207 protein-coding genes, 2 tRNA genes, 1 other RNA gene and 2 pseudogenes (2 of these 212 running past the window's edge) are annotated in these 224,971 nt (G+C 67.1%); 120 read left to right on the top strand and 92 right to left on the bottom strand.

The genetic code is table 11. The features are described from left to right. Nucleotides 1-1,290: the 3' portion of a DNA ligase D gene (gene ligD / locus SJY11_RS03195; protein ID WP_376985006.1), read on the top strand. 1,377 nt of this gene lie to the left of the window's left edge; only the last 1,290 of its 2,667 coding nucleotides appear in the window; the start codon falls outside the window, past its left edge; it ends in the stop codon at nucleotides 1,288-1,290. A 9-nt stretch (nucleotides 1,291-1,299) separates the two neighbouring features. On the opposite strand, the gene SJY11_RS03190 is transcribed toward ligD, so the two are convergent. The 8 genes from SJY11_RS03190 to SJY11_RS03155 form a co-directional block, all read right to left on the bottom strand. Beyond that, nucleotides 1,300-3,804, bottom strand: a complete 2,505-nt coding sequence (locus SJY11_RS03190; protein WP_376985005.1) for a methyl-accepting chemotaxis protein — start codon at nucleotides 3,802-3,804, stop codon at nucleotides 1,300-1,302. Between the two features lie 152 nt (nucleotides 3,805-3,956). After that, a complete protein-coding gene (gene truB, locus SJY11_RS03185; protein ID WP_376985003.1) occupies nucleotides 3,957-4,904 on the bottom strand; it encodes a tRNA pseudouridine(55) synthase TruB in 948 nt (315 codons plus the stop codon). Continuing rightward, nucleotides 4,897-5,325: a 30S ribosome-binding factor RbfA gene (gene rbfA / locus SJY11_RS03180; RefSeq protein ID WP_376985001.1), complete on the bottom strand. Its 429-nt coding sequence runs from the start codon at nucleotides 5,323-5,325 to the stop codon at nucleotides 4,897-4,899. Before rbfA ends, truB begins: the two co-directional genes overlap by 8 nt. A gap of 97 nt (nucleotides 5,326-5,422) precedes the next feature. After that, entirely contained in the window at nucleotides 5,423-8,269 is a 2,847-nt protein-coding gene (gene infB / locus SJY11_RS03175; protein WP_376985000.1) for a translation initiation factor IF-2, read from the bottom strand. Further along, nucleotides 8,266-9,039 (bottom strand): RNA-binding protein, encoded by a 774-nt coding sequence (locus tag SJY11_RS03170; protein ID WP_326912522.1) that lies wholly within the window; start codon nucleotides 9,037-9,039, stop codon nucleotides 8,266-8,268. Before SJY11_RS03170 ends, infB begins: the two co-directional genes overlap by 4 nt. Before the next feature lie 14 nt (nucleotides 9,040-9,053). Further along, nucleotides 9,054-10,646 carry a transcription termination factor NusA gene (nusA, locus tag SJY11_RS03165; protein WP_069053208.1) on the bottom strand — a complete coding sequence of 531 codons (1,593 nt, stop codon included), beginning with the start codon at nucleotides 10,644-10,646 and terminating at the stop codon, nucleotides 9,054-9,056. Nucleotides 10,647-10,651: 5 nt separating this feature from the next. Continuing rightward, nucleotides 10,652-11,338, bottom strand: a complete 687-nt coding sequence (gene rimP, locus SJY11_RS03160) for a ribosome maturation factor RimP (protein ID WP_326912520.1) — start codon at nucleotides 11,336-11,338, stop codon at nucleotides 10,652-10,654. Between the two features lie 96 nt (nucleotides 11,339-11,434). Next, complete coding sequence (locus tag SJY11_RS03155) at nucleotides 11,435-11,983, bottom strand: hypothetical protein (RefSeq protein WP_376989416.1); 549 nt, start codon at nucleotides 11,981-11,983, stop codon at nucleotides 11,435-11,437. On the opposite strand from SJY11_RS03155, the gene SJY11_RS03150 reads away from it, so the two are divergent. Then, nucleotides 11,919-12,767, top strand: coding sequence for a DUF2336 domain-containing protein (locus SJY11_RS03150; RefSeq protein WP_376984999.1), 849 nt, complete (start codon nucleotides 11,919-11,921; stop codon nucleotides 12,765-12,767). The genes SJY11_RS03155 and SJY11_RS03150 overlap by 65 nt on opposite strands. On the opposite strand, the gene trmB is transcribed toward SJY11_RS03150, so the two are convergent. The 22 genes from trmB to SJY11_RS03040 all read right to left on the bottom strand — a co-directional run bounded on the left by trmB (nucleotide 12,742) and on the right by SJY11_RS03040 (nucleotide 35,678). Further along, complete coding sequence (gene trmB / locus SJY11_RS03145) at nucleotides 12,742-13,434, bottom strand: tRNA (guanine(46)-N(7))-methyltransferase TrmB (protein WP_376984998.1); 693 nt, start codon at nucleotides 13,432-13,434, stop codon at nucleotides 12,742-12,744. The genes SJY11_RS03150 and trmB overlap by 26 nt on opposite strands. A 225-nt stretch (nucleotides 13,435-13,659) precedes the next feature. Further along, on the bottom strand, nucleotides 13,660-14,865 hold the full coding sequence (metK, locus tag SJY11_RS03140; protein ID WP_326912517.1) for a methionine adenosyltransferase: 1,206 nt from the start codon (nucleotides 14,863-14,865) through the stop codon (nucleotides 13,660-13,662). A gap of 162 nt (nucleotides 14,866-15,027) precedes the next feature. Then, nucleotides 15,028-15,441: a helix-turn-helix domain-containing protein gene (locus SJY11_RS03135; protein ID WP_376984997.1), complete on the bottom strand. Its 414-nt coding sequence runs from the start codon at nucleotides 15,439-15,441 to the stop codon at nucleotides 15,028-15,030. A gap of 122 nt (nucleotides 15,442-15,563) precedes the next feature. Then, a complete protein-coding gene (gene lnt, locus SJY11_RS03130) occupies nucleotides 15,564-17,159 on the bottom strand; it encodes an apolipoprotein N-acyltransferase (RefSeq protein WP_376984996.1) in 1,596 nt (531 codons plus the stop codon). After that, nucleotides 17,159-18,139, bottom strand: coding sequence for a hemolysin family protein (locus SJY11_RS03125; RefSeq protein ID WP_376984995.1), 981 nt, complete (start codon nucleotides 18,137-18,139; stop codon nucleotides 17,159-17,161). Before SJY11_RS03125 ends, lnt begins: the two co-directional genes overlap by 1 nt. Beyond that, complete coding sequence (gene ybeY / locus SJY11_RS03120) at nucleotides 18,136-18,747, bottom strand: rRNA maturation RNase YbeY (RefSeq protein WP_376984994.1); 612 nt, start codon at nucleotides 18,745-18,747, stop codon at nucleotides 18,136-18,138. Before ybeY ends, SJY11_RS03125 begins: the two co-directional genes overlap by 4 nt. Then, nucleotides 18,744-19,841: a PhoH family protein gene (locus SJY11_RS03115; protein WP_376984993.1), complete on the bottom strand. Its 1,098-nt coding sequence runs from the start codon at nucleotides 19,839-19,841 to the stop codon at nucleotides 18,744-18,746. Before SJY11_RS03115 ends, ybeY begins: the two co-directional genes overlap by 4 nt. Nucleotides 19,842-20,063: 222 nt before the next feature. Beyond that, nucleotides 20,064-21,449, bottom strand: a complete 1,386-nt coding sequence (gene miaB, locus SJY11_RS03110; protein WP_376984992.1) for a tRNA (N6-isopentenyl adenosine(37)-C2)-methylthiotransferase MiaB — start codon at nucleotides 21,447-21,449, stop codon at nucleotides 20,064-20,066. A gap of 112 nt (nucleotides 21,450-21,561) precedes the next feature. Beyond that, a complete protein-coding gene (locus SJY11_RS03105; RefSeq protein ID WP_376984990.1) occupies nucleotides 21,562-22,374 on the bottom strand; it encodes a lysophospholipid acyltransferase family protein in 813 nt (270 codons plus the stop codon). Nucleotides 22,375-22,390: 16 nt separating this feature from the next. Then, a complete protein-coding gene (locus SJY11_RS03100) occupies nucleotides 22,391-22,741 on the bottom strand; it encodes a GNAT family N-acetyltransferase (RefSeq protein ID WP_376984989.1) in 351 nt (116 codons plus the stop codon). Nucleotides 22,742-22,970: 229 nt separating this feature from the next. Continuing rightward, nucleotides 22,971-23,654 carry a tRNA (adenosine(37)-N6)-threonylcarbamoyltransferase complex dimerization subunit type 1 TsaB gene (gene tsaB / locus SJY11_RS03095; RefSeq protein ID WP_376984988.1) on the bottom strand — a complete coding sequence of 228 codons (684 nt, stop codon included), beginning with the start codon at nucleotides 23,652-23,654 and terminating at the stop codon, nucleotides 22,971-22,973. Nucleotides 23,655-23,822: 168 nt separating this feature from the next. After that, entirely contained in the window at nucleotides 23,823-24,383 is a 561-nt protein-coding gene (locus SJY11_RS03090) for a NifU family protein (protein WP_376984987.1), read from the bottom strand. A gap of 109 nt (nucleotides 24,384-24,492) precedes the next feature. Further along, nucleotides 24,493-24,987: a universal stress protein gene (locus SJY11_RS03085; RefSeq protein ID WP_326912507.1), complete on the bottom strand. Its 495-nt coding sequence runs from the start codon at nucleotides 24,985-24,987 to the stop codon at nucleotides 24,493-24,495. Nucleotides 24,988-25,078: 91 nt separating this feature from the next. Next, nucleotides 25,079-26,140, bottom strand: a complete 1,062-nt coding sequence (trpS, locus tag SJY11_RS03080; protein ID WP_376984986.1) for a tryptophan--tRNA ligase — start codon at nucleotides 26,138-26,140, stop codon at nucleotides 25,079-25,081. 89 nt (nucleotides 26,141-26,229) lie between these two features. Next, nucleotides 26,230-27,801, bottom strand: a complete 1,572-nt coding sequence (gene murJ, locus SJY11_RS03075; protein ID WP_376984985.1) for a murein biosynthesis integral membrane protein MurJ — start codon at nucleotides 27,799-27,801, stop codon at nucleotides 26,230-26,232. Nucleotides 27,802-27,826: 25 nt separating this feature from the next. Then, nucleotides 27,827-29,137 carry an ATP-dependent protease ATPase subunit HslU gene (gene hslU / locus SJY11_RS03070; protein ID WP_326912502.1) on the bottom strand — a complete coding sequence of 437 codons (1,311 nt, stop codon included), beginning with the start codon at nucleotides 29,135-29,137 and terminating at the stop codon, nucleotides 27,827-27,829. A 50-nt stretch (nucleotides 29,138-29,187) separates the two neighbouring features. Next, the gene (locus SJY11_RS03065; protein ID WP_376984984.1) at nucleotides 29,188-30,276 is read right to left on the bottom strand and encodes a DUF2339 domain-containing protein; all 1,089 of its coding nucleotides are present in this window, start codon (nucleotides 30,274-30,276) and stop codon (nucleotides 29,188-29,190) included. Further along, a complete protein-coding gene (gene hslV / locus SJY11_RS03060) occupies nucleotides 30,273-30,842 on the bottom strand; it encodes an ATP-dependent protease subunit HslV (protein ID WP_376984983.1) in 570 nt (189 codons plus the stop codon). The genes SJY11_RS03065 and hslV overlap by 4 nt, the downstream gene beginning before the upstream one ends. A gap of 135 nt (nucleotides 30,843-30,977) precedes the next feature. Continuing rightward, nucleotides 30,978-32,189, bottom strand: a complete 1,212-nt coding sequence (gene hemA, locus SJY11_RS03055) for a 5-aminolevulinate synthase (protein WP_376984981.1) — start codon at nucleotides 32,187-32,189, stop codon at nucleotides 30,978-30,980. An 86-nt stretch (nucleotides 32,190-32,275) separates the two neighbouring features. Then, complete coding sequence (locus tag SJY11_RS03050; RefSeq protein ID WP_376984980.1) at nucleotides 32,276-33,535, bottom strand: allantoate amidohydrolase; 1,260 nt, start codon at nucleotides 33,533-33,535, stop codon at nucleotides 32,276-32,278. A 9-nt stretch (nucleotides 33,536-33,544) separates the two neighbouring features. Further along, nucleotides 33,545-34,291, bottom strand: coding sequence for an SDR family NAD(P)-dependent oxidoreductase (locus SJY11_RS03045; protein WP_376984979.1), 747 nt, complete (start codon nucleotides 34,289-34,291; stop codon nucleotides 33,545-33,547). Nucleotides 34,292-34,418: 127 nt separating this feature from the next. Then, nucleotides 34,419-35,678 (bottom strand): lipopolysaccharide biosynthesis protein, encoded by a 1,260-nt coding sequence (locus SJY11_RS03040; RefSeq protein ID WP_376984978.1) that lies wholly within the window; start codon nucleotides 35,676-35,678, stop codon nucleotides 34,419-34,421. Between the two features lie 267 nt (nucleotides 35,679-35,945). On the opposite strand from SJY11_RS03040, the gene SJY11_RS03035 reads away from it, so the two are divergent. Continuing rightward, on the top strand, nucleotides 35,946-38,330 hold the full coding sequence (locus SJY11_RS03035) for an exopolysaccharide transport family protein (RefSeq protein ID WP_376984977.1): 2,385 nt from the start codon (nucleotides 35,946-35,948) through the stop codon (nucleotides 38,328-38,330). A 27-nt stretch (nucleotides 38,331-38,357) separates the two neighbouring features. Here SJY11_RS03035 and SJY11_RS03030 read toward each other — a convergent pair whose 3' ends face one another. Beyond that, nucleotides 38,358-39,485, bottom strand: coding sequence for an AbrB family transcriptional regulator (locus SJY11_RS03030; protein ID WP_376984976.1), 1,128 nt, complete (start codon nucleotides 39,483-39,485; stop codon nucleotides 38,358-38,360). 299 nt (nucleotides 39,486-39,784) lie between these two features. Between SJY11_RS03030 and SJY11_RS03025 the strand changes: the two genes are divergently transcribed. The 5 genes from SJY11_RS03025 to SJY11_RS03005 all read left to right on the top strand — a co-directional run bounded on the left by SJY11_RS03025 (nucleotide 39,785) and on the right by SJY11_RS03005 (nucleotide 45,528). Continuing rightward, entirely contained in the window at nucleotides 39,785-40,861 is a 1,077-nt protein-coding gene (locus tag SJY11_RS03025) for a DMT family transporter (protein WP_376984975.1), read from the top strand. 116 nt (nucleotides 40,862-40,977) lie between these two features. Then, nucleotides 40,978-42,021, top strand: coding sequence for a GMP reductase (locus SJY11_RS03020; RefSeq protein ID WP_376984974.1), 1,044 nt, complete (start codon nucleotides 40,978-40,980; stop codon nucleotides 42,019-42,021). A gap of 99 nt (nucleotides 42,022-42,120) precedes the next feature. Then, entirely contained in the window at nucleotides 42,121-43,152 is a 1,032-nt protein-coding gene (locus SJY11_RS03015) for an amino acid ABC transporter substrate-binding protein (RefSeq protein ID WP_376984973.1), read from the top strand. 166 nt (nucleotides 43,153-43,318) lie between these two features. Then, nucleotides 43,319-44,482, top strand: a complete 1,164-nt coding sequence (locus SJY11_RS03010; RefSeq protein ID WP_376984972.1) for an amino acid ABC transporter permease — start codon at nucleotides 43,319-43,321, stop codon at nucleotides 44,480-44,482. Next, on the top strand, nucleotides 44,479-45,528 hold the full coding sequence (locus SJY11_RS03005; protein WP_376984971.1) for an amino acid ABC transporter permease: 1,050 nt from the start codon (nucleotides 44,479-44,481) through the stop codon (nucleotides 45,526-45,528). The genes SJY11_RS03010 and SJY11_RS03005 overlap by 4 nt, the downstream gene beginning before the upstream one ends. A gap of 21 nt (nucleotides 45,529-45,549) precedes the next feature. On the opposite strand, the gene SJY11_RS03000 is transcribed toward SJY11_RS03005, so the two are convergent. Both SJY11_RS03000 and SJY11_RS02995 read right to left on the bottom strand, forming a co-directional pair. Then, complete coding sequence (locus SJY11_RS03000; protein WP_376984970.1) at nucleotides 45,550-46,992, bottom strand: C13 family peptidase; 1,443 nt, start codon at nucleotides 46,990-46,992, stop codon at nucleotides 45,550-45,552. Nucleotides 46,993-47,140: 148 nt separating this feature from the next. Further along, entirely contained in the window at nucleotides 47,141-47,698 is a 558-nt protein-coding gene (locus SJY11_RS02995) for a GcrA family cell cycle regulator (protein ID WP_069053235.1), read from the bottom strand. 567 nt (nucleotides 47,699-48,265) lie between these two features. On the opposite strand from SJY11_RS02995, the gene SJY11_RS02990 reads away from it, so the two are divergent. Genes SJY11_RS02990 through SJY11_RS02975 form a run of 4 tightly spaced genes read left to right on the top strand, consistent with a single transcriptional unit; the run spans nucleotide 48,266 to nucleotide 52,206 of the window. Further along, nucleotides 48,266-49,492, top strand: coding sequence for an aspartate aminotransferase family protein (locus SJY11_RS02990; protein WP_376984969.1), 1,227 nt, complete (start codon nucleotides 48,266-48,268; stop codon nucleotides 49,490-49,492). A 40-nt stretch (nucleotides 49,493-49,532) separates the two neighbouring features. Next, the gene (gene argF, locus SJY11_RS02985) at nucleotides 49,533-50,453 is read left to right on the top strand and encodes an ornithine carbamoyltransferase (RefSeq protein WP_376984968.1); all 921 of its coding nucleotides are present in this window, start codon (nucleotides 49,533-49,535) and stop codon (nucleotides 50,451-50,453) included. Continuing rightward, a complete protein-coding gene (locus tag SJY11_RS02980; RefSeq protein WP_376984967.1) occupies nucleotides 50,453-51,460 on the top strand; it encodes an Hsp33 family molecular chaperone in 1,008 nt (335 codons plus the stop codon). The genes argF and SJY11_RS02980 overlap by 1 nt, the downstream gene beginning before the upstream one ends. Nucleotides 51,461-51,486: 26 nt before the next feature. Further along, nucleotides 51,487-52,206 (top strand): HAD family hydrolase, encoded by a 720-nt coding sequence (locus SJY11_RS02975; protein WP_376984966.1) that lies wholly within the window; start codon nucleotides 51,487-51,489, stop codon nucleotides 52,204-52,206. A gap of 15 nt (nucleotides 52,207-52,221) precedes the next feature. Here the strand turns inward: SJY11_RS02975 and argE are convergent, their stop codons facing one another. Together argE and apaG are read right to left on the bottom strand one after the other, a co-directional pair. After that, entirely contained in the window at nucleotides 52,222-53,397 is a 1,176-nt protein-coding gene (argE, locus tag SJY11_RS02970; protein WP_376984965.1) for an acetylornithine deacetylase, read from the bottom strand. After that, a complete protein-coding gene (apaG, locus tag SJY11_RS02965; RefSeq protein WP_291827526.1) occupies nucleotides 53,394-53,786 on the bottom strand; it encodes a Co2+/Mg2+ efflux protein ApaG in 393 nt (130 codons plus the stop codon). Before apaG ends, argE begins: the two co-directional genes overlap by 4 nt. 196 nt (nucleotides 53,787-53,982) lie before the next feature. Here apaG and SJY11_RS02960 point away from each other — a divergent pair, with 196 nt between their 5' ends. Next, nucleotides 53,983-55,071 (top strand): 2'-deoxycytidine 5'-triphosphate deaminase, encoded by a 1,089-nt coding sequence (locus SJY11_RS02960; protein ID WP_376984964.1) that lies wholly within the window; start codon nucleotides 53,983-53,985, stop codon nucleotides 55,069-55,071. A gap of 96 nt (nucleotides 55,072-55,167) precedes the next feature. Further along, nucleotides 55,168-55,242, top strand: a tRNA-Gly gene (locus tag SJY11_RS02955). A 121-nt stretch (nucleotides 55,243-55,363) separates the two neighbouring features. Here SJY11_RS02955 and SJY11_RS02950 read toward each other — a convergent pair. Then, nucleotides 55,364-55,906, bottom strand: coding sequence for a hypothetical protein (locus tag SJY11_RS02950; protein ID WP_376984963.1), 543 nt, complete (start codon nucleotides 55,904-55,906; stop codon nucleotides 55,364-55,366). Between the two features lie 35 nt (nucleotides 55,907-55,941). Continuing rightward, on the bottom strand, nucleotides 55,942-56,241 hold the full coding sequence (locus tag SJY11_RS02945; protein ID WP_376984961.1) for a PepSY domain-containing protein: 300 nt from the start codon (nucleotides 56,239-56,241) through the stop codon (nucleotides 55,942-55,944). Between the two features lie 153 nt (nucleotides 56,242-56,394). On the opposite strand from SJY11_RS02945, the gene SJY11_RS02940 reads away from it, so the two are divergent. From SJY11_RS02940 to SJY11_RS02930, 3 genes are all read left to right on the top strand, one after another. Beyond that, nucleotides 56,395-56,928 (top strand): YciE/YciF ferroxidase family protein, encoded by a 534-nt coding sequence (locus SJY11_RS02940; RefSeq protein WP_376984960.1) that lies wholly within the window; start codon nucleotides 56,395-56,397, stop codon nucleotides 56,926-56,928. 164 nt (nucleotides 56,929-57,092) lie between these two features. Next, nucleotides 57,093-57,284: a hypothetical protein gene (locus SJY11_RS02935; RefSeq protein WP_376984959.1), complete on the top strand. Its 192-nt coding sequence runs from the start codon at nucleotides 57,093-57,095 to the stop codon at nucleotides 57,282-57,284. Between the two features lie 50 nt (nucleotides 57,285-57,334). Then, nucleotides 57,335-57,928 (top strand): SCO family protein, encoded by a 594-nt coding sequence (locus tag SJY11_RS02930; protein ID WP_376984958.1) that lies wholly within the window; start codon nucleotides 57,335-57,337, stop codon nucleotides 57,926-57,928. Here SJY11_RS02930 and SJY11_RS02925 read toward each other — a convergent pair. From SJY11_RS02925 to SJY11_RS02915, 3 genes are all read right to left on the bottom strand, one after another. Then, on the bottom strand, nucleotides 57,873-59,804 hold the full coding sequence (locus SJY11_RS02925; protein ID WP_376984957.1) for a glycosyltransferase: 1,932 nt from the start codon (nucleotides 59,802-59,804) through the stop codon (nucleotides 57,873-57,875). The two genes, SJY11_RS02930 and SJY11_RS02925, sit on opposite strands and share 56 nt — an antisense overlap. A gap of 132 nt (nucleotides 59,805-59,936) precedes the next feature. Then, nucleotides 59,937-61,154: a tryptophan synthase subunit beta gene (trpB, locus tag SJY11_RS02920; RefSeq protein ID WP_326912475.1), complete on the bottom strand. Its 1,218-nt coding sequence runs from the start codon at nucleotides 61,152-61,154 to the stop codon at nucleotides 59,937-59,939. After that, nucleotides 61,151-61,837 (bottom strand): phosphoribosylanthranilate isomerase, encoded by a 687-nt coding sequence (locus SJY11_RS02915; RefSeq protein ID WP_376984956.1) that lies wholly within the window; start codon nucleotides 61,835-61,837, stop codon nucleotides 61,151-61,153. The genes trpB and SJY11_RS02915 overlap by 4 nt, the downstream gene beginning before the upstream one ends. A 121-nt stretch (nucleotides 61,838-61,958) precedes the next feature. Here SJY11_RS02915 and SJY11_RS02910 point away from each other — a divergent pair, with 121 nt between their 5' ends. After that, nucleotides 61,959-63,260, top strand: a complete 1,302-nt coding sequence (locus SJY11_RS02910) for a TAXI family TRAP transporter solute-binding subunit (RefSeq protein ID WP_376984955.1) — start codon at nucleotides 61,959-61,961, stop codon at nucleotides 63,258-63,260. Nucleotides 63,261-63,436: 176 nt separating this feature from the next. After that, nucleotides 63,437-65,260: a translational GTPase TypA gene (gene typA, locus SJY11_RS02905; protein ID WP_326912472.1), complete on the top strand. Its 1,824-nt coding sequence runs from the start codon at nucleotides 63,437-63,439 to the stop codon at nucleotides 65,258-65,260. 75 nt (nucleotides 65,261-65,335) lie between these two features. Here typA and SJY11_RS02900 read toward each other — a convergent pair whose 3' ends face one another. After that, entirely contained in the window at nucleotides 65,336-66,175 is an 840-nt protein-coding gene (locus SJY11_RS02900; protein WP_376984954.1) for a universal stress protein, read from the bottom strand. A gap of 133 nt (nucleotides 66,176-66,308) precedes the next feature. Here SJY11_RS02900 and SJY11_RS02895 point away from each other — a divergent pair, with 133 nt between their 5' ends. From SJY11_RS02895 to SJY11_RS02885, 3 genes are all read left to right on the top strand, one after another. Further along, nucleotides 66,309-66,713 carry a hypothetical protein gene (locus SJY11_RS02895; protein ID WP_376984953.1) on the top strand — a complete coding sequence of 135 codons (405 nt, stop codon included), beginning with the start codon at nucleotides 66,309-66,311 and terminating at the stop codon, nucleotides 66,711-66,713. A 27-nt stretch (nucleotides 66,714-66,740) separates the two neighbouring features. Beyond that, nucleotides 66,741-67,586 (top strand): universal stress protein, encoded by an 846-nt coding sequence (locus SJY11_RS02890; protein WP_376984952.1) that lies wholly within the window; start codon nucleotides 66,741-66,743, stop codon nucleotides 67,584-67,586. A 101-nt stretch (nucleotides 67,587-67,687) separates the two neighbouring features. Continuing rightward, nucleotides 67,688-68,620, top strand: a complete 933-nt coding sequence (locus SJY11_RS02885; protein ID WP_376984951.1) for an aldo/keto reductase — start codon at nucleotides 67,688-67,690, stop codon at nucleotides 68,618-68,620. 141 nt (nucleotides 68,621-68,761) lie between these two features. Here SJY11_RS02885 and SJY11_RS02880 read toward each other — a convergent pair whose 3' ends face one another. Further along, the gene (locus SJY11_RS02880; protein WP_376984950.1) at nucleotides 68,762-70,216 is read right to left on the bottom strand and encodes an AMP nucleosidase; all 1,455 of its coding nucleotides are present in this window, start codon (nucleotides 70,214-70,216) and stop codon (nucleotides 68,762-68,764) included. A 170-nt stretch (nucleotides 70,217-70,386) separates the two neighbouring features. On the opposite strand from SJY11_RS02880, the gene SJY11_RS02875 reads away from it, so the two are divergent. Both SJY11_RS02875 and SJY11_RS02870 read left to right on the top strand, forming a co-directional pair. Beyond that, on the top strand, nucleotides 70,387-70,869 hold the full coding sequence (locus SJY11_RS02875) for a DUF1579 domain-containing protein (RefSeq protein ID WP_376984949.1): 483 nt from the start codon (nucleotides 70,387-70,389) through the stop codon (nucleotides 70,867-70,869). A 29-nt stretch (nucleotides 70,870-70,898) separates the two neighbouring features. Continuing rightward, complete coding sequence (locus tag SJY11_RS02870; protein WP_376984948.1) at nucleotides 70,899-71,330, top strand: VOC family protein; 432 nt, start codon at nucleotides 70,899-70,901, stop codon at nucleotides 71,328-71,330. Between the two features lie 159 nt (nucleotides 71,331-71,489). On the opposite strand, the gene ubiB is transcribed toward SJY11_RS02870, so the two are convergent. Beyond that, nucleotides 71,490-73,046, bottom strand: coding sequence for a 2-polyprenylphenol 6-hydroxylase (ubiB, locus tag SJY11_RS02865; protein ID WP_376984947.1), 1,557 nt, complete (start codon nucleotides 73,044-73,046; stop codon nucleotides 71,490-71,492). A gap of 103 nt (nucleotides 73,047-73,149) precedes the next feature. After that, nucleotides 73,150-73,962 carry a bifunctional demethylmenaquinone methyltransferase/2-methoxy-6-polyprenyl-1,4-benzoquinol methylase UbiE gene (gene ubiE, locus SJY11_RS02860; RefSeq protein WP_376984946.1) on the bottom strand — a complete coding sequence of 271 codons (813 nt, stop codon included), beginning with the start codon at nucleotides 73,960-73,962 and terminating at the stop codon, nucleotides 73,150-73,152. Between the two features lie 62 nt (nucleotides 73,963-74,024). Between ubiE and mutM the strand changes: the two genes are divergently transcribed. Continuing rightward, on the top strand, nucleotides 74,025-74,924 hold the full coding sequence (gene mutM / locus SJY11_RS02855) for a bifunctional DNA-formamidopyrimidine glycosylase/DNA-(apurinic or apyrimidinic site) lyase (RefSeq protein WP_376984945.1): 900 nt from the start codon (nucleotides 74,025-74,027) through the stop codon (nucleotides 74,922-74,924). A gap of 14 nt (nucleotides 74,925-74,938) precedes the next feature. On the opposite strand, the gene SJY11_RS02850 is transcribed toward mutM, so the two are convergent. Next, nucleotides 74,939-75,490, bottom strand: coding sequence for a lipocalin family protein (locus SJY11_RS02850; protein WP_376984944.1), 552 nt, complete (start codon nucleotides 75,488-75,490; stop codon nucleotides 74,939-74,941). A 292-nt stretch (nucleotides 75,491-75,782) separates the two neighbouring features. On the opposite strand from SJY11_RS02850, the gene SJY11_RS02845 reads away from it, so the two are divergent. The 18 genes from SJY11_RS02845 to SJY11_RS02760 all read left to right on the top strand — a co-directional run bounded on the left by SJY11_RS02845 (nucleotide 75,783) and on the right by SJY11_RS02760 (nucleotide 100,649). Beyond that, the gene (locus SJY11_RS02845; RefSeq protein WP_376984943.1) at nucleotides 75,783-76,784 is read left to right on the top strand and encodes a hypothetical protein; all 1,002 of its coding nucleotides are present in this window, start codon (nucleotides 75,783-75,785) and stop codon (nucleotides 76,782-76,784) included. Nucleotides 76,785-76,907: 123 nt separating this feature from the next. After that, nucleotides 76,908-77,681, top strand: coding sequence for an enoyl-CoA hydratase (locus SJY11_RS02840; protein ID WP_376984942.1), 774 nt, complete (start codon nucleotides 76,908-76,910; stop codon nucleotides 77,679-77,681). Between the two features lie 7 nt (nucleotides 77,682-77,688). Beyond that, complete coding sequence (locus SJY11_RS02835) at nucleotides 77,689-78,684, top strand: threo-3-hydroxy-L-aspartate ammonia-lyase (protein ID WP_376984941.1); 996 nt, start codon at nucleotides 77,689-77,691, stop codon at nucleotides 78,682-78,684. A 183-nt stretch (nucleotides 78,685-78,867) separates the two neighbouring features. Next, entirely contained in the window at nucleotides 78,868-79,134 is a 267-nt protein-coding gene (rpsT, locus tag SJY11_RS02830) for a 30S ribosomal protein S20 (RefSeq protein ID WP_192643545.1), read from the top strand. 861 nt (nucleotides 79,135-79,995) lie between these two features. After that, entirely contained in the window at nucleotides 79,996-81,435 is a 1,440-nt protein-coding gene (gene dnaA, locus SJY11_RS02825; RefSeq protein ID WP_376989237.1) for a chromosomal replication initiator protein DnaA, read from the top strand. 150 nt (nucleotides 81,436-81,585) lie between these two features. Next, nucleotides 81,586-82,701, top strand: coding sequence for a DNA polymerase III subunit beta (gene dnaN, locus SJY11_RS02820; RefSeq protein ID WP_376984939.1), 1,116 nt, complete (start codon nucleotides 81,586-81,588; stop codon nucleotides 82,699-82,701). A gap of 13 nt (nucleotides 82,702-82,714) precedes the next feature. After that, on the top strand, nucleotides 82,715-83,842 hold the full coding sequence (gene recF, locus SJY11_RS02815; protein WP_376984938.1) for a DNA replication/repair protein RecF: 1,128 nt from the start codon (nucleotides 82,715-82,717) through the stop codon (nucleotides 83,840-83,842). A gap of 73 nt (nucleotides 83,843-83,915) precedes the next feature. After that, entirely contained in the window at nucleotides 83,916-85,241 is a 1,326-nt protein-coding gene (locus SJY11_RS02810; RefSeq protein WP_376984937.1) for a methyl-accepting chemotaxis protein, read from the top strand. Nucleotides 85,242-85,290: 49 nt separating this feature from the next. Beyond that, complete coding sequence (gene recQ, locus SJY11_RS02805; protein ID WP_376984936.1) at nucleotides 85,291-87,129, top strand: DNA helicase RecQ; 1,839 nt, start codon at nucleotides 85,291-85,293, stop codon at nucleotides 87,127-87,129. 119 nt (nucleotides 87,130-87,248) lie between these two features. Next, entirely contained in the window at nucleotides 87,249-89,687 is a 2,439-nt protein-coding gene (gyrB, locus tag SJY11_RS02800; RefSeq protein ID WP_376984935.1) for a DNA topoisomerase (ATP-hydrolyzing) subunit B, read from the top strand. Nucleotides 89,688-90,598: 911 nt separating this feature from the next. Continuing rightward, nucleotides 90,599-91,462: a tyrosine-type recombinase/integrase gene (locus SJY11_RS02795; protein ID WP_376984330.1), complete on the top strand. Its 864-nt coding sequence runs from the start codon at nucleotides 90,599-90,601 to the stop codon at nucleotides 91,460-91,462. A gap of 16 nt (nucleotides 91,463-91,478) precedes the next feature. Next, on the top strand, nucleotides 91,479-92,690 hold the full coding sequence (locus SJY11_RS02790; RefSeq protein ID WP_376984328.1) for an IS91 family transposase: 1,212 nt from the start codon (nucleotides 91,479-91,481) through the stop codon (nucleotides 92,688-92,690). Between the two features lie 828 nt (nucleotides 92,691-93,518). Then, a complete protein-coding gene (locus tag SJY11_RS02785) occupies nucleotides 93,519-94,016 on the top strand; it encodes a sigma-70 RNA polymerase sigma factor region 4 domain-containing protein (RefSeq protein ID WP_376984934.1) in 498 nt (165 codons plus the stop codon). Continuing rightward, nucleotides 94,013-94,564 carry a helix-turn-helix domain-containing protein gene (locus SJY11_RS02780; protein WP_376984933.1) on the top strand — a complete coding sequence of 184 codons (552 nt, stop codon included), beginning with the start codon at nucleotides 94,013-94,015 and terminating at the stop codon, nucleotides 94,562-94,564. Before SJY11_RS02785 ends, SJY11_RS02780 begins: the two co-directional genes overlap by 4 nt. A 1-nt stretch (nucleotide 94,565) precedes the next feature. Continuing rightward, nucleotides 94,566-97,919, top strand: a complete 3,354-nt coding sequence (locus SJY11_RS02775; protein WP_376984932.1) for a UvrD-helicase domain-containing protein — start codon at nucleotides 94,566-94,568, stop codon at nucleotides 97,917-97,919. Nucleotides 97,920-98,009: 90 nt separating this feature from the next. Then, nucleotides 98,010-98,876: a multiubiquitin domain-containing protein gene (locus SJY11_RS02770; protein WP_376984931.1), complete on the top strand. Its 867-nt coding sequence runs from the start codon at nucleotides 98,010-98,012 to the stop codon at nucleotides 98,874-98,876. A 1-nt stretch (nucleotide 98,877) separates the two neighbouring features. Continuing rightward, complete coding sequence (locus SJY11_RS02765) at nucleotides 98,878-100,275, top strand: ThiF family adenylyltransferase (RefSeq protein WP_376984930.1); 1,398 nt, start codon at nucleotides 98,878-98,880, stop codon at nucleotides 100,273-100,275. 5 nt (nucleotides 100,276-100,280) lie between these two features. Beyond that, a complete protein-coding gene (locus SJY11_RS02760; protein WP_376984929.1) occupies nucleotides 100,281-100,649 on the top strand; it encodes a ubiquitination-like system serine protease family protein in 369 nt (122 codons plus the stop codon). 696 nt (nucleotides 100,650-101,345) lie between these two features. On the opposite strand, the gene SJY11_RS02755 is transcribed toward SJY11_RS02760, so the two are convergent. The 4 genes from SJY11_RS02755 to SJY11_RS02740 form a co-directional block, all read right to left on the bottom strand. Then, nucleotides 101,346-102,317: a cation diffusion facilitator family transporter gene (locus SJY11_RS02755; RefSeq protein WP_376984928.1), complete on the bottom strand. Its 972-nt coding sequence runs from the start codon at nucleotides 102,315-102,317 to the stop codon at nucleotides 101,346-101,348. Between the two features lie 39 nt (nucleotides 102,318-102,356). After that, nucleotides 102,357-102,893, bottom strand: coding sequence for a DUF992 domain-containing protein (locus SJY11_RS02750; RefSeq protein WP_376984927.1), 537 nt, complete (start codon nucleotides 102,891-102,893; stop codon nucleotides 102,357-102,359). A gap of 444 nt (nucleotides 102,894-103,337) precedes the next feature. Continuing rightward, nucleotides 103,338-104,168 carry a universal stress protein gene (locus SJY11_RS02745; RefSeq protein ID WP_376984926.1) on the bottom strand — a complete coding sequence of 277 codons (831 nt, stop codon included), beginning with the start codon at nucleotides 104,166-104,168 and terminating at the stop codon, nucleotides 103,338-103,340. 102 nt (nucleotides 104,169-104,270) lie between these two features. Continuing rightward, complete coding sequence (locus tag SJY11_RS02740; RefSeq protein ID WP_376984925.1) at nucleotides 104,271-104,618, bottom strand: hypothetical protein; 348 nt, start codon at nucleotides 104,616-104,618, stop codon at nucleotides 104,271-104,273. A gap of 355 nt (nucleotides 104,619-104,973) precedes the next feature. On the opposite strand from SJY11_RS02740, the gene SJY11_RS02735 reads away from it, so the two are divergent. The 15 genes from SJY11_RS02735 (at nucleotide 104,974) to SJY11_RS02665 (ending at nucleotide 123,761) form a co-directional block, all read left to right on the top strand. After that, on the top strand, nucleotides 104,974-105,159 hold the full coding sequence (locus SJY11_RS02735) for a hypothetical protein (protein WP_376984924.1): 186 nt from the start codon (nucleotides 104,974-104,976) through the stop codon (nucleotides 105,157-105,159). Nucleotides 105,160-105,554: 395 nt separating this feature from the next. Further along, the gene (locus tag SJY11_RS02730; protein ID WP_376984923.1) at nucleotides 105,555-106,994 is read left to right on the top strand and encodes a bifunctional enoyl-CoA hydratase/phosphate acetyltransferase; all 1,440 of its coding nucleotides are present in this window, start codon (nucleotides 105,555-105,557) and stop codon (nucleotides 106,992-106,994) included. After that, nucleotides 106,988-108,196, top strand: coding sequence for an acetate/propionate family kinase (locus tag SJY11_RS02725; RefSeq protein WP_376989236.1), 1,209 nt, complete (start codon nucleotides 106,988-106,990; stop codon nucleotides 108,194-108,196). Before SJY11_RS02730 ends, SJY11_RS02725 begins: the two co-directional genes overlap by 7 nt. Nucleotides 108,197-108,346: 150 nt before the next feature. Further along, nucleotides 108,347-109,654, top strand: a complete 1,308-nt coding sequence (locus SJY11_RS02720; RefSeq protein ID WP_376984922.1) for an MFS transporter — start codon at nucleotides 108,347-108,349, stop codon at nucleotides 109,652-109,654. Next, complete coding sequence (locus tag SJY11_RS02715; RefSeq protein WP_376984921.1) at nucleotides 109,651-111,294, top strand: NAD(P)-binding protein; 1,644 nt, start codon at nucleotides 109,651-109,653, stop codon at nucleotides 111,292-111,294. Before SJY11_RS02720 ends, SJY11_RS02715 begins: the two co-directional genes overlap by 4 nt. Next, nucleotides 111,291-114,962 (top strand): pyruvate:ferredoxin (flavodoxin) oxidoreductase, encoded by a 3,672-nt coding sequence (gene nifJ / locus SJY11_RS02710; protein WP_376984920.1) that lies wholly within the window; start codon nucleotides 111,291-111,293, stop codon nucleotides 114,960-114,962. The genes SJY11_RS02715 and nifJ overlap by 4 nt, the downstream gene beginning before the upstream one ends. Further along, nucleotides 114,962-115,954, top strand: a complete 993-nt coding sequence (locus SJY11_RS02705; RefSeq protein WP_376984919.1) for a dihydroorotate dehydrogenase-like protein — start codon at nucleotides 114,962-114,964, stop codon at nucleotides 115,952-115,954. The genes nifJ and SJY11_RS02705 overlap by 1 nt, the downstream gene beginning before the upstream one ends. Before the next feature lie 203 nt (nucleotides 115,955-116,157). Next, nucleotides 116,158-116,808 carry a BON domain-containing protein gene (locus SJY11_RS02700; RefSeq protein ID WP_376984918.1) on the top strand — a complete coding sequence of 217 codons (651 nt, stop codon included), beginning with the start codon at nucleotides 116,158-116,160 and terminating at the stop codon, nucleotides 116,806-116,808. A gap of 143 nt (nucleotides 116,809-116,951) precedes the next feature. Next, nucleotides 116,952-117,599: a BON domain-containing protein gene (locus SJY11_RS02695; RefSeq protein ID WP_376984917.1), complete on the top strand. Its 648-nt coding sequence runs from the start codon at nucleotides 116,952-116,954 to the stop codon at nucleotides 117,597-117,599. Between the two features lie 63 nt (nucleotides 117,600-117,662). Further along, entirely contained in the window at nucleotides 117,663-118,211 is a 549-nt protein-coding gene (locus tag SJY11_RS02690; protein ID WP_376984916.1) for a hypothetical protein, read from the top strand. 95 nt (nucleotides 118,212-118,306) lie between these two features. Continuing rightward, nucleotides 118,307-119,407, top strand: a complete 1,101-nt coding sequence (locus SJY11_RS02685) for an alkene reductase (protein WP_376989235.1) — start codon at nucleotides 118,307-118,309, stop codon at nucleotides 119,405-119,407. Between the two features lie 130 nt (nucleotides 119,408-119,537). After that, complete coding sequence (locus tag SJY11_RS02680; protein WP_376984915.1) at nucleotides 119,538-120,785, top strand: efflux RND transporter periplasmic adaptor subunit; 1,248 nt, start codon at nucleotides 119,538-119,540, stop codon at nucleotides 120,783-120,785. Then, complete coding sequence (locus tag SJY11_RS02675; RefSeq protein ID WP_376984914.1) at nucleotides 120,782-122,008, top strand: ABC transporter permease; 1,227 nt, start codon at nucleotides 120,782-120,784, stop codon at nucleotides 122,006-122,008. The genes SJY11_RS02680 and SJY11_RS02675 overlap by 4 nt, the downstream gene beginning before the upstream one ends. Continuing rightward, nucleotides 122,001-122,747, top strand: a complete 747-nt coding sequence (locus SJY11_RS02670; RefSeq protein WP_376984913.1) for an ABC transporter ATP-binding protein — start codon at nucleotides 122,001-122,003, stop codon at nucleotides 122,745-122,747. Before SJY11_RS02675 ends, SJY11_RS02670 begins: the two co-directional genes overlap by 8 nt. Nucleotides 122,748-122,819: 72 nt before the next feature. Next, complete coding sequence (locus SJY11_RS02665) at nucleotides 122,820-123,761, top strand: ABC transporter ATP-binding protein (RefSeq protein WP_376984912.1); 942 nt, start codon at nucleotides 122,820-122,822, stop codon at nucleotides 123,759-123,761. A gap of 41 nt (nucleotides 123,762-123,802) precedes the next feature. On the opposite strand, the gene SJY11_RS02660 is transcribed toward SJY11_RS02665, so the two are convergent. The 6 genes from SJY11_RS02660 to SJY11_RS02635 form a co-directional block, all read right to left on the bottom strand. Continuing rightward, on the bottom strand, nucleotides 123,803-124,216 hold the full coding sequence (locus SJY11_RS02660) for a DUF3775 domain-containing protein (protein ID WP_376984911.1): 414 nt from the start codon (nucleotides 124,214-124,216) through the stop codon (nucleotides 123,803-123,805). A gap of 144 nt (nucleotides 124,217-124,360) precedes the next feature. Then, complete coding sequence (locus SJY11_RS02655; protein WP_376984910.1) at nucleotides 124,361-124,549, bottom strand: hypothetical protein; 189 nt, start codon at nucleotides 124,547-124,549, stop codon at nucleotides 124,361-124,363. 247 nt (nucleotides 124,550-124,796) lie between these two features. Then, nucleotides 124,797-125,909, bottom strand: a complete 1,113-nt coding sequence (locus SJY11_RS02650; protein ID WP_376984909.1) for an ABC transporter permease — start codon at nucleotides 125,907-125,909, stop codon at nucleotides 124,797-124,799. A gap of 3 nt (nucleotides 125,910-125,912) precedes the next feature. After that, a complete protein-coding gene (gene rbbA, locus SJY11_RS02645) occupies nucleotides 125,913-128,687 on the bottom strand; it encodes a ribosome-associated ATPase/putative transporter RbbA (RefSeq protein WP_376984908.1) in 2,775 nt (924 codons plus the stop codon). Next, nucleotides 128,684-129,754 carry an HlyD family secretion protein gene (locus SJY11_RS02640; RefSeq protein ID WP_376984907.1) on the bottom strand — a complete coding sequence of 357 codons (1,071 nt, stop codon included), beginning with the start codon at nucleotides 129,752-129,754 and terminating at the stop codon, nucleotides 128,684-128,686. Before SJY11_RS02640 ends, rbbA begins: the two co-directional genes overlap by 4 nt. Nucleotides 129,755-129,765: 11 nt before the next feature. Then, complete coding sequence (locus tag SJY11_RS02635; protein ID WP_376984906.1) at nucleotides 129,766-130,113, bottom strand: hypothetical protein; 348 nt, start codon at nucleotides 130,111-130,113, stop codon at nucleotides 129,766-129,768. Between the two features lie 721 nt (nucleotides 130,114-130,834). Here SJY11_RS02635 and katG point away from each other — a divergent pair. The 6 genes from katG to SJY11_RS02605 all read left to right on the top strand — a co-directional run bounded on the left by katG (nucleotide 130,835) and on the right by SJY11_RS02605 (nucleotide 139,100). Continuing rightward, on the top strand, nucleotides 130,835-133,081 hold the full coding sequence (katG, locus tag SJY11_RS02630; RefSeq protein ID WP_376989234.1) for a catalase/peroxidase HPI: 2,247 nt from the start codon (nucleotides 130,835-130,837) through the stop codon (nucleotides 133,079-133,081). Nucleotides 133,082-133,231: 150 nt separating this feature from the next. Then, a complete protein-coding gene (locus SJY11_RS02625; RefSeq protein ID WP_376984905.1) occupies nucleotides 133,232-133,900 on the top strand; it encodes a nucleotide exchange factor GrpE in 669 nt (222 codons plus the stop codon). A gap of 173 nt (nucleotides 133,901-134,073) precedes the next feature. Beyond that, the gene (gene dnaK / locus SJY11_RS02620; protein WP_376984904.1) at nucleotides 134,074-135,981 is read left to right on the top strand and encodes a molecular chaperone DnaK; all 1,908 of its coding nucleotides are present in this window, start codon (nucleotides 134,074-134,076) and stop codon (nucleotides 135,979-135,981) included. Nucleotides 135,982-136,068: 87 nt separating this feature from the next. Beyond that, the gene (locus SJY11_RS02615; protein ID WP_376984903.1) at nucleotides 136,069-136,236 is read left to right on the top strand and encodes a hypothetical protein; all 168 of its coding nucleotides are present in this window, start codon (nucleotides 136,069-136,071) and stop codon (nucleotides 136,234-136,236) included. 386 nt (nucleotides 136,237-136,622) lie between these two features. Further along, a complete protein-coding gene (locus SJY11_RS02610) occupies nucleotides 136,623-137,660 on the top strand; it encodes a zinc-dependent alcohol dehydrogenase family protein (protein ID WP_376989233.1) in 1,038 nt (345 codons plus the stop codon). 57 nt (nucleotides 137,661-137,717) lie between these two features. After that, on the top strand, nucleotides 137,718-139,100 hold the full coding sequence (locus SJY11_RS02605) for an NAD-dependent succinate-semialdehyde dehydrogenase (protein WP_376984902.1): 1,383 nt from the start codon (nucleotides 137,718-137,720) through the stop codon (nucleotides 139,098-139,100). A gap of 89 nt (nucleotides 139,101-139,189) precedes the next feature. Here the strand turns inward: SJY11_RS02605 and SJY11_RS02600 are convergent, their stop codons facing one another. Together SJY11_RS02600 and SJY11_RS02595 are read right to left on the bottom strand one after the other, a co-directional pair. Further along, a complete protein-coding gene (locus SJY11_RS02600) occupies nucleotides 139,190-139,534 on the bottom strand; it encodes a hypothetical protein (RefSeq protein WP_376984901.1) in 345 nt (114 codons plus the stop codon). 98 nt (nucleotides 139,535-139,632) lie between these two features. Next, on the bottom strand, nucleotides 139,633-140,022 hold the full coding sequence (locus SJY11_RS02595; RefSeq protein WP_376984900.1) for a PRC-barrel domain-containing protein: 390 nt from the start codon (nucleotides 140,020-140,022) through the stop codon (nucleotides 139,633-139,635). 79 nt (nucleotides 140,023-140,101) lie between these two features. On the opposite strand from SJY11_RS02595, the gene SJY11_RS02590 reads away from it, so the two are divergent. The 9 genes from SJY11_RS02590 to SJY11_RS02550 all read left to right on the top strand — a co-directional run bounded on the left by SJY11_RS02590 (nucleotide 140,102) and on the right by SJY11_RS02550 (nucleotide 148,301). Next, nucleotides 140,102-141,091, top strand: a complete 990-nt coding sequence (locus SJY11_RS02590) for a BON domain-containing protein (RefSeq protein ID WP_376984899.1) — start codon at nucleotides 140,102-140,104, stop codon at nucleotides 141,089-141,091. 77 nt (nucleotides 141,092-141,168) lie between these two features. Then, nucleotides 141,169-142,704, top strand: a complete 1,536-nt coding sequence (locus SJY11_RS02585) for an NAD(P)H-hydrate dehydratase (RefSeq protein WP_376984898.1) — start codon at nucleotides 141,169-141,171, stop codon at nucleotides 142,702-142,704. Beyond that, entirely contained in the window at nucleotides 142,692-143,675 is a 984-nt protein-coding gene (locus tag SJY11_RS02580; protein ID WP_376984897.1) for a zinc-dependent alcohol dehydrogenase family protein, read from the top strand. The genes SJY11_RS02585 and SJY11_RS02580 overlap by 13 nt, the downstream gene beginning before the upstream one ends. Before the next feature lie 155 nt (nucleotides 143,676-143,830). Then, entirely contained in the window at nucleotides 143,831-144,865 is a 1,035-nt protein-coding gene (gene adhP, locus SJY11_RS02575) for an alcohol dehydrogenase AdhP (protein ID WP_376984896.1), read from the top strand. A 51-nt stretch (nucleotides 144,866-144,916) separates the two neighbouring features. After that, nucleotides 144,917-145,795, top strand: coding sequence for an aldo/keto reductase (locus tag SJY11_RS02570; protein ID WP_376984895.1), 879 nt, complete (start codon nucleotides 144,917-144,919; stop codon nucleotides 145,793-145,795). Nucleotides 145,796-145,799: 4 nt separating this feature from the next. Beyond that, nucleotides 145,800-146,501 (top strand): VIT1/CCC1 transporter family protein, encoded by a 702-nt coding sequence (locus SJY11_RS02565; protein WP_376984894.1) that lies wholly within the window; start codon nucleotides 145,800-145,802, stop codon nucleotides 146,499-146,501. A 109-nt stretch (nucleotides 146,502-146,610) separates the two neighbouring features. After that, nucleotides 146,611-147,354: an ABC transporter ATP-binding protein gene (locus tag SJY11_RS02560; RefSeq protein ID WP_376989232.1), complete on the top strand. Its 744-nt coding sequence runs from the start codon at nucleotides 146,611-146,613 to the stop codon at nucleotides 147,352-147,354. 141 nt (nucleotides 147,355-147,495) lie between these two features. After that, nucleotides 147,496-147,906: a c-type cytochrome gene (locus SJY11_RS02555; RefSeq protein ID WP_376984893.1), complete on the top strand. Its 411-nt coding sequence runs from the start codon at nucleotides 147,496-147,498 to the stop codon at nucleotides 147,904-147,906. After that, nucleotides 147,903-148,301 carry a c-type cytochrome gene (locus tag SJY11_RS02550; RefSeq protein ID WP_376984892.1) on the top strand — a complete coding sequence of 133 codons (399 nt, stop codon included), beginning with the start codon at nucleotides 147,903-147,905 and terminating at the stop codon, nucleotides 148,299-148,301. Before SJY11_RS02555 ends, SJY11_RS02550 begins: the two co-directional genes overlap by 4 nt. Before the next feature lie 120 nt (nucleotides 148,302-148,421). Here SJY11_RS02550 and SJY11_RS02545 read toward each other — a convergent pair whose 3' ends face one another. From SJY11_RS02545 to SJY11_RS02535, 3 genes are all read right to left on the bottom strand, one after another. Next, the gene (locus tag SJY11_RS02545) at nucleotides 148,422-149,033 is read right to left on the bottom strand and encodes a hypothetical protein (protein ID WP_376984891.1); all 612 of its coding nucleotides are present in this window, start codon (nucleotides 149,031-149,033) and stop codon (nucleotides 148,422-148,424) included. Nucleotides 149,034-149,185: 152 nt separating this feature from the next. Beyond that, on the bottom strand, nucleotides 149,186-149,560 hold the full coding sequence (locus tag SJY11_RS02540) for a response regulator (protein WP_376984890.1): 375 nt from the start codon (nucleotides 149,558-149,560) through the stop codon (nucleotides 149,186-149,188). A gap of 290 nt (nucleotides 149,561-149,850) precedes the next feature. After that, nucleotides 149,851-150,093: a hypothetical protein gene (locus tag SJY11_RS02535; RefSeq protein ID WP_376984889.1), complete on the bottom strand. Its 243-nt coding sequence runs from the start codon at nucleotides 150,091-150,093 to the stop codon at nucleotides 149,851-149,853. A 49-nt stretch (nucleotides 150,094-150,142) separates the two neighbouring features. Between SJY11_RS02535 and SJY11_RS02530 the strand changes: the two genes are divergently transcribed. From SJY11_RS02530 to SJY11_RS02495, 8 genes and pseudogenes are all read left to right on the top strand, one after another. Further along, nucleotides 150,143-154,357 (top strand): CheR family methyltransferase, encoded by a 4,215-nt coding sequence (locus SJY11_RS02530; protein ID WP_376984888.1) that lies wholly within the window; start codon nucleotides 150,143-150,145, stop codon nucleotides 154,355-154,357. A gap of 164 nt (nucleotides 154,358-154,521) precedes the next feature. Next, nucleotides 154,522-154,923: a hypothetical protein gene (locus tag SJY11_RS02525; protein ID WP_376984887.1), complete on the top strand. Its 402-nt coding sequence runs from the start codon at nucleotides 154,522-154,524 to the stop codon at nucleotides 154,921-154,923. Between the two features lie 268 nt (nucleotides 154,924-155,191). Next, nucleotides 155,192-156,763 carry an oleate hydratase gene (locus tag SJY11_RS02520; protein ID WP_376984886.1) on the top strand — a complete coding sequence of 524 codons (1,572 nt, stop codon included), beginning with the start codon at nucleotides 155,192-155,194 and terminating at the stop codon, nucleotides 156,761-156,763. A 280-nt stretch (nucleotides 156,764-157,043) separates the two neighbouring features. Further along, entirely contained in the window at nucleotides 157,044-157,439 is a 396-nt protein-coding gene (locus tag SJY11_RS02515) for an oleate hydratase (protein ID WP_465247433.1), read from the top strand. Nucleotides 157,440-157,493: 54 nt separating this feature from the next. Further along, complete coding sequence (locus SJY11_RS02510; protein WP_376984885.1) at nucleotides 157,494-159,137, top strand: oleate hydratase; 1,644 nt, start codon at nucleotides 157,494-157,496, stop codon at nucleotides 159,135-159,137. Nucleotides 159,138-159,553: 416 nt separating this feature from the next. Further along, nucleotides 159,554-159,667: pseudogene (locus SJY11_RS02505) on the top strand (hypothetical protein); the annotation flags it as partial. A gap of 73 nt (nucleotides 159,668-159,740) precedes the next feature. Next, nucleotides 159,741-159,878 (top strand): annotated as a pseudogene (locus SJY11_RS02500) (LuxR C-terminal-related transcriptional regulator); the annotation flags it as partial. A 160-nt stretch (nucleotides 159,879-160,038) separates the two neighbouring features. Continuing rightward, nucleotides 160,039-160,422: a hypothetical protein gene (locus SJY11_RS02495; RefSeq protein ID WP_376989415.1), complete on the top strand. Its 384-nt coding sequence runs from the start codon at nucleotides 160,039-160,041 to the stop codon at nucleotides 160,420-160,422. A 169-nt stretch (nucleotides 160,423-160,591) separates the two neighbouring features. Here the strand turns inward: SJY11_RS02495 and SJY11_RS02490 are convergent, their stop codons facing one another. From SJY11_RS02490 to SJY11_RS02465, 6 genes are all read right to left on the bottom strand, one after another. Then, nucleotides 160,592-160,876 (bottom strand): hypothetical protein, encoded by a 285-nt coding sequence (locus tag SJY11_RS02490; protein ID WP_376984884.1) that lies wholly within the window; start codon nucleotides 160,874-160,876, stop codon nucleotides 160,592-160,594. 293 nt (nucleotides 160,877-161,169) lie between these two features. After that, a complete protein-coding gene (locus SJY11_RS02485) occupies nucleotides 161,170-161,496 on the bottom strand; it encodes a chaperone modulator CbpM (RefSeq protein WP_376984883.1) in 327 nt (108 codons plus the stop codon). Then, the gene (locus tag SJY11_RS02480) at nucleotides 161,493-162,413 is read right to left on the bottom strand and encodes a DnaJ C-terminal domain-containing protein (RefSeq protein ID WP_376984882.1); all 921 of its coding nucleotides are present in this window, start codon (nucleotides 162,411-162,413) and stop codon (nucleotides 161,493-161,495) included. Before SJY11_RS02480 ends, SJY11_RS02485 begins: the two co-directional genes overlap by 4 nt. A 111-nt stretch (nucleotides 162,414-162,524) precedes the next feature. Then, nucleotides 162,525-163,292: a PRC-barrel domain-containing protein gene (locus SJY11_RS02475; protein WP_376984881.1), complete on the bottom strand. Its 768-nt coding sequence runs from the start codon at nucleotides 163,290-163,292 to the stop codon at nucleotides 162,525-162,527. Between the two features lie 228 nt (nucleotides 163,293-163,520). Further along, a complete protein-coding gene (locus tag SJY11_RS02470; protein WP_376984880.1) occupies nucleotides 163,521-164,240 on the bottom strand; it encodes a metallophosphoesterase in 720 nt (239 codons plus the stop codon). A 649-nt stretch (nucleotides 164,241-164,889) separates the two neighbouring features. Beyond that, the gene (locus SJY11_RS02465) at nucleotides 164,890-165,195 is read right to left on the bottom strand and encodes a helix-turn-helix transcriptional regulator (RefSeq protein WP_376984879.1); all 306 of its coding nucleotides are present in this window, start codon (nucleotides 165,193-165,195) and stop codon (nucleotides 164,890-164,892) included. Between the two features lie 166 nt (nucleotides 165,196-165,361). On the opposite strand from SJY11_RS02465, the gene SJY11_RS02460 reads away from it, so the two are divergent. From SJY11_RS02460 to SJY11_RS02450, 3 genes are all read left to right on the top strand, one after another. After that, complete coding sequence (locus SJY11_RS02460) at nucleotides 165,362-166,252, top strand: DUF6634 family protein (protein WP_376984878.1); 891 nt, start codon at nucleotides 165,362-165,364, stop codon at nucleotides 166,250-166,252. A 121-nt stretch (nucleotides 166,253-166,373) separates the two neighbouring features. After that, the gene (locus SJY11_RS02455; protein WP_376984877.1) at nucleotides 166,374-166,763 is read left to right on the top strand and encodes a hypothetical protein; all 390 of its coding nucleotides are present in this window, start codon (nucleotides 166,374-166,376) and stop codon (nucleotides 166,761-166,763) included. Nucleotides 166,764-166,782: 19 nt separating this feature from the next. Further along, a complete protein-coding gene (locus tag SJY11_RS02450; protein ID WP_376984876.1) occupies nucleotides 166,783-167,979 on the top strand; it encodes an AAA family ATPase in 1,197 nt (398 codons plus the stop codon). 56 nt (nucleotides 167,980-168,035) lie between these two features. Here SJY11_RS02450 and SJY11_RS02445 read toward each other — a convergent pair. Together SJY11_RS02445 and SJY11_RS02440 are read right to left on the bottom strand one after the other, a co-directional pair. Continuing rightward, nucleotides 168,036-169,387, bottom strand: a protein-coding gene (locus tag SJY11_RS02445; protein ID WP_376984341.1) for an IS3-like element ISMex37 family transposase whose coding sequence is annotated in 2 segments (ribosomal slippage) — nucleotides 168,036-169,051 and nucleotides 169,051-169,387 — 1,353 coding nt in all. Because the reading frame shifts where the segments join, the coding sequence is not laid out codon by codon here. Between the two features lie 296 nt (nucleotides 169,388-169,683). Continuing rightward, complete coding sequence (locus SJY11_RS02440) at nucleotides 169,684-170,616, bottom strand: glutaminase (RefSeq protein ID WP_326912453.1); 933 nt, start codon at nucleotides 170,614-170,616, stop codon at nucleotides 169,684-169,686. 129 nt (nucleotides 170,617-170,745) lie between these two features. Between SJY11_RS02440 and SJY11_RS02435 the strand changes: the two genes are divergently transcribed. Beyond that, nucleotides 170,746-171,276, top strand: a complete 531-nt coding sequence (locus tag SJY11_RS02435) for a hypothetical protein (RefSeq protein WP_376984875.1) — start codon at nucleotides 170,746-170,748, stop codon at nucleotides 171,274-171,276. 28 nt (nucleotides 171,277-171,304) lie between these two features. Here the strand turns inward: SJY11_RS02435 and SJY11_RS02430 are convergent, their stop codons facing one another. The 3 genes from SJY11_RS02430 to SJY11_RS02420 all read right to left on the bottom strand — a co-directional run bounded on the left by SJY11_RS02430 (nucleotide 171,305) and on the right by SJY11_RS02420 (nucleotide 174,387). Continuing rightward, on the bottom strand, nucleotides 171,305-172,504 hold the full coding sequence (locus tag SJY11_RS02430; protein WP_376984874.1) for a diguanylate cyclase domain-containing protein: 1,200 nt from the start codon (nucleotides 172,502-172,504) through the stop codon (nucleotides 171,305-171,307). 135 nt (nucleotides 172,505-172,639) lie between these two features. Further along, nucleotides 172,640-173,434: a class I SAM-dependent methyltransferase gene (locus SJY11_RS02425; RefSeq protein WP_326912450.1), complete on the bottom strand. Its 795-nt coding sequence runs from the start codon at nucleotides 173,432-173,434 to the stop codon at nucleotides 172,640-172,642. Between the two features lie 194 nt (nucleotides 173,435-173,628). Beyond that, a complete protein-coding gene (locus SJY11_RS02420; RefSeq protein WP_376984873.1) occupies nucleotides 173,629-174,387 on the bottom strand; it encodes a Crp/Fnr family transcriptional regulator in 759 nt (252 codons plus the stop codon). A gap of 258 nt (nucleotides 174,388-174,645) precedes the next feature. Between SJY11_RS02420 and SJY11_RS02415 the strand changes: the two genes are divergently transcribed. The 3 genes from SJY11_RS02415 (at nucleotide 174,646) to SJY11_RS02405 (ending at nucleotide 177,865) form a co-directional block, all read left to right on the top strand. After that, the gene (locus SJY11_RS02415) at nucleotides 174,646-176,418 is read left to right on the top strand and encodes an ABC transporter ATP-binding protein/permease (protein WP_376984872.1); all 1,773 of its coding nucleotides are present in this window, start codon (nucleotides 174,646-174,648) and stop codon (nucleotides 176,416-176,418) included. Nucleotides 176,419-176,550: 132 nt separating this feature from the next. Continuing rightward, complete coding sequence (locus SJY11_RS02410; RefSeq protein ID WP_376984871.1) at nucleotides 176,551-176,829, top strand: hypothetical protein; 279 nt, start codon at nucleotides 176,551-176,553, stop codon at nucleotides 176,827-176,829. Nucleotides 176,830-176,986: 157 nt separating this feature from the next. Beyond that, a complete protein-coding gene (locus SJY11_RS02405) occupies nucleotides 176,987-177,865 on the top strand; it encodes a transglutaminase family protein (protein WP_376984870.1) in 879 nt (292 codons plus the stop codon). Between the two features lie 26 nt (nucleotides 177,866-177,891). Here the strand turns inward: SJY11_RS02405 and SJY11_RS02400 are convergent, their stop codons facing one another. From SJY11_RS02400 to SJY11_RS02390, 3 genes are read right to left on the bottom strand one after another with little or no spacing between them, the layout of a single operon-like run. Continuing rightward, nucleotides 177,892-179,544 carry a sensor histidine kinase gene (locus SJY11_RS02400; RefSeq protein ID WP_376984869.1) on the bottom strand — a complete coding sequence of 551 codons (1,653 nt, stop codon included), beginning with the start codon at nucleotides 179,542-179,544 and terminating at the stop codon, nucleotides 177,892-177,894. Continuing rightward, entirely contained in the window at nucleotides 179,544-180,104 is a 561-nt protein-coding gene (locus SJY11_RS02395; RefSeq protein ID WP_326912444.1) for a sigma-70 family RNA polymerase sigma factor, read from the bottom strand. The genes SJY11_RS02400 and SJY11_RS02395 overlap by 1 nt, the downstream gene beginning before the upstream one ends. Further along, on the bottom strand, nucleotides 180,091-180,315 hold the full coding sequence (locus SJY11_RS02390; RefSeq protein WP_326912443.1) for a NepR family anti-sigma factor: 225 nt from the start codon (nucleotides 180,313-180,315) through the stop codon (nucleotides 180,091-180,093). Before SJY11_RS02390 ends, SJY11_RS02395 begins: the two co-directional genes overlap by 14 nt. Nucleotides 180,316-180,529: 214 nt before the next feature. Here SJY11_RS02390 and SJY11_RS02385 point away from each other — a divergent pair, with 214 nt between their 5' ends. The 3 genes from SJY11_RS02385 to SJY11_RS02375 all read left to right on the top strand — a co-directional run bounded on the left by SJY11_RS02385 (nucleotide 180,530) and on the right by SJY11_RS02375 (nucleotide 182,489). Further along, a complete protein-coding gene (locus SJY11_RS02385; protein WP_376984868.1) occupies nucleotides 180,530-181,330 on the top strand; it encodes a response regulator in 801 nt (266 codons plus the stop codon). A 224-nt stretch (nucleotides 181,331-181,554) separates the two neighbouring features. Next, a complete protein-coding gene (locus SJY11_RS02380; protein WP_326912441.1) occupies nucleotides 181,555-181,713 on the top strand; it encodes a hypothetical protein in 159 nt (52 codons plus the stop codon). Between the two features lie 56 nt (nucleotides 181,714-181,769). Beyond that, nucleotides 181,770-182,489, top strand: a complete 720-nt coding sequence (locus SJY11_RS02375; RefSeq protein ID WP_376984867.1) for an extensin-like domain-containing protein — start codon at nucleotides 181,770-181,772, stop codon at nucleotides 182,487-182,489. Here SJY11_RS02375 and SJY11_RS02370 read toward each other — a convergent pair. Then, the gene (locus SJY11_RS02370; RefSeq protein WP_376984866.1) at nucleotides 182,483-182,839 is read right to left on the bottom strand and encodes a hypothetical protein; all 357 of its coding nucleotides are present in this window, start codon (nucleotides 182,837-182,839) and stop codon (nucleotides 182,483-182,485) included. The two genes, SJY11_RS02375 and SJY11_RS02370, sit on opposite strands and share 7 nt — an antisense overlap. A 15-nt stretch (nucleotides 182,840-182,854) precedes the next feature. On the opposite strand from SJY11_RS02370, the gene SJY11_RS02365 reads away from it, so the two are divergent. Further along, complete coding sequence (locus SJY11_RS02365) at nucleotides 182,855-183,358, top strand: DUF992 domain-containing protein (RefSeq protein WP_326912438.1); 504 nt, start codon at nucleotides 182,855-182,857, stop codon at nucleotides 183,356-183,358. A 193-nt stretch (nucleotides 183,359-183,551) separates the two neighbouring features. After that, nucleotides 183,552-183,923, top strand: coding sequence for a response regulator (locus tag SJY11_RS02360; protein WP_376984865.1), 372 nt, complete (start codon nucleotides 183,552-183,554; stop codon nucleotides 183,921-183,923). A gap of 59 nt (nucleotides 183,924-183,982) precedes the next feature. Here the strand turns inward: SJY11_RS02360 and SJY11_RS02355 are convergent, their stop codons facing one another. From SJY11_RS02355 to SJY11_RS02345, 3 genes are all read right to left on the bottom strand, one after another. Continuing rightward, nucleotides 183,983-184,852 (bottom strand): VOC family protein, encoded by an 870-nt coding sequence (locus SJY11_RS02355; RefSeq protein ID WP_376984864.1) that lies wholly within the window; start codon nucleotides 184,850-184,852, stop codon nucleotides 183,983-183,985. 121 nt (nucleotides 184,853-184,973) lie between these two features. Then, nucleotides 184,974-186,215, bottom strand: a complete 1,242-nt coding sequence (locus tag SJY11_RS02350) for an NAD(P)/FAD-dependent oxidoreductase (RefSeq protein ID WP_376984863.1) — start codon at nucleotides 186,213-186,215, stop codon at nucleotides 184,974-184,976. A gap of 70 nt (nucleotides 186,216-186,285) precedes the next feature. After that, nucleotides 186,286-187,335, bottom strand: a complete 1,050-nt coding sequence (locus SJY11_RS02345; RefSeq protein ID WP_376984862.1) for a YihY/virulence factor BrkB family protein — start codon at nucleotides 187,333-187,335, stop codon at nucleotides 186,286-186,288. Nucleotides 187,336-187,528: 193 nt separating this feature from the next. Here SJY11_RS02345 and SJY11_RS02340 point away from each other — a divergent pair, with 193 nt between their 5' ends. Further along, entirely contained in the window at nucleotides 187,529-188,254 is a 726-nt protein-coding gene (locus tag SJY11_RS02340) for an outer membrane protein (protein ID WP_376984861.1), read from the top strand. 13 nt (nucleotides 188,255-188,267) lie between these two features. On the opposite strand, the gene recR is transcribed toward SJY11_RS02340, so the two are convergent. From recR to ffs, 4 genes are all read right to left on the bottom strand, one after another. Next, nucleotides 188,268-188,873 carry a recombination mediator RecR gene (recR, locus tag SJY11_RS02335; protein WP_324132596.1) on the bottom strand — a complete coding sequence of 202 codons (606 nt, stop codon included), beginning with the start codon at nucleotides 188,871-188,873 and terminating at the stop codon, nucleotides 188,268-188,270. Between the two features lie 147 nt (nucleotides 188,874-189,020). Continuing rightward, on the bottom strand, nucleotides 189,021-189,341 hold the full coding sequence (locus SJY11_RS02330; protein ID WP_326912431.1) for a YbaB/EbfC family nucleoid-associated protein: 321 nt from the start codon (nucleotides 189,339-189,341) through the stop codon (nucleotides 189,021-189,023). Between the two features lie 22 nt (nucleotides 189,342-189,363). Continuing rightward, on the bottom strand, nucleotides 189,364-191,217 hold the full coding sequence (locus tag SJY11_RS02325; RefSeq protein ID WP_376984860.1) for a DNA polymerase III subunit gamma/tau: 1,854 nt from the start codon (nucleotides 191,215-191,217) through the stop codon (nucleotides 189,364-189,366). Between the two features lie 95 nt (nucleotides 191,218-191,312). Then, an RNA gene (gene ffs, locus SJY11_RS02320) (signal recognition particle sRNA small type) lies at nucleotides 191,313-191,409 on the bottom strand. Between the two features lie 193 nt (nucleotides 191,410-191,602). Here ffs and rpmH point away from each other — a divergent pair. From rpmH to hisA, 19 genes are all read left to right on the top strand, one after another. Then, complete coding sequence (rpmH, locus tag SJY11_RS02315) at nucleotides 191,603-191,737, top strand: 50S ribosomal protein L34 (RefSeq protein WP_067253664.1); 135 nt, start codon at nucleotides 191,603-191,605, stop codon at nucleotides 191,735-191,737. A gap of 67 nt (nucleotides 191,738-191,804) precedes the next feature. Then, on the top strand, nucleotides 191,805-192,257 hold the full coding sequence (gene rnpA / locus SJY11_RS02310) for a ribonuclease P protein component (RefSeq protein WP_376984859.1): 453 nt from the start codon (nucleotides 191,805-191,807) through the stop codon (nucleotides 192,255-192,257). A gap of 47 nt (nucleotides 192,258-192,304) precedes the next feature. Beyond that, on the top strand, nucleotides 192,305-194,185 hold the full coding sequence (gene yidC, locus SJY11_RS02305; RefSeq protein WP_376989231.1) for a membrane protein insertase YidC: 1,881 nt from the start codon (nucleotides 192,305-192,307) through the stop codon (nucleotides 194,183-194,185). A gap of 43 nt (nucleotides 194,186-194,228) precedes the next feature. Next, entirely contained in the window at nucleotides 194,229-194,855 is a 627-nt protein-coding gene (locus SJY11_RS02300) for a CatB-related O-acetyltransferase (RefSeq protein ID WP_376984858.1), read from the top strand. A gap of 10 nt (nucleotides 194,856-194,865) precedes the next feature. Further along, nucleotides 194,866-195,531: a ribosome biogenesis GTP-binding protein YihA/YsxC gene (gene yihA / locus SJY11_RS02295; RefSeq protein WP_376984857.1), complete on the top strand. Its 666-nt coding sequence runs from the start codon at nucleotides 194,866-194,868 to the stop codon at nucleotides 195,529-195,531. Nucleotides 195,532-195,648: 117 nt separating this feature from the next. After that, a complete protein-coding gene (locus tag SJY11_RS02290; RefSeq protein ID WP_376984856.1) occupies nucleotides 195,649-196,890 on the top strand; it encodes an alpha/beta hydrolase family protein in 1,242 nt (413 codons plus the stop codon). A 106-nt stretch (nucleotides 196,891-196,996) separates the two neighbouring features. Continuing rightward, nucleotides 196,997-197,365, top strand: coding sequence for a DUF423 domain-containing protein (locus tag SJY11_RS02285; RefSeq protein WP_376984855.1), 369 nt, complete (start codon nucleotides 196,997-196,999; stop codon nucleotides 197,363-197,365). Between the two features lie 60 nt (nucleotides 197,366-197,425). After that, on the top strand, nucleotides 197,426-197,698 hold the full coding sequence (locus SJY11_RS02280) for a BrnT family toxin (protein WP_376984854.1): 273 nt from the start codon (nucleotides 197,426-197,428) through the stop codon (nucleotides 197,696-197,698). After that, nucleotides 197,658-197,945 carry a BrnA antitoxin family protein gene (locus SJY11_RS02275; RefSeq protein WP_376984853.1) on the top strand — a complete coding sequence of 96 codons (288 nt, stop codon included), beginning with the start codon at nucleotides 197,658-197,660 and terminating at the stop codon, nucleotides 197,943-197,945. The genes SJY11_RS02280 and SJY11_RS02275 overlap by 41 nt, the downstream gene beginning before the upstream one ends. A gap of 98 nt (nucleotides 197,946-198,043) precedes the next feature. Next, nucleotides 198,044-198,943, top strand: coding sequence for an acetylglutamate kinase (argB, locus tag SJY11_RS02270; protein WP_069053316.1), 900 nt, complete (start codon nucleotides 198,044-198,046; stop codon nucleotides 198,941-198,943). 172 nt (nucleotides 198,944-199,115) lie between these two features. Then, entirely contained in the window at nucleotides 199,116-200,198 is a 1,083-nt protein-coding gene (locus SJY11_RS02265; RefSeq protein ID WP_376984852.1) for a TRAP transporter substrate-binding protein, read from the top strand. After that, nucleotides 200,198-200,704 (top strand): TRAP transporter small permease subunit, encoded by a 507-nt coding sequence (locus SJY11_RS02260; protein WP_376984851.1) that lies wholly within the window; start codon nucleotides 200,198-200,200, stop codon nucleotides 200,702-200,704. The genes SJY11_RS02265 and SJY11_RS02260 overlap by 1 nt, the downstream gene beginning before the upstream one ends. 61 nt (nucleotides 200,705-200,765) lie before the next feature. Continuing rightward, complete coding sequence (locus SJY11_RS02255; protein ID WP_376989230.1) at nucleotides 200,766-202,085, top strand: TRAP transporter large permease; 1,320 nt, start codon at nucleotides 200,766-200,768, stop codon at nucleotides 202,083-202,085. 70 nt (nucleotides 202,086-202,155) lie between these two features. Next, a complete protein-coding gene (locus SJY11_RS02250) occupies nucleotides 202,156-202,881 on the top strand; it encodes a pyrimidine 5'-nucleotidase (protein WP_376984850.1) in 726 nt (241 codons plus the stop codon). A 104-nt stretch (nucleotides 202,882-202,985) separates the two neighbouring features. After that, nucleotides 202,986-204,182, top strand: a complete 1,197-nt coding sequence (locus tag SJY11_RS02245) for an O-succinylhomoserine sulfhydrylase (protein WP_376984849.1) — start codon at nucleotides 202,986-202,988, stop codon at nucleotides 204,180-204,182. A 173-nt stretch (nucleotides 204,183-204,355) separates the two neighbouring features. After that, complete coding sequence (gene hisB / locus SJY11_RS02240; RefSeq protein ID WP_376984848.1) at nucleotides 204,356-204,943, top strand: imidazoleglycerol-phosphate dehydratase HisB; 588 nt, start codon at nucleotides 204,356-204,358, stop codon at nucleotides 204,941-204,943. 12 nt (nucleotides 204,944-204,955) lie between these two features. Continuing rightward, nucleotides 204,956-205,441 (top strand): DUF2628 domain-containing protein, encoded by a 486-nt coding sequence (locus tag SJY11_RS02235; RefSeq protein WP_376984847.1) that lies wholly within the window; start codon nucleotides 204,956-204,958, stop codon nucleotides 205,439-205,441. Next, nucleotides 205,438-206,094, top strand: a complete 657-nt coding sequence (hisH, locus tag SJY11_RS02230) for an imidazole glycerol phosphate synthase subunit HisH (RefSeq protein WP_376984846.1) — start codon at nucleotides 205,438-205,440, stop codon at nucleotides 206,092-206,094. The genes SJY11_RS02235 and hisH overlap by 4 nt, the downstream gene beginning before the upstream one ends. Continuing rightward, on the top strand, nucleotides 206,082-206,822 hold the full coding sequence (hisA, locus tag SJY11_RS02225; RefSeq protein ID WP_376984845.1) for a 1-(5-phosphoribosyl)-5-[(5-phosphoribosylamino)methylideneamino]imidazole-4-carboxamide isomerase: 741 nt from the start codon (nucleotides 206,082-206,084) through the stop codon (nucleotides 206,820-206,822). The genes hisH and hisA overlap by 13 nt, the downstream gene beginning before the upstream one ends. 12 nt (nucleotides 206,823-206,834) lie before the next feature. Here hisA and SJY11_RS02220 read toward each other — a convergent pair whose 3' ends face one another. The 4 genes from SJY11_RS02220 to trpA are packed head-to-tail and all read right to left on the bottom strand — an operon-like array spanning nucleotide 206,835 to nucleotide 210,854. After that, nucleotides 206,835-207,680, bottom strand: coding sequence for an aldo/keto reductase (locus tag SJY11_RS02220; protein ID WP_376984844.1), 846 nt, complete (start codon nucleotides 207,678-207,680; stop codon nucleotides 206,835-206,837). Between the two features lie 18 nt (nucleotides 207,681-207,698). Next, complete coding sequence (locus SJY11_RS02215; protein WP_376984843.1) at nucleotides 207,699-209,021, bottom strand: bifunctional folylpolyglutamate synthase/dihydrofolate synthase; 1,323 nt, start codon at nucleotides 209,019-209,021, stop codon at nucleotides 207,699-207,701. 16 nt (nucleotides 209,022-209,037) lie between these two features. Continuing rightward, nucleotides 209,038-209,943, bottom strand: a complete 906-nt coding sequence (gene accD / locus SJY11_RS02210; RefSeq protein ID WP_376984842.1) for an acetyl-CoA carboxylase, carboxyltransferase subunit beta — start codon at nucleotides 209,941-209,943, stop codon at nucleotides 209,038-209,040. A gap of 50 nt (nucleotides 209,944-209,993) precedes the next feature. Next, nucleotides 209,994-210,854: a tryptophan synthase subunit alpha gene (gene trpA, locus SJY11_RS02205; protein ID WP_376984841.1), complete on the bottom strand. Its 861-nt coding sequence runs from the start codon at nucleotides 210,852-210,854 to the stop codon at nucleotides 209,994-209,996. Between the two features lie 86 nt (nucleotides 210,855-210,940). Here trpA and hrpB point away from each other — a divergent pair, with 86 nt between their 5' ends. Then, a complete protein-coding gene (hrpB, locus tag SJY11_RS02200; protein ID WP_376984840.1) occupies nucleotides 210,941-213,451 on the top strand; it encodes an ATP-dependent helicase HrpB in 2,511 nt (836 codons plus the stop codon). Nucleotides 213,452-213,569: 118 nt separating this feature from the next. Here hrpB and SJY11_RS02195 read toward each other — a convergent pair whose 3' ends face one another. The 3 genes from SJY11_RS02195 to aroA all read right to left on the bottom strand — a co-directional run bounded on the left by SJY11_RS02195 (nucleotide 213,570) and on the right by aroA (nucleotide 216,463). Beyond that, on the bottom strand, nucleotides 213,570-214,343 hold the full coding sequence (locus SJY11_RS02195; protein ID WP_376984839.1) for a DUF1194 domain-containing protein: 774 nt from the start codon (nucleotides 214,341-214,343) through the stop codon (nucleotides 213,570-213,572). A gap of 111 nt (nucleotides 214,344-214,454) precedes the next feature. Further along, on the bottom strand, nucleotides 214,455-215,126 hold the full coding sequence (gene cmk, locus SJY11_RS02190; protein WP_376984838.1) for a (d)CMP kinase: 672 nt from the start codon (nucleotides 215,124-215,126) through the stop codon (nucleotides 214,455-214,457). Continuing rightward, nucleotides 215,123-216,463: a 3-phosphoshikimate 1-carboxyvinyltransferase gene (aroA, locus tag SJY11_RS02185; protein WP_376984837.1), complete on the bottom strand. Its 1,341-nt coding sequence runs from the start codon at nucleotides 216,461-216,463 to the stop codon at nucleotides 215,123-215,125. The genes cmk and aroA overlap by 4 nt, the downstream gene beginning before the upstream one ends. 230 nt (nucleotides 216,464-216,693) lie before the next feature. Between aroA and SJY11_RS02180 the strand changes: the two genes are divergently transcribed. Further along, complete coding sequence (locus SJY11_RS02180) at nucleotides 216,694-217,092, top strand: TIGR02300 family protein (RefSeq protein ID WP_376984836.1); 399 nt, start codon at nucleotides 216,694-216,696, stop codon at nucleotides 217,090-217,092. A gap of 192 nt (nucleotides 217,093-217,284) precedes the next feature. Next, nucleotides 217,285-217,360 (top strand) — tRNA-Ala (locus tag SJY11_RS02175). A 276-nt stretch (nucleotides 217,361-217,636) separates the two neighbouring features. Here SJY11_RS02175 and SJY11_RS02170 read toward each other — a convergent pair. Further along, nucleotides 217,637-218,425 carry a class II glutamine amidotransferase gene (locus SJY11_RS02170; RefSeq protein WP_376984835.1) on the bottom strand — a complete coding sequence of 263 codons (789 nt, stop codon included), beginning with the start codon at nucleotides 218,423-218,425 and terminating at the stop codon, nucleotides 217,637-217,639. 243 nt (nucleotides 218,426-218,668) lie between these two features. Here SJY11_RS02170 and SJY11_RS02165 point away from each other — a divergent pair, with 243 nt between their 5' ends. After that, nucleotides 218,669-220,087 (top strand): sodium:proton antiporter, encoded by a 1,419-nt coding sequence (locus tag SJY11_RS02165; RefSeq protein WP_376984834.1) that lies wholly within the window; start codon nucleotides 218,669-218,671, stop codon nucleotides 220,085-220,087. 103 nt (nucleotides 220,088-220,190) lie between these two features. Here the strand turns inward: SJY11_RS02165 and SJY11_RS02160 are convergent, their stop codons facing one another. Further along, on the bottom strand, nucleotides 220,191-221,492 hold the full coding sequence (locus SJY11_RS02160) for a polyhydroxyalkanoate depolymerase (RefSeq protein WP_376984833.1): 1,302 nt from the start codon (nucleotides 221,490-221,492) through the stop codon (nucleotides 220,191-220,193). A 200-nt stretch (nucleotides 221,493-221,692) separates the two neighbouring features. On the opposite strand from SJY11_RS02160, the gene SJY11_RS02155 reads away from it, so the two are divergent. Together SJY11_RS02155 and SJY11_RS02150 are read left to right on the top strand one after the other, a co-directional pair. Continuing rightward, nucleotides 221,693-223,048 carry an ActS/PrrB/RegB family redox-sensitive histidine kinase gene (locus tag SJY11_RS02155; protein WP_376984832.1) on the top strand — a complete coding sequence of 452 codons (1,356 nt, stop codon included), beginning with the start codon at nucleotides 221,693-221,695 and terminating at the stop codon, nucleotides 223,046-223,048. A gap of 85 nt (nucleotides 223,049-223,133) precedes the next feature. Then, entirely contained in the window at nucleotides 223,134-223,691 is a 558-nt protein-coding gene (locus SJY11_RS02150; protein ID WP_376984831.1) for an ActR/PrrA/RegA family redox response regulator transcription factor, read from the top strand. Between the two features lie 31 nt (nucleotides 223,692-223,722). Here the strand turns inward: SJY11_RS02150 and mmcB are convergent, their stop codons facing one another. Continuing rightward, nucleotides 223,723-224,190 (bottom strand): DNA repair putative endonuclease MmcB, encoded by a 468-nt coding sequence (mmcB, locus tag SJY11_RS02145; RefSeq protein ID WP_376984830.1) that lies wholly within the window; start codon nucleotides 224,188-224,190, stop codon nucleotides 223,723-223,725. 133 nt (nucleotides 224,191-224,323) lie between these two features. On the opposite strand from mmcB, the gene SJY11_RS02140 reads away from it, so the two are divergent. Beyond that, a protein-coding gene (locus SJY11_RS02140; protein WP_376984829.1) for an MraY family glycosyltransferase crosses the window boundary here: on the top strand, nucleotides 224,324-224,971 show its 5' portion. Its footprint extends 372 nt past the window's final position; the window shows 648 of its 1,020 coding nt (coding positions 1-648); it begins with the start codon at nucleotides 224,324-224,326; its stop codon lies beyond the right edge, outside the window.

Here is a 224,971-nt window from a genome sequence, read left to right as displayed (position 1 = left end):
CCCTCCAGGGGCTCGGGCCGCGAACTGGGCTCGATCCTCGCGGCCTATCATGAGGACGGGGTGCTGAAGCCTGCGGGACGCGTCGGGACCGGCTTCACCCGCGCTTCCGCGGCCGCGCTGAAGCAGCGCCTCGACGCGCTCCGGAGCGAGATATCGTCCTTTGAAGGCCCGCCCGGCCGCGAAAAGGGCATCGTCTGGGTGAAGCCCGAACTCGTCGCCGAAGTCGAGTTCGGCGCCTGGACGGGCTCGAAGACGCTGCGCCATGCCAGTTTCCTCGGCTTGCGCGAGGACAAGCCGGCCCAGGATGTGGTGGCGGAACAGCCGGCGGAGGTGCTGGAGAGCGAAGCGCCGGCCCCGAAGTCGAAGGCCCGCTCGGGGGGCGGGCCGGCGAAAGCGAAGCGTAAGCCGGCGAAAGCCGCTGGCTCAGCAGCTGTCGCGAAGGCGACGACCTCGATCAAGCTCAGCAGCCCCGACAAACCGCTCTGGCCCGATATCGGCTTCACCAAACAGGATTTGCTCGACTACTACGCGACGATCTGGCCGGTGATGGCGCCGCATGTGATCGAGCGGCCGCTCAGCCTCGTCCGCGCGCCCAACGGCATCGAGGGGCATTCCTTCTTCCAGAAGCACGCCATGCCGGGCATGCCCGAGGCGGTCCACCGCATGAAGGACAAGGACGGCGAGGAGCTGCTCTTCATTCGCGATTTCGACGGGCTGGCGGCGCTGGTCCAGCTTGGCACGGTCGAGATCCATCTCTGGGGCGTGACGGTCGAGGCCGTCGAAACACCGGACCAGATCATCTTCGATCTCGATCCCGATCCCGGCGTGCCGCTGGAGGCCGTCCGCGAGGCGGCGTTGACCGTGCGCGACCGCCTGCGCGAGATCGGGTTCGAGAGCCTGCTCAAGACGTCCGGAGGCAAGGGCTATCACGTCGTGATGCCGCTGCGGCCGCGGGATGGCTGGGACCGGGTCAAAGGCTTCGCGCGGGATTTCGCACAGGCCCTGGCCGGCAGCGAGCCGACGCGCTTCACCGCGACGCTGTCGAAGAAGGCCCGCAAGGGCAAGATCTTCGTCGATTATCTGCGCAACGGTCGCGGCGCGACGGCGATCGCGCCTTATTCGACGCGGGCCCGTCCCGGCGCGCCGGTGGCTGTGCCCATCGACTGGACCGATCTGGCGACCACCGCTCCCGATGCCTTCGATGCCGCGACCCTGCTCAGGGAGGGGCCGCCGGCCGATCTCTGGGCCGGCTTCTTCGACGCAGCCCGTCCCCTCACGGGGAAGGGCTGACCGCTTCGTTCAGAACTCTTCCCAGCCGGAGTCGCCGGCGCGGCTGTTGGCGACCTTTTTGGCCGGGGCTGGAACGGGTGCCGCTGCCGAAGCCTGAGGTTTGGGTGCAGCGGGTCGGGGTGCGGGGCGCGGCGGCTGCGCCTTGGGCTGTGAGAACGCGGCTTCGGCGAGATGGCGCAGGCGCGCAGGCTCGGTCGAGGCCAACACCGCGCCAGAGCCGGAGAGACCCTCCGGCCCGGTCCTGAACGCTGCGACGAGGTCGTTGAGCTGTCCGATGCGGTTGGCGAGCGAACCGGCGGAGGCTGCGCTCTGTTCGGCGAGCGCGGCGTTCTGCTGGGTCATCTCGTCGAGATGGGCCACCGCCTGGCTCATCTCGTCGATGCCGTTGGCCTGCTCGCCCGAGGCGGCGGAGATGTCGGCGATGGTGGCGGCGACCTTGCGCGAGGCGCTGAGGATCTGCTCCAGCGCCTCTCCGGCCTGGCGCACGAGCTTCACGCCCTCGCCGACCTCGCTGTTGGAGGAGGAGATCAGGGCCGAGATGTCCTTGGCCGCCTCGCCGGAGCGCTGGGCGAGCGTACGGACCTCGGAGGCGACGACCGCGAAGCCCTTGCCGGCATCGCCGGCCCGGGCCGCTTCCACCGCCGCGTTCAGCGCGAGCAGATTGGTCTGGAAGGCGATGTCGTCGATGACGCGGATGATGTCGGAGATCTTGGTCGAGGCGTCCTCGATACGGGCCATGGCGTCGACGGCCTGGCCAGCGATGGCGCCGCCGGTCTGCGCCGCCCTCATCGCCTCGTCGGCGATCGCGGCGGCGTCGCGCGAGGCCTGGGCCGAGGCCTTGACCGAGGCCGCGAGCTCTTCGGTAGTGGCCGCGGTCTCTTCCAGCGAGGAGGCCTGCTCCTCGGTGCGCTTGGAGAGGTCGTCGGCCCCCGTGTTGATCTCGCGGGCGGCCAGCCCGACATCCGCCGAGGTGACCTGGATCGTCTTCACCGTCGAGGAGAGCCGCTCGACGGTGTCGTTGATCGCGCCCTTGAGCTCGGCGAACTTGCCACGATAGGCGGCATCGACCCGTACCGTCAGGTCGCCGCCGGCGACCGCCGACAGCGCGCGGGCGAACTCGCTGGTGGCGGAATCGACCACGGCATTGATCTCGTTGATGCCGGCGACGAGCTTCTGCATCTGCTCGTCGGCCTGGTCGATCTGCAGGCGCGCCGAGAAATCGCCCGCGGCGGCCGCCGCCACGACCTCCCCGACATCCGAGACGACCGCTTCCATCGACTGGGCCCGGGCGAGGCGAGCCGCCGCAGCGGCCTGCTCCTGTTGTTCGAGCGCCCGGATGCGCTGGATATTCGCCTGGAAATCGCCGAGCGCATGGCTGATGGCATCGATCTCGACCATGCCGACCTTCGCCGGAATCCGCGCATCGTCGGCGCCCGACAGCATGAGGCCGACGGAGTCGGCGAGCTTTCCGAGCGGCTGGACCACGCCACGGTTGAACAGGAACACCACGGCGACGACGATGCCTGTGACGGCGAGGATCGCGAGGAGCGAGAGGGCGAGCTGCCAGCGGGCCATCGCCACCACGCCGTCGATCTCGACCGTGGCCTGCTGATAGGCCGCGTCGCGCATCTTCAGGATCGTGGCCAGCGACGCCTGCGTCCAGGCCCGCCAGTCGGCCAGGCTCATGCCGGCGGGGGTGCCGTCACGGGCGGCCTCGTACAGGGCGCGATAGGTCTTGGCTTCCTCGACGCGGAAGCCGGTTTGGACGGTCGCCAGCGCCGCCTTGAGCTGCGGCGTCACCTCCATCCGGGCGACGGCCTGATCGATCAGCACCCAGAGCTGGTCGATGCGACCGCTGAGCCGGTCGACCAACGACACCGCCGTCGGCGTCATCTTCACGCCGCTGCCGACATATTGCGTGAAATGGACCGAGCGGCTGCCTGCCGCCTCGCGCATCGTCGTGGCGAATTCGCCGAGCGAGACGGTGTTGCTGACCTCGGGGTTGAGATCGCCGATGCGCGCGCCGATCTGGCGCTGCAGGGCCGTCTGCTGGTTCAGGAGATCAAGGACGGTGGCGCTGAAGGCCGGGGCGGCCTTGGGATCGCGCTGCTGCAGGGCCTTGGCGGCTTCCGCTGCCGCGAGTCGGCGCGCCTCGACGAGACGCGGGCCGATCTGCGAGACGGGGCCGGCGAGCTCCTGGCGTTGCGCGAAGCCGGTCTCGGCGAAGCTGGCCTGCATCTGGGTGACGCGCGCATCGGTCTCGCGCGCGGCCTGGGCGGCCGCGGCGGCAATCTTGCCGTCCGGATCGGCGGCCAGGATCACCTGCGTGATGGCGCCGCGCTCGATCGCGGCCCGCTCGATCACGCGGCTGACCGCCTCGGAGGCCGCGACGAGGCTGCGCGTCTCCTGCGCCGTCGAGAGCGAGCGCATCTGTTGATAGGCGACGAAGCCGCTCGCCAGGATGGCGGCGCCACCGGCCGCGATGGTGCAGATCAGAAAATGTGTCACGCGCATGGCGCTGAGGTCCCCACGGCCGCCGCCTCGGATCCGGCTGTGGCCATACCGTTCTTGCGCGGCTGGGGCCGGGACATGCCGGAGCGTTGTCTCCGACACATACCGTTTCGGCTGTTAACGCGACGTTTCGAAACGCCGGTCGCGAGGGAAATTCAGAGGTTGAAGACGCGGTGCGGAACCAGCTCGCCCTGCTCGACGGTGCCGATGGCGATCAGGACGCCGCCCGACGTCGCATAGATCGCCGGGCTCTCGATCGGGACCTCACGGCCGCGCAGCAGCACGCTCTGGCCCCGCTTCAGCCGCATGGCCGCGTCCTTGTGGACCACGACCTCCGGGATCAGCGACAGCGCCGTCTTGACCGGCAGCAGGGTCGCCGCCGCGCTCTCGGGGCTTTCCCGCAGCGTCTCGACGGAGACGGCGTCGGCGATGGCGAAGGGCCCGACCCGGGTCCGCCGCAGATGCACGACATGGCCGAGGCAGCCCAGCGCGACGCCGAGATCGCGGGCGATCGCACGCACATAGGTTCCCTTGCCGCACTCAGCCTCGAAGGTCGTCGTCTCCGGCGAGTGCGAGACGATGCGCAGCGCGTCGATCTCGACGGGCCTTGCCTCCAGCACCACGTCTTCGCCGTCGCGGGCGAGGTCGTAGGCGCGCTCGCCGGCGATCTTGATGGCGGAGAATTTCGGCGGAACCTGGCTGATCGTGCCCGTGAACTGCGGCAGCAGGGCCGTGATGGCCTGCTCGTCCGGCCGGGTTTCCGCCGTCGCGATGACGCGGCCTTCCGCGTCGTCGGTATCGGTCTGCGTGCCCCAGGCGACGGTGAACTGGTAGGCCTTGCGCCCGTCCATGACGAAGGGAACGGTCTTGGTCGCCTCGCCGAGCGCGATCGGCAGCAGGCCCGAGGCGAGCGGATCGAGCGTGCCGGCATGGCCGGCCTTCTTGGCCGAGAAGGCGCGCTTGACGACCGCGACCGCATGGGTCGAGGTCATGCCGACGGGCTTGTCGAGCACGACCCAACCATGCACGTCGCGCTTCTTCGGCCGCGGCGCGAAGCTCTGGCCCTGGGGCTCGAGGAGATCGGGAGAGGCCGGTTCAGTCATCGTCCTGCTCGTCCGTCTGGATGCGCAGCGGCTGCTTCAGGATGTCCTGGCGCACCTTGTCGGAATAGAGGATCGCATCGACGCGCTCCGCCTCGGCGAAGCTCTCATCCGCCAGGAAGCGGATATCGGGCGCGAATTTCAGGTTCACGCGGTGGGCGATCTCGCCGCGGATATAGCGCTTGTGGTCGTTCAGAGCCTTCAGCACCGGCTTCACGTCGCCGCCGCCGAGCGGCATGATGTAGCAGGTCGCGAGCTTGAGATCCGAGGACAGGCGCACTTCGGGCACCGTGACGACGTGCTTGGCCAGCACCTCGTCGTGGATATCGCCGCGTGAGAGCAGTTCCGCCAGCGCATGACGGATCACTTCGCCGATGCGCAGCTGGCGCTGGTTGGGACCGGAGGGTTTTGCGGGTTTTGCCATGGTTCTCGTTCTCCGGGATCGGACCGGATGGACGGTCGATAAAAGCATCATGGCCGGGCAAGCCCGGCCATGATCAGCCTGGGTCGAAGCGGCCGCCTTACAGCGTGCGCTTGATCTCCTCGACGCGGTAGCACTCGATCACGTCGCCAGCGCGCATGTCCTGGTAGTTCTCGAAGGACATGCCGCACTCCTGGCCCGCCACGACCTCCTTGGCGTCGTCCTTGAAGCGCTTGAGCTGGGCGAGCTTGCCCTCGTGGACGACGACGTTGTCGCGGATCAGGCGGACATTGGCGCCACGCTCGATCGTGCCGTCGGTGACGCGGCAGCCGGCGATCTTGCCGACCTTCGAGACCGCGAAGATCTCGAGGATCTGCGCGTTGCCGAGCATGGTTTCGCGCAGGGTCGGCGCCAGCAGGCCCGACATCGCCGCTTTCACATCGTCCACGAGGTTGTAGATGATGTTGTAGTAGCGGATTTCGACGCCGGCCCGTTCGGCCGCCTCGCGCGCTTCCTTGTGGGCACGCACGTTGAAGCCGATCACGGCCGCGCCCGAAGCCTGGGCCAGCGTGATGTCGGATTCGGTGATGCCGCCGACGCCCGACTGCAGCACGCGGGCGCGCACCTCGTCATTGCCGACCTTCTCGAGCGTGCCGACGATGGCCTCGACCGAGCCCTGCACGTCGCCCTTGACGACCAGCGGGAACTCCTTGCGGCCGGCGCCTTCCTTGAGATCGCGCATCATGTCGGCGAGCGAACGGCCAGCGGCCGATCCGCCGCCGCGCGCGGCGATCCGGTCGCGCTTCTGGCGCTCGCGGTAATCGGTGATCTCGCGGGCGCGGGCCTCCGACTCGACGACCGCGACGCGGTCACCGGCCTCGGGCGTGCCGTTGAAGCCGAGGACCTCGACCGGCAGCGAGGGCGGAGCCTCCTTGATGTGGGCGCCGGTGTCGCCGATCAGCGCGCGCACGCGGCCCCATTCGGAACCCGCCACGATGATGTCGCCGGTGCGCAGCGTGCCGCGCTGGACGAGCACGGTCGCGACCGGGCCGCGGCCGCGATCGAGCTTGGCCTCGATCACCGTGCCCTCGGCCGGACGATCCGGATTGGCCTTGAGGTCGAGCAGTTCGGCCTGCAGCGCGATCGCCTCGAGCAGCTTGTCGAGATTCTTGCCGGTCTTGGCCGAAACCTCGATTTCGAGCGTCTCGCCGCCGAGCGTCTCGACCTGGATCTCGTATTGCAGCAGCTCGGCGCGCACCCGCTCGGGGCTGGCGTCGGTCTTGTCGATCTTGTTGATCGCCACGATCAGCGGAACGCCCGCGGCCTTGGCGTGATTGATCGCCTCGACCGTCTGCGGCATGACGCCGTCATCGGCCGCCACGACCAGCACGACGACGTCGGTGACCTTGGCGCCGCGGGCACGCATCGCCGTGAAGGCGGCGTGGCCGGGCGTGTCGATGAAGGTCACCTTGGCGCCGGACGGCGTGACCACCTGATAGGCGCCGATATGCTGGGTGATGCCGCCGGCTTCGCCGGTGACGACATGTGTCTGGCGGATCGCGTCGAGCAACGAGGTCTTGCCGTGGTCGACATGGCCCATGATCGTGACGACGGCCGGGCGCGAGCTCAGCGTGTCGTCGGTATCGGGCGTGTCGAACAGGCCTTCCTCGACGTCGGATTCAGCCACGCGCTTGACGGTGTGGCCCATTTCCTCGGCGACGAGCTGGGCGGTGTCGGCGTCGATCACGTCCGTGATCTTGTGCATCGCGCCCTGCTTCATCAGCAGGCGGATGACGTCGACGCCGCGCTCGGTCATGCGGTTGGCGAGTTCCTGGATGGTGATCGTCTCGGGGATGATCACCTCGCGCATCACGCGCTCTTTCGCCACGTCGGAGGCGCGGTGCCCCGTCATGCGCTGGACGCGCCGGCGGAAGGCGGCGACCGAGCGCGTGCGCTCGTCGTCACCGCCCGTTGCGGTCGAAAGCGTCAGGCGGCCACGCGGCTTCTCGCCGACCTTGGGCGTCTTGGGCGCGGGCACGGGCGCGCCGCGCGGCGGGCCGCCGGCAAAGCCGCCGGGACGGCGGAAGGCAGGCCTCGCCTCGCCATCGTCGGGTCGGCTGCGCGGGGTGGCCGTCGAGGGCGCCTGGCGCGTCGGACGGGTGATGGCGGGCTCGGCGGGAGCCGTCGCATCGACGGGGCGCGGCGGCCGCGGAGTGTCGAGGCGCGGCGGGCGCGAGTCGAGACGCGGCGGACGGGCGCCGACGTCGCGCATCGGGGTGCGCGGCGCAAAATCGGGACGCGGTCCGGACGGTGCCGGGCGCGGCGACGGGGCATAGCCAGCCGTCGGTGCGGCGCCGGCCTCGGGCTGCGCCGGGGCGGCGGGGGTGAACTCGCGCGGAGGCTGCGGCGGGCGCGGGGCCTGCGGCTCGTCCATGCGCTGGCGGGCCGCGCTTTCGGCGCGGCGCTTGCGGTCGTCTTCCTGACGACGGCGCTCTTCTTCCTCGCGCTGGCGGGCAGCCGCGGCTTCGCGCTCCTGGCGCTCGCGCTCGGCGGCCAGTGCACGGGCACGGGCTTCGTCCTCGGCGATGCGGCGGGCTTCCGCCTCGCGGCCACGCGAGTCGGAGAGCGCGCGCTGGCGCGCCTCCTTCTCGTCCTCGGACAGGGTGCGCAGCAGCATGCCGGAAGCGGGCCGAGGCGGCGGGGTCGGCGCCGCGGGTGCCGGACGCGGCGCGGCCTGCTGGACCTGCGGCGCAGGCGCGCGCGGAGCCACCGGCTCCTTGACTTCGGGCCCGGCGACGCGCCGCTTGACCTCGACGACGACCTGCTTGGAGCGCCCATGCGAGAAGCTCTGCCGGACAGTGCTCTGCTCGACAGGACGCTTCAGGGTCAGGGTCTTCGGAGGGCTGACGGTCAAGGTCTTGTCGCCCGGGGTCTTGGTATCGCTCATTCTGTGCTCGGTCCTGCCGCGTTCGGTCCAGCCGGTTCGGTCGTTCGATGGTCTACGGAATCGTCACCTGCGGGGTCGGAGCCGTTCGGCTCCTCCGGGGCGGTTGCACCGGCGTCGTTCGTCCGATAGCGAACGAGCCGACGCCAGCGGGAGAGGAAACCCTCGGCCGCTGGTCCCGGAGCAAGCGCCGCATGTATCACATGTGCGCGCCCCAACGCCAATTCCAAATCCGCTGCCGCGAAAATTGCCACGACGGGCACCTTCCGTGGCTTCAGGCGGGCCTCTTCTCGTGCGATTTCGGCCCGCCGCATCGCCTGCGCGATCTTGCGGCGGCCATCCTCGGCGCCGTCGCTGGCCTCGATCACGGCGGCACAGCGGCCGGAACCGATCACCGCCTCGACCTTGGCGAAGCCGGCCTGCACCAGCCCCGCCTTGTTCGCCATCGCCAGCGCCTGCTGCGCATCCTTCAACATCAAGGCGTCGATCATCTCACCCAAATCGGGCGGGACGACGACCTTCGTCTTCAAAGAGCGCTCGAAGGCCCGCCGCTTCACGGCCTCGGCCACGGTCGCGACGCTGAGGCTGGCCCAGACGCCGCGGCCGGGCAGCTTGCGCCGCAGATCCGGCACCAGCATGCCGTCCGGCCCGACGACGAAGCGGATCAGGTCGTCGGGGGACTTGACCGTCCGCGTGACGACACAGCTCCGCTCAGGCCCGTCCCTGCGGGCCTGAGACGTCTCGCGCGCGCCGCGCGCCGCGGCCGGTTTCATCGCGGGCTCCGGGCTCAGGCCTCGGCCGTCTCCTCGGCGGCCGGTTCTGCGTCGTCAGCGGGCGCCTCGACCCAGCCTGCCTGGACGCGGGCGGCCATGACGATCGCCTCGGCGTCCTGCCGCGACAGGTCGAAACCGTCGAGATAGCCGGAATGACGCGTCGTCTCGCCATCCTTGCGCTCGGTCCAGCCGACGAGATCGTCGGTGGCGCAGCCGGCGAGGTCCTCGACGTTCTTCACGTCGTTCTCGCCCAGCGCCACCATCATCGCGGTGGTGATGCCGGGAACCTCGCGCAGCGCGTCCTCGACGCCCAGCGCACGGCGCTTCTCGTCGAACTCGGCCTCGACCGCGGCGAGATAATCCTGCGCGCGGGACTGGATCTCCGCACCCGTCTCCTCGTCGAAGCCCTCGATCGAGGCCAGTTCGGCGAGGTCGACATAGGCGACCTCCTCGACGCTGCGGAAGCCTTCCGAGGCGAGGAGCTGGCCGACCGTCTCGTCGACGTTCAGCGCGTTCATGAAGATGTCGGTACGGCTGACGAATTCCTTCTGGCGCCGCTCGGACTCCTCGGCCTCGGTCAGGATGTCGATGTCCCAGCCGGTGAGCTGCGAGGCCAGGCGTACGTTCTGGCCGCGGCGGCCGATCGCGAGCGAGAGCTGCTCGTCGGGGACCACCACTTCGATCTTGTCGGCCTCCTCGTCGAGCACGACCTTGGCGACTTCCGCCGGCTGCAGCGCGTTGACGACGAAGGTCGCGATATCGGGCGACCACGGAATGATGTCGATCTTCTCGCCCTGCAGCTCGCCGACCACGGCCTGGACACGCGAGCCGCGCATGCCGACGCAGGCGCCGACGGGGTCGATCGAGGAATCGCGGCTGATCACCGCGATCTTGGCGCGCGAACCCGGATCGCGGGCGACCGCCTTCACCTCGACGATCCCGTCATAGATCTCCGGGACTTCCTGGCCGAAGAGCTTGGCCATGAACTGCGGATGGGTGCGCGAGAGGAAGATCTGCGGGCCGCGCGGCTCGCGGCGCACGTCGTAGACATAGGCGCGGGCGCGGTCGCCGACCTTGAAGGTCTCGCGCGGGATCATCTCGTCGCGGCGGATGATCGCCTCGCCACGGCCGAGATCGACGAAGACGTTGCCGTATTCGACGCGCTTGACGGCGCCGTTGACGATCTCGCCGATGCGATCCTTGTACTCGTCATACTGCCGGTCGCGCTCGGCCTCGCGCACCTTCTGCACGATGACCTGCTTGGCGGCCTGTGCGGCGATGCGGCCGAAATCGAAGGGTGGCAGCGGATCGGCGATCACGTCGCCGACCTGGGCGGCCGGGTTGTGGCGCTTGGCCTCGTCGACCGTGATCTCGACGGCGGGGTTCTCGACGCTGTCGACGACCTGGAGATGGCGCGCCAGACGCAGTTCGCCGGTCTTGGTGCTGATCTCGGCATGCACGTCGGTCTCGGCGCCGTAGCGCGAGCGGGCGGCACGGGCGATGGCGTCCTCCATCGCATCCAGCACGATCTGCCGGTCGATGGATTTCTCGCGGGCGACGGCGTCCGCGATCTGAAGCCATTCGAGTCTGTTGGCTGCGACCACCATGGCGCTCACTCCTCTTCGGTTGTGTCTGGCGGAGTCTGTCCGCGTGTCTTGTCGGGGCGCGGCCCCAGCGATTTCTTCCGGCCCTTGGGCGGTGCGGCGATCTCGTCGGCGGTCGGCATCTCGGGCGGCAGCCCGGCCTTGCCGCGGCGCAGCGATTCCGTGACCAGCGCATCGGTCAGCACCAGGCGGGCATCGCTGACCAGCGTCATCGGGATCGCGACGTCGCGCTCTTCCTCGGATTTGGCGTCGTCACGCGCGAGCAGGGCGTTCTCGCCCTCGACGCCGCGCAGGATGCCGCGGAAGCGCTTGCGGCCATGGACGGGCGTCTCGGTCTCGATCTTGGCGAGATGCCCGGCCCAGCGCGCGAAATCGCCCGCCCGGACCAGCGGCCGATCGATTCCCGGCGAGGACACCTCGAGATGATAGGGCACCTGGATCGGGTCGTCGACGTCGAGCGCCGGCGACACCGCCTGGCTGACCTCCTCGCACCCTTCCACATTCATCGTGCCATCGGGCCGCTCGGCCATGATCTGCACGGTGCAGCCGTTCTGGCCGGTGACGCGCACGCGCACCAGCCGGTAGCCGAGATCGACGATCGCGGGCTCGATGATCGCGGCGACGCGCGCCGCGACGCCGCTTTCGACGACGAGGCGGCGGTCGCTGTCCTGTTGCGTGGCTGTCGGCTCGTTCATGCCCTGGCTGCCTTGCCTTCGGCCGGTGAAGCCGGCCGCGATCGAAGGATGGTGCATGATCGCGTGGTGCCGGATCGGCCCGCTCGGCCCGCGCTGTCATGCTCCGGCCCCGGCAGGGCTGCGGCCAACAAAAAAGAGCGGGCCTTCCGGCCCGCTCTTGATCATCGGCTTACACCGGAACCAGAGCTGTTGCGCGTTATTTAGTCCGCATCGGCCCGGCTGGCAAGGGTTCTTCCCGCGAGCCTTCCCGAGGTCCGCCGGACTGTCGCGGATCGCGCTAACCGGCTGGTCATCCTTCTGCGCCATGGTGACCCGCGACGCTTTGTGCGGGGATCGGGTATGAGTTCTGTCAGTTCGCTGTTGCGCGATCTCGAGACGACGATGGTGCGCGGCTCCGCCGACGAGCGCACGCAGATTCTGTCGCGCCTGACCGATCTTTTCCTGAGCACCGCCGCGGTGATGGACGACGACCAGGTCGGCATCTTCGATGTCGTGATCGGCCGGCTCTCGCGGGCGATCGAGCTCAGGGCGCGGATCGAGCTTTCGGAGCGACTGGCTCCGGTGCCCAACGCGCCGGCCGGTGTGGTCCGCCAGCTCGCGCTGGACGAGATCGCCGTCGCTCGAACCCGTCCTGGTGTCATCCAAGCGCCTGACGGATCAGGATCTTGTCGCGATCTCCGCGGCGAAGGGGCGCGATCACATGCTCGCCATCACCGAGCGCGAGGATCTCGGCGAGCCGGTGACCGATTTCCTGATCCTGCGCGGCGGGCGGCTGGTGACCCATGCGATCGCGGCCAACCACGGCGCGCGCTTCTCGCATCATGGGATGGGCGTGCTGGTCATGCGCGCGAACCAGGACGATGCGCTCCATGAGGCGCTCGGCGAGCGGCGCGACCTCCCGGCCGAACTGGCGGCGCAGCTCATGGCGGCTGCAAAGAGCTCGGCCCGGCGCCGCCTCGGCATCGGTCTCGATCCGGAACTGGCGGATGTCGTGGACGGAGCGGTCGAGCGCGGTGCCCGGGCCGTGGCGGCCGAGGTTCAGATCGACGGCAATCTGGAGGCGATCAACGAGGCCCTGGCCGAGATCAACCGGCTGAAGGAGGCCGGCGAACTGGACGAGCAGACCGTGGTCCGCTTCGCCCGGTCGGGCGCGGGCGAGCATGCCGTCTGCGCGGTGGCGGTACTGGCCGAACTCGGCCTGCCCGCGGCCGAACAGGCTGTCCTTGGGGCAGATCGCGACGCCGTCCTGCTCCTGGCCCGGGGCCTCGGCTGGTCCTGGGAGACGGTTGCGGCCCTCATCGGGCTGCGCAAGGATTTCGGCAAATCAGACGCCGCGGTGGAGCGGGCCCGGCAACATTTCCGTACCATCCCCAAGGAGACCGCGCAGCGCGTGCTCGGCTTCCTCAGGATGCGCGACGCACAGCCGTGAGATAGCTCGGCACCCGGCCCGCCGCCACGGCCTTGGCCTCGTAGCGGGTCCGGATCCAGCCCGGATAGGGCTGGCGCCAGTCGTCGGCCCTGGCATCGGTCCAGTCGAAATCCGGCGAGCGCGCCAGCCGCGCCAGCGTCCAGCCGACATAGTCGTCGATGTCGCTGGCGAAGCGGAAGCGCCCGCCCGGACGCAGCGTCCGCGCGAACAGCCCCAGCGTGCGGTCGGAGACGAAGCGGCGCTTGCGCTGGCGGCGTTTCGGCCAGGGATCGGGATAGAGCAGGTCGATCGCGTCGAGAGAGCCGGCTGGAAGGCGCGGCAGCATCAGCGCTGCGTCGCCGTCCCAGATCCGGATATTGGTCAGGCCCTCGCGTTCGATCACGGCAAGGAACTTCGCCATGCCGTTGATGAAGGGCTCGACGCCGATGAAGCCGATCTGCGGGCTCTCTCGCATGCGGTGGAGCAGGTGCTCGCCGCCGCCGAAGCCGATCTCCAGCCGAACCGCCTCGACGGGCTGGGGGAACAGCGCATGCAGATCGACGATCTCGCTCTCGGGTAGGCGCAGCCGCGGCAGCACCGTCTCCATCAGGCTGTTCTGGCCCTCGCGCAGCGCCTTGCCCTTGCGCCGCCCGAAGAAGGAGCGGTCGGGATCGTGGTCATGTGTCATCGGGCGGTCTTTGAAAATGTCTCAGGGAAACGCGCGTCATCCCGGACAAGCGGCGAAGCCGCACAGATCCGCGATCCATCAAAGGGCGCCCATGCTGCCCTATGATGGATCCCGGCGCTCCGCTTCGTTACGGCCAGGATGACGGCGCGTTTCTAGCGCAATCCACCAAAAGAAAAAGGCCGGGACTGAGCCCGGCCTTCATCGATGTCAGTCTGAAGCCTGCGCTCAGGCCACGGCCTTCTTCAGCGCGTCGACCAGATCGGTCTTCTCCCAGGAGAAGCTGCCGTCGCGGCCGGCCTTGCGGCCGAAATGGCCATAAGCCGCCGATTTGGCGTAGATCGGCTTGTTGAGCTGGAGATGGGTGCGGATGCCACGCGGGGTCAGGTCCATCACCTCGCCGAGGACCTTCTCCAGCTTGGCCTCGTCGACCTTGCCGGTGCCGTGCAGGTCGACATAGATCGACAGCGGCTTGGCGACGCCGATGGCGTAGGAGAGCTGGATCGTGCAGCGCTCGGCGAGCTTGGCCGCGACCACGTTCTTGGCGAGGTAGCGCGCCGCATAGGCGGCCGAGCGGTCCACCTTGGTCGGGTCCTTGCCGGAGAAGGCGCCGCCGCCATGGGGCGCAGCACCACCATAGGTGTCGACGATGATCTTGCGGCCGGTCAGGCCGGCGTCGCCGTCGGGCCCGCCGATCACGAACTTGCCGGTCGGGTTGACGTGCCAGACCGTCTCCTTGGTGATCCAGCCCTCGGGCAGGGTCGCGCGGATATAGGGCTCGACGATCTTGCGGACGTCGGCCGAGGACAGGCTCTCGTCGGTGTGCTGGGTCGAGAGCACGATCTGGGTCACGCCGACCGGCTTGCCGTTCTCGTACTTGACCGTGACCTGGCTCTTGGCGTCGGGGCCGAGTTTGGCGGCGCCGCCTTCCTTGGCGTGCCGGGCCTTGGCCAGCACCTCGAGGATCTTGTGCGAATAGTAGATCGGCGCCGGCATCAGCTCGGGCGTCTCGCGGCAGGCATAGCCGAACATGATGCCCTGGTCGCCCGCGCCCTCGTCCTTGTTGCCCGACGCGTCGACGCCCTGGGCGATGTCGGCGGACTGGGCGTGCAGCAGCACGTCGATCTTGCACTTCTTCCAGTGGAAGCCGTCCTGCTCGTAGCCGATCGCCTTGATCGCACGGCGGGCGGCCGACTTGACCTTGCTCTTCATCGCCTTCTCGTCGAGCGAGGTGCGGACCTCGCCGGCGATGACGACGCGATTGGTCGTGGCCAGCGTCTCGCAGGCGACGCGCACCTGGGCGGCATCCATCCCGGCCTTGGCGGCTTCCTTGAAGAACAGGTCCACGACCTCGTCGGAGATGCGGTCGCAGATCTTGTCGGGATGGCCTTCGCCGACGGATTCGCTGGTGAACAGGTAATTCTGGCGTGACACGGTCGGACAGCCCTTGGTCAGCGGTGGACGGAGACCGGCACGCAGACGGGGCCGATCGACGAAAAAGCGGCATCCTCTTTGCAGTGGACGCGTTCGCCGTCAAGCACGGCAATCCGTTTATCGGGAGTCTCGTTCGGCAAGCAGAACGCGCGGGGCGCGAAATCAGCCGTTTGCGCCGTCTTCGTCCGCCAGTGTTTCGACGAGGTCGATGATCCGGCGCCGAACCTTGGCGTTCTTGATGCGGACGAAGGCCTTGGTCAGCTGCACGCCTTCGCTGCTGGACATGAAATCCGAGACATAGGCATTGGCGGCGGAGTCGGAAAAGCCACCGGTCGGCATGTCGCCCGTGGGTGCGCCTTCGAAGAAGAAGGAGACCGGCACGTCGAGCATCTTGGCGATCTGCTGCAGCCGGCTCGCGCTGATCCGGTTCGAGCCCTTCTCGTATTTCTGGACCTGCTGGAACGTCAGCCCCAAGGCGTCGCCGAGCTTTTCCTGGCTCACGCCGGCCAGCATCCGCTGCATGCGGACGCGACTGCCGACGTGACGGTCGATCGGGTTGGGGACTTTCTTCAACATGGTCTTGGCCTTGGCTAGGGGCGCCGGCTGCGATGCATGATCGGGTGAGCCGGCACAGTCAATTGGTTGGAGGCGGCGAAGGCAGGGACCTTACCCGGTCGGTTTACAAGTTCCAAATGGGATTAGTGACGGCGCCGTCCGCGGGACAGAAGCAAGAATCCTGCGAGCATTGCGGCATAGATGAGGTCGCCGAACCGGCTGTAGGGCGTGGCGGGACCGGCCCGCGGCAGGCCCGTGTCCAGGACGCCTTCGCTACCGAGAGGCAGGCTGCCGAGAACCCGGCCATAGCCGTCCGTCACGGCGGAAATGCCGGTATTGGCGACCCGCACCAGGGGCAGCCCCTCCTCGATCGCGCGCAGTCTCGCCTGGGCGAAATGCTGGTAGGGGCCGCTCGTCCGGCCGAACCAGCCGTCATTGGTCAGGTTGAGCATGAAGCCGGCCCGGGGACCCTGCGGCGCGACCTCGGCCGGGAACACGACCTCGTAGCAGATCAGCGGTGCGGCCGGAGGCAGCCCGCGGATCGCCAGCGGCAGCCGCCGCGTGCCCGCGGCGAAGCCACCGGGCACGGAGACGAATTCCGACAGCCCGACGCCCCGGATCAGCCGTTCCAGCACCGCCGGCAGATACTCCCCGAAGGGCACGAGATGCACCTTGTCATAGCTCGAGACGATCGCGCCCTCGTCGTCGACGACCTGGATCGCGTTGAAGATCGGCGGGCGGCTCTCGCCGGGCAGCACCTCGCCGGCGCGGGCCGCGCCGGTGATCAGCGTCGTGCCGGGCGGCAGCAGCGTCGCGATGCGCGACAGCGCCTGGGGCGTGCGCCCGAGCAGGAAGGGAAAGGCCGATTCCGGCCAGATCAGATGCGTCACCGCCTGGACGCCGGGCGTCGCCGGGCTGGTCGCCCGGTCGCTCAGCGCGAGGTAATGGTTGAGGATGGCCTCGCCGTTTCGGGCGTTGAACTTGGCGTCCTGGGGCAGGTTCGGCTGCATCAGGCGCAGCTTGACGCCGGCGACGAGCGGTGCGGGCCCGGCCGGCACGCGCCACAGGCCGAAGCCGACCAGCCCGGCGAGAGCGACGACCGCCATGACGGGCGCCTGCCAGCGTGCCCATGGGCGCTCGGCGGTGCCCAGCGTTGCGGGCGCAGCCCCGATCGCGACGGCCAGCAGCGTCAATCCGTAGAGGCCGACCACCGAGGCGATCTGGGCGACCTGTGGCTGCCCGGCCAGCATCATGCCGTAGACGTTCCAGGGGAAGCCGGTCAGAACATGGCCACGCAGCCATTCGCTGAGCGACAGCATGATGGCGAGCATCAGGATCCGGCCGGTGCCGCCGGGCCAGAGCAGGCGCGCGCAGCCGAAGGCCAGCGCCGGGAAGACGGCGAGCAGCGCCGGCAGTGCCACCACGCCGAGCGGCATCGCCCAGGCGAATTTGTCGGCTTCGACGAGAAAGGCGGCACCCAGCCACCACAGCCCGGCCAGGAAGAAGCCGAAGCCCCACCACCACCCGGCCGCAGCGGCCGCGCGGAACCGGGAGGCCGCGCCGGGGCCCACGGCGCCGTCGATCAGCCAGACCGCGACCGTCATCGGCACGACGATCAGGGGCCAGAGGTCGAGCGGAGGCAGCGCGAGCGCGCCGCTCGCCCCGGCTGCGAGCGCGATCACGCGCCGGCGCCATCCCCAGGCGAGAATGGCGCCGTCGGCCAGGCTGGCCAAGCCCATCAACCCGTTTCCGCCGCTCTGTCGCCGTCTTCGCCAGAGCTTCGCTGGACGATGCTCAGCCGCTTGACCCGGCGCTGATCGGCCTCGAGAATTTCGAAGCTGAGCCCGCCCGGACCCTCGACGATCTCGCCTTGGGCGGGAACATGACCGGCCAGCGTGACGATCAGTCCGCCCAGCGTGTCGACGTCTTCCGCCACCGGATCATCCGACAGATCGATCCCGGTCGCGTCCCGCAGCTCGTCGAGGGTGGCGCGCGCATCGGCGGTGAAGCGGCCTTCGCCGTCGGGCGCAATCGTCGGCGCCTCCTCGAGGTCATGCTCGTCCTCGATGTCGCCGACGACGATCTCGATCAGGTCCTCGATGGTGACGAGCCCGTCCGTGCCGCCATATTCGTCGATCACCAGCGCGATATGGGTCCGCGTCGCCTGCATGCGGACCAGGAGATCCACCGCCGGCATGGAGGGCGGCACATAGAGCACGGGCCGCATGATCTTCGTATCGGCCAGCGTCCGCGTCAGATCGACCGCCGCGAGATCGTGGAATGCGGGCTCCGACAGGCCCGCAGTCGGCTCCGCCTTGGCCTGGCCGGCGATGAATTCGAGGAAGTCGCGGATATGGACCATGCCGCGGGGGTCGTCGAGGGAATCGTCGAAGACCGGCAGGCGCGAATGGCCCGCCGTGCGGAACCGGGCCAGGACCTCGTCCAGCGTGGCGTCCGCCGGCACGGCGATGATGTCGGCGCGGGGGATCATCACGTCGCCCACGCGCCGCTCCCGCAGGCTCAGCACGTTCGAGAGCATGGCGCGCTCCTGCGCGCTGAGATCGGCGAGCTGGCCGCTGCCCTGGGCCAGGGCGTCGGTGATCTCCTCGCGGATCGTCCCGCCGCCACGCAGGCCGAGCCTGTCCAGGAAATGGCTGAGCCAATGGGAGAGGCCGCGTCCGGCGGCTTCGGGATGGGTCTGTCGACTGTCGTCGCTCATGATCGGTGGGGTCGGTCCGGGGTTGAAACGGGCGCGGGCGAGGCTGTGGCCTCGGGGGCGCCGATGAGGTCGCCGTCGGCATAGGGGTCGGCGATGCCGAGCCGCGCCAGGGCCGCCACTTCGAGCGCCTCCATGCGCTGCGCCTCGGCGTCGGTCTCGTGATCCTCGCCGAGCAGATGCAGCAGGCCGTGGATCACCAGATGGCTGAAATGGTCGGCGAGGGCCTTGCCCTCGGCCTCGGCTTCGGAGGCGACGGTCTCGAAGGCGATGACGATGTCGCCCAGGACGGGGCTGGCCGCGATCTTGTCCGCCGACGCGGCCGGGAAGGAGAGCACGTTCGTCGCCTTGTCGAAGCCGCGCCAGTCGCGGTTGACGATGCGGATGCGGCGGTCATCGGTGAGCAGCAGGCTGAGGTCGGCGCCCGCCATCGGCTGGACCGGCGCGACCGCCAGCGCAGCCTCGATCGCTTGCGCGACGCGGGCCTTCAGGGCCGGCAGATCGCCGAGCGCGCGCCATTGCCGTGATTGCGCCCTCAGGGCGATCACCGGGCTGGCGGGCGATGTCGCGGGTCGCGGCGCCGAACGCCGCCCGCGAGGTCGGTCGTTCATCGCGGGCGCTCCCGCGAGAGCGTGCGCTTCAGGCCTTCGGTCTCGCTCTCGATCGGCGCCTCGGGCAGGGGCGCGCGCATCCGCTCCTCGCGTTCCTCGCGCTCGCGCCGGGCCGCGCTCTCATAGGCCATGACGATGCGGCGCACGAGATCGTGGCGGACGACGTCGCCTTCCTCGAACTTCGCATAGCCGACGCCCTCGACACCCGAGAGCAGCTTCACCGCCTCGATCAGCCCCGAGCGCTGTCCCGGAGGCAGGTCGATCTGCGAGGGGTCGCCGGTGATGATCATCCGCGAGCCCTCGCCGAGGCGGGTCAGGAACATCTTCATCTGCACCGAAGTCGCGTTCTGCGCCTCGTCGAGCAGCACGACCGCATTGGTCAGCGTGCGTCCGCGCATGAAGGCGAGCGGCGCGATCTCGATCATGCCGGTCTGCAGGGCCCGCTCGACATGGCGCGCCTCCATGAAGTCGTTCAGCGCGTCGTAGATCGGCCGCAGATAGGGGTCGACCTTCTCGCGCATGTCGCCGGGCAGGAAGCCGAGCCGCTCGCCGGCTTCCACCGCCGGCCGCGACAGCACCATCCGCTCGACCACGCCCTGCTCGATCAGCGAGACCGCGTGCCCGACGGCGAGCCAGGTCTTGCCGGTGCCGGCCGGGCCTTCTGCAAGCACGAGTTCGTTGCGCTTGAGCTGCCGCAGATAGGCGTCCTGCGCCGCGTTGCGCGCCCGGACGGGGCCGCGCTTGCGCGTGACGATGGCGTCGAACGACGCCTTGCCGGTGTCGGCCGCCGGAAACAGCGAGCGCTGGATGTTGCTTTCCTCGATGGCGCCGTCGACCTCGCCCAGCGTCACCGAGGCTCCCGCTTTCGCCCGCGTGTAGAGCGTCTTCAGCACGCGCCCGGCCTGTTCGGCCGTCTCGCGCGGGCCCTTGATCGTCGCATGGTTGCCATTGGGGCTGATGACGACGCCCAGCCGGCGCTCGAGATGCGCCAGGTTCTGGTCGTAATGTCCGAAGACGAGGCTCGCCAGCCGGTTGTCGTCGAAGGACAGCAGCACCTCGGTCGTCGGCAGACCGTCCCGCGTCAGACTGTCCATGCGCGTCGGCGCCAGCTCGCGCCGCGGGCTCCGTTCCGGTCTCGTCGAGTCAGCCTGTGCCAAAAGCGTCGTCTCCCTGGCGCCTGTTCCGGCCGGACAGGAGCGTGAGGCCGGGTCGTTGAGCGGATGAATCGTCCCTATCAGCCGACGCGACGTTGGCAGTCTGATGACAGGGGATCGCCGTGACGGCCGGCGCTGCGGGACAGGGGTGCTGATGGGCCGTCACGCGGCCATGTCCTTCGACGGGCGCGGCAGCCCAGGCGACGCCGGCTCCCCGGCCTTGCGGCCGAAGAGCGAGTTGGAGCCCGCCCGCTCGATCACCACCTGCACCCGGTCGCCGATCTGATTCGTCTCCGTCTCGATCTGGACAGCCTGAAGGTAGGGCGACTTTCCCGCAAGCTGGCCGGGGTGACGTCCCGCCCGCTCCAGCAGGATTTCGACCGTGCGGCCCACCATCGCGTGGTTGAAGGCCTGGCGGTGATGTTCGATCCGTGCCTGCAGCCGGTACAGCCGCTCGTCCATCAGCGCGGCCGGCACCTGCTCGCCGAGATCGGCGGCCGGCGTGCCCGGACGGGGCGAATATTTGAAGGAGTAGCTCGACGCGAAGCCGATCTCGTCGACGAGCGCGATCGTCGCCTCGAAATCGGTGTCCGTTTCCCCCGGGAAGCCGACGATGAAGTCGGAGGAGAGGGCGATGTCGGGCCGCGCCTCGCGGATCCGGGCGACCAGCCGTCGGTAGTCATCGGCCGTATGCCTGCGGTTCATCGCCGCCAGGATGCGGTCGGAGCCGGCCTGCACCGGCAGATGCAGGAACGGCATCACCTGCGGCAGGTCCCGGTGCGCAGCGATGAGGTCGTCGTCCATGTCGCGGGGATGGCTCGTCGTGTAGCGGATCCGGGCGATTCCCGGCACCTCCGCGACGCGATGCATCAGTCGCGCCAGCCCCCAGACACGCCCGTCGGGACCCTCGCCGTGATAGGCGTTGACGTTCTGGCCGATCAGCGTGACGTCCTGCACGCCCGAGGCCGCCAGCCGCTCGATCTCGGCCATGACCTGCGCGACCGGCCGCGAGAATTCCGCGCCGCGGGTATAGGGCACGACGCAGAAGGCGCAGAACTTGTCGCAGCCTTCCTGCACCGTGACGAAGGCCGAGATGCCGCGACGGCGGATCGCCTGGGGCCGCGGGGCCGGCAGATGGCCGAACTTGTCGTCGATCGGCAGGTCGGTGTCGACGACGCGCTTCGCGCGCGCCTGCTCGAGCAGGTCGGGCAGGCGGTGATAGGCCTGCGGCCCGACGACGAGATCGACCGCCGGCTGGCGCCGCTGGATCTCGGCCCCCTCGGCCTGGGCGACGCAGCCGGCCACGACGATGCGCGTGTCCTGGCCCTGCGCGGTCTGCGCATTCTTGAGGTCGCGCAGCTTGCCGAGCTCGGTATAGACCTTCTGCACCGCCCGGTCGCGGATATGGCAGGTGTTCAGCAGGATCAGGTCCGCGCCTTCCGGCGTCGCCGTTTCCTCGAAGCCCTGTTCGCCCAGGATGTCGGCCATGCGCTGGCCGTCATAGACGTTCATCTGGCAGCCGAAGGACTTGATATGGACTTTCTTCATCGCGCCGGGTCTGGTCTCCAAACCGTTTCCTTACTCCGGATCGGGCCGCGAGGAAACGGGCTCCCGCCCGATCCTTGCCATCGCGTGAGGACCCGGCCCGGCAAGGGGCCGCTCACGGCACGGAGCGGCCGCTGACGGTCTCCTGTCGCGCCTTGCGGATCGCGGCCTCCGCGCGCCGCGTCGCCTCCTTGCGGGAGGTCTCGCGGCCCATGGCGATCGGCGCGCCCCAGACCAGCTCGACATCGATCGCACCGGCGCGCAGCACCGTCTTCAGATGCGGCGCGAGTTCGGTGTCGCCGTACCAGGCGAGCGTCGCACGCTCGGCCCGCCCGCCCGCCATGCCATGGAAACCCGTATAGCTGATCGTCAGCGGGTAGACGGCGATGTCCGCCGCAGCTTCGGTCTCGCTTTTGCCGAGCGCCTCATGCGCCGCCCCCAGCAAGGAGGAGCGCATCGGCAGGATGCGCGTTCCGTCGCCCGTCGTCCCTTCCGCGAACAGCACCACGGCCTCCCCGGCCGAGAGCCGTTCGCCCATTTGCGCCGCGACATCGGCCGTGGCCGCCCGGCGCGAGCGGTCGATGAAGACGGTGCGCTGCAGCTTCGCCAGGAAACCGATCACCGGCCAGGCCGCGACTTCGCTCTTGGCCACGAAGCAGACCGGCCGCTCGGCTCCGAGCACGGCGATGTCGAGCCAGGAGACGTGGTTGGCGACGATCAGCCCGCTGCTGCCGGCCGGTGGCGGCGTGCCCCGCACGCGCCGCCTCACTCCGAGGCAGCGGCAGGTGAGACGGTGGAACAGCCGCGGGATCGCGGCCCCGCGCGACGGCGCGACGCGCATCACCAGCATCTGCACCGGCATCAGGGCGACCATGCCCATGGCCAGCGCCGAGAGACGCAGGACCGCGCCGGGAGCGAACCCTCTCATGCGAGCACCGTTACGCTCACGCCAGGTCGAGCCGCATGGCGATCGCGGCCGCGCGGCTGCCGTCGGATTTCGGATAGTAACCCTTGCGGCGCCCGACCTCGCGGAAGCCGAGATGGCGATAGAGCCGCTCGGCGGCGACATTGCCCTCCTCGACCTCGAGGAAGACCTGGATCACGCCGCGGCCCGCGAGCCGAGACAGATGCGCGCCGAGGAGACTGGCGCCGAGCCGGTGGCCGCGCTGGGCCGGCGCCACCACGATCGAGAGGATCTCGGCCTCGTCGGCGGCCTGGCGCGACATCACGAAACCGGCCGGCCGCGCCGCCGCGCCCGTGAACACGCCATCCGCAACGACATTTCCGTCGGCCATCAGCGCTGCGCATTCCCCGGGTTCCCAGCCGCGCGCGAAGCCGCCCTGACCGTGCAGGGCGGCAACATCCCGGGCGTGGCGCGCATCGAGGCGCTCCGTCCGTACCGGGCATGCCTGAGGGTGGAGAAGTCGCCGCAGCCAGTCCATGCCGCTTGATGGCACAGTCAGGGCGTGTGGCAAGCCCTGTCGGGCAAGCATGGCCGTTGCGCCACGCCTTCGGTGGCGGCCCTCAGCGTCGCGGCAGGCGGGCGCGGTCCTGCGGCGTCGTCTCGGGGGCTTTGAGATAGAGCGGCCGCGGCGGCGCCGTCTCGGGGTCGGCGATCAGTCCAAGGCGCGCGACCCAGGTCACGTCGGGAGCGCGGGCATCGTCGAGCACCAGCGCGTCGAGCCCGATCGCCCAGGCCTCGTTGGCGACGGCCAGTGCGGCTGACCCGACGAGGCTGACCGGCCCGGCGCCGATGGCGCGGGCGGCGTCGCGATAGCTGACCTGGCGCAGCGCGACGATGGGCCGGCCCTCCGAGCTCAGCGCCTGGAACCAGACCTGCCCATGCTTGGCGTCGAGCGCCGCGGCGATCACGCGGCCGGTCTCGCGGCCGACCAGCGGCGCGGCGCAGGCGGCCAGCGTGGTCACGCCGACGGCGGGGATCTTTGCCGCGAGCGCGATGGCCCGTGCCGCGCTGACGCCGACCCGCAAGCCGGTATAGCTGCCGGGTCCCACCGTCACGGCGACGCGGTCGAGCGAGGAAAAGCCGCCCTCAACCGCGTCCATCACGCGCTCGATCAGCGGCATCAGAGCCTCGGCATGGCCGCGCTCCATCGCGACCTGCTCGATCGCGAGCGGCTGGGCCGAGCCAGCCTCCAGAACGCAGGCCGAACAGGCGCCGAGCGCGGTGTCGATCGCGAGAATGCGCATCAGCTTTGGCTTCGCCTGTCCGGTGTTTTCGAAGAAGGGACCGTCATCCTGGACAAGCGGCGAAGCCGCGTAGTCCGGGATCCATCATCGGGCGAGCGGGTGCCCTATGGTGGATCCTGGGACTTCGCATCGCGAAGCCCAGGATGACGGGCAGGGTCTAACAGATGTTCAAATCGCCTCGACCTCGCGCACATCCGGCAGGAAGTGGCGCAGCAGGTTCTGGATGCCGTGCTTCAGCGTCGCGGTCGAGGAGGGGCAGCCCGAGCAGGAGCCCTTCATCGCGAGATAGACCGTGCCGTCCTTGAAGCCGCGGAAGGTGATGTCGCCGCCGTCGCCCGCGACCGCCGGCCGGATGCGCGTCTCCAGCAGATCCTTGATCGTCTCGACCGTCTGAGCGTCCTCGGGCGCGAAGAACTCGCCCTCCTCGATCACGTCCGCCTGGGAGCCGCTCGCCAGCACCGGGGCGCCCGACATGAAATGCTCCATGATCGCGCCGAGGATCGCAGGCTTCAGATGCGGCCACTCGCCGCCGGCCTTGGTCACGGTGATGAAATCGGCGCCGAGGAAGACGCCGGACACGCCGGACACGCCGAAAAGACGCTGCGCCAGGGGCGAGCGCTCGGCCTGTTCCGCATCGCGCAGCTCGAGCGTGCCGTCTGGCATGACGGTGCGGCCGGGAAGGAATTTCAGGGTCGCCGGGTTCGGCGTGGCTTCGGTCTGGATGAACATGCTGGAGTCTCCGGTCCCGGACGGGTCAAGGCCGCCGTTCCATGGGGCAGATATAGGCGCCCGACGCGAATCATTCCAGCGTGATCCGACGCGGTGGCGCCGGGCGCCGTCACGCCAGGGCGTCGATTTCCTCGTCTTCAAGGTGGCCGGGCACGATCGCGACGGGGATCGGGAAGCTCGCGGCCGACTTGCCCGCCAGCGCGCTGACCAGTGGCCCCGGCCCGTCGCGCCCCGCGCCCGCGGCCAGCACGAGCAGCGAGATGTCCTCGTCCGCCTCGATCAGCTTGACGACCTCGTCCGCCTTGTCGCCTGTGCGCACGACGCGCTCGGGCTCGAGCCCGGCGAAGGTGCGCACCGCCTCGACCGCACCATCGATCAGCTTCTCCGCCTCGGCCTCGGCCTCCGCCTGCATCACGGCCCCGACGCCGAGCCAGGTTTCATGCTCGGGCGGTTTGACGACGCCCAGAAGCACCATGGCGGCGCCGGTTCGGGCGCAGCGCCGCGCCGCGAAGCGGATCGCCTTGGCGCATTCGGCGCTGTCGTCGACCACCGCGAGGAATTTCGGCCGATGGCCCGTCTCGTAGGACCGCCGTCGCTTCACCATTGAATGTGCCCTGCCGCCGCTCCGGGAGCGGCCATGGTGGCCTGCGCCGCAACGTCAGCGCAAGCCCGTGCCGTTGTCTCCTTCGCGGGGCTCAGCCGTGCCGCACGAAGCCGACGATGTCCTTGACATCGCGCATGATCGGCGCGGCGATCGCCTCGGCCCGCTGCGCCCCCTCGCCGAGGATGCCGTCGATATGGCTGACATCGGCGAGCAGGCGCCGCATCTCGCCGGCGATCGGCGAGAGCTTTGCCACGGCGAGGTCGACCAGCGCGGACTTGAAGCCGGAGAACTGCCCGCCGCCGAACTGGGCGAGGACCTGCGCCTTGGTCTCGCCGTTCAGCCCGGCATAGATGCCGACGAGATTCTCGGCCTCGGGGCGTCCCTCCAGACCCTTCTCCTCAGACGGCAACGCGTCGGGGTCGGTCTTGGCCTTGCGGATCTTCTGGGCGATCGTCTCGGCATCATCCGTCAGATTGATCCGTGAATTGTCCGAGGCGTCGGATTTCGACATCTTCTTGGTGCCGTCGCGCAGGCTCATCACGCGGGGCGCCGGGCCCTGGATCATCGGCTCGGGCTGCGGGAAGAAGCCGAGATCGCCGGTACCGAGCCCGCGTACCGCGATCTGGGCGCCGAAATCGTTGTTGAACTTCTGCGCGATGTCCCGGGCGAGCTCGAGATGCTGCTTCTGGTCCTCGCCGACCGGCACATGCGTCGCCTTGTAGAGCAGGATATCGGCGGCCATGAGCACGGGGTAATCATAAAGGCCGACCGAGGCGTTCTCGCGATCCTTGCCGGCCTTTTCCTTGAACTGCGTCATCCGGTTCAGCCAGCCGAGCCGGGCGACCGTGTTGAAGATCCAGGCCAGTTCCGCATGCTGCGGCACCTGGCTCTGATTGAAGATGATGCTGCGCTGAGGGTCCACGCCGGCCGCGACATAGGCCGCCGTGACCTCGCGGGTGGCGCGCGTCAGTTCGGCCGGACCGCCCCAGACGTCGAGGCCCTGCGTGATCGCGTGCATGTCGACGACGCAGTAGATGCACTCATGCGTCTCCTGCATCGCGACCCAGTTGGTCAGCGCGCCCAGATAATTGCCGAGATGCAAAGTCGCGGTCGGCTGCATGCCGGAAAAGACGCGCTGGTGAAAGGTCGCCATCGGGGCGCTCCCGCAAATAGGGGTCGTCTGGAGTGCCGCGTTCTGGCCGAAGCCTGCGCGGGGCGCAAGGGCAAGCCTGGCCGCAGGCGTCAGAGCGGCTTGCCGAGGCGGCCGAGTTCGCGCAGCCGGAAGGCTCCGAGAGCCCGTCCCGCCGCGGCATAGACGAGGCCGCCACCGCAGCACAGGGCGCCCAGCGCGGCCGCGCGCCGCAGCAGCGTCGACTGGGTCGACAGGCTTTCGGTCAGCCAGGGCGTCAGCGCGGCGAGCGCCGCCGCCATGGCGAGGCTCGCCGCGACCACGGCGAGGATCGGCCAGAGCAACGGGAGGCGCGGCCGCCACAGCTGGTCGCGCGCGAGAAAACCCCCGAGCACGCAGGCCTGCGTGACGAAGGCGAGGCTCGCCGCCGCCGCGGCATTGGTCGCGGGGCTGGGCAGGGCGCCGACCTGGCCAGCCAGGATCGCGACGCCGAGCGCCGCCAGCCCGGCATAGAGCGGCAGCCGCGGCGTCTGGCGGGCGAAATAAACCTGGGCGAAGACCTTGGCGATGACGGCGAAGGGCAGACCGGCTGCGAAAGCCTGCATCGCATCGGCCGTCCGGATTCGGTCGATCTCGGTGAAGCGACCGCGCTCGAACAGGACGGAAATGATCGGGTCGGCGAGCCAGGCGAGCGCGATCGCAGCCGGAATGGCGAGGGCCAGGCCCAGAACCAGTGCTCGGTCGATCATGTCGCGGCGCCCGGCCTCGTCGCCGCTGGTCTCGCGGACCGCGATGGCGGGCAGCAGCACCACGCCCATCGCCACCGCGACGAAACCGAGCGGCAGCTGGAAGACCCGATCAGCATAGTAAAGCCAGGACACCGCGCCGGGCTGCACCGAGGCGATCTGCGTAGAGACCAGCAGCACGAGCTGGGAGGTCGAGGCCGCCAGCAGCGCCGGGCCGCCGAGCCGCAGCAGCCGCGTCATCGCCGGCGACCAGCGCAGGCGGGGCCGCACCAGCGGCATGTCGCCATGCCACAGGGCGACGGCGACCATCAGCAGGTGCAGCGCACCGCCGAGGCTGACCGCAGCCGCAATCAGCGCGGCCCCTTGCGCCGAGGGCATGCCGGTCGTCAGCGCGACGATCAGGGCGGCGATCAGCACGAGGTTGAGCAAGGAGGGCGCCAGCGCGGCGACGAGAAAGCGGCCCTCCGAATTCAGCACCGCGGCGAGCAGCGAAGCGAGTGTCGTGAAGGCGACGAAGGGCAGCGCGATCCGGGTATAGGCCGTCGCCATCGCCAGGGTCTGGGGCGCGTCGTGGAATCCGCCTGCGATGGCGAGAACGAGCCAGGGCGCGAGCAGCAGGCCGAGTCCCGTGGCGGCACCGACGCCGAGGGCCAGCCAGGCGAAGGCCTCGCCGACGAAGCGCCGCGCGGCCTGCGCACCCTCCACGGACCGCAGATCGAGATAGACCGGCACGAAGGGCGCGTTCAGCCCACCTTCGCCCAGCACGCGGCGCATCAGATTGGGCAGGCGGAAGGCGACGAGGAAGGCGTCCGCCACCGGCCCGGCGCCCAGCATCCGCGCGATCAGCATGTCGCGGGCGAAGCCGAGGAGGCGCGACAAAACCGTCGCCAGCCCGACGACGAGCGAGTTGCGGGCGAGCTTCGCGGGTTCCGCCGGCATCGCCGCCCTTCCCTTCAACGGCCGGCTACAGGATGAACCGGCTCAGATCGGCGTTCTTCGCGAGATCGCCGATGCGCGACTGCACATAAGCGGCGTCGATCGTCACCGTCTCGCCCGAGCGGTCGGGCGCGGTGAAGGAGACGTCGTCGAGAATGCGCTCGATCACGGTCTGCAGCCGGCGCGCGCCGATGTTCTCGACGGTGGAATTCACATCCACCGCGATGCGCGCGATCGCATCGATCGCGTCGGGCGTGAAATCGACGGTGACCTCTTCCGTCGCCATCAGCGCCACCGTCTGCTTGATCAGGCTGGCCTCGGTCTCGGTCAGGATGCGCCGGAAATCGTCGACGTCCAGCGGCGACAGCTCGACGCGGATCGGCAGGCGCCCCTGCAGCTCCGGCAGCAGGTCGGAGGGGCGCGAGACATGGAAGGCACCCGAGGCGATGAACAGGATGTGGTCGCTCTTCACCGCGCCATGCTTGGTCGCCACCGTCGTGCCCTCGATCAGCGGCAGCAGGTCGCGCTGCACGCCCTCGCGCGAGACGTCGGCCCCGCTTTTGCCCTCGCGCGCGCAGATCTTGTCGATCTCGTCGAGGAAGACGATGCCGTTGTTCTCGACCTCGCGGATCGCGGCCTGCACGATCGCCTCCTGGTCGATCAGCTTGTCGCTCTCTTCCGTCAGCAGCGGCCCATAGGCGTCCTTCACCAGGATGCGTCGCGGCTTGCCCTTCTGGCCGAAGGCCTTGCCGAACATGTCCGAGAGATTGATCGCGCCGATCGAGGCGCCGGGCATGCCGGGAACTTCGAACATCGGCGCCGACGCGCCGCTGCCCGCCGCGATCTCGACCTCGATCTCCTTGTCGTCGAGTTCGTTGGCGCGCAGCTTCCGGCGAAAGGACTCGCGGGTGGCGAGGCTGGAATTGACTCCGACCAGTGCATCGAGCACGCGCTCTTCGGCCGCGACATGCGCCTTGGCCTGCACGTCCTTGCGCCGCGTGTCCCGCACCAGCGCGATCGCGATCTCGACGAGGTCGCGCACGATCGATTCGACGTCGCGGCCGACATAGCCCACCTCGGTGAACTTGGTCGCCTCGACCTTGAGGAAGGGCGCGTTGGCGAGCTTGGCGAGGCGGCGCGCGATCTCGGTCTTGCCGCAGCCGGTCGGCCCGATCATCAGGATGTTCTTAGGGCTGACCTCCTCGCGCAGCGGCCCTTCGAGCTGCTGGCGCCGCCAGCGGTTGCGCAGCGCGATCGCGACAGCACGCTTGGCGTCGTTCTGGCCGACGATGAAGCGGTCGAGCTCGGAGACGATCTCGCGGGGGGAGAAGGAGGTCATGATGTCCGCTTGTCCTGAAGCGTGTGGGGAGCCGGCCGGTATCGTGGCGCTCATGCCGGTGTCGCGTCGATCGGAGGCAGTCTCTCGCGCCAGCGCCCGAGCGGCAGCGCCGGCACCAGCAGCCGGCGCAGCATCCGCCAGCCTGCGGAGAGGGCCAGAACGAGCACGGCCAGTCCTAGCAGAGCCAGCGGGAGACTGAGATCGCCCGAGACGCTCTGCGAGATCAGATAGGCCACCGCGATGCCGGCATAGCTCAGCGCCGAGACGAGCAGGGCGCGCCGGTCGATCACCAGCGCGATGATGCCGAGCACGACGAAGATGCCGAGCACGACGAGCGAGGTCCCGGTGGTGAAGCTGCCGGCGGCACCGACCATGCCCCGGAAGACCGGATGCACGATCAGCCCCGCCGCCAGCAGATGCAGCCAGAAGGCGGCGTCCGAACGCCGGGTCAGGCGGCGCGGATCGCGCATGTCCAGCCGCAGCGCAAGCGCGAAGACGGACAGGCCGCAAAGGGCCAGGATCGGGTTGAGATAATCCTGCGCCAGGGCCGGCGCGAGCGCCGACACCAGCGCCAGAACCGCGCCGATGGCCCCGCCCGCCATGAGGGCCATGGTGATCGGCACGCGGAAACGCCAGTGATGCAGCAGGGCTGCGCCGGAGAACGCGAGGGCGGCAAGCACCCAGCCGCCATAGAGGATCGAAGGCAGGCCGCGATCGGCCGCCAGCTGCGCGACCAGCAAAGAGGCCGAGGCGCAAAACATCGTCGCCAGCAGGATCGACGGCAGCGCCAGCCGCATCCGCCGCGCGAAGACCTCGCTCAGCCCCCAGGCCGCGATCAGCGCGACGGCGGAAAAGGCATCCCCGAAACCGACGACGCGCGACAGGCCGAGCAGCGCGCCGGCCAGGAGCCCGACGCCGATCGCCACGAAGACGTCGTTGAATCCGCCGATCAGCCGGAAGCGCTCGTCGTCGGGGTCGATGGCGCGGCCGGCCTCGGCAGTGACGCTGTCGCCCAGGCGCGGCGGGTTTGCCGTCTTGGCGTCAATCCGCAACCGCGCCAGATGCGTGATCCGCACGGCCTGCGCCTGGTCGATGATGCCCTCCGCGACGGCGGCCTGGAGATCCTCCTCGACGATCATGGCGTGTCCAGTGTCTCGATGACGAGGGAATGGTTCGTGTAGACGCAGATGTCTCCTGCGATCTTCATGGCCTTGCGCACGATCGCCTCGGCATCGGTCTCGACGTCGATCAGCGCGCGCGCCGCCGCGAGTGCGTAGTTGCCGCCGGAGCCGATCGCCATCACCGAGCCATGCTCGCCTGATTCCGGCTCCAGCACGTCTCCCGTGCCCGAGATCAGGAGGGACACTTCCTTGTCGGCGACGAGCAGCATCGCCTCGAGCCGGCGCAGATAGCGGTCGGTGCGCCAGTCCTTGGCGAGCTCGACGCAGGCCCGCAGAAGCTGTGTCGGATACTGCTCCAGCTTGGTTTCCAGCCGCTCGAACAGCGTGAAGGCGTCTGCGGTGGCGCCGGCGAAGCCTGCGATCACCGCGCCCTTGGCGAGGCGGCGCACCTTGCGGGCATTGCCCTTCATGATGGTCTGGCCGAGCGAGACCTGGCCATCGCCGCCGATCACGACCCGCCCGCTCTTGCGCACCATCAGGATGGTCGTCGCGTGCATCAGGGGTGGGCTGCTGGTGTCGGACATCGGGCTGGGGCCTCGGCATTTGGCGCGGCGTGAGTCGCCAACATGTTCAGCCCTGCGCGCCGTATCAAGGGGCGCAGCGTGCCGGACGCGCGGCCGGGGCCTCGCGGATACGGCGATTCACGTGAAACGCGCCTGTCAGGCCGCCCGCTTCAGCCCCACCCGTCCCCAGATCGCGCTCAGCCCCGCCACCAGATGGTCGATGTCGGCGTCGGAATGCAGCGGCGAGGGCGTGATCCGCAGCCGCTCGGTGCCGCGCGGCACGGTCGGGTAGTTGATCGGCTGGACATAGATGTCGAAGCGGTCGAGCAATTCGTCGCTCACGGCCTTGCAGAGAACCGGGTCGCCGACCATCACCGGCACGATATGGCTGGGGTTGGGCAGGTGCGGGATGCCTGCCGTGTCCAGGCAACGGCGCAATGTGGCGACGCGATCCTGATGCCGCTCGCGCTCGATCGTGCTGGTCTTGAGATGGCGGATCGCGGCGAGCGCGCCTGCCGCCACCGGCGGCGGCAGCGAACTGGAGAAGATGAAGCCGGAGGCGAAGCTGCGGACATAGTCGCACAAGGCCGCTGAGCCCGCGATATAGCCGCCCATAACGCCGAAGGCCTTGGCGAGCGTGCCCTCGATCACGTCGAGCCGGTGGCTGAGGCCGTCGCGCTCGCAGACGCCGCCGCCGCGCGGACCGTAGAGGCCGACCGCATGGACCTCGTCGATATAGGTCATCGCGCCGAATTCCGCGGCGATGTCGCAGAAGGTTTCGATCGGCGCGATGTCGCCATCCATCGAATAGACCGATTCGAAGGCGATCAGCTTGGGCCGGGCGGGATCGAGCGCGGCGAGCTTGCGTCTGAGATCGTCGGGGTCGTTATGAGCGAAGATCTGCCGCTCTGCCCGCGAATGCCGGATGCCCTCGATCATCGAGGCGTGGTTGAGCGCATCCGTCAGCACGACGCAGCCGGGGATGCGCGAGGCGAGCGTGCCGAGCGAGGCCCAGTTCGACATGTAGCCCGAGTTGAACAGCAGCGCGGCTTCCTTGCCGTGCAGATCGGCCAGCTCCTGCTCCAGCAGCACGTGGTAATGGTTGGTGCCGCCGATGTTGCGGGTGCCGCCAGCCCCGGCGCCACAGGAATCGAGCGCTCCGTGCATCGCCGCCAGCACGGCCGGGTGCTGGCCCATGCCGAGATAGTCGTTGGAGCACCAGACAGTAATCGCGCGGGGACCGCCTTCGCCATGATAGGTCGCTAGCGGGAACTGGCCCGCCTTGCGCTCGAGATCGGCGAAGACGCGATAGCGGCCTTCGCGGCGCAGACCGTCCAGCTCCGTGCGGAAAAATGTCTCGTAGTCCATCGCCAGACTCCTGCGGCCTGCGCCTTTTAGGCCTCGTGCCGACCGCGGCAAATGGCACGCGGTGTCGCGCCCGGCCTTGATCGGGATCAGCCGGCGCGACGCGCCAGTTCGACCACGGCCTCGAGCAGAGCCCGGATCGCGATGCCGGCATCGGCCTCCGTCATGGCCTCCAGCGGGGAATGGCTGATGCCCTTCTCGTTGCGCACGAACAGCATGGCGGCGGGACAGAGCGCCGCCATCGCCATCGCGTCATGGGCCGCGCCCGAGGGCAGGTGCCGCGCCGCGGCATTGCCGCCCGCCCGCGCGACGCCTGCGGCCAGCGCTTCCTGGAGATCGGAGTCCATCGGCACGGCCGGCGCATTTGTATAGACGTCGATGTCGATCCCGACGCCGCGCCGAGAGGCGATCTCACCGAAACCACTGCGGATCGCGGCCTCCATGTTCCCCAGCACCGCGTTGGACGGGCTGCGAAAATCGACCGTGAACTCGACCCTGCCGGGTACGACATTGGCTGCGCCCGGGCTGACCTGGAAGACTCCGACCGTGCCGACGGCCTGCTCATGGGCGGCGGCGATCGTCTCCAGCGCCAGTGCCATCTCGGCGCTCGCGGTCAGCGCGTCCTTGCGCAGGTTCATCGGGACGGTGCCGGCATGGCCCGCCTCGCCGGTCACGCGGATGCGCGCGCGCCGTTGCGCGTTGATCGCGGTGACGATGCCGACGGCCTCGTTCTCGACCTCGAGCACCGGCCCCTGTTCGATATGCAGTTCGAGATAGGCCTTGACCGAGCCGCGCCTGCGCGCGAGCGCAGCGATGCCGCCGGGGTCGCCGCCAAACTCCCGGAGCGCATCGGACAGTCGCACGCCGTCCGCGTCGCGCGTCTCCAGCCAGGCCGGATCGTAACCGCCTGCCAGCGCGGCGGAGGTTGAGAGATGTGTCGGAAAACGGACATTCTCCTCGTCGCCGAAGGCGACGACTTCGAGCGCGAAGGGCAGGGACATGCCGGCGTCGCGCAGGGCCTGAGCCACGAGGATTCCGGCAACGACTCCGAGACTGCCGTCGAAGCGCCCGCCATCCTTCACCGTGTCGATATGGGAGCCGATCATGACGGAAGGCTCGCCCGGCACCGGCCCCTCGCGCCGGCCCTGAACGGAGCCCGCCGCGTCGATAAAGGCGGTCAGCCCCGCGACCTCCATCGCGCCCTTCGTCCACTCCGCCGCCTGCCGATGGGCGGGCGAGAGATAGAGCCGCGTCAGCTTGCCGGGTTCGTCGGTGAAGCGGTTGAGGCCTTCGAGCGCGGCGAAGGCACGCGCGCCCAGCACCGCGGCGGAGGGAAGCGAGGCAGCCATCGATCGATCCTAGTAGGTCGCCCGGCCGCCCGACAGGTCGAAGACGCCGCCGGTGGTGAAGCTGTTCTCGGCCGAGGCGAGGAAAGCCACCATCGAGGCGACCTCCTCGGGCAGCAGGAAGCGCCCGCGCGGGATCTTGGCGAGCATGTAGCCGATATGCTCCTCCGTCATCTGGTCGAAGATGCGGGTGCGCGCGGCGGCGGGCGTGATGCAGTTGACCGCGATGTCCTGCGTCGCCAGCTCCTTGCCGAGCGACTTGGTCAGCGCGATCACCGCCGCCTTCGAGGCCGAATAGGCCGAGGCGTTGGGGTTGCCCTCCTTGCCGGCGATCGAGGCGACCAGCACGAGCCGCCCGTAATTGCGCTTGATCATGCCCGGGATCACCGCCTGGCAGCAATGCAGCGTGCCGTCGACATTGAGCTTCATCACCCGCGCCCATTCGTCGAGCGGATACTCCCAGGTCTTCAGATTGGCGCCTGCGATGCCGGCACTGGTGACGAGGATGTCGACGCTGCCCTGCCGGGCCTCCAGCGCGTCGGCCGCGGCCTTCACGGCCTGCGCATCGGTGACGTCGATTCCAAGCCCGGTCGCCGTCCCGCCGATCTCGGCCGCCGTCCTGGCTGCGAGGTCGCCGTCGAGATCCCAGATCGCGACATGGGCACCGCTGGCGGCGAACCGCTCCGCGACGGCGCGGCCGATGCCCTGCGCCCCTCCGGTGACGATGGCGGTTCTTCCCTGCAGATCGATCTGGTTCATTGTCGGCCCCTGACTCGTTGGAGGCGCACCCTAAAGCAGGAGGCGAAAGCGTGGGAACCGCTAATTCGATCGGAATTCTGTTCCCCTATCCGGCGGGGACGGGGCCGGTGCGCTGTCGGGCCGCGGTTCAGCGCTTCCTGAGGGGGGCTGCCGGGGCAGCCGGTCCCTGCGCCAGCAGCCGGTAGGTCACGGCGGCCGACAGGGCGTAGACCAGCCCGAACACCAGGTTGAGCCAGGGCGCCCAGCCATCATCGGCGGCAAACCGCAGCAGGACCCAGGACAGCAGCGCCGCCTTCAGCGCGGTGATCGCGCACAGAAGGGCGATGCGCGATCCGGTGCGCTCGCGCGCATAGAGCAGCTCGGCGTGGTATTCGACGAGGTTGCGGAAGGCCGGCACCAGCAGCATCGGCAGGAAAAGATAGGCGGCCTCTGAAACATTGCGGCCAAGCAGCCCCGGGAAAGGCTGCAGCATGAGGATCACGGCCCCCAGGCCGGCGATAGAGACCGCTGCGATGCCGAACTCGATCAGCGCGAGCCGGCGCGGCCCGCCCGTCAGGCCGCGTTCGGTCATGATCTTCTGCACCAGCATCTGGTTGAAGCTGCGGATCGGCATGGCGGTGAGGTCGATCACCCGCAACGCGATCACGTAAAGCCCGGCCGAGCGCTCGCCGGCGAGCGCCAGCACCAGGAGTTTGTCGAGTTCGGCCTGGGCGTAGAACACGATCTCCGCCGCGCTGGCATAGACCGCGTCGGCCATCCGGCGCGGATAGAGCCGCTGCGCGAAGCGCAGGCGCGCCCTCGGCAGGAAGAAGACGAGCGCCACGATCATCCCCGCCATCGTCGCGGCCAGATAGACGAAGACCCAGATCTCCAGGCTGCGGTGCCCGAGGCCTACGAACAGCAGGGCCGCCAGCGTGCGCAGTGACGAGCCGATGATGACGAGCAGGGCGGACTGCCGGAAGCGCCGCAGCCCGTTGTTGACGATGGCGACGACCTCGACGAGCCGCCAGCCCAGGATCTCGGCCAGCAGGATCAGCGCAAAGGGCAGGATCGCCAGCTTCCCGGAAAACAGCAGCGCGTAGACCAGCGCCGCGGCGAGCAGGATGAGCGGCAGCGAGGCGAGGGAAAGGCCGGCGAAACCGGCGAGATAGGCCCCCAGAAGCCGCGGCTTGACGGTGGCGATCCGATAGACCGGCGAGACGAATCCGAAGGCCAGCAGCCGCGACAGGATCAGCCCCGTGGCGGAGGCCGTCGCGAACAGGCCGAAATCGCCGAGGGTCAACGTATTCGCAACGATGAGGAAGTAGACAAGGGAGATGACGAGCCTGCCGGCGGAGCCGCTCAGGATGGTGAGGTAGGCGAGGATGGCGGCGCGGTCTGGCAGCATGGGGTCCGTTTCGCGACGCGCGCGTCTGTCTCGGGGCGTCTGGCCCGGCATGTGCCTGCCTCGGACGGTCCGTCCACGATGTCCTAGCCGAGAGGCGTTGAGCGACCCTAAACGAAACGGAACCGTCCTGGCCCATGCGACAGCTTGAACCGGACCGACACATCGCCGGACCGATGCGCTGCGAGGTCGCCCGCGACCCCTCGGCTTGGGCGACGCCTCGGGCCCCGCGATCCGCGGGCGAGGACCTGAAGAGTGAAGCGTAGCGGCATGTTCACCACCGAGACCGTCGTCAGCGAGCCGGAGCCGGGCCAGGAGCCCCGCGACCGCCGCCGCGTCGTGGCCGCCGCCGCCCCCGAGATCGTCTCCCGCCTGACGGATCCCGTCTGGCTCGTCCGCACGCTCTGGGCGCGCAAGGGGCTGATCGTACTGGCCGCGGTCGTCGGTGCGGTGCTGGCGGCGCTGGCCAGCCTCATGGTTCCGCCGAAATACGTCTCCACGGCACAGCTCTTCATCGATCCGCGCGACCTGCGCGTGCTGCAGAACGAAGTCTCGCCCAACGTGACCGGCGGTGACCCGACCTCGATCACCAGCTATCTAGAGAGCCAGGCCCGCATCATTGCCTCCGACAGCATCAAGACGCCGGTTGTCCAGAGTCTCGGCCTGGACAAGGACCCGGAATTCGGCGGCGAGGCTCCGCGCTCGGGCCTGTCGCAGCTGCTCTTGGGGTGGCTGCCCGGGCGCGGTGCCCCCTCGCGGGACGGGCTCGTCTATGCGCTGGCGGTCCTGGACAAAAACGTCACCGTCCGGCGCGGCGAGCGGACCTTCGTCATCGACATCTCCGTGACCGCCCGCGAGGCCGACAAGGCGGCCCGCATCGCCAATGCGCTGGCCGAGACCTATCTGGAGAACCAGGCGACGGTGCGCGCCGACGCAGCCCAGCGCGCGACCAACGCCCTGACCGCGCGTCTCGAGGAATTGCGCAACCGCCTGCGCACCGCCGAGGACAAGACCGAGCGCTACAAGGAGGCCAACAACATCGTCGGCGTCGGCGCCGGCCGCTCGATGACGGATGAGCAGCTCACCCTCAACAACGCCCAGCTCGTTGCGGCCCGCACGCGGCTGACCGAGGCGCGCGCCAAATATGACCAGATCATCGCCGCGCGCCCGGCCGGCATCGAGGCCGGCGCGATTCCCGAGGCCGTCGCCTCCCAGACCATGACGGCCCTGCGCGCCCAGCTCGGCGCCACCCTGGCCCGCGAGGCCGACCTGCTGGCTTCGCTCGGCGCCCGCCACCCCGCGCTCGCCGCCGTGCAGGCCCAGACCCGCGACGCCCGCCGGCAGATCGCCGACGAATTGTCGCGAATCTCGCGTTCGGCCAAGGTCGAGCTCGACCGGGCGATCGAGGCGGAGCGCCAGCTCTCGCTGCGCGTCGAGCGACTGACCGCCACGCAATATGCGGCCGGCCGCGCCTCCGTCGAGCTGCGCGAACTGGAGCGCGAGGTCGAATCCTCGCGCGTCGTCTACGACGCCTTCCTGCGCCGCGCGCGGGAAACCGGCGAGCTCGCCGGCATCGACACGACCAATGCCCGCGTCATCGGCGCGGCGATGCCGCCGCTGGAGAAGAGCGGGATCAGCCGGCGCACGCTCGCCGTTCTCGGCGGGATCGCCGGCGGCGGGGTCGGCGTCGCTCTGGCGCTCGGGCTCGCCCTGTTCGGCACGCTTCCGCGCCCCGCGCCGCGCCGGACCGCCGAGCCTGCGGAGCCGGCCGTCGCGACCGCCACTCCCACACCCACACCTGTGCCCGAGGCGAAACCGGCGGCCGGCGCGCTGATGGCCGTGCCGCCGGTCGCGTCTCCCATGCAGCCGCCCGCCGCGCCGAAGGCGGGCTGGCGCCGCTTCGTCTCGATCCAGGGCGGCCAGACCGAGCGCGTCCCCGATCTGCTGCGCACGGCCGCGGCGCCACTGCTGGCGAACCTGCCAGCCGTCCGCCACCGCCGCTGGCGGCGCGACGACGGCGAAGTGCGCTCGGTGTTCCAGGCCAAGACCCATCTGGTCGATGTGCTCGACAAGCCCAATGCCGGCTTCGCCAAGGCGGTCCGGGCGGTGCGGACGGCGCTCGCCGGAGGGGGCTCCGAGCCCGACCGGCGCCGGATCCTGGTCCTCGGCCTGCGACCGGACGCGGGCGCCTCGACGCTGGCGCTCAATCTGGCCCTCGATGCGGCCCTCGCCGGCCTGCCCGCCATGCTGGTCGATGCCGGCGCCGGCGAGGACAGTCTGACGCGCGTCTTCGCGCCGGAGGCGGTGGCGGGGCTGCACGACATCGTCACCGGCCGGGTCGGACTGGTCCGCGCGGCGCTTCAGGACGAGGGTACCGGCCTGTTCTTCCTGCCGCGCGTCGGCCGGGCCGATCTGGTGTCCGTGCAGCAGATCGAAAGCGGCTTCCTCAACCGTGCGCGTCGCTTCGGGCCGATCGTCATCGATGGCGGGGCGGTCGGCACGGATGGCCTCGCCCAGCGCTTCGCCGAAGTCGCCGACGACATCGTCCTGGTCCTGCGTGAGGGTGCCGTCGGCCAGAGCGATCTCGCGACTGCGACGGCGGCCCTCGGCGACCAGGCACAGAAGCTGCGCGGCTTCGTCGTCAACGAGGCGTAACGCGGCGGGCCGGCAAGCGGGACGCACCTATGGCTGCGTCCCACCGCCCTTCCCGGCGTCTTTGGCGCCGCGCCCGACCGTCCGCCCGAAGAGTGGGCCGGCCGTGATCATCACCAGGAAGACCCGGATGATGTGGTGCGCCGCGACAAAGGCCACCTCCGTGTGCAGCGCCAGCGCGATCAGGCTCATCTCGGCCAGCCCACCGGGCGAATAGGCCAGGATCAGCGGCACATGCCCATGTACCGAGACCTTTGCCACCAGCCAGGCGAAGGCGAGCGTCAGCGACAGCAGGATCACGGTCGAGCCGGCGGACAGGGCCAGCACCCGCAGGATGGTTTGCGGCGCCGTGCCGACGAAGCGGCAGCCGATGGTGATGCCGAGGATCAGCTGGGCGGCGTTGACGATCTCGAAGGGCGGCACCGAGTCGCTCAGGCCCGAGACGTGGACGATCGCGCTGACGATCATCGGCCCGAGCAGGAATTTGGCCGGCAGCCGCAGCCATTCGCCCAGCACGATCCCCGCCACGCCGCAGGCGAGCAGGACGAGTTCGGCCGAGAGCGGCGTCTCGAACACGGAAGGCCCGGCCACGCGGTTGCCGCCGATCGCGACGCCGCCGATCCACTGCACGATGAAAGGCAGCGTCATCACCACCAGCAGGATGCGGGCGGAGTGGATCAGCGCGATGATGCGCGCATCGCCGCCCTTCTCTTCGCCCAGCGTCACCATCTCGATCAGGCCGCCCGGCATCCCCGCGAAGAACGCCGTGACGGGGTCGAAACCCGCGACCTTGCGGAAATAGGCGACGCAGGCGACGGCGCAGGCGATCATGAACAGCACGAGGCCCGCCAGCGTCGGCAGCCAGTTCGGCAATTGCGCGATCACCTCCGGCCTGAATCCAGCGCCGAGCATCACGCCGATCACCATCGTCATCGGCGGGCGGATCACGGAGGGCGCCGCCACCGGCCAGCGCAGCAGCGCGGCCGCCGTGCAGGCCACCATCGAACCGAGCATCCAGGGCAAGGGCAGCCGCGCCAGCACGAAGAGATAGCCGCCGACGCCGCCGATCAGCAGCGCGAGTGCGAAGCGCCGATAGGGGAAGCGGGCCGGATGAAGGCCGCGCAGGCCCTCGGCGAAGTCGTTCAGCAGGGTTCTCACCGAAGACGGCCCGCCCGGTTCGCGACGCGCGGCGCGCCGGCCGGGCGCGGGCTCGGGAAAGCGGATCGGGAAGCGGCCGTCATGCAGGCTCCGGCGTATGGCGATGCGGTGCCCTCCTAGACCGCACGGCAGGGACGCGAAAGTCCGCACGGGACATGCCGCATCTGCCCGTCCGGCGCATCGCCGCGACACAACCCCGGCATGTGCGGCCGGCTCTGGCGTGACTCCGCGATTTCATCGATCACTCGTCCGGGGATTCCCGGCCGGGCCTCGACGCCCGAGGCCGACGGTCGAGGGCGATGAGCGAAGAACGGCAGACCGGGCGCGAAGATCGCCCGGCGGACGGAGAGGGGTCGACCGAGACCGAGGCACCCCCACGCATCCTCGATCCGGCGGAGCCTATCGGAGCGAAGGAAACGATCCCCGGCCCCGCTCCCGACGCTGTCGCGGCGGCCGAAGGCGGGCCGTCCGCGCGGGTCCGCCTGACGCGCTGGTGGGGCACCGCGAGCCCCAATCTGCGCGGCTCGGCCTATATGATGGCGGCGCTGCTGGTCTATGCGGTGATGGTCGGCGCCATCAAGCATGTCGGCGGGGTGATCCCGCTGGTGCAGATTCTGTTGATCCGGCAGATCGTGATGAGCCTCGTCCTGCTCTGCGTCGCGCGCGGCGGCCTGCGCCCGATGCTGCGCACGCGCCGGCCGGGTCTGCAGATCGTCCGCAGCGTCCTGACGCTCACCGCGATGCTGTGCGGCTTCACCGCCGTCATCCACATCCCGCTGGCGCAGGCGACGGCGATCGGCTTCAGCCAGGTCCTCTTCGTCACCATCGCCGCCGTCATCGTGCTGAAGGAGGTGGTCGACGCCCGCCGCTGGATCGCGACGGTGATCGGCTTCGTCGGCGTACTCGTCATGCTCAAGCCGAGCGGTGATGGCCTCGACACCTTCGCCCTCCTCGCCGTGGCCGGCGCGCTGCTCAATGCCGGCATCACCGTCAGCGTCCGGATGCTCGCCGCGACCGAGCGCACCGACACGATCCTGATCTGGCAGGGCATGGTGATGATGGTCGCGCTGGCGGTTCCGACCTGGCTCTGGTGGGTCCCGCCCGATGCCACGCAATGGTCCTGGCTGATCGTGCTCAGCCTGTTCGGCACGGCCGGGCAATGGCTGATCACGCGGGCCTATCAGGTCGGCGAGGCGGCAGCGCTCGCCCCGCTCGACTTCAGCCGCCTGATCCTGGCGAGCCTGACCGGCTTCGTCTTCTTCGCCGAGATCCCGGAACTCTCGACCTGGATCGGGGCAGGAATCGTGGTCGGCGCGACGCTCTACACCATCCGCAAGAACGCGCGGACCCTTCCCCGCGAGCCGGCCACGCCCTGAAGGTCGCCCTGTCGCGGATTGCCCGGCGACCGTCACCGGGGTTATGAATCGGCGCACGCGGGCCCGATCCGGCCTCTCCTGCGCGCGTGCCGAAATCCGACACGAGGGAATTGCCGATGCGCATCGAGAACGACCCGAAGCTCGATTTCCGCGACGTCCTGATCCGTCCCAAGCGCTCGACTCTCGGCAGCCGCGCTGAGGTCGATGTCTTCCGGTCTTTCCGCTTCGCCCATACCGGGCGGGACTGGACCGGCTTCCCGCTGATCGCGGCGAACATGGACGTCGTCGGCACCATACCGATGGCGCGCGCCCTGTTCCGCCACGGCGCGATGGTGGCGCTGCACAAGCATTACGGGCCCGACGAACTCGCCGCCTTCTTCCGCGAGCCGGAATCGGTCAACGCCTTCTTTTCGCTCGGCACCACCGAGGCGGACCATGACAAGCTCGCCCGCGTCCACGCCCAATCGCCGATCGGCAAGATCTGTCTCGACGTCGCCAATGGCTACACCGAGAAGTTCGTCGAGACGGTCAAGGCGACCCGGGACGAGTATCCCGATGCCGTCATCATGGCCGGCAACGTCGTCACCGGCGACATGACCGAGGCCCTGATCCTGGCCGGCGCCGACATCGTCAAGGTCGGCATTGGCCCCGGCTCGGTCTGCACCACCCGCAAAATGACCGGCGTCGGCTATCCACAGCTGTCTGCCATCATCGAATGCGCCGATGCCGCCCATGGGCTGAAAGGCCTGGTCTGCGGCGATGGCGGCGTCACCGTGCCGGGCGACCTCGCCAAGGGCTATGGCGCCGGCGCCGACTTCATGATGCTCGGCGGCATGCTCGCCGGCCATGACGAATGCGAGGGCGACATCCGCTACGAGGAACGCGACGGCGAGAAGGTGCCCGTCGGCATGACCTTCTACGGCATGTCCTCGGACACGGCGATGAAGCGCTATTCCGGCGGCGTCGCGAAATACCGCGCCTCCGAGGGCAAGACCGTCGAGGTGCCCTATCGCGGCCCGGTCGAGGGCACGATGCAGGAGCTGATGGGCGGCGTGCGCTCGGCGATGACCTATATCGGCGCTGTCCGGCTGAAGGAGGTGCCCAAGCGCACCACCTTCATCATGGTCGGCAGCCAGCTCAACACCGTCTTCGGCAGCTGAAAAACGCCGCCCGCCGCTCTACCGCTGCCGGCCCGGCTGTTGCATAGTCGCGCCCTTCGAGAAGCCGACGGCCATGATGGGCCCGGGGGAGAGACCACGATGATGAAGACAGTTCTGGCGGCCACCGCCGCTTTGGCGGCGACCGCCTCCCTGGCGAGCGCCCAGCAGCTCGCCCCGAGCCCGACGCTCGACGCGATCAAGGCCCGCGGCCATATCGAATGCGGCGTGCATCTCGGTCTGCCCGGCTTCTCCTTCGCCGACGACAAGGGCGAGTGGACCGGCCTCGACGTCGACTACTGCAAGGCGCTGGCCGCCGCCGTCCTCGGCGATGCCAAGAAGGTCAAGTTCACGCCGACCTCGGTGCAGCAGCGCTGGCCGATCCTGCAGTCGGGCCAGGTCGACCTGCTCTCGCGCAACTCGACCATCACCTTCTCGCGTAACGCTTCGCTGGGCCTGAACTTCCAGGGCATCAATTTCTACGAGGGCCAGACCTTCATCGTCCGCAAGGCGACCAACGCCAAGAGCGCGGCCGATCTCGACGGCGCCTCGGTCTGCGTCGCCGCCGGCTCGACCGAGGAGAAGAACGCCTCCGACTGGTTCCTGGAGCGCAACCTCAAGGTCACCATCACCAATTTCCAGAAGAACGACGACGCCATCGCCGCCTATGATGCCGGCCGCTGCGACGCCTACACCGCCGGCGTCGGCGCACTCGCCGGCCAGCGCGTCAAGCTCAAGGTCCCCGGCGACCACATCATCCTGACCCAGCCGATCTCGAACGATCCGCAGGGCCCCGTCACCCGCTGGGGCGACGAGCGCTGGCAGTTGATCGTGCGCTGGGTGCTGAACGGCACCATCGCCGCCGAGATGCTGGGCGTGACCTCCGCCAATGTCGACCAGATGAAGGCGAGCTCCAAGAACTCGGAAGTCCGCCGCCTGCTCGGCGCCGAGGGCAATTTCGGCGCGATGATGGGCCTCTCCAACGACTGGATGTACAACGCCATCAAGCAGGTCGGGAATTACGGCGAGAGCTTCGAGCGCACCGTCGGCATGGGCTCGGGCCTGAAGCTCGAGCGTGGCCAGAACCAGCTCTGGACCAAGGGCGGCCTGCTCTTCACCCCGCCCTTCCAGTGAGAGAGTAGGGCTGTCGTTCCGGGGCATGCCGCAGGCATGAACCCGGAACCCACGACTGGGTTGTTCGACGGCCGGTGGCGTCAAGCGATCACCCGGTCGTGGGTTCCGGGCTCTTCGCTTCGCGAAGCCCCGGAATGACATCCCCTGCCATGATGACGTCGCCATCGTGACCAAAGCCCTCGCCCTCTTCAACGACAAGCGCGTCCGCGACTGGATCTACCAGGCGGCGCTGCTGCTCGGGCTCGTGGCCCTGACCGTCTTCTTCGTGCGCAATGCCTCGGAGAACATGGTCAAGGCCGGCATCGCCTCGGGATTCGATTTCCTCTGGCGCAATTCGGGCATCGACGTGCCCTTCGTGCTGACGAACTACACCCGCGCCAGCACGGTGTTCGACCTGTTCTGGGTTGGCGTCGTCAACACGCTGCTGGTGACGGTCGCCGCGCTGGTCCTCGCGACGGGGCTCGGCTTCATCATCGGCATCGCGCGCCTGTCCTCGCACTGGCTGCTCTCGACCATCGCCGGCGCCTATATCGAGTTCGTCCGCAACATCCCGCTGCTGTTCTTCGTGCTGTTCTGGTATTTCGGGGTCATCGCCGCCCTGCCCGCGCCGCGCGACAGCGTCAGCATGTTCGGCGTCGCCTTCCTCAACAACCGCGGCCTGACCATCCCGCTGCCGGAGGCGCCGGCGAATTTCCGCTGGGCTGTCGCGGCGATCCTGTTGTCCTGGATCGCGCAGGCGCTGGTCGCCGCCTGGGCCCGCCGCCGCAAGGAGCGCACGGGACAGGATGCGCCGGTTCTGCTCATCGGTCTTTTGCTGGTCGTTGTCCTGCCCGTTCTCGTCGTGACCTGGGCGAGCCTCGCGACCGGCTGGGACATTCCCGTGCTGCGCGGCTTCAACTACCGCGGCGGCTTCGTGATCATCCCCGAATTCGTCGCCCTGCTGGCGGCGCTCGTCACCTATACGGCGGGCTTCATCGCCGAGATCGTGCGCGGCGGCATTCAGGCCGTGCCGCGCGGCCAGACCGAGGCCGCCGCCGCGCTCGGCCTGCGTCCGGGGCGCATCCTCCGGCTCGTCACCATCCCGCAGGCGCTGCGCGTGATGATCCCGCCGCTGACCAACCAGTATCTGAACGTGTTGAAGAACTCGTCCTTCGGCGCCGCCATCGCCTATCCCGACGTGGTCAGCCTGTTCATGGGCTCGGCGCTCAACAACACCGGCCAGGCGATCGAGATCATCGCCATGACGCTCGCCGTCTATCTCGTCATAGGGCTCGCGGTCTCGGCCTTCATGAACTGGTACAACGCCCGCATCGCCCTGGTGACGCGATGAGCGCGGCCTCCGCCTCCCTCTGGCGCCAGCGCCTGTTCGGCACGCCCGCCACCGGCGTCGTCACCCTGCTGCTCGCGGCGGGAATCGCCTGGCTGGCGATCCCGATCATCCGCTGGGCGCTGATTGATGCGAGCTGGAGCGGCACGACGCGGGCCGATTGCGCGGCAGGCGGCGCCTGCTGGGTCTTCGTCAAGGCCCGCTTCGGCCAGTTCATGTACGGGCTCTACCCGCAGGGCGAGCGCTGGCGCGCCGATCTCGCCGGTATCCTCTTCGCGCTCGCCACCGCCGCCATCGTCTTCGCGCCGTCGCGCTTGAGACTGAAGCTGGCGGTCGCGGCGCTGGTCGTGCTGCCGCCGCTCGGCATCTGGCTGCTCGCGGGTGGTTTCGGCCTGCGCTGGATCGAGACGCGCGAATGGGGCGGGCTGATGCTGACCCTGTTCATCTCGGTCTATGCCAGCCTGATCGCGATCCCGCTCGGCATCCTGCTCGCACTCGGGCGCCAGTCGCAGCTCAAGATCGTCCGGCTGATCAGCGTGCTCTTCATCGAGTTCTGGCGCGGCGTGCCGATCATCGCGGTGATCTTCCTGGCCTCGCTCCTGCTGCCGCTGATCCTGCCCGGCGGCGTCGGCATCGACCGGCTGGCGCGCGCCGTCATCGGTCTCGGCCTCGTCATCGCCGCCTATATGGCCGAAGCGGTGCGCGGCGGCCTGCAGGCGCTCCCGCCTGGCCAGCGCGAGGCGGCGACCGCGCTCGGCCTGACCTACTGGAAGGCGACGGGGCTGATCATCCTGCCCCAGGCGCTGCGCATTTCGCTGCCGGCGATGACCAACGAGTTCATCGCGCTGGTGAAGAACACCACGCTCGTGCTGGTGGTCTCGATCCTCGACCTGCTCGGCATCGCCCAGGCCTCGCTGGCCGACCCCGCCTGGGTCGGCATGAACATGGAGGCCTATGTCTTCTCGGGCTCGATCTACTGGCTGATCTGCTTCGCGCTCTCGCGCTGGAGCCGCCATCTCGAAAGGCTGGGCCAACGCCAGCATCGCTGAGACGCGGCGTTCGCGTCGCCGTCAGTTCCGGAGCCGTGCTTCCTGGCCTTCCTTCGGTGGAAGGGTCGGGGCACCGACCAGCGGCATCAGCCGGCTGATGGATTCGCCGATGTGGATTTGCGGTTGCGACGGTTTCAGCCCGTCGCGCTGCTCCCATTCCGAAACGAGAGCTTTGGCCTGCTCGAATGCGGCTGCCAGGGTCGGCGCCGTTCTCAGTGCCAGGTTGAAGAAGGCATCGCCGAAATAGGTCCACTCCCGCTCGTTGGAGCAACCGAAGGAGTTCGTCGTGGCGGAGGACGCGGTGATGACGACGGTGTTCTCATCCGCGAGGTCCGGGACGAAGACCCCGGAATAGCAGGCCGAGACGATGATGATCCGGTTCTTGATTCCTGAATCGTAGAGCGCGCGCTTGAGCACGGTGGGGCTTAAGATGCGACGGACCAGCGGGTCGAACTCTAGCCCTACGCCCATCGAATTGCCGTGGGACGTCAGCAAAATCAGAAGGGCATCGTTTTGGGTGTCCATTCGCGCGGCGATGCCGCGGAGCGCGCCGCCTAGGTTCGTAACCGTGGCGATGGGGTCGTCCGAAACCGTTGCGCGATTGTTGATCAGCCGCATCGAGTGGCCGCCAGTATTGAAGCGTTCCGCGATGACGCCAAGGGCTCCTCTCGTCTCTGACAGAAAAACACTCTGATCGCTCCATCCGGCAACGCCCAGCACAAAAAGATTGGGCGCTTCTGGTCGGCGTGGCGCGATCGCCGCAATCTTCTGATCAAGGAGGCGGGATTGGATCAGTTCGATGTCTGCCCAGCCGTTTTCGTCGGCAACTCTGTCCGTCGAAGGCTCGGATCGACTCGCTTGGTAGGCGGAAATGAGTTCCCAGACATTGGCGGTCGCCTTGCTGAAATTCTGGCCGGGGAAAGTCGGCCAGTAGGGCATCAGAACGGACATCACGAGGATGCCGAGCAGGGCCCCGGAGGCCCGCAGGATGGGGCGACGGACCTCGCCCGTGTCGAGACTACGCAGGACCGTCGCAACCGCGCCGACTGCCCAGATGACGATGCCGAGCGCGATCGCCATCCAGAAGATCAGCATCGACCACGAGTCGGCATCCGCATCGGCGGGGGAGAGTGCCGCGGCCGCCTGTGCGGCCAGCGCGAGTGCGAGGCTGGAGAGGATCGAAAGGCCCAGCAGAACGGCGATGCAGGTCGCTCGTCGGCCTCGCGGTGCGCACAGGCCGGCGAAGGCGATGACGATGACCGATCCGAGCAGGGCGGAGTTGATACCGTAGAGCTGGAAAGAGCTACCTTCGCCGCCCAGTATACGCTCGAACAGAATGGCGGCTGCGCTCGCCAACAGGGCCAGCACGATGAGCGAAAGCGGGTGCGGCTCTGTCTGTGCGGGCAAGAACGGGCGCCAAATTGCGGCGCGCATCAGGGACGGCAGCAGATAGAAAGGCGGCATCGCAACGCTCCATAGGCGCCAAGAGCCTAGGGGCGGCGAATTAAGCTTGCGGTAGAGATTTTACTCAAATTGTTTCGTTTCAGTGTCCCCCAAGCAAAAAAGCCGGCCGCAAGGCCGGCTTTCGGGACTGTTTCGGCGATCTCACGCCTCAGGCGCGGACCTTGCTGCGGTCGCGGCGGCGGTCGGCGGCCGGCTGGTAGGCGATGCGGGCGTGGTAGCTGCAATAGGGCATGCCGGTCTGCGAGCGCCCGCCGCAGAAGCGGAATTCCGGCGTGGTCGGATCGCCCATCGGCCAGCGGCACATATATTCGCGCAGATCCATGATGGTGACGCGCTCGGAGAAGGGGATCACCACATCCTCCGACGGGGCGGGCGCCGGCTCGGCCTGGGCTTCCGGCTCGGGAGCATATTGCGGCGCGAGCGCATTGGCGCCGCGCGTCATCGCGCCCGGGTTGGAGGACGGGCCGCTCATCGGATGGCTCGGCGAGCGCGTCGGCGCCTTGCGGGGCGCGGCCGTGCGCGGGGTGCTGGCAGCGGCCGGGTTCTTGGCGCGCCCGGACAGGCCGAGGCGGTGCACCTTCCCGATCACGGCGTTGCGCGTCACGCTGCCGAGCTCGGCGGCGATCTGGCTGGCGCTGAGACCGTCGCTCCAGAGCTTCTTCAAAAGCTCGACGCGCTCTTCCGTCCATGCTCCGGCTTCGTTCATCGGCTCACCTGTCTTCTCCGGGCGGCTCCTGGCGGAACCGTCCTCTGGGCGGATCGTGGCGGAATCCGATACCCCCGGCGCCCGCCGCAAGACGGAAGCCGTTACAGTCGAAACTGACGGATACAGGGGTCGCCGCACGAAATGTCGTATCTGACGAGGCAGACCCTACAAGATGCCCTGACTCGGCGACAAGAGTCGGCGAATCGGAAATCGCCTTTTCCCCAGTCGATTTGTCAATCCGGGCAAAACCGAATCCTTTCGGCAACACTGCCGCGGCGGTGGGGCCGGTCCCTCGATGCGCGGCGAATTGACAGCCGCCATGCCCTTTTGCATAGTCGCTGCGTAACGACGCCGCCCTTTCGGGCGGCGCTTATGTTTTACGGATCAGGGCATTTTCATCGATGCGGATGACGGCGCGACGAGAAACCGGACTCTGGCTGCGACGATAACGTCGTCGCCGGGTCGTATGCGGCTGCGCAGCTGAGGCTGGCGCCGTCTCGCCCGGACCACCGTTTCAGTCCGGCGCCACTCCGTTTTCACCATCGCCCGTCGCGAGGATCGCATCCCATGGCCTCTGCCCCCGTTTCCGCTTCCGCCGCTCCGTCCGTCCTCCTGCCGACTTATGCGCGGGCGCCCGTCGCCTTCGAGCGCGGCGAAGGCCCCTGGTCGATCACCGCCGACGGCACGCGCTATCTCGATTTCGGCGCCGGCATCGCGGTGAATTCGCTCGGCCATGCCCATCCGCATCTGGTCGAGGCGCTGACGACCCAGGCCGGCAAGATCTGGCACACCTCGAACCTCTACACGATGCCCGAGGGCGAGAAGCTGGCGCGGCGTCTCTGTGAGGCGACCTTCGCCGATCGCGTCTTCTTCGCCAATTCGGGGGCCGAGGCCAACGAGGCTGCCATCAAGATGGCGCGGAAATACCATGCCGCGAAGGGGCATCCCGAGCGCTACCGCATCATCACCTTCGAGGGTGCCTTCCATGGCCGCACGCTGGCGACGATCGCGGCCGGCGGCCAGCAGAAGTATATCGAGGGCTTCGGCCCCAAGGTCGACGGCTTCGACCAGGTCCCGTTCGGCGACCATCCGGCACTCGAGGCCGCGATCACCGACGAGACGGCCGCCATCATGATCGAGCCGATCCAGGGTGAGGGCGGGCTGCGCTCGGTGCCGCCGCAATGCCTGCGCGGCCTGCGCACGCTCTGCGACGAGCGCGGGCTGCTGCTGATCTTCGACGAGATCCAGACCGGCGTCGGCCGCACCGGCAAGTTCTTCGCCCATGAGCTCTCGGGCGTGACGCCCGACATCATGTCGGTCGCCAAGGGCATCGGCGGCGGCTTCCCCATGGGCGCCTGCCTCGCCACGGAAGAGGCCGCCTCGGGCATGACGCTCGGCACCCATGGCACCACCTTCGGCGGCAATCCGCTCGCCATGGCCGTCGGCAATGCGGTGCTGGACGTCGTCCTGGCGCCGGGCTTCATCGAGAAGGTCGGGCAGATCGCGCTGCGGCTGAAGCAGTCGCTGGCCGAGCTCAAGGACAAGCACCCGCAGGTTATCGCCGAGATCCGCGGCGAGGGGCTGATGCTCGGCCTCAAGCTGCATACGCCGAACACCGATTTCGTCACCGAGGCGCGCGCCGCGGGCCTTCTCGTCGTTGCGGCAGGTGACAATGTCGTGCGCCTGCTCCCGCCGCTGATCATCGGCGAGGCGGAGGTGGCCGAGGCGGTCGCCCGTCTCGACCGCGCGGCGAGTGCCATCGAGGCCTCGCTGAAGCGGCCCGCGGCCGAGTAGCACCGGCCACGCCCCCATCTGGCAAGCGAAGGATGCGCCCGTGACGCGCCATTTCCTCGATCTCTCCGATTTCTCCGCGACCGAGCTGCGCGCGATCCTGCGCGCCGGCGAGGAGATCAAGTCCCGCCGCCGCACCCCGGCGGCCGTCGGCGACCGCCTGCTCGAGGGCAAGGTCGTCGCCATGGTCTTCGAACAGCCGAGCCTTCGCACGCGCGTCTCCTTCGATGTCGGCATCCGTGAGCTCGGCGGCTCGCCGATGATGGTGACCGGCCGCGAGATCGAACTCGGCGAGCGCGAGACCATCGCCGACACCGCCCGCGTGCTCTCGCGCTATGTCGACGCCATCATGATTCGCATGCTCGACCACGACGCCGTGGTCGAGATGGCCCAGCACGCCACCGTCCCGGTGATCAACGGCCTGACCAAGCGCCAGCATCCCTGCCAGGTCATGGCCGATGTCATGACCTTCGAGGAGCGCAAGGGCCCGATCAGGGGCAAGCGCATCGCCTGGACGGGCGACACCAACAATGTGCTGACCTCCTGGATCCACGCCGCCGGCCGGCTCGATTTCGAGCTCGCCATCGCCACGCCCGCCGAACTGGCGCCGCCGCCGGCGCTGCTCGCCTGGGCGAAGCAGCAGGGTGCGAAACTGTCCCTGACCACGCGGCCGGAAGCGGCGGTCGAGGGTTCCGATTGCGTCATCACCGATTGCTGGGTCTCGATGGGCGACGAGGAAGGCACGCGTCACAACCTGCTGCGGCCCTACCAGGTCGACGAGCGCCTGCTCGGCCGGGCCGAAAAGGACGCCATCTTCATGCATTGCCTGCCGGCCAGCCGCGGCGAAGAGGTCACCGACGCCGTCATGGACGGCCCGCAATCGGCCGTCTTCGACGAGGCCGAGAACCGCCTGCATGCGCAGAAAGGCATCCTCGCCTGGTGCTTCGGCGGGGTTGCCGCCTGATGGACGGAACCGACAGCGGCACGGAAGTGACCGCGCTCGACGACCGCGTCGTCCCCTTCACCGTGCCCGATCTGGACGTCCGCGGCCGCGTCGTGCGGCTGGGCGCCTCGATCGACACGATCCTCGCCCGGCACGGCTATCCGGAGCCCGTGGCGCGCGTGCTCGGCGAGGCGGCGGCGCTGACCGTGCTGCTCGGTACGGCGCTGAAATTCGAGGGCCGCTTCCAGCTCCAGACCAAGAGCGACGGGCCGATCTCGATGCTCGTCGTCGACTTCAACGCGCCCGATGTCTATCGCGCCGTCGCCCATTTCGATGCGGAGCGGCTGGCGGAGGCGGAGGCCGCGGGCCGGCTCTCGACGGGCGATCTTCTTGGCGAGGGCCACCTCGCCATGACGGTCGACCAGGGCTCGGCGACCACGCGCTATCAGGGCGTCGTGGCGCTGACACGCCAGAGCCTCGAGGAGGCGGCGCACCAGTATTTCCGTCAGTCGGAGCAGATCCCGAGTCGGGTGCGCCTCGGCGTCGGCTCGATCGTCACCGGCGAGGGCCGCCAGTGGCGGGCCGGCGGCCTGCTCGTGCAGTTCATGCCGCATTCGGTCGACCGCCTTCGGGCCGCCGACATCCACCCCGGGGATGCGCCGCAGGGCCACGAGATCCTGACCGCCCCGGACCCCGACGGCATCAGCGACGATGCCTGGGCCGAGGCGCGCTCGCTCGTCGAGACGGTTGAGGATCACGAACTGCTCGACCCGCTTCTGGAGAGCGAGCGCCTGCTCTATCGCCTGTTCCACGAGCGCGGCGCCCGCGTCTTCGAGCCGGTTCTCGTCCATGAGGACTGCCGCTGCTCGCGCGAGCGGGTGCTCGGCATGCTCCGCGGCTTCGCCCCGGAAGACCGTGGCGCGATGGTCGCCGATGACGGGCAGCTCGCCGTGACCTGCGAATTCTGCTCGCGGCGCTATGTCTTCACGCCCGGCGAGGTTGAGGAAGGCCTGTCCGCCGGGGCCTGACCGGCCGGCCGAAGGGAGCGGGACCGATGACGCGCCCCATCACCACGATCGGCTTCGACGCCGACGACACGCTCTGGCAGAACGAGCGCTTCTTCCGCCTGACCGAGGAGCGCTTCGTCGCCCTGCTCGGCGACCATGGCGCCGCCGCCGAGATCTCCGGGCGGCTGCTCGAGGCCGAGCGCCGCAACCTCGCCTTCTACGGTTTCGGCATCAAGGGCTTCGTGCTCTCGATGATCGAGACCGCGATCGAGATCACCGACGGCACCGTCCCGGCCTCCGTCATCGGCGAGATCCTCGCCGCCGGCCGCGAGATGGCGGCCCATCCGGTCGAGACCCTGCCGCAGGCGCGCGAGACGCTGGAGCGGCTCGCCGCCAGCCACCGCCTCGTCCTGATCACGAAGGGCGATCTCTTCGACCAGGAGCGCAAGCTGGCGCAGTCCGGCCTCGGCGAACTGTTCCACGGCGTCGAGATCGTCAGCGACAAGACACAGGAAGTCTACCGCCGCATCTTCGAGCGCCATGGCGATGGCCCGCAGCATGCGATGATGGTCGGCAATTCGCTGAAGTCGGACATTCTGCCCGCGCTTGCCGCCGGCGCCTGGGCCGTCCACATCCCGCACGAGCTCACCTGGGCGCTGGAGCATGCCGAGGAGCCGGTCGGTGCGCCGCGCTACCGGCGCCTCTCCCGTCTGTCGGCGCTCGACGAACTCGTCGGGCTGATCGAGGCGGAAGCGGCGGCCGGATAGGTCGCCGGGCGGACCCTACGCCCGGCACTCCGCCATCAGCTTGCGCATGAAGGCCTCGCCCGCGGCGAACTGCTCCAGCGTGATGTACTCGTCGGGCTGATGCGCCTGGTCGATCGAGCCGGGACCGCAGACGATGGTCGGCAGCCCCGCGCGCTGGAAATGCCCGGCTTCCGTCGCATAGGCGACCGCGATCGTGCGGTTGCGGCCCGCCAGCCGCATCACCAGCGTCTCGGCCTCCGAACCCGGATCGGGCGCAAGCCCCGGCACGTCCGAACTCATCACCGTCTCGATTGCAGCCGAAGGCGCGGTCTTGCGCATCCGGGCCAGCACCTCCTGCGACAGCGCGGCGAAGCGCGCCGGCACATCCTCCGGGTCCGAGCCCGGCAGCGTCCTGACCTCCCAGGAGAGGTCGCAGCGATCGGCCAGGATGTTGCGGGCGATGCCGCCATGGAGCTTGCCGACATGGACGGTGTCATAGGGCGGGTCGAAGCGCCCGCTGCCGTCGGGGCTGGCCTCCAGCGCGTCGGCCATCGCCACCAGCCCGGCCGTGAGCCGGATGCCGCCATGAACGGCGCTCGCGCCGAGATGCGGCTTGGAGGAATGGGCGGCGACGCCGGTGATCGTCGTGAAGAAGGTGCGGATGCCCTTATGCGCGTCGGCCAGCTCCAGCGAGGTCGGCTCACCGACGATGACGGCGCGCGGCTTGGGCAGATCCATGCCCATCCGGGCGATGCCGTCGACGACGCCGAGGCAGGTGACCTCCTCGTCATAGGAAAAGAACAGGTGGATCGGCGTCTTGAGATCCGCCGCCACGAAATCCGGCACCAGCGCAAGCGCCAGCGCGATGAAGCCCTTCATGTCGACGGCGCCGCGGCCATAGGCCCGGCCATCCTCGATATGCAGCGTGAACGGGTCGCGGCTCCAGGCCTGGCCCTCCACCGGCACCACATCGGTATGCCCCGAGAGCAGGATGCCGCCACGGTCCTGCGGGCCGATCGTCGCAAACAGCGCCGCCTTGTCGCCCGTGGCGTTGGGAATCCGGATCGAGGCGACGCCCCAGCCGGCGAGATAGGCCTCGACGAAGGCGATCAGCTCCAGATTGGATTTGTGGCTCACCGTGTCGAAGGCGACGAGCCGGGCGAGCATGTCGAGCGGCGCCAGGCGCTGGCCCGTGGAGGAGGACAGGGTCAATGCAGAACCTTCTTCACATAAGGGGAATCGAGCGGAAACAGCGGCACCGCGACATCGAAGATCGTGCCGTCCTCGGCCAGCATCGCATAGAAGCCGCGCATCGAGCCGTCCGGCGTCATCAGCGGGCAGCCGGAGGTGTAGCTGTAGCTCTCGCCCGGCCGCAGCACCGGCTGCTGCCCGACGACGCCCTCGCCGCGCACCTCATGGACCTCGCCGCGCCCGTCGGTGATGAACCAGTGCCGGCTCATCAGCTGCACCGTCCGCGCCGAGAGATTGAGGATCTCGATGGTATAGGCCCAGAAATAGCGGCCCTGGGCCGGAGAGGATTCCCCCTCCATGAAGCTCGGCACGGCGGTCACCCGCACGCCCTGCGTCTCAGCCTGATACATCGCGACGGCTCCGTCCTGATGCGCCCGGCCCGGCGGGCCGCAGACTTGTTAGCGAGGCCGGGGCGGAAGGGTCAATGCCGGAGCCCGCCATTCTCGCGTGGACAACCCGTGCCGCCGCCGCCTCGCCGCGGCGTCCGCGCTTGGCCTTTGCGCGCGGCTTCGCTAGGCGTGGCCGATTGTCCTTCCGGGATTTCGCATGCTGACCCTCCAGCCCGGCATCCAGCCCGACCACTGCATCCGCGCCTTCATCGAGGCCGGCGCGATCCGCCTCGCCCAGCCGCCGGCCGAGGGCCAGATCCAGCCCGCCAGCCTCGATCTGCGCCTGGGCGAGAAGGCCTATCGCGTCCGCGCCAGCTTTCTCCCCGGTCCCGACCGCACGGTCCGGCGCCGGCTGGATGATCTCGCCTTGCATGAGATCGACTTGACCCGTGGTGCGGTTCTGGAGACCGGCTGCGTCTACATCGCCGAGCTGATGGAGGGGCTGAAGCTCCCGGCCGGCCTGCGCGCCGCCGCCAACCCCAAGAGCTCCACGGGCCGACTCGACGTCTTCACCCGCATCATCACCGATTGCGCCCGCGAATTCGATCTGGTCGAGGACGGCTACGAGGGCCCGCTCTTCATCGAGATCTCGCCGCGCACCTTCCCGGTGCTGGTGCGCTCGGGCTCGCGTCTCTCGCAGATCCGCTTCCGGGCGGGCGAGACCCGGCTCGATGACAGGGCGCTGGGCGAGTTGAATAAGCGCGAGACCCTGGTCACGGCGGCCGAGCCTTCCTTCCAGGGCGGCGTCGCCGTCAGCGTCGATCTCTCGGGCTTCGACGGGCTGATCGGCTATCGCGGCAAGCACCACACCGCACTGATCGACGTCGACCGCGTCGGCGCCTACCGCGCCTCCGAGTTCTGGGAGCCGATCCCCAGCGACGGCTCGCGCGCGCTGATCCTCGATCCCGGCCAGTTCTACATCCTCGCCTCCAAGGAGGCGGTGCATGTGCCGCCCGATTTCGCCGCCGAGATGACGCCTTTTGACGCGCTCGTCGGCGAATTCCGCGTGCATTATGCCGGCTTCTTCGATCCCGGCTTCGGCCATAGCGGCGCCGGCGGCCAGGGTGCGCGTGCCGTGCTCGAGGTCCGCTCGCGCGACGTGCCCTTCATCATCGAGGACGGGCAGATCGTCGGCCGGCTGGTCTATGAGGCGATGGCGAGCCGCCCCGCCGCGCTCTATGGCGCCGGGCTGAAGTCGAACTATCAGGGCCAGGCGCTCAAACTCTCCAAGCATTTCCGCGACTGACGCCGCGGCGCCATCCGCGATTCCCGGATGACACCCGCCGCAGCAGGCGCTATGAACGTGCTGCTTCGCGCCGCCTCACGGGCCGCTGCGACGCATGCGGGCGTAGTTCAGTGGTAGAACGTCAGCTTCCCAAGCTGAATGTCGTCGGTTCGATCCCGATCGCCCGCTCCAATCCCCCTCGTCACAGGCTTGACCCTTCCCGCACCACTCCGCGGCCGGTTTTGGCGTATCCCGCGCATGAAAAAACCTCCAGGGCGCGAACCCCGGAGGCTGTCGTCGATCTTATGAAAGATCACACCAGCGGCGCGGTGGCGCGGTAGGGCTCGGCCTTCTCGTCGAAGCGCGACCAGCCCTCCTGGCGGTACTGGGCGAGACGGGCGTCGCGGTTGATCGGCGTGGCGCCGTCCATGATCGCCTCGGCCGCCGGGGCCTGGGCCTCGCTCGTCTTCACCGAGACGACGCTGCCGCCGCGACGCACGGTCTCGGCGTAGTAATGCGCATCCTCCTCGTCGACGCCGGCGCTCATGAAGGAGCCGACCAGGCCGCCCGCGGCGGCACCGGCGACGGCACCCGCCGCGGTGGCGGCGAGCCAGCCCGCCGCAACGACCGGGCCGATGCCGGGGATCGCGAGCATGCCGAGCCCGGCCAGCAGGCCGGCCGCACCGCCGACGCCGGCGCCGATGCCGGCGCCCTCGGCCGCGTTGCTCTCCTCGCCGCGCTCGTCGCGGCCGACCAGGCTGATGTCGGATGCCGGGATGCCGGCGGTCTCGAGCCGCTCGACCACGTCGGCGGCGATCGTGTAGCTGTCATAGGAACGGGTGATGGTGCGGGTCATGGTGACCTCCGAATGGCAATTGAAGACGGGATGGATCAGTTGCGGACGATGTTGCCGCGATAATCGACGGAGACGTTGACCCGGGCACCGCCATGCATGGCCATGCCCTTCCAGACGCCGTTCTCGTCCTTCTTGAGCTCGGTCACGTTGGAGTAGCCGTTCGCTTCGAGCCGGCTCTTGGCCTGGCCTTCGGTGAAGCTGTTGGCGCCGGGCAGCGGGGCGTTCTGGTCGGTGTCGGCCTGGGGCGCCGGCATGGGCGAGGTGGTTGAGGTCTGCGCCATGGCGCCGAACGAGGTCGCCGAGACGAGCATCGTCACGATGAGCAGCTTCTTCATGGGAATTCTCCGTGAGTCGGGGCGACCTGGGTCGCCGGTGCTCAAGGAAACGGCAGATTGCTCGAAAGAGTTCCGCAAATAAACCTGCGAACGGGAGTGGAACAGAGCCGGTTCTCTGCGGTTGGGCGACCAGGCAAACCCCGGAGAACACCGATGGCTACCAATCCCAAGCAGTCCGACCCCAAGCAGTCGCAGCCCAAGCCGCTCGACGAACTGTTCCACGACATGTTGAAGGACGTCTATTACGCCGAAAAGCAGATCCTCAAGGCTCTGCCAAAGATGGCGAAGGCGGCGACGTCGCCCGATCTGAAGAAGGCGTTCGAGACCCACAAGGCCGAGACGGAAGGCCATGTCGAGCGTCTCGGCGAGGTCTTCGAACTGATCGGCAAGGCGCCCCGCGGCAAGACCTGCGACGCCATTCTCGGCATTCTCGACGAGGGCAAGGCCGTGATGGAGGATTATGCCGATAGCCCGGCGCTCGATGCCGGTCTCGTCGCCTCCGCGCAGGCCGTGGAGCATTACGAGATCGCGCGCTATGGCACGCTGAAGGCCTGGGCCGCCCAGCTCGGACACAAGGACGCGGTCAAGCTGCTCGACGAGACGCTGGCCGAGGAAACCAAGACTGACAAGGCGCTGACCCAGCTCGGCGGCCCGGCGAACAAGGCCGCCGTCGCCAAGGCAGCCTGATCGCGGACGTCCAGGCGAGGCCCGCCGCGCGGCACGCGGCGGGCCTTGTTCATGTCGGCGGTCCGAAAAACGCGCGTTTGCATAGCTTCGGCCGCAGGTCAGGCGAGGGCCTGCGTCACGGATGCCGCTTCCGGCGAGCGCCCGGTGGCTGTATGCTGGTGATTATGACCAGCCGCGATGATGGTGTGACATCCGAGATCGATGGGGCACAGGACGCGGCCGCCTCGCGGCTCGGCATCCTGCTCCTGTGCGGCGCCGCCCTGACGCTGTTGCTCGCAGGACTCCTGCTCTGGTGGCGCGAGGGCGATCGTCTTTTCACCGACGGCCTCATCGCCGCCATCGTCGCCTGTTTCTGACGGGCTCAGCCGTCCGGGCGCTCCTCGCCCCCTCCACCGGGATTCCTGCCGTGAACCGCCGTCTCGTCCTGCCCCTCGTCGTCTTTCTCGTCGGCGCGCTGGCGCTCGCCGCCGCTGCGGTGCTGACCTTCGCGCCCGGCCGGCAGGGCCAGTCCGGCTCGGGTACCGCCAGCGTCGGCGGTCCCTTCACCCTGGTCGCTCAGGACGGGTCGAAGCTGAGCGACCAGGATCTGCGCGGCGCGCCCTTCCTGGTCTTCTTCGGCTTCACCCATTGCCCGGACATCTGCCCGACCAAGCTCTTCGAGATTTCGGAGGTGCTGCGCGCGGCGGGGCCGAAGGGCGAGAAGCTGCGCGCGCTTTTCGTCACCGTCGATCCCGAGCGCGACACGCCCGAGATCATGAAGAGCTATCTCGGCTCCTTCGATCCGCGCATCGTCGGCCTGAGTGGCGACCGGCCCGCCATCGACGCGATGATCAAGGCCTACCGCGCCTATGCCCGCAAGGTCCCGCTCCAGGGCGACGACTACACCATGGACCACACGGCGCTCGTCTATCTCATGGGCAAGGATGGCGGCTTCATCGGCGCCTTCAACATCGAGCAGCCGCCGGCGCAGGCGGCGCAGGAATGGCTGCGTCACCTGTAGGCGCAGCGCTTTCCGACAGGGGAGCGCGCCGCCGCGCCAGCCCATGGGCCGTCTTGTTCCAGGCGAAGCGGCGAGCCCGGTACTCGTGCAGCGCCATCCAGGCGGCGATGCAGACCAGCCCGTAATAGAGCGGCAGCAGCGGGAGCAGCAGCAGGAGCTTCGGTGAGCCGCGGCGCAGCGCGCCCAGTGCCGGCGGCAGGAACAGCGCCACCGCGCCGAACAGCCAGACACCGACCGCCAGCGCCGAGGCGACGCTGCCGAAGACATGCGACGGCGCCAGGAGCGAGCCCTCGCGCCAGGCCAGGAAGGCGGCGATCGCGAAGACCGGATAGGCCAGCGCGGTGACGACCGTGCCGAGCCCGAGCGAGAGGAAGGCGAAGGCGGCCGGCAGCCCCGCCTCGCGCAGCACCGTCAGCGGCGCGCGCGAATGCGTCACCAGCGTCTGCATGTAGCCCTTGATCCAGCGAGCGCGCTGCTTCAGCCAGGCCCGCAACGTCAGCGGGGCCTCTTCCCGCGTCTGCGAGGGCAGGTCGCCCATGCGGTAGCCGGCGCGCGCCAGCCTGACGCCGAGATCGGCATCCTCCGTGACGTTCCACGCATCCCAGCCACCGACTGCCCGCAGCGCGCGTGTGCGGAAATGGTTGGAGGTGCCCCCCAGCATGATCGGCAGGCCCGCTCTCAGCAGGCCGGGGTTCAGCACCTCGAACAGCCCGGCATATTCCAGCGCGAACAGGGCCGGGAGCAGCCCTTCGCCCGGATGGTCGATCACGAGGCGCGCCTGCAGGCAGGCGAGATCCTCCGGCGCGCGCAGGAAGCGCGCCGCCGCCATGCGCAGTTGCTGCGGATCGGGGATGTCCTCAGCGTCGAAGATCGTGAACAGCTCGCCGCGGGCCTCGATCAGGGCGAGATTGAGCGCCCGCGGTTTCGTCCGCGGTTCGCCGGGCGGCACGATCGTGACCTGGATCTGCGGCGGCAGGGGCAGCCGCGACAGCGCGCTCTGCATGCCGGTGTCGTCGGCCTCGATCAACAGGCGAATGTCGAGCTTCGCCGGCGGATAGTCGAGGTGCCGGAGGGCTTCGAGCATCTGCTCCAGCACCCTCTCCTCGCGGTAGAGCGGAATCGCCACGCTGTAGACCGGCAGCCGGCTGTCGTCGACGCGCCAGCGATGCCGGCGCCAGAGATCGGGCAGCGGCTGCTCGATTGCCGCCCCGAGCCGCAGAAGGATCAGCCCGAGGAAGAGCGGGCCCAGCAGCAGCGCGACCGCAAAGAACGTCTCGAGCGGCGCGACCACGGCGCCGGCGAGCGCGGCTGCTGCGGCGAGAGCGGCCGTGATGCGCTGGCCGCGGCTGGAGCCGGTGCGGGCACTGTCGCGGGCGAGGCCGGGCGCGTCGCGATTGGCGGCGCGCTGCGCGAGCCTCTCGGCATTGGCCTCGCGCAGGGCCGCTGCGAAACGTCTTGGTGTCACCACGGCGACATCGTCGCGCCGGCGCGGTCCGGCCTCCAGCATGGCTCGCAGCGCCGGTCCTTCGGGAGCCAGGACGAAGCGGTGGCGGCCGAAGGGCTCGGCGAGAATGGGTGCGATGCCGCCGCGCAGGATCGCCGCATGCTCGCCGCCCGGCCTCAGGGCGAAGGGGCCGGCCTGGAAGGGGAGGCCGAGCTCGGCCGCCAGCGCGCGGTAGAGGCTCTCCTCGTCGATCAGCCCACGCGCGAGCACCTCGCGGGCGGGCTCGGTCCGGTCACGTTCGGCGCGTCGCGCCACTGCGACGAGATCGGCCGGTGCGATGCCCTGGCGCGCGAGAAAAGCGATTTCGACCGGCAGGCCGGTCGAGGCCGGCGCCGAAACCTCCGCTTGCCTGTCGTGACCGCTGCCCCCCACTGGCCCGGCTCCGCCCCACGCAACGACGAGACTGTCCGGCGCCAGATGGGCCGGGACAACTCATGGTTGCTGGATCGGGGCTATGAGTCGAGGGGGTGGTCGCGATTATCCCGCCGAAGCGGGCGTTTTCGCTCACATGCCGCCGAGGATTTCCGCCACCTGTGGGATGTCCTTGTCGCCACGCCCGCAGAGATTCATCACCATCAGGTGGTCCTTCGGCAGGGTCGGGGCGAGCTCGATCACCTTGGCCAGCGCATGGGCCGGCTCCAGCGCGGGGATGATGCCTTCGAGCTTCGAGCAGAGCTGGAAAGCCGAGAGCGCCTCGTCATCGGTGGCGGAGATGTAGGTGACGCGGCCGGTGTCGTGCAGCCAGGCATGCTCCGGCCCGATGCCGGGATAGTCGAGCCCGGCCGAGATCGAATGCGCGTCCTTGATCTGCCCATCCTCGTCCATCAGCAGATAGGTCCGGTTGCCGTGGAGGACGCCGGGCTTGCCGCCGGTCAGCGATGCCGCGTGCTGCGCGGTCGAGAGGCCATGGCCGGCCGCCTCGACGCCCCACATCCTGACGCTCGGGTCGTCGAGGAAGGGGTGGAACAGGCCGATTGCGTTGGAACCGCCGCCGATCGCCGCGATCAGCGAATCCGGCAGGCGGCCTTCCGCCTCCAGCATCTGCTCGCGGGTCTCGCTGCCGATCACCGACTGGAAGTCGCGCACCATCGCGGGATAGGGGTGCGGGCCGGCCGCCGTGCCGATGCAGTAGAACGTCGTCGCGACATTGGTCACCCAGTCGCGCAGCGCTTCGTTCATGGCGTCCTTGAGCGTCTTGGTGCCGGACTGGACGGGCACGACGCTGGCGCCGAGCATCTTCATGCGGAAGACGTTGCTGGCCTGCCGGGCGACGTCGACGGCGCCCATATAGACGATGCATTCCAGCCCGAAGCGGGCACAGAGCGTTGCGGTCGCGACGCCGTGCTGGCCGGCGCCGGTCTCGGCGATGATGCGCTTCTTGCCCATCCGCCGCGCCAGAAGGATCTGGCCGAGCACGTTGTTCACCTTGTGCGCGCCGGTGTGGTTGAGCTCGTCGCGCTTGAAATAGATCTTCGCGCCGCCGAGATGCTCGGTCATGCGCTCGGCGAAATAGAGCGGCGAGGGCCGCCCGACATAGTGCTTGAGATAGCTCGCCATGTCGGCCTGGAAGCCGGGATCGACCTTGGCGGCTTCATAGGCCTGCTCCAGCGAGAGCACGAGGGGCATCAGCGTCTCGGCGACGAAGCGCCCGCCGAACAGGCCGAAGCGGCCGTTCTCGTCGGGGCCGGAGCGGTAGGTGTTCGGGTTCTGGGGGGCGTTCATGACCGGCCTGCCTCTGTTGCTGCGGCCGCCGCGGCGCGGGCCGCGACGACGAAATCCGTGATCCGGTCGACATCCTTGACGCCGGGCGCCCGCTCCACGCCGGAGGAGACGTCGACGCCCCAGGGCCGTGCCATCGCGATGGCCTGCGCCACATTCGCCGGATCGAGCCCGCCCGATAGCATGAAGGGCGAAGCCCGGTCGAGCGCCGCCAGGATCGACCAGTCGAAGGCGCGCCCGTGCCCGCCGGGATAGGCGGCGTCCTTCGGCGGCTTGGCGTCGAGCAGGATGCGGTCCGCGATGCCGTCATAAGCGGCGAAGGCGGCGAGATCGTGCCGGTCCGCGACGCCGAGCGCCTTGATCGCGTGCAGCCCGGTCGCGGCCTTGATGGCGCGGACCGTCTCGGGCGTCTCGCGCCCATGCAACTGCAGCCAGTCCGGCCGGACGGCCTCGACGAGATCCGTGAGCTCGGCGATGTCGCGGTCGACGACCAGCGCGACGATCTCGGCACGGCCACGCGCCATCGCGGCCAGCACGGCCGCCTCTTCCGGCTGTACGAAGCGCGGGCTCTTCGGATGGAAGACGAGGCCGATCATTTCTGCGCCGGCTGCCAGCGCGGATTCCAGCGTCTCGGGCGTCGAGAGGCCGCAGATCTTGATGACGAGGGAGGGGGGCGCGGCTGACATCCGACCGCCATACACGAAGGCGATGGCCGCCGCACTTGCGACATGATGGCAGAGGTTGCAATGCTAGACGCGTCCGGCGGATGCCGGCGAAGCGAAGCGGCGACAGGGCGGGCGGACTCGATTGTTCGGCAAGGGGCGGCGCGGTTTCACCATTCTCGCGGGGCTGCTGGCGCTGGCCGGCATCACCGCGGCCATATCGTACGTCGTCAGCCAACCACGGACGCTGCGCCTGGCCGTCGGCCCGCTCCGCTCCGAGGATGCCCGGATGGCGGCGGGCTTCGTTCAGGGGCTGAACCGCGAGAAGTCCCAGATCCGGCTGCGGCTCATCCTGACGGAGGGCTCCGAGGAGAGCGCGCGCAAGATCGATTCCGGCGAGGCCGACCTCGCCATCGTCCGGCCTGACATTGCGCTGCCGGCCAAGGCCGATACGGCGCTCATCACGCGCCGCTCCTTCCCTTTCCTGATCACGGACAAGCAGAGCGCGATTGGGCGCATTGCAGATCTGCGCGGCCGGCGCGTCGGGGTCGTGCGCAATCCGCCCGGCAACATCGCCCTGCTCAAGCTCGTTCTGGCGCAATATGAAGTCGAGCAGGCGGATGTCGAGGTCGTCGGCCTGACCCCGGACGATGTCGTTCCGGCGGCGAAGGAGCGCCGGATCGATGCCTTCTTCTCCGTCAATGCGGTCGGCGCCCGGGCCGGCGGCGACGGAGCGGGCCGTCTGCGCTCGGCCTGGGGAGAGGATCCGGTTCTGATCCCGATCCGCGAGGCGGACGCGCTGGCGGCGCGGATCCGCACCATCGAGACCGGTGAAATCGTGCGCGGTGCGCTCGGCGGCGACCCGCCGCGACCGGCGGAGAATCTGCCGACCATCGCGGTCACCTCGCGTCTCGTGGCTTCGCAGGATCTCGACGAGGACGTCGTCGGCAATCTCGTCAGCGCGCTCCTGGCGCTGCGCGTGACGCTGGCGGCGGAGCTGCCGCAGATCCAGGGACTCGAGACTCCGGCGACCGACAAGGATGCGCCCCTGCCGGTCCATCCCGGCGCGGCCGCCTTCATCGATGGCGAGCAGAAGACCTTCTTCGAGCGCTATGGCGACTGGTTCTATCTCGGCGTGATGGCGCTCTCGCTGCTGGGGACCGGCGCGGCCGGGCTGCTCGGGCGCGAAAGCGCGGCCCGGCGCCGGCAGGCGATGCTGGGACTCGACCGGATGCTGACGCTCCTGCCGCAGATCCGGGCGACGACCGACCCCGCGGCGCTCGATCGCTGCCGCGCCGAGGCCGACGCCATCCTGCTCGAAGTTCTCGGGGATTTCGGCGAGGGCAATCTCGATTCCTCCGCCATCGCCGCCTACCGTCTCGTCTTCGATCAGGTCGGCCGGGCGGTCGTCGAGGCCAAGCTCCGGGCCGCCGCCGTCACGATCTGACGCTGTCGCGTGCAACCGCGATTTACCCATTGCCCGGCTGTCGGGCCGTTCGTGGTTGCCCAAACGCCCGTCAACGTTTATGTGCAGCGCAGCGAATTCCAGTTTCCTCGAGACGGGCTGCGCCGGCAGGGCATCGATCCTCGCCGGCTTGTGGCCATGACAAAGGCCCTTCCCGCATGTCCATGCGCAATATCGCCATCATCGCCCACGTCGACCACGGCAAGACCACGCTCGTCGACAAGCTGCTGCAGCAGTCGGGCACCTACCGCGACAACCAGCGCGTCATCGAACGTGTGATGGACTCCAACGAACTGGAGAAGGAGCGCGGCATCACCATTCTCGCCAAGGCGACCTCGGTCGTCTGGAAGGATGTCCGGATCAACATCGTCGACACCCCGGGCCATGCCGATTTCGGCGGCGAGGTTGAGCGCATCCTGAACATGGTCGATTCCGCGATCGTGCTGGTCGATGCCGCCGAGGGCCCGATGCCGCAGACCAAATTCGTGGTCTCGAAGGCGCTGAAGCTCGGGCTGCGCCCGATCGTCGCGATCAACAAGGTCGACAAGCCCGACGCCCGCGTCACCGAGGTCATCAACGAGGTCTTCGATCTCTTTGCCGCGCTCGACGCAACCGACGAGCAGCTCGACTTCCCGATCCTCTACGGTTCGGGCAAGCAGGGCTGGATGGCGCATGACCCGGCCGGTCCGCAGGACCAGGGGCTCGCGCCGATGTACGACCTCATCCTCAGCCATGTGCCCGAGCCGCGCATCGAGGAGGGCCCGTTCCGCATGCTTGGCACGCTGCTCGAGGCCAATCCCTATCTCGGCCGCATCATCACCGGCCGCGTCGTCTCCGGCACCGCCAAGCCCAATCAGCAGATCAAGGTTCTCTCCGGCGATGGCAGCCTCGTCGAAAGCGGGCGCATCACCAAGATCCTCGCCTTCCGCGGCCTGGAGCGTACGCCGATCGAGGAAGCCATTCCCGGCGACATCGTCTCGATTGCCGGCCTCGTGAAGGGCTCGGTCGCCGACACCTTCTGCGACCCGTCCGTCGAGACCGCGATCAAGGCGCAGCCGATCGACCCGCCGACCGTCTCGATGACCTTCATGGTCAACGACTCGCCGCTGGCGGGCACCGAGGGCGACAAGGTCACCACCCGCGTCATCCGCGACCGCCTGTTCAAGGAGGCCGAGGGCAATGTCGCGCTGAAGATCGAAGAGGCCAAGGACAAGGACAGCTACATCGTCTCCGGCCGGGGCGAACTCCAGCTCGCCATCCTGATCGAGCAGATGCGCCGCGAGGGCTTCGAGCTCGGCGTCTCGCGTCCGCGCGTGGTGCTGAAGCGCGACGAGAGCGGCCAGCTGCTCGAGCCGATCGAGGAGGTCATCATCGACGTCGACGAGGAGCATTCCGGCGTCGTCGTGCAGAAGATGTCCGAGCGCAAGGCCGACATGCTGGAGATGCGCCCGTCCGGCGGCAACCGCCTGCGCCTGATGTTCCACGCCCCGACCCGCGGGCTGATCGGCTATCAGGGCGAACTCCTGACCGACACCCGCGGCACCGCGATCATGAACCGCCTGTTCCATGACTACATGCCCTACAAGGGCGAGATCGGCGGCCGCCGCAACGGCGTGCTGATCGCGATGGAGACCGGCGAGGCCGTGGCCTATGCGCTCTGGAACCTCGAGGACCGCGGCCCGATGATGATCGAGCCCGGCTGGAAGGTCTATCAGGGCATGATCGTCGGCGAGCACACCCGCGAGAACGATCTGGAGGTGAACGTTCTGAAGGGCAAGAAGCTCACCAACATCCGCACCACCTCGAAGGACGAGGCGGTGCGCCTGACCCCGCCGATCCGCATGACGCTCGAGCGCTCGCTGGCCTGGATCGACGACGACGAGCTGGTCGAGGTCACGCCGAAGTCGATCCGCCTGCGCAAGGCGATCCTCGACCCCAACGAGCGCAAGCGCTCGCAGAAGATGAAGCAGGACGTCGCCTGAACCGGGTGGTCCTGGCGGATGTTCGAAGGGCGGGCCGGAAGGCCCGCCCTTCGTCGTTTCGGCGGGAGCCGCCGCTCAGTGGCTCATCAGGATCGGCAGCGTGCATTCGTGCAGCAGCGATTGCGTCACGCCGCCGAGCAGCCATTCGCGCAGGCGCGAGTGCTTGTAGGCGCCGCAGACGATCAGATCGGCCGCGAAGCCGGCGGCCGCCTGGCGAATCTCGGTGGCGACGTCGGCTTCGCCCAGCGCGATGTTGCGCACGCCCACCTTGATCCCGTGCCGTGCCAGATGCGGGGCGAGGTCGGTGCCGGGCAACAGGCCGGCGAGATCCTTCTCGCCGGTGACGGTCACGATCTCGACCTCCTCCGCCTCCTTGAGGAAGGGCAGGGCGTCCGCGACGGCCCGCGCCGCCGAAGCGCCGCCGTCCCAGGCGATCACGATGCGCCGGGCGGCGTAGCGCTCGCTGCCCGGCGGCACGATCAGGACCGGGCGGCCACTGTCGAACAGGGCCGCCTCGATCAGCCCCCGGTCGCGCTGGACCGGATCGGTCTCCATGTCGAGCACCGTGACGTCGTGCACGCGGGCATGGGCCAACAGCCGGTCGCAGAGGCTGGCGAAGACGAGGGACGGGGTCTCGACGGTGCAGACGACGCCGGCGAGGTCGGCCCGGCCCTTGGACTGTTCGGCGAAGGCCTCGGCCAGCTCCTTGATGCGGCGGTTTTCATGGGCGATCAGCTCGGCGCCGAAGGCACCGACCAGCGATCCCGGCACCGCATAGCGCATCGAGGCGGCCTCCAGGGTCAGATGGGCGTCGGCGGACTGCGACAGCGAGATCGCATAGGCGACGGCCGAGCTGTGATTGCCGCGTCCGTCCTCGGTGAAGCCGACGAGAACGCTCTTGATCGAGAGGGGCATGGCGGTCCTCCAGGGGGTTGCTGTTGCCGACAGCTTGCCCGAATGCGCGGCCGACCCCTTGCGCTGGATCAATCCTTCGCGCTCCGATTGGTGGAACAGTGCCCTCGTCGGCGATCGACGGAGGAACGGCACCATGCTTCAGCGCATCTCGCTTCATCTGGGGCGCACCCCGGCGCAGCCCGAAGGCAGCAGCCGCGACGGCTACGAGATCACCGCCCCGCTCGATGCCGAGGGCAGGCTGGTCGCGCAGGAATGGCAGGCGTCCCGCGACAAATGCCGCGTCCGGCGCTTCCGTCCCGGCGAGCCCGACCGCCATGGCTGGCTCCTGCACCGGCCCGGCGGCGAAGGCGGCGCGAACTGGGGCATCGACTATGACGATGCCTCCAGTGAGGATGACGAATTCGGCTACAAGCTGGACCGGCACCGCTTCCAGATCGGGGAATACGTCTCGATCCGCGAGCAGGAGGGCGATTTCCTGCCCTACAGGGTCGTCACCATCCGGCCGGTCGGGGCGTCCGCCGCCGCCGACGCGTCCTGAAGTCGTCGCGACGGAGACCGAAAAGCCATGTCGACCCCTCTGATAACGGCCCAGCCCCTGGGCATCGGGACGCTGCTCGTGCCGGTGCAACTCGGGGAGGGATGCCAACACACGATCCACTTCGCGGCCAGGCTGGCGAAGGCTCTCTCCTGCCGCCTGATCGGTCTGGGGGCCGACCAGATCGAGCTGCCCTATTACGGGGACAGCGCGGGCATGGTCGATGCCGTGGTGGTCGAGAACGGTCGCACGGTCCTGCTCGAGGATCTGGCGAAGGCGGAAGCGCTCTTCCGCGGCGCGGCCGATGGCGTCGCGCTCGAATGGCGCAGCGCGATCGAGCAGAGCCGCCAGTTCCTGCTGACCCAGTCGCGCGCGGCTGATCTGGTCGTCCTCGCGCGCCAGGGACCGGGAGATCCGGCGCTGGGGCGGATGGGCATCGCGCCCGGCGACATCGTCATGGAGTTGGGGCGGCCGATCCTGGTGGTGCCGCCCGGCATCGAAGCCCTCGCGGCGCGCAGCGTGGTGGTCGCCTGGAAGGACACGCGTGAATCGCGCCGTGCCCTGCAGGATGCGCTGCCCTTCCTGGTCCGGGCCGAGATGGTCTCCGTGCTCTCCGTCGGTGCCGATCCCGATGACGACGCAGCCCAGGATGTCTGCAGCTATCTTGCCCAGTACGGCATCGCCGCCCGCCCGGTGCTGCGGCCGAAGGGCGGGGGCTCGATCGTCGGGGAGATTACGGATCTGGTCCGGCATCAGGGCGCGGATCTGATCGTCGCGGGGGCCTATGGCCATAGCCGCCTGCGCGAATGGATTTTCGGGGGCGTCACCCAGGAACTCATCCAGGCCACCCCGGTCTGCTGCCTGATGTCCCACTGAGCCGCCCGCCTTGCGTCCCGCGCAGCGGTGCAGGCTGCAGGCGCGCTTGTTCAGGCCGGCCGGCTCTGGTCCTCTGGGCTGTCCCCGATCAGGAGAGCCCCATGCAGTTCCGCAATCTCGGCCGTTCCGGCCTGCGCGTCTCCCTCGTCGGCCTCGGCTGCAACAATTTCGGCGGCCGCATCGACGACGAGGCCGCGCGCAAGGTGGTCGATGCCGCGATCGAGCACGGCATCACCCTGTTCGACACGGCCGACATCTATGGCGAGAAGGCGGGCTCGGAGCGCGTGCTGGGCGAGGTGCTGGGCGCGCGCCGCAAGGACATCGTGCTGGCCTCGAAATTCGGCATGAAGATGTTCCATGGCGGGCAGGGCGGCTCGCGCCGCTACATCTTCAGCGCCGTCGAGGAATCGCTGACGCGGCTGAAGACGGACTGGATCGACCTCTACCAGTTCCACACCCCCGATCCGCTGACCCCGATCGACGAGACGCTGCGCGCGCTCGAGGACCTCGTGACTGAAGGAAAGGTCCGCTACACCGGCTGCTCCAACATGCCGGCCTGGCAGGTTGCGGATGCGCAATGGACCGCGCGCGATCTGCGCCTGCCCGGCTTCGCCTCTGCGCAGGACGAGTACAGCCTGCTGAAGCGCGGCGCCGAGAAGGACCTGATCCCGGCGCTCACCCATTACCGCATGGGTCTGCTGCCCTATTTCCCGCTCGCCAACGGCGCCCTCACGGGCAAGTACAAGCGCAACGCCCCGATGCCCGACGGCGCGCGCCTGACCAAGCTGCCCGAGCGCGCCGGCCAGATCTTTAGCGACGCCAACTGGGCGAAGATCGAGGCGCTGACTGATTTCTGCGAGGCGCGCGGCAGGACGTTGGTCGAACTCGCCTTCTCCTGGCTCGCGGCCCAGCCGGTCGTCTCCAGCGTCATCGCCGGTGCGACCAGGCCCGAGCAGATCGCCGCCAATGTGAAGGCGGCCGACTGGGCGCTGACAGCCGACGAACTCGCCGAGATCGACCGCATCACGGTCTAGGTTTTCTCGGAACCACGCCGTCATCCCGGACAAGCTGCGCAGCAGCGCCGCTCCGGGATCCATCCTAGAGATCCGGAGCCCTCCGATGGATGCCGGGGCAAGCCCGGGATGACGTCGTGATGTCCGGAAATCGCGAGGGCTCTACCGGAACGGCGGCTCGTCGAAGCTGCGCAGCTTGCGCGAATGGATCGTCGAGCCGGCCTGCTTGAGCCGCTCCAGCGCCGCCAACCCGATCCGCAGATGCTCGCTGACGGCGCGCTCATAGAAGGCGTTGGCGGCGCCCGGCAGCTTGATCTCGCCATGCAGCGGCTTGTCGGAGACGCAGAGCAGCGTGCCATAGGGCACGCGCAAGCGGTAGCCCTGCGCCGCGATCGTGCCCGATTCCATGTCGACCGCGATGGCGCGCGACAGGTTGATCCGGCGACGCTCCTTGGTCCAGCGCAGCTCCCAGTTGCGGTCGTCCTGCGTCACCACGGTGCCGGTGCGCAGCCGGTTCTTGAGCTGGTCGCCCTTCTCGCCGGTGACCTCGGCCGCGGCCTCCTGCAGCGCGACCTGGACCTCGGCGAGGGCCGGGACCGGCACGTCGGGCGGCACCAGCTCGTCGAGGATGCCGTCCTGGCGCAGATAGGCATGGGCGAGGACGTAGTCGCCGATGATCTGCGTCTGGCGCAGGCCCCCGCAATGGCCGACCATCAGCCAGCAATGCGGGCGCAGCACGGCCAGATGGTCGGTGATGTTCTTGGCGTTGGAGGGGCCGACGCCGATATTTACCAGCGTCACGCCCTGCCCGTTCTCACGGATCAGGTGATAGGCCGGCATCTGGAAGCGGTGCCAGGGCGCCGACATCACCCGCTCGGCCGCGCTGACGTCGATCCCGTCGCGCTCGATGCGGACGCCGCCCGGCGTCACCAGCGCCTGCGCCGTGCCGGCCTCGATCTCGGCCAGCCCCAGCCGGACGAACTGGTCGACATAGCGGTGGTAGTTGGTCAGCAGCACCCAGGGCTGCACCGCCCGCCAGTCCGTGCCCGTATAATGCACCAGCCGGCGCAGCGAGTAATCCACCCGCACGGCGTCGAACAGCGAGAGCGGCCGCGGCTGCCCCTCGACGATGTCGAAGGTGCCGTCGGCGATCTCGTCGCCGACCAGCGAGAGCAGCGGCGTCGGGAAATGCCGGGCGAGTTCGGCCGCCGTGATCTTGCCGCGGCCGAGCTCGTCGCCGCCGTCGAGCGCGTAAGGGTAGGGAATTTCCTGGTCGCTGACGCCGGTCTCGATCGTCGCGTCATACTCCTCGACCAGCGGCTCCAGCTGATCGAGCAGATAGCCGCGGAACTCGGCAGGCTGCGTGATCGTGGTCGAATAGACGCCGGGTGCCGCGAATTTGGCATAGCCGCGCCGGGTCGCCGCCGGCAGCTTCGACGGCTCATAGGTCACGCGCAGCAGCGGATAGCGGTAACGCGCGCGCTCGTCGGGCGTCGGCGCCTGCCCGGTCTCGAAGAAGCGCTGCAGATCGCGGCGCAGCGCCGCCCGGGCCTCGCCATAGAGCCTTTCGAGCCGGTCGATCGCGGCGGCGGGATGGGCGGCGGTCTCGAACGTCATGGGCGGGGGCGTCCTTTCGTTCGCACGAGCTTTAGCCCCGGCCTTGCGCGCGTGACAACTGCCGGAGGCTGACAGGGCCTGCGTCTTGACTCGACCAGTGTCGCCAATTACTAAACCAATGAGTTAACTTAAGCGCGGCCCGAGACCGAGGCCATCAGGAGGAGACCCCCATGTTCGCGAAACCGCAGAAGGAGCACGACTGGCTGCACCAGCTCGTCGGCGAATGGACCTCGGAAATGGACTGCGCCATGGGGCCGGACCAGCCGCGGCAGAAATCGAAGGGCCGCGAGACCGTTCGTTCGCTCGGCGGGCTCTGGACGCTCGGCGAAGGCGAGGGCGATGTGCCCGACGGCACGACCGGCAAGACGCTGATGACGCTGGGCTTCGACCCCGCCAAGGGCCGCTTCGTCGGCAGCTTCATCGGCTCGATGATGACCCATCACTGGCTCTATGAGGGCACGCTCGACGAGGCCGCCAATGTGCTGACGCTCGAATCCTCCGGCCCGAACATGATGGGCGACGGCGCCATCATTCCCTATCGCGACGTGATCACGCTTGTCTCGCCAGACCACCGCATCCTCGCATCCTTCATGCCCGACGGCAGCGGCGGCTGGACCGAGTTCATGACCGGCCATTACCGCCGCGTGGCCTGACGTCTCGCCGCCAATCGACGGAGGAACCCATGAAACTGTCCCCCTATCTGATGTTCGACGGCAATTGCCGCGAGGCCTTCACCGCCTACGAGACGATCCTCGGCGGCAGAATCGAGGCGATGATGGACCATCGCGGCACGCCGGTGGAGGAACATGTCCCGCCCGAATGGCTCGACAAGATCCTGCATGCCTGTCTGGAGCTCGACGGCCAGATGCTGATGGCCTCCGACGCCCCACCCGATCGCAGCGACGGGCCGATGCGCAGCGTCTCGGTGTCGGTGAGCGTGCCGGAGGTGGCGGAAGCCGAGCGCATCTTCGCCGCCCTCTCCGAGGGGGCGACGATCCAGATGCCGATGGAGGAGACCTTCTGGGCGCCCCGTTTCGGCATGCTGCGCGACCGCTTCGGCACGAACTGGATGATCGCCGCGGAGATGCCGGCGGACAGGGCGAATTGCGGCTGAGCCGCCTGTCATTCCGGGGCCCCGCGACAGCGGCGAACCCGGAACCCACGACCGGGCGAGCCGCCGACATTCTTCAACATCTGTGGCGGGAAGCTGGTTGAACCGCACCAAGTCGTGGATTCCGGGCTATTCGCTTCGCGAAGCCCCGGAATGACAAGGCTACCCCAGCACCGCCCAGGCGAGCAGGCCTGCGATCACCCACAGCGCCCAGTTGCCCCAGCGGTTGCGCTGCGCCTCGGCACGGCCGATCGCGGCGACGCTGCGCTCGTCGAGTGTGAAACCGTGGCGCGAGGCGTCCTCGAGCTGGCCCAGCACGCGCTCGGCGCGTGTCACTGTCTCCGGCAGGCGCGACAGGCTTCCCAGCAGTGATCCGGCCCCACGCCCGGCCTCCTGAACCCGGCCGAGCGGGCCGAGATTCTGCGTGATCCAGTCGCGCACCACCGGCTCGGCCGTGCTCCACATGTCCAAATGCGGATCGAGCGTGCGGGCCACGCCCTCGACCACCACCATGGTCTTCTGCAGCATGACGAGCTCGGTGCGCGTTGCCATGTCGAACATGCCGGTGATCTCGAAGAGCAGCGTCAGCACCTTCGCCATCGAGATCTGGTCGGCGCTCTTGTCGTGGATCGGCTCGCCCACGGCGCGGATCGCCTGGGCGAAATCGGCGACGTCGTGATGAACCGGCACATAGCCGGCCTCGAAATGCACCTCGGCGACGCGGCGATAGTCGCGGGTGATGAAGCCGAGCAGGATCTCGGCGAGGAAGCGCCGCTCCTTTAAGCCCAGCCGGCCCATGATGCCGCCATCGACCGCAACAAGCCGGCCCTGCGCATCGACGAACAGGTTTCCGGGATGCATGTCGGCATGGAAGAAGCCGTCGCGGATCGCATGCTTCAGGAAGGACTGGATCACGATCCGCCCCAGCGTGGGCAGATCGTGCCCGGCCTTGCGCAGGCCCTCGACATCCGACAGCCGGATCCCGTCGATCCACTCGTCGACCAGCATCTCGCGGGCGGTCAGCTGCCAATCGGGCTGGGGCACGCGGAAATCGGCGTCGTCCTTGGTGTTCTCGGCGAACTCCGACAGCGCGGCGGCCTCGAGCCGCAGATCCATCTCCATCGTCACCGAGCGCGCCAGTGTCTCGACCACGCCGGTGAAGCGCAGGCGCCGCGCCTCGGCGGAGCGCCGCTCGGCCAGCTCCGCGCCGAAGCGCATCGCGCCCAGATCGCGCTGGAAACGGTCGCGGATGCCCGGCCGCAGCACCTTCACGGCGACCTCGCGGCCATCGTTCAGCCGGGCGCGGTGGACCTGCGCGATCGAGGCTGCCGCCACCGGCTCGCCGAAGGCGGCGAAGACCTGTTCCACCGGCCGGCCATGGGCGGCCTCGATGATGGCGCGGGCCTGCGCCATCGGGAAGGGCGGCATTCGGTCCTGCAGCGCCGAGAGGTCGGAGGCGATCTTCATGCCGACCACGTCCGGCCGCGTCGCCAGGAACTGCCCGAACTTCACATAGGACGGACCGAGCCGGGTCAGGGCCGCGGCGAGCCTTGTCGCCGAGGTGCCGGCCTCGCGCCGCTCGATCAGCCGCCCGACCCGGATCAGCCCGCGCGCCAGTGGCGGCAGCACCGACGGATCGACCAGGGCGAGCGCCCCCTCGCGCGCCAGCACGAAGCCGACGCGGGCGGTGCGCGCGAGATGAAAGAGCGAGGAGATCATGGCTCAGCCGTCATGGTCGGGCTCGACCCGACCATCTCCTGCCGAAAGAGGCTCGCGTCGAGAGATGCTCGGGTTGAGCCCGAGCATGACGCCCAACGCTCCCTCACAGCTTCCAGCCCGAATGCAGCGCCACGACGCCGCCGGTCATCGGCGTGAACTTCGCGCGGCGGAAGCCGGCGGCCTCGATCATGCCGGCGAAGGCCTGGGGGCGCGGGAACTTGCGGATTGACTCGACGAGATACTGGTAGGGCTCGGCCTCGCCGGTGACCATCCGCCCCATCGGCGGGATCACGTTGAAGGAATACGCCTCGTAGACCTTGTCGAGCAGGGGCACGTCGACATGGCTGAATTCGAGGCACAGGAACCGCCCGCCCCGCTTGAGCACCCGGTAGGCCTCGGCCAGAGCCTTGTCGATGCGCGGCACGTTGCGGATGCCGAAGGCGATCGTATAGGCGTCGAAATGGCTGTCGGGCAGGCCGAGTTCCTCGGCATTGCCCTGCACGAAGCCGATGCGGTCGTCGTCGGGGAAGCGCTTGGCCGCCCGGTCGCGCCCGACGCTCAGCATCTCCGCGTTGATGTCGAGCACCGTGACCTGCGTCTGCGGTCCGCCGGCCTCCAGCACCGAGAAGGCGACGTCGCCGGTCCCGCCGGCCACGTCGAGATGGCGGAAGGGCCGGTCCTTCGGCGGGTTGATGGCGGTCAGCAGCGCGCTCTTCCAGGCCCGGTGCAGCCCCGCCGACATCAGGTCGTTCATCAGATCGTAGCGGCCGGCGACCTTGTGGAAGACATCGTCGACCTTGGCCTGCTTCTCGGCCAGCGGCACGGTCTCGAAACCGAAATGGGTGGTGTCGGAAGCTGCTGTCACGATCGGTCCGATCCTGTGCAATCTGTCTTGTCTTTGCCTGGGGCGATGCATAGCCAAACCAGCGGGCCTTGTCGCGGCCCCTCTCGACGCAGGCCGACCGGAGAAAGTGTGAGATGCCCGAGCTTCCCGAGGTTGAGACTGTCCGGCGCGGGCTGGAGCCGGCCATGCTGGGCGAGACGCTGCTGCGGGTCGAGCAGAACCGGCCGGATCTGCGCTTTCCGTTGCCCGACCACTTTGCCGCCCGCCTCACCGGCCGGCGCGTCGAGGCACTGTCGCGGCGAGCGAAATATCTGATCGCCGATCTCGACGACGGGCAGGCGCTGATCATGCATCTGGGCATGAGCGGGCGCTTCGTCGTCGAGGCGCCGGGCACCCCACCCGTGGAGCCGGGCGCCTATTACAACGAGATCGGCCGGCATCTGATCCACGACCATGTCGTCTTCCACATGGGGTCCGGCGCCCGCATCACCTATAACGACGTCCGCCGCTTCGGCTTCATGGACATTCTGCCCCGCAGTGAGCTGGAGACCTGCAGACACTTCGCCGGCATGGGCATCGAGCCGCTCGGCAACGAACTCTCCGGCGAGACGCTGGCGCGGCTTTTCGCGGGCAAATTCGCGCCGCTGAAGGCGGCGCTGCTCGACCAGCGCCTCGTGGCGGGCCTGGGCAACATTTATGTCTGCGAAGCACTGTTCCGCGCGGGCCTCCATCCCGAGGCTGAAGCCGGTTCGATCGCCACAGCGACCGGCCGGCCGCGCCCCGCGGCGCATGCGCTGGCGCAGATCATCCGCGAGGTGCTGGAGGAGGCGATCCGGTCGGGCGGCTCGACCTTGCGCGACTTCGCCCATGCCGACGGCTCGCTCGGCTATTTCCAGCATCGCTTCAGGGTCTATGACCGCCAGGGGCAGCCCTGCGTGGCGCCGGGCTGCGGCAGCCTCGTCAAGCGCCTCGTCCAGTCCGGCCGCTCGACCTTCTATTGCGAGAGCTGCCAGCCGCGCGCGCCGCGACGCTGAGGCGCCGGGCTGTCTCAGCGCCGGGGCAACTCCGGATATTCCAGCTTCGACACGTCATAGCCGAGCGCGGCGGCACGCTGGACCAGCTGGCGGCGCAGCGCCGGGCTCATCTTCGGATCACGCACGAAGATATAGAGATCGGTGAAGGTCGGATCGGCCGAGATGAACCAGCTGTAGTCGTTGGCGCGGTCGAGGATCCAGTAGTCGCGCACGATCGGCACGACGCCGAAGAGCGTGTAGGTCACGCGCAGCTTCGCATCCGTACCGGGGTTGAGGATCTCGCCCGGCCCGCCGATCGTTTTGAGCTCTCCCGCGAGCGTTCCCATCCGGCAGGAATCGAGCACGTCGATCCGTCCCTGCGCGTCGCGCCTGTAGGCGGTCGTCGCGAAAACGCAGCCATCGGTCAGAGCCATCGGCCGTCGCGCGAATTCATGCCAGAGCCCCGTATAGAGCCGCTCGACCGCGACCGGCTTGGCGGGCTGCGGCGCGCCGCCGCTCTGGAGACCCGCTGAAGCACAGCCGGCAAGCAGGAGCCCGGCGAGGAGGGCGAAGATCGGCGCGCGCATCAGGGAATCCTCCGGCGGGATCGGTGGCTGTCCCGACACTACGCGCGCGGCCCCCTGCCGGATCCATGCGCCCCTGTGCCGACCGGATGACGCAGTGGGAGGTTCGGTTCTCGTCTCTAACGCCGCAGGGGAATGCGCTTCCGGAAGCGTTATTTCATCGGCTGATACAATACAGATGCGTGACCATCGCGGCCGGATGAACCGGCTGTTCCCTGCGAGACATCGCTGGTGGGTTCTGTATAGTTTACTTCCTGAACCGCGACACAGATATCGCCGGTGAGGGGGGCGGACAATGAGCTTGAAAGTCAATGGCCAGATCGTGGCCGAAGACATCTTTGCCGTGAAGAAACTCGATACGCACCGCCCGGTCTATCTCCTGGTCGGCGCGATCGAGAAGATCGTGGTCAAGCGTGACAACACCCCCCGACCCAATGATCCGCGCAACATGGTCCATGCGCTGCGCAACATGCGGGCTGTCGACCGGACGATGGCGACGCGGCCCCTGACGCCGATCGAACTCAGGGAGATCGCCCGCTTCATCGCAGGCGAGAAGGGCGACGCCGATCCCTTTGACGGGAAGAAATACACCGCTCTCGACGAACTCGAGAGGGATCTGCAGGCTGCGGGCGGGGTGAGCTGGGTCAAGACGAGCTTCTTCGAAGGCCTGATCAATCTGGAAGACGCGGCCGCCGAGGCGCGTGAAAAAGCCAGCAAGAGCGGCGTCCGTGCGATCGCGGCGGCGCTGACGGCGCCGGGCGGGCTCGAAAAGCTCGGCGCGATCCTCGCCATCGATGCCTTCAACGGCAATGATGATCGCTTCGACTTCAGCAATCAACCGGTGGTCAACCCGGGGCTGCTCCGCCTGACCAATCCCGGCAATGTGGGGTTGTGTCTGCAGAACAACGTCATGCGGCCCGTCGGCATGGACGCCTATGCCGGTGCGGCCGAATTCCGTTCCCTCGACAAAGCCGGTCAGCCCGACCGCGGATGGTCGGGATACCGTCTCAAGGACGACCAGCGCGGTTGGCGGCAGCGCTTCTGTGAGGAGGTCGCCGCCGACATCGAAACCATGCTGGGGCCGCGCAACCGAAAGATCCTCTTCGCCGCGACCAACCGCCTGCCCAAGAACGCAGGCCAGCGTCTCGCGACCGGCATGGATCAGGGCATCGCGAAGCTCAAGGCGACGCTTCGGACCATCGGCGACCCGCGCCGGGCCCCGCCCGGCCTGATCGGCCGCATGGTCGCACTGGGCTGGGCCAATCCCGCCCCGCCGCCCGGGCTGCCGCGCCGCTAGGCGAGGCCGCCCGCTCTGCCGGAGCGGCGCGTTCCGTCGACGGCGCCGTGCGATCCTGCGCATGGACCCTGCCTGCGCGCCTGGCTAAACCTGCTTGCCGCAGAGCAGATCCGGGAGAGCGCCATGACTTACGAGACCATTCTCGTCGAAACGAAGGGCAAGGTCGGGCTCGTCACGCTCAACCGCCCCCAGGCGCTGAATGCGCTGAACGGCCAGCTCATCGCCGAGATCAACGCGGCACTCGACGGCTTCGAGCGCGACCCCGCCATCGGCTGCATCGTCCTGACCGGCTCGGAGAAGGCCTTCGCCGCCGGCGCCGACATCAAGGAGATGCAGGAGCGGACGTACCCTGAGACCTATCTCGACGACAAATTCGCCGACTGGGACCGGATCGGCCAGCGCCGCAAGCCGATCATCGCCGCCGTCGCGGGCTTCGCGCTGGGCGGCGGCTGCGAGCTCGCCATGATGTGCGACTTCATCATCGCCGCCGACAACGCCAAGTTCGGCCAGCCGGAGATCAATCTCGGCGTCATCCCGGGCGCCGGCGGCACGCAGCGGCTGACGCGCGCGGTCGGCAAGGCCAAGGCGATGGATCTCTGCCTGACCGGCCGGATGATGGATGCCGCCGAGGCCGAGCGCGCCGGGCTCGTCGCCCGCATCGTGCCGCTCGCCGATCTGATGGCGGAGGTGATGAAGGCGGCCGATTCCATCGCGGCGAAGTCGCTGCCCTCCGCGCTGATGGTCAAGGAGACCGTCAATCGCGCCTTCGAGGTGACATTGGCCGAGGGCGTACGCTTCGAGCGTCGGCTCTTCTCCTCGCTCTTCGCCACCCATGACCAGAAGGAAGGCATGGCCGCCTTCGCCGAAAAGCGCAAACCCGCCTTCAAGAACAGCTGAGATCGCCATGACCTTCACGATCAAGAGCCCGGACGGCCTCGTCCTGCCGGGATATGCAGATGTCGAGGCCGCCGCCGCCCGGCTCAAGGGCGTCGCCCACCACACGCCCGCGCTGACCTCGCGGACCGCCAATGAGCGCACGCGGGCCAATCTCGTCTTCAAGCCCGAGAACCTGCAGCGCATGGGCGCCTTCAAATTCCGCGGCGGCTACAACGCCATCGCGGCGCTCTCGCCGGAGCAGAAGAAGGCCGGCGTCGTCGCCTTCTCGTCCGGCAACCACGCCCAGGCCATCGCCTATGCCGGCCGCCTGCTCGGCGTGCCCACCACGATCATCATGCCGCTCGATGCGCCCGTGGCGAAGGTCGCCGCCACCCGCGGCTATGGCGCCGAGGTGGTCACCTATGACCGCTACACCCAGGACCGCCTCGCCATCGGCCGGGAGCTGGCGCAGGCGCGGGGCCTCTCGCTGATCCCGCCTTACGACCATCCCGACGTCATCGCCGGGCAGGGCACCGCGGCTAAGGAGTTGATCGAGGATGCGGGCCCGCTCGACATGCTGCTGGTCTGCCTCGGCGGCGGCGGCTTGCTCGCCGGCTGCGCGCTCGCGGCCAAGGCGCTCAATCCCACCTGCCGGGTCTTCGGCGTCGAGCCCGAAGCCGGCAATGACGGGCAGCAATCGCTGCGTTCGGGCACGATCGTGCGCATCGACGTGCCCAAGACCATCGCCGACGGCGCCCAGACGCCCTTCCTGGGCGACTATACCTTCCCGATCATCCAGGCCCTGGTCGAGGACATCGTCACCGTCAGCGACGAGGCGCTGGTCGATGCGATGCGCTTCTTCGCCGAGCGGATGAAGCTCGTCGTCGAGCCCACCGGCTGCCTCGCCGCTGCCGCCGCCTTCACCGGCGCCGTGCCGGTCGCGGGCCAGCGCGTCGGTGTCATCATCAGCGGCGGGAATGTCGATCTGGGCAGCTATGCGCGCTTCCTCGCGCCCGCCAACTGAAATCGCCGGCTCCACAGCAATTGCGCGTTGACGCCGCGCGAGCTTGCGATTATACGCCACCCACTCGCGACGGCCCGCGCAAGCACCGGCCATCGCTCGCGGATTTCCATCACGGTAGCGATCGTGTTCCGCCGGCATCACGCCAGGCGCCCGATCGCGATGCAGAAGACGAGGACGTATCCGATGGCCAATACGACGTCGGCCAAGAAGGCGACGCGCAAGATCGAGCGCCGCACCGAGGTCAACAAGGCGCGCCGCTCGCGGATGCGCACCTTCCTGCGCAAGGTTGAGGAGGCGATCGCCTCCGGCGACAAGAGCGCCGCCGCCGAGGCTCTCAAGGCCGCTCAGCCGGAGATCATGCGGGCCGCCCAGAAGGGCATCGTCCACAAGAACACCGCCTCGCGGAAGGTCTCTCGCCTGGCTCACCGGATCGGCGCCATCGCATCCTGAGCGCGGCCCTTCGGCCCCTGTTCGACGACCCTGAAAAGCCCGGCCGCGCGCCGGGCTTTTTTCATGCGTTCAGGCCGTCTTGTTGCATCCCCGCAACAGCGGAAAGATCGTCGAGAGCGCCCTTCTGCAAGCGCGATTCCGCAACGTTTCCGACAGTTTACGGGCTTGACTCCATCTGCCCTTTGAGGGCGCGAAATCGGCCTGACCACCTCCTTTGACCGCGCAGGGAAAGCCCTGAATTTTCAGGATGTTAGCGGGCAAAGCATCGGACCTCCGGGAATCCCGCCGACTCCGGGGCACCTCGCCACGGGCGCCGAAAAAAAAGATTCGGGCCCCCGGGCGGGTGGGCTTCATGAAGAAAATCTTAAGTTCCCCAACCAATTGCGAGCCGGCTGCCGGTCCGTCATCGGGGGCCCTTCGGGGGGTGACTCTGAGGCATCCCGAAAACGGCGTATTGCCCCCCTTCGAGAGCGCCCTGTAAGGTCTTTTTCAACGCCGGACGGACAGCGATGGCCACCCGGTGTTTCCACAAGATGAACGCTCTTTGGCTCGCGACCCGGAGGTTGGAGGATGCGGCTCTTTGTCTTCTGAGATTGAGATGAAGTGCGGTTTCGTCCTGCGACGAGCCTTGAAAGCGTAATCGATCAGATTGGAACGGGGGAAGCCCGCGGACGGTCACGTTTGCGGGAACCCTGAGCCATGACCGGAAAGAACAGCTCCGGTCCGGTCCGCCTCGCGGCGGACGGATCAGGCGCGGGCATGACTGAAGAAATGGGGCAGACGATGTTCGAGCGGCGGCGGATGGACGAAACGGTGGAGGTTGTGTCTGCGTTGAGTGTGGTGGTTCCGGCGGAGCGGGAGATGGTGACGGTGCAGGCAACTGCGGCCGAGGCCTGGGACCGCGCCCGGCGGCGCCTGCGGGCCGAACTTGGCGAGGATGTGTTCTCGAGCTGGTTCGCGCGCGTCGAACTCGGCAGCATCGTCGACGGCGTGGCCTATCTCACCGTCCCGACCCGCTTCCTGAAGAGCTGGCTGGAGGCGCACTACGCCGAGCGGCTGCGGGTCAACTGCATGGCCGAGCTGCCGGGCCTCAACGGCATCATGCTGTCGGTGCGCCCGGTCTCCCGCGACCTGACGCAGCCTCCAGCCGAAATCGTGCCGCTGCGCGGTCGCCAGCCGGCGCCGGCGCCCGCCGCTGAGCCCAAGCCGGCTCAGGCCGGTGCGGCCCCGGCCGAGCTCGGCGATCGTGACCTCGTCGATGCCTGCGGCACCAGCCTCGACCGGCGCATGAGCTTCCAGGCGTTCATCGTCGGCAAGTCCAACCAGCTCGCCTTCGCCGCCGCCGAGCGCATCGCGGCGGCCCCGGCCGGCAGCAGCCCTTACAACCCGCTCTACATCCATGCCGGGGTCGGGCTGGGCAAGACGCATCTCCTGCAGGCGATCGCCCAGGAGGCGCGCAGCCAGGGCAAGCGCGTCGCCTATTTCACCGCCGACCGCTTCATGTACGGCTTCGTCGCGGCGCTGAAGTCGCAGACCGCGCTCGCCTTCAAGGAGAAGCTGCGCGGCATCGACCTGCTCGTCGTCGACGACGTCCAGTTCATTCAGGGCAAGTCGATCCAGCAGGAGTTCGGCCACACGATCAACGCGCTGATCGATGCCGGCAAGCAGATCGTCGTCGCCGGCGACCGCATGGCCAATGATCTGGAGGCGCTGGACGAGCGCATCCGCTCGCGGCTCGGCGGCGGCCTCGTGGTCGAGGTCGGCGATCTCGACGAGGGGCTGCGCGCGAAGATCCTCGGGAACCGGCTGGAGGCTTTGCAGGCCGCCCATCCGAACTTCCAGGTCCATCCGGACGTGATCGCCTATGTCGCGCGTGTCGTCGCCACCAATGGCCGCGATCTCGACGGCGCCGCCAACCGCCTGCTCGCCCATGCGACGCTGTCGGGCCAGCCGGTCTCGCTGGAGACGGCGGAGGCCGCGATCCGCGATCTGGTGCGCACCCGCGAGCCGCGCCGCGTCAAGATCGAGGACATCCAGAAGCTGGTCGCGACCCGCTACAACGTCAGCCGGGCCGACATCCTCTCCGAGCGCCGCACGGCCGCCGTGGTCAAGCCGCGCCAGATCGCGATGTATCTGGCCAAGGCGCTGACGCCGCGCTCCCTGCCGGAGATCGGGCGTCGCTTCGGCGGGCGCGATCACACCACGGTGCTGCATGCGGTCCGCAAGATCGAGAAGGCGATCGCCGAGGATCGCTCGCTGCATGACGAGGTCGATCTCCTCAAGCGCATGCTGCAGGAGTAAGGCACCCGCCACCGGCTTTCGCAGCGCGTCATTTTGGCTGTGGTTGCCGGCGCGGTGCCCTTGCGCCCTGCGCTGGCCTCCGGCAATGTCGCGGGCCATTCATGAGGCTCGCGCATTCGCCGCGGGCGCAGAGACGCCAGAAGACTGAAAATGAAGGTCACTGTCGAACGCTCCACCCTGCTGAAGTCGCTTGGCCATGTGCATCGCGTCGTGGAGCGCCGGAACACGATCCCGATCCTGTCGAACCTGCTGCTGAGCGGGACCGAGGCCGGGCTGAAGCTGAAGGCGACCGATCTCGACATCGAGGTGGTGGAGACCGTCGCGGCCGACGTGCCCGAGCCGGGCGCCACCACGGTTCCCGCCCACACCCTCTACGACATCGTCCGCAAGCTCCCCGACGGGGCCCAGGTCTCGCTCGAGACCACCGGCGACACCGGGCTGGTGCTGCGCTCGGGCCGCTCGCGCTTCCAGCTCCAGACGCTGCCCGAGAGCGATTTTCCCGACATCACGGCTGGCGAGATGGCCCACAGCTTCAGGCTGCCGGCCGGCGAGTTCAAGCGCCTGATCGACAAGACCCAGTTCGCGATCTCGACCGAGGAGACGCGCTACTATCTCAACGGCATCTATCTCCACACCATCGATGTCGACGGCCGCCCGATGCTGCGCGCGGTGGCGACCGACGGCCACCGCCTCGCCCGCGTCGACACCGCCGCGCCGCAGGGCTCGGTCGGCATGCCCGGCGTGATCGTGCCGCGAAAGGCCGTCGCCGAGATCCAGAAGCTTCTGGAGGATGGCGAGAGCGAGGTCACGATCGAGCTCTCCGCCACCAAGATCCGCGTCGCCACCGCCGATGTCGTGCTGACCTCGAAGCTGATCGACGGCACATTCCCCGATTATCAGCGCGTCATCCCGAGCGGCAACGACAAGCGCCTGACGGTCGACAAGGGCGATTTCGCGGCGTCCGTCGATCGCGTCTCGACGATCTCGTCGGAGCGTGGCCGCGCCGTGAAGCTTTCCATGGCCGATGGCCGGATGACCCTCTCGGTCACCAACCCGGATTCCGGCTCGGCGACCGAGGAGATCGAGGTCGACTATGATTCGAGCCCGCTCGATATCGGCTTCAACGCGCGCTACCTGATGGACATCGCAGCCCAGCTCGACGGCGACACCGCCCTGCTCAAGCTCGCCGATCCCGGCTCGCCGACGGTCATCCAGGATCGCGAGGGGGCTTCCGCGCTCTATGTGCTGATGCCGATGCGCGTCTAGGCGTTTTCCTGCCGTGGCCGCCGTCGCGCGCCTGATCCTGCAGGATTTCCGCTCCTACGAGGCCCTCGATCTCACGGTCGGGGGCCAAATCGTTGCGCTCGTCGGCGAGAACGGCGCAGGCAAGACCAATATTCTCGAGGCGCTCTCGCTCTTCACGCCGGGCCGCGGCCTGCGCCGGGCCGATCTCGCGGAGATGGCCCGCCAGGAGGGCGACGGCGCCTTCGCCGTCTCGGTCGCCCTGGCGGAAGACGGCAGCCGGCTCGGGGTCGGGCTGGGCCCGGCCGACACGGAGGGCAAGCGCACACGACTCGCCCGCATCGACGGCGCAGCCGCCAGTTCGGCACTCGCCTTCAGCGAGCATCTGCGCGTCGTTTGGCTGACGCCCGATTTCGACGGGCTGTTCCGCGGGGCGGCCGGCGACCGGCGCCGCTTCCTCGACCGGCTGGTGCTGGCGGTCGATCCCGCCCATGCCACCCGCTCCAACGCGCTCGAACGCGCGCTGCGCTCGCGCAACCGCATCCTTGAGGAGAGCCCGCACCAGACGCAATGGCTCGACGCCGTCGAGCGCGAGATCGCCGAGCTCGGCGTCGCGGTGGCCGCCGCCCGCGCCGAGACGGTGGCGAGGCTTTCCGCCATCATCGCCGAGACCCGCGACGAGGCCTCGCCCTTCCCCCATGCCGGGATCGCGCTCTCGGGCGAGATCGACCTGCTCGTTGCGCGCCATGCCGCGCTCGACGCGGAGGATGGCTATCGCGACCTGCTGCGCCAGGGCCGGGCCAGAGACCGCGCCGCCGGGCGCACGCTCGCCGGCCCGCAGGCCTCCGATCTCGAGGTCCGCCATGGCCCCAAGAACATTCCCGCCGGCCAGGGCTCGACGGGCGAGCAGAAGGCACTGCTGATCGGCCTCGTCCTGGCCCATGCGCGCCTGGTCGCGGCGATGAGCGGTCTCAAACCCCTCGTGCTGCTCGACGAGATCGCCGCCCATCTCGATCCGCGCCGCCGGGCGGCGCTCTATGAGGGCCTGACGGCGCTCGGCTGCCAGGTCTGGATGACGGGCGCCGACCCGACGCTGTTTACCGATCTGCCCGCGGGGTCGCAGCGGCTCGCCGTCACGGCCGGCCGAATTGAGGATCTCGCCTGAAGCGTGCAATTCCTGGCGGGTGCGGCGTCATGGTTGATCGGTGGTTAACCATTCTCTGTCAGAGATTGGGGCCATGCAGCCTTCACGGACGATGTTCTCGGCACCGGAGAAGGAGATCGCGAGCCGCTTGCTGGCCGTGCTCTCCCCGCATTTCGGCGCGTCGATCGACCAGCTCCAGGGCATCCAGACAGGGCTCGACAAGCGCGAGCGGGATCCCGAGCTCCGGCAGGACGAGCTGACCAAATACCGGCTGCTGTTCGGGCTGGAATTCGGCGAGGCGTACATCGCCGCCAAGCAGCGCATCGTGGCCCGGGCCAACCACAACGGCATCGAGCTGTCGGACTATCCGCTGTTCTTCCTGGCCGATTTCTCGCATTTCCTCCCCGTCATCGTCGCCAAGTGGAAACGCCGCTGGGGCAAGGTCGACACCGCCCTTCAGGTCTTCGCCAAGCTGATGCTGACCGATATGAGCTATTCGATCGCGCAGTTCGACGGGGCGATCGAGGCCCGCACCGCGGACCGGCTCCGGCAGGTCGAGCAGGCCTTTCGCAACGGCATCGCCGAGCGGATCTCGGCCATCGAGCTCAGCCTGGGCGATGTGTCCGGCTTTTCCACGCAGATGTCGGCCAAGGCCGGTCAGACCCTGCAAGCCGTGGCCGAAACCCAGCGCCGGCCCGAACAGGTGGCCGCGTCGGTGATGGAGATCGTCGCCGCCACCCGCGCCTTCGGCGCCTCCTGCGCCGACATCTCGGTCGAGACCGCCCAATCGAGCCGGGCCGCCGACCAGGCCGAGGCCGGCTGCGAGGGGATTGCCGGCAATGTCGCCATGCTGCGCCAGGCGAACAGCCGCATCGGCCATGTCGTCGAGCTGATCCGCAGCCTCGCGGCGCAGACCAATCTGCTCGCCCTGAACGCGACGATCGAGGCGGCCCGGGCCGGAGAGGCGGGCCGCGGCTTCGCGGTGGTCGCCGCCGAGGTCAAGTCGCTCGCGACCGCGACCAATCAGGCGACCGAGACCATCCGGCAGGGCATCGAGGAGGTCGTCACGGCGAGCCAGGCGATCGACGAGGCCGTCGGCCAACTGGCCCAGACCGTCCTGACGATGCAGGCCAGTGCCCGGCTCGTCGCGGCATCGACGGCCGATCAGCATGGCCGCATCGAACGGGTCGCGGCGCAGGCCGAGACCTCGTCGCTGGGTGTCGAGGCGATCGCCCGCCATGCCGCGCTCGTCGAGGGGCTGGCCGGCGAGGCTGCCACGCTGGCGACGCAGACCGATGATCGGGTCCAGGCCGCCCTGGGCCGCGCCCAGGAACTGGAGCGCGCGATCGCCGGATTCCTCGGCGAGATCGCTCAGGTCCGCGCCGAGCGCAACGGGCCGGTCATCCGCAACGCGGGCTGAGCGGCCGTCGGGACTGGCCATCGGGGCGCGCCTCGGGCAAACCCTCTCCATGCCGCAGCCCTTCGAATCAGACGCCCGCGCGATCCTCAAATCCGTCTTCGGCTATGACGATTTCCGCCCCGGCCAGTGGGAGGTGATCGAGGCCGCGCTCGCCGGCCGCGACGTCTTCGCGGTCATGCCGACGGGCTCGGGCAAGTCGATGTGCTACCAGCTTCCGGCGCTGGTGGCGGGCGGCTTGACGCTGGTCGTCTCGCCCCTGATCGCATTGATGCGCGACCAGGTCGGGCAGCTGACGCGGGCGGGCGTCGCCGCCGCTTCGCTGAACTCGATGAACAGCGAGAGCGAGGCGGCCGAGGCCTGGGACAAGCTGAATGCGGGCGATCTGCGCCTGCTTTTCGTCTCGCCCGAGCGGCTGGCGGGGGAAGGGCTGGTCGGCCGGCTGCGCCGCCTCGGTGTCACCCGCCTCGCCATCGACGAAGCCCATTGCGTCTCGCAATGGGGCCATGACTTCCGCCCCGAATACCGGCTGCTCGCCAAGACCCGCGAGGCGCTGGGCGGCGTGCCGGTAACCGCGTTGACCGCGACCGCCGATCGCCAGACGCGCGAGGACATCGCCCAGCAGCTCTTCCCCAGGCCGCCGCATCTGGTGGTGCATTCCTTCGACCGGCCGAACCTCAAGCTCGCCTTCGCGCCCAAGGACCAGCCGCGTCGCCAGATCGACGAGTTCCTGCGCAGCCATCGCGGCGGCTCGGGCATCGTCTACTGCTCGTCGCGCAACCGCACCGAAAAGCTCGCCGAAGGCCTGCGCGAGAAGGGCTGGAATGCGCTGGCCTATCATGCCGGCATGGAGCAGGGGCTGCGCAACCGCAACCAGGACATCTTCCTGCAGGAGGACGGCGTCGTGGTCTGCGCCACCATCGCCTTCGGCATGGGCATCAACAAGCCCGATGTCCGCTTCGTCGTCCATGCCGACATGCCCGGCTCGATCGAGAGCTATTACCAGGAGATCGGCCGCGCCGGCCGCGACGGCCTGAACGCCGATACGCTGACGCTCTACGGCATCGACGACATGGCGCTGCGCCGCCGCCAGATCGACGAGAAGGCGATCGACGAGGAGCGCCGCCGCATCGAGCACAAGCGCCTCAACGCCATGATCGAGCTGTGCGAATCCGCGCTCTGCCGCCGCAGCGCGCTGCTCTCCTATTTCGGCGAGGAGACTCAGAGCTGCCGGCATGGCCATGCGCCGATCCGCTGCGATCTCTGCGGGGCGGATGCGCCCGAGCTGACGGATGCCACGCTCGATGCGCGCAAGCTGCTCTCGGCCGTCGCCCGCTCGGGCCAGCGCTTCGGCGCCGCCCACCTCGCCGACATTTTGACGGGCACCGCGACCGACGCCATCCGCCGCCAGAACCATGATGGGCTCAAGACCTTCGGCGTCGGCCAGGACAAGCCCAAGAGCGCCTGGACGGCGCTGACCCGCAAGCTCTTCGCGGCCGGCGCGCTCGCCGAGGCCAGCGTCGAGCATGGCGGCTTCTGTCTGACGGGGAAGGGCGAGGACATCCTGTTCGGGCGCGAGACCATCGCGCTGCGGGCCGACCCGTTCGCCGATCGGCGCAGTCGCCGCGCCGGGCGCGAACAGGCCCGGGCCGACGGGCTCGACGAGGGCACGGCGGGCCTGTTCGAGCACCTGCGCCAGCTGCGCCTGTCGCTCGCCCGCGAGGAGGGCGTCGCCGCCTACATCATCTTCACCGACCGCACCCTGATTGCCATGGCCCGGGCCCGGCCGGCGGGGCTGGAGGAGATGCGTGCGATCGAGGGCGTCGGCGAGCGCAAGCTGACCCAGTATGGCGAGGCCTTTCTGGAGGCGATCGCCGGCTTCCCGGGTTGATAGGGCGGCCTCACGCGTGTACGCGCGCACACGCGTGAAAAAGCCGCACTCGGGCGCTATAGTCGCGCCAACGAATCAAGATCACTGCGGGCGCCCTTCGCCCGCTGAAGGACGAAGACATGAGCGACGCTGCCCGCGACCTTGAAGACGCCGCCTACGGCGCCGATTCCATCAAGGTTCTCAAAGGCTTGGATGCGGTGCGCAAGCGCCCGGGCATGTATATCGGCGACACCGATGACGGCTCCGGCCTGCATCACATGGTCTACGAGGTCGTCGACAACGCGATCGACGAGGCGCTCGCCGGCCATGCCGACCTCGTCACGGTGACACTCAATGCCGAAGGATCGGTCACCGTGACCGACAATGGCCGCGGTATCCCCACCAATATTCACACCGAAGAGGGCATCTCGGCGGCCGAGGTCATCATGACCCAGCTCCATGCCGGCGGTAAATTCGACCAGAATTCCTACAAGGTCTCGGGCGGCCTGCACGGTGTCGGCGTCTCCGTGGTGAACGCGCTCTCCGTCTCGCTGAAGCTGCGCATCTGGCGCGGTGGCAACGAGCATTTCATGGAGTTCCGCCATGGCGATGCGGTCGCGCCGCTCGCGGTCGTCGGGCCGGCCGGCGACAAGCGCGGCACGGAGGTGACCTTCACCCCGTCTCAAGAAACCTTCACGATGATCGAGTTCGACTACAAGACGCTCGAACATCGCCTGCGCGAGCTCGCCTTCCTCAATTCCGGCGTCCGCATCGTCCTGACCGACGCCCGCCGCGCCGAGGTCGTGCGCGAGGAGCTGATGTATGAGGGCGGGGTCGAGGCCTTCGTGCGCTATCTCGACCGCGCCAAGACGCCGGTCGTCTCCGCCCCGATCATGCTGTCGGCGGAGAAAGACGGCATCACCGTCGATGTCGCGCTCTGGTGGAACGACAGCTACCACGAGAACGTGCTCTGCTTCACCAACAACATCCCGCAGCGCGACGGCGGCACCCACCTCGCCGGCTTCCGCGCCGCGCTGACGCGCCAGGTCACCGGCTATGCCGAAAGCTCCGGCATCTCCAAGAAGGAGAAGGTCTCGCTCACCGGCGACGACTGCCGCGAGGGGCTGACCGCGATCGTCTCGGTCAAGGTCCCGGATCCGAAGTTCTCCTCCCAGACCAAGGACAAGCTGGTCTCCTCCGAGGTACGCCCGGTCGTCGAGAACGTCGTCAACCAGGCGCTGTCGACCTGGCTCGAGGAACATCCGAACGAGGCCAAGATCATCGTCGGCAAGGTCGCCGAGGCCGCCGCCGCCCGTGAGGCCGCCCGCAAGGCGCGTGATCTCACCCGCCGCAAGGGCGCGCTCGACATCGCCTCGCTGCCGGGCAAGCTGGCGGACTGCCAGGAGCGCGACCCGGCCAAGTCCGAGCTCTTCATCGTCGAGGGTGACTCGGCCGGCGGCTCCGCCAAGCAGGGCCGCGCCCGCGAGTATCAGGCGGTGCTGCCGCTGCGCGGCAAGATCCTCAACGTCGAGCGCGCGCGCTTCGACAAGATGCTCTCCTCGGAGCAGGTCGGCACGCTGATCACGGCGCTCGGCGCCGGCATCGGCCGCGAAGAGTTCAACATCGAGAAGCTGCGCTACCACAAGATCATCATCATGACCGACGCGGACGTGGACGGCTCCCACATCCGCACCCTGCTGCTGACCTTCTTCTACCGGCAGATGCCGGAGGTGATCGAGCGCGGGCACCTCTTCATCGCCCAGCCGCCGCTCTACAAGGCGGCCCGCGGCAAGAGCCATGTTTATCTCAAGGACGAGCGCGCGCTGGAGGATTACCTCGTCGAGACGGCGCTCGATGGCGCGGTGTTCAAGACCAGCGCCGGCGACACGCGCAGCTTCATCGAGCGCGGCGGGGCGGATCTGCGCGGGCTGATCGAGGAGGCGCGCGGCATCCGCCAGACGCTCTCGCAGTTGCATTCGCGCTATGATCGGCGGGTCGTCGAGCAGATGGCGATCGCCGGTGCACTGCGTCCGGTCTCCGAGGAGAACGAGACGCAGGCCCAGGCCGCCGCGACGAAGGTCGCCGCCCGTCTCGACGCGATCTCGGACGAACTCGAGCGGGGCTGGGAAGGCAAGGTCGCCGACGGCGGCTTCCAGTTCTCGCGCATGGTGCGCGGCGTCAAGCAGGTCGCGACCGTCGATTCCGGCCTGCTCGCCAGTGCCGAGGCGCGCAAGCTCGATGCCGCGTCGGTCTCGCTCCAGGAGGCCTATTCGCGGCCGGGCGTGCTCAGCCGCAAGGGCGACGACCATGCCGTCAACGGTCCCACCGACCTGTTCGATGCCGTCACCGCCATTGGCAAGAAGGGCGTCTCGCTGCAGCGCTACAAAGGGCTGGGCGAGATGAACCCGGAACAGCTCTGGGAGACCACGCTGGATCGCGATGTCCGCTCGCTGCTGCGCGTCAAGAACGACCAGAACGACGAGGCCGACGATCTTTTCGTCAAGCTGATGGGCGATGTCGTCGAGCCGCGCCGCGAATTCATCCAGACCAACGCGCTGAACGCCACCGTCGATACCTGACGCCGGAGCTGTGGGGGACCCCATATAGAAGGATTTCGTACCATATATCCGGACAGCAGACACGCTCGCAAGCGTGTCTGGCTAAAGCAGATTATGGCAAGCGTTTAGATTCTGGCGCAGTCCTTACCTGCGGTGCCGCATAAATTGCCAATGCAGATGTCAGTCTTGGACAGCTTTGGGGCAGGTAGCAAAAATATGATACCAATTGTCTATTCATGAATATGCGATAATGTCTTCATAGTCGAAAATTATAGTATATATGAAGCGGTTTTTTAGCGTGCCTGATTCAATAAGATGCTTCAAAGTGGGTTGAGTTATACTTCAGTCGCGACCCTAATCCCGCTTCGATTTGTGCCTCGCGCCCGCTGTTGAGGCCCGCCTGCATCAAGCTCAATGCTGCCGTGTGCTTAGCTAGACCCGTCACGCGGGCAGCCTGACGATAATGAATGACAGCCCCGGGCCAATGAAGTTGACCTCCGGCTCTGGCCGCTAAAGCGCCATTGCTATGGCCCATTGAGCGCGAGCCTAGGCGCGCACTCAGTTGTCAACACTCTCCACCGATCAGCGATGCCTACCGGCGGTGCCTTGCTGATCATCGTTTGCAGGCAGGCAGAGCCGCGATGATGCTAGTCGCGCGGGAGGGTAAGCTTCCGGATTTGGCCCAAGGACTAAGCCGCTCTCGCGGCAGGGTGCTGCGGCGCGGTCATCGCTGAGATTTCGCCTGTGAGGCGCTGCATCCGAGGATTTGGGGTCGTTTCCCCTGATCCCTGGAGGTTTCCATGATCGATGCCGTCATAGGACTAAGCCGCTCTCGCGGCAGGGTGCTGCGGCGCGGTCATCGCTGAGATTTCGCCTGTGAGGCGCTGCATCCGAGGATTTGGGGTCGTTTCCCCTGATCCCTGGAGGTTTCCATGATCGATGCCGTCACCGTCAGCCCGCTGCGCCAGCGGATGATCGAGGACATGACCATCCGCCGGTTCGGCGAGCACACGCAGCGCGACTATGTCCGGCAGGTGCGTGAGTTCACGGCCTTCCTTGGGTTGCCGCCGGACCGGGCCGAGCCCGAGGATCTACGGCGCTATCAGCTTCACATGGCTTCGCTCGGCGCCAGCTATGCCCGGATGAACCTGGCCTGCACGGCCCTGCGCTTCTTCTTCCACGTCACGCTGGGCCGGACCGGCTTTGGTGACCGCATGGCGCGGATCCCGACGCCCGATCGCCTGCCGGTGGTTCTGGACACGCAGGAGGTGGCGCTGCTGTTGGCGCATGCGCGGAGCCTGAAGGACCGCGCCGCGCTGAGCATCGCCTATGGCTGCGGCCTGCGCGTCTCGGAGATCGCCAACCTCAAGGTCACCGACATCGACAGCGCCCGCATGCTGATCCGGGTCGAGCAGGGCAAGGGCCGCAAGGACCGCTATGTCATGCTCGCGCCCGACCTGCTCGATCTGCTGCGGCAGTGGTGGCGGGTGAAGCGGCCGCGCGGCTGGCTCTTCCCCGGCCAGCAGCCGGGCCAGCCGATCACGACGCGCCAGCTCAACCGGGCCTGCCATGCTGCAGCCGAGGCAGCCAAGCTCGACAAGCGGGTGTCAATGCACACGCTCAGGCACAGCTTCGCCACCCATCTGCTGGAGCGGAAGACCGATATCCGCGTCATCCAGGTCCTGCTCGGGCACAGGAAGCTCGACACCACCGCCGTCTACACCCGCGTCGCGCTGAAGACGCTGCGCGAAGTGACGAGCCCGCTCGCGCTGCTGGCGCCGCCGCCACCGCCATAGCGGTCCCGCGCCGATCATGGCGCGGCCTTCGCTGGAGGTTGCGGATATCCTGAACCGGCATGGCGAGGCCTATCTCGCGCGCCATCGGCTCAGCCGCGGTCAGCTCAAGGTGATGGGTGCCATCCGGGCCTGCCGCACGGCTGCGCTCGGCGGCCATGTCATGGCCTGCGGCGACTGCGATCACGCGGCCATCGCCTACAACTCCTGCCGCAACCGGCACTGCCCGCGCTGCCAGGGCGCAGCGGCAAAGGACTGGCTCGCGGATCGCCAGGCCGATCTCCTGCCCGTGCCCTACTATCATCTCGTCTTCACACTGCCGGCGTCGATCGCAGCGGTCGCCTACCAGAACAAGGCCGAGGTCTACGGCCTGCTGTTCAGGGCTGCAGCCGAGACGCTCGCCACCATCGCGAGCGATCCCCGGCATCTCGGCGCCCGCATCGGCTTCACCAGCGTACTGCACACATGGGGATCGGCGATGACGCACCATCCCCATCTCCACATCATCGCGCCCGGCGGCGGCCTGTCGCCGGACGGCGCTCGCTGGATCTCATGCCGATCCGGCTTCTTCCTGCCCGTGCGCGTGCTCTCGCGGTTGTTCAGACGGCTCTTCCTCGAAGGGCTCGCGGCCCTGCACGCGGCCGGGCGGCTCGCTTTCCAAGGCAATCTCGCCGATCTGACTGAGGCCGATGCCTTCGCCTCCATGCTGGCGCCGCTGCGGCGCGCCGACTGGGTCGTCTATGCCAAGCGCCCCTTCGGTGGCCCTGAGGCCGTGCTGGCTTATCTCGCCCGCTACACCCACCGTGTCGCCATCGCCAACAGCCGCATCATTGCCGTGGATCGGCACAGGGTCACGTTCCGCTGGAAGGACTATCGCGCCCGCTCCACCGGCAAGGGCCGGCGCAAGACCATGACGCTGACGGCCCACGAGTTCATCCGCCGCTTCCTGCTCCATGTCCTGCCCGACGGCTTCCACCGCATCCGCCATTACGGCCTGCTCGCCTCGAGCCGCCGTGCCGACACCATCGTCCGCATCAGGCAGATCATCGCGGCGACGACGCCGGACGACATCGCCAGAGACGACGTCCCGGTCGCCGCAGCGCAACCCGAGCAGGCCTCTGAACCCCACCCGCCATGCCCATGCTGCGGCGGCCGCATGATCCTCGTCGAGCGCTTCGCGCCGGGCACAGCGCCGCGAACCATCCTCGCCGTCAGGATCGACACATCATGACGATGGCCCCATGGCGGCATCTTCAGGAAGCACTGCCGATCTCGGCCAGAGAGCGGGCAATCCCGTTCGGCCCAATCGCGGAAACGGAGATGGCCGCGGTCTCGGATCCACCAAATGTGCAGCTAAACCTCAGCTTCGGGGCCGCTCGGTCGGAGCATCGCACCGTCGCCTCGCGCCTCGCACGATCTCGCAGACCATACCGCGCGGCGAAATCCCCATAGCCCACGGCCCCGGGCCGCGGCTTCCTCCCTTGGAGGCTTTCGGACGCCGGCCCTCAGCCCAGTCCGAACCCGCTCGCATGGGCCGGCATCCGAAACCCTTCACATTAGCTGACGTCTAGAAGGTCCGCTCCTGGGCGACGTAAGAGAAGTAGCTGAGTGGCCGGGCTATCCAAAGCGGTCCCTGGTCAGCGGCGACCGCCGATTGGCTGTCGGTGAGTTGCGCCATTCTGTATCGGCTGTGGTCCGGCGGCCGATTCTTCTTCGAAGGCGGGCAGGATTTTGCTGAGCGGTATCGAGCTATGCATATCGTTGCACGAATCACGATTAGCGACGACAATTCGCAACTTTCCGGCGATCGATAACAAAAAGTTCACAAGAACTACCGGATGGCCGCCTGACCGTTCGCTAACGGGTCAGGCGCTCTTGAAAATAAGGGAGCGCATTCTTGGATACGTAAAACAATTCGGTTGCCGGTTGGTGGTCCGAATGGAAGGAGCTTAGCGATGCAGACCGTCTTCGAACGCGAAGGCCTGAAGAGGTGGTCCGAGCATGCCGTCAGCTCGACCAACCGCAACACGATCGCCTCAGGGGCAAGCTCCTCAAGCATTTGACGGACCTAGCCAGGGCATATCTTAGGCCACGCGTTCGTCAGGACCTGGTCGATGGCGGGCGAGAGGTCATCGAAGAGGTCATAGAAATCCTCACCATCGCGGTATTGACGCCGTCCGCCGCTGATGGTGTCGGCTTCGAGACGGCCTTCCATGCCAAACTTCGCCAGCGATTGGTGGATCGGATAAGGGCGTCACTCAAGGATCGCGACGTCGTCGAGCAAGAGGCCGTCGATCCCGAGACAGGGATCGCGAGAGAGCCCCCAGACTGGAACCAACTCAGTCCGGAAGATAACGCCATCATCGCCGACACCATCGCACAACTGCCGCATCTGCAACGAAAAGCCTTCCAGCTGCACCGCCTGGGATTTCGCTACACGTCTTCCAACCCGAACGAGAGCATCGCCGTGATGCTTGGGAAGACCCCGAAAACCGTCCAGGACTGGGTCGAGAAGGCCGAAAGGCAGATCCTTCAAATCTTGGGATCGAACAAATGATCAGCGCACCCGAAACACTCGACGACGTCCTATTCGAATTCCACCAGGTCGCGGACCCGATCTCTCCCGAGCTGTTGAATGTCTGGACAGGTCGTTACCCTCAGTTCGCCGACGAAATTCGCGCCCATGCGGTCGAGATCATGGACATGGAGCTACTTGCATCGACACAGGCCTCGGCCGCCGTGCAGTCACAACACGTCGGCGAAGCGGTCACCCTACGCGCAGCGCTCCAAGAAGCCGGAACGACACTTCGCGACTTCGCCGATCGGCTCGACATATCGCGATCGATCGTCTCGGACATCAACTCCGGTCGGATCGACCCGCAAACCATACCAAAGCGCTTCGCTCGCTTGGGAGCCGCGCAGATCGATAAGGCCATGGACTGGTTCGAATCCATTGTGATGTCGTCTCGCGAGACGGCCCCGACGCCCGCGTTCAAGGCGAAGGTTGCGCCAAGCGCCGGTCGCCAGAGGACTTGGGAAGAAGCCATTCGCGGCTCGGACATGGACGAGGATCGCCGATCCTTCTGGCTTTCCGACGAGGGTTGATATGGATATCTGGCGCGACATTCGATTGAAGGCGCGCCAGCGCCATATGGAAGCCGTAGCGAGTGCATCGGCCGACACGGCCAATGCACTCGTCAAATCCGGGCTCAAGGTCGCGAAGCTTCAGGTCGATGAGTTCGACCCCGGAACGGTTTTTGGGCCGGGAGTGCTCGGCGCATTGGAACGCGACGACGGTTTCGTTCGGCTGGCATCCAACCTCGATAACAGCCAGAAAGCCGTCGTGGCCGCGCATGAGCTTGGCCACTTTTGGCTGCACGACGAGACGGCCTTCATGATTCGCTCGACGGAGGCAGGTTTCGGCGGTCAACCTATCGAGACCGGTTCGGATCGCGTCGTCGCCTACTCGCCTCGCGCGCGGCAGGAGGTGCAGGCCGATATCTTCGCGCAGGAATTTCTGCTGCCCGCCGACGCGCTCCGAGACAAGCTTGTCACCCAACGTCTGCGTCCCTCGAAGATCGCCGAGGCGGCTGGCCTCCCCGTCGAGTTCGTTCGCATGCAGGCGATACGTGCCCTATTGCTTCCGCCACTGGTCGCTCCTGTCAGGCCCGAAGCCTCAGGGTCCGGCTATCCCCTTGATCCCGAGCAGCGCGAGGCGGCCGAGTGGGACGAGCGTCCGCTCATCCTTGATGCGGGCCCCGGAACCGGCAAGACAAGGACGCTGATTGCCCGCATCAGCCACCTAATCGACAGGGACGTCCCGCCATCGAGCATCCTGGCGCTGACCTACTCGAACAAGGCCGCGGCCGAGATGATCGAGCGGATCGAGACGGTCAGCCCGGCCTCCGCGCCTCTGATCTGGGTCGGCACATTTCACGCGTTTGGCCTGGAATTGCTTCGCCTACATCATGAGGCTGCGGGCCTGCCCCCCGATTTCAAGGTTCTGGATGAGGCTATGGCCTTGGCCGTTCTGGAAGGGCTCCTTGCGGATCTCTCCCTCGTTCATTTTCAGAACCTCTGGGACCCGACACTGGAATTGAAGCCGATCCTGAAGGCGATATCCCGCGCCAAGGATGAGATGGTATCGGCACAGGAGTACGAAACGGCTGCCGACCAAACGCTGAGGGCTGCGGTCACCCCCGAGGAGATCGAGAAGGCGCAGAAGGCGGTCGAAGTGGGCCGGGTCTACAGGATCTATCAGCAGGCCTTGGTTGACCAGCATTGCCTCGACTTCGGTGACCTCGTTTATCGATCGACGGAACTGCTATCCCGCAACCCTGCGATCCGCGACGAGGTGAGGGCCAAACACCAACACGTGCTCGTTGACGAATATCAGGACGTCAACTTCGCGAGCACGTCGCTGCTCGAACAGATCACCGATCAGGGCAAGAGGCTTTGGGTCGTGGCCGATCCACGCCAGTCGATCTATCGGTTCCGTGGCGCCGCCCCAGCCAACACGGTCGACTTTACGAATCGATATCCGGGGGCCCGACGCCGGCAACTGAAGACGAACTATCGGTCCTGCGAGACGGTGGTGCGCGTCTTCGAACGCTTCGGCGCAGGCATAGCGGCGGCGCCACGTCCGGCTGCGAGCTGGAAGGCCCACCGCGGCAAGGTCGGCTTCGTCGAGTTGGTTCATGCCCCCGACCTGCAATCGGAGGCCGTCGCGATGCGGGAGCAGATCGACCGCCTGCGCTCCCTAGGCATCGGATATGAGGACCAAGCCATCTTAGCGGGCACGCATCTTTGCCTCGCACGGTTCGGCCGGATCCTTCAGGAGCTAGGCGTTCCCATCCTGTATCTCGGCGACCTCTTCGAGCGTCCGGAAATTCGCGACCTTCTGGCCCTGATCTCGTTGGGAGCGGAGCCGGGCGGCATCGGCTTGGTGCGCGTCGCGCAGTACCCGCAGTACGGCGCGACGCGCGAGGATGCGATACGGGTCATCGCTCACGCCCGCGAGGCTAAGGAAGACGTCGTCGCGACCTGCGCCAAGGCGGGCACGATCGCCGGCATATCCACCACCGGCGCCGCCGGACTTCGCCTGCTGTCGCAACACCTGAGCGGAACGGAATGGAAGACGAGTTCCTGGCAGCTCCTGAGCCATTATCTGCTCGAAGCCAGTGATTACCTGCGTCCGCTGTTGGATGCCGGCGACATCCGTTCCCAGCAGTCACTCGTCGCGATCTACCAGCTCCTCAAGTTTTGCCGCGAGCATCTCGACGCGAACCGAGGCGTCGGGGGACGACGTAAGCTGCTGGACGATATCCGCAGGCTCGAACGACTCGACGACGATCGCCAATTCCGCATCGTTCCACCGGAGGCGGCCGGCATAGCCGCTGTCCGCATGATGACGATCCACGGCTCGAAGGGGCTGGAGTTCCCGGCGGTTCATCTGCCGCAGGTGGCGACGGGGTACGTGCCCGGAGCTCGGCGGGCGGTGACATGCCCGGCACCAAAAGGGCTTGAGCGTCTGGAGCTCTCTCCCGCTGAGCATGAGGCCGAAACGGAATGCTTGTTCTTCGTTGCTCTCTCGCGAGCCCGGGACGCGATGACCATCAGCAGCGCTAAACGATACACCGCGAAGGCGACACGCAATCCCTCGAAGTTCCTCACGGATCTCGGCGGCGTCCTGCCGGGTACGCGCACTGCGAGCCCGTCGCCATCCATGTCCACAAAGGCGGTTAGGATCCCGATCACCCCGCAGGCAGAGTTCGAGGAGAGGCACCTTGAAGTCTATGCCAAATGCCCTGCGCGGTATCGATACGAAGTCATCGATGGCCTGAGAGGTCCCGGCGACGACAGCGCTTACCTCAAGTTCCACGGCTGCGTGAGGAAGGCCATCCGTTGGATTTTCGACGAGATCGGAGAAGGCCGGAGCGTGACGGCGCCGGTAGCCGTGGCGCACCTCAATGCGATATGGGCCGAACACGGTCCTGACCATGCGTTCGCGCCGCTCTACCTCGCGGAAGCGACGAAGATGGTCGAGGGTGCGGCGAACATGCCGATGTTGGGGATCGATGCCGATCGGACTTGGTTCGCGGACGTAGCCGGAAAGCGGATCACTATGCGACCGGATCGCGTCGTCCTGTCGCCCACCGGAGGTATTCTCGCGCAGAGGCTGAGGACGGGTCGCAAGACCAAGAGCGAGCCGGCGAAGCCGATCTGGGAATTGTTGCAGTTGGCCGGTCGTCAGATGTTTCCAGGCCAGGCGGTCGAACTGGAGGCATATTACCCCGCCCGGTCAGACCGATCGCCGATACCGGCCGCCGCTGGCAAGGGGCTGGAAGGCTACGCCGAAAGCATTGCCGGCATCGAGCGGGGCGAGTTCGCGCCGGTTGCCAGCAAGGACTGTCCGACTTGCCAATTCTACTTCGTCTGCACGTCGGAAGATTTTTCCTGACACGACTACCGAATCCGCCGGGTCAGGTTCGCTGAATGGGTAGAAGGGGCGGCAGGTGTCGCCTCGCCATTCGAATAGCGAGCCTTTTTCATGACCCAGCCTGCCCATGCCAACCTCCCGCGCTTCCAGATCCTGATCGGCGACGCGGAGCTCAACTTCCGTCAGATCGATATCCCCGATCCGATCGTCACCGGCCGCCAGATCCTCGAAGCCGCCGGCGCCCGCCCCGTCGACGAGCATCTGGCTATCGCCGTCCTGCAGGATGGTGCGCTGGAGACCTTGCGCGAGGAGGAGCTCTTCGACCTGCGCGCGAAGGGGGCCGAGAAGGTCCTGGTCTTCAGGACCGACCGCTCTTTCCGCTTCAAGGTCGATGACCGCGAGCGGGAGTATGGGACCAACGTGGTCAGCGGTCGCACGCTCAAGATTTTGGCGGGTGTCGATCCCGCCACGCACGATGTCTATCAGGAGATCCGGGGCGGCGAGGATCTCCTGATCCGCAACGCCGATCTCGTCGATCTGGCGAAGCCCGGCGTTGAGAAGTTCTTCACGGCTATCGCGCAGACGACTGAGGGCCTCTCGATCTTCCTGCCGCCTCGCGACATCGAGTATCTCGCGGGCCGCGGCATCTCCTATGAGGATGGTAGCCAGCCCGGTCAGGCGGGTTTGGTGCTGAAGGGCATCCCGGTCCCGGATGGCAAGTTCGATGCCGCTTCCATCGACATCCTGATCCTCCTGCCGCCGGGGTATCCGGACTGCCCGCCCGACATGTTCTACTGCATGCCGTGGCTCAAGCTCCGGTCCGCGGGCCGATACCCGCGCGCCGCCGATCAGCCGCACCCCTTCCGCGGCGAGTCCTGGCAGCGCTGGTCGCGCCACAACAACGCCTGGCGCCCCGGCGTCGATGGTATCCACACGATGGTGAAGCGCATCGAGCTCGCCCTCGCCGAGGCGGCCTGACATGCTCGACATGATCCTTCTCGAAGGGCACGAAGCGGAGTTGCGTGCCCTTCTGGCGACCGCCGATGGCGCCGAGGCGTCGGCCTATGTCCTCTTGGGCAAGGCTGACATCGCTGCCGATCCGTGGACCGGCAAGGCGCGTCGGCGTCTTGTCTCCCACAAGGTCGTCCCCGTGCCGGTTGAGGACAGGATCTCGGCTTCCGGCGTTCACGTGACTTGGTCGACGAGGTCGTTCGTCAGGTTGCTGAAACAGGCCGAGGCGAACGGTCTCACGCTCGGTATCGTCCATACGCATCCCGGCAGCCATGCCTTCTTCTCCGACCAGGACGATCGCAACGAAGCCGATCTGCTCCGGATCGTCACGAACCGGTCCGGCGCCGGCCATGGCTTCGCCAGCATCGTGCTCGGCGGCGATAGAAGCGTCTGCGCTCGCCTTTGGACTAGTCCGTCAGAGACCGCGCCTTGTGAGCGCATCATGGTCTCGGGCCGGCGTGTGATCTTTCACGGCATCCCCGCCCTCGCGGACGACGCGATGCTCGACCGCCAAGCGAGGCTGTTTGGCGCATCGTTCAATCCGATCGTGCGCGGCCTGCGGATCGGGGTGGTCGGCTGCGGCGGCACCGGCAGTCCCACGGCGATGCTGTTGGCCCGTCTTGGCGTAGGGCGCTTGCTGCTGCTCGACGACGACATAATCGAGCTGACTAATCTCAATCGTGTCCACGGTTCCCGTCGAAGCGACGCCGAGGCCGGTCTTGCAAAAGTCGATGTCCTCGCACGCGAGATCCGGGAAGCCGACCTCGGGGTTGAGGTCGTGACCTTCAAGGGGTGGGTTGGCGATGCGCGAGCCCGCGATGCCCTGCGCTCCTGTGACGTCGTGTTCGGATGCACCGATGATCACGACGGCCGCCTCTTCCTGAACCGGCTCGCATACTTCTACGGCATCGCCGTCATCGACATGGGTGTCCGCATCATGCCGGCCAGCAAGGACCGTCCCTATGAGATGGCTGGCCGAGTGACGCTGGTGACGCCTGGCGCGCCCTGTCTCCTGTGCCGTGGATTGGTGAACCCCGTAAGAGCCCGTGACGAGGCGCTCAAGCGCACCGATCCGGCCGAGTACGAACGACGCAAGGATGAGGCCTACGTCACGGGTGGGGGCGACCCTGCGCCTGTTGTGGTCACCTTCACGACCGAGACCGCCTGCATGGCCGTGAACGAACTCCTGCAGGGCCTGACGGCGTTTCGAGGGGATGGTGGCATGAAGACGGAACGCCGGAGACGCTTCGATACGGTTGAGGATCGTTCAAGCACCTGCGTCCCCCGGCCCGAGTGCGACCTATGCGCGAACGACACGATTTGGGGGCGAGCCGACGTAACTCCCTTCCTGCATCGGATGGGGTAGCCATCATGAAGCGCCTTATCGCTAAAACCTTCCGCTGGCTCCGCCTGATCGAATTCGACCTGTTGTCGCGTGAGTCCGAGACCTATCCCAGCGAGGAGCAGGTGGTTCCTGGCGAACTCGTCTTCGTGGTCGACGCAGGAATCGAGAAATGGGCGTGCTTCAAATGCCCGGGAGGGTGTGGGACCACTATCCCTCTCTCCCTCAATCCTAAGCGCCGACCGAGGTGGGCCGTCGCTCTGGACTGGTTCCTGCGCCCGACCGTGAAGCCATCGGTCCATCAGAAGAACGATTGCGGCTGTCACTTCTGGATCACGAAGGGCAGGATCGACTGGTGCAAGGACGGTAGGCCAAGCCCAGGTGTCGCTGGGCGTTGAATTCTCACTGAAAGTGGGCGCCGAAAATTCCCTGGCTGGCGTCCTTGCCTGAAGCTGCGGGGCGCGCCCCGCAGCTTCAGGCTGTGAATAAGCACCGAAGATTGACCCCTCAATTCTACCTTTAACCCGCTGACCTGAAAGGCATAATTCTCTTACAGACGGGTCATGATCGGCGCCGATCGTGACCCCCCATATTGATGAAGATAACCTTGTTTAGTTGGATGGCTTAGGGACATTTCCGTGGGGTCACGCTTCGGCGCCCATCAACAGGATGGCGCGAGTTTCGGGCCGATAACGGTGATTTCGAAGATCGTGCCCAGACACAGCGATCGCTGACGCTTGCGCCTGTGGACAGCCTGCCGTTGCCGGATTTCGCGCCCAGACAACACCTGACCTTCGCGCTCGATCTGCCGGCGAAGCCAGGGCCACCGAAGCGGGTCGTACGCTGCTATTCCCTGCCGCCGCCGTCGATCGGGAGGATACGGAAGGGCCGGTAGGAGGGCCAGGGCTGATGAACCGAGCGGGACTGGATGGTGCCGTCCGAGCGGCGCGGTGACACGTAGATCATGGGGCACTCCTCCGCTCGCGCGAGGGGAGGGATGAGCGGCCACCGCTGGGGACGTCAGACCCCGCTTGCCTAGGCTTGAGTAGGTCTTGCCGGGGCTGGCGCCTCATCTCGGCGTCGATCCCAGCCCGTCAGGCGCCGAAGCGCGCCCTTCGTGCCGTCGCGAAGCCCTTGGCTGTCTGGGGCTTGATGAAGAGCGCGACGACTTCGGGATGAGAGGCGCGGATCTTCCGTTCCATTTCGACGACCTGATCTTCGATTTGGCTGGAGCACATCGCGTCGCCGAACTCGATGCTGAGGGCCACAAGCACCTGATCGGGCGCCAACTGAACGCTCAGGAGGCCATTGGCTCCTGCGACGCCGCTTTCGGTGGCGACGATGCCGAGAATGGAGCGCGATAGGTCCTGATCGGCACGCTCACCGATCAGGAGGCTCTTGCTTTCGTGCGCGATCAGCAGGGCGGTCGCAGCCAGAAGCAGCCCAATGACGATGGAGGCGATCCCGTCCAGGATCGGCTCTTGGAATACGGCGGCCGCATAGGTTCCCGCCGCGGCGACGACGATTCCAAGAAGGGCGACGCTGTCCTCCAGCAGCACGATGAAGGAAGGCGGGTCCTTGCTTCTGCGAACGGCCTCGTAGAAGCCGAGATCGCGCTTCGTGCGTCTGAATCGTTGTAGGGCGACGAGCCAAGAGGCTCCATCGACCAGGAACGCCACCGCGAGGACGCCGTAGACGAGGAAGCGGTCCTGCACCGGCTCGGGATTCAGGATATGAACCACGCCCTCGATGAGCGCGGCCACGGCGCCGAGCGCAAACACCAGGAGCGCGACGATGAAGCTCCAGAAGTAGAGCTCCCGCCCGTAGCCGAGCGGATGGTCGATGTCGGGACGCCGGTCGGCACGGCGGATGCCGTGGAGCAGCAGAATCTCGTTCAGCGTATCGACGACTGAATGCACGGCCTCGCTCGTCATCGCCGAGCTGCCGGTCCAGGCCGCCGCTGCGATCTTGGTGATCGCGACGACGCAGTTTGCTGCAAGGGCGGCATAGAGAACCGCCCTTGGCGACGGTGTAGGCAGCCAAGGGCGGTCGCGAACCTCGGTCACGTCAGGGACAGCGTCCTGTCTTGAGCGAGAGAGACCCGATCAACCGTGGTGCATTCGGCCATGCTGGCCGTGGCGGCGCTTGTGCGAACGCCTCGCCGGCGGGGCCGAGATCTCGGTCAGTGTCAGCGAGCCGACGCCGACGGCCAGATTGGCGCCAGTCTGCCCCTGGAACGACACGGGCTGCAGGGTGACGGCGCCGTCATTGCCACCGACAAGAACGCTGGCGCCGGCGCCGACGCCGACCGTGATCTCGGCCGTGACACCATTATAGGTCCCGTTCAGTCCGCCGGGCCGCAGCGCCGGTTCGACGACCGTCCAGATCATCCCGCCTTCGGTCGTCTTGCCGATGTCGAGGCCAAACTTCTTGATCGTCCCGGTGTAGAATTCGACGCGGCCGCCGACGGCGTCATAGCGGCATGTCAGCGCTTTCTCGGAGGTCAGGATCATGCCAGTTCCGCCGGCGACGTTGCAGATCAGTTCGCCGGCCCGCACCGTCGGCTTTGCCGAGGCGGCGATCGGAAATAGCGCCAGCGAGACAGCCAGCGATACAAATAGCTTTGTCGTCGTCTTCATCATGTCACCTGTTCTCGGATGGCGAAGGCTCGTGGGCCCGAGCCTTGGTCTTAGAGCGAAAACGGCGCGGCACTCAGGGTCGGAAACTACGCAGATTCCGAAGGCGCGGTGCTCGACCGCACTGCTGGAGCCCGTCGCGCTAGCCGTCCGAGGCTCTGGAGATCTGAAGGGACAGGGCGCTTTCGCCCGGTTCCAGCTGGTGCCGAAGCGCACGCATTCGGCGGTGTGGGTTAGAGCGACCCTGATGCGCGGCGTTGGACCATGACCCAGATGTTCGCGCTGGGCGGCTCGCTGGGAACGGCGACGCGCACCAGGCCTGGCTCCCTGTCTGTGGGTCGCGCCATCTCCATGTGACGTCCGGGAGTGCCTCGGGGCCGTTGCGCCGAGCCATCAATACGGATCTGCCAGGCGAGGACGCATCGGGCCTTCGCTCGTTGCGCCTCTGGCTCAATGAGACAGCAGGGCGCAGCATCCCGGGTGATGCAGCAGGCTGCGCGTAACGCCGCCGAACGCCCATTCGCGGACACGGCTATGGCCATATGCACCGGCCACAAGTACGCCAGCGCCCATGTCACGGGCGATATCTCCAAGCCGCGTGGCATCGTCGTCGTTCGGCGTTTCCGCGAGCGCCTCGGCCGTGATGCCGTGCCGCCCAAGCCAGCCTATGACCTCTGCGAGACGGTCGCGCACCGCCGGCAGATCCGCCGTGCCGGCCAATTCGACGAGTGTGACGTAGCGGGCCTTCTTCAACAGCGGAAGAGCATCGCTGATGGCGCGCCGCGACTCTCGCGTATCCTTCCAGCAGACCACGACATGCTCCAGATCGACACTGTCGACCGAGGCGGGAACGATCAGGACCGGGCGGCCTGCCAACATGACGAGATCGGCGATGCTGACTTGGCGCGATCGATCGAACATCGAGCCGTTCTGCTCAGGAGACGTCATGATCAGATCGGCCGCGCGAGCCTGCTCAACAATGTAGTCAGCAGGCCAGGAAAACCCGACGCAAGAGCGCCATGTCAGATGCGGCACGCGTCCGTGCAGCGCTTTGCGGAATTCCGTCTCAGCTCCCGTCGTTTCCTGTTCCAGCTCATCGCGACACTCTTCGATCAGAATGCCCGATGTATAGCCGTCGCCATTCGGGATCGAGGACGGCTGGCAGGCGCTGACGCCGATGACATCCGCCCGAAACAGTTCCGAGAAATCGGCTGCGGCCTTCAGCAGCGGCATGTTCGAGACGCCGACCTGCAGATGAAGCAGCATTGTGGAATAGGTCATGAGCAGTCCTCGGGGCGCTGAATCGTCTTTGTCGAGATGTAGCTGGCTGCCGGGTCACCGGAGCACATCCGCACACCCGGTCAAAAGCCTGCCGATGGCCGGCTAGCAGCCCCAACCGTTGCAGCCGCGGCGCAAATAGAGCTGAGAGTTGCCATAAAAGCCCGTGCTATACGGGAAGGGCCGCTGCCCGTAGTCGCTTGGTCCGCCCTCGTCATCATGCCTTTCATAGCGAACCAAGCGTTCGTCGCCGGCGATCAATGCGTCGGCGGCAGTCTGCGCCTCGAGGCGCTGCTGGCGAGACCGAGAGCTGACGCAGCTTTTGAAGGTACGGGTGCCCGGCCGCAGGCCCGTCTCGCTGCAGATTTCCTGCGCCGTGCGCCGCGATGGCTCCATCGTCTGGCACCCCGCCAGGCCAGTTGCGATGAGCAGTGCGGCGGCAATGACGCGCATAGGGCGTTCCTTGAACAGGTCTCGTTCCGGAAGGGACGGGCTGATTGTTCAGGGAAAGGTGAGCGTACGCCCCACTCTGCGCCAGCGTCGGAAACTACGCATGCGCGGCGATCTTAAGCTCACTCTCATGCGCGAAAGCTGCGGCAGTCCGCCAACATCGCTCGGGACGCCGCCAGCGCCAGCCTGGCATGGCAGGCAGCGATTTCGAGGCCGCTTGGTGCATGATCGAGGCGCGAAGGTTGTCGACCGTTCGCTGGCTGATGCCGAGGTCCACCGCGATGTTCTTGTTGGGATGTCCGCGAGAACCAGATCCATGATCTGATGCTGCCGCGCCGTGAGCTCGGCCAAACTTTTCGTGGCGCTCACCTTCCAAGCCGCTCGCTGGCTCGTGTCGCGCGACTGCTCCATCGCACGTGGCACGCTGGCGAGCAGTTCGCTACAACTGACCGGCTCGTCGATGAAATCCGACGCGACGGTCTTCATCGCTTCGACCGCCATCGCGACGTCGCTGCTGCCGGTGATCATGACGGCGGGCAGGTGATGACCCTGCTAGTTTAAGTGGAGCAGCAGCTGCAACCCGGTCATGCCCGGCAGACAGGCGTCGACCAGAAGGCAGTTGCCTCGCCCGGTTGCTACGGCAAGAAAGCCCTCACAGATGTCGAAAGCTGCCACCCTGTAGCCGGCGTATTCCAGAACGACGTTCAGGACGCGGTAAATGCTGGCACGCGATAGGTAGAATCCACCGCTGTCGGCACAGGCCTGCGGCAACTAATCTTGCCAATAAGCTGAAGTGAAAGCGGTTGACGCCGGCGGCGACCGAGCTCTCGGCGCCAACCGCGGCCGACGTCGGATGGTCTTAGACGCTGGCGGGAATGATCCGTCGATCACGCAAAGACGGGACGAGTGACGATGCCTTCACCGGCCGAAGCAGCGTTTGTGGGCTTAAAGCCCCTAAGGCATCCAATCCCGCCGTCCCGCGATGCCGTTCTGTCGAATTGCCGCTTCGCCGACATCACGATCGGCCAGAGCGCCTCGCTGGTACGGACGGTCACCGATGACGACCTTCGGCTGTTCGCCATCGTCTCGGGGGACCTCAACCCGACCCATCTCGACGCCGCCTATGCGCGGAACGACCGGTTCGGGCACCTCGTTGCGCACAGCCTCTGGTCCGCGGGGATGATCTCCACGCTGCTGGGCACGCGGCTGCCTGGACCGGGGACGATCTACTGCGAACAGGACCTGAAGTTCCTCGCTCCCGTTGTGCCCGGCGACACGATCACGGCGACCGTCACGGTCCTCGAAATATGGACTGAGACGCGCCGTGTCAGCCTGTCGACGAGCTGTCGCAACCAATCGGGAGAAACGGTGCTGACCGGGACCGCCATCGTCATCGCCCCGGCCGAGGCCCTTTCGTTGCCAGCGACCGCCTTGTCGGACGTCACGCTGCACAGCCACGCCCGTTTCGCCGGTTACCTCGCCCAGGCCCGCGCCCTGCCCGCGCTGAAGACGGCGGTCGTCCATCCCTGTAGCGTCGAGGCCCTGCAGGCCGCCATCGAGGCGCGCGACGAGGGGCTGATCGAGCCGGTTCTGGTGGGTCCGCAAGCCCGGATCGAAGCGCTGGCCGCAGGGGCCGGTCTCTCGCTCGCGGACATCGCCATCGAGGATGCCGCCCATAGCCATGCGGCGGCGGCGCGGGCCGTCGCGATGGCGGCGGCCGGAGAGGTCTCGGCCCTGATGAAGGGCAGCCTGCACAGCGACGAAATGCTGGCCGCAATCGTCGCATCGGATTCAGGACTGCGAACGCAGCGCCGCCTCAGCCATGCCTATGCGATCGACGTGCCAGCATATGCCAAGCTGCTGCTGGTGACGGACGCCGTGATCAACATCGCCCCGAGCCTCGAGCAGAAGCGCGACATCTGCCAGAACGCCATCGACTTCCTGCGTGATCTCGGCCTGCCCGAACCGCTCGTCGCCATTCTGGCGGCCGTCGAGATGGTCAATCCGGCGATGCCCGCCACGCTCGACGCAGCCGCGCTTACCGTGATGGCCGCGCGCGGCCAGATCACCGGCGCCAAAGTCGACGGACCGCTCGCCTTCGACAACGCCATCAGCCTGGATTCGGCGCGGATCAAGGCGATCGTCTCGCCCGTCGCGGGACGCGCCGACATCCTCGTCGTTCCCAACATCGAGGCCGGCAACATGCTCGCCAAGCAGTTGATCTATCTGTCGGGCGCCGATGCCGCCGGGCTCGTGCTGGGTGCCCGCGTGCCGATCATCCTGACCAGCCGCTCGGATTCGATGAACATCCGCCTGGCCTCCGTGGCGCTCGCAAAGATCGTCCATGCCGCCCGCACGAAAGCCGGGACCTCATCGTGAACCGCCCGATCCTGCTGACCTTCAATCCGGGCTCCTCGACCATCAAGCTCGGGCTCTTCGCGATGGATGCCGCCGGGCCGGTGCGGCTCGGCCACGGGGCGATCGACCTGTCGCAATCCGCCCTGACCCTGAGCCTCGTCGAGGCCGGGAAGGCAACCGACATCCCGCTCTCGTCGAGGCCGGACGGCGACCTCCATGCGGTCATCGAAGAGATGCTCGTGCAGCTGACAAGCCATTTCGCGCTCGACGATATCGCAGCCGCCGGTCACCGCGTCGTGCATGGCGGCGATCGCTTCTCCGGCCCGACGCTGATCACCGACGAGACGCTGGCCGCAATCGAGGGCCTGGTTCCGCTCGACCCGCTGCACCAGCCGCAAAGCGTCGCGCTGATCAAGGCGGTGGCGCATCTGCGGCCGAGGATGCGGCAGACCGCCTCCTTCGACACGGCCTTCCATCGCAGCCAGAGCGACCTCTTGCGCCGCTTCGCGCTGCCGCGCGCGCTGTTCGACGAGGGCGTCAAGCATTTCGGCTTCCACGGGCTGTCCTACCGGTTCGTGGCTGCTGAACTGGCGCGCCTTTATCCGGACATTGCCAAAGGGCGGGTCGTTGTGGCGCATCTGGGCAGCGGCGCCAGCCTCTGCGCCCTGGAAGGAGGCGTCAGCCGCGACACCACGATGAGCTTCTCGACGCTGGACGGCGTGCCGATGGCAACGCGCTGCGGCACGCTCGACCCCGGCGTCGTCATCCACCTCGTCAAGCAGCGCGGCTGGTCGATCGAGCAGGTCGAGGACGTGCTCTATCACCGGTCTGGGCTGCTCGGCGTATCCGGCATCAGCGGCGACACCCGCGCGCTCTGCGCCAGCGACGATCCCAAGGCAAAGGAGGCGCTCGACCTCTTCGCCTTTCGGGTGTCGCGCGAGGTGGCGGCGCTCGCCAATACGCTGCGGGGGCTGGACGCCATCGTCTTCACGGCCGGCATCGGCGAGCATCAGCCGGAGGTCCGGGAGGCGATCTGCAACCGCCTCGCCTGGCTCGGCGTCGCGATCGACGCCGCGGCCAATGCCGCCAACCGGCCCCGGATCGACGCGGCGGCGAGCACGGTCGCGGTTCTCGTCATGGCGACCGACGAGGAGCAGGTCATCGCCGACGAGGCCTATGCGCTCCTGCTGCCCCCGACCGATGGACCGTCGGAACCAGCGTAGCCTGCGCGAGCGGCGCTACATCATGCGCCGGCAAAATCAGATGATGGGTCTGCGTAGATTCCGACGCTGATCGGGCACAGGGGCGCACTGCTAGACCATGGCGACGACACGTCACCGGTCGCGCACAGCGACACCTGCAGGAGAACGCCCGTGGCCATCACGCCCCCCTCCCCTCCCGCCGAGGCGGCGTCCAAGACGCCCTACATCATCGCCTGGGCCTGCTGCGTCCTGTTCTACTTCCTGCAATATGCCCTGCGATCGGCGCCCGGCGTCATGTTGCCCGAACTGACGGCGGCCTTCGGGCTCTCGGCACTGGGGATCAGCGCGCTGATCGGGCTCTATTATTACACATACTCCGCCTTCGCGATCGTCTCGGGCGCCTGCTTCGACCGTTATGGGGCGCGCTACGTCATTCCGGTCGGGCTCCTGCTCATGGCCGGCGGGGCGGTGCTGTTCGGTCTCGGGGCCAATGCGGCGGCGCAGGCCGGGCGGCTCCTGCAGGGCGCCGGCTCCGCCTTCGCCTTCACCGGCGCGGTGTATCTCGCGACGCGCGGCTTTCCGGCAAAGTATCTCGCGACCGCGATCGGCTTCACCCAGTGCTTCGGCATGCTGGGCGGGGCCTCGGGCCAGTTCGTCGTCGCGCCGCTCATCCACGGCGCCTTCAGCTGGCAGCAGTTCTGGCTCGTCGGCGGCGCCGTCGCGGCCGTGCTGGCGATCGTCGTTCTGGTGGTGACGCCGGGCGGACATCCCGTGCAGACCCCGGCCCAGAAGTCGGTTCTGTCGATGTTCACGCCCTACAAATCGGTGCTGACCAATCCGCAGTCCTATCTCTGCGGCTTTGCGGCCGGCCTCCTGTTTCTGCCGACGACGATCGGCGACATGATCTGGGGCGTCTCGTTCCTGCGGGCCGGCTGGTCGATCGACTATGCCGAGGCCGTCAACCGGGCGGCCATGGTGCCGCTGGGCTGGGTCGTCGGCTGCCCGCTGCTGGGCTACGTCGCCGACCATTACGGCCGCCGCAAGCCGGTCCTCATCGGCGGCGCGCTCGTCATGCTCGCGGCGTCGCTGGTCATCCTCTACGCCCCCCATGGCGTCGTGCCGCCCTATCTCGCCGGGTTCCTGCTCGGCGTCGGTTCGGGCGCGGCGATGATCCCCTACACGATCATCAAGGAGGTCAATGCCGACGAGGTGAAGGGCAGCGCGACCGGCGCGATCAACTTTCTCGTCTTCACGCTGAGCGCGCTGATGGCCCCGGCCTATGGCTGGGTCCTGCTGGAGCTGTCGGCCGGCGGCGTGCTGGGCATCGAGGTCTTCCAGAAGGCGGGCGGCATCGGCGTAGCCGGCATCGTGCTGGCGATCATCCTGTCGCTGTTCATCCGCGAGACCGGATCGGCAAAGGCGACGCCGCTGAAGCTGCCGGTAACGCCGCTGCAGCCCGCTCTGGGAGGCGTGCGATGACCGTCTTCGCACGCGACATGACGCCGAGGGTCGATCTGACCCTTCCCCACGGCACGGGCCCCGTCCGCAGCGAGCGCCCGGTCTATGTCGATCTGCTGCCGCCCTGCAATGCGGCCTGCCCGGCGGGCGAGGACATCCAAGGCTGGCTCGGCCTGGCGCAGGCCGGCAAGTTCAGGGCAGCCTGGGAGGCCCTGATCGCCGACAATCCGATGCCGGCGGTGCATGGGCGGGTCTGCTATCACCCATGCGAGACCAGCTGCAATCGCAAGGAACTCGACAGCGAGATCAGCATCCATGCCGTCGAGCGCTTTCTGGGCGACCAGGCATCACTGCTCGGCTGGACCCTCCCCAAACCCGCCGCCCCCTCGGGCAAGCGCGTTCTCGTCGTGGGCGCGGGGCCGAGCGGGCTGTCGGCGGCCTATCACCTGACGCGGCTCGGCCACCAGGTCGAGATCCGGGAGGCCGGACCGCTGCCCGGCGGGATGCTGCATTTCGGCATCCCGGCCTACCGCCTGCCGCGCGCGGATCTGATGAGCGAGATCGCCCGCATCGAGGCGTTCGGCGTCAAGATCGTGCTCAACCACAAGGTCGTGGATCTGCTGGCCGAGCAGGCCGCTGGAGACTTCGATGCGGTCTTCATCGCCATCGGCGCCCAGAAGGCCCACCATGTCGAGATTCCCGCCCGCGACGCGGCTCGCGTCTACAGTGCGGTTGGACTGCTGCACGGCGTCGAGACCGGCACAGCGCCGCAGCTTGGCCGCCGCGTCGTCGTCTATGGCGCCGGCAATTCCGCGATGGATGCGGCCCGCACCGCGCGGCGCCTGGGCGCCGAGGAGGCGCTCGTCGTCTTCATCATGGACAAGTCGCGCATGGAGGCGCGCGCCTTCGAGGCGCAGGAGGCCACCGACGAAGGCGTGACCTTCAAATGGCTGAGCGCGATCAAGGACATCGGCACGGACACGATGGTCGTCGAGCGCATGAAGATGGACGCGGATGGCCATCCGCAGCCGACAGGCGAGTTCGAGACGTTGAAGGCGGATTCGGTGGTGCTGGCGCTGGGCCAGGAGGCCGAGAGCGGCTTTCTCAAGCGCATCCCCGAGATCGCCTATCTGCCCGGCGGCATCGTCGTCGTCGATGCCGCCATGATGACGGGGCGGCCGGGCATCTTCGCCGGCGGCGACATGGTGCCGAGCCAGCGTTCCGTGACGATCGCGACCGGACACGGCAAGAAGGCCGCACGCCACATCGATGCCTGGCTGCGCGATGTGACATTCGCCCCGGCCGCAAAACATCCCGGCATCACCTATGCCGGCCTCAACCTGCCGATCTACGCCGATGCCGCCCCAGCCCGGCAGACCGAGCTCGGCCTGAGCGCGCGCGCGACCGGGTTCGAGGAGGTCTTCGCCGGCCTCTCGCAGGCGGACGCGCTGCACGAGGCGCGGCGCTGCCTCTCCTGCGGCAACTGCTTCGAATGCGACAATTGCTTCGCCGCTTGTCCGGAGGACGCGATCATCAAGCTCGGTCCGACCAAGGGCTACGAGATCAATCTCGATACATGCACGGGCTGCTCGGTTTGCGTCGAGCAATGCCCCTGCCATGCCATGGAAATGGTCCCCGAACACATGATGGTGCAGGCATGAACGCGGATCCGAAGATCACGGCGTCCACTCCGGCCGTTCCGGTGGCAAACCCGCTCGCCAAGGCCGCCCTGCGCATGACGATGGACGGCAACACGGCGGTCGCCCATGTCGCCTACCGGGTCAACGAGGTCTGCGCGATCTATCCGATCACGCCGTCCTCGACCATGGCGGAACTGGCCGACCAGTGGTCGGCCGACCTGGTGCCCAACATCTGGGGGAATATCCCGGTCGTGCAGGAGATGCAGAGCGAGGGCGGCGCGGCCGGCGCGGTCCATGGCGCGCTGCAGTCGGGCGCGATGACGACGACCTTCACCTCGTCGCAGGGCCTGATGCTGATGCTGCCCAACCTGTTCAAGATCGCTGGCGAGCTGAACGCGACCGTCTTCCATGTCGCAGCCCGTTCCCTGGCGACCTCGGCCCTGTCGATCTTCGGCGATCATTCCGACGTGATGGCCTGCCGCACCACCGGCTTTGCGCTGCTCTCCTCGGCGAATGTGCAGGAGGCGCACGACATGGCGCTCGTCTGCGAGACGGCGACACTGGCTTCGCGCGTGCCCTTCATCCATTTCTTCGACGGGTTTCGCACCTCCCACGAGCTCAACACGCTGGACCTGATCGACGACGACACGATGCGCGCGATGATCCCCAACGATCTCGTGCGGGCCCATCGCGGCCGGGGGCTCAATCCCGAAAACCCCTTCATTCGCGGCACGGCGCAGAACCCCGATACCTTCTTCCAGTCGCGCGAAGCGGTGAGCCCCTACTACGCCGCCGTCCCCGGCATCCTGGACAAGGCGATGGCCCGCTTCGCCGAATTGACGGGGCGCGCCTACCAGCTGTTCGAATATGAAGGCGCCCCCGACGCCACCCGCATCCTGATCCTGATGGGGTCCGGCGCCGAGACGGCGCGCGAGACGGTGAAGGCCCTGGTCGCCAAGGGCGAGAAGGTCGGCGTGCTCCAGGTGCGGCTGTACCGGCCCTTCTCGGCGGCCCATTTCCTGGCGGCGATCCCGGCCTCGGTGCAGGGCATTGCCGTGCTCGAACAGGCCAAGGAAGCCGGCGGGGCCGGCGAGCCACTCTATCTCGACGTGATCGCGACGCTGGCGCAGGGGGTCGCGGCGGGTACGCGTGCGACGATGCCGCGCGTCATCGGCGGTCGCTACGGCCTGTCCTCGAAGGATTTCACGCCGGCCATGGCCAAGGCGGCCCTGGACGAGTTGAGCCTGCTCGATACGGACGGGCGCCTTTGCGGGCGCAACGGCTTCACGCTGGGCATCAATGACGATGTCTCGCACAGCAGCCTTTCGGTCGATCCGCTGTTCTCGATCGAGCCCAGGGACCGGACCAACGCCGTCTTCTACGGGCTGGGCGCCGATGGCACTGTCGGCGCCAACAAGAACAGCGTTAAGATCATCGCCGAGGATGCCGGCCGCTATGCGCAGGGCTACTTCGTCTACGATTCGCACAAATCCGGCGCGCAGACCGTGTCGCATCTACGCTTCGGTCCGGAGCCGATCCACGCCCCCTATCTGATCGCGCAGGCGAGCTTCGTCGCCTGCCACCAGTTCGGCTTCCTCGAACGGCAGGATGTCCTTCGCGTCGCCGCGCCCGGCGCGGTGTTCCTGCTCAACAGCCCCTTCGGCAAGGACGAAACCTGGGACGAGCTGCCCCTGCCCGTCCAGCAGCAGATCATCGCCAAGAAGCTGCGCCTCTTCGTCATCGACGCCTCGAAGGTGGCGCGCGATGTCGGGCTCGGCGTGCGCACCAACACCGTGCTGCAGACCTGCTTCTTCGCCATCTCAGGCGTGCTGCCCCGCGACGAGGCTATCGCGCAGATCAAGGCGTCGATCAAGAAGACCTATGGCCACAAGGGCGAGGCGGTCGTCGCCAAGAATTTCGCGGCGGTGGACGACACGCTCGTGGTGCTCTTCGAGGTCGCGGTGCCCGCCACAGCGACGAGCCTGCATGATCGGCCCGCCATCGTTCCGGCAACTGCGCCCGCCTTTGTGCGCGACGTCACGGCGCTGATGCTGGTCGGCCGCGGCGAGGATATCCCCGTCAGCCTGATGCCGGCGGATGGGACCTTTTCCTCCGGCACCAGCGCCTTCGAGAAGCGCAACATCGCGGAGTTCGTGCCGGTCTGGGAAACCGATCTCTGCATCCAGTGCGGCCAGTGCAGCTTCGTCTGCCCCCACAGCGTCATCCGCTCGCGCACCTATGACGAGACGGTGCTGATCGATGCTCCCGCAAGCTTCAAATCGGCACCGGTGAATGCGCGCGGCTATCCCGAGGCGCGCTTCACGCTCCAATTCTATGTCGAGGACTGCACCGGCTGCGGGCTTTGCATCGAGGCCTGCCCCGCCACCAGTCCGCGCGAGCCGGGCAAGAAGGCGATCAACCTCGCCGAGAAAGCCCCGCTACTGGAGGCCGAGCGGACCAGCATGGCCTTCTTCGAAACGCTGCCGGTCAACGACCGCTCGCGGGTCGACTTCGCCAATGTGCGCGGCGTGCAATATCTTGAGCCGCTGTTCGAGTTCTCCGGCGCCTGCGCCGGCTGCGGTGAGACGCCCTATCTCAAGCTTCTCTCGCAGCTCTTCGGCGACCGTGCGCAGATCGCCAATGCCACCGGCTGCTCCTCGATCTATGGCGGCAGCCTGCCGGTGACCCCCTGGACGAAGAACGACGAGGGTCGCGGCCCCGCCTGGTCGAACTCGCTCTTCGAGGACAATGCCGAGTTCGGCATGGGCTTCCGCCTGGCGGCCGACAAGCATCTGGCCATGGCCCGCGCCCTGCTGACCAAGCTCGCGCCGACGCTCGGCGACAATCTGGTCCAGGCAATGCTCGATGCGCCCCAGATCGAAGAAAACGAACTGCGCACGCAAAGGCGCCGCGTTGCCGATGTGAAGGAGAGGCTCGTGGCCCTCGACACGGAGGACGCGCGCGATCTCCTGTCGGTCATCGACCATCTCGTCCGGCGCAGCATTTGGATCGTCGGCGGCGACGGCTGGGCCTATGACATCGGATATGGCGGGCTCGACCATGTCATGGCCAGCGGCCGCAACGTCAACATCCTCGTGCTCAACACCGAGCTCTACTCCAACACCGGCGGGCAGGCCTCCAAGGCGACGCCACTGGGCGCCGTGGCGAAGTTCGCCGCCGCGGGCAAGCGCGTGCCGCGCAAGGATCTGGCGCTGCTGGCGATCGCCTATGGCAATGTCTATGTCGCGCAGGTCGCGATGGGCGCCAATGCGCAGCAGACGCTCGACGCCTTCCGCGAGGCGGAAGCCTATGACGGCCCGTCGCTGATCATCGCCTACAGCCAGTGCATTGCCCATGGCATCGACATGCGCTTCGGCATGAAGCAGCAGGATCTCGCCGTCGCCAGCGGCTACTGGCCGCTGATGCGCTTTAACCCGGCGATGCAGAGCGTGGGCCTGAGCCCCTTCCAGCTCGACTCGCCGCGGCCGACGATCCCCTTCAAGGACTACGCCTATAACGAGATCCGCTACTCATCGCTGGCGCGGACGATGCCGGCCGACGCCGCAGCCCTTTTGCTGGAGGCGCAGGCGGGGGTCGACGCCAAGTATCGCCGATACGAGGAACTCGCCGCCCTAGACGGCGGGCGGTTTCGACCCGGCGTCGTGACGCCCGTGACGGGAGCAGCCTGATGGATCTGTCTTCGCGCTATCTGGGCCTGGCCCTCAAGAACCCCGTCGTGGCCTCGTCCTCGCCGCTGACGGGGACGCTGGACGGCATCCGGCAGATCGAGGATGCGGGTGCGGCCGCAATCGTCCTGCCCTCCCTCTTCCAGGAGGAGATCGAAGCCGAGGATGCCCGCCATGACCGCCTGACCAGCGCCCATGACGAGAGCTGGCCCGAGGCCAGCACGAACTTTCCGACGCTTCCGGAATCGGCGCGCGGACCGCACCGCTATCTCGAACTGGTCAGGCGCGCGAGCGAGATGACCGCGATCCCGCTGATCGCAAGCCTCAACGGCGTCACCGACGCGGGCTGGACCGATTATGCCCGCTCGATCGAGCAGGCCGGCGCGCAGGGGCTGGAGCTCAACGTCTACTTCATCCCCACCGACCTCACGCTCGACGGCCGGGCGGTGGAACAGCGCTATCTCGATATCCTCAGGGCTGTCCGCGCCGCCGTGACGATCCCCGTGGCGGTCAAGCTCAGCCCCTATTTCAGCGCGATCGGCCATCTGGCGCTGGAGCTGGAACGAGGCGGGGCCGATGCGCTCGTGCTGTTCAACCGGTTCTACCAGCCCGATCTCGACATCGTCGCGCTGAAGGTCCTGACCGACCTGCACCTGAGCGAACCCAACGAGATCCGCCTGCCGCTGCTCTGGCTGGCGGTGCTGGCGGGGCGGGTCAAGCTGTCGCTGGCTGCCGCGACGGGCGTGACGACCGCCGACGAGGTCATCAAATACGTGCTGGCCGGCGCCGACGTGGTGATGACCACCTCGGCCCTGCTGCGCCATGGCCCCGGCCATGTTGGCGTCCTCCTCGCAGGTCTCGCCCACTGGCTCGACGCGCGCGACTTCGCCTCGCTCGAAGCGGCGCGGGGCATCATGAGCCAGGGCAGGCTCCACGAGCCCAAGGCCTTCGAACGCGCCAACTACATCAAGATCCTCCAAGGCTACGGCCACTGAGCGCCTGGTGGCGATCCCGGTGTGGATCACGACGCTTGCAGGCTCGGCCGACGCCCAGGCCGTGCCGCCGCTGAAGCGGCATCCCCCGCGCATGAGGGAATGCCGAGGCTTGTGGATCGTCCTCACCACGCGAGACAACCGATCGCATGGCTCCCGGCGCAACGCCGGGTTCTGCGACCACGAGACGGCAAGGACCTCATGACATGCTGACAGATCGCGACATCCTCAAAAGCGTGACGGACGAGTTGGCCTTTGCTCCCGATGTCGCGGAGGCCGGGATCCGCGTGACCGTCCATAACGGCGTCGTGACCTTGCTGGGGCATGTGCCGAGTTTCTGGGGGAAGGATGCGGCGACCCGCGCCACGCGCGCCGTGCGCGGGGTCCGGGGGATTGCCGAGGAGTTGACGGTCTCGCTGTCTGAAAGCGATCGGCAGTCGGACGAAAAGATCGCCGCCGGCGCCCTGTTTTGCCTGGCGTCCGATGTCTCGATCCCCAACGACCTGATCACCGTCACCGTCGAGAACGGGGTCGTCACGCTGACGGGCGAGGTCGGCTGGCACTATCAGCGCGAGGAGGCCGCGTTCGCCATCCGCAGGATCGCGGGCGTGACGGAGCTGGTGAACCAGATCCGCTTGAAGCCGCGGCAGCTTCCCGATGATGTGGTGGCCTCCGTGACGCAGGCCTTCGCGCGCGGCGGTCTCGATCCGCTGGACCGCATCACGGTCAAGGTCCATGGCGGCGAGATCCGCCTGGGCGGTTCCGTCCACAGCCCTCATCAGCGCGCGGTCGCCGAAACCGCGACATGGTCTGTCCCCGGCGTCACCCAGGTCGAAAACACCATCGGCATCTCCTGAGAACGGGAATCATCGTCCCGCGAGAGGCAGCTCTGCCATCCGATTGCGTAGATTCCGACGCTGGCGGACCGGGCCGGTGAAGCCTCTCATTCGGCCGATGCAGATCTTCTCTGCAGGACCATACCCAACCGCCGGAGCAGGCCATGACGGACGAGACCCTGAAGCAGACCGTGCTCGATGAACTCGCCTGGGAGCCGAGCGTGAACGCCGCACATATCGGCGTCACCGCGCGCGACGGCGTGGTGACGTTATCGGGACATGTGGAGACCTACTCGGAGAAATGGGGTGCGGAGCGCAGCGTCGAGCGCCTGTCCGGCGTGAAGGCCGTGGCCCAAGAGCTCGAAGTCCGGTCGCACTACTACACCGGCAATGGCGATGACGACATCGCCAAGCGCGCGCTCAACGTGCTCGAATGGGATGTGTCCATTCCCCACGACAAGGTCCGGGTGAAGATCGAGAAGGGGTGGGTGACGCTGAGCGGCGAGTTGCTCTGGCAGTACCAGCGCGACGCCGCGGAAGCGAATGTCCGGAAGCTACCGGGCGTCACCGGCGTCACCAACGCCATCACCCTCAAGCCGGGCGTCCAGGCCTCGGATGTCCGCGCCAAGATCAAGACCGCCTTCACCCGCAACGCCATGATCGACGCCGAGGACATCACCATCGTCACCGATGGCGGCAAGGTCACGCTGTCGGGCGAAGTCGACAGCTTCTACGAGCGCGACCTGGCCGCGAGAACCGCCTGGTCGGCTCCCGGCGTGACGCAGGTTGAGGACAACATCCTCATCGCCTGAAACACCGGGCGGCTAGCGGCCGCCTTGCGCCAACCCTCCCTTACCGATTGTCAGGACATCATCATGAGCCAGAACGATTCCGTCATCGCCGTTTTCTCCGACCACAAGACAGCCGAGGCGGCCGTCAAGAAGCTGGCCGAAGCCGGCATTACGATGGGCAATCTCAGCATCGTCGGGAAGGGCTACCACACTGATGAAAAGGTCATCGGCTTCTACAATATGGGCGATCGCATCAAGTTCTGGGGCGCCAATGGCGCTCTCTGGGGCGGCCTCTGGGGCTGGCTCACCGGAAGCGTGTTCATCACCGTCCCGGTGATCGGCCCTGTCGTGGTGCTGGGATATCTCGCAACGATGGTCGTGGCCGCCATCGAGGGCGCCGTGGTCGTTGGCGGCGTCAGCGCGCTGGGCGCGGCGCTGTATGGCGCCGGCATCCCCAAGGACAGCGTGGTGACCTACGAGACGGCGTTGAAGGCCGATGAGTTCCTGATCCTGGCGCGCGGTGCCGCTGCGGACGTGCAGCGAGCGAAGGCCATTCTGGACACCTTCAAGCCGGGCCGCATCGACATTCACAAACAGACCGAAAGCGCGCTTCCGGTGACGCAGGTCGCCTGAGCCAACGATGAACCATCGGCGTCAAGGCAGCGCTACGCCTGACGCCGACATCGCCGCGAAGTGACCACCCGGGAACCGAATGCAGTGAGCGGCCAATCGTCATGACAGACCTGTTCGACGCCTATCGGCTTGGCGACCTCGCTCTCCCGAACCGCATCGTCATGGCGCCGCTGACGCGCAACCGCGCGCTGCCGGGCGACGTGCCCGGCCCGTTGAACGCGACTTACTATGCGCAGCGCGCGAGCGCGGGCCTGCTCATCAGCGAGGGAACCCAGATCTCGCCCGAGGGCAAAGGCTATGCGGGAACGCCCGGCATCTACGACGCCGCGCAAGTGAAGGGATGGCGACTGGTAACCGACGCGGTCCATGCGAAAGACGGCCGGATTTTCGCACAGATCTGGCACGTCGGTCGCGTGTCTCACACGTCTCTGCAGCCCGGCGGGCAGCCGCCAGTCGCGCCGTCCGCCTTGGCGGCGGACACGCAGGTGTTCGACGGCATGGCCTTCGTTCCGGCCTCCCTTCCAAGAGCGCTCGCAACCGCCGAGATGGGCCGCATCGTCAGCGATTACCGGGCCGCCGCCGTCAACGCCAAGGCGGCCGGCTTCGACGGCATCGAACTTCACGCCGCCAATGGCTACCTGATCGACCAGTTCCTGCGCGACGGATCGAACCATCGGCAGGATCGCTATGGCGGATCGATCGACAATCGCGCGCGCCTCCTGGTCGAGGTTCTTCACGCTTTGACTGGCGTTTGGCCGGCTTTACGCGTCGGGGTCCGTTTCAGCCCCTTCTCAGGCGCCAACGGGGCCCATGACAGCGACCCCATGGCAACCTTCTCGCATGCGATTGCTCGCGCCAGCGAATTCGGCCTGGGCTACCTGCATCTTGTCGAGGGCGAGACGGGCGGCTCGCGTGTCCTGCCGGCCGGTGCCGACATCGGCAAGCTCAGGGCCCTCTTCAAAGGCGCCTACATGGCAAACAACGGCTATGATCGCATGATGGCGGAGGACGCGGTAGCAAGCGGCCGGTCTGATCTCGTCGCCTTCGGTCGCCCGTACATCGCCAACCCGGACTTGGTCGAGCGGTTGCGCGCGCAGGCACCGCTGGCCCTCCCCGACCGCGCGACCCTCTATGGCGGCGGAGCCGCAGGCTACACCGATTATCCCTGCCTCAAGGCGCCCGCCGTTGCCTCCTGAACCCCGAAGCGTCGTCGCCCCGTCGACGGCGGGAGCTGCACCCGAGCGGGCCCAGGGCCCTGACGGCCCCCCGCCGAAACCCGTCCCACAAGGCGCAAGACACGACCCGGCTGACGCTGCCGCTCAACCAGTGATCAAGACGCCGCCAACCGCCTCGCTCTCGCAGGCCGGACACTGGCTGTGGTCCCGCAAATGGCCGATCGTCGCGACGCTTCTCGTCGGCGTCGCCGTCCTGCTGGGGGGGCTGCGCTGGTTCTATGGCCCGGAGGTCGCGGTCTATCCCGTCGTCCGAACCGATCTCGTCAAGACTGTCGTCGCCAGTGGCCATGTCGAAACGCCGTTCCGGGTCGAGATCGCCAGCCAGATCACCGCGACGGTGGCCGACGTCCTTGTGGAGGAAGGCCAGTCCGTCACGGCCGGGCAGCCGCTCGTCGCGCTGGCGCCGCGTGAACTGGAGGCCGCCGTCGTCCAGGCTCAGGCGACCGCAGCGCAGGCAGACGCCCGGCTGCGCCAGATGCAGGAACTCACACTCCCGGCCGCCGGCCAGACCCTGAAGCAGGCCAGGGCGACACTGGCCAATGCTGATGCCGCCTTCCAGCGCGCGGAGGGTCTGGCGACCTCTGGCTACGGCACGCGCGCCGTGCTCGATGCCGCCACCAAGGACCTCGACATCGCCCGCGCGCAGGTCAGGACGGCCGAGTTGCAGGTCTTCACCGCAAAGGCCGGCGGCGCCGATTTCGTGATGGCACAGACCCAGCGCGACCAGGCCCAGGCGGCCCTGACCGAGGCCCGGGCCCGGCTCGGCTATGCCACCATCATAGCCCCGCGCGACGGCGTCCTGATCACGCGCAGCGTCGAGCGCGGCATGGTCGTCTCACCCGGCAAGGCCCTGCTCGTGCTGGCGCCGGCCGGGGCGGTCCAGCTCGTCCTGCAGATCGACGAGAAGAACGTCGGCCTGCTCAAGCTCGGGCAAAGCGCTGTCGCCTCGGCCGACGCCTATGGCGACCAGCGCTTTGCGGCGACCCTGTCCTATATCAACCCGTCGGTCGACATCAGCCGCGCCTCGGTCGAGGTCAAGCTGACGACCCAAAATCCGCCCGCCTATCTGCGGCAGGACATGACCGTCTCGGTCGACATTCAGGTCGAGCGCCGCAATGGCGTGATGGTCGTGCCGGCCCGCACCGTTCGCGATCCGCTCAGTGCCAAGCCTTGGGTCCTCGTCGTCAGGGATGGGCGCGCCCGGGTGCAGGCCGTGCGCCTGGGCCTGCGCGCCGCCGATAGCATCGAGATCCTCGACGGCGTCGCCTCCGGCGAGCGGCTGGTTCCGGTGGCCTCGGGCATGCGCGCCGGTCAGCGGCTCCGGCCGGTGGTGTCGTGAAGAACTGGCTTCCGATCGAATGGACGATCGGCCTGCGCTTCCTCACCGAGGGGATCATGCAGACCGTTTTCATCCTCACCGGCATCGCCATGGGCGTCGGCGTGATCGTCTTCATGTCGGCCATGCTGGCAGGCCTGCAGGCCAATTTCATCAAGCGCGTCCTGACCTCGCAGGCGCATATCCAGATTATTCCCCCCGATGAGGTCGCCCGACCGCTGCGGCGCGCGGCGGGCGTGGTCGAGGGCGCGATCGTCCAGCGGCCGTCGCAACGCATCCTCTCGATCGACCAGTGGCAGACGGTGCGGACCGCCATGAAGGCGCGCCCGGATGTGGTGACGGTCTCGCCCACGGCGTCCGGCTCGGCGCTGGCCATTCGGGGCGATGCGGCGCGCAGCATCACGCTCACCGGCATGGAGCCGGACCTCTATTTCCAGATCGTGCGGATCCCCGACTACATCGTCGCCGGCACGTCAAAGCTCGAAAGCGACGACATCCTGGTCGGGACCGAACTCGCCAAGGACCTCGGCGCCACGGTCGGCGACAAGCTCAACCTGAGCACGGCCAGCGGCGCAACGCGGGTCCTCACCATCAGGGGCATCTTCGATCTCGGCAACAAGGGCGCCAATTCGCGCAACACCTTCGTCGCGCTGCGGACGGCGCAAAGCTTGCTCAGGCTGATCGGCGGCGTGACGACGCTGGATGTCACGGTCACCGACATCTATGCCGCCGAGACGATCGCGCAGGACATCTCGGCTACGCTACCCGTCCAGGCCGACAGCTGGATCAAGACCAACGCCCAGTTCTTCACGGCGGTCAGGGCGCAGCAATCCTCCAACACGCTGATCCGCTCCTTCGTCGGCCTCTCCGTCGCCTTCGGCATCGCCGCCGTGCTGATCGTCTCTGTGATCCAGCGCTCGAAGGATATCGGCATCCTGCGGGCGATGGGGACAAGGCGCGCTCAGGTGCTGGGCGTCTTCCTGATCCAGGGCGGCGTGCTCGGCTTCATCGGCTCCCTGATCGGCTCCAGCCTCGGCGCCGGCGCGCTGGTGCTCTGGCACAGCGCGGCTCGGCAGGCCGACGGCACGGAACTTTTCCCGCTGCTGCTGGAGCCGAGCCTGTTCATCGCCGCTGCGGCTGTCGCCACCGTCACCGGGGTCGCCGCCGGCATGGCGCCGGCGCTGCGGGCGGCTCGTCTCGACCCCGTGGAGGCGATCCGTGGCTGACGTGCTGGCACTGCGACAGATCCGCAAATCCTACAATGTCGGCACGGAGGTCGAGACCGAAATCCTGCACGGCATCGACCTGACGCTCGCCGCCGGCGAGTTCGTCGCGCTGATGGGGCCCTCGGGGTCCGGCAAGAGCACGCTCCTGAATATCATCGGCCTGCTCGACCAGCCGACATCGGGAACCGTCTCGATCAACGGCCAGGACACGGCCGGCCTGCCCGATTCCGCGCTGACCGCGCTGCGGGGCCACGCCATCGGCTTCGTCTTTCAATATCACTATCTGATCTCGGCGTTCACGGCGGCCGAGAATGTGATGATGCCGATGCTGGTCGATCGCGGCCGGCGCAGCGACGCCATGCAGGACGTCGCCTATGGCCTGCTGGACGATGTCGGGCTAACCCGCTGGCGCGACAACCGGGCCAACAACATGTCGGGCGGACAGCAGCAGCGCGTGGCGATCGCACGCTCGCTGGCGATGAACCCGTCGCTGGTGCTGGCCGACGAGCCGACGGGCAATCTCGACAGCGTCTCCGCCGACGCTGTCTTTGACTTGATGCGTCGCATCAACAAGGAGCGTTCGACCACGTTCCTGATCGTCACGCACAACCTCGAACTCGCGAAGCGCTGCGACCGGATCCTCGACGTCGTCGATGGGCGGATCTCGGGGCAGGAGACCGGGGCGTCAGGGGCAGCGGCAGGCGGCCGTTCGTGCGCTGCCGCAGTGCTGGCTGGGTGAGCTTCGATGTTTCGACGGCCTTCTGCCCCCTCGCGCCGGCTCGACGACGCAGCGACCCTGCCCAAGACCGTGATGGCATTCGTGTTCGCCAGCAGCGGCTGGCACCAGCTCCGACTATCCTTGCTTTCGGTCGCCGTCTTCACGCTGAGCGCCGCGCCACTCGAAATCCAGCGCCGGATCGTCGATGCGGCGGTCAGGGGCAGCGCGTTTCGCCCGATTCTGCTGCTCACGACAGCCTATCTGGGCGTCGTTCTCGCGTTTGGCCTGATCAAACTCGCGACTAATATCTACCGCGGCTGGCTGGCCGAGAGCGCGGTTCGCACGCTCCGGCTCGTGATCGACGAGCGGCTGAAGGGGATCGGCCACGAAACACGGCATGGACTGACGGATGCCGTCAGTCTCTCGATGATCCTGGCGGAATGCGACGATCTCGGCGGGTTCGTCGGGACAAGCATCAGCGTTCCGGTCCTCGAAGGCGGTTTCCTCGCCACCGTTTTTGCCTATCTAATCTATCTTCAGCCCTGGATGGCGCTCGTCGGCCTTGCTGTTCTGACGCCGCAGCTTGCCTTTGTGCCGCTGATGCAGAGCGCCATCAACTGCCGCGTCGCTAGGCGCATCACTCTGCTGCGGCAGGTGGGGCGCGACATTTTGGTGGTGCAGACCGTGCCGGCTGGCCACGATGAACGGGCAAAGTTCGATCTCGTCTTCGACCTGAACATGGGCGTGCTGAAGCTCAAGACCACGATGAACTTCCTCATGAATTTCACCTACACCCTCGGCATCGGCGCGATACTGGGTTTCGGCGGCTGGCTCGTGGTGCATGGACAGACCGAAATCGCCACGGTCGTGACCTTCGTCTCAGCCTTGGGCCGGATCGTCGATCCGTGGAACGACCTGGTCGACTGGGCCAGGAGCCTCGCCGTCTCGGCGACGAAATACAGGCTGGTCGAGCAGGAAATCCTGCGCATGAATGCGCAGGCGGGGTCAGCGCCCTTGCCATCTTCGAATCCCTGACGCCGCCGCCCATTAACGGCTGCCGCGGCGGGCGTCGCCGCTCACTCGGCGTCGAAATCCTCGCAGCTCTCGCCAAACAGCGAGAGGCCCTCCGCGAGATAGTCGGAGAGCAGGGGCAACCCCATCAGATAGGCCGCCGTGCGGGTGTTGTGGGCATATCGCGCATCGGACTGGAGCGTGCTCCAATCGCCGATCGCGCCGTCGCCACGGCCGAGCCAGGCCAGCGCGACGAGATCCACCTGCTCGTCGATATCGAGATCGTGGATGAAGCTCTTCAGCTCGTGCTCGACCGGGTCGCTGCGGTCGTCCTCAAGGACGTCTACCATGCCGTCATCGCTGGCATTGGAGCCGGATGCGGGGTCGGTCACAGCCTCCTTGGCATCGAATTGTCGCGCCTTGGACAGGATGAAACAGACCTTCCGGGTCGCAATGCCCAGTTCCGGCAATTCAGTCATGGTGTTTTCCATCGAAGAAGCATCTGGGTCGAGCGACGCCCTGTCGGCGCCATCTGATGACGGCGCCGCCCTGCGAGCGCCTCCCCATACTGGTGGGGAGGCGCTCGCAGGGCCGCTTACGCGGAACGGCAACCATTCCGCCCGTCAGCGCACCGCGCCAGGCTTGGGCTTGACCGTCTCGGAGAACGCGGCGTCGACCTCGGCCTTCGTGATACGGGCTGCCGGATCGCCGCGCTCGCTGAGGTTCTGCTCCTCGGTGCCGTCGCCCATCATGCCGGGATGGACGATGCCCAGGAGTTTCTTGCCGGCTTTGGCTTCGGGCTTGGAGGTCATTTGCATTTCCTTAGATGCCGGCGGGGCCCGGCGTTCCCGTGTCCCTGCCGGCGAAGGATCATCCTTCCGGCCGCGGGAACCTTCGCGACGGTAGACGCCGACGGTGGCGGGCCGGAAGGCTCGGAAAATACCCAGTGCTGCCATCGGCTACTGCAGCGCCGGCCGTCCAGGGTTGAGGACAGAAAGCTACCGCGAACCGATCATGTGCGGCGGGTCGCTGAGCCGCTCTGCCGCCCTCCGGAGCCACTCAGTTCAGCGACTTCCGAAACCGCCCCAGCGCGAACACGAACAGCACCGCGCCAATGGCGGCCAGCGCGAGGAACTGGGGCCAGACCACGGCAAAACCCGCTCCGCGATAGAGGATTGCCTGAGCCAGCATCACGAAATGCGTGTTGGGCGCCGCGAGCATGATGGTCTGCACGAGTTCCGGCATGCTCTCGCGAGGGGTCATTCCTCCTGAAAGGACCTGCAGCGGCAACAGGACCAGCATCAGCAGCAACCCGAATTGCGGCATCGAGCCGGCCAGCGTCGCGAGCACGATACCCAGCGAGGTGGTTGCGAAGAGCTGCAGCGCAGCCCCCGCCAGGAAGAGCGGCACCGAGCCCTCGATCGGCACGCGCAGCAGACCCTGCACGACGAAGGCCAGCGAGAGCGCGGCGGCGACGAGAACGACGAGCGCCATCGACCAGACCTTGCTGATCATGATCTCGGCGGGGGTGATCGGCATGACTAGAAGATGCTCGATCGTGCCGTGCTCGCGCTCGCGGATCAGGGCCGCGCCGGTCAGCACGATCGACAGCATGGTGATGCTGTTGATGAGGTTCATCACCGCGCCGAACCAGGCCTTGTTCAGCTCGGGATTGAAGCGCGCCCGCAGGACCAGTGCGACCGGGGCCGTCGTGGCGGCGCGGTAACGCTGGCTGAATTCGGAGACCTCGGCCGTGACGATGGTCTGGATGTAGCCGGAGCCGCTGAAGGCCTGGGTCATGCGCGTCGCATCGACATTGAGCTGGATCGTCGGCGAGCGTCCGGCGAGAAGATCGCGCTGGAAGTCGGGTGGGATATCGAGGGCGAAGGTATCGATGCCGGCATCCATGCGCCGGTCCATCTCGGCGGCAGTGATCAGCTGCGGGCGCGTGAAATAGGGAAGCTGGAAGGCGGCGCCGATGCGGGCCGAAAGCGGCGAGCGGTCCTCGTCGACGATGGCGATCGGCGCCTTGTTCAGTGTCTCTGGCAGCGCATGGGCGGCCGTGTAGATCGCGAGGCTGAACGCGTAGACGATGAGCAGCAGCAGCATGGCGTCGCGCTTCAGGCCGCGCAGTTCCTTGACGCCCAGATTCACGATGTTCGATGCGCGCATGATCTAGTCCGCCTGCTTCTTGAGGAGCAGGGCGCTGGCCGTCAGCAGGACCGGGATCGCCAGCAGCAGAGGCCAGAAGGAGCCCGTCAGATCCCCGAAGCCGAGCGCCTTGGAGAAGGTCGCGCGTGAGATGGTGATGAAATGCGTGGCCGGATAGATTTGCCCGATGAAGGCGCCGACGCCCTGCAGCGAGGAGACCGGGTCGATCATCCCCGAGTACTGCGTCGCCGGCGTGATCGTCAGGATGGCCGTGCCGAAGATCGCGGCGATCTGGCTGTTCATGAACGTCGAGATCAGCAGCCCCATGCCGGTCGACGTGGTGACGAAGAGCAGCGCCGCCACGGCGTAGGCGGGGAAGCTGCCGGTGAAGGGCACGCGAAAGATGAAGACCGCGGCCAGCCAGAGCAGCAGGAAGTTCAGCATCGCCAGCGCGATATAGGGGAGCTGCTTGCCGATCAGGAACTCGGCGCGGGTCACCGGCGTGACGTAGAGGTTGACGATCGAACCCAGTTCCTTTTCGCGCACGACCGACAGCGCCGCTAGCATGGCGGGAATGAGCAGCAAGAGCAGGGGGATGACCGCCGGCACCATCGCCACCAGGCTGCGGATGTCAGGATTGTAGCGGAAGCGGGTTTCGATGTTGAAGGCTGGCGCCGCAGCCTTCTCGCCGAGCAACTGCCGGGCCTTCTGCGTCAGCCAGTGCGCGTGCATGCCCTGGACATAGCCGCGGACCGTTTCGGCTCGGCTGGGCATGGCGCCGTCGATCCAGGCCGCGATCTCGACCTGCCGGCCATGCGCGAGGTCACGGCCGAAACCCGGCGGGATTTCGATGGCGAGGCTGATCTCGCCGGCGCGCATGCGGCGGTCGAGCTCGTCGTAATCGGCGAGCGGCGGGCGCTCGATGAAATAGCGCGAGCCTGCGAGGTCGAGCACATAGTTCTGGCTCGTCACGGTCTGGTCGCGATCGAGGACGGCGAAGGAAAGATCCTCGACGTCGAGGCTGATGCCGTAGCCGATCACGAACATCAGGAGGACGCTGCCGATCAGGGCCAGCGTCGCACGAATCGGGTCGCGGCTCAGTTCCAGGGTTTCGCGCCGGGTATAGCAAAGCAGGCGCCCGAGATCAAAGCCGCTGCGGCTTGCGCCGTCATGGCGCGCGGCCGGTGCCGCAGCCGCCTTGGCGGGGGGCGGCGCTGGCGAACTTTCGGGGTGGCCGATCGCATCTTCGAGATAGGCGACGAAGGCCTCCTCCAGATTGGCGCTGCCGCGCTTGGCGACGATGTTGGCGGGCGTGTCGCTGACCAGAATCTTGCCGGCGTGCATCAGTGAGATCCGGTCGCAGCGCTCCGCCTCGTTCATGAAATGGGTCGAGATGAAGATGGTGACGCCGTCCTTGCGCGAAAGATCGCCCAGGATCTGCCAGAGCGCGTCGCGCGCGATCGGATCGACGCCGGATGTCGGCTCGTCGAGGATCAGCATGTCGGGCCCGTGCACCATCGCGACCGCCAGCGACAGGCGCTGGCGGATGCCGAGCGGCAGCGCGTCGGGCAGCGTGTCCAGGACCTGTTCCAGATCGAAACGCTGCGCCATGTCGGCGATGCGCGGCGCGATGTTCGCCTCCGGCATCTGGAAGAGACGGGCATGGAGCGCCAGGTTTTGACGAACCGTCAGCTCCGCATAGAGCGAGAAGCCCTGGCTCATATAGCCGACGCGCCGGCGCGTCTCGATGTCCTTCGGGTCGACCGGGCGGCCGAATAGGCTCGCAGTCCCCTCGCTTGCCGCGAGCAGGCCGGTCAGCATCTTCATCGTGGTGGTCTTGCCGCAGCCATTCGAGCCGAGGAAGCCGAAGATCTCGCCTTTGGGAATGCTCAGATTGACATTGTCGACGGCGACGAAATCGCCGAAGCGCTTGGTCAGGCCTGCCGCTGCGATGGCGACGACCGTGTCATTGCCGGTGTCGCGCTGCGGAATGGAGACCGCGCGGTGGCGGCTGCGCTGCTCTTCGGGCAGCAGTGCGATGAAGGCGTCGTCGAGGGTGGGGGTTGAGGTCTGCGCCAGCAGTTGCGCGGGGGAGCCCGTCGCCAGCACATGCCCGGCATTCATCACCATCAGCCAGTCGAAGCGCGCTGCCTCCTCCATGTAGGCGGTCGCCACCAGCACGCTCATGCCGGCCCGACCCTTCCTGATGTCGTCGATCATGTCCCAGAACTGGCGCCGCGACCGCGGATCGACGCCGGTCGTCGGCTCGTCGAGGATCAGCAGGTCTGGATCGTGGATCAGCGCGCAGCAAAGCCCGAGCTTCTGCTTCATCCCGCCCGAAAGCTTGCCGGCCGGCCGGTCGGCGAAAGGAGCGAGCCCGGTGCTCTGCAGCAGCTCGCCGATGCGTCGCGCGCGCTCGGCTGAATCCTGGCCGAAGAGCCGTCCGAAGAAGTCGACGTTCTCGAATACCGACAGGGTGGGATACAGGTTCTTGCCGAGGCCTTGCGGCATGTAGGCGATGCGCGGGCAGACGCGTGTCCGGTGAGCGTTGTCGGCGATGTCGCCGCCGAGCACCTCGACGCGCCCGTCCTGGACCGTGCGCGCCCCGGCGATCAGAGACAGCAGGCTGGACTTGCCGACGCCGTCGGGGCCGATCAGCCCGATCATGCAGCCCGACGGCAGATCGAGGCTGATGCCGTCCAGCGCCCGGACGCCGCCATAGGAGAGGCCGACCCCTTCGAGCCGCACGACCGGTGCGGCGGGGCCCGGCACCGCCTGGCCGGACAGGACCCCGCTCATCGTGCGAGCGGGCCCTGCAGCTTGGCGGGCCATTCCGCCTTCGCATCGAGCCGGACATAGGCCATGCCGGGCAGGCCGGTCTTCACCTGCCGGACATGCTTGGCCAGAAGCTCGGGAGCGATCCGCGCCTTGATCCGGAACATCAGCTTCTGCCGCTCCTCCGTGGTCTCCACGGTCTTGGGCGTGAACTGTGCGACGTCGGCGACGAAGGACACGGTCGCCGGGATGACGGTGCCAGCGACGGAATCCAGCACCAGACGGACTTCGGAGCCGATCGCAACGCGTCCCGCCTGCGCCGTCGGCAGGAAGAAGGTCATGTAGACATCGCCGAGATCGACCATGTTGAGCACCCGCCCGCCGGCGGAGAGCACCTCGCCTGGCTGTGCCACGCGATACTGGACACGCCCCTCGCGTGGCGCCTTCAAGGTGCTGTCGTCGAGATCGGCCTCGATGCGCCTGACCGTCGCGCGTGCCGCGACCACGCTCGACTGCGCGGCCACGACCTGCGATCGGGCCGAGCTGATGGCAGCGTCGGAGGCTGCGCGCTGCGCCTTCGCGGCGCCGACAGTCGCGGTCGCGCCCTGCGCGCGTGCGCGATCATCGTCCAGCACCTGTTCTGACACATTGCCGCGCTCCGACAGCTGCTCGGACCGGTGCAGCTTCTTTCGGGCGGCATCAAATTCGGCTTCCCGCTGGGCGATGACGGCCTGCGCGCTCTCTCGCTCGGCCTCGCGCTGCGTCACGAGGCTGCGGGCCGTGTCGATACCGATGATGGCGCGCTGCAACTCGGCCTCCGCCTCGCTGCGCTGGGCCTGAAGCTGTTCGGTGTCCATCACGGCGATGATCTGCCTGGCGGTGACGAAGTCGCCTTCGCTGGCGAGGATGTCTTTGATCCGACCAGCGGCCCGCGTCGCGATATCGATCTCGACGGCCTCGATCCGGCCGTTGCCCTTAGCGAAGCCGTCGGGGAGATCTGCAGGCCTCAGCGCCTGCCATGCGAGATACCCCCCGCCCGCAAGCGCCACGACGATCGCCGCGATGACCCAGTTTCGCTTAGATCCGATCACGGGGGCTGCTTTCATCGATCAAAACGAGAGGGAGACCGACCGCGTGACGAGAGACCGGTCGAATTCTTGGAGGCGGCGCCGTCGTCGGTCTCTTGGTCGGGGGTGATGTTGGAGGCGCTGATCGTGCCGAAGCCCGTTGCCAGCAGGCAATTGCAGATGGAGCAAGAACCGGCCGCGGCCCGCACGCGCCTCTGCTCGACGGTCGTCGCATCCATTGGGGGGCGCTGCGCCGCTTCGCGCACGGGCATGGCCGAGCGATGGGCATCGACGCCGAACCCTGCGAGCGCGAGCACACCCGATGCAACCACTCCGGACCAGAAGGTTCTTGTTTGCAAACCGGAAAACCCTGCCTGTCTCAAGGTGGTATCGCCGCTTGCTCCAATGAGTAGAGCGCCAATGGATATGCGTTTATGATTTGAACGTATCTGGCCAGGAAACCTCTCAGAAGCCTCGGAAAGTACTCAGAACGACTCCGTCTCACCAATTTGCATCGCGCTCAGCGACAGAGCCAATGGGTCGCTTATTGTCGACACGTGATGGGTTCACTGGGGCATTGGGCGGCCTCGGGCCGATGGCGCGTTCGCTGTAGACCTGCCGGACTTCATCGTTCCCCGACCAGTTAAAGATTTTCATTTGCCGGCAAGGCGCGGCGCTCGTCATGACCGCTGATGGGCCGGCGGCAGAGAGCCTCGATCGTGATCGCGAAGGTCAGGCAGCCAGCTTCATCGACGATCTGCGCCGGGTGACTGCGAGCCGAGTTCTTTCGGCAACGATGGGTATTTTCCGAGCCTCGTAGCCTGCGCGAAGCCGGGCTAATTTCCGCTCACTGACGCCTGCGAAGGCTTATCCAATCGTCTCGCGATGCCGCTCGCCGACGCCAACGTCCCGCCGTGGGCCATCCGCGTCTCCCCTCACCCGCATTCGCGCTTGAGCGTCCCCCAAAAAGTCTCGCTCAATTTTAGAGGGACGGGGCAGCGCCGCAGGCGATCGCCGGCGTCTTCAGTGCGCTTGGATCCAGTCGAAAAGGACTTCGTCGTGCTCAAGATCCAGAACGATAAAACCAACACCCAAAGCCACGATATGACCGGAAAATGCCCGTTCGGCGGCGATCGCATCGGAGGCGCATTGGGCACGCCTCCAGGTCTTTCGGACTGGTATCCTGACCGGCTCAAGGTCGAACTCCTGCATCGGAATGGCCTGGGGACCAATCCGCTCGGCGACCATTTCGATTATGCGAGTGCATTCAACGCCATCGACTTTGCGGCGCTCAAGCGCGACATCAAATCATTCCTGACGTCCTCGGTTGCATGGTGGCCATCCGACTACGGCAATTACGGGCCGCAGATGATCCGTATGGCGTGGCACGCCTCTGGGACCTACCGGATCGCCGACGGCCGTGGCGGTGCGGGACAGGCACTGCAGCGTTTCGCGCCGATCAGTAGTTGGTGGGACAATGGCAACACCGACAAGTCACGTCGCCTGATCTGGCCGATCAAGCAGAAATACGGCGACGGGCTGTCATGGGCCGATCTGATGATCCTGACCGGGAATTGCAGCCTGGAGATCATGGGATTCCCGACATACGGGTTCGCAGGCGGCCGACGCGATGCGTGGGAGGCCGATACAAGCACCTATTGGGGCCCCGAGATCTGGGACCCAAAGCATGCGTCCTCCGACAGCATGGTGCAGCGTGACAAGCGCTGGCGCGGCGTGAATGGCGATCCTGACTACGACCTGGAAAATCCGTTATCCGCGAGCCATCAGGCGCTGATTTACGTCAACCCCGAAGGCCCCTACGGAAAAGGCGATCCCATGGGATCGGCCCGCGATATCCGTATAACCTTCACGCGCATGGCCATGAACGACGAAGAGACCGTTGCGCTGATTGCCGGCGGTCACGCCTTCGGCAAAAGCCATGGCATGGTCGCAGCCGCCGAAGTCGGACCGCCGCCCGAAATCGCACCGATCGAAGCGATGGGCCTTGGCTGGCAAAACCTGCACGGCACTGGCTTCGCCCAGTATACGATGACCAACGGCATCGAAGGGAGTTGGACGCCCGATCCCACGCGATGGGACAACAGCTATCTGGAAAACCTGCTCAAGTTTGAATGGAAGCAGACAAGGAGCCCAGCCGGCGCGCTGCAGTGGACGCCGACCGATCTCGGCGCGCCCATGACACCTGACGCGCATATGGCCGGTGCGATGAACCCGCTGATGATGATGACCAGCGACATCGCGCTCAAGACAGATCCCGCCTATCGCGCGATCTGCGAGAAGTTCTTGCTCGATTTCGATGCGCTAACCCAGGCCTTTTCCAAGGCGTGGTACAAGCTGACCCATCGCGACATGGGTCCGCGGGAGCGGTATCTCGGCCCTGAGACGAGGTCTGAAAGCGACCTGATGTGGCAGGATCCCATACCGCCCCGCGAGCACGACCTGATCACGCCGGACGATGTCGCGGCGCTGAAGCAGCTGATCATCGCGACGGGCATCTCGGTTTCTGACCTGGTCTTTACGGCGTTTTCGTCCGCCGCCACCTACCGCGACAGTGACAAGCGCGGCGGCGCCAACGGAGGGCGCCTTGCCCTGGCACCGCAGAAGGATTGGGTGGTCAACCAGCGCACCGTGCCCATTGTCGCTGCTCTGCGCCGCATAAGGGACGGGTTCAACCAGACCAGAACCAACAACACCGAGGTCTCTCTGGCCGACCTCATCGTGATGGGCGGCTGCGTGGCGGTTGAGAAGGCTGCGTCTGATGCCGGTGTCGATGTCGTGGTGCCGTTCACAGCGGGTCGTCGCGACACGACGCAGGAACTCACCGACATCGAGATGTTTGATTGGCTGAAACCCGTCGTCGATGGGTTCCGCAATTATGCTGACGAGCAGCTCGCTGAGATCGCGCAACATGTGGCGCCCGAGGAGCTGTTTCTGGACAAGGCGCAGTTGCTGACCCTGACCGCACCGGAATGGGTGGCGCTGGTTGGGGGGATGAGGGCTATGGGTTCGAACTATGACGGGTCGGCCAATGGCATTTTCACCGACACGGTCGGCGTGCTGACCACCGACTTCTTCACCGTGCTGACCAGCATGGACTTTGAATGGAAGAAGCTCGACGAGAAGGGGATGAGCTTTTCTCTCGACGATCGAGAGACCGGCGAACCCCGTTTCACGGCGACGCGCAGCGACCTCATCTTCGGCTCCAACAGTCAACTTCGCGCCGTTGCCGAGGTTTATGCGAGCGACGGCGGACATGCGCGATTTGTCCGGGATTTCGTGAGAGTCTGGGACAAGATCATGATGCTCGACCGGTTCGATGTTCGCATCTGAATTGATAGCGGGGATCGGCAGACGTCTCGCGACCATCATCTGCGGTGAGTACTTTCCGATGCTCTCGCAGGGTGTTGCGACAGCATATGATCTCGCTCGACATCGCAACGAGACACACGATCCGGTTGACGATGACGCTGACGACCGAGTGTGTCGGCGTGTTGTCGTCTGCGCGGGTTCCTTGATCTGACGTGCTGCCGCTCGGCAGGACGTACTCGCAATGAGGACCGGGCCGCTTGCTCGGCACGCAACCGCATGACTTCGCCTGACGACACAGCGACTCCTTCGGCCGGTCCGGACGCCGAAGCGCCCGATGACGCTGACCCTCAGTCTGCGGTCGCCGAATTCCGCGACCGCTGGATGCGGGCTGAGGCCGAGATCGCCAATGTGAGATCGCGCGCGAAGCGCGATGTCGATGACGCCCGGCAATATGCCGTGCAGAAGTTTGCGACCGACGTCGTCGAAGGCGTCGAGAACCTGCATCGCGGCCTGGAAAGCCTGCCGCAGTCGCGAACGGGCGAGCCTGATCTCCTCGCCAGCCTGCGAACGGGGTTCGAGGGCATCGAACGCAATTTCCTGTCCGTCCTGGCGCGACATGGCGTCAGACGCGAGGATGTCGCGGTCGGCGCGGCCTTCGATCCCGAGCGTCAGCAGGCGATGTCGGAGCAGGACTCCACGACCGCCGCGCCTGGCACCATCCTCCATGTACTGACCGCCGGTTGGACGTTGAACGGGCGATTGCTGCGACCTGCGATGGTGATCGTCGCCAAGGCCAGCCAGCCCGGTACCGACCGGTCGCATCGGATGAGCTCTGCCTGACCGACTGCCAGGCCGCGCGCAAAACGCAAGCGTCGCGCGACCGTGCCTCGGCAATCTCCGGCCGGCAAACGCGTGACGAAAGCCTTCGCGCAGCGCTGTTCCGTGCCGTTTTGTCCAATCCCATCGACCGGCCAGCGCCGGCCTCACCCCAACCAACAGGAGCAGGCTGCATCATGGGCAAGATCATCGGCATCGACCTCGGCACCACGAACTCCTGCGTCGCCATCTTGGAAGCCGGCGACCCGCGCGTCATCGAGAACGCCGAGGGGGCCCGCACGACACCCAGCATGGTCGCGTTTTCGAGCACCGGCGAACGCCTCGTCGGCCAGTCCGCGAAGCGCCAAGCCGTCACCAATCCCACGAACACCCTCTACGCGATCAAGCGTCTGATCGGCCGCCGCTTCGACGATCCGCTCGTCGGCAAGGACAAGGCGCTGGTCCCCTACGAGATCGTTCGCGCCGGCAATGGCGACGCCTGGGTGAAGGCGCGTGGCGAGCAGTACTCGCCGAGCCAGGTAAGCGCCTTCATCCTCGGTAAGATGAAGGAAACGGCGGAGGCCTATCTCGGCGAACCCGTTACGCAAGCCGTGATCACCGTTCCCGCCTATTTCAACGACAGCCAGCGCCAGGCCACGAAGGACGCCGGCAAGATCGCCGGACTCGAAGTGCTGCGCATCATCAATGAGCCGACGGCGGCAGCCCTGGCCTACGGCCTCGACAAGAAGAAGACCGGCACCGTCGCCGTCTACGACCTCGGCGGCGGCACCTTCGACGTGTCGATCCTCGAGATCGGCGACGGCGTCTTCGAGGTGAAGTCGACCAATGGCGACACGTTTCTTGGCGGCGAGGACTTCGACAACCGCGTGATCGAATACCTGGCCAGCGAATTTCAGAACACGCAGGGCATCAACCTGCGGACGGACAAGCTCGCTTTGCAACGCCTGAAAGAGGCCGCCGAGAAGGCCAAGATCGAGCTCTCCTCGACCATGGAGACCGAGATCAATCTACCGTTCATCACAGCAGATGCGGCTGGTCCCAAGCACCTCGCGATGAAGCTGACGCGGGCCAAGCTAGAAAGCCTCGTCGAGGATCTGATCGCCCGCACGATCGAACCGTGCCGCGCGGCCTTGAAGGATGCCGGGGTCGCGGCCGACGCGATAGATGACGTCATCCTCGTGGGCGGCATGACCCGCATGCCGAAGGTGATCGAGAGCGTGAAGCGCTTCTTCGGCAAGGAGCCAGCGCGCAACGTCAATCCCGACGAGGTGGTCGCCATCGGCGCCGCCGTTCAGGGCGCGGTGCTCAAGGGCGACGTCAAGGACGTGCTGCTGCTCGACGTGACCCCGCTCTCGCTCGGCATAGAGACGCTGGGCGGCGTGTTCACCCGCCTGATTGAGCGCAACACGACGGTTCCGACCAAGAAGAGCCAGATCTTCTCCACGGCCGACGACAACCAGGCCGCCGTGACCATCAAGGTGCTCCAGGGCGAACGGGAGATGGCGTCCGACAACAAGATGCTCGGCAATTTCGACCTGACGAGCATACCGCCGGCGCCGCGCGGCGTGCCCCAGATCGAGGTGACCTTCGATATCGACGCCAACGGCATCGTTTCGGTCACCGCCAAAGACAAGGCGACCGGCAAGGAGCAGCAGATCAAGATCCAGGGCAGCGGCGGGCTCTCCGACGCCGACATCCAGCGCATGGTCAAGGAGGCCGAGGCCAATTCCGACGCCGACAAGAAGCGCCGCAGCTTCATCGAGGCTAAAAACCATGCCGATGCGCAGTTGCACGCCGCCGAAAAGACGCTGGCCGAGCATGGCGCCCATATCAGCCAGCAGGCGCGCAGTGCGGTCGACGCGGCGATGACAGCCGTTCGTGCAGCGATGGAGGGCACGGACACCGCCGGCCTGACGGAGGCCACCGAAGCGCTCGGCGCAGCTGCGATCAAGATCGCCTCGGCTGCCGCAAAGCCTCAGCCCGGCACGGCTGGCCAGGCTGCTGGAGCCGGACACCCCAACTCCGACGAGACCGTTGTCGACGCCGACTTCGAAGAAGTCGGAACGACGAAAAAATCGGCCTGAGGCCACCCACCATCACGGCCAGAGCGATGACCCGATCCCTCGGGTCATCGCATCTTTCTGCGCGTTACAGGAAACAGGACTTCGATCATGTCAGTCGCTTCCGAATCCCCGCCAGTCGGCCTGCGCCACATCCATCTCGCACTGGCGCCAGAGACGGGTCACCCCGATGGTGAACGCGGCCATGGCTACGATCTTCTGGCGCCTCTGACGCAAGACGGGCGCCTCGATCCGGCCCAATGGACGATTGATCGCTAGGCATGCCGCGTGCGTCGGTTCCGTCCCGACGAGGCCGGTGGTGCCCGGCGTTCCCATGTCCCTGCCGGCGAAGGATCGTCCTTCCGACCGCGGAAACCTTCGCGACGGTAGCCGCCGACTGTGGCGGGCCGGTAGGCTCGGAAGATACCAAGAGCGCCGCCCAGCGGCTTCTGCAGCGCCGGTCCCGTCGGGGATCGGACCGCGGCACCGCAGAGCGATCATGTGCGGCGGGTCGCTGACCCCGCTCAGCCACCCGCTTGGGTAGTTTCCGAGGCTGTCGAACGCGCAGAGTCTAGCTCAGCCTGCGCCCGTGGATGGGATCTTCATGTCGGAGCCCGTCACCCCGTCGAGGACTGACGATGAACGCTTTGGCGAAGATCACGACGATGAAGGCTCTGGTCTATCATGGACCGGGCAAGAAGGCGTTCGAGGACCATGCCCGACCCCAGATCGCCGCACCCACCGACGCGATCGTCAAGATCACGCGGACGACCATCTGCGGCACCGACCTGCACATCCTCAAGGGCGACCTGCCGAGCTGCCAGCCCGGCCGCATCCTCGGCCATGAGGGCGTCGGCGTGATCGACAGCGTCGGGTCCGGCGTCACCGCCTTCAAGGTCGGCGACCGAGTCCTGATCTCCTGCGTCAGCGCCTGCGGCCGCTGCGAGTTCTGCCGAAAAGGCATGTTCTCCCACTGCACCACAGGCGGCTGGATCCTCGGCAACACCATCGATGGCACCCAGGCGGAGTATGTCCGCACGCCGCATGCCGACACCAGCCTCTATCCGATCCCCGAGGGGGCCGACGAAGAGGCGCTGGTGATGCTCAGCGATATCCTCCCCACTGGCTTCGAATGCGGCGTGCTCAACGGCAAGGTCCAGCCCGGCGCGACGCTCGCCATCGTCGGCGCGGGTCCGATCGGGCTTGCCGCCCTGTTGACCGCACAGTTCTACTCGCCCGGAGAGATCATCATGATCGATCTCGACGACAACCGGCTGGAGATCGCCAAGCGCTTCGGCGCGACGCAGACCATCAACAGCAGCAATGGCAAGGCCGTCGAGACCCTGATGTCGCTGACCGAGGGCCGCGGCGTCGATACCGCGATCGAGGCGGTCGGCATCCCCGCGACCTTCGAGCTCTGCGAGGAGATCGTCGCGGCGGGTGGAGTGATCGCCAATGTCGGCGTCCATGGCGTGCCGGTCGCCCTGCATCTTGAGCGCCTGTGGGACCGCAACATCAGCATCACCACGCGGCTCGTGGACACCGTCAGCACGCCGATGCTGCTCAAGGTTCTCAAGGCGCAGAAGATCGACCCGACCCTGCTGATCACGCACCGCTTCAAGCTCGCCGACATCCTCGACGCCTACGACACCTTCGCCAATGCGGCGAAGACCAAGGCGCTGAAGGTCATCATCGAGGCCTGACCGGCGGGCCACCGCCCCGTGGCGGGCTCCGGACAACGACATGCCAAAGGACACCTCATGACCTATCAGAGCATCAACCCGTTCAGCGGGGTTGCGGTAGCATCCTTCGACGACATGACCGACGCGGCACTCGACAAGGCGATCGCAACCGCCGCGGCCTGTTTCGAAACCTGGCGCGGGCGCAGCTACGCGCAGCGGGCCGTGATCATCGCGAAGGCCTCGGCGCTGCTGCATGCCCAGGCGGACACGCTGGCGAAGACGATGACGCGGGAGATGGGCAAGCGCATCGGCGAGGCTCGCGCCGAGGTCGAATTCAGCGCCCGCATCATGGCCTACTACGCCGAGAACGCCGAGCGCTTCCTCGCACCCGTGAAGCTCCACCCGACGGTCGGCGAGGCGCATATGGAGAGCAGCCCGATCGGCGTGATCTTCGGCGTTGAGCCGTGGAATTTCCCCTATTATCAGCTCGCCCGCATCGCCGGCCCGCATCTGATGGCTGGCAATGTCCTCGTCGTGAAACATGCCGGCATCGTGCCGCAATGCGCAATCGCCTTCGAAAAGCTGCTGATCGAGGCCGGCGCGCCCGTCGGCCTCTACACCAACCTGCTGATCTCGCATGCTCAGTCCGACAAGGTCATCGACGATCCCCGCGTCAAGGGCGTCTGCCTGACCGGCAGCGTCGCGGCCGGCCAGAGCGTCGCCGCCAGGGCCGGCCGCAACCTGAAGATCTCCTCCATGGAACTGGGCGGCAGCGACGCCTTCATCGTCCTGGAGGATGCCGATCTCGATCGCACCATCCCCTGGGCGGTTTGGGGGCGGATGTACAACACCGGCCAGACCTGCTGCGCCGCCAAGCGATTCATCGTCGTCGAGTCCCTCGCCGATGCGTTCCTGGCCCGGTTCAAGGCGGCCCTCGAGGCCTTAAAGGCCGGCGACCCGATGCAGGCGACGACGACGCTCGGCCCGCTCTCCAGCGAGGCGGCGCTGGTTCAGTTGCTGGCACAGGTAAAGCTCGCGACCGACAAGGGCGCGACGCTGGTCACAGGCGGCAAGCGCATCGACCGGCAGGGCTCCTATATGGAGCCCACCATCCTGACCGATATCGAGCCCGGCAACCCGGCCTACCGCGACGAATTCTTCGGCCCGGTCGCCATGTTCTTCCGCGTCAAGGACGAGGACGAGGCCATCGCGCTCGCCAACGATTCCGATTTCGGTCTGGGCGGTTCCGTCTGGTGCCAGGACGTCGCACGCGGCCAGCGCGTCGCCAGCCGGGTCGAGACCGGGATGATGTTCGTCAACAACATCGACTGGTCCGACGCCGAGCTGCCCTTCGGCGGCATCAAGAACTCAGGCTACGGCCGCGAGCTCGGCGACATGGGCATCCAGCAGTTCGTCAACAAGAAGCTGGTCCGCACCGCCGCGATGCCGGCGCCGGTCTGACGCGCAACGCCCTGACCGCCGACGCGACGCGTCGGCGGTCAGGGCTTTACGGTCGCGGTTCTCGCCGGACGATGACCCCAAGGCGGGGTCTATTCCGGCAGACCCCAACCTTTACGGTTCTCCATCGCATCCGTGCCGAGCCCCAGGCCCTTGCCGGCTTGGGTCTTGCCGGTCGATCCACCCAAGTCGAACCCGCCCCGGTCGACCGGCTCCTCGTCACGCGACGGTGCCGCATCACCTGCCTGCGGCGAGGGACTTGCCGGGGCGGCGATCGTTGCCGCTTCAGGCGATGGCCGGTGATTGGACGGGTTGTCGATGTATTCGTCGATCTGCACGCCCTTCCCGTCGAGCCCCTGGCCGGGCGGCCGCTGCGCCTTGTCGCGGTTGCTCAGGATCGCGTCCTTTCGCACAGTCTCGTCGTCGAGTTCGGTCATGGCGCCGGTTCCGCTGCTCTGTCCTGCGGGCATGGGCTTGCTCCTCTTTCTGGCGCAGCCGGCAGGGCCCGCATGGCGGAACCCTGCCGGCGCCGGGGTCAGTAGGTGTAGGCGTAGTTCGGCAGGGCCTTCAGCGAATCCTTGCTGGCGCCACGCAGCATCATGCGGCCGTCGACGACGTCGAGCGCGGAGGCCGGCACCACGATGTTGTGCGTGCCCATGCCGAGAAATCCGCCCACCGACAGAACGGCGTAGGGAACGCTGTCCTTGGATGTGACGATCAGGTCATCGACCTTGCCGATCTCTTCCTTGGCCTCGTTGTAGACGGTGCTGCCGACGACCTTGGTCGAGCGGTAGCCGGTGGCCAGCGTAATCGGGTTGACCTCCATCAGCGAGACGGTCTGCTTGGCGCCCTGCGCGAAGGCGGGCATGGCGACCGAGGCGAGCAGAAGCGCGGCTGCGGCGAAGAATGTGGTCGAGCGTGTCATGGCGTGTCTTTCATCAGGGAGGATCGCGGGACCGAGACCTGTCGGGCGCTCAACGCGACCGTGTTGCGAGGCTCGATCGGTGAGTGCCTTCAGGCGCGGTCGTCCACGAAGCAGAAGGCTTCAAGGCATCGCGCAATCTCAAAGCGACGAAGCAAGGCTATCGCTCTTTGTCAGGAGCGAAACAGGATCGGAAACTACTCAGCGGCCCAGCGACCGATCATGGCGCAATCGTCCCGACCCCCCAGATGACGATCTACTTCACGATGAGGCCGATGTTCAGCGGGCCAGCAAGCTCTGGCGCGTCGCATACGTTTCGATTTGGGTGTTTTCCGAAGCTATCGAGCCACCCCCGTGCTCCGTAACGATGACCGCGATGACGCCTTCCGACGTCGTCCTCAGCATCGCAACACCGGAGAGCGACATGTCCAAAGACACCGTCCTGAAGCAGGCCATCCTCGATGAATTGCAGTGGGAGCCGAGCGTGAATGCGGCCCATATCGGCGTCACCGCCCGCGACGGCGTGGTCACCCTCACGGGCCATGTCGAGAGCTACGCTGAAAAGTTCGCGGCCGAGAAGGCCACGCGGCGGGTCAACGACGTCAAGGCGGTCGCCGAGGAAATCGAGGTCAAGCTGCCCTTCAGCGTCAAGCATGGCGATGAGGAAATCGCTGCCGCTGCCGTTGATCGCCTGAAGTGGGATTCGAGCATCCCGGCCGGCGCCGTCAAGGTGAAAGTCGAAAAGGGCTGGGTCACGCTGACCGGTCAGATCGACTGGCACTACCAGGCGGCAACCGCCGTGAGCACCATTCGCGGCCTCTGGGGCGTCATCGGCGTGTCGGACCAGATCACCGTCAAGCCCAAGCCGAACACCACGGCCATTCGCGAGAACATCATCAAGGCGCTCGACAGGTCCTGGTTCGATCCCGCCAGCATCAACGTGACCGCGCAGGGCGGCGAGGTGAAGCTGACCGGCACTGTCAACAGCTGGTACGAGCGCGACGAAGCTGGCTCCGCCGCCTGGGCTGCGCCCGGGACGACGTCGGTCGACAACGAGATCCACGTCAACTGATCGACCGTGAACGCATCTCCCGCCGGCGATCCGCCGGCGGGAGATTGCGGTTGGCTGCGGATAGGCGCGAGATCGTCATGGCTGAGGCCCCAACCGTCGAGACAAACCCTGCGCCGCTGTTGCCCATGGGCACGGCGCTGCTCGACGTAACCCAGATGGGCGAGGCCGACCGTCTGACGGTCGAAGCCGGGCTGTCGGGCATCATGATGATGGAGAATGCGGGGGCCTCGGTCGCGCGCGCGATCCTGGCGCGCTGGACCCCCTGCCCCGTCCTCGTTCTATGCGGCCCCGGCAACAATGGCGGCGACGGCTTCGTGGCCGCACGCCATCTTCAGGATGCCGGCTGGACTGTGCGCGTGGCTCTACTGGGCGCGCGCGAGGACCTGAGAGGCGAAGCGGCTTATCATGCAGAGCGCTGGGCTGGCGGCGTCGAGCCGCTGACTCCCGCCGCGCTCGACGGCGCGGAGCTGGTCGTGGATGCGGTCTTCGGGGCGGGGCTGAGCCGGGCCGTCCAGGGGCCCGCTGCCCAGACGCTGGCGGCCTTGGCAAGCAGCGGCCTGCCGGTCGTCGCCGTCGACATCCCCAGCGGCGTCATGGGAAACACCGGCGAGGATCTCGGCGCCGTTGCGGCCGCTTTGACCGTGACATTCTTCCGCAAGAAGCCCGGCCATCTGCTGTTGCCGGGCCGCAGTCTCTGCGGCGAGGTGGTGGTGGCCGATATCGGGACCCCGCTCGCGGTGCTGACGACAATCCGGCCCGATACCTTCGAGAATGATCCGGCCCTCTGGCTGGCGCAGCTTCCGCGGCCCGGCAGCGGCAGCAACAAATACCTGCGCGGACATGCGCTGATCTCGGGCGGCTATCCGATGACGGGCGCCGCCCGCATGGCGGCACGGGCCGCAGCACGGATCGGCGCCGGCCTGACCACGATCGCCGTCCCCGAGATCGCCCTGCCGATCTATGCGGCCGCCCTGACCAGCATCATGGTCCAGCCGATCGACACAGCGGCCGCGTTCGATCACCTGCTCACCGATCAACGCATTTCCGCTTTCTTGATCGGACCGGGCGCTGGCGTCGGTGACGGGACGAAGGCGCGGGCCAACTCCATCCTGGCGACGGGACGTGCGACGGTGCTCGACGCCGACGCGATCACATCATTTCAAGGCGATGTCGACGGGCTCGCCGCGGCGATCGTCGGGCCCTGCGTGATGACACCTCACGAGGGCGAGTTCTTGCGCCTGTTCGCGCAGAGCGGCGACAAGCTCATGCGGGCACGGGCAGCGGCGCGGCGCAGCGGCGCGGTCATCGTTGTGAAAGGGGCCGATACCGTGATCGCGGCGCCCGACGGGCGGGCCATCGTCAATGCGAATGCCCCGCCGACTTTGGCGACCGCGGGCGCGGGCGATGTTCTCAGCGGCATCGTGCTCGGTCTGCTCGCCCAGGGGATGGACCCGTTTCTGGCCGCAGCCGCCGCTGTCTGGCTGCATGGCGCAGCCGCCGCAGCCTTTGGGCCTGGCCTTCTCGCCGAGGATCTGCCGGACCTTCTTCCGGCGGTTCTTCAAGGTCTCGATCCGGGAAGCACTGCAAAGAGGCGCGCACCATGCAGGCCATGATCCTGAACCGTCTCAAGACGCCGCTGGTCTGGACGACATTGCCCGACCGGGAGCCCGCGCCCGGGCAGATCCGCGTCAGGGTGACGGCCTGTGGCGTCTGCCGGACGGATCTGCATGTCGTCGATGGCGAGTTGCCGCGCCCGCTGCTGCCGATCATCCCCGGACACGAGATCGTCGGCAGGATCGACGCGCTCGGCTCCGGGGTGGTCGGGCTGAGCCTCGGAGAACGCGTCGGAATCCCCTGGCTCGGCCACACCTGCGGCACCTGCCCCTATTGCCGCATGAACCGCGAAAACCTCTGCGACCATCCCGTTTTCACCGGCTTCACGCGCGATGGCGGCTTCGCGACGGCCGCGATCGCCGATGCGCGTTTCGCCTTCCCGCTCGGAGAAGCCGGAACCGACGTCTCCCTCGCCCCTCTGCTCTGTGCCGGTCTGATCGGCTGGCGGTCCCTGGCGATCGCCGGCGACGGCCGGAAGCTGGGTCTCTACGGTTTTGGCGCCGCGGCCCACATCATCGCGCAGGTCGCACGATGGCAGGGGCGCTCGGTCTACGCCTTCACCCGGCCCGGCGACGCCGCGACGCAGGCCTTCGCCCGCTCGCTCGGCGCCGTCTGGGCTGGAGGCTCCGACGAGAGGCCGGCGGATCTGCTGGACGCCGCCATCATCTTCGCGCCGGTGGGAGACCTCGTCCCGCTGGCGCTGAAGGCCGTCCGCAAGGGCGGGCGCGTCGTCTGTGCCGGCATCCATATGAGCGACATCCCCGCCTTTCCCTATGCCCTGCTATGGGAGGAGCGGCAGCTGATGTCCGTCGCCAATCTCACGCGCCAGGACGGCATCGACTTCCTGCGCCAGGTGCCGGAGATGGGCATCGTCACGCGCACCACCACCTATCGCCTCGAGGATGCCAACGCGGCGCTGGCCGATCTGCGCGCCGGCCGCTTCGAGGGCGCGGCCGTCCTGGTGCCGTGACCGCTGCGCCAGGCGCCCGTCGCACGCCTGCGTAGTTTCCGGGGCTGCCCGTGCCGATGCGGCGCTGATCTTGTGAGCCACGAATGGCGGTCGCCCCGCCCTCGCCCGATGGCGCCCCACCCGATCGCCGCCCCTCACAAGCACAGGAACCTGCCATGGCCGCCAAGATGCACGCCGCTGTTGTTGAGCTGTTCGGCAAGCCCCTGGCGTTCCGGGAGGTCGCCGTTCCGACGCCGGGACCGGGCCAGATCCTGGTCAAGACCGAGGCCTGCGGCGTCTGCCATACCGACCTCCACGCCGCCCATGGCGACTGGCCGCTGAAGCCGACCCTGCCCTTCATTCCGGGCCATGAGGGCATCGGCCGCGTCGAGGCGGTGGGCGCCGGCGTCACGATCGTCAAGGAGGGCGACCGGGTCGGCGTGCCCTGGCTCTATTCGGCCTGCGGCCATTGCGAGCATTGCCTCTCCGCATGGGAGACGGTCTGCGGCGAGGCGGAGTTCGGCGGCTATACGAAGAATGGCGGCTTCGCCGAATACATCCTCGCCGACCCGAACTACGTCGCCCATATTCCCGATGGGCTGACGCCGCAGCAGGCCGCCCCGCTGATCTGCGCGGGCATCACCACCTACAAGGGCATCAAGGTCTCCGATGCGCGTCCGGGCGAATGGATCGCCATTTCCGGCGCCGGCGGCCTCGGCCATCTCGCGATCCAGTACGCCAAGGCCATGGGCCTGCAGGTCTGCGCGGTTGATATCGACGACGGCAAGCTCAACCACGCCAGGCGGCTCGGCGCCGATCTCGTCGTCAACGCGAAGTCGCCCGATGCCGTCGAGGCGATCCGTACCGGCACCGGCGGCGGCGCCCACGGCGTTCTGATCACCGCGCCTTCGCTGAGCGCCTTCAAGCAGGGCATCGCCATGGCCCGCAAGCGCGGCACCTGCGTGCTCGTCGGCCTGCCCCCGGGGGAGTTTCCGGTTCCGCTCTTCGACGTGGTCGCCAATTGCATCACGATCCGCGGCTCCTTCGTCGGCACCCGCGAGGACATGGCCGAGGCGCTCGCCTTTGCTGCCGACGGCAGGGTCAAGGCCGACATCGAACTGCAGCCACTATCGGCGATCAACACGGTCTTCGACCGGCTGGAGCAGGGCGACGTGCCCTCCCGCGTCGTGCTGGACTTCGCCGCGGGCTGAACGAAGCGGCGACGCAAACGTCTCCCGGCATCTCCTTCAAGGACAAGCGACATGAGCAAACCCGATGCCGGCCAATCCGGCACCTTCAAGATCGGCAGCGAATTCACGATCAACCGCCTCGGCTTCGGTGCGATGCGGCTGACCGGAAAAGGCATCTGGGACCGGCCCGATGATCGGGACGAATGCCTGGCCACCCTCAAGCGCCTGCCCGAGCTTGGTGTGAACTTTATCGACACGGCCGATTCCTATGGACCCGACGTGTCCGAACATCTGATCCACAAGGCGCTTCACCCCTATGGCGACGTCCTCGTCGCCACCAAGGCCGGCATGGTGCGCGGCGGCCCCGACATCTGGCAGCCGCTCGGCCGGCCCGACTATCTGCGCCAGCAGGCCCTGATGAGCCTGCGCTTCCTCGGTGTCGAGCAGATCGGGCTGTGGCAGCTGCACCGGATCGACAAGAACGTGCCGCGCGACGAGCAGTTCGGCGCGATCAAGGCGCTGCTCGACGACGGGCTGATCCGTCATGCCGGCTTGAGCGAGGTTTCGGTCGAGGACATCGAGGCGGCTCGCAAGGTGTTCCCCGTCTCCACCGTCCAGAACCGCTATAACCTGACCGACCGGACGAGCGAGGCCGTGCTGGCCTATTGCGAGACGCACGGCATCGGCTTCATCCCCTGGTATCCGCTGGCCGCCGGCGAGCTCGAAAAGCCGGGATCGCTACTGGACGGCATCGCCAAGGCCCATCACGCCAAACCCGGACAGATCGCCCTGGCCTGGCTGCTGAAGCGCAGCGCCGTCATGCTGCCGATCCCGGGCACGTCGCGCGTCGCCCATCTGGAGGAGAACGTCGCCGCAGCCGACATCACCCTTTCCGCGGAGGATTTTGCGGCGCTGGATGCGGCCGGCAAAGCCGTCTTCGAAAAGCACTGATCGCATGACCCGCCTCAAGCTTCATCGCGAGCGGCATGTGATCGGACGCCTCGGTTGGCTGCGCGCTGCCGTGCTCGGCGCCAATGACGGCGTGCTCTCGACATCAAGCCTGATCATCGGCGTTGCCAGCGCGCAAGGCACCGCACAGGCGATCCTGATCGCCGGCGTGTCAGGCATGGTCGCCGGCGCCATGTCGATGGCGGCGGGCGAGTATGTTTCGGTCAGTTCGCAGGCTGATTCAGAAAATGCCGATCTCGCGCGTGAACGGCAGGAACTGCATGACGACCCGGCGGGTGAGCGCGCAGAACTGATTGCTATCTATATCGACCGGGGACTGGATCATCGCCTCGCCGTCGAGGTCGCCACATCCCTGATGAAGCATGATCCGCTGGGCGCGCATGCCCGCGACGAACTGGGGCTGTCCACCGCAACCACTGCACGTCCCGTCCAGGCTGCACTCTCCTCGGCGGCTGCCTTTGCGGTGGGCGCCGTCGTGCCCGTCGCCATCGCTCTCCTTGCGCCAGGGCGGCTTCTGGTCGCGGCGGTTTCGATCGCTTCTCTCGTCTTTCTGGCCGTGCTGGGCGCCGTCGGCGCCAGGGTTGGCGGAGCGCCGATGGGCATTGCCGCGCTGCGCGTGACCTTCTGGGGCGCGTTCGCGATGGCCGTCACGGCCGGCATCGGCGCCCTGTTTGGAACCCACCTCTGATGAGCACGCTCGCCGAGGTGGCGGCACGTAGCGCCAAATCTGGCCTACCGACCGCCATCAAGGCCGGTGGCCCAGTCGTCGATCAAGAGCTGGCTGCGCCGCCATCGCCATCGGCGTGCACGATCTCGTTGTCGGCTTCGGCGACACCGTCATCCTCGATCACCTCGATCTCGACGTCTATCGCGGCGAGATCCTGGGCGTGATCGGCGCCTCGGGCTCGGGAAAATCGGTTCTCACCCGCGCCATCCTGGGCCTCCTGCCCAAGCGCGCAGGACAGATCGAGATCTTTGGCGAGGACGTCGACACGATCTCGCCAGACGCGAAGCGGCTGCTGGAACACAAATGCGGCGTGATGTTTCAAAACGGCGCGCTGTTCTCGGCGCTGACGGTGAAGGACAACATCAAATTCCCGATGCGCGAGCACCTGCATCTATCCGACGGGCTTCTCGACGAGATGGCGATGCTGAAGATCGAGATGGTGGGACTGCCAGCCGACGCCGCCGACAAATCGCCATCTGAGCTGTCGGGAGGCATGACCAAGCGTGCAGCGCTCGCCCGCGCGTTGGCGCTCGACCCGCAGATCATCTTCCTCGACGAGCCAACCTCGGGGCTGGATCCGATCGGCGCCGCGGAGTTCGACGTCCTGATCGGCAGTCTGCACAACACCCTAGACATGACCGTGTTCATGGTCACCCACGACGTCGACAGCCTGCATCAGATCTGCGACCGGGTCGCGGCGATCGGAGATGGGCGGGTGATTGCCGCCGGCACGATCGCGGCGATGCTCGCCTCAAACAACCCCTGGCTACATGCATATTTCAATGGTGTGCGCGGACGGTCCGGGGCCGCCTGACGACGCGGGGCACGAAGAATGTCCATCGGCTCCGAAGCGGCTAGGGCGGCCGAAGCCTGTCTCCCGGTTTCAGTAGCACTGCGTAGTTTCCGACTCTCGCGTCGGTTTTATCGACGGCCTACCCTACCGCTTGATCGCGCCATGACAGAGAAAGCGCCGTTTGAGATGACGCCTGGTCAAACATTTCGGCGAGGCGGCATCATCCTCGTGACGGCTTTTGCGCCCCTGGTCGCGAGCGTCCCTAGCAGTGCCATGCCAGCCGATGCGCAGCGGCCCGACAATATCGAAAGCGCCGAGATCGGCCGCATGGTGGCGCAGCGCCATTGCAGCAGCTGCCATGCCATCGGACGCGAGGGCGAGAGCCCCAATCCGAAGTCACCCCGGTTTCCGCTGATCGCTGAACGCTACCGGAACGACAATCCGGCGCCTGTCCTGATCGACGGGACCGTCGTCAGGCATCCGGGAATGCCCGAGTTCCAGCTCATCGAAAACGAGACCGATGGCCTCGTCGCCTATATCCGGCGCATCTCGCGAAAATGGACGCCAAAATGACAGGATCGAAGGCGCACGGTTTCCTGCGCTTCGTTTGGTCGCGCCGTGCAGCGCCGGGCCCGCGCTCGTGGCGCATCGGTCACCCGGCCGCACTCGCGTTTGCGATCATGACCTCCATGAGCATAGCCCATCACTGCCACGCGCAGGCCCTGGGGCCAGCGCAAACCGGCCGCGCTCTTGCCGAAAGCCTCTGCACGGCGTGCCACCGGATTGGTGCCTACGACAGGGACAGCTCCAGGATGCCGCCGGATTTCGGTGCCGTCGCCGCGATGCCATCGATGACCGAGACGTCGCTTCGGGTCTTCCTCCGCACCCCCCATGGCGAGATGCCGCGCTACCAGTTCAGCACATCGGAGATGGATGACTTGATCGCTTATCTGCAGAGCCTTCGATAGCGCCGACGCCGCAGCGATTCTGGCCGCGCCAACGAACCCAGTTGACGACGTTGCCGTCATTCCCTGCTGTCCCGTCTGAGCGTCGAACAGGGTGACGCCCATGCGCAGTTGCATCGCGCGCTAATTGCCTTTCTCGGGATCGACAGCCGCATCGGCCTTCAGCGCAGCGCGAAAGGCGTCGAGCCTGGCTCGATAGCCTTCGGCATCACCATATTCGAGGAAATCGTAGTAGCGGCGATGGGGGTCGCTGATCTTCAGCGCATGCTTGATCGGGCACCAGTACTGCTCGGTCCGGGCCCCGATTTCCCTGACATAGGCGACGACGCCGTTTGAATAACCGCAATAGAGGCAGTTCAGCACCTCGATCCAGTTGAGGTAGCTCAGATGGCGCCTGTCGAGATTGATGTAGTCGCTCCGGCTGACGCGCGGAATGCCATAAACCCGGAAACAGACCGCCTGGTAGAGGCTCGCCCAGGCATCGAGCAAGACCATCGGCAGAATGAGCGAATAGATCACAGGCGCACTCAGGATGGTCGCCAGGGGCGATTTGCCAAGGAAGCTCCTGACCGTCATGCGCAGACGGCGATTCTCGATGGCGATACCGTGCTCGAAGGCGACGAGGCGCTTCTTGACGCTCCAGCCAAGGGCCTTCCGGCGCGTTTCGATCTCGCGGTCCAGTTCGGTCTGGAGGCGCACGATCTCGCTCGCCAGTTCTCGCATGCGGTCCGTCATGGCCGTGTGGCTCCCGTGTCTGGCGTGAGGCGCCTTATGGCATGGATCACGCGGCACAGGGGGCGGGAGCGATATGTGGACCAACGATACGGTGCGCCTTGGCGCGACTGCATGTTCCCCGACCCTGTCGGAGCATGCGCGATCCCGGCAGATCAGGGCTTTGTACGCTCCTGAGCCTTGCTGAGCGCCTTGTTGACGGCGCGCAACAGATCGGCTTCGTGGAACGGCTTCTGGAGCACGATCGCCTCGGGATCCAGCACCGTCTTCGTCAGCCGGTCGCCGCTCATGAAGACATGCGGAACGAAGCCTTCCGCAAGGATTGCGGACACGGCCGTGAATCCGCTGCCCTGCCGCAGACGGGCATCGACGATCATGACGTCGGGTCGATGCCGGGCGGCTTCCTGGATCGCGTCACTCTCTGTCGAAGCGATGTCGGCCACATCGTAGCCCTGCTCAGTCAGAACTTCCGCGAGAAGCATGGCGATGATGGGTTCGTCCTCGATGATGAGAACCCGGAGCTTTGTCATGACGTGGAGCGTTCCAATCGAAATCGCGACGGCGAGCCCGTCACATTCAAGGCCTCCGACGCTCAGGCCGGCACCAGGTCTCCGCGCCGGCGATGGACCGCTGCCGCGAGGCCATTGCCGGGGTGGGCGAACGACGACGCACCTAAGCATGAAAACGAGTAAATCGTCGCCTGTTCGCTCACTTGATTTGAATCAACCTCGTAATCCTGTTCCATGCCAGGATGTTTTCGACCTTGAAATTCATGTTAACATCATAAAATTGGCCTCATAAGGCTCGGAATTTACTTAAACTAAAATTGATCAAATCGCAGCTCCAGCGGCGCGAATTGACGACTGGGCCGGCGCGAATACGTCACCATCCCTGCAGCGGGACGGTTTTTCTCCATGGCATCGCTTTGAAGCATGCCGGAAAGCGTTATCTCCATGCCGACCGCCGCGCCTCCAAACGACCAGGCGCATGGACGTTCTCCCAAGGGCGCACCGGCCGCGCCGAGCCAAACCGCCCGCGCGCAGGGCCCGATCGTGGTCGCCATCGGTGCCTCCGCAGGCGGGCTCGAGGCCTGCCGGAGACTGCTCGACGCGATGCCTGACACCGATGGCCTGGCCTTCATCCTGGTTCAACATCTCGATCCCCATCATCCCAGCCTGATTGCGGAATTGCTGTCGTCGCACACGTCGCTGACGGTGCAGGAGGCGCGAGAGGGCGTTCGCCTGGAGCGCGGCCATCTCTATGTCATCGCCCCGGGCACTTCGCTTACGGTGGTTGCCGGCGCGCTCAGCGTCTCGCCCCCCCTCCAGCGCCATGGCGCGCGGCTGCCCTTCGACGGTCTGCTCCAGTCTCTCGCAAAGGAGTACGGTGCGCGCTGCATCGCTATCGTTCTGTCGGGGACAGGAGGCGATGGCAGCATCGGGCTGCAGGCGGTCAAATCGGCGGGCGGCGTCGTCTTCGCGCAGGATCCGCAGGAAGCCGCCTATGACGGCATGCCGCGCAGCGCCATCGCGACGGGCGGCGTCGACCGCACCCTCCGGGTCGCTGAGATGCCGGACGCGCTGCTGGAGACCGCCCGAAAGATCCATGACGATCCGGCCATGATGGAGCGCCTGGCGACCGATCAGGAGCAGGGCTGGCTGTCGGACGTGGTTGCCCTCCTCAAGACCCACACGCGACATGATTTCACATTCTACAAGCCCGGCACGCTGCTGCGCCGGATCGAACGCCGCCGTGGGCTGACGGGCGTCGCCGATGGCGGGATGCCTTCCTATCTCGAACGCCTCGGCCATGATGGGGCGGAACGCGACCGGCTCGCTTCGGATCTCCTCATCAATGTCACCAGCTTCTTCCGCGACGCCAAGACATTCGCGCTGCTGGCCGAGACGACCATCCCCGAGATGGTCAGCAAACAGCCGGTGGACCGGCCCCTGCGAATCTGGATCGCCGGATGCAGCACCGGCGAGGAGGCCTATTCGCTGGCCATGCTGTTTCGCGAGCAGGTCACAGCAGCGAAAAGCAACGTTAAGCTGCAGTTCTTTGCCTCCGACGTCGATGCCGACGCGGTCCTGAGCGCCCAGGAAGGGCTCTATCCGAACACCATCGCCGACACCGTCTCGCCTGAGCGCCTGGCGCGGTTCTTCAAGAAAGAGGGGCAGAACTATCGGGTTTCGCCCGAACTGCGCGCCATGGTCGTCTTCACGGTTCAGGATCTGCTGGCCGATCCGCCCTTCTCGCGGCTCGACATGATCTCATGCCGCAACGTGCTGATCTATCTCCAGGTCGAAGCACAGGCCAAAATCCTCGCCCTGTTTCACTTCGCCTTGCGCGAGGGCGGGACCCTTCTGCTCGGCGGCGCGGAGACCGTCAGCCCGGCGGAGGGCCGCTTCGCTGTCGTCGCCAAGGCCCAGCGACTCTATCGCCACATCGGCCGCAGCGATCCGGGCGATACGCGCTTTTCGGGCGCGGCGGGCGACGCCATCCGCATCCCGCCCCGGATCGGCCAAGGCTCCGCAGCCTCGCGTCAAAGCGCGCTGGCCGAACTGTGCAAGCGTGCGGTGATCGAAGCCTATGCGCCTGCAGCGGTGCTGATCGATGGCGCCCAGGAGTGCCTTTACAGCCTGGGACCGACGGAGCGCTATCTCCATGTCGTTCCGGGCCATCCCAGCCATGATCTCCTCGCGATGGTCCCGGAGGGTATCAGGGTCAGGCTGCGAGCCGCGATCCACAAAGCGACGCAGGACGACGCCGTGGTGAGGCTCGACGGCATCCGGACGCGGCGCGGCGGTCGCAGCGATCCCTTCGACATCGTTGTCAGGCCACTGCGTTACGAGGGCGAGGCGGTCTTCCTGGTCTCCTTTATCGACACGCCCAAACCAGATGAGGCGGCGGCATCGCTTGCGGCTTCGCCGGAGCCATCACGCCTCGGCGATCTCGAACAGGAGCTCGATGCAACGAGGGCTGAACTCAAGGACGCCATCCGCAACCTCGAGATATCGAGCGAGGAGCAGCGCGCCATCAATGAGGAGGCACTCTCGGTCAACGAGGAGTTCCAGTCGACCAATGAGGAGCTGCTGACCTCGAAGGAGGAGCTGCAGTCCCTGAACGAGGAACTGACCGCCCTCAACGGCCAGCTTCAGGAAACCCTCGAACGCCAGCGCACAACCTCGGACGACCTGCAGAACGTGCTCTACAGCACCGACGTCGCCACCGTCTTCCTCGATCGCGATCTGAGGATCAGGTTCTTCACCCCCGCAACGAAAGCGCTTTTCAGGATCATCCCAAGCGATGTCGGTCGGCCGCTCGATGATCTGAATTCGCTGGCGACGGACGGTTCGTTGGCGGTCGACGCCCGCACCGTGTTGCAGACCCTGGCGCCGCTGGAGCGGCGCATCGAGGCGCGCGACGGCGTCTGGTTCGTGCGCCGCATCATGCCCTACCGCGCTCACGACAACAGCGTCGAAGGCGTCGTCATCACCTTTACCGATATCACCGAGCAGAAGAAGGCCGCGCGCGCCCTCGACGATGCGCGCAAGCAGGCAGAACGCGCCAATGTCGCGAAATCGCGCTTCCTCGCCGCGGCCAGCCACGATCTGCGCCAGCCCCTGCAGGGTCTGGCATTGTTGCAGGGACTGCTGGCCAAGATCGTCGAGGGCGACAAGGCCCGGACGCTGGTCGCAAGGCTCAGCGACACGGTGGATGCGATGTCGGGCATGCTCAACACCCTGCTCGACATCAACCAGATCGAGGCCGGAACCGTCCATGCCGAGATCGCCGACTTCCCGCTCAAGGATCTGTTTGACCGTCTGCGGGAGGAGTTTGCCTACCACGCCGAGGCTCAGGGGCTCGTCCTTAAGGTGGTGTCGTCGAGCCTTTTGGTTCGTAGTGACGCCCACCTCCTGGAGCAGATGATCCGCAACCTGCTCTCCAATGCGCTGAAATACACCAAGACAGGCAAGATCCTGCTCGGCTGCAAACGGCGCCACGGCAAGCTCAGTCTAGAGATCTGGGACACCGGCATCGGAATTCCTGAGCATGAGCTGAGTGCGATTTTTGACGAGTATCACCAGCTCGACAACGCCGCCCGGCAGCGCAGCCTCGGCCTGGGCCTGGGGCTTTCGATCGTCCAGCGGCTTGGCGGGCTGCTCGGCCATACGGTCAGCGTGCGCTCGAAACACGGCAAGGGATCGGTGTTTTCCATCGAGCTGGCCCTGCTTCGCCCGGCGGCCCGACCGCCTGCCGCTGCCGAGAGGCATTCCGGCACGATGGTCGATGTTGCCGCCGGCCCCCACCGCACCGGGACCGTGCTGCTGATCGAGGACGATCCCGAACTACGTGACCTGCTCGAACTCTTGCTGACGGGTGAGGGTCACCGGGTTCTCGCAGCGGCCGACGGCATGGCCGCGCTGGCTCTCATGACGAGCGGCGCCTCTCGCCCCGATGTCATTTTGTCGGATTTCAATCTGCCGCAAGGCATGGACGGCTTGGAGACCGCCGCCAGGCTGCGCGCGCGCGATCATCGCGAAACCCCGGTGATCATCCTCACTGGCGACATTTCGACCGAAACGCTGCGGGCCATCAACCAGTTGAACTGCACGCACCTGAACAAGCCGGTCAAGGCCGAGGAGGTCACCCAAGCGATCCAGGCCATCCTCGCGAGGGTCACCGCACCTGCGGCCCTTCCGAATGCGGCTCTGGAAACGAATGACGAGAGCCCCGACGTCTTCATCGTCGACGATGATGACGGGATCCGGGACGCCCTGCGCCTCGTGCTGGAAGACGCTGGGCATCGCGTGTCGGCCCATGCCAGCTGCGAGGGCTTCCTTGCCGCCTATCGGCCCGGCGCGGGCGGTTGCCTTCTGGTCGACGCTTATCTCCCCGGCATGACCGGGCTGCAGTTGCTGGCCCATCTCAACGATCAGGGGCATCACCTGCCCGCGATCATGATCACCGGCAACAGCGATGTCGCCATGGCCGTGGAGGCGATGAAGACCGGCGCGTCGGACTTCATCGAAAAGCCGGTCAGCGGAGACGAACTTCTGGCCAGCGTCACGCGCGCGATCGAGCAGTCCCGCGACTCCAGCCAGCGCGCGGCCTGGAAGGCGGACGCGGCCAGAAGCCTGGCCAGCCTCACCGCGCGCCAGCGCGAAATCATGGAACTCGTTCTAGCGGGCCATCCCAACAAGAACATCGCGGCGGATCTCGGCATCAGCCAGCGCACGGTCGAGAACCACCGCGCCTCGATCATGCACAAGACGGCGTCCAAATCCCTGCCCGCCCTGGCGCGGCTGGCCCTGGCCGCAAGCTAGGCGATCGCGCCCGGAAGGGCTCGGCAGCAGTTTCGTCTCCAAGGCGGCTCCGCATCATCCTGACTGCGTAGTTTCCGACGCTGGCGGCGCTCTCCGTCGCCCTCCACCGTCCCGCGACCATCGGCCCGTCATTGTGAGAACGGGGCCTGATCGAGGACGACACCATGCGCTTCATCGCCGCCGCCACCCTGCTGGCAATCGGCCTCGCGGGCTGCCAGACCCTGGAGCAGTCGCGCCAGACCGCGCAGGAGGTCTGCAGCGAAACGGGCCTGCGGCCGGGCACCAAGACCTTTCGGGCCTGCGTCACGTCCCATTATCGCCAGGAGCGCCGCCGGGCCGATGCCGCTGCCGGCGCCCTCGTCGCGGGCGCGACGGCCGGGTTGGTCGGCGCGGCCATCGTCGCCGAAGAGCGCTCGGCCCGCTACGACCGGCGCGGCTATTATGGTGGATCGGGCTACTATGGCGGGTCAGGCTACTACGGCACCGGGGTCTACGGCTACGGACCGGCCTATTATGGCAGCCCACAGCCTTATCTGCGCGGCAACTGCGGCGTCTGGGGCTGCTAGCCGAAACACACTCTGCGCACCGCTCTCAAACCGAGAGGACACGACGAACGCTCGTCCGCGTCCGTCATCCGCCCGCGACGCATCGCTGTTCTCCCCGAAGCACAGCCTTGCACCGCACCTCAGCGGACTCATGAATCCGCTTGGTCCACAGGACCTCACGCCGCTTCGAGTCAAAGCTCAGGGGCAGGTCACCCTGCGTAGTTTCCGAGGCTGAGCAGGGTTCGGCCACAGCCTTAGAAGTGGGCCCTCACAACAGGGAACGCGCATCATGAGCCGGTATACCTTCATCGGGAGTGGCATCGCTTCGCTCGCCGGCGCCGTCATCCTCCTGCGCGACGGCGATGTCGCCGGCAAGGACATCGTGATCATCGAGGAAAGCCAGCAGACGGGCGGCGCCTTCGATGCCCATGGCGATGCCGAAGACGGTTACTTCATGAGCGGCAGCCGCATGTTCGAGGCGATGTACCAATGCACCTTCGACCTGCTGGCCTCGATCCCCTCGGCAACGGATCCCACGATCTCGATCACCGAGGAAACCAACCGCGCCGCCGCCAAATGGCCGTGGGACAACAAGGTGCGGCTGGTCAATCTGGACGGCAGCGTGCCCGACGCCCATGCCATGGGCTTTTCTGAGCGCGACCGGATCGACCTGGTCAAGCTGATCGGCGAGCCTGAAAGCCTGCTCGACGATCAGCGCATCACCGACTGTTTCCAGCCGCATTTCTTCGAGACCAATTTCTGGATGGAATGGTGCACGCTGTTTGCCTTCGAGCCCTGGCACAGCGCGATCGAATTCCGGCGCTATCTGCGTCGCTTCGTCCACCATTTCTCGACGATCGACGTGCAGCACGACATTTATCGCACGGTCTACAACCAGTATGACGGCATCATCGTGCCGATCGTGGCCTGGCTGAAGGATCGCGGCGTCGCATTCCGCCATGGCGTGCGCGTTGTGGACATGGACTTTGCCTCGGGCAGCGAGGCGGTCACGGTCACCAGCATCGCCACGATGAGTGCCGATGGCCCTGGAGCCATGGCTGTCGCCCCCGATGACCGGGTGTTTGTCACCAACGGATCGATGACGGCCGACAAGAGCTTCGGGTCGATGACCAAGGCTCCGGGCCTCGACGCTGGCCGCCGTTCAGGCGCATGGGCCTTGTGGGAACAGCTGGCGCAAGGCCGCCCGGCCTTCGGCAATCCCGCCGCCTTCAACGGAAACATCGCGGAAAGCTCGTGGATTTCCTTCACCGTGACGGTCAAGGATCCGCTGTTTCTGCAACTGATGGAGCGTTTCAGCGGCAGCGCGGCCGGCACCGGCGGGCTGATCACCTTCAAGCAATCGAGCTGGCTGCTCACGCTCTCGATCTACCACCAGCCTTTCTTCCCCGACCAGCCGGAGGGTGTTGCCGTGTGGTGGGGCTACGGCCTGTTCCACGACCGTCCCGGCGACTACGTCAAGAAGCCGCTGGTCGCGTGCACCGGCACCGAAATCCTCGAAGAAGTGCTCGGCCACCTGCATTTCAGCGCCGCCGAACACGCGAGCGTGCTGGCTGCCTCAACCTGCATCCCCTGTGCAATGCCCTACATCACCAGCCAGTTCATGGTGCGCAAACAGGGCGACAGGCCGCAGGTGGTGCCCGAGGGTTCGACCAACCTGGCCTTCATCGGCCAGTTTGCCGAGCAGCCGGACGATGTGGTCTTCACGGTGGAGTATTCGGTGCGCTCGGCGATGACGGCGGTCTATACGCTGCTCAAGATCGATAAGGCCCCGCCGGCGGTCTACAAGGGCCTGCACAGCCCGCGGGTCATCGTCGATGCGATCCGGACGCTGCATCGGTAGACCGCGGCGGCGTGGATTGCCGAAGGATAACGGGCAGTGCTCGACTGTCGCGCAGAAAATGCTCGACCGGGAGTTCTATGCCGAGCAGCCGAACCAGTGCTGAATAAAAACTGGGTGCAACGTCACGGATCAATCACAAGGGTAACGCCAACCATGCAGCGCAGCCGTTTCAGCGAAGATCAGATCATTGCGGTGCTTAAGGAGCACGACGCTGCGCTGGAACGTCCGCTTCTTGGCAAAGCTCCAAAATCAGGAAGTGCGCAACTCGCGAGCGGAGAGCATGGCTATCAGAACACCTAGCTATGTCACGGCGTTCTTCATGCCGCGCCAAGCTGGCGACCGGCCCGATGTGGTGCCAGAAGGCGCAGTAAACTTCGCCTTTATCGGTCAGTTCGCGGAATCCAAGGAGCGCGACTGCATCTTCACAACCGAATACTCCGTGCGAACCCCGATGGAGACCGTTTACACGTTGCTCGGCGTCGAGCGCGGTGTGCCGGAAGTTTTCAATTCGACATACGACATCCGCACGCTGCTGGCTGCGGCCGGTCGTCTGCGCGACGGTAAGGAAATCGATATCCCGGGGCCTGCGTTCTTGCGCACCCTGCTGATGAAGAAGCTCGATAAAACCCAGATTGGGGTGCTGCTGCGCGAGTTCAGAATAGTCGGGGATGACTGAGCTGACACCCTCGATTGTGATGATGACGTATCTGGGCAAAAAATGGACATACAGATGCAAATGAAAAACGCAGAGAACTCTTCTGTTGCCGTTTATCTCAATGGACTTGGTTTGGGGTCTATTGCGGCTGCGATGTATCTGATCCAGAAAGCCGAATTCAATCCACAGAACATCCACATCTTCGAACAAATGGACGACAAGCAGCTTGTAGGGGGGAGCTGTGATGCCTCAGAGATAATCGTGAACAACCAGTCGGCCTACTTCATGCAAGGAAGTCGCGAGTTCGAAGACAAGGCATACCCGTGCACCAAAGAACTGTGGTCCATCATTCCGTACAACGACGATGAATCCTGCCTGCAAGACCATCAGCAGAATCGTGAAGAATGCAGGGTTCACACGGTCGTTCGCCTGCTGCACGAGAACGGCGAGAAGGACACCGGATACAAACTGGGTCTGAACACGGCTGAAGAGCTGAAGATGGCCAAACTGATGGCCACACCTGAGTCTTTGATCGCGGACGGCGCAGAAATCACCGACATTTTTGGCGAGACGTTCTTCACCAGCAATTATTGGTACATGTGGCGGGCCATGTTTGCCTTCCAGCCATGGCATTCGGCGGTGGAGATGAAGCGCTACATGCACCTCTTCTTTCACGAGATGCCGAACATGAACACGATGATCGCGCTTGAACGCACCCGCTATACCAACTTCCACTCATTCATCCTCCCCGCCCTGCGCTTCATGCAGAAGAAGGGTGCGAACGTGCATTACGATACCCGGATATCGGACGTCGACTTCAAAGTTGACCCGGGAACCGAGCAAAGGTGGATCGAGCGCATTCACCTCGAGACCGGGAGCGGCGCGCCCAAGCCCTCGATCCCGGTGCGCGATACCGACCTCGCCTTCCTGACCATCGGCTCGATCGTCAGTAACGCGTCGTTTGGCACCCATGACAGCCCGGTAGACAGACCCGCGGTTGACGGCGGGAACCTGGGCGGTGCCTGGACGCTATGGAAGAAAATCGCCGCCAAGCAGCCCGGCTTCGGCCGCCCTGACCAGTTCCTGCGCGACGTCTCGAAGTCCACGATGATGACCTTCACCGTCACTTTTCGCGGTGGGCTGTTCGAACGCAAGTTTGAATGGTTGGTAGAGCGGCAGATGGGCCGCCAGAGCCCGCTGCCCCTCACTGCGTCGCCGTGGATCCTTCATCTTCACACCTACCGCCAGCCCTTGTTCCCCGACCAACCGCGCGACACGTGCGTCATCTGGGTGACGGCGCTGGGCAGCGAGCACATTGGCAAGTTCGTCAAAAAGGCCATGACCGAATGTACGGGCCGCGAGATCCTGGAGGAGTTATTGGGTCATCTGCAATTCGACCATGACGACGGGGAAAAAGCCGAGATGCTCGATACCTCGACCTGCATCCCCTGCTTGCTGCCCTATAGCACCAGCCAGTTTCTGGGCAGAGCCGTGGGCGACAGACCGGCAGTGGTGCCGGCGGGCTCAATGAACTTCGCATTACTCGGGCAGTTCGTAGAGATTCCCGACTGCATTGTTTTCACCACAGAGTATAGCGTGCGGGGCGCGATCCAAGCCGTGAAGCATTTCGTCCAGCCGTCGCTGGAGGTGCCACCCATGTATTTCGGGGAGCACCACCCGCTCACAGTCGTTGAGGTTGCACGTGCTTTGGCCCGCTAGTAGGTGCAGCCTGCCCGTACAACATCCCGAATTGCATCCAGAAGCTCGCCAAGCAAGATCGGTTCAATGGCAAGGTGGTCACAGGCGGGATTGCGACTGCGAAGGGCACCTCTTGGATGCTCATTTGGACGGCCAACCGGCACACATGCATGCCGTCCACACATTGATTGACGTCAAGCACGGCGTACCAAGGGTACTTAATTTGACTTACGACATCTGCACGCTCCCCGCCTTGGCCTGCCGTCTGCGCGACGGCAAGCAGACTGGCATTCTGGGGCCTACGTTCTCGCGCAACCTGCTGATGAAGTAGCTCGACAAAACTGAGATCGACGCACTGGAGCACAGGTTTGAGATTGTCGGCGGCAACTGCCCTGGAGGGTGGTTTCGACCTCGTCCTAGCGGAGGGCCTCGACCGGGTGAGCCGGGACCAAGCCGACACCGCGACTCTTTTCAAGCGACTGCAGTTCGCGGGCGTGCAGATCTTCACCTTGTCAGAGGGCGAGATCAGCGAACTGCACGTCGGCCTGACCGCCACGATGAACGCCCTAGCCTTGAAGCTGATCGCCGAGAAGACGCATCGCGGCATAGTGGTCGTGTCGAGGCGGGCATCCCAACAAGAACATCGCGGCGGATCTCGGCATCAGCCAGCGCACGGTCGAGAACCACCGCGCCTCGATCATGCACAAGACGGCGTCGAAATCCCTCGCCGCCCTCGCCCGGCTGGCCCTGGCGGCGACCTGAGCGACCCGACAGCGAAGGCTCGACCGCGGCTGCATCCGAAGGCGGACGGGCCCGCCCCCGACTGCGTAGTTTCCGACGCTGGCGTCGACCGTGCCGCCCCTCACCGTCCCCGGACATCGGCCTGTCGTCTTGAGAACGGGCCCTTATCGAGGGCGACACCATGCGCTTCATCGCCGCCGCCACACTGCTGGCAACAGGCCTCGCGGGCTGCGAGACCCTGGAGCAGTCGCGCCAGACCGCGCAGGAGATCTGCAGTGAATCGGGCCTGCGGCCGGGCACCAAGGCCTTCCGGGCCTGCGTCACGTCCCATTATCGTCAGGAGCGCCGCCAGGCCGATGCCGCCGCCGGCGCACTCGTCGCGGGCGCGACGGCCGGGTTGGTCGGCGTGGCCATCGTCGCCGAGGAACGCTCGTCCCGCTACGACCGGCGCGGCTATTATGGAGGGTCGGCCTATTACGGCACCGGGGGCTACGGCTACGGCCCGGCCTATTATGGCAGCCCACAGCCTTATCTGCGCGGCAACTGCGGCGTCTGGGGCTGCTGACGCAAGCCTCGGACGGGACCTGCCAATGGCCGACCCGTCGGATCGAACCGCCGCATGCCATCAGGCATTGCGGCGTCATTCCAGTTCGGACCTAGTTCCAGTTCATCCGGGTTAAATCGATTGGGTCAGCAGGATCGTGTTGATCTGTGGCTGGAAGCGCCAAGCCCAATCATACGCTGGCTGAAGCGTCCGGCGGACGGCGTTTTTGATCTGCAAGCCATTTTTCAACGGCAGCCGCATAGGCTTTGGCAATGAACGCAGGGACCGGGCCCAGCCCGTCTTCCAGAACCACTTCACTCAACCCAGCCTGCGCAGCTTCGGTTCTGAAATGGTCCATCGCTCTTTCGTAACCGGGTCCATCATCCCAAGAGAACACCCCGACATCGATGTTACGCGCAATCCAACCGGCTGCAAACGTCTTTGCATCATAAGACTTAGATCTGGACAATGACATATTGTGTTTCCCGAACTGTTTACTGCGCACGTCCAACAAGATTCGACAGTTGTGCGCCAGCGGAACAAAAGCGAAAGCGAGCTGACCTGTAAGGCTGCTCCATCCCTGCTGTTGGGGTCAGTTCTGCAAGGAAATGATCGCCGGATTTCCCTGTCAAGATGGACGAAGCGACCGACTCGGTCGTCATCCGGAAAACGGAAGCCAAGCCGCGATGACACGTCGCGGCATCGCCGTTCGATCGCCTCCAAGCCTTGCTATAACGGCGCGGGTACTGAGCCATGCGACTGTCAGGATTACCGGCATGTCCTCAAAGCCATCAGCATCGCAGCCCGGATGTCCTCTGGGACATCGTTATCGAGAGCATGGCGCACGCGGTGCAGGCTCCGGCGGGCATCATACAGCTGGTCAAGCAGGTGAAGCACGAACGGGAGCGCGTGCTCATCCAGCCTGAGATCGAAGCGCAGATCTCGGATCAGCCGCATGCGGGCGACGTCAATATCATCGAATAGCCAGTCCTCGGATCGCCTCACTGGCCGGACCAGGTCGCTGGCGATCCAGCGCTCCACATCGCTGCGCTGGAACTCGGGCATGGTCGTGATCAGCACGTCGAACGTGATCATGACATGGCCTCCTGCGCTGCTCGGGGATCCCAGCCTGGGGCGCCGTCGGTGCGAGCCCGCAGAAAAGTCGCGAGCGCCTCGTCTGGCGGCCCCACCACGATGCGCAGATGCGGGAAGGCGTCTCCGGCAGTCTGACTGCCGCTGGCCGGCACGCCCTTGCCTTTCAGGCGCAACTTGGTTCCGGAATCGGATCCTGGGGGCAAGGTCATCGCCACGGGCCCGCTGACCGTCGACACCATGACGGTGCCGCCAAGCACGGCCTCGCGGATCGTGATCGGCAGGTCGAGATGGATGTCGCGACCCTCGCGGCGAAATAAGGGGTGAAGCCCGACCTCGACCTCGATCAGCGCATCGCCGGGCGGCTCCCCGGCGCCGCCCTTACCGCGCAGACGAAGGATCTGTCCGCTCTCCAGCCCAGGCGGGATCTTGACGTCGAGGCTGCCGCCTTCTGGCAGCGTCAGGCGCTGCGTCGTCCCTCGGATGGCGTCGAGGAAGGGCACGGCAAGCATATAGCGCCGGTCGGCACCGTGACGTCGTCCGGCAGATCCGGCGCGGCCCCCGAACATCTCCGAAAAAATGTCGCCCAGATCGTCGTCCGCGCCGAAGCCAGCCCGGTAGCGCGCGCCTGCCGCGCCTTCCGCCTGGTCCCTGTAGGAGCGCTGTCCCGGTGGCGGGCCCGGCCGCGCCTGTTCGTGGCCGGCGCTATCGATCTCGCCGCGGTCGAAACGGGCGCGCCGGTCCTTGTCGAAGAGCAGGTCGTTGGCGGCGTTGATCGCCTTGAAACGCTCCTCGGCCGAGCGGTCGCCGGGGTTGAGATCGGGATGGCTGGTCTTGGCGAGCTTCAGATAGGCGCTGCGGATCTGCTTGTCAGACGCGTCGCGGGCGACACCGAGAAGGGTGTAGGGGTCATCTGCCATCGTATCGGCGCCCAACTGTAGACCCTCCGGCCGCCAAGCCGAGCCGGGGGCATGCCGATACCCGCCGGCACGGACGCCACCGGGCGCAGGGGCTGGCGACGGGGAAAACCATCACCAGCCGTAGCCGCTCCAGCCGTAATGGCTGTGCAGACGCTTCTCGTAGATCTCGCTGACGATGGCCGCAGGGTCCCAGGTCGGGCTCGCTTTGACGCGCTCGCGCGTGACGTCGAGATAGACCTTCTCCTGAGACCAGCTGATGTCGGTCACCGCATAAGGCGACATCAGGACCTGCTTGCCCATCCACCAGTTGCTGGTGTTCAGCACGAGATAGCGGATGCCCCAGCTGCCGTGGTCGATCATCAGGTTGTCGACATGGCCGATGTCGCCGTCGGTGGCCTCGACATGATAGCCATGGATTTCGGCGATGCTGCGCAGATGAGGGTCGCCGCTGTCGCCGTGATTGCCCAGGCCGAGATCGTCATAGAGCTCCTTGTTTCCGAAGAAGCGAGGCGGTCCGAAGCCTGCGCCCGCGATCTCCGGGCCATAGAGGGCGCCGCCCCAGACCGGGCTCCAGTCGTAATAGCTGTAGAGGTCCGTTTCGTGCTGGCGCGAGACGGGCAGATCCGTACTCAGGCTCGGGCTTTGCTGAACCCTCAGCTTCGTCAGAGCGACCTGAACCGTCTGTCGTCCGTAATCGATGGGACCGATCGTCGACGGGTGGACGAGAACCTTGCGCTCGGTCAGCCAGCCCCCGGTGTCGATGACAAGCCATCGGATCTGCCAAGTCCTGTCATCGAAGAGCAGGTCCTTGACAGTCCCCATCGTGCCGTCTTGCGCCTCGACCGTGAAATTCTTCAACGCAGATGCAGCTAAAAGCATGGCAGACCCTCTCTGGACACCGGAACGCCCAAATCGGCACGCCTGCGCCATTTGCCGGAATGACCCGCAAGCGGGATTCAAAAAGCAAAAGCGTGTGCAGCAGATCAGCCAGTTCAGCGGCTCTCATGAGCCAGATGGGTACAGCATCAATCCCGTTGGCCGACAGCGTCGGAATCTACGCACGATCACCAAATCAACGTCCTCATGTAAAGTTGCGCGCTATCAATCTTAGATTTCGATGAGGAGCGCGCTCGCAAACAGCGGGTTCTCGCCAGGGTATCCGCGCGGATTACAGACAATGCGGGTGTCAGATATTTTATAGTCGAAGCAGTTGTGAACGTGGCCATGAACCCATAGCGCGGGGCGCCCCGAGACAATCACGGATTCAAGATTGCTGAAATAGGCATGGTTCAGAAGCTGACCTTCGTAACGGGGATGGATGCTGCCAGGGTGCGGTGCGTGATGGGTAAGGACTACTGTTGGTCCTGGATGGGGTTGGGCTAGAGCGCTTTCGATGAAGGCCCTGCTCCCTGCGTGCAGTTTGGCGGCATGTTTTGGCTCAAACCGTTCCCACGGATCTTTCCGCCATTTGATCAGGCGATGGTCATTCATGCTGCGCCTCGCGACATCCATCGCAAGCGGATTTCGATCGTAGCTCGTCCAGAGCGTCGCCCCGATGAAGCGAATTTCGCCAATCTGGATCGACGCGTTCTCTAAAACTTGGACGCCTTCGAGGGCCTTTAGTTGAGCTAGGCGTTCCGCGTGACCGTAACGGTAAAACTCGTGATTTCCAGCAACGAAGACGAGCGGAAGCCTTTGCGCCGTCTCGATCAGCCACCGGTCTGACACGACATCGCCGGCCACAACTGCAATGTCTGCGCCCTCGGGAGGTGTCGGCAAAGCCTCCCCATGGTCGGCGTGGAGGTCAGACAAGATCCAAAGCTTCATGGGATTATCTCCGCCGGAATCGGCCGATGTGACGTGCAAAATCCGCAAAGTCCCCGACGCTTCAGGCCTGATTTGAACACCGAAGCAGGACGGCCACCGCGCACGACAGATCATCGAATTCGGCATCGATGATCACGCTGGATTCGAAATCGGTGTCGTTGCGGGGAGCGCCCCGGTGACCGGCCGGCCGTCCAGACAGCTTGGTGACAGTGGACGGTATCTTGCGAGGACGACCACGTCGGCGCTTCTGTGGATTCGCGACGACTGGCTGCTCAGCGAATTCGCTCGGGCCTGCTGACACTGGAACCTCCAGCTGGAAACTCTATGGACGAGAAGCCCGCACACATGCGTTGGGGTAGCCTAGTAGGGACATGCGAAGGCGCGCTCCGGTGGAGGCGCCATGCGCCATCCGCCCGGCTATAGGGCTGCTTCGCGCCTATACCGTCACCCATGTGGCGTCAGGCCGAAGCAAGCGTGTTTGCTATTCAGGAGAGCAGCAGGTTGCCCACACGCTCGGGCGGAGATGTGGCCGAATAATCGATTTCATCAGCAGCCCCACAAGCTGGCCTTACAAGCCAGGGCACTTCTGAGGCAACGAAAAAATTATACATCTGATATCAGAAAATGCATCAGCCGTTTTCGCTTATGGTTAATTTGAGCCATTTGCGTCGACGCCGATGGAAGCGCCTGCGCCCGCCGGTTCATCAGCGCCATTGGCCTCGTAAACGACGACTCCGATCGTTCCTTCTCCGAAAACGAAATGTGCGCCTGCGCGCTCCAATTCGGCTCTTATGGCGAATTTTAGGGCAATTTTTGGCTGACGGTAGCCGTTTTCAAAATCGTTGATGGTCTTTCGGGATACGCCGGATTTTTCCCAGAGCCAAGCCTGCGACACCCCGAGGAGCATGCGAGCGGCCTGTGCCAAGAAGCCTGGCATATCGGCTTCGGGCGGCATTGGAACCAGCCCAGAGGCCAGGACGGAAGTGCGGGGACCGTTTCCTAGGTGAAAAATTTTGATGCTACTGCTATAATTCCAAAATAATTCAGCAGACGGTCTGGTGCCTTGGCCAACGAGGAGCCTCGATGCGTCACCAGGCACTCCAGAGACTTCCGGAGGTTCGATGCTTGTTGCCTTCTTGGGTACCGATGGCATGTCTGCCCCTACTTACGCGGCGCTGCTCGCAGCGACTGGGTTCTCGGCCCTGAGCCAGCCGGCCACGGTTCTCAGCGTCGGCGATGGATCCGACTCGCCGTTCTTGACCGCACAAAGGATCGCAAACTCCATCCAACAGGTCGAGAGAGGATGTGATCTTGAACCCGCGGTGCGATCCGCGCTTCGAGAACACCAACACGTCGTCATCGTGACCCATGTCGCGAACCTCAGTTGGCTTCTGACCAAGGGTGTAACGTGTGTCATCGTCGTTGAGGCCACGCGCGCTCATGAAATGATGGCTATTGCAGCCATCCAATCCATACCTCGCGCGATCTCGGTCCTGCGTTGGGGGCACGCCGACCACAGCGTAGCTATTGAGAAAGCTGCGGAGGCATTCCGGCATACGGATGCCAGAGTGCTTTCAGCGGCGGTTCCCGCGCTGAATCGCAGGGAAACGGACGCGCTCCTAGACTTCCACGATTTGCCGCGGCTTCGCCGGTTAGCAGTTCAGCTAGCAATCGCCTTGACCGATGACCCGGACCAATCGGGCATCAAGTTCGATGAGCGGGGCATTGGCGACCGTTTGCGGGAACTCGCTGACGATATCGAGGCGATAGAGGAAGGCGTCGCCCCAAGCCAGCAGGATCTACTGTCCGCTCCGGTACTGACTGGGTGGTCTAGAGTTCCTCACCAAGTTTCCGTGCTCGCCGGGTTCGTAGCTGGGCATCCGTCTATCAAGAATCTCATCATGACCTCGCAGGTCTACGCGAGTGACGGTCAAACCTGGGCCAGAACACTCTCGCGCTGGTACCGACTGGGCCGACCTGTCGACCCAACAAAATCCAGTCCGGTTCAGTGAGGTTGAACGCACAGTTCGCCGCTCCATCCGTTCGAACGTCGGAGGCCGTATGCCAATTCGATCTGTTACTGACACGAATTCTCGCAATCGACGCTACGAGGTTCGGCTGGCAACAAACTTGATGGCGTGGCGAACACTTTCGCCCATCAACTGCGTCGAAGCCGGGATAGCCACGGGCCTCAACGACATGGTGCAAATCTTCAGGCCCATAGGTCCGGTGGACCTTCATGCTGAGGACGCCCCTGGCTCTCCATCGCAGGTGATCGGCCAGGCTCTCAAGCTGCTCATGAAGCCAGCTGCGTCGCAGGTTGCGATCGATGTCAGCATGTCGCTCGTGCTTCTGCACGCGCTCCAGGGCGATCCAACCGCGCGCGTACTGATGATGTTCGCTTTGAAGCGAGATCCCGCCTCTTCACAGCTGCTCGATGATTGGAATCGCTGGCGGCCCGAACGTGCCGATGGCGGCAACGTGGGCGTTACAGACGGGGGGTGCGGCAATGCGCTCCAATAGCTTGAGAGCAACTATCCTGATGGCGTGCCCCCGCATCGTGCGCATCGGTTTGAATCCCTCGGTCGCGACATCGCTTGAGCCCGCTGCCATTGCGGAGGACATCGTACGGTTTCGGCCTGCCTTCCTTCCCCAAGCCCGGGTGTGGGTAAAATCAGCGACCGGGCGGACTTCATTGGCTCGTCCGTGGCCGGACATGCAGAACGCTCACCGTCACACGAGCAGGCTGGTACGGGGACTGGACAAACTTGCAGCAAAAAGTCCGGCAGCAAGCGAGCTGGCCGACTGCATGGTGCTCATGACAGCCGCAGCCAATGAACTGCTATTGGCTTCCCGCCTGACCAATCGCTTGTGGCACAGCGTTGGCCAACTCGCGGAACTCCGAAACGCGGTCCGCATCGAGGAGTGGCGCCCGCTTCCGGAGACAATTTTCGACAACCTCTCCCCTGAGGTGGTGCTTGATCAACAGGGCGCCGATGACCTGATCGACAAGGTCCGAAGAATCCTTGGCGAGATAGAGAGTGAAACAACCGAGCTGGCCATCGGCATGTCTATGTTGGCCGCAGGAAACACCGCGCGGGAGAACAATTGTCGATCGCTTGCCGAATTGGCGCGTCAGCTAGGGTCGTCCCCCGGGTTGATGAGGAACCTCAATGACAAGGCCTCCATACCGAGCTCCCTGATCACGCCGGTGGTTGCCAATCAGAGCGGTCGGCTATCGAAAGTAGAAGGGCCTCAACGAGCCGACGCAGTGATGGTGTGTCCCGCCATTACAGGCTCCAAGGCGGGCAAGGATGCCGTCAAACCGTTCGTCGACGCGATCGGCGCGATGTTCCCACTCATTAAGGTGCCTGCGCTGGCGCCTGTTCGACAATCGTTGATCAGCAAATTCCCATATGCCGAACATGCGGCCACCCGGGTTCTCACAGATCTGACGACCAAGCGATTTGTCCACTTCTCGCCAATCTTGCTTGTGGGCCCTCCAGGGTCGGGGAAAAGCACGTTCGTCCGAACTCTCGCGGATCAGCTCAAAATCGGCCTCATGCGGGTCGACGGCGCAAACGACTTTAGCTCGGGCTTTAGCGGCACCGAGCGGCGGTGGAGCACGAGCGAACCGTGCCGGCCCTTCATGGCAGTAGCGCGCTTCCGACAGGCCAATCCCATCGTGCTGGTCGATGAGATCGACAAAGCCACCTCTCGACTGTCCGTCGTCAGATGATTTGAGACTGTTGCGGCGTCTCAGGAACGGAGGTTCTGGCTCATCTGGGTTTGAGGTTATGCGGCCTGCAGCTGATGCTGCAAGCGTCTGCGCTGGATTGTCTGGCGCTTGATCCTTTCGCGTTCGGTGAGGATGGCCTGCCCGCGGCCGAAGTAGACGTCGGCCGGGGTGAGGTTGCCGAGGCTCTCGTGGTAGCGGGCATGGTTGTAATGCTCGACGAAGGCGGCAACCTGCCGTTCGAGATCGCCGGGCAGATAGTAGTTTTCCAGCAGGATGCGGTTCTTCAGGGTCTGGTGCCAGCGCTCGATCTTGCCCTGTGTCTGAGGGTGATAGGGCGCGCCGCGAACGTGTTTCATGCCCTTGCCGTCGAGCCAGGTGGCGAGGTCGGCCGAGATGTAGGAACTGCCGTTGTCGCTCAACAGCCTGGGTCGATGAGCGACCGTGATCTGGTCGAGCCCCGATGCCGCCAGAGCCAGATCGAGCGTGGCGGTGACGTCGTCAGCCCGCATCGTGGCGCAGAGCTTCCAGGCGACGATGAAGCGGGAGAAGTCGTCGAGCACTGTCGAGAGATAATACCAGCCCCAGCCCGTGATCTTCAGGTAGGTGAAGTCGGTCTGCCAGAGCTGGTTGGGCGCCGTCGTCTTGTCCTTGAACTCGGACGCCGCCTTGATGACGATGTAAGCCGGGCTGGTGATCAGATCATGCGCCTTCAGCAGCCGGTACACCGATGCTTCCGAGACAAAGTAGTGTTTTTCGTCGGTGAAGCGCACCGCCAGCTCGCGTGGGCTCAGCTCCGTTTCGCGCAGCGCCAGGTCGATGATCTCGGCCCGGATCGGGTCGGGAATCCGGTTCCAGACACGATCCGACCGCGAGCGATGATCGGCAAGCGCCTCGATCCCGCCGGTGAGATAGCGATCGTACCAGCGATAGAACGTGGCGCGCGGGATGCCGAGCTTGTCCAAGGTGCGACGCGCCGGCAGGTGCGATCCCTCGACCAGGCGGATGATCTCGGCCTTCTCGGAGGCGGGATACCTCATATGTCGTCCTCCCCATCCGCGAGCATGCTTTTTTTAAGCAGGCGGTTTTCCAGGGTCAGATCGGCCACAGCCTCCTTCAGGGCCTGCGCCTCGCGACGCAGTTCCTTCACCTCGTCTGACGTCGCGGCGCGGGCCGTGTCACCGGCGAGACGGCGCTTGCCGGCGTCGAGGAACTCCTTCGACCAGCCGTAATACATCGACGAGGCGATCCCCTCGCGCCGGCACAGCTCCGCGATGCTCTCCTCGCCGCGCACGCCCTCCAGCACGATGCGGATCTTCTCTTCGGCCGAGAACTGCCGCCGCGTCGCTCGGCGAATATCCTTCACGACTTGCTCTGCCGGTGCTTTCTCCGGCCCCGATTTCTGTCTCATCTGCGCTCCTGAATGGCTGCGATGATCCAGAAATCCTCCCTTCCCGAAAACCCCTAAACTGTCTCAAGAGCGCTGAAGGCGGACATGCAAAGGCAGGCCATGATGGCGACGAGGTAATTCTTGATCGAGGCGGGAAACAGCTGCACGGGTACCATCCTGGTCGCTGCGGCAGGGTGCGGGCTACTCGCCACCCTTTCGCCGAACATCCTGACCCCGAGCTTGCGCCATAATGATTAAGATTGTCTTGGCTGAGCAAAGGTTTGGGTAACCTTGCGGAAGTATTCCGCCTCCTCGTGTCAGCCGGCTCCGAAGACGGACCAGCCGGTGGCCTCGGCGAGACGCTCCAGGGCCAGCGTTCCTAGCTGCGAATTGCCGTTGGCGTTGAGGCCCGGCGACCAGACGGCGATCGAGGCCCGGCCGGGCGCGACGGCCAGGATGCCGCCCCCCACGCCCGACTTGCCCGGCAGCCCGACCCGGAAGGCGAAGTCACCGGAGGCGTCGTAATGGCCACAGGTCAGCATCAGCGCATTGATCCGCCGGGCGCGACGGGCCGGCACCACGCGCATGCCACCCCGCTCCAGCAGGCCGCCCTGCATCAGATAGCGCCCGGCCTTGGCGAGCTGCAGGCAGCTCATGGCGATGGCGCATTGGTGGAAATAGACGCCCAGCGTCAGATCCGGCGCATGGCGGATATTGCCGAAGGCCTTCATGTAGCTGGCGAGCGCGATGTTGCGGAAGCCGGTCGCCTGTTCGGCGCGGGCGACGGCCTCGTCGATCGCGATGGTCTCGTCGTCGGCGACATGTCGGACGAAACGCAGCAATTCGCCGAGCGCGAGGCGGGGCGCATGCCCGGCCAGGTTCACGTCGGCGACGACGAGGGCGCCCGCGTTGATGAAGGGGTTGCGCGGAATGCCCTGCTCGCGTTCGAGCTGGACGATCGAATTGAACGACGTGCCCGAAGGCTCCCGCCCGACCCGCTGCCAGAGGGCCTCGCCGACTTTGCCCAGCGCGAGCGTCAGCGCGAAGACCTTCGAAATGCTCTGGATCGAGAACGGCTCGAGCGCATCGCCGGCCATGTGGACGGCGCCGTCCGCCGTCACGACGCAGAGGCCGAAGCGCCGGGGGTCGATGGCGGCGAGCGGCGCGATATAGGTCGCGACCTCGCCGCGCTCGGTCTGCATCGCCATCTCGTCGGCGATGTCGACGACGAGCCGCGCCAGATCCGTCACGCTGTTCGTCCTCCACCCGCGGGCGCAGCAAGCCCGAGCGGCGGTCTCCGGTCAAGCGCAGCGCAGCGTTGCGCGCTGCCGCGCTTACATTGATCATCAGTCGGCGATCGACAACGCGGGGAGAGGGCTATGCAGGCGAGGCTCGGCGTCATGCTGTGTATTGCGGCTCAGGGATTGTGCCTCGCTTCGGCCGATGCCCGCCCGCTGGAAGAGGAACTTCCCCTTTCGAGCGCCGCCTGCTGGGAGCGCCGCTATGACGAGGCGCATCTCGCGGCCCATCCTCATCAGAAGGTCGCCCGGATCCGCCTGGTTCACTTGCCCGGCACCTGGCGGGCCGAGCCTTCTCGCGGCATCTATGTGGCGCTTTATGTCAATCTTCGCCGCCGGGTAACCGCCGGGTCGGGTTTCGATTACCAGCTCGGAGGCTTCTGCCGGCCGCGGGGCCAGGCGTTGCATTGCATCCCGGAATGGGAGGCGGGGAGCTGGCGGCTCGAGCGGGGCCCGCAGGGCACGCTCGACATTCGCAATGGCGACCTCGTCGCCAACCCCAATCCTTATGACGCGGAGGAGATCGCCGATGGCGCGGTCCCTATCCCCGGGCGCCCCGATGACCGCGTCTGGCGACTGCGGCCAGCGACGGACGAATGCGGGATCGAGTAGAGCCCGAGCGCCTCGCTGCTGGGCGGCCTCAGGACGCGATCGACAGCGCCACCGCCCCGGTAGGCTGGCGACCTGCCGGCTCGCGCGGCAGCGGAGCGATCACGCACCGCGACTTGCCAGCGGACTTGGCCTGGTAGAGCGCCGTATCGGCTGCACTCATCAGGCTTTCGAGGTCGAGGCCGTGATCCGGCGCGCGGGCGATGCCGGCGGAGACACCGATCGTGACCCTGACATCGTCGTCCAGCTGGTAGGGTTGCGAGATTTCGCGCACGAGCCGGTCTCCCAGCCGCTTCAGGGGGCCGCCGCCCACCTGTTCCGACAGGACGATGAACTCGTCGCCGCCGATCCGGGCGACGAGATCGCCGGCCCGCACCAGCCGGCGCAGACGGTCAGAGACGAGCTGCAGGAGCCGGTCGCCGGCCTTGTGGCCATGGGTGTCGTTGACCGTCTTGAAGCCGTCCAGATCGAGATAGATCAGGGCCAGGGGGCGTGATCCGTCGTAGCGCATCAGGCTGGCATCGAGCGCCTGGCTGAGCCCGACGCGGTTCGGCAGGCCGGTGAGCAGGTCGTGCTTCGCCTGGAAGGCGTGTTCGCGTTCCGCCTGCATGGTCGCGACGAGCATGGTGTTGAGGCCGAAGGCCGCCCGGGACATGCTGTAGATATAGAAGGGCAGCTGAACGAAGCCGATCAGCAGGATCGGCTCGCCCACGAACGGCGTCGCGAAGGTGCAGGGTCCCAAGGTCAGAACGATCATCAACCCCGCCATGCGGGGCGCACCGAAATTGCGGAAGCATGTGCCGCCGACCATGGCGGTGGCGGTGAGGCAGACCAGGGTCGCAGCGACCCAGTCGCCGCTGGTCAGGCTGATGAAGGCCCCGAATCCGATGCCGGCGGCCCAGGCGACGCCCAGCAAAATGTAGAGGTCGGTGGGTGTCGGCTCCTGTCGGGCGGCCCGACGCCGGGCGATCAGCAGAACCGCGAGCCGTGCGGCGCAGCACAGGATGTCGAAGACACACCACAGGATGAACGGCCAGGTCGGAATTCGCAGCGCGATCAGCAGCGAAACGGTCACGGTGTTGAAGAGGCCGGCGATGAAGATCGGCATGGTCCCGAACAGGCCGGCGACGAGCGCGTACCGGATGTCCATCGGCACATCCGGGCCGGTATCGGCCAGCCAGCGGGTCAGGCGCCAGCGCGGCAGGCTGAACCGGGGTGTCTCGCCAGTCATGTGCCAGGGCCCCTCGCGACGGCCCGGGCGGGCCGCCCCATCGCTTGCCGGCCATTAGCAGGGAAGGGTTACCAACGGGTGTGTTTCGGCCGCGGTGAGGCGCCGGTCCCGGCTTCGCAGCGCCGAAAGCGCCGGTCAGCCGGGTTGGCGGTAGACCCAAACTCGGGCCGGCGGAATGTTCCGCAGCACCCAGTCGGAGACGAAGGCCTTCAGCCCCGAACCCTTGCGCGGCACCGGCGAGACCACCGAATAGGTGAACTGGATGAAGGGTGCGCCTTCGACCAGGAGCGTGAACGCTTCCTTTGCCAGGGCGCTGCGCATGGCCGGCGGCTGATTGAACAGGGGCAGGCTGGAAACGACGGCGATCGCCTTCTCGGTCAGATGGCCCGCCAGCGTCTTCGAAAGCGCATAAGCGTCGCCTTCGATCACGGTGGCGCGCGGGAAGCGCCGCCGCAGCAGGGCGCAGAAATCGGGGCTGTATTCGACCAGGACCAGCCGGTCTTCGGCGATGCCGCGTTCGATCAGGGCCTCGGTGACCGGCCCCGTCCCGGGGCCGATCTCGATCACCGGCCCCGGCCGGGCGGGATCGACGAAGGATGCCATGCGCCGCGCCAGGGCCGGGCTCGAGGGCGTGACGGAACCTGTCCGGGCCGGGTTGTCGATCCAGGACTTGATGAAGCGCGCCTCGTCGCCGAGCTTGGTGCGCGCCTCGCTGACCCGCGAGCGAAGCTTCTCGGTATGGCTGCGAACCTCGTCCTCAACCTTGTAGCGCACGGTGGCGACCTTCAGCCGGGCCTGGGCCACGCTGTCGACCAGATCGGCCGCCGTCACGCGCATCTCATCCTCGATCCGGGCCGCGACGCGGGACTGGCCGATCCGGGCTGCCAGCGAAGGCCCCTGCAGGGGGCGGCGTGAGGAGGGAAGCGACATGAAGCCTCTGACGTCGGACCGAAGGCTCAACCATGGGGGACTGAAACGTGACCTTTGCGACATATGGGGTCAAGTGCATGGATGCGCCAAGAACTTTCAGACACGCGCCTGTCGCGCCGGCTGCCGCCAGCACGGCCAAGTTCCGGGCTGTCTGCGCCTCCAGCCGTTCCTGCGCGCAACCCCGCCCTCCGGTTTCAGATCAGGGGGCGCGGCGCCACCTCCCGCTCGTAGAGCAGGGCCATGCGCGAGGTCAGGCGCGGGTTCAGCAGCGTCAGCCGCCCGTCGCTGGTGGCGAAGAGGCCGGCCTTGCGCAGCCGCGACCAGGTTTTGCTGGTATGGACCAGCGACAGGCCCAGCGCATCGGCGAGCTGCTGCTGGGAGAGCGGAAACCGGAAGCCGCCATCGCTGACGAGGCCCAGGGTCTCGGCCCGCCGGTAGAGCGAGATCACCAGCGCTGCGATGCGTTCGCCGGCATTGCGCTGGCCGACCGAGGTCAGGTTCTGGTCGATCAGGCTCTCTTCGCGCGAGCCGAGCCAGGCGACCTCATAGGCCATCGCCGGCATGTGCACGAACAGGTCCCAGACGCGCTTGCGCGGGAACACGCAGAGCTCGACCTCGGTCAGCGCCTCGATGCCGTGCTGGGCGGCGCTGAGCAGCGAAGCCTGCAGGCCCACCAGATCGCCCGGCAGAAGGAAATTCAGGATCTGGCGCCGCCCGTCGGGCAGGAGCTGGTAGCGGAAAGCCCAGCCGGAGAACAGCGTGTAGAGTTCGGCATCCTCCTGGCCGGGATGGATGATGTCGGCGCCGGCCGGCAGATGGCGATGCTCGATCTTCATCGACTGGATGAAGCGGATCTCGTCGTCGGACTTGTCCTTGAACGCACGCTTTGCGCGCAACGGACAGGCCATGCAGGGCACGCCGTTCCGGCCGTTCGAAGGGGCGCTCTCCGTCATGATCCCGTCAGTTCCCCTGCTGCGGAGCGGGTGCCGGGGCGACACCGTCGTATTCTCCATAGCAAGCCGCCCGCGTTTGTCATGACCAGATGATGGAGATCCTGGCCGATGGGGGAACCGTCCTCGTCCGCGAACGTTGGGTAAAGCCGCCTCGTGCCCGGCGCGACGCGGGTGGGCCACGGCGTCGCTGCAGCTTTTCCGTCCGCTTCTGAAAGTCGATTCATGGCAGACCAGCCGCGCCTTCCCAGGCGGTCGCGCATGCGCCGCTTCTTTGCCGCGGCGCTGCCGTTCTGGAGCGGTGAGACGAAGCTCCGCGCCTGGGTGTTGACGATCCTGGTCCTGTCTTTCGTGGCTGCACAGATCGCCACGGCGGTGGGGGTCAACGCCTGGAACCGCTTTTTCTTCGATGCGCTCGAAAGGCGCGACAGCGCCGCCGCCTGGCAGATCGCCGCCTGGCTGCCTCTGCTCGTGGCGGTGTCGGCGCTGACCCTGTCGGCCCTGGTCATCAGCCGCATGCTGCTGCAGATGCGCTGGCGCGAATACCTGACCCGGCGCCTGGCGGGCTGGTGGATCGCCGACCAGCGCTATTATCGGCTGCAATTCGTCGCGAAGGAGCAGGCGGCGCCGGAATACCGCATCGCCGAGGATGTCAGGCTCGCCATCGAGCCTCTCGTCGAGTTCGCCATCGGGCTGATCAGCGCCGCCGTCACCGCGGCGACCTTCGCCGCGATCCTGTGGCATGTCGCCGGCTCCGCGCGGTTCACCCTGGGCGGGACGGAGATCGTCATCCCGAGCTACATGGCCCTGGCCGCGATCGGCTACGCCGCGGTCGCCTCGCTGGCGGCCTATTTTGCGGGGCGGCCGCTCGTCGCGAGGATCGCCGCCAAGAACGAGGCGGAAGCCCAGTTTCGCGCCGAGATGACTCGGCTGCGCGAGAATGCGGAAAGCATCGCGCTGATCCGCGGCGACTCTGACGAGCGCGGCTCGGTCGGCGACAATTACGGGCGGGTCGTCGCCGCCTGGCTGCGGGTGATCCGCCAGCAGGGGGTGATCGCGATCGTGCTGAACACCAATGGCGCGCTGTTTCCGATCGTTCCGCTGCTGCTGATCGCGCCGAAATATCTGTCCGGAGAGGTCTCCCTGGGGGCGGTGATGCAGGTGGTGGCCGCCTTCAGCGCGGTCCAGGCGGCGCTGATCTGGTTCGTCGACAATTTCGTGCGCCTGGCCGAATGGTTCGCCTCGGTCACGCGCGTCGATGAGTTGCAGGAAGCGCTGGAGGGGCTCGACGTCGCCACCGTGATGGAGGACGAGACCCGCATCGCCCTGAAGGAGAGCAACGACGGCGCGATCCATCTCGAGCGGCTCTCGATCGCCCACAGCAACGGCCGGGCCGTGATCACCGACGCCTCGATCGTCATCGGGCTGGGCGAGAAGGTGCTCATCGTCGGCGAGAGCGGAACCGGCAAGAGCACGCTGATCCGCGCGCTCGCCGGCCTCTGGCCCTGGGGCTCGGGCTCCATCGCGGTACCGTGCGGCAAGTCGATCGCCTTCGTGCCGCAGAAGCCTTATCTGCCGATGGGCGATCTGCGCACGATCCTGCTCTATCCGGAGGCCGACAAGCCGGTTCCCGACGAGGTCGTCGTCGCCGCGTTGCGGCGCTGCGGGCTGGGCTATCTGGCCCGCCGCCTCGACGATGAGGAGAAGTGGGACCGCACCCTCTCCGGCGGCGAACGCCAACGGGTCGCTTTCGTGCGGCTCGTCCTCCGCAGGCCCGACATCATCATCATGGACGAGGCGACCTCGGCGCTCGACGAGGACAGCCAGAACCATCTTCTCGGGCTGTTCGATGCCGAACTGGCTGAGGCGACGCTGATCAGCGTCGGCCATCGGCCGGGGCTGGAAGATTTCCACGATCGCAAGATCACACTGGAAAAGCGCCTGGCCGGCGCCCATCTCACCTCGCGCCGTCTCGGCAAATCGCTCTGGCGCCTGTTCCGGAGCCGTGACGCGGCCAATGACGCCGATGCCTGACCGCGCGACCTCGCGCCGATGTGATGCCGAAGTCTCCGGCGCCGGGTGGCGAAATGGAACCTGTCCGGCAGCATCGCGTTAACTTGCCGGAAGCTGGACGATGTTGTCCGGTCGAGGCGTCGGGAGAGACAGATGTTGACCAACAGCTTTGCCCCCATCAAGCGCGCCGGCCTTTTCTTCGGTTTCATGGGGGCGGCGGTCGTGGCCCTCACGCTCGGCTCCGGTTTTCAGGAGACCAATGCCGAGAGTTCCGCGGCGGTCGCCCAGGCCAAGCTGGAACGCCAGATGCCGGCCGATGGTCGCTTTGCCGCAGTCGACCCCGCGCATCGTTCGCTCGGCGTCACCAAGCGCGCCATTGGCGGCGCTCAGCAGGCCCTGGCACCCGCGCCTGAGCGCAGAATTCTTCGCTGACGCAATGGAAGGGTGTCGCGGCGGAACATTCCCGCGCTTCCCGGGTTAGGCAGCCGGCACTTCCCTCGTGTCACACTCAAGAGCCGCCTTCGGGCGGCTTGTTTTTTGGACGAAACGGCCGCTCCTGCACGGGCGCAGGGCGCAGCAGGACACGACCATGTATCTCCGCATTCGGCATTCGACGACCTATCGCTATGGCGGACCGGTGACGTTCGGGCCGCACCGCCTGATGCTGCGCCCGCGCGATAGCTTCGACCTGCGCGTGGTCGACACCGCACTGACCATTTCGCCGCGAGCCCGCTTGCGCTGGATGCACGACGCCTATGGCAATTCCGTCGCGATCGCCAATTTCGATGCTCCGGCCGATACGCTCGACATCGTCAGCCAACTGGTGGTGCAGCGCTTCGGCTCTGCCCTTCCCCGAACCGAGATCGAGGCCGCCGCGGCGGTGACGGGCGTCGTCTACACTGATGGCGAGCGCGCGGTCCTGCAGCCCTATCTGGAACTGGCGGCGGCCGATCCCGACCAGATGCTCGACCAGTGGCTGTCGGATTTCCGCAACCGCATCGCCCAGGGCTCGGGCCATCTCCTGCGCGACCTCGCCCATGCCATCCATGCCGGCTTGAGCTATTCCCTGCGCTATGACGAGGGGACCCAGCACCCTGCCGACACGCTGCGCCTCCAGGCCGGCTCCTGCCGCGACTATGCCTGGCTGTTCATCGAGCTGGCGCGCCGGATGGGGTTCGCCGCGCGCTTCGTCACCGGCTATATCCATGATCGCACGCCCGATGCGGCGGGGCTGGTCTCGACCGTGGGCCTCACCCATGCCTGGGCCGAGGTTTTCATCCCGGGCGATGGCTGGGTCGAATTCGACCCTACCAACGACCTCGTCGCCGACAGACAGCTTCTGCGGGTCGCTGTGGCGCGCGTTCCGGAGGACGCTTCGCCCGTGGCCGGCAGCTTCACCGGTCTGACGGGGTCCTTCCTCGGTCTCGGCGTCGGCGTCACGATCGAGACGATCGACGCGCCAGGCTGAGCCCCGGTTCGAGGGCCTGTCTTGCGTTACGCCACGTGCCGGATCCGCCAGCTGCCCAGCCGGCGGCCCTCGGGCTGATCAACCTGGACGGCCTCGATCTGGGCCACGAGACCGGCGAACATCTTCGGCGGAGCGCTCGGAGCGATGTCGCGGTCGGCTTCCAGCGCGACCTCCAGCGTCGTGTCGTCGACATCCTGCACGATGATCGTGAGGCTGACCCCCGGAGTGCTGCGCAGAACCCGTGAGGCGACGTCGACCAGGAGGAAGCCGAGCGGGATGACCCGGTCGACGGACAGCGTCGCATCGGTATCGAGGCGGCTCGTGACCCACTGGTCGCGTGTTCTGACGAGATTGGTGATCATCGTCACCACGTCCTCGACGAACAGATCGACGCGAACCGGCTGCATCTCGCCGTCCGCGAGGGTGAAACGGTAGGCCGCCGACAGCACGTGCACCCGCGTCTCGGCGTCGGCCAGGGCGAGCCGAGCCTCGTCGCGGTAGTCCCGCTTGGTCAACCCGATATAGCTCTGGACAACCTGGAGGCTGTTCTTCACGCGATGATGCAGTTCGCGCACGAGGAACCGGTTGTCGTCGAGCGCCGTCTGCAGCCGCCGCTGGCGAACCTCCTGCTCGTCGACCATCGTGTTGAAGGCCTCGGCGACGCTGCGGATGTCGCTCGGCATCTCCGGCGCGATGACGGCCCGGACCTGCGGTTCGGTCGAACGGGCGCGCGCCGCGGACTCGATGCCGCGTAGCCAGTGGATGCAATGGCGGTCGATCGCCCGTAGATAGACGAGGCAGAGCAGGATCAGCGTCAGGATCGGCGCGATCAGCAGGGCGAGAAACTGCATGCGTGCGGCGCGCTCAGGGGCGTTGCCGAAGCTGGCGACGACGTAGAGATCAGGCGCCGTCACCAGACGCGCGGCATAGGAGCGCATCTGGCCGCTGCGGCTGCGCGCTTCCCAGCGCCGGTTTTCGGTCGGGAAGCTGTCGGCTTCCGGAAGCCATGAGAGATCGTCGGTTGCGGGCTCGGGGCGATGCATGATCACGGACTCGCCGCGGGAGACCAGCGCGACATTCACGCCCTCGCCCGCGTCGCCGAGTTCGAACACCTGGTCGAGCAGGTCAGGATCAGCGAGCAGAAGCGCTTCCCTCAGCGCCGCGTCGCTGTCCATCCGGACCTGGGTGACGAGGCGTTCGACGCCGCCGATCTTGACCTGGTCGAAACGCGACGGAGGAAGCGGAATCTTGGTCCGCGAAGGGGAGAGCGGCAGCGTGGCCTGGTCTGCCGCGACGGCGGCCACTTCGGCTTCTCCGAGAGCCGGATCGACCGAGGCGAAGCAGGTCCGGCCATCGGCGAGGATGAAGCGGGCCGCCTGGTAGCCATGGATGCGCAATAGAGTGGCGCGGATCGCCGCAGCGCAATTCTCGCCGGCCATGCCGCCCTGTGCGATCAGCGACCCGGAGGCCAACAGCACCCGCTGCGACCCGCGATGCCAGACCCGGGTCCGCACCGCGAAATCATCGGCTGTGCGCGACTGCGCCAGTTCGATCGCCGCGATCACGGTGTGATAGGTGGTCAGCGCCGCCACGGCCGTCAGGCCGGCAATGGGCAGCGCGATCGCCACGAGCAGGGCGAGCAGCCGTCCCCGCACCGTGGGGAAACGCGCGAGCCGCATCAGGTTCCGACGGTTTCGGTACTGACCCTCTGTATCGCAGCGGCGCTCTGGCGGTCGGGTCCGAGATCGTCGAGGCTGCCGATCGACAGCAATTCGGCGAGCTTCGTCCGCGCGCGGTTCACCCGGCTCTTGATCGTGCCGATGGCGACGCCGCAGATCTCGGCGGTCTCCTCATACGAGAGCCCGGTCGCACCGACCATGATCAGCACTTCGCGCTGCTCCTCGGGCAGTTTTGCCAGCGCCTTGCGGAAATCGGCGAGGTCGAGATGGCTTTCCTGATTGCCATGCGTCGCCATGCGCTCGGCATAGGTGCCTTCGCTGTCCTGCACCTCCCGCCCGCGCTTGCGATAGAGCGAGTAGTAGGTGTTGCGCAGGATGGTGAAGAGCCAGGCGCGCAGGCTGGTGCCCGGCTCGAACTTCTCCGAGTTGCCCCAGGCCTTCAGGAGCGTGTCCTGGACGAGGTCATCCGCGAGCTGGATCGAACCCGACAGCGAGGCCGCGAAGGCGCGCAGATTGGGGATCTCCTTGATGAGGCCGTCCTTGAATTCAGTTGAGCTCATCGGTCGATGCTCCGTCCGCGCGACGTTCGGTTGCCTCGAGTTGAGCGAGCAGCACCAGAAACTTGTCGGGTACGGGGGCATTCACGATGTCGTCGTAATGCGCTTTGAGGGAGCGGCCGATCGATTCCTGCACGCGCGGATCGAGCATGATCTCGGCGTCGAGGTCCGCGCCGTCGTCCGGCGCAGCCCTGGCTGAATCCACGTTGTTCATCTTGGCCCTCGTGCGATGCGCGAGCCTGCTTTTCCAGCAAGTCCCGCCTATACGTCAACACCTCCGGCGGCTGCCCCCTGATGGCGATACCGACACGGATAGTCCCGTACAACAGGCTTTCTCGCGAAAGGTTCCGCTGATTTCAAAAAATAAATCGCTTGTCATCGCAGCGTCTGAAGTGCTCATTTCCGGCACGTTTACAGAGGACACCTCTATGTCGATTGCCAAGGAAATTGCGCCGCATCTGCCCTATCTGCGCCGATTTGCCCGCGCCTTGACCGGGACGCAGGCGAGCGGCGACGCCTATGTCGTCGCCATGCTCGAAGCCCTCGTGCTCGATCCTGCCGCCTTCCCGCGCGACATCAATCCCCGCATCGGCCTCTACCGCACCTTCCTCACGCTGTGGTCGTCGGTCGGGCTCAACACGTCGGACCCGGCGGCGCCCGTCACGCTGGGTCGAACCTCCGTCGAGCGCAACCTCGAGGCGCTGACGCCCCGCCCGCGCCAGGCCTTCCTGTTGCGCACGGTCGAAGGCTTCTCGATCGAGGAGGTCGGAGCCATCATGGGCGTCGGCGCCGCTGATGCCGCCGCCCTCGTCCAGACGGCCGGTCAGGAGATTGCCGAGCAGGTGGCGACCGACGTGCTGATCATCGAGGACGAGCCGATCATCGCGCTCGACATCGAGACGATGGTCGAGGAACTCGGCCACACCGTGACCGGCGTTGCCCGCACGCAGCGCGAGGCGATCGCGCTCGTTGCCAAGAAGCGCCCCGGCCTCGTCCTGGCGGACATCCAGCTTGCGGATGGCAGCTCGGGCCTCGATGCGGTCAACGAGATCCTGGCGTCGATCGATGTTCCGGTCATCTTCATCACCGCCTATCCGGAGCGCCTGCTCACCGGTGACCGGCCGGAGCCGGCTTTCCTGATCACCAAGCCCTTCCAGCCGGAGGCGGTGAAGGCGGCCATCAGCCAGGCTCTGTTCTTCGACCGTCGCGCGGGTCGCAAGGCGGCCTGACCGCTTCAGCGATCGCCCGTATCGAGCCCGCGGCCCCGGTGTCGCGGGCTTTTTCATGACGGGCGCGCGCGCCGGGAGCACAGCCGATCGAGCCTCCCTCGCACCTCGTCCCTCCCCCTCTTGGAGCCTTCCGACGCGCGGAACATCCCGGCGCGACTGGCGTTGCAGGGCCGAGGGAAAATACTGGCTGGGTCGTCTGCGAAACCGGGAGGATAGGCATGGTGATGACCTGTATCGCCGCGATGATCGGTGCGTCGTCGCTGGGTGTGGCCCTGTTTGGCGGCATCGTTCCGGTCGGCTCGACGGTCGAAGAGGTTCTGTCGCTCGCGCTCGCGGCGACGACCGCTCTTGCGGTTGCGAGCGCTTCGGCGTTGGACACCTGACCATTAAGCTGCGTTGCGGCCACCTGCATCGTCGAGCGGGGCTTGCGGTCCGAGCGGTGCTTGCGGTCTTCGCGCTGGCCATCACGCGGTCGGCAGCCCTGGCCGAGACGCAGGGTCTTATGCTGCCGCCGCCGCGCCCCCCCGAATTGACAGGGAAGTCGACGCCTGCCGACGAGCCCCGGCCGGAGTCCGGGCCTGCCGCTTCGCTTTCGTCCTGCGTCGCGGCGCTGAAACTGCGGCATGGCGCGGGCGTCCGCATCACGGCTCGTCCGGCGGGCCCAGACGGAGCCTGCATCGTCGTCGACCCCGTCGAAGTCGCGGCGCTGTCGGTGGGGGAGGGGCCCGGCCGGCGTCGGATCGAGTTCCAGCCGCCCGCGATCCTCGGCTGCGAGATGGCGAGCGCCGTCGCGCAATGGGTCGAAACCACCGTCCACCCACTCGCGAAGGGCTATTTCAGGCGCGATCTGGTGGCGCTGCGGGTCGGGGGCGGACATGAATGCCGCAACCGCAACCGCGGCGCCGCGGGTCCCCTCAGCGAGCACGCGACGGGGCGAGCGCTCGATATCTTCGGCTTCGAGATCGGTGAGGCACCCGAGAGACTGTCCGTGTCCGTGGGGCTATCGCCGGATCACCTGAATTTTCTGGCGGCGATCCGGCAATCCGCCTGCGGGGCATTCGCGACCACGCTCGGACCGGGCTCGGACGCGGCCCACGCCGACCATCTCCACGTCGACATCAAGGTCCGGGGCTCGGCCGCCGGCCGCTTCTGTCAATAGGTCTCGGCAGTGGCGATGAGTTCGCGCGAAGCCATCGCGGGAACCGGGGCCGGCGAGCGGTAGTGCCATATGGCTGGCCGCTCCCGACGCGCTGCGCCGGAACGTCGCGCCGCCAGGATGTCGAGCGCCAGCTCGCGCTGGAATCCCTGCAGGATCAGCGATTCCAGTTCCCAGAACGGTGCCGCCGGCATGGCTTGGTCGCTGAGACAGCCGATTGAACGCGGTGCCCGATCCTGACTCACGACGGATAGCCTTTCATGATTCGCGGCAGATACAACGCAGCAGAGATTGACCTGTTCCAGCTTGCGCGGAACTGTGCCCGCTGTGGGGCGTTTGATGGACACCTTCATGTCAGGAGCATCCCGATGATCACGCGGTTTTCCAAGCCGGCCCTCGCTGCTTTCGTCGCGGCAGCAGGCCTTTTGGTTTCCGGCTTGTCCGCATCGGCCCAGTCCGGGGCGCCGGCCGGACGCTTGAGCTGCAATGTCGGTGCGGGACTCGGCCTGATCGTGACCTCGCAGCGGCCGATGAACTGCACCTTCACCCCGCGTCGGGGGCCCCAGCAGCGTTACACCGGTATCGTTCGGAATTTCGGGCTCGACCTGGGCCGGATCCGCGCCAGCACCATGTCGTGGCGGGTCTACGGGCCCTATGCGCGTGCGCCGCTGGGCGCGCTGTCGGGCCGCTATGCCGGCGCGACGGCGGGAGCCTCGGCCGGGGTCGGCGGCAGCGCCAACCTGCTCGTGGGCGGCAGCGGCAACGAGGTGACGCTGCAGCCCCTGTCGCTGCAAGGGTCGCGCGGGGTCAACGTGGCGCTCGGCGTGACCGGATTTGAGCTGTCCCTCGTCCGGCCCGGTCGGCGCCGTTGAATATCCGACGGCCAGGCCGTGCCGGATTCCGCCGTTTGCAGGGTTACGCTTTGCTAACCGTGACCGTTCAAATTGACTTGAATTCGAATGAAGTCGTGCGGCCGGGGCGCAGGGGACCGGAACATGGGCAACGCTCTGCCGTTGTCCTCCCACGATCTTCAGTGTTCACAGTGTAGAGGAGGAGCGGGAGTCGATGACTGATATCCGCATCCTGATTGTCGAGGACGATCCGTTCATCGCGATGGACATCGAATCGGCGGTGGCCGAGCAGTTTGGTCTCGCAGCCGAATTGATTGTCGTGGATTCCGTGTTGCAGGCCCAGCGGGCCGCGACCACGGCGCACTTGTCCTGCGCCCTGCTCGACATCGACGTCGTTGGCGGGAAGACCTTCGAGGTGGCGGCCAACCTGCTCCAGAAGGGCACGCCCTTCGCCTTCGTCTCCGGCTCGACGCCAAGCGACGTGCCTGAGCCGCTGCGCGATGTCCGCTTTCTGCGGAAGCCCTTCTCGACGCGCGACATCACCAGTTTCGTCACCGCCGCCGTTACCCCGTCCGCCAAGGCCTGAGCGGAGACCGCAGACTGAACGGAAGGGTTGCGCCGCCGGTTTCCGGCGGCTTTTTGCATTCAGTCGCGAGCGGGCACGAGCGCCAACCGATTGCCCCAGGGATCGTCGATCGTCGCGCCGCTGGCCGCTTCGCTGCCGCCGGCAGCCAGCATGCGACGCCGCATCGCCGCCAGCTCCGCCTTGTCGCGGGCGATGATCTCGAAGGCGGAAAGCCCCGCCTCACCAGGCTGACGCGGCCCAGCGCCACGGCTGTTCCAGACATTGCCGGCGATGTGGTGGTGATAGCCGCCGCTCGCCAGGAAGCTCGCGCCGGGATAGCGAACCATCAGCTCGAAGCCCAGCGCGCCCGCATAGAAGGCCTCCGCCGCCGCGATCTCGCCCACCCGCAGATGGATGTGCCCCATGCGGGTGCCGGCCGGCATGCCGGCATAGGGGCCGGGCCGGGCCTCGGCGAGCAGGGCATGGAGATCGAGCCGCTCCGTCGCCATCCGGATCGCGCCGTCGCGCCTGGGCCAGTCGGCCGGGGGCCGGTCGCGATAGATCTCGATGCCGTTGTCTTCCGGATCCGACAGATAGAGTGCCTCGCTGACCAGATGGTCGGACGCGCCTTCCAGAGGCAGCCGGATCGCCGCGGCATGGGCGAGCCAATCGGCGAGATCGGCCCGCGAGGGCAGCAGGATGGCGAGATGGAACAGGCCGGCCGCCGAGGTGGACCGGGTCGCGCCGCGTTCGAGCCGCACCAGAACCTCGCCGTCGATGCCGAGGTCCGATGCATCGGCGGTCTCGGCGATGACGTCGAGCCCGATGCTGTCGCGGTAGAACGCCGTCAGGCCGCGCAGGTCGGTCACGCGCAGCGTGACGGTTCCGATGTGAAAGGGGGCCTGCAGGGCCTCCAAAGCGGGTCTCGACAGATCAGCGACCGCGGCCATGGCCGTCTCCTCTTCGCTTCGCGGCAAAACGCGCCGCGAGCCGAGAGATGACCATTGCAGTCGGGTTTGTCTCCTGCAGAGGTTGCAAGCATTCGATTGCAACCTCGCAACCGACCCTTTGTCAGCTCCGAGACGGGTCGGGCCGATCGATTGCGAAATGGCTGAACCAGGGGGCTTCGACGCCGCCGATCAGCGCCCCCATCAGCCGCGAGGCGAGAAAGCTGAAGGTGATGCCGTTGCCGCCATACCCATAGGCAGCGAGGAGCCGGGGATGGCCGGGAACGCGCCCGATCAGCGGCAGCCCGTCCTCTGTCTGCCCGAAGGCACCTGACCAGGCATGGCCGAGGGTCGGCGCCGCTCCGGGCACGAGCGCCTGCAGCTTGGTGAGAAGTGCCGCCGTTTTCTGCGGCCCGGCCGCCTTGCGGTGGTCCGGATCGTCATTGTCCTCGTCCTCGCCGCCGATGATGATGCGCCCGTCGACCGTGGTGCGGCAGTAGACGTAATCCTGCGAGGCCTCCCAGACGAGGGCGGGGCCGGGCCAGAGCACCTCGCTTGCCTGCGGCAGCGTCGCGATCGCCCAGCTCGAGGCAACCCGGTGCAGGTCGCTCTTCACGCAGTCGGGCATGACATAGCCGGTCGCCAGCACGACATGACGCGCCTCGATCGTGCGGCCGCAGTTAAGCGTCACCACGGCGCTGCCGGCGGTGCTGTCGAAGGCGACGGCCTCGCCACGGATGAGCCGCGCGCCGCGTGTCGCCGCGACATGGAGCAGCGCGTGGCAGAGGCTGAGCGGATCGCCTTCGGCGGACCCGGGGGAGACGATCGCGGCCGCCCGGTCGAAGCCGTAATGGCTCTGCAGCGTCGTATGGTCCAGCAACTGCCCCGGCAGGCCGGCCTTGCCGCGGAGCGCACATTCCTCAAGCAATTCGCGCGGGCCGATGTCGCCGGCCGCGAGATAGACCGTGTCGCGCGGATGGAAGGCGCTGCCGAGCCCGAGCGTCGCGACGCTCTCGATCAGGCCCTCGACCGCCTTGAAGCTGCGTCGATAGACATCAGCCGCCTTCTCGAAGCCGTAGAGCTCCGCTAGGCGGCGCAGGGGCAGGTCGATTTCCCATTGCAGCATGGCGGTGCTGGCAGCGGTGCTGCCATAGCCCTCGCGCTCCCGGTCGACGACGATCACGTCGTGGCCGAGTCCGGTCAGGTGCTCGGCCGCCAGCGCGCCGGTGATGCCGCCGCCGATGATCGCAATGTCGCAGCGCGTGTCTGAATCGAGGCCGATGCTGGCGGGCCGGGGCGGGCCGGAGAGCCAGGGGCTTGCCCCATGGCGCAGGTCTTCGTGGCGGGTGCTGTCGGGATCGAGCATGGCGTGAGCATCCAGTCCGAAGCGGTCGATGGCGACCGCCGGGGAAGTGTCGGGAAGAGCAGGCAGGTATCTAGCCGGCGGTCGGCGGGCCGATGGTGTCGGCCATCCGGGCGCCCCGCAGCCCCATCGGCTTGGGCGTACCGGTCGTCGTGTCATGGGCGGTCTGGTGCTCGAGTTCGGCGTTGAACTCGGCGCCGGCCAGCACGATCATCGCCGAGAGCCAAAGCCAGGTCATGAAAACCACCACCGTGGCGAGCGAACCATAGGTCGCCGTGTAGTTGCCCAGCGTGCTGACATACCAGGAGAAGGCCCAGGAGGCTGCGGCCCAAAGCAGGGCGGCAGCGACGGCACCGGGCATGACCCAGATGAAGCGGGCGCGTTCGCGGCTCGGACCGACCCAATAGAGACAGGCGATCGCGAGCGTCGCCATCACGAAGAAGGTTGGCCAGCGCACCAGCCGTACCAGGCGCTCCACCTCGACGGCGAACGGAAACAGCGCCGTCACCACGGGCAGGCTGGCGATCACGATGAGCGCGGTCACCAGCAGCGCAACGCCGCTGATCGTCGTCGCGAGCGAGATCAGGTTGAACTTGACGAAGCTGCGCTTCTCATCCTCGCGGTAGATGATGTTCAATGCGTCGAAGACGGCCTTCACCGCCGTGTTGGCTGACCAGGCCGCGACCGAGAAGCTGATCAGAAACGTCAGCGACAGCGCTTCGACATTCTGGCCGGCAAGCCGCATCGCCTGTTCATGGATGAGGTCGCGCGCCGCCTCCGGAAAAACCGCCGTCACTGTGTCGAGCTGTTCCACGATCGTCGCCGAATCGGTCAGGAAGCGGTAGATCGTGACCAGGAGCGAGAGCGCCGGTACCATCGAAAGCAGGGTGAAGAAGGCGACCGCCCCGGCGAGCGAACTGATCCGGTTCGCCGCGACATTGGCGGCAAAACGCAGCATCACGTCCTTCCAGCCGAGCCAGGTCATCTGCCACGGCGCCTGAGCCTGACGCCCGCGCGCGGCTTCCCGGCCCCGGCGCGACAGTCGGCGGGTCAGGGCTTCGCCGACATAGCCCAGGGCGACGCCTGCACCGGCCGCGCCGGTCATCCGTTTCAAAAGTGACATGCAAAACGCTCCACCACCTCACCCATTCCGGAGCGGCAGCACCGCCAAGCAACCGCGCGGCGGCGGGAAGGTTCCCGGCACGCCACCGCGCGCAGCGCAGTTAGCCGATCGTTAACCTTAATGCTTTCTGATCATCGTCACAGTCGCCGCGGCAACGGCGAGCCTTTCGTTTCGTAGATGTGTTGAGGTTGCGATGACGATGCATCGGAAAGCCGTTCTCGCCGGCCTGATTCTCGCTTGCGGCTCATATCTCGCGGCCGCACCTGCCTTCGCCGCTGATCCCTCATCGTCCCGCCTGCTGCCGCCGGCGCCGGCGCTGCCAGCCTTCTATTCCTGGACCGGTCTCTATCTCGGCGTTCAGGCTGGCTATGCCTGGGGTCGCGATAGGACAACCCTGTCCGACACGTTCGGCCGGGCCTTCAACGGGGCGGCCTTCCGTCAGAGCTCGGATTCAGCGCTCGGCGGCGGCCATGCCGGCTTCAACTATCAGACGGGCAGCCTGGTCTTCGGCATCGAGGGCGATGTCGAGGCGCTGGACGGCGGCGAGACGCTCATCGCGCCCGGCATTTCGGCAAGGGTCACGCGCGACTGGCAGGCCTCGCTGCGCGGGCGCGCCGGCTTCGCGCTCAACCGGTTCATGATCTACGCCACCGGCGGCGCGGCCTTCACGGAATTCGGCTACCACCTCGTCGGCGCCGCTGCGGCCGCGCCCGAGACCCTGGACCGGTCGCGGACCGGCTGGACAGCCGGCGCGGGCGTTTCGTTCGCCTATACCGACAACCTGATCCTCGGCGCGGAATACCGCTACGCCGACTTCGGCAAGGTCGGCCAGGCGGCCCGCGGCCCGTTGCTGGGTCTGAAAGTCCGGCAGGAGCCGACCTTCCACACGCTGCGCGCCAGCCTCGCCTACAAGTTCTGACCGAAACCGGCCGTCAGAAGCCAGTGCGCTGGCGGATCGCGGCGGCGAGCGTGCCGTCGTCGAGATAGTCGAGTTCGCCGCCCACGGGCACGCCATGGGCCAGCCGGGTGACCTTTAGCGGCAGATGCGCCAGGAGATCGGTGATGAAATGCGCCGTGGTCTGGCCGTCGACCGTGGCGCTCAGCGCCAGGATCACCTCCTTCACCGCCGGGTCGGAGGCGCGCGCCACCAGTGCGTCGAGCGAGAGATGCTCGGGCCGCACCCCGTCCAACGCCGAAAGCACGCCACCCAGCACGTGATAGCGACCCGGCACGGCGCCGGAGCGTTCCAGCGCCCAGAGGTCGGAGATGTCGGCGACGACGACGATCAGACCGTCGTCGCGGCGCGGATCGCGGCAGAGCCCGCAGGGGTCGCTGGTGTCGACATTGCCGCAGGTCGAGCAGACCACGATCCGCTCCCGCGCCACGGCCATTGCCTCGGCGAGCGGGCCGAGCAGCGCCTCGCGCTTCTTCACCAAATGCAGCGCGGCGCGCCGTGCCGAGCGGGGCCCCAGGCCCGGGAGCTTGGCCAGCAGCTGGATCAGCCGCTCGATCTCGGGGCCGGCGATGGCGCGGGACATCGTTCTACCCTGTCATTCCGGGGCGGCCGAAGGCCGAACCCGGAACCCACGACCGGGCGAGCCATGCCTGTTTGACTGAAATGGGATCGAGCCGGTCGTGGGTTCCGGGTTCTTCGCTGTGCGAAGCCCCGGAATGACAGGCCGACGTCAAAACAGCTTCATGCCGGGCGGAATCGGCAGGCCCTTCGTAATCTCGGCCATGCGCTCCTGCATCACGCGCTCGGCGCGCGTGCGGGCGTCGCCGCAGGCGGCCACGACCAGATCCTCGAGGATCTCGCGCTCATCGGCGACCATCAGCGAGGGGTCGATCTTCACCGCCTTGAGCGCGCCCTTGGCCGTCATCGTCACCGTCACCATGCCGCCGCCGGCCGCGCCCTCGACCTCGATGGTGTCGAGCTCGGCCTGCACATTGGCCATCTTCTGCTGCATTTCCTGCGCCTGCTTCATCAGGCCCATGATGTCGCGCATCGGGTCGTCTCCCTCTAGTCGGTCAGAAATCGATGCCGTCGAAATCGGGCTCCGCATCGTCGAAGAGCGGCTCCCCGTCGGGCAGGTACTCATCGGCGGGAGGTGCCGCCTCTGCGATATCGGCCTCGGCCGCGCGGGGGTCGCGCACATCGACGATGCGCGCGCCCGGAAAACGCTCCAGCACCGCTTTGACGGCCGGGTGCGAGGCAGCGTCGCTTTCGCGCTGGCCCTTGGCGGCCTCGGCCTGCTCGCGCAGGGTCGCGCCGCCCTCGCCATTGACCACCGCGACCATCCAGGTCTGGCCGGTCCATTCCTTCAGGCGGCGCGAGAGATCGGTCGCGATGGTGCGCGAGCTGCCGCTCGCCAGCGAGAACTCGATCCGCCCCTGCTCGAAGCGCACCGGGCGGACATCGCGCTCCAGCGCGAGCTTCAGCGTGATGTCGCGGTTCTGCGAGGCGAGCGCGACGACGTCCTCGAGCGAGGCCACCGTCACGGCCGGCAGGGCCTGGGCGCGCGGCGCAGGCGCCATCATCGGTGCGGGGTTGGCGCTCGCCAGCACGGGACGCGCCGCCAGCGCCGTGTTGCCGCCGCCCGATGGCGGTCGCGGCGCGGAGGCCGTCGCCTGGCCTCCGACCGTGCCCGAGCCGTCACGCAGCATCCGCAGCGCCTCGTCGGGGGTTGGCAGATCGGCGGCATGCGCCAGGCGCACCAGCACCATCTCGGCGGCCATGATCGGCCGGTCGGCCTGCTTCACCTCACTGAGGCCCTTCAGCAGCATCTGCCAGGTGCGGGCGAGAATGCGGATCGACAGGCGCTGGGCGAAATCGCCGCCGCGCACGCGCTCCGCCTGGGACAGGCCATTGTCCTTGACCGCCTCGGGCACGAGCTTCAGCCGTGTCACCAGATGGGTGAACTCGGCGAGGTCGGAGAGGACGACGGTCGGGTCGGCGCCGGCATCGTACTGGCCGCGCAGTTCGCCCAGCGCCGTGGCGATGTCGCCCTTCATCACCGCCTCGAACAGGTCGATGACGCGGGCCCGGTCGGCGAGGCCGAGCATCGAGCGGACATCCTCGAGCGTGATCGTGCCGGCCGCATGGGCGATGGCCTGGTCGAGGATCGAGAGCGAGTCGCGCGCCGAGCCCTCGGCGGCGCGCGCGATCGCGGCGAGCGCCTCGTCATCGGCCTCGATGCCTTCCTGCCGGCAGATGTTGTCGAGGTACGGCACCAAGACGCCGGTTTCGATACGGCGCAGGTCGAAGCGCTGGCAGCGCGACAGCACCGTCACCGGGACCTTGCGGATTTCCGTCGTCGCGAAGATGAAGCGCGCATGCGGCGGCGGCTCTTCCAGCGTCTTCAGGAAGGCGTTGAAGGCCCCCGTCGAGAGCATGTGCACCTCGTCGACGATATAGACCTTGTAGCGCGCCGAGACGGGGGCGTAGCGCACCGCATCGTTGATCTGGCGGATGTTGTCGACGCCGTTGTTGGAGGCGGCGTCGATCTCCTGCACGTCGATGTGCCGGCCCTCGATGATCTCCCGGCAATGGACGCCGAACTCGCGCAGGTCGGTCGTCGGAGCGCCGCCGCCATCGGCCGTCTGGTAGTTCAGCGCCCGCGCCAGGATGCGGGCGGTCGTGGTCTTGCCGACGCCGCGCACGCCGGTCAGCATCCAGGCCTGCGGAATGCGGCCCGCGGCGAAGGCGTTGGTGAGCGTGCGCACCATCGCATCCTGGCCGATCAGGTCGCCGAAATGCGCCGGGCGGTATTTGCGGGCGAGCACGCGATAGGGGGCCGCCACCGTCGGCGGCGCCGGCGCGGGATCGAAGCCGGCAAAGCCCGGTTCGTCGGCCGGGGGCGCTGCGTTGCTGTCGTCGCTCATCGGTCTGGTTTGGCGGTTCGCCGCGCGAGGGTCAACGCCCGTTTCGATGCGGCGTCCGCACCCTGAGGCCGTCGCCTCGCGGGGCCTGTCGCGACGGTGGGAGGCTGGACGAAGACCCGTTCGGTCTCGTTAGGGCTGCTTCCTTCCGGACCTGACCCGGTTGGCGAGTGAGACGTCCCTCGCCAACCTCCCGCCCGCTATATCGGGGATAAGCCCGGCGAGTGCAAGCGCGCCTTCGGCATTGACTTGGACCGGGCCATCCGTCATAAGCCCGCCACTTGCGCAACCCTCGGGGCGGCGCGGAACCATTCGCATGCAGGCTCGGTCGGCCACGCTTTCTCAGGAAAGCTGCGGCCACTGTGCCGACGAGCCCCGGAGACGGACGATGAAGAGAACCTATCAACCCAGCAAGCTGGTCCGCAAGCGCCGCCACGGCTACCGCGCCCGCATGGCGACAGCCGGCGGCCGTAAGGTCATCGCCGCTCGTCGCGCTCACGGCCGCAAGAAGCTCTCGGCCTGAGTGGCCGGCGCGTGACAGCCGCGCGCCGCATCCGCGAGCGTTTTTTCCGGAAGACTGGCCAATCGCCATGCGCCTCGCCCGTCTGACGCAACGCAAGCAATTCCTGGCGGCGGCCGATAAAGGCCGCCGTTTTCGTTCGTCCGCCTTCACCGTCCAGGTTCTCGACGGGCCGCAGCGCGCGGCCGGCGAGCAGCCCGAGCCGGATGGCCTGCGTCTCGGCCTCACCGCCTCTCGCAAGGTCGGCAACGCCGTCATCCGCAACCGCATCCGGCGGCGTCTGCGCGTGGCGGCCGAAAAGGCGTTCGAGGCACAGTCCGGCCGGCCCTGCGACATCGTGGTCGTGGCACGGCCGGAGACGCTGACCGCCGATTTCGACATGCTGGTGAGCGAGCTTGCGGTCGCGGTCGAGCGGGCGCGCCCGCAGGGCCAGGGGCGCAGGCCGCGCCCGGCTCCGGGCCCCGCGGCCGGCAAGACGCGAGGCAAGGGCGGCGAGCGCCCGCCCGGCCCCCAGAACGACTGAATCCCCCGAGCCCGACGCGGCGTCAGCGAGATCTGTTTCCGATCATGATGAAAGAAGACAACCGCAACCTGCTTCTGGCGATCACGCTTTCCGTGGTCGTGCTGTTCGGCTGGCAGTACTTCTACGGCGTGCCGCAGATGGAGAAGCAGAAGCAGATCGCGCAGCAGAACCAGCAGGCGCAGAGCCAGACGGCGCCGGTGCCCGCACCGGGCAGCGCGCCGGCTCCGGCCGCCGTGCCGGGCCAGACCGTGGCGCCTGCCGTCGCTCCCGCGACCGGGGTGGCCCTGACCCGCGACCAGGCCCTGGCGCAGAGCCCGCGCGTGCGCATCGAGACGCCGAAGATCGCGGGCTCGATCGCCCTGACCGGCGCCCGCCTCGACGACGTCTCGCTCAAGGCCTATCGCGAGACGGTCGATCCCAACAGCCCGATCATCGTCCTGCTTTCGCCGCTCGGCGGGCCCAACGGCTACTATTCCGATTTCGGCTGGGTCGCGGGGCCCGGCGCCGCGGTTGCGCTGCCGAACGCCAGCACCGTCTGGACCGCCGACGCCCAGGTCCTGACGCCGGCCAAGCCGCTGACCCTGACCTGGGACAATGGCCAGGGCCTGCTCTTCCGGCGCATCGTCACCGTCGACGACAACGCGATGTTCCAGGTCAGGGACGAGGTCGAGAACAAGGGTGCCGCCGCCGTCACGCTGTTCCCCTATGCCCAGGTCGTTCGCCACGGCCGGCCGCCGACGCTCGGCTACTATGTTCTGCATGAAGGCCTGATCGGCGTCCTCGGTGAGCAGGGCCTGCAGGAGTTCACCTACGACCATGTCGACAAGGAGCCGCTGCTCGCGCCGGGCACCAATGGCAGGGTCTGGAAGGACGTGAGCGGCGGCTTCGTCGGCATCACCGACAAATACTGGGCGGCGACCGTCGTTCCCGACCAGTCGCGCAAATATGACGGCCGCTTCTCCTCGGTGCAGACCGGCGCGGCGCGCACCTACCAGGCCGATTTCCTCGCCGAGGCCGTGACGCTGGCGCCCGGCGCCAGCGCGACGAGCACGGCCAAGCTTTTCGCCGGCGCCAAGGAAGTCGCCGCCATCAACGGCTACGAGCAGAATCTCGGCATCAAGCGGTTCGACCTGCTGATCGACTGGGGCTGGTTCTACTTCATCACCAAGCCGATGTTTTTCCTGCTCGACTGGATCTACAAGCATGTCGGCAATTTCGGCGTCGCGATCCTGATCGTCACGCTGATCCTGAAGGGCCTGTTCTTCCCGCTTGCCTCGAAATCCTACGCCTCGATGGCCAAGATGAAGGCGCTGCAGCCGGAGATGCTGGCGCTGCGCGAGCGCTATGCCGACGACAAGATGAAGCAGCAGCAGGCTCTGATGGAGCTGTACAAGACCCAGAAGATCAACCCGCTGGCCGGCTGCTGGCCGGTGCTGGTGCAGATCCCGGTGTTCTTCGCGCTCTACAAGATCCTGTTCATCACCATCGAGATGCGGCATGCGCCGTTCTTCGGCTGGATCCGCGACCTCGCGGCGCCGGACCCGACCTCGATCTTCAACCTGTTCGGCCTGCTGCCTTTCGCCGTGCCGGCCTTCCTGCTGATCGGCGCCTGGCCGATCCTGATGGGCATCACGATGTTCATCCAGATGAAGATGAATCCGGAGCCGCCGGACCCGATCCAGAAGATGATGTTCACCTGGATGCCGGTGTTCTTTACCTTCCTGCTCGGCTCGTTCCCGGCCGGCCTGGTGATCTACTGGAGCTGGAACAACCTGCTCTCGGTGATGCAGCAGGGCTACATCATGCGCAAGCACGGGGTGAAGATCGAGCTCTTCGACAACATCAAGGGCATGTTCGGCAAGAAGCCGGACCCGGCTGCAGCCGGGGCGTCTGTGCCGGCCAAGCCCGCCAACAGCAACAAGAAGTGACGAGCGAGGGCGGGGATTTCCCCGCCCTTTGCCTTTGGTGCCGATGCCGCTTCCCGATCCCCTCACGCGCCATCCCGTCCCCGGCTGGAAGGGCACTGCCTTCCTGAAGGCGATCGTCGATCACCCGCTGATCGAGGTCGGCGACTACAGCTACTATGACGACTCGCGCGGCCCCGAGCATTTCGTCGCCCGCTGCGTGCGCTACCATTTCGAGGATGTCGGGGACCGGCTGGTGATCGGCCGCTTCGTCGCGATCGCCCAGGGCGCGCAGTTCGTGATGAATGGCGCGAACCATCCCACCGCCGGCTTCTCGACCTATCCCTTCGCCCTCTTCGACGTCGAAGGCGCTCCGCCGCGTGCGCAATGGCCGGGTCGCGGCGACACGATCATCGGCAACGACGTCTGGATTGGCCGCGAGGCCGTGATCATGCCCGGCGTGACCATCGGCGACGGGGCGATCATTGGCACCCGCGCGCAGGTGGTGAAGGATGTGCCGCCCTATGCGGTGGTCGCCGGCAATCCCGGCCGCGTCATGCGGATCCGCTTTCCCGCCGAGATCGTCACGGAGCTGCTCGCGATCGGCTGGTGGGACTGGGATGCCGGGAAGATCGCCCGCAATATCACCGCGATCGCGGGTGCCGACATCGACGCGCTGCGCCGGGCCGTGTAGGCGTAACGCCATGACGACCAGCGCCACCACCCCCTTCACCGACGACGAGATCGAATCCGCCCGCAAGCTCTTCGAGGGCCCGTGGGATTTCGTCTGGGCCTCGACCCATATCGACGACCTGCCGCCGATGGTCGGCCAGGAGATCGCCTTCGCCGGCCGCTCCAATGTCGGCAAGTCGAGCCTGATCAACGCCGTAACCCGTCGCAATGCGCTGGCGCGGACCTCGCACACGCCGGGCCGGACCCAGCAGCTCAACTTCTTCCGGCAGGTCGGGGGCGACGAGCGCCTGACGATCGTCGACATGCCCGGCTATGGCTATGCCGCCGTCGGCCGGGCCAAGGTCGCCTCCTGGACCAACCTGATCCACAACTACCTGCGCGGGCGGCCCAACCTGATGCGGGTCTATCTGCTGATCGACGCCCGCCATGGCCTCAAGGACGTCGACAACGCCGTTCTCGAAACGCTCGACAAGGCCGCGATGTCCTACCAGGTCGTGCTGACCAAGGGCGACGCCCTGAAGCCGGCCGACCAGAAATTCATGTGCGAGGCGACCTATGACGAGATCAAGCGCCGCCCGGCCGCCTTCCCCGAGGTGCTGCTGACCTCGAGCGAGACGGGCCTGGGCATCCCGCAACTGCGCGCCGCCGTCGGGCGTGTGCTGGCGGAGCGGGGCTGAGTCCCTTCCGAAGGCGAAGGCCACCAAATCTTTACATCGGCCATGCAGGATGCCGGGCGTGCCGCGGCGACGGCCGGGGCATGACGACCCGGTGCCCCCGGCTGGCTGGGGGCCTTCATGACGATCCTGAACCGCATCCGTTCGTTGGCCGTGCTGCTGGCGACGACCCTGGTTGTCGCGGGGCCGGTCTCGGCCCAGCAGGCGGCGCCGGCATCGGCCCCCGCAGCGCAGGCCACGCCGGTCAAGGTGGCGTCCGGCGTCCAGTATGAGCTGATCGGCCGCTGGGATGTCGCCCGGCTCAACCGGATCCTGACCACCGACACGCCCAAATTCGCCGGGATCACCGTCAGCTACACCCCGGCGCGCAACGCCGTGAAGCTCTACCGCGTCACCTATCCCTCGGTGGTGCCCGAGCAGGGCAACCGGCCGATCTCGGCGACCGGGCTCCTCGCGGTGCCCGACACGGCAGAGACCGTCTTCCCGATGGTCTCCTACCAGCACGGCACGGTCTACGGAAAGGAACAGGTCCCCTCCTTCCCCGAGCAGTCGCCCGAGACGCAGCTGATGATCGCCCAGTTCGCGGGCCAGGGCTATCTCGTCACCGGTGCCGACTATTTCGGCATGGGCGCCTCGAAGGAGCCGGAGGGCTACCTCGTCAAGGGCAGCCACCAGCAGGCGACCTATGACATGCTGGTCGCCAGCCGCGCCGTGCTGGCCGATCTCAAGCTCGCCGACAGCAAGCTCTTCCTCAGCGGCTGGTCGCAGGGCGGCTTCGTCACGCTCGCCATGCTGGAGAAGCTCGAGGCGGTCGGGATGCCGGTCAAGGCCGCGACCACCGCCAGTGCCCCGGCCGATGCCTTCGCCGCCTTCAACGGCTTCCTGAATTTCCCGCGCAAAATCGACGCGAGCTGGATCACGACGATCTTCATCCTCAACGTGTTCTCCTTCGAGACCTACCACAACATGCCGGGCCTCGCCCGCGCGCTCCTGACCGACGAGACCTACGAGATCTCGCGCAAGGCCTATCTGCGCGAGCCTTTCGACCAGAACGCCGTGCCGACCGACCTGCGCAAGCTGATCCGGCCGGAATATTTCGACGCCCAGTTCTTCGCCAACTCGGCCTATGGCCGCCTCGTGGCCCAGACCAGCGCCTATCGCTGGGTGATCAAGACGCCGGTGCGGACCTATTACGGCCTGACCGACGAGGCGATCCGCATCGAAATCGGCCAGCTGCCGATGACCTATCAAAAGGCGATCGGCAACGACAAGGTCGAGGCGGTGCCGACCGGTGACACAAGCCACCGCGGCACCTTCGCCACCGCCGTGCCGCAGTGGAAAGCCTGGTTCGACGGGCAGTAAGGCCGCGCGTCACCGGGCCGCTGCCGCTCCTGCTTGACGGGGGCGGTTGGCCGCCCCATCCCAGCTGCGCGTCCCGTGGGCCGCGACGCGCAGCCCGGGGATAACGATGACCGCAGCGAAGATCCACCTCGTGCTCGCCGCCCTGATGGGGCTGGCCGGTGTCGCGCTGCTCGCCGCAGCCGCCCATGTCACCGGCGCCAGCAACGTCCAGACGGCCGGCCAGATGCTGCTGTTCCACGCGCCGCTGGTCTTCGGCGCCACCGTCGCCCGCAAGGCCGGCTTCCTCGCCGATCTCATGGCGCGCATCGCGCTTTCGCTGATCATCGCCGGCGTCGCGCTGTTCGCGGCCGACCTCTCCCGCCGCGGCTTTTCCAGCGAGGCGCTGTTCCCCCGCGCCGCGCCGATCGGCGGTTTCCTCATGCTGGGTGGCTGGCTGGTGCTGGCGGGGTCGGCGCTGTTTGCACGGCGCGACTGACATCATTTTCGTAATACGGAAATTGACTTTCCAGCCAACCGTGCCACATAATTGGTTCTTGTGAAGATCGCCTTCCACGACGCGAAACGTGACGCGACATTGGCAGCGCGTGGACTCGATTTCGCCGATGCGGCGGTCCTTTTCGCTGGGCCGGTTCTGACCCAGCAAGACGACCGGTTCGATTATGGCGAAGAGCGCTTCCTGACGTACGGGCTGCTCGCCGGCCGTCTCGTAATGGTCGTGTGGACGCCGCGCGGCGAGGCGCGACATGTGATTTCGATGAGGCATTGTCATGAACGCGAAGCACAGCGTGTCCTCCCAGCCCTTCGTTGACCCCGATGATGGGCCGGAATGGACAGACGACCAGATCGCCCGTTCAGAGTTCGCGATCGGGGACAAGGTGATCCGTCCGGCCCAAGGCACGCTCACGCGCGGTCCCGGCCGGCCCCGGCTCGACGAGGCCAAGCAGGTCGTGACGCTGCGTCTGGAACCCAGCCTGATCGAGGCCTATCGGAATGAGGGGGCGGATTGGCGAGCGAGGATGGCCGAGGCGATCCGGAAGGCCGTGCGGCGCGCCTGACGCCGGCGGGTCGTTTGTCCGCTTCCTTACGCCAGCTTCTTCCTCTAGAAGCCGCAACCGGCGCGGTTGCCTCGCGCGCCGTCGCGGAGCCTCGACCGATGATCAATCCCGCCGCTCATCTGACGCCGTCGCAATCGGCCGACCTGCTGGTCCAGGCGCTGCCGCACATGCAGCGCTACGATCAGGAAATCATCGTGATCAAATATGGCGGCAACGCCATGGGCGATGCCGCGACCGCCGAGGACTTCGCCGAGGACATCGTCCTGCTCGAGCAGTCCGGCCTGAAGCCGGTGGTCTGCCATGGCGGCGGCCCGCAGATCGCGGCGATGCTGAAGAAGCTCGGCATCCAGTCGGAGTTCAAGCAGGGCCTGCGCGTCACCGACGCGGCGACCGTCGACGTCGTCGAGATGGTCCTCGCCGGTTCGGTCAACAAGGAGATCGTCGGCTACATCTCGCGCGAGGGCGGCAAGGCGATCGGCCTTTGCGGCAAGGACGGCAACATGGTCACCGCCCGCAAGGTGACCCGCACCATCGTCGATCCCGATTCCAAGATCGAGGAGGTGCTCGATCTCGGCTTCGTCGGCGAACCGGAGAAGGTCGACACCTCGGTGCTCGATTCGGTGCTCAAGGCCGAGCTGATTCCGGTTCTCGCCCCGGTCTGCGCGGCGGCCGACGGCCAGACCTACAATGTCAACGCCGACACCTTCGCGGGTGCGATCGCCGGCGCGCTGAACGCCAAGCGCCTGCTGCTCTTGACCGACGTGCCCGGCGTGTTGACCAAGGACAAGGTGCTGATCCCCGAGTTGACCGTCGAGGAATGCCGCCGCCTGATCGCCGACGGCACGATCTCGGGCGGCATGATCCCGAAGATCGAGACCTGCATCTACGCGCTGGAGAAGGGCGTCGAGGCGGTCGTCATCCTCGACGGCAAGGTGCCGCATGCGGTGCTGATCGAGCTCTTCACCGACACCGGCTCGGGCACGATCATCCGGCGCTGATCGTGACGCGTCCGCAGGCGACTGACCCGAACCCCGCCTCGATGTGAGGCGGGGTTTCGTTTGTGCCCTGCCCGCCGCTCGCCGGACCTGACCGATCTGTGATCCGCCGCCATCGCCGAGATGGCACAGCGCTTGCTGACCGCTTTGCGAACCGCAACGCGTGGAGGCGAGAATGGACCGCAGGAATCTGCTGAAATCAGGTGCGCTGGCCGCAGCAGCCACGATCGCCGCACCGGCTGTTGCCCGGGCGCAGAGCCGCTTCAGCTGGAAGATGACCAGCGCCTATGGCTCCCGCGCGGCGTTCTACTCCGTCGGTCCCGGCAGCGCGACCGATCTGATCAAGCGCATCGACGACATGTCCGGCGGGCGTCTCAAGATCCAGTTCTTCGGCGCCGGCGAGCTCGTCCCGGCCTTCGAGGGCTTCGACGCGGCGTCTGCCGGCACCGTCGAGATGAACTACGGCAACTCCTATTTCTGGACCGGCAAGAGCTTCGCCGCGCAATATTTCACCGCCGTGCCCTTCGGCCTGAACTTCCAGGGCATGAATGGCTGGCTCTATGAGGGGGGCGGCCTCCAGCTCTGGCGCGAGGTCTACGACCGCTTCGGCCTCGTGCCGCTGCCCTGCGGCAACACCGGCGTGCAGATGACCGGCTGGTTCCGCAAGCCGATCCAGACGATCGAGGATTTCAAGGGGCTGAAGATGCGGATTCCCGGCCTCGCCGGCCGTGTCTACCAGCAGCTCGGCGTCGACGTCCGCCTGCTGCCCGGAGGCGAGATCTTCCCGGCGCTGGAGCGCGGCGTCATCGATGCGGCCGAGTTCGTCGGGCCCTTCCTCGACCGACAGCTCGGGCTGCAGAAGGTGGCCAAGCACTACTACACGACCGGCTGGCACGAGACCGCGACCGTGTCCGAGCTGGTCATCAACAAGAAGGCCTGGGACAGCCTGCCCAAGGATCTCCAGGCGATCGTCACCAGCGCCGCCGATGCCTGCAATGCGGTGAGCGAGGCCTGGTGCCAGAAGAACAATTCGGAGGCGTTCGAGGACCTCGTCAAGAACCAGGGCGTCATCGCCGCGCCGCTGCCGGACGCCGTGGTCGCCTCGCTGCGCGAGATCACCGGGAAGGTGCTGGAAGAGGCAATCGCCAAGGACCCGGTGGCGAAGAAGGTCCATGAGAGCTACTTCGCCTTCAAGGCCAAATACGAGCCGTGGACGGCGCTGTCGGAGGGCGTCTACCACAGCAAGGTCAGGCTCTGATGAACGGGCTGGAGCGGACGGCAGCCCGGCTCGAGCGCGTCGTCGATGCCGGCGGGCGCCTGGGTGCCTGGTGCCTCTTCGCGCTCGTCCTGGTGATGGCCGGCAACGTCCTGCTCCGCTACGGCTTCTCGCTCGGCTCCGTCTGGGCGCAGGAGCTGGAATGGCATCTGTTCGTGCCGATTTGCCTGTTCGGCATGTCCTTTGCTCTGCTGCATGGCGATCATGTCCGCGTCGACATCCTCTACGCCCGCTTCGGCGAGCGCACCAAGGCTGCGATCGATCTCGGCTGCGCGCTCGCCTTCACCCTGCTGACCGGCATCATCATCTGGCTGTCCCTGCGCTATGTCGGGCAGTCCTATGCGCAGGGCGAGGGCTCGGCCAATCCGGGCGGTATTCCCTATCGCTGGGCCCTGAAGAGCCTGTTGCCGCTCGGCTTCACGCTGCTGCTGCTGCAGATGTTCGCCGAGAGCCTGCGCCATCTCGCGCGCCTGCGCCGGCTTGCCTGACCGGGAACGGTCAATCTGCGCCCGTCGAAGCCCGCCGCCTCGAAAGCTCCTGCCCGTGCCGATGAACGAAATCTACGCGATCGCGATGCTGGTCGCCTTTTTTGGCTTCCTCATTGTTGGCTTCCCGGTCGCGCTGACGCTGGCGCTGTCAGGCTTCGTCTTCGGTTATCTCGGCTTCGGTGCGGGTCTGTTCAACCTGTTGCCGAGCCGGATCTACGGCGTCGTCACCGGCTACACGCTGCTGGCCATCCCGCTCTTCGTCTTCATGGGGGTGATGCTGGAGAAGTCGCGGCTGGCGGAAGATCTGATGGAGGTGGTCGGCCACCTCGCCGGCAAGACCCGGGGCGGGCTCGGTGTCGGTATCATCCTGGTCGGGATCGTGATGGGCGCGACGACCGGCATCGTCGGCGCCACCGTGGTCACGCTCGGGCTGCTGACCCTGCCGAGCCTGCTGAAGCGTGGCTATGACAAGGGCCTCGCCTGCGGCGTCATCTGTGCCTCGGGCACCCTGGGGCAGATCATTCCGCCCAGCCTGATCCTGATCCTGCTCGCCGACATCATGAACGAATCCGTCGGCACCCTGTTCGCCGCCGCCGTGCTGCCGGGGCTCCTGCTGTCGGTCATCTACATCGCCTATCTGCTCGGGCTCGGACTGGTGCGGCCGGACATGGTGCCGCCCGTGCCGCAGGCCGAGCGCGACGCCATGGGTCGGCGCGAGTTGCTCACGAAACTGCTGCGGGTGGCGCTCCCGCCGCTGGGCCTCGTCGGCTGCGTGCTGGGCTCGATCATCGGTGGCATCGCCGCCCCGACGGAAGCCGCCTCGATGGGGGCGCTCGGCTCGCTGCTCGTCACGGCCATCGGCGGCCGGTTCTCTCTGAGGATCGTCAGGGAGGCTGTCTACGACGCCACCAAAATCACCGCGCAGATGATGTTTATCCTGATCTGTGCCCAGATTTTCGCCATCGCCTTCCGGGGTCTCGGCGGGGAAAGGCTGGTCGAGGACCTGTTCGCGATCCTGCCGGGGGGTGCGAACGCCGATGTCTGGTTCATGCTGACGATCGTCTTCGTACTCGGCTTCTTCATCGAGTGGATCGAGATCTGCTACATCGCCGTGCCGCTCTTCCTGCCAGTCTTCCAGAATGCGGGAACGGACCTGGTCTGGATCGCGGCCCTGATCTGCGTGATGCTGCAGACCTCGTTCCTGACGCCGCCCTTCGGCTGGGCCCTGTTCTATCTCCGGGGCGTGGCGCCGGCCGAGGTCAGCACCGGCGACATCTATCGCGGCGTCGTGCCCTTCGTCGGCATGCAAATGCTGGCAGTGCTCATCGTCTTTCTGGTTCCCGGTCTTGCGACGGCGCTACCGACGCTGATTGGCTGGTAAGGGCTGCGTCAGGACTTGCATGTCAGGCTCGCAGCCCCACATCACGGAGCCGCCCCGGCGCAAGACCGCAATGAACACGCACGCTGCCTCTCCCGTCGCGACCCCGCCGCTCCAGGTCGAGGCCTTCGCGCATGTCGACCATTGGGTCTTCGACCTCGACAACACGCTCTACTCGCATGAGAGCCGCGTCTGGCCCCAGGTCAACCAGCGCATCACCCTGTTCTTGCAGGAGCTGTTCGGGCTCGATGGCCTCTCGTCCCACGCCCTGCGCAATTACTATTACCATCGCTATGGCACGACCCTGAACGGCCTGATGGTCGAGCACGGGGTCGAACCCGACGACTTCCTCGACTTCGCCCATGACGTCGATCTCAGCCTGCTCGAACCCGATCCGGCACTAGGGGCGGCGATTGCGGCCTTGCCGGGCCGCAAGCTGATCCTGACGAACGGGTCCGTCGGCCATGCCCGCAACGTCGCCGGCAAGCTCGGCATCCTCGAGCATTTCGAGGATGTCTTCGACATCGTCGCGGCGGGCTTCACGCCGAAGCCCGAGCGCTCGACTTATGAACTCTTCTTCGCCAAGCATGCGGTCGATCCGGGCCGTGCCGCGATGTTCGAGGATATCGAGAAGAACCTTCTGGTCCCCAGCGCGATGGGCATGAAGACGGTCCTGATCATCCCGCAGACGCCCGATCCCTTCCGCGAGGCCTGGGAGCAGGCCGCGGTCGAGGCAGGCCATGTCCACCATGTCACGTCGGATCTGACGGGCTTCCTGACGCCGCTGGCCCGCGGATAGGGGGCGTACGCCGATGCTTATGGAGAAATTTGTTCTCCTTTACGGGCCTGCCACGCGATGATAATCCAAAGGTTCGTTTAAACGAACGCTTTGGAGCTTCTATCATGTCGGCAATCCCTGGCGACGTCGCCGGCCTTCACCCCGAGACGCGCCTCGTCCACGCCGGCACCCTGCGCTCGCAGTTCGGAGAGACGTCCGAGGCGCTGTTCCTGACCCAGGGCCATGTCTATGACAGCGCCGAGCAGGCCGAGGCGCGCTTCCTGAACAAGGATCCGGGCTTCCAATACGCCCGCTTCTCCAACCCCACCGTCGCGATGCTGGAAGCCCGCATGGCCGCCTTCGAGGGGGCGGAGGCCTGCCGCGCCACCGCGACCGGCATGGCCGCCGTCACCGCCGCGATCATGGGGCAGGTCCGCCAGGGCGACCATGTCGTGGCGGCGCGGGCGCTGTTCGGCTCCTGCCGCTATGTCGTCGAGGAGCATCTGCCGCGCTATGGCGTGACCTCGACGCTGGTCGACGGCACCGACCTCGTGGCCTGGCGCGAGGCCGTGACGCCGCAGACGAAAGTGTTCTTCCTCGAGAGCCCGTCGAACCCGACGCTCGAGGTCATCGACATCGCGGCCGTCGGGGCGCTCGCCAGGGAGGTCGGCGCGACGCTCGTCGTCGACAACGTCTTCGCCACGCCGCTCTTTCAGCGCCCGCTGCAACTCGGCGCCGATTGCGTCGTTTATTCCGCGACTAAGCACATCGACGGGCAGGGGCGCTGTTTGGGCGGGCTGATCCTGGCCTCACAGGATTTCATCGAGACGCATGTCCAGACCTTCCTGCGCCAGACCGGCCCGGCGATCTCGCCCTTCAATGCCTGGGTGATGCTGAAGGCGCTGGAGACCCTGCCGCTGCGCGTGCGCCAGCAGGCGCACAACGCCGCGATCGTGGCCGACTGGCTCCTCGCCCAGCCGCAACTGCCGAGGGTGATCTTCCCGGGACACAAATCCCATCCTCAGGCCGAGATCATCGCCCGGCAGATGACGGGCCCGTCCACGCTGGTCGCCTTCGAGGTGGAAGGCGGCAAGGAGGCAGCCTTCCGCTTTCTGAACGGGCTGAAGCTGATCCGCATTTCCAACAATCTCGGCGACGCCAAGAGCCTGATCGTCCATCCCGGCACCACGACGCATCAGCGCTTCAGCCCTGAAATCCGCGCCAGCATGGGCATCTCGGAGGGGCTGATCCGCCTCTCCGTCGGCCTGGAGCATGCCGACGACCTCGTCGCCGATCTGGAGCGGGCGCTCGCGGGGGTTTGAGCGTCGAGCGCCAACGCGTCATTCTCGGGCGGAGCGCAGCGCAGACCCGAGAACCTCCGGCAAGAGATGCTCCGGGCTGCGCCCGAGCATGACGGAGCCCAGAGCCAGCCATGGCCTTCGCGTCGGCCTCCTGCTAAAGCGGGGCCGAATTTCGTGAGGAAACCGAGGCCGTCATGCGTTCTGGCGAAGTGAAGCGCCGCACCAACGAAACCGACATAGCCGTCTCTCTCGTGCTCGACGGCACGGGCAAGGCCGAGATTTCGTCCGGTGTCGGCTTCTTCGACCATATGCTCAACCTCTTCGCCCGCCATTCGCTGATCGACCTCAAGGTCGCGGTGACCGGCGACACCCATATCGACGACCACCATTCAGTCGAGGACACCGGCATCGCGCTGGGCGAGGCTCTGAGGCAGGCGCTCGGCGACAAGAAGGGCATCCGCCGCTATGCCGACATCCACCTGCCGATGGACGAGACGCTGACGCGGGTCGCCATCGATGTCTCGGGCCGGCCCTTTCTCGTTTTCCGCACCCGCTTCGAGGCGCAGAAGATCGGCAGCTTCGACACCGAACTGGTGCGCGAATTCTTCCAGGCCTTCGCGATGAACGCCGGCATCACGCTCCATGTCGAGACGCTCTACGGCGACAATGCCCACCATATCGCCGAGAGCTGCTTCAAGGGGCTGGCGCGCGCGCTGCGCCACGCGCTCGAGGTCGATCCGCGCGAGGGCGGCCGCGTGCCCTCGACCAAGGGCGCGCTCTGAGAGGGTCGCATCATGGCATTCTACACGGTGATGATCCCGCCGCCGGGCTCGGGCGGTGCGCGTGACGAGATCGAACAGGCGCGCCTGCTGCCGGAAACCTTCGCCTGGGCGGCCTTCGTCTTCGGCGGCCTCTGGCTGCTCGGTAAACGGCTCTGGCTGGCCACGCTGATCTATGTCCTGCTCTGGGGCGCGCTGCTCTATGCCGGCAACCGCTTCGGCCTGACCAATGGCGCCATGCTGATCGCCCACTGGACGATCGCGCTCTTCCTCGGGCTGGAAGGCCACAACCTCGTGGCGCGAAAGCTCGCGCGGCAGGGCTGGCGCCTGGCTGATGTCGTTGAGGCTCGCGACCTCTCCGAAGCCGAGCGGCGTTACTTCGAGCGGGCGCTGGCCGGCGAGACGACTGTGTCGCGCCTGGCTCCGGCGGCCGCCCTGCGCAGCCAGCCGACGAGCTCCGTTCCGGTGATCGGCCTCTTCCCCGAGGCGCAGGGCCGATGAGCCAGTCCGTCGTCATCGTCGATTATGGCTCGGGCAACCTGCACTCGGCCGCCAAGGCCTTCGAGCGCGCCGCAGTCGAAGCCGGCATGGCCTCGACCATTTCCGTCAGCAGCGATCCCGATGTGGTCCGCGCCGCCGACCGGATCGTGCTGCCCGGTGTCGGCGCCTTCGCTGATTGCCGTCGCGGGCTCGATGCGGTGTCCGGCATGGTCGAGGCGCTGGAGGAGGCGGTCCGGGCCAAGGGCCGGCCCTTCCTCGGCATCTGCGTCGGCATGCAGCTCCTCGCCTCGCGCGGCCTCGAATACACTGTGACGGAAGGGCTCGGCTGGATCGCCGGCGACGTCACGCTGATCGTGCCGCAGGGCGAAGGCCTCAAGATCCCGCATATGGGCTGGAACACGCTGGAGACCCGCCGCGCACATCCGCTGCTGGCGGGCATCGAGACCGGTCCTTCCGGTCTGCACGCCTATTTCGTCCATTCCTATGCGCTGGCCGCCACCCATCCCGGGGAGGTGATCGCGGTCACCGACCATGGCGGGCCCGTCACGGCCATGGTCGGGCGCGACAATATCGCCGGCACCCAGTTCCACCCGGAGAAGAGCCAGACGCTCGGGCTCCGGCTGCTCGCCAATTTCCTGAGATGGACGCCGTGATCCTGTTCCCCGCCATCGATCTCAAGAACGGCCAGTGTGTGCGCCTGAAGCAGGGCGACATGGACCAGGCGACGGTCTTCAACGACGATCCCGCCGCGCAAGGAGCCGCCTTCGAGGCCCAGGGCTTCCAGTGGCTCCATGTCGTCGATCTCGACGGCGCTTTCGCCGGCAAGCCGATGAATGCGGCAGCCGTCGAGGCCATCCTGAAGCGGGTCGCCTTCCCGGTGCAGCTCGGCGGCGGCATCCGCGACATGAAGACGGTCGAGGGCTGGCTCGCCAAGGGCATCCGCCGCGTCATCATCGGCACGGCCGCGGTACGCGATCCCGGTTTCGTCCGCGAGGCGGCGAAGGCCTTTCCGGGGCAGGTCGCGGTCGGCATCGATGCGCGGGACGGATACGTGGCCGTCGAAGGCTGGGCCGAGACCTCGTCGCTGGCGGCCGCCGATCTCGGCCGCCGCTTCGAGGACGCCGGCGTGGCGGCGATCATCTACACCGACATCGCCCGCGACGGCATGCTCCAGGGCATCAACTGGGACGGCACGATCGCCCTTGCGAAGGCGCTGACCATCCCCGTCATCGCCTCGGGCGGCATGGCCTCGATGGCCGATATTGAGCGGTTGATGGCGCCGGACGCCGCGATCCTCGAAGGTGCCATCACCGGCCGCGCGCTCTATGACGGCCGCATCGACCCCGCCGAAGCGCTGGAGCGGCTGGCGCGCGCCGCCTGAGCGGAGCGGCCTTTACAGCATCGGCAGGGAGGCGGGCTTTCTTCCCAGCGGAAAGGCCGCGTTTATCCGCGCGAGGTCGCCCTCGGTCAGCGTGAGCCGCAGCGCGCCGGCATTGTCCTCGACATGGGCCAGGCTCGCGGCCTTCGGGATCGCGAACACACTGGCGCGGCCGGTCAGGAAGGCGAGCGCGACCTGCCGGGGAGTGGCGCCATGGGCCGTGGAGATCTCCGCCAGGACCCGGCCGCCAGTGCTTCCCGGGGCCGGGAAGCCGTCATGCCCGAACGGGCTGTAGGCGGTCACCGCGACGCCATGGCGCTCGCACCAGGGGATCACCGCATGCTCGATCGCGCGTTCGCGCAGATGGTAGAGCACCTGGTTGCAGGCGATCTGGCCGGGGCCTGCCGCTTCCAGCGCCTCGTCGAGATCGTCCTCGTCAAAATTGCTGACGCCCCAGGACAGAATCTTGCCTTCCGCTTTCAGCGCCTCAAAGGCGGCGAAGGTTTCCGCCAGCGGGTGCGGCCCGCGCCAGTGCAGCAGGTAACAATCGAGCCGGTCGGTCTTGAGATGGCGCAGCGAGCGCTCGCAGGCGGCGCGGACGCCGGCCTTCGAGGCGTTGTGCGGCAGCACCTTCGAGACGAGAAAGACCTCCTCGCGCCGCCCGGCGATGGCCTCGCCGATGATGGCCTCCGAGCGCCCGTCACCATACATCTCGGCGGTGTCGAGATGCGTCAGGCCGAGATCGAGCCCGCGCCGCAGCGCCACGACGGCCTCGGTGCGATCGCCCCGCTCGATATACCAGCTGCCCTGGCCGATGGCGGGGATATCACGGCCGGTTGATCCGAAGGGATGAGTCGCCATAGCTGTCTCCCAGACGCCTCAAACGGGCGGTGTGCCATTCGCCGACAGCACCTCGCCCGCGAGATACAGCGAGCCGCAGATCAGGATGCGCGGTGGGGCCGACCAGTCGCGCGCCGCGATCTCGCGCAGCGCCTGCTCGACCGAGCCCGAAACCTCGGCCGTGAGACCGGCCGCACGCGCCAGCCCCGCGACTTCCTCGGCCGGTCGGGCGACGAGCTGGTTCTGAATCGGCACGGCAAACAGCATCTGTGCCAGCCCCTTGAAATGACCGAGCGTCGCGCCGGCATCCTTGGTGGAGAGCAGCCCGGCGATCATCACCAGCGGCGCCGGGTTGCGGTCGGCGAGATCGGCCATCGCCTGGGCGAGCACGCGGCCGCCATCGGGATTGTGGCCGCCATCGAGCCAGAGTTCGGCGCGCGCCGGCACCAGTTCCGCGAGCCTGCCGCGCGCGATCCGCTGCAGCCGCGCCGGCCAGTCGGCATTCAGCATGCCCTGCTCGAAGGCGCAGCTCGGCAGGCCGCCATAGCCCGCGGCGCGCAGCGCGGCGATCGCGGTACCGGCATTGACGTGCTGGTGGCGCCCCGCGAGCTTCGGCAGCGGCAGGTCGAGCAGCCCGTCGCCATCCTCATAGACCAGCCGCCCGCCGGCCTCGTGGATGGAAAAGTCCTGCGCGCCGATCAGGACCTTTGAGGCGCCGACCCGCTCGGCGGTCGCTTCGAGCACGGCGGTCGGCTCGGGCTCCTGCGGGGCGATGACGGCCGGTGCGCCGCGTTTGAAGATGCCGGCCTTCTCGCCCGCGATCTTGGTGACGCTGTCGCCGAGATACTCGGCATGGTCGAGCGAAACCGGCGTCACCACCGTGCAGGCCGGGTTGGCGATGACGTTGGTGGCATCGAAACGCCCGCCGAGGCCGACCTCGAGCAGAACGACATCGGCCTCGCGCTCGGCAAAGAGAAGCAGGGCCACGGCAGTCGTGATCTCGAAAAAGGTGATCGCGTCGCCGGCATTGGCGCGCTCGCAGCGCTCCAGCGCCTCGACCAGAACGGCTTCGTCGACGAAGCGGCCGCCGCCGGGAGCCCCCAGCCGGATGCGCTCGTGGAAGCGCACCAGATGCGGCGAGATGTAGACATGGACGGACAGGCCCGCCGCCTCGAGGATCGCCCGCATGAAGGCGATGGTCGAGCCCTTGCCGTTGGTGCCGGCGACATGGATCACCGGCGGCAGCCGCTTCTGCGGGTCGCCGAGCCGCTCCAGCAGCGTCAGGATGCGCCCGAGCGAGAGGTCGATCAGCTTCGGGTGCAGCGCCAGCAGGCGCGCCAGAACCGTGTCGGACGACCCCATGATCCCGAGCGCCGCCTCAGACGGCTTCGGCGACCGGTGCGGCGGGCGCCGCAGGCTTGGCGTCCTCACCCGCCGCCGGCTGCTTCGTCAGCAGGCGGCCGAGGCGCGCCAGCGTCTCCGGCAGGTCGTGGCGGTGCACCACCATGTCGACCATGCCGTGATCCTTGAGATATTCGGCGCGCTGGAAGCCCTCGGGCAGCTTCTCGCGGATCGTCTGCTCGATCACGCGCGGCCCGGCGAAGCCGATCAGCGCACCGGGCTCGGCGATGTGGATATCGCCCAGCATCGCATAGGAGGCGGTGACGCCGCCCGTGGTCGGGTTGGTCAGCACGACGATATAGGGCAGGCCGGCCTTGCGCAGCATGCGGATGGCGACCGTGGTGCGCGGCAGCTGCATCAGGGAGAGGATGCCCTCCTGCATGCGCGCCCCGCCCGAGGCGGCGAAGACGACATAGGGCGTCTTCTTCTCGATCGCGGTCTGCGCGCCCTTGATGAAGGCCTCCCCGGCGGCCATGCCGAGCGAACCGCCCATGAAGTGGAAATCCTGCACCGCGATGGTCAGAGCGAAACCCTTGACCCGGCCATAGCCGACCTTGAAGGCGTCGTTCGCGCCGGTCTTGGCCCGGGCGTCCTTCAGCCGGTCGATATAGCGCTTTTCGTCGCGGAACTTCAGCGGATCGGTCGCGACCTCGGGCAGCGGAACGTCGAGCCACTTGCCCTCGTCGAAGGTCAGCTTCAGCCGGTCCTGCGCAGTGACGCGCATATGGTGGTCGGAGCCGGGAATGACGAAGCCGTTGGCCTCGACATCCTTGTGGAAGACCATCTGCCCGGAATCGGGGCATTTGATCCAGAGATTCTCCGGGCTCTCGCGCTTGAACAGCGTCTTGATGCGCGGCCGGACGACTTCGGAAATCCAGTTCATGGATCGGTCCCTGACGGTTGGGGCGCGGGCGGCGGGCGGGGCCGGTGGCCTCAGGCCGCCGCCTTCGCGGCGGAGCGGATGCCCGCCGCCAATTCCGACACCAGCGAGGTGACAGCCGAAACGGTCTTTTCCGTGGCCTTGCCCTGCGCGTCGAGCGAGAGCCGCACGCGCTCGACCAGCGCCGAACCGACGACGACGCCGTCGGCGCCACCAGCGATGGTCTCGGCGTCCTGCGCCGTCTTCACGCCGAAGCCGACGGCAACCGGCAGGTCGGTGTGCCGCTTGATCCGCGCCACGGCATCGCCGACGGCGTCGTAATTGGTGATCGCGCCGCCGGTCACGCCGGTCATCGAGACGTAGTAGACGAAGCCCGAGGTGTTCTGCAGCACCTTGGGCAGGCGCCGGTCGTCGGTCGTCGGCGTCGCCAGGCGGATGAAGCTCACACCCGCCTCCAGCGCCGGCAGGCAGAGCTCGGTGTCTTCCTCCGGCGGCAGATCGACCACGATGAGGCCGTCGACGCCCGCAGCGCGCGCATCCTGCAGGAAGCGCTCGACGCCATAGACATAGATGGGGTTGTAATAGCCCATCAGCACGATCGGCGTGTCGTGCCCAGCGCCCCGGAACTCCGCGACCATCGCCAGCGTCTTCTTCAGCGTCTGGCCGGCCTTCAGGGCGCGCTGGCCGGCGAGCTGGACGGGGATGCCGTCCGCCATCGGGTCGGTGAAGGGCACGCCGAGCTCGATGATGTCGGCGCCGGCCGCGGGCAGGGCGGTCAGGATCGCGGCCGAGGTCGCAAGGTCAGGGTCGCCCGCGGTGACGAAGGTCACGAGCGCGGCGCGGCCCTCGCTGGCGCAGGCCTGGAAACGGGCCTGGATGCGAGCCTGGCCGGTGGCTGTCTGAATGTCGGTCATGGCCTGAGCGGTTAGCATGACGCGCGCGGGCTGGCGAGAGGGTTGCGCTTGCGCGCGCTGGCGGGCTGCGTCACATCCCACCCGTCATGCGCGCCTTCGACACGCCCCTTCCGATCGACGCCGTCCTCGGCGAACTCGCCTCGGCCCTGCGCGCGCGGCCCAACGCCGTGCTGGTCGCGCCGCCCGGCGCCGGCAAGACCACGCGCGTGCCGCTCGCCCTGCTCGACGAGCCCTGGGCGAAGGGCGGCAAGCTGATCATGCTGGAGCCGCGCCGGCTGGCGGCCCGCGGCGCGGCCTCCCGCATGGCGCAGACGCTGGGCGAGCGTGTCGGCGACACCGTCGGCCTGCGCGTCCGCCTCGGCTCGAAGATCGGCCCGAAGACGCGCATCGAAGTGGTCACCGAGGGCGTCTTCGCCCGCATGATCCTCGACGATCCGGCGCTGGAGGGCATTGCCGCCGTGCTGTTCGACGAGTTCCACGAGCGCTCGCTCGACGCCGATTTCGGGCTGGCGCTCGCGCTCGATGCGCAGGCCGGCCTGCGCGAGGATCTGCGCATCCTGGTGATGTCGGCGACGCTGGACGGGGCGCGTGTCGCGAAGCTTCTCGGCGAAGCGAAGGTGATCGAGAGCCAGGGCCGGGCCTTCCCGGTCGAGACGCGCTATCTCGGCCGCGATCCGCTGAAGCGCATCGAGGACCAGGTCACGGATGCGGTGCTGCTGGCGCTCGCCGAACAGCCGGGCTCGCAACTCGTCTTCCTGCCCGGACAGGGCGAGATCAGGCGGGTCGAAGAACGCCTGCGCGAGCGCATCCGCGACAGGGATGTCGAGATCGCGCCGCTCTATGGCGCGCTCGACCAGGCCGAGCAGGACCGCGCCGTGCTGCCGGCGCCGCTTGGCCGTCGCAAGGTCGTGCTCGCCACGGCCATCGCCGAGACCTCGCTGACGATCGAGGGCGTGCGCGTGGTGATCGATTCAGGCCTCGCCCGCGTGCCCGTCTACGAGCCCGATCTCGGCGTGACGCGGCTGGAGACGCGGCGTGCCAGCCGCGCGGCGGGCGACCAGCGCCGCGGTCGCGCCGGCCGCACCGAGCCGGGCATCTGCTACCGGCTCTGGGAGGAAGCCGGCAACGGCGCGCTCGAAGCCTTCGCCCGCCCCGAGATTCTCTCGGCGGACCTTGCCCCGCTGCTGCTCGACTGCGCCGCCTGGGGCGTGTCGGACCCCACCGGCCTCTCCTTCCTCGACCCACCCCCGGTGCCGGCTCTGAAGGAGGCGCGCAGCCTGCTGACCGGCCTCCATGCGCTGGATGGCGACGGGCGGATCACGTCGGAGGGCAAGACGCTTCAAACCCTGCCGCTGCCGCCGCGCCTCGCCCGCATGGTCGTCGTGGCCGCGCGGTTCGGACAGGCGGGGCCGGCGGCCCAGCTCGCGGCGCTGCTGGTCGAGCGCGGGCTGGGAGGGGACGCGATCGACCTGTCGGAACGGCTCGACCGGCTGGAGCGTGAGAGAGGCGGCCGCGCCGCCGACATGCGCCGCCTCGCCGAGAGCTGGGCCCGCGCCGCCGAGCGGGCCGCAGGGTCATCGAGCCCCCGCGAAACCCTCTCGGTGGGGCTTCTCCTCGCCTTCGCCTATCCCGAGCGTGTCGCCAGGGCGCGCAGCGCCGGTTCGGGCCAGTATCTCCTCGCCAATGGCCGCGGCGCGACGCTGGAGGCGGCCCAGCGCCTCGCCCGCGAAACCCATCTCGTGGTCGCGGAGATGACCGGCGCGGCCCAGCAGGCGCGCATCCTCTCGGCCGCGCCCTTCACGGAAGCCGACATCGCCTGGTTGGTGGCCGAAGGACTCTCGCCCTTCGCGATCGAGGACCGCAGCGAGACGACCTTCGACCGGACCGCCCGCGCACTTCGCGTGCGGGCGGTGAGGCGCTACGGCGCCCTCAGCCTCGCCGAGCGGCCGCTGCCGGCGCAGCCGACGCTGGAAAATGCGACCGCCCTGGCGGACGGCATCGCCGCGCTCGGCATCGGCCTGCTGCCCTGGACGAAGGCGCAGCGGCAGTTGCGCGAGCGCGTCGGGTTTCTGCGACGGGCGGCGGCGGAGGCCGGCGCGACGGATGCCTGGCCGGACCTGTCGGATGAAGGGCTGGCCTCCGATGCCGCCCTCTGGCTCGCGCCTCACATCGTTGGGCGCGCTTCGCTGGCGGCGATCGAGCCCGGCGATCTCGATGGAGCAATGGCCGAACTGCTCCCCTGGGAGCTGAAGCGACGGCTCGAGGCCGAGGCCCCGACGCATTTCACCGCGCCGACCGGCTCCAGCCTCGCCGTCGACTATGCCGCCGAGGCCGGCCCGACGATCTCGGTGCGGGTGCAGGAGCTGTTCGGGCTGTCGAAGCATCCGGCGCTCGCCGGCGGGCGGGTGCCGCTGGTGCTGGAGTTGCTCTCGCCCGGCCACAAGCCGGTTCAGATCACCCGGGATCTGCCGGGCTTCTGGCGCGGCTCCTGGGCGGCGGTCAAATCGGAGATGAAAGGCCGCTATCCCCGCCATCCCTGGCCCGACGACCCCGCCGCCGCCCCGCCGACGACGCGGGCCAAGCCGCGCGGGACGTGAGGGATTGGCCGCCATTCTCGGGCAAAACGAAGCGCAGACCCGCGAATCTCAGGAAGGAAGGGGACGGGTTGAAGAGATGCCCGGGTCAGGCCCGAGCACGACGATGTCGATGCGTCTCTCAATTCCCCATCCGGTCGCGCCATTGCCGCTCGCCGGCCAGGCAGGTGGCGTTGCTGCCGGTCGACTGGGCTTTCTGGACCAGCGCCTCGCTCTCGCGCGAAATCTCCGCGATCTCGCGGATCAGCTTGGTGCGCGTCGCATCGACGAACTGGCTGCGTTCGCGGATCGGGATGACGAAGGCGCCCGGCCCCGTGACGACGCAGTCCTTGTAGTAGCGGTTGAGATTGTCGAGGTCGAAATAGCTCGCCTGCTTCAGCATGACCGGCAGGCCGTTGATGCTGATGCCCTTCGCGGCGGCCTCGTCACGGGCGATGGTGACGGGCCGCCCGTCATTGTTGGCGCCGTCTCCGGAGATGTCGATCACCTTGCGCAGCGGCATCACATTCGCCTGTTCGATCAGCTGGACGCCGAGGTCGATCGCGGCCGAAATCGAGGTTCGCCGGCCTCGCCTTGTCTGGGCCTCGCCGAGTTCCTCCGCGAAGGCGATCGCCGATTGGGGCGTATCGATGATCGTCCAGGATTTGACGACATGCTGGAAGTGCCCGCCGGCCCATTCGAAATAGGTCACGGCGATCTTGCCGATCGCCCCCTTGGCGATGGCGTCGTGCAGCGGCTTGGAGCGGAAGGCCTCGATGTAGCCGTTGCGCTGCAGGGCGAGTTCGTCGAGATCCATCGAGAAGGAGACGTCGACCGCCAGCACCAGCGCGACATCGACCTCTTCGGGGGGGCCGGCCGCCGATTGGGCATGGGCCGCGGCCGGGAGCGCTGCCACAGCCAGACTCAAGAGACCGCACAGCCAACGCCGCATCGCCACCTCCGTCATCCCCTCGTGACGAAACTGTGCGCCTGCTTTCGATTCGTTCCAAGCCTTAAAGGCGGGCGGTCACCGCTCCGTGAGAAGGCCCTGGGCTGCGGCTCGCCGCCGCTCGACGATCGCGATGGCGGCTGCGAGTGCTTCCTCGATCGTCAGGGCTGAGGTGTCGAGGATGACGGCGTCCTCCGCCGCTTTGAGCGGCGCGTCGCTGCGTCCCGAGTCGCGGGCATCGCGCCGGCGGATATCGGCGAGGATCCCGTCGAAGGTGGCACTTTCGCCGCGCCCGGCCAGCTCCTTCTGCCGTCGTGCGGCGCGGACCTCGGGCGTGGCCGTGACGAAGAGCTTCGCCGGAGCGTCGGGGCAGATCACGGTACCGATGTCGCGCCCGTCCAGCACCGCGCCGTCCGCCTGCGCAGCGAAGCGCCGCTGCCGCTCGACCAGCCCGCTGCGCACGGCTGGCATCGCGGCGACCACCGAGGCCGCCTCGCCGATCTCGCGCCCGCGCAGCGTATCCTCGTCGAAGGCGCCCTGGTCGAAGCGGGAGACGATATGCCCGGCCGCCGCCGCGTCGCGGATGTCGTGGCCGGCGTCGAGCATGGCGCGTGCGACCATGCGGTAGAGCAGCCCGGTGTCGAGATAGGGCAGGCCGTAATGGGCCGAGAGCCGGCGTGCCAGCGTGCCCTTGCCCGAGGCGGCCGGGCCATCGACCGCGATGACGAGCGCCGGTATCGCAGCGCTCATCCGATCTCGCCCCCGAGTCCGTTCATCAGGGCGATGAAGCTCGGGAAGCTCGTCGCGATCATCGCGCCGTCATCGACCTGCATGGGCTTGTCCGTCGCCAGCCCCATGACGAGGAAGCTCATCGCAATGCGGTGGTCGAGATGGGTGGCGACGATGCCGCCGCCCGTCACGGCGCCGCCCGAGCCCTCGACGACGAGGTCGTCGCCCTCGATCGCGCAGGTCACGCCCGCCGCCTTCAACCCGGCCTCGACGGCCGCCAGCCGGTCCGATTCCTTGACGCGCAGCTCCTGAAGCCCCCGCATCCGCGTGGTTCCGCTCGCAAACGAGGCCGCGACGGCCAACACCGGATATTCGTCGATCATCGACGGCGCCCGCTCGGGCGGCACTGTCACGCCCTTGAGGCCCGACGCACGCACCCGCAGCGTCGCCACCGCCTCGCCGCCCTCGTTGGCCTCGCTCTCGACCGTGATGTCGGCGCCCATTTCGCGCAGCGTGGTGAGGAGGCCCGAGCGCAGCGGGTTGGTCATCACGCTCTCGATCAGCACGTCGGAACCCGGGACGATCAGGGCGGCGACCAGCGGGAAGGCGGCCGAGGAGGGGTCGGCCGGCACCACGATCGGCGCCGCCTGCAGTTCGGGCTGGCCCTTCAGGACGATCCGGCGGCCATGCTCGCCCTCGGGCGAGACCGCCACCTCCGCGCCGAAATGGGTCAGCATCTTCTCGGTGTGGTCGCGGGTCGCCTCCGTCTCGATCACGGTCGTCTCGCCCGGCGCGGCGAGGCCGGCGAGCAGCACGGCGGACTTGATCTGCGCCGAGGCGACCGGGGTGCGGTAGGTGATCGGCAGCGCCTCCTGCGGCCCGCGCAGGGTCAGGGGCACGCGCCCGCCCTCCTCCTGCGAGACGATCACCGTCCCCATCAGGGCGAGCGGGTTGAGGATGCGGCGCATCGGCCGCTTCCGCAGCGAGGCATCGCCGTCGAAGGTCGTGGTGATCGGATGCGATCCGCAGACGCCCATCATCAGCCGCGAGCCCGTGCCGGCATTGCCGAAATCGAGGATGCCGGCCGGCTCGCGCAGCCCGCCGACGCCGACCCCGCGCACCCGCCATGAGCCGGGCCCGTCATGGTGGACGGTCGCGCCGAGTGCACGCGCCGCATCAGCGGTGCGCATGACGTCCTCGCCCTCGAGCAGCCCCGTCACCTTCGTCTCGCCGATCGCGAGCAGCCCGAAGATCATCGCCCGGTGCGAGATGGACTTGTCGCCGGGAACGCGGACACGGCCGCGCAGCGGGCCGCCGCGGCGTGCGGAGACGGGAACGGGTGTGTGAGCATGAGCCACGGTTGACATCTTCTGCAGGCTGGTCGATCGGAAACGGCGTGGCCTAGCATGCCCGCACGCTAGGCGTCACGTCCGCGTTGGTCCCTGCGCTGCCTTGCGGGGGTGAAGCAATACCGCTGCTGCGGTCCAATTCATGCAGTGGCCGGCGAATCAGCATTTGACAGGGCCGGCCGCCCCGACTAACGGACGCGCCTGCTTTTCAGAACATGAATGATTGAAGGTCCGACGCAGTGGCGAAACCGGAACTTGGCACCAAGCGCGTTTGCCCGACGACGGGGCGCAAATTCTACGACCTGAACAAGGACCCGATCGTCTCGCCTTACACGGGACAATCCTATCCGCGCTCGGTGTTCGAGCCGCAGGCGAAGGCGGCGGCCGCCGTTGCCGCCAAGCCCGACGAGGACGAGGATGAGGTCGAGGCCGCCGACAGCGCCGTCGAACTCGTCTCGCTCGACGAGGCCGATGCCGAGGCGACCGAGAAGGACGCCGTCGTCACCAGTGAGGACGACATCGAGGTTGAGGACGACGTCGCTCCCGATGACGACACCTTCCTGGAAGAGGACGAGCAAGGCGACGACGATGTCGCCGACCTGATCGATGGCGACATCGAGGGCGACGAGGACGTCTGACCCCCTCCCGCCGGAGCGGCGAAAAAGAATGACGATCGGGCGACATTCGGCGCTTGAGTCTTCCCCCGCTCCCGCCTATAGAGCGCTTCGCCGCTGACGCGGCGACCCGGTTCAGGGGTGGCCCGAGGCGAAAGCCCGGCGATCCCGAACCGAATAGACCCCGGCCGACCCCCATGTCCGCCGGCTGAGAGTGGGGCCATAGCTCAGTTGGGAGAGCGCTTGAATGGCATTCAAGAGGTCGGCGGTTCGATTCCGCCTGGCTCCACCATCTCCCTCTCACGACAGTCGCTGATCCAGATGGACGCTCTCGGCCTCCGAGGTGCCTGTCCCCCCAAGGTATGGCCGCGCCGTCTCACGTGCTGCTCGCACTTGCGTGCGTGTATCGCCGCCCCGACGGCCTTTGGGAGGGGATGAGGTCGGGGCGGCGAAGGTTTCAGCCGCGATGCAGCGACTGCTTCCTCAGTCGCGGCACGGAGCCCGCCGGTTCAAATGCGCCGCATCATCTTGCCTTCGATGGCTCTGGCGCGGGTTCCGGGCCGCCTCCTCAGGCGGCCGCGGCCAGGCCCACATCGATGGACGAGACCGTGACCGTCCCGCCCCGCACCGTCACCAGTGCATTGCAGGCCAAGGCCTGCCAGCACTCCCGCGCCGCATCCACCGGCTCCGAGGCGACGACGACGCTGTCGCTGCGCTGGCAGACATAGAGGCTCGGGGGCTTGTCGTCGGAGGCCCAGCGGATCGCGTGAAGGGTCTCGCCGTCCGAAAGCGCGGCGGCGCAGCGCAGCGGCTCCTCGGTGCCAGCCTGCCGCATCAGGGCCAGTGCATCGCCCAGCGAGCCCGCCAAAGCCTGGGCGGGAGCCATCCCCTCCTCGATTCGCGCCAGGGTGAGCAGGAACAGGGCCTCGGAATCCGTGGTCCCCACCCGCGCGCCATACAGCGAATCGGGAATCAGACTTTCGAGCCGCCGCCGAATCAGCCCGTAGCCGCCGATCTGGCCGTTATGCATGAAGAGATACCGGCCATGGGCGAAGGGGTGGCAGTTCGCCCGCGTCGTCGCGGTGCCGGTCGCCGCCCTGACATGCGCGAAGAACAGCGAAGAGCGAACCTGCCGTGCGATCGAGAGCAGGTTCTCGTCCGACCAGGCCGGCCGGACCTCGCGATACTGGCCGGGCTCGGGCCGGTCGCCATACCAGCCGACGCCGAAGCCGTCGCCATTCGTGCCGGTCTTGGCCTCGGCGGCATGGAGCGATTGGTGGATCAGCGAGTGGCAGGGGGCCGCGACGAGGTCCTCGAGAAAGACGGGGACGCCGGAATAGGCGAGGAAGCGGCACATGGCGGGGTCCGAATCGCGCGGCCCAGGCCGCCTTGCCGCAGGCTATCCGAGAAGGCGCGGCCTGCACCAGATTTAGCAGCCGGCTTCGTGAAGGCGGCGCTACGGCGCGCAGATCGATCCGTAAGCATTTATTGAATCCTTGCCGCCATGCTCGCGCCAATTCGGCCTGCTGCCTCGGATCTGTCGTCCCATGGGCCGGCCTGATCGACGGACAAAGCGCCGGAGAGCGCAGGGGGATCAACCGTGACGAGGACGACGACGCTTCTGGGCACCCTGCTCGGGGCCTGCCTTACGCCTGGACTGGCCCATGCCGCCAGCGATATCGGCGGCGCCTCGATGGGCGTGCTCTGGGCCCTGCCTTTCGCCGGCATGCTGCTCTCGATCGCGCTCGGCCCGATCCTGTTTCCGCATTTCTGGGAGCTGAACTACGGCAAGTTCGCTGCGTTCTGGGCCGCTCTCGTTCTCGTGCCGCTGGTCGCGTTGCGCGGCCTCGAGCCGGCGGCCGCGGCGTTGGCCCACACGGCACTGCTGGAATACATCCCCTTCATCATCCTGCTCTTCGCCCTGTTCACGATCGCCGGCGGCATCCTGATCATGGGCAATCTGCACGGGACACCCGCAACCAACACCGCCCTGCTGGCGATCGGCACGCTGATGGCGAGCTTCGTCGGCACGACGGGAGCTTCGATCATCATGATCCGCCCGGTGCTGCGCGCCAACGACAACCGGCGCCACAACGTCCATGTCGTCGTCTTCTTCATCTTCCTGGTCTCGAACATCGGCGGCTCGCTGACGCCGCTCGGCGACCCGCCGCTGTTCCTCGGCTTCCTGCGCGGGGTCAGCTTCTTCTGGACCACGACGCATCTCCTGCCGGAGACATTGCTGGCGGTCGCGATCCTGCTGGCGCTGTTCTACGCTCTGGACAACTGGTTCTACCGCAAGGAAGAGGGCATGCCCTCGCTGAGGGACCCGACGCCCGACCGCGACATCAAGCTCTATGGCAAGGTCAACTTCATCCTGCTGGGCGGGGTCATCGGGGCCATCCTGATGTCGGCGAGCTGGAAGCCGGGCATCGTCTTCGACATCCTCGGCTCGAAGGTCGAGCTCCAGAACCTCGTTCGCGACGTCGTGTTGCTCGCTCTGGCCGGTCTCTCGCTCAAGCTGACGCCGAAACCCGTGCGGGCCGGCAACGAATTCACCTGGGGGCCGATCCTCGAGGTCGCCAAGCTCTTTGCGGGCATCTTCGTCTGCATCATCCCCGTCCTGGCGATGCTGCAGGCTGGCCGCAACGGCGCCTTCTCCGGCCTCGTCGCGCTGGTCAGCAATCCCGACGGCAGCCACAACACGGTCGCCTATTTCTGGCTGACCGGCATCCTCTCGTCCTTCCTCGACAACGCGCCGACCTATCTCGTCTTCTTCGAGCTGGCGGGTGGCGATCCCCAGGTGCTGATGACGACGGGCGCGCTGACGCTTGCGGCGGTCTCGGCGGGCGCGGTCTTCATGGGCGCCAACACCTATATCGGCAACGCACCCAACTTCATGGTCTACGCCATCGCCAAGGACCGGAAGGTCAGGATGCCGAGCTTCTTCGGCTACATGGCCTGGTCGGGCGCGATCCTGATCCCGATCTTCCTCATCCAGACGCTGGTCTTCTTCCGCTGAGCGACCCCAACGAAAACGCCCGCCGGTTCGGACCGGCGGGCGTTTTGGCTTGTTCGGACGATGCTTTGGATCCGCTGCGGGGACCGAAGCGGGTGGCCGAGTCTCAACTCGCGATCTTCAGCCCCTTGCGCGCCGCACCGGCGCTCGCCTCGCGGCGGCCCTTGGCGGCCTCCATGTCGAGCGTCAGCATGAAATCGGCGATGCGCGGAGCGATTTCGGAGCGGAAGCGCGAGCCGTTGAAGACGCCGTAATGGCCGACGCCCATCTGCAGGTAGTGCGCGCGCCTGTCGTCTGGGATGTTGGGGCAGAGGTCGTGGGCGGCCTGGGTCTGGCCGACACCAGAGATGTCGTCCTTCTCGCCCTCGACCGTCATCAGCGCGACACGGCGGATGGCCGTGCAGTCCACCGGCTTGTCGCGATGCATCATCGTGCCCTTGGGCAAGGCGTGCTCGACGAAGACCGTCTCCACCGTCTGGAGATAGAACTCGGCGGTCAGGTCCATCACCGCCATGTACTCGTCGTAGAAGTCACGATGCTTCTCGGCGGAGTCGCCGTCGCCCGCGATGAGGTGCTTGTACATCTCGTAATGGGCGCTGACATGGCGGTCGATGTTCATCGCCATGAAGCCGGAGAGCTGCATGAAGCCGGGATAGACGTCCCGGAACGTGCCCGGATGCGGGAAGGGCACCTTGGTGATGCAGTTGCGGCGGAACCAGTCGGTGCCGCGCTCCATCGCCAGGCAGTTCACCGCGGTCGGCGAGCGGCGGGTGTCGATCGGACCGCCCATCAGCGTCATCGAGCGCGGGGCGCAGTCGTCGCCCTCGGCCTCCATCCGGGCGGCAGCCGCCAGCACCGGCACGGAAGGCTGGCAGACGGCCATGACATGCGTCTCCGGCCCGAGCATCTGCAGCATGGCGATGACATAGTCGATGTAATCGTCGAGATCGAAGCGGCCCGCCATCATCGGCACCAGACGGGCATCGACCCAGTCGGTGATGTAGACTTCGTGCCCGGGCAGGAAGGCCTCGACCGTGCCCCGCAGCAGCGTCGCGTAATGGCCCGACATCGGGGCGACGATCAGGACCTTGGGCTGCGGCTTGCGGCGGCCCTCGATGCGGCGGTCGAAATAGACCATGCGGCAGAAGGGCCGCTCCCAGACCACGCGCTCCTCGACCGCGACCTTGACGCCGTTGATCGTCGTCTCCGCCAGGTCGAAGGCCGGCTTGCCGTAGCGGCGCGTCGTCCGCTCGAACAGCTCGCAGGAGGCGGCGATGGTCCGCCCCATCGGCGTGTAGGTCATCGGATTGGCGGGATTGCGGAAGGCGAGATGCAGCGCGTCGGAAACACTCCGGGCCGGGCTGAGCATCATGTGAGCCGCTTCATAGGCATGGTAAGCGAACGACATGGCGGCTCCATACATGCGAATTCGATCCTTCCGGCGCTCAATCAATGCCGCGCCGCAACATGAACGCAGCCTATGCCTATTTTGTTCTCATTCAACCCTTCAAAAGGCTAAGATTTCACTCTCATGACGATTGCCCCCAGTTTGTCGTGCTCCGGCGGGCTGCGCTTGACCCCTGCATCGCCTATGGGTCAGACACGGCCATGACCTCGTTTGACGTTACGACACTCGCCCTGGGCCGCGTGAATCGTCACCTGCGTCTCGACACGCTGGTGCGTCTGCGCTGGCTCGCCATTGCCGGCCAGAGCCTGGCCGTGGCGGGTGTGCATTTCGGGCTGGGCTTCTCGCTGCCCTTCGGCTGGTGCTTCACGGCGATCGCCGTCTCATCCTGGCTGAACATCGCGCTGCGCATCCGCTTTCCGCTCAGCCACCGGCTCAGGCCGGGGGCGGCCACGGCCCTGCTCGCCTTCGACATCGTGCAGCTTTCGGTGCTGCTTTACCTCACCGGCGGGCTTCAGAACCCGTTCTCGATCCTGCTGCTGGCGCCGGTGATGATCTCGGCCACCGCGCTGCCGCCCCAGCGGACCCTCCTGCTCGGCGTCATCGCCATCGCGGCGGCGACGCTGGTCAGCCTCGTCCATCTGCCGCTGCCCTGGGCGGGGCCGGACCGGCCGTTCCTGCCCCCGCACTACCAGATCGGCAGTTGGGCCGCCGTCGTGCTCGGCCTCAGTTTCACCGGGATCTATGCCTGGCGCGTCGCCAAGGAAGCCCGCGACCTGTCGGATGCCCTGGCGGCGACGGAACTCGTCCTGGCGCGCGAACAGCATCTCTCGCAGCTCGACGGGCTGGCGGCCGCCGCTGCCCATGAATTGGGCACGCCGCTCGCGACCATCGCGCTGGTCGCCAAGGAACTGGCGCGGCTGGCGCCGCCGGACGGAGAGATGGCCGACGACATCGCCCTGCTGCGCGAGCAGGTTGAGCGCTGCCGCGGCATCCTCGGCAAGCTCGCCTCGCTGCAGGATGACGATGGCGGCCCGCTCGACCGGCTCGGCCTGCGCCTGCTGATCGAGGAGGCGGCCGGCCCGCAGCGGCCTTTCGGGGTTCCCTTCGAGATCGAGATGGTGGGCGAAAAGCCCGAGCCGGTCTGCCGCCGCAATCCCGGCATGATCTATGGTCTCGGCAATATCGTAGACAATGCCGTCGACTTCGCCCGCTCGACCGTGACGATCACGGCCGAATGGAACCAGGAACAGGTCATGCTCACCATTGCGGATGACGGCCCGGGCTTTCCGCCCGACGTCCTGCTGAGAGCCGGGGATCCCTATCTGACCAACGGCGCCAGCGAAACGCGCGCAGGCGGCGGGCTGGGTCTCGGGCTCTTCATCGCCAAGACGCTGCTCGAGCGGGGCGGCGCCGCGATCGAGTTTTCGAACCTGCCCGCGCCGGCGACCGGCGCCTGCGTGCGCATGATCTGGCTGCGCGAGGCTTTCGAGATCGACGTGCCGCCGGCGGGCCCTAACAAGGCGGAACCGGCGATCCTACATAGAGTTGGCTCATGAACGCCCGTCCAGCCCGTAGCGCGGCCCACCTTGCGGCCGAGGTCTCCGGGACAGAGCCGGGCCGGAGGATATGATGATTCAGGACATGCTGACCGAACAGCTCCCGGTCGCCGCGGCGGCGGACATGTCGCTGCTGCTCGTCGATGACGACAAGCCCTTCCTGACCCGGCTGGCCCGGGCGATGGAAAGCCGGGGCTATTCCGTGCGCATCGCCGACAGCGTCAGCGCCGGCATCGCGGCGGTGGACGACCAGGCGCCGGCCTTTGCCGTGATCGATCTGCGGCTCGCCGACGGCAACGGGCTCGACGTCATCGCCCGGCTGAAGGAACGCCGTCCCGAGGCGCGCGGCGTCGTCCTGACCGGCTATGGCAACATCGCCACCGCCGTCAGCGCCGTGAAGCTCGGCGCATTCGACTTCCTGGCAAAGCCGGCGGATGCCGACGAGATCCACGCGGCCCTGGCGGCGGCGCGCGATGCGCGGCCCCAGCCGCCTGAAAACCCGATGTCGGCGGATCGCGTCCGCTGGGAGCATATCCAGCGCGTCTACGAACTCTGCAACCGCAACGTCTCCGAGACGGCGCGACGCCTGGGCATGCACCGCCGCACCCTGCAGCGCATTCTCGCCAAGCGCGCCCCGCGCTGACGGCAGTCGCCTGCCCTGCTGCTGCGCCGCCTCATCGCAGCGCGGCGGGATCCTCCAGACCAGCCAGCCGCGCGGCCGCCAGCCGGCCGAAGGCGATGGTCAGCGCCTTGCGCCGGGCCGGTGCGAGCGGATGACGCGGCGCTTCGCGAATCAGCGCGCCGCCATAGCCGTCGGCGATGATCAGGCCGACATCCTCGGGCAGGATCTCGGCCGGGAACTCCGGCGCCACGGCGAAGAGGAAGGCATCGCAATAATCGCGATAATCCGGCCATTTGCCGTCGATGCGATAATCCTCGATACCGGACTTGACCTCGACGACCAGCAGGTCCCCCGACGGAGACAGCGCCACGATGTCGCCGCGGCGGCCGTTCGCGAAGGTCATTTCGGTGACGGTCGCGTAGCCGCGTTCGCGCAGGTGCCGGGCGGCGCCGCGGCAGACGCTGCGGGTGATGTCTGGCCGCCGCGGGGCCTGATCCAGGGGGAGATCGACGATGGACATGCCGCATGTTCCCTCTTTGTGCCGATTCTGACAAGGCGCAAGCGCGACGGCGCCCTCGCGGGTGGGAATGGGCTCCCGCTGACCCCCGTCATGCTCTAGGGATGGCCGGACATCGTTCCGGTTGATCTCTATCGTGCCCCAACCCTTCGCTCTGCTTCTGGTCCTTGCGGTCGCCGCTTCCGTTTCGGCGCTGTTGTGCGTGCTGCTGCGCCCGGTGCTGGTCCGGTACGCGCTCGCACGGCCCAATGCCCGCTCGAGCCATCGCATCCCCACGCCCCAGGGCGGCGGTATCGCGGTGCTCGGCGGCCTGGTCGCCGCGCTCAGCCTGACGGTAGGGATCCTGCCGCCCGTGCCCGGTGCCGGCAGCCTCGGTTTCGTGCTCGCCGCGAGCGTCGTGCTTGCAATGGTGGGCGCCTGGGACGACATCCGCCCGCTCTCGGCGGGGCTGCGGCTCGGCCTGCAGGCCCTCTGCGTCGCGGTCGTCATCGTCTATGCGGCCCCCGATGTTCGGCTGTTTCCCGCGGCCCTGCCCCTCGCGGTGGAGCGTCTGTTCGCTCTGCTCGCCGGCATCTGGTTCGTGAACCTGACGAACTTCATGGACGGGCTCGACTGGATCACCGTCGCCGGCTTCGTGCCGCTGGCCGGTGCGCTCGCCCTCGCCAGTGCCCTCGGGATCGTCGATCCGGCGACGGGTGCGCTGGCGGCGGCGCTTGCCGGCGGGCTCATCGGCTTCGCGCCTTTCAACAAACCAGTGGCCCGGCTCTTCCTCGGCGATGTCGGT

Source organism: Allobosea sp. R86505 (genome assembly GCF_042466375.1).
GTDB lineage: Bacteria > Pseudomonadota > Alphaproteobacteria > Rhizobiales > Beijerinckiaceae > Allobosea.
Note: the sequence above shows the minus strand (reverse complement) of the source record. Positions and strands in the feature narration are given on the sequence as shown.

What these genes read in the sequence shown, in the direction of transcription:
- SJY11_RS03050 (WP_376984980.1), bottom strand. Translation starts at nt 33,535, where the DNA reads ATGGCTGCCTCGCTTCCCTCCGCCGCGGTGCTGGGCGCGCGTGCCTTC.
- hemA (WP_376984981.1), bottom strand. Translation starts at nt 32,189, where the DNA reads ATGGACTACGAGACATTTTTCCGCACGGAGCTGGACGGTCTGCGCCGC.
- SJY11_RS02350 (WP_376984863.1), bottom strand. Translation starts at nt 186,215, where the DNA reads ATGCTCGATCCCGACAGCACCCGCCACGAAGACCTGCGCCATGGGGCA.
- SJY11_RS02490 (WP_376984884.1), bottom strand. Translation starts at nt 160,876, where the DNA reads ATGTCATTGTCCAGATCTAAGTCTTATGATGCAAAGACGTTTGCAGCC.
- SJY11_RS02610 (WP_376989233.1), top strand. Translation starts at nt 136,623, where the DNA reads ATGAAGGCTCTGGTCTATCATGGACCGGGCAAGAAGGCGTTCGAGGAC.
- SJY11_RS02530 (WP_376984888.1), top strand. Translation starts at nt 150,143, where the DNA reads ATGCCTGACACCGATGGCCTGGCCTTCATCCTGGTTCAACATCTCGAT.
- SJY11_RS02525 (WP_376984887.1), top strand. Translation starts at nt 154,522, where the DNA reads ATGCGCTTCATCGCCGCCGCCACCCTGCTGGCAATCGGCCTCGCGGGC.
- SJY11_RS02250 (WP_376984850.1), top strand. Translation starts at nt 202,156, where the DNA reads ATGAACACGCACGCTGCCTCTCCCGTCGCGACCCCGCCGCTCCAGGTC.
- SJY11_RS02485 (WP_376984883.1), bottom strand. Translation starts at nt 161,496, where the DNA reads ATGATCACGTTCGACGTGCTGATCACGACCATGCCCGAGTTCCAGCGC.
- SJY11_RS02550 (WP_376984892.1), top strand. Translation starts at nt 147,903, where the DNA reads ATGACAGGATCGAAGGCGCACGGTTTCCTGCGCTTCGTTTGGTCGCGC.
- rpsT (WP_192643545.1), top strand. Translation starts at nt 78,868, where the DNA reads ATGGCCAATACGACGTCGGCCAAGAAGGCGACGCGCAAGATCGAGCGC.
- SJY11_RS02900 (WP_376984954.1), bottom strand. Translation starts at nt 66,175, where the DNA reads ATGCCCCTCTCGATCAAGAGCGTTCTCGTCGGCTTCACCGAGGACGGA.
- SJY11_RS03035 (WP_376984977.1), top strand. Translation starts at nt 35,946, where the DNA reads ATGTTCACCACCGAGACCGTCGTCAGCGAGCCGGAGCCGGGCCAGGAG.
- SJY11_RS02540 (WP_376984890.1), bottom strand. Translation starts at nt 149,560, where the DNA reads ATGACAAAGCTCCGGGTTCTCATCATCGAGGACGAACCCATCATCGCC.
- SJY11_RS02770 (WP_376984931.1), top strand. Translation starts at nt 98,010, where the DNA reads ATGACCCAGCCTGCCCATGCCAACCTCCCGCGCTTCCAGATCCTGATC.
- hisH (WP_376984846.1), top strand. Translation starts at nt 205,438, where the DNA reads ATGAGCCAGTCCGTCGTCATCGTCGATTATGGCTCGGGCAACCTGCAC.
- tsaB (WP_376984988.1), bottom strand. Translation starts at nt 23,654, where the DNA reads ATGCGCATTCTCGCGATCGACACCGCGCTCGGCGCCTGTTCGGCCTGC.
- SJY11_RS03090 (WP_376984987.1), bottom strand. Translation starts at nt 24,383, where the DNA reads ATGTTCATCCAGACCGAAGCCACGCCGAACCCGGCGACCCTGAAATTC.
- SJY11_RS02695 (WP_376984917.1), top strand. Translation starts at nt 116,952, where the DNA reads ATGACGGACGAGACCCTGAAGCAGACCGTGCTCGATGAACTCGCCTGG.
- SJY11_RS03045 (WP_376984979.1), bottom strand. Translation starts at nt 34,291, where the DNA reads ATGAACCAGATCGATCTGCAGGGAAGAACCGCCATCGTCACCGGAGGG.
- SJY11_RS03115 (WP_376984993.1), bottom strand. Translation starts at nt 19,841, where the DNA reads ATGGACAGTCTGACGCGGGACGGTCTGCCGACGACCGAGGTGCTGCTG.
- typA (WP_326912472.1), top strand. Translation starts at nt 63,437, where the DNA reads ATGTCCATGCGCAATATCGCCATCATCGCCCACGTCGACCACGGCAAG.
- SJY11_RS03005 (WP_376984971.1), top strand. Translation starts at nt 44,479, where the DNA reads ATGAGCGCGGCCTCCGCCTCCCTCTGGCGCCAGCGCCTGTTCGGCACG.
- SJY11_RS02740 (WP_376984925.1), bottom strand. Translation starts at nt 104,618, where the DNA reads ATGCGCGTCATTGCCGCCGCACTGCTCATCGCAACTGGCCTGGCGGGG.
- argB (WP_069053316.1), top strand. Translation starts at nt 198,044, where the DNA reads ATGATCAATCCCGCCGCTCATCTGACGCCGTCGCAATCGGCCGACCTG.
- SJY11_RS02840 (WP_376984942.1), top strand. Translation starts at nt 76,908, where the DNA reads ATGACTTACGAGACCATTCTCGTCGAAACGAAGGGCAAGGTCGGGCTC.
- lnt (WP_376984996.1), bottom strand. Translation starts at nt 17,159, where the DNA reads ATGGGCTTGGCCAGCCTGGCCGACGGCGCCATTCTCGCCTGGGGATGG.
- dnaN (WP_376984939.1), top strand. Translation starts at nt 81,586, where the DNA reads ATGAAGGTCACTGTCGAACGCTCCACCCTGCTGAAGTCGCTTGGCCAT.
- katG (WP_376989234.1), top strand. Translation starts at nt 130,835, where the DNA reads ATGACCGGAAAATGCCCGTTCGGCGGCGATCGCATCGGAGGCGCATTG.
- SJY11_RS03000 (WP_376984970.1), bottom strand. Translation starts at nt 46,992, where the DNA reads ATGCCGCCTTTCTATCTGCTGCCGTCCCTGATGCGCGCCGCAATTTGG.
- SJY11_RS02775 (WP_376984932.1), top strand. Translation starts at nt 94,566, where the DNA reads ATGGATATCTGGCGCGACATTCGATTGAAGGCGCGCCAGCGCCATATG.
- SJY11_RS02585 (WP_376984898.1), top strand. Translation starts at nt 141,169, where the DNA reads ATGGCTGAGGCCCCAACCGTCGAGACAAACCCTGCGCCGCTGTTGCCC.
- rnpA (WP_376984859.1), top strand. Translation starts at nt 191,805, where the DNA reads ATGCGCCTCGCCCGTCTGACGCAACGCAAGCAATTCCTGGCGGCGGCC.
- SJY11_RS02325 (WP_376984860.1), bottom strand. Translation starts at nt 191,217, where the DNA reads ATGAGCGACGACAGCAACGCAGCGCCCCCGGCCGACGAACCGGGCTTT.
- cmk (WP_376984838.1), bottom strand. Translation starts at nt 215,126, where the DNA reads ATGAGCGCTGCGATACCGGCGCTCGTCATCGCGGTCGATGGCCCGGCC.
- SJY11_RS02450 (WP_376984876.1), top strand. Translation starts at nt 166,783, where the DNA reads ATGGCGTGCCCCCGCATCGTGCGCATCGGTTTGAATCCCTCGGTCGCG.
- hslV (WP_376984983.1), bottom strand. Translation starts at nt 30,842, where the DNA reads ATGTCCGACACCAGCAGCCCACCCCTGATGCACGCGACGACCATCCTG.
- SJY11_RS02995 (WP_069053235.1), bottom strand. Translation starts at nt 47,698, where the DNA reads ATGAACGAAGCCGGAGCATGGACGGAAGAGCGCGTCGAGCTTTTGAAG.
- SJY11_RS02170 (WP_376984835.1), bottom strand. Translation starts at nt 218,425, where the DNA reads ATGTGCCGCTTCCTCGCCTATTCCGGCGTCCCCGTCTTTCTCGAGGAC.
- SJY11_RS02395 (WP_326912444.1), bottom strand. Translation starts at nt 180,104, where the DNA reads ATGAGCTCAACTGAATTCAAGGACGGCCTCATCAAGGAGATCCCCAAT.
- SJY11_RS02570 (WP_376984895.1), top strand. Translation starts at nt 144,917, where the DNA reads ATGAGCAAACCCGATGCCGGCCAATCCGGCACCTTCAAGATCGGCAGC.
- SJY11_RS02760 (WP_376984929.1), top strand. Translation starts at nt 100,281, where the DNA reads ATGAAGCGCCTTATCGCTAAAACCTTCCGCTGGCTCCGCCTGATCGAA.
- SJY11_RS02945 (WP_376984961.1), bottom strand. Translation starts at nt 56,241, where the DNA reads ATGAAGAAGCTGCTCATCGTGACGATGCTCGTCTCGGCGACCTCGTTC.
- SJY11_RS02875 (WP_376984949.1), top strand. Translation starts at nt 70,387, where the DNA reads ATGTTCGCGAAACCGCAGAAGGAGCACGACTGGCTGCACCAGCTCGTC.
- nifJ (WP_376984920.1), top strand. Translation starts at nt 111,291, where the DNA reads ATGAACGCGGATCCGAAGATCACGGCGTCCACTCCGGCCGTTCCGGTG.
- SJY11_RS02420 (WP_376984873.1), bottom strand. Translation starts at nt 174,387, where the DNA reads ATGACGGAGAGCGCCCCTTCGAACGGCCGGAACGGCGTGCCCTGCATG.
- SJY11_RS02605 (WP_376984902.1), top strand. Translation starts at nt 137,718, where the DNA reads ATGACCTATCAGAGCATCAACCCGTTCAGCGGGGTTGCGGTAGCATCC.
- SJY11_RS02915 (WP_376984956.1), bottom strand. Translation starts at nt 61,837, where the DNA reads ATGTCAGCCGCGCCCCCCTCCCTCGTCATCAAGATCTGCGGCCTCTCG.
- rpmH (WP_067253664.1), top strand. Translation starts at nt 191,603, where the DNA reads ATGAAGAGAACCTATCAACCCAGCAAGCTGGTCCGCAAGCGCCGCCAC.
- SJY11_RS02835 (WP_376984941.1), top strand. Translation starts at nt 77,689, where the DNA reads ATGACCTTCACGATCAAGAGCCCGGACGGCCTCGTCCTGCCGGGATAT.
- SJY11_RS02430 (WP_376984874.1), bottom strand. Translation starts at nt 172,504, where the DNA reads ATGACTGGCGAGACACCCCGGTTCAGCCTGCCGCGCTGGCGCCTGACC.
- mmcB (WP_376984830.1), bottom strand. Translation starts at nt 224,190, where the DNA reads ATGTCCATCGTCGATCTCCCCCTGGATCAGGCCCCGCGGCGGCCAGAC.
- SJY11_RS02300 (WP_376984858.1), top strand. Translation starts at nt 194,229, where the DNA reads ATGCCGCTTCCCGATCCCCTCACGCGCCATCCCGTCCCCGGCTGGAAG.
- SJY11_RS03040 (WP_376984978.1), bottom strand. Translation starts at nt 35,678, where the DNA reads ATGCTGCCAGACCGCGCCGCCATCCTCGCCTACCTCACCATCCTGAGC.
- SJY11_RS02255 (WP_376989230.1), top strand. Translation starts at nt 200,766, where the DNA reads ATGAACGAAATCTACGCGATCGCGATGCTGGTCGCCTTTTTTGGCTTC.
- SJY11_RS02885 (WP_376984951.1), top strand. Translation starts at nt 67,688, where the DNA reads ATGCAGTTCCGCAATCTCGGCCGTTCCGGCCTGCGCGTCTCCCTCGTC.
- SJY11_RS02845 (WP_376984943.1), top strand. Translation starts at nt 75,783, where the DNA reads ATGAGCTTGAAAGTCAATGGCCAGATCGTGGCCGAAGACATCTTTGCC.
- SJY11_RS02745 (WP_376984926.1), bottom strand. Translation starts at nt 104,168, where the DNA reads ATGACCTATTCCACAATGCTGCTTCATCTGCAGGTCGGCGTCTCGAAC.
- SJY11_RS02580 (WP_376984897.1), top strand. Translation starts at nt 142,692, where the DNA reads ATGCAGGCCATGATCCTGAACCGTCTCAAGACGCCGCTGGTCTGGACG.
- SJY11_RS02700 (WP_376984918.1), top strand. Translation starts at nt 116,158, where the DNA reads ATGCTGACAGATCGCGACATCCTCAAAAGCGTGACGGACGAGTTGGCC.
- trpB (WP_326912475.1), bottom strand. Translation starts at nt 61,154, where the DNA reads ATGAACGCCCCCCAGAACCCGAACACCTACCGCTCCGGCCCCGACGAG.
- adhP (WP_376984896.1), top strand. Translation starts at nt 143,831, where the DNA reads ATGGCCGCCAAGATGCACGCCGCTGTTGTTGAGCTGTTCGGCAAGCCC.
- SJY11_RS02660 (WP_376984911.1), bottom strand. Translation starts at nt 124,216, where the DNA reads ATGACTGAATTGCCGGAACTGGGCATTGCGACCCGGAAGGTCTGTTTC.
- SJY11_RS02880 (WP_376984950.1), bottom strand. Translation starts at nt 70,216, where the DNA reads ATGACGTTCGAGACCGCCGCCCATCCCGCCGCCGCGATCGACCGGCTC.
- SJY11_RS03025 (WP_376984975.1), top strand. Translation starts at nt 39,785, where the DNA reads ATGAGCGAAGAACGGCAGACCGGGCGCGAAGATCGCCCGGCGGACGGA.
- SJY11_RS02150 (WP_376984831.1), top strand. Translation starts at nt 223,134, where the DNA reads ATGCTGACCGAACAGCTCCCGGTCGCCGCGGCGGCGGACATGTCGCTG.
- dnaK (WP_376984904.1), top strand. Translation starts at nt 134,074, where the DNA reads ATGGGCAAGATCATCGGCATCGACCTCGGCACCACGAACTCCTGCGTC.
- SJY11_RS02895 (WP_376984953.1), top strand. Translation starts at nt 66,309, where the DNA reads ATGCTTCAGCGCATCTCGCTTCATCTGGGGCGCACCCCGGCGCAGCCC.
- SJY11_RS02520 (WP_376984886.1), top strand. Translation starts at nt 155,192, where the DNA reads ATGAGCCGGTATACCTTCATCGGGAGTGGCATCGCTTCGCTCGCCGGC.
- SJY11_RS02790 (WP_376984328.1), top strand. Translation starts at nt 91,479, where the DNA reads ATGGCGCGGCCTTCGCTGGAGGTTGCGGATATCCTGAACCGGCATGGC.
- SJY11_RS03065 (WP_376984984.1), bottom strand. Translation starts at nt 30,276, where the DNA reads ATGATCGTCGAGGAGGATCTCCAGGCCGCCGTCGCGGAGGGCATCATC.
- hrpB (WP_376984840.1), top strand. Translation starts at nt 210,941, where the DNA reads ATGCGCGCCTTCGACACGCCCCTTCCGATCGACGCCGTCCTCGGCGAA.
- SJY11_RS02655 (WP_376984910.1), bottom strand. Translation starts at nt 124,549, where the DNA reads ATGACCTCCAAGCCCGAAGCCAAAGCCGGCAAGAAACTCCTGGGCATC.
- SJY11_RS02750 (WP_376984927.1), bottom strand. Translation starts at nt 102,893, where the DNA reads ATGATGAAGACGACGACAAAGCTATTTGTATCGCTGGCTGTCTCGCTG.
- trpA (WP_376984841.1), bottom strand. Translation starts at nt 210,854, where the DNA reads ATGACCGACATTCAGACAGCCACCGGCCAGGCTCGCATCCAGGCCCGT.
- SJY11_RS02155 (WP_376984832.1), top strand. Translation starts at nt 221,693, where the DNA reads ATGACCTCGTTTGACGTTACGACACTCGCCCTGGGCCGCGTGAATCGT.
- SJY11_RS02265 (WP_376984852.1), top strand. Translation starts at nt 199,116, where the DNA reads ATGGACCGCAGGAATCTGCTGAAATCAGGTGCGCTGGCCGCAGCAGCC.
- gyrB (WP_376984935.1), top strand. Translation starts at nt 87,249, where the DNA reads ATGAGCGACGCTGCCCGCGACCTTGAAGACGCCGCCTACGGCGCCGAT.
- SJY11_RS02535 (WP_376984889.1), bottom strand. Translation starts at nt 150,093, where the DNA reads ATGGCGACCACGATCGGGCCCTGCGCGCGGGCGGTTTGGCTCGGCGCG.
- SJY11_RS02850 (WP_376984944.1), bottom strand. Translation starts at nt 75,490, where the DNA reads ATGCGCGCGCCGATCTTCGCCCTCCTCGCCGGGCTCCTGCTTGCCGGC.
- SJY11_RS03105 (WP_376984990.1), bottom strand. Translation starts at nt 22,374, where the DNA reads ATGAGAGGGTTCGCTCCCGGCGCGGTCCTGCGTCTCTCGGCGCTGGCC.
- SJY11_RS02370 (WP_376984866.1), bottom strand. Translation starts at nt 182,839, where the DNA reads ATGAAGGTGTCCATCAAACGCCCCACAGCGGGCACAGTTCCGCGCAAG.
- SJY11_RS03135 (WP_376984997.1), bottom strand. Translation starts at nt 15,441, where the DNA reads ATGTTGAAGAAAGTCCCCAACCCGATCGACCGTCACGTCGGCAGTCGC.
- yihA (WP_376984857.1), top strand. Translation starts at nt 194,866, where the DNA reads ATGACGACCAGCGCCACCACCCCCTTCACCGACGACGAGATCGAATCC.
- SJY11_RS02705 (WP_376984919.1), top strand. Translation starts at nt 114,962, where the DNA reads ATGGATCTGTCTTCGCGCTATCTGGGCCTGGCCCTCAAGAACCCCGTC.
- hisB (WP_376984848.1), top strand. Translation starts at nt 204,356, where the DNA reads ATGCGTTCTGGCGAAGTGAAGCGCCGCACCAACGAAACCGACATAGCC.
- SJY11_RS02275 (WP_376984853.1), top strand. Translation starts at nt 197,658, where the DNA reads ATGAACGCGAAGCACAGCGTGTCCTCCCAGCCCTTCGTTGACCCCGAT.
- SJY11_RS02345 (WP_376984862.1), bottom strand. Translation starts at nt 187,335, where the DNA reads ATGTCACTTTTGAAACGGATGACCGGCGCGGCCGGTGCAGGCGTCGCC.
- SJY11_RS02410 (WP_376984871.1), top strand. Translation starts at nt 176,551, where the DNA reads ATGTTGACCAACAGCTTTGCCCCCATCAAGCGCGCCGGCCTTTTCTTC.
- truB (WP_376985003.1), bottom strand. Translation starts at nt 4,904, where the DNA reads ATGACTGAACCGGCCTCTCCCGATCTCCTCGAGCCCCAGGGCCAGAGC.
- ubiB (WP_376984947.1), bottom strand. Translation starts at nt 73,046, where the DNA reads ATGATCTCCTCGCTCTTTCATCTCGCGCGCACCGCCCGCGTCGGCTTC.
- SJY11_RS02495 (WP_376989415.1), top strand. Translation starts at nt 160,039, where the DNA reads ATGCGCTTCATCGCCGCCGCCACACTGCTGGCAACAGGCCTCGCGGGC.
- SJY11_RS02515 (WP_465247433.1), top strand. Translation starts at nt 157,044, where the DNA reads ATGGCTATCAGAACACCTAGCTATGTCACGGCGTTCTTCATGCCGCGC.
- SJY11_RS02365 (WP_326912438.1), top strand. Translation starts at nt 182,855, where the DNA reads ATGATCACGCGGTTTTCCAAGCCGGCCCTCGCTGCTTTCGTCGCGGCA.
- SJY11_RS02615 (WP_376984903.1), top strand. Translation starts at nt 136,069, where the DNA reads ATGTCAGTCGCTTCCGAATCCCCGCCAGTCGGCCTGCGCCACATCCAT.
- hisA (WP_376984845.1), top strand. Translation starts at nt 206,082, where the DNA reads ATGGACGCCGTGATCCTGTTCCCCGCCATCGATCTCAAGAACGGCCAG.
- SJY11_RS02330 (WP_326912431.1), bottom strand. Translation starts at nt 189,341, where the DNA reads ATGCGCGACATCATGGGCCTGATGAAGCAGGCGCAGGAAATGCAGCAG.
- SJY11_RS02960 (WP_376984964.1), top strand. Translation starts at nt 53,983, where the DNA reads ATGCTGACCCTCCAGCCCGGCATCCAGCCCGACCACTGCATCCGCGCC.
- SJY11_RS02285 (WP_376984855.1), top strand. Translation starts at nt 196,997, where the DNA reads ATGACCGCAGCGAAGATCCACCTCGTGCTCGCCGCCCTGATGGGGCTG.
- SJY11_RS03015 (WP_376984973.1), top strand. Translation starts at nt 42,121, where the DNA reads ATGATGAAGACAGTTCTGGCGGCCACCGCCGCTTTGGCGGCGACCGCC.
- SJY11_RS02340 (WP_376984861.1), top strand. Translation starts at nt 187,529, where the DNA reads ATGACGATGCATCGGAAAGCCGTTCTCGCCGGCCTGATTCTCGCTTGC.
- mutM (WP_376984945.1), top strand. Translation starts at nt 74,025, where the DNA reads ATGCCCGAGCTTCCCGAGGTTGAGACTGTCCGGCGCGGGCTGGAGCCG.
- miaB (WP_376984992.1), bottom strand. Translation starts at nt 21,449, where the DNA reads ATGAAGAAAGTCCATATCAAGTCCTTCGGCTGCCAGATGAACGTCTAT.
- SJY11_RS02980 (WP_376984967.1), top strand. Translation starts at nt 50,453, where the DNA reads ATGGACGGAACCGACAGCGGCACGGAAGTGACCGCGCTCGACGACCGC.
- SJY11_RS02475 (WP_376984881.1), bottom strand. Translation starts at nt 163,292, where the DNA reads ATGCTTTTAGCTGCATCTGCGTTGAAGAATTTCACGGTCGAGGCGCAA.
- infB (WP_376985000.1), bottom strand. Translation starts at nt 8,269, where the DNA reads ATGAGCGATACCAAGACCCCGGGCGACAAGACCTTGACCGTCAGCCCT.
- SJY11_RS02975 (WP_376984966.1), top strand. Translation starts at nt 51,487, where the DNA reads ATGACGCGCCCCATCACCACGATCGGCTTCGACGCCGACGACACGCTC.
- recR (WP_324132596.1), bottom strand. Translation starts at nt 188,873, where the DNA reads ATGTCCCGCGCCATCGCCGGCCCCGAGATCGAGCGGCTGATCCAGCTG.
- SJY11_RS02950 (WP_376984963.1), bottom strand. Translation starts at nt 55,906, where the DNA reads ATGACCCGCACCATCACCCGTTCCTATGACAGCTACACGATCGCCGCC.
- SJY11_RS02715 (WP_376984921.1), top strand. Translation starts at nt 109,651, where the DNA reads ATGACCGTCTTCGCACGCGACATGACGCCGAGGGTCGATCTGACCCTT.
- SJY11_RS02390 (WP_326912443.1), bottom strand. Translation starts at nt 180,315, where the DNA reads ATGAACAACGTGGATTCAGCCAGGGCTGCGCCGGACGACGGCGCGGAC.
- SJY11_RS02385 (WP_376984868.1), top strand. Translation starts at nt 180,530, where the DNA reads ATGTCGATTGCCAAGGAAATTGCGCCGCATCTGCCCTATCTGCGCCGA.
- SJY11_RS02425 (WP_326912450.1), bottom strand. Translation starts at nt 173,434, where the DNA reads ATGTCGCTTCCCTCCTCACGCCGCCCCCTGCAGGGGCCTTCGCTGGCA.
- SJY11_RS02355 (WP_376984864.1), bottom strand. Translation starts at nt 184,852, where the DNA reads ATGGCCGCGGTCGCTGATCTGTCGAGACCCGCTTTGGAGGCCCTGCAG.
- SJY11_RS02650 (WP_376984909.1), bottom strand. Translation starts at nt 125,909, where the DNA reads ATGCGCGCATCGAACATCGTGAATCTGGGCGTCAAGGAACTGCGCGGC.
- murJ (WP_376984985.1), bottom strand. Translation starts at nt 27,801, where the DNA reads ATGCCGGCGGAACCCGCGAAGCTCGCCCGCAACTCGCTCGTCGTCGGG.
- SJY11_RS02235 (WP_376984847.1), top strand. Translation starts at nt 204,956, where the DNA reads ATGGCATTCTACACGGTGATGATCCCGCCGCCGGGCTCGGGCGGTGCG.
- SJY11_RS02890 (WP_376984952.1), top strand. Translation starts at nt 66,741, where the DNA reads ATGTCGACCCCTCTGATAACGGCCCAGCCCCTGGGCATCGGGACGCTG.
- SJY11_RS02460 (WP_376984878.1), top strand. Translation starts at nt 165,362, where the DNA reads ATGCTTGTTGCCTTCTTGGGTACCGATGGCATGTCTGCCCCTACTTAC.
- SJY11_RS03020 (WP_376984974.1), top strand. Translation starts at nt 40,978, where the DNA reads ATGCGCATCGAGAACGACCCGAAGCTCGATTTCCGCGACGTCCTGATC.
- SJY11_RS02935 (WP_376984959.1), top strand. Translation starts at nt 57,093, where the DNA reads ATGACCAGCCGCGATGATGGTGTGACATCCGAGATCGATGGGGCACAG.
- trmB (WP_376984998.1), bottom strand. Translation starts at nt 13,434, where the DNA reads ATGACACATGACCACGATCCCGACCGCTCCTTCTTCGGGCGGCGCAAG.
- SJY11_RS02795 (WP_376984330.1), top strand. Translation starts at nt 90,599, where the DNA reads ATGATCGATGCCGTCACCGTCAGCCCGCTGCGCCAGCGGATGATCGAG.
- SJY11_RS02690 (WP_376984916.1), top strand. Translation starts at nt 117,663, where the DNA reads ATGAGCCAGAACGATTCCGTCATCGCCGTTTTCTCCGACCACAAGACA.
- dnaA (WP_376989237.1), top strand. Translation starts at nt 79,996, where the DNA reads ATGGTGACGGTGCAGGCAACTGCGGCCGAGGCCTGGGACCGCGCCCGG.
- SJY11_RS02470 (WP_376984880.1), bottom strand. Translation starts at nt 164,240, where the DNA reads ATGAAGCTTTGGATCTTGTCTGACCTCCACGCCGACCATGGGGAGGCT.
- hslU (WP_326912502.1), bottom strand. Translation starts at nt 29,137, where the DNA reads ATGACCTCCTTCTCCCCCCGCGAGATCGTCTCCGAGCTCGACCGCTTC.
- SJY11_RS02245 (WP_376984849.1), top strand. Translation starts at nt 202,986, where the DNA reads ATGTCGGCAATCCCTGGCGACGTCGCCGGCCTTCACCCCGAGACGCGC.
- SJY11_RS02435 (WP_376984875.1), top strand. Translation starts at nt 170,746, where the DNA reads ATGCAGGCGAGGCTCGGCGTCATGCTGTGTATTGCGGCTCAGGGATTG.
- trpS (WP_376984986.1), bottom strand. Translation starts at nt 26,140, where the DNA reads ATGGCGACCTTTCACCAGCGCGTCTTTTCCGGCATGCAGCCGACCGCG.
- SJY11_RS03190 (WP_376985005.1), bottom strand. Translation starts at nt 3,804, where the DNA reads ATGCGCGTGACACATTTTCTGATCTGCACCATCGCGGCCGGTGGCGCC.
- SJY11_RS02455 (WP_376984877.1), top strand. Translation starts at nt 166,374, where the DNA reads ATGGCGTGGCGAACACTTTCGCCCATCAACTGCGTCGAAGCCGGGATA.
- SJY11_RS03125 (WP_376984995.1), bottom strand. Translation starts at nt 18,139, where the DNA reads ATGAGCGACGACAGTCGACAGACCCATCCCGAAGCCGCCGGACGCGGC.
- SJY11_RS02810 (WP_376984937.1), top strand. Translation starts at nt 83,916, where the DNA reads ATGCAGCCTTCACGGACGATGTTCTCGGCACCGGAGAAGGAGATCGCG.
- nusA (WP_069053208.1), bottom strand. Translation starts at nt 10,646, where the DNA reads ATGGTGGTCGCAGCCAACAGACTCGAATGGCTTCAGATCGCGGACGCC.
- SJY11_RS02545 (WP_376984891.1), bottom strand. Translation starts at nt 149,033, where the DNA reads ATGACGGACCGCATGCGAGAACTGGCGAGCGAGATCGTGCGCCTCCAG.
- SJY11_RS03170 (WP_326912522.1), bottom strand. Translation starts at nt 9,039, where the DNA reads ATGAAACCGGCCGCGGCGCGCGGCGCGCGCGAGACGTCTCAGGCCCGC.
- SJY11_RS02665 (WP_376984912.1), top strand. Translation starts at nt 122,820, where the DNA reads ATGGCATTCGTGTTCGCCAGCAGCGGCTGGCACCAGCTCCGACTATCC.
- SJY11_RS02780 (WP_376984933.1), top strand. Translation starts at nt 94,013, where the DNA reads ATGATCAGCGCACCCGAAACACTCGACGACGTCCTATTCGAATTCCAC.
- SJY11_RS02870 (WP_376984948.1), top strand. Translation starts at nt 70,899, where the DNA reads ATGAAACTGTCCCCCTATCTGATGTTCGACGGCAATTGCCGCGAGGCC.
- SJY11_RS02290 (WP_376984856.1), top strand. Translation starts at nt 195,649, where the DNA reads ATGACGATCCTGAACCGCATCCGTTCGTTGGCCGTGCTGCTGGCGACG.
- SJY11_RS02465 (WP_376984879.1), bottom strand. Translation starts at nt 165,195, where the DNA reads ATGCCGCCCGAAGCCGATATGCCAGGCTTCTTGGCACAGGCCGCTCGC.
- SJY11_RS02160 (WP_376984833.1), bottom strand. Translation starts at nt 221,492, where the DNA reads ATGTCGTTCGCTTACCATGCCTATGAAGCGGCTCACATGATGCTCAGC.
- SJY11_RS02595 (WP_376984900.1), bottom strand. Translation starts at nt 140,022, where the DNA reads ATGACACGCTCGACCACATTCTTCGCCGCAGCCGCGCTTCTGCTCGCC.
- ybeY (WP_376984994.1), bottom strand. Translation starts at nt 18,747, where the DNA reads ATGAACGACCGACCTCGCGGGCGGCGTTCGGCGCCGCGACCCGCGACA.
- SJY11_RS02480 (WP_376984882.1), bottom strand. Translation starts at nt 162,413, where the DNA reads ATGGCAGATGACCCCTACACCCTTCTCGGTGTCGCCCGCGACGCGTCT.
- SJY11_RS03085 (WP_326912507.1), bottom strand. Translation starts at nt 24,987, where the DNA reads ATGGTGAAGCGACGGCGGTCCTACGAGACGGGCCATCGGCCGAAATTC.
- rbbA (WP_376984908.1), bottom strand. Translation starts at nt 128,687, where the DNA reads ATGAGCGGGGTCCTGTCCGGCCAGGCGGTGCCGGGCCCCGCCGCACCG.
- SJY11_RS02405 (WP_376984870.1), top strand. Translation starts at nt 176,987, where the DNA reads ATGTATCTCCGCATTCGGCATTCGACGACCTATCGCTATGGCGGACCG.
- SJY11_RS02400 (WP_376984869.1), bottom strand. Translation starts at nt 179,544, where the DNA reads ATGCGGCTCGCGCGTTTCCCCACGGTGCGGGGACGGCTGCTCGCCCTG.
- SJY11_RS02765 (WP_376984930.1), top strand. Translation starts at nt 98,878, where the DNA reads ATGCTCGACATGATCCTTCTCGAAGGGCACGAAGCGGAGTTGCGTGCC.
- SJY11_RS02415 (WP_376984872.1), top strand. Translation starts at nt 174,646, where the DNA reads ATGCGCCGCTTCTTTGCCGCGGCGCTGCCGTTCTGGAGCGGTGAGACG.
- SJY11_RS02360 (WP_376984865.1), top strand. Translation starts at nt 183,552, where the DNA reads ATGACTGATATCCGCATCCTGATTGTCGAGGACGATCCGTTCATCGCG.
- rbfA (WP_376985001.1), bottom strand. Translation starts at nt 5,325, where the DNA reads ATGGCAAAACCCGCAAAACCCTCCGGTCCCAACCAGCGCCAGCTGCGC.
- SJY11_RS02260 (WP_376984851.1), top strand. Translation starts at nt 200,198, where the DNA reads ATGAACGGGCTGGAGCGGACGGCAGCCCGGCTCGAGCGCGTCGTCGAT.
- apaG (WP_291827526.1), bottom strand. Translation starts at nt 53,786, where the DNA reads ATGTATCAGGCTGAGACGCAGGGCGTGCGGGTGACCGCCGTGCCGAGC.
- ubiE (WP_376984946.1), bottom strand. Translation starts at nt 73,962, where the DNA reads ATGCATCGCCCCAGGCAAAGACAAGACAGATTGCACAGGATCGGACCG.
- SJY11_RS02220 (WP_376984844.1), bottom strand. Translation starts at nt 207,680, where the DNA reads ATGGCGACTCATCCCTTCGGATCAACCGGCCGTGATATCCCCGCCATC.
- SJY11_RS02555 (WP_376984893.1), top strand. Translation starts at nt 147,496, where the DNA reads ATGACAGAGAAAGCGCCGTTTGAGATGACGCCTGGTCAAACATTTCGG.
- accD (WP_376984842.1), bottom strand. Translation starts at nt 209,943, where the DNA reads ATGAACTGGATTTCCGAAGTCGTCCGGCCGCGCATCAAGACGCTGTTC.
- recQ (WP_376984936.1), top strand. Translation starts at nt 85,291, where the DNA reads ATGCCGCAGCCCTTCGAATCAGACGCCCGCGCGATCCTCAAATCCGTC.
- SJY11_RS03100 (WP_376984989.1), bottom strand. Translation starts at nt 22,741, where the DNA reads ATGGCCGACGGAAATGTCGTTGCGGATGGCGTGTTCACGGGCGCGGCG.
- SJY11_RS02380 (WP_326912441.1), top strand. Translation starts at nt 181,555, where the DNA reads ATGACCTGTATCGCCGCGATGATCGGTGCGTCGTCGCTGGGTGTGGCC.
- SJY11_RS02940 (WP_376984960.1), top strand. Translation starts at nt 56,395, where the DNA reads ATGGCTACCAATCCCAAGCAGTCCGACCCCAAGCAGTCGCAGCCCAAG.
- SJY11_RS02600 (WP_376984901.1), bottom strand. Translation starts at nt 139,534, where the DNA reads ATGACCGAACTCGACGACGAGACTGTGCGAAAGGACGCGATCCTGAGC.
- SJY11_RS02990 (WP_376984969.1), top strand. Translation starts at nt 48,266, where the DNA reads ATGGCCTCTGCCCCCGTTTCCGCTTCCGCCGCTCCGTCCGTCCTCCTG.
- SJY11_RS02510 (WP_376984885.1), top strand. Translation starts at nt 157,494, where the DNA reads ATGCAAATGAAAAACGCAGAGAACTCTTCTGTTGCCGTTTATCTCAAT.
- SJY11_RS02565 (WP_376984894.1), top strand. Translation starts at nt 145,800, where the DNA reads ATGACCCGCCTCAAGCTTCATCGCGAGCGGCATGTGATCGGACGCCTC.
- yidC (WP_376989231.1), top strand. Translation starts at nt 192,305, where the DNA reads ATGAAAGAAGACAACCGCAACCTGCTTCTGGCGATCACGCTTTCCGTG.
- rimP (WP_326912520.1), bottom strand. Translation starts at nt 11,338, where the DNA reads ATGAACGAGCCGACAGCCACGCAACAGGACAGCGACCGCCGCCTCGTC.
- SJY11_RS02215 (WP_376984843.1), bottom strand. Translation starts at nt 209,021, where the DNA reads ATGGGGTCGTCCGACACGGTTCTGGCGCGCCTGCTGGCGCTGCACCCG.